This window comes from Streptomyces sparsogenes subsp. cuspidosporus, from assembly GCF_039532705.1.
Classification (GTDB): Bacteria; Actinomycetota; Actinomycetes; order Streptomycetales; family Streptomycetaceae; genus Streptomyces; species Streptomyces sparsogenes.
In genome coordinates this window covers 54,557-280,751 of sequence record NZ_BAAASD010000003.1, presented here as the reverse complement: position 1 = coordinate 280,751, position 226,195 = coordinate 54,557, and the positions used below count along the sequence as shown (strand labels likewise).

204 protein-coding genes, 1 tRNA gene and 2 pseudogenes (2 of these 207 cut by a window edge) are annotated in these 226,195 nt (G+C 72.6%); 105 read left to right on the top strand and 102 right to left on the bottom strand.

Annotated features, from left to right (window positions below; translation table 11 throughout):
* On the bottom strand, positions 1-9 hold the start of the coding sequence (gene bla / locus ABFY07_RS05575) for a class A beta-lactamase (protein ID WP_346173361.1). The gene continues 921 nt to the left of window position 1, outside the view; the window shows 9 of its 930 coding nt (coding positions 1-9); the start codon lies at positions 7-9; its stop codon lies beyond the left edge, outside the window.
* Positions 10-130: 121 nt separating this feature from the next.
* Here bla and ABFY07_RS05570 point away from each other — a divergent pair, with 121 nt between their 5' ends.
* Positions 131-1,012 (top strand): LysR family transcriptional regulator, encoded by an 882-nt coding sequence (locus ABFY07_RS05570; protein WP_346173360.1) that lies wholly within the window; start codon positions 131-133, stop codon positions 1,010-1,012.
* Positions 1,009-1,908, top strand: a complete 900-nt coding sequence (locus tag ABFY07_RS05565; RefSeq protein WP_346173359.1) for a serine hydrolase — start codon at positions 1,009-1,011, stop codon at positions 1,906-1,908. The genes ABFY07_RS05570 and ABFY07_RS05565 overlap by 4 nt, the downstream gene beginning before the upstream one ends.
* 6 nt (positions 1,909-1,914) lie before the next feature.
* Here ABFY07_RS05565 and ABFY07_RS05560 read toward each other — a convergent pair whose 3' ends face one another.
* Positions 1,915-2,166, bottom strand: a complete 252-nt coding sequence (locus ABFY07_RS05560) for a hypothetical protein (RefSeq protein ID WP_346173358.1) — start codon at positions 2,164-2,166, stop codon at positions 1,915-1,917.
* A gap of 67 nt (positions 2,167-2,233) precedes the next feature.
* Between ABFY07_RS05560 and ABFY07_RS05555 the strand changes: the two genes are divergently transcribed.
* Positions 2,234-2,437: a hypothetical protein gene (locus ABFY07_RS05555; RefSeq protein ID WP_346173357.1), complete on the top strand. Its 204-nt coding sequence runs from the start codon at positions 2,234-2,236 to the stop codon at positions 2,435-2,437.
* A 100-nt stretch (positions 2,438-2,537) separates the two neighbouring features.
* On the opposite strand, the gene ABFY07_RS05550 is transcribed toward ABFY07_RS05555, so the two are convergent.
* Positions 2,538-2,855 (bottom strand): hypothetical protein, encoded by a 318-nt coding sequence (locus ABFY07_RS05550; protein WP_428836857.1) that lies wholly within the window; start codon positions 2,853-2,855, stop codon positions 2,538-2,540.
* 298 nt (positions 2,856-3,153) lie between these two features.
* Between ABFY07_RS05550 and ABFY07_RS05545 the strand changes: the two genes are divergently transcribed.
* Entirely contained in the window at positions 3,154-4,431 is a 1,278-nt protein-coding gene (locus ABFY07_RS05545; protein ID WP_346173356.1) for an NsdA family TPR-like regulatory protein, read from the top strand.
* Positions 4,428-4,994, top strand: a complete 567-nt coding sequence (locus ABFY07_RS05540) for a GNAT family N-acetyltransferase (RefSeq protein WP_346173355.1) — start codon at positions 4,428-4,430, stop codon at positions 4,992-4,994. Before ABFY07_RS05545 ends, ABFY07_RS05540 begins: the two co-directional genes overlap by 4 nt.
* Positions 4,995-5,127: 133 nt before the next feature.
* On the opposite strand, the gene ABFY07_RS05535 is transcribed toward ABFY07_RS05540, so the two are convergent.
* Positions 5,128-6,765: a hypothetical protein gene (locus ABFY07_RS05535; RefSeq protein WP_346173354.1), complete on the bottom strand. Its 1,638-nt coding sequence runs from the start codon at positions 6,763-6,765 to the stop codon at positions 5,128-5,130.
* Positions 6,766-6,883: 118 nt separating this feature from the next.
* Positions 6,884-8,341 carry an NAD(P)H-hydrate dehydratase gene (locus tag ABFY07_RS05530; protein WP_346173353.1) on the bottom strand — a complete coding sequence of 486 codons (1,458 nt, stop codon included), beginning with the start codon at positions 8,339-8,341 and terminating at the stop codon, positions 6,884-6,886.
* 84 nt (positions 8,342-8,425) lie between these two features.
* Here ABFY07_RS05530 and alr point away from each other — a divergent pair, with 84 nt between their 5' ends.
* The 4 genes from alr to ABFY07_RS05510 all read left to right on the top strand — a co-directional run bounded on the left by alr (position 8,426) and on the right by ABFY07_RS05510 (position 11,989).
* Positions 8,426-9,580 carry an alanine racemase gene (gene alr, locus ABFY07_RS05525; protein WP_346173352.1) on the top strand — a complete coding sequence of 385 codons (1,155 nt, stop codon included), beginning with the start codon at positions 8,426-8,428 and terminating at the stop codon, positions 9,578-9,580.
* A 2-nt stretch (positions 9,581-9,582) separates the two neighbouring features.
* Positions 9,583-10,806, top strand: coding sequence for an alpha/beta fold hydrolase (locus ABFY07_RS05520; protein WP_346173351.1), 1,224 nt, complete (start codon positions 9,583-9,585; stop codon positions 10,804-10,806).
* Between the two features lie 221 nt (positions 10,807-11,027).
* The gene (gene tsaE / locus ABFY07_RS05515) at positions 11,028-11,600 is read left to right on the top strand and encodes a tRNA (adenosine(37)-N6)-threonylcarbamoyltransferase complex ATPase subunit type 1 TsaE (RefSeq protein ID WP_346173350.1); all 573 of its coding nucleotides are present in this window, start codon (positions 11,028-11,030) and stop codon (positions 11,598-11,600) included.
* 149 nt (positions 11,601-11,749) lie between these two features.
* Entirely contained in the window at positions 11,750-11,989 is a 240-nt protein-coding gene (locus tag ABFY07_RS05510; protein WP_346173349.1) for a hypothetical protein, read from the top strand.
* 52 nt (positions 11,990-12,041) lie between these two features.
* Here the strand turns inward: ABFY07_RS05510 and ABFY07_RS05505 are convergent, their stop codons facing one another.
* Complete coding sequence (locus ABFY07_RS05505) at positions 12,042-12,605, bottom strand: hypothetical protein (protein ID WP_346173348.1); 564 nt, start codon at positions 12,603-12,605, stop codon at positions 12,042-12,044.
* A gap of 200 nt (positions 12,606-12,805) precedes the next feature.
* Here ABFY07_RS05505 and tsaB point away from each other — a divergent pair, with 200 nt between their 5' ends.
* The 5 genes from tsaB (at position 12,806) to ABFY07_RS05480 (ending at position 16,396) form a co-directional block, all read left to right on the top strand.
* A complete protein-coding gene (gene tsaB / locus ABFY07_RS05500; protein ID WP_346173347.1) occupies positions 12,806-13,474 on the top strand; it encodes a tRNA (adenosine(37)-N6)-threonylcarbamoyltransferase complex dimerization subunit type 1 TsaB in 669 nt (222 codons plus the stop codon).
* Positions 13,475-13,533: 59 nt separating this feature from the next.
* The gene (gene rimI, locus ABFY07_RS05495; RefSeq protein WP_346173437.1) at positions 13,534-14,133 is read left to right on the top strand and encodes a ribosomal protein S18-alanine N-acetyltransferase; all 600 of its coding nucleotides are present in this window, start codon (positions 13,534-13,536) and stop codon (positions 14,131-14,133) included.
* Positions 14,126-15,265, top strand: coding sequence for a tRNA (adenosine(37)-N6)-threonylcarbamoyltransferase complex transferase subunit TsaD (gene tsaD / locus ABFY07_RS05490; RefSeq protein WP_346173346.1), 1,140 nt, complete (start codon positions 14,126-14,128; stop codon positions 15,263-15,265). The genes rimI and tsaD overlap by 8 nt, the downstream gene beginning before the upstream one ends.
* Positions 15,262-15,516, top strand: a complete 255-nt coding sequence (locus ABFY07_RS05485; protein WP_346173345.1) for a hypothetical protein — start codon at positions 15,262-15,264, stop codon at positions 15,514-15,516. The genes tsaD and ABFY07_RS05485 overlap by 4 nt, the downstream gene beginning before the upstream one ends.
* A gap of 112 nt (positions 15,517-15,628) precedes the next feature.
* Positions 15,629-16,396 carry a hypothetical protein gene (locus ABFY07_RS05480; RefSeq protein ID WP_346173344.1) on the top strand — a complete coding sequence of 256 codons (768 nt, stop codon included), beginning with the start codon at positions 15,629-15,631 and terminating at the stop codon, positions 16,394-16,396.
* Between the two features lie 58 nt (positions 16,397-16,454).
* Here ABFY07_RS05480 and ABFY07_RS05475 read toward each other — a convergent pair whose 3' ends face one another.
* The 4 genes from ABFY07_RS05475 to ABFY07_RS05460 all read right to left on the bottom strand — a co-directional run bounded on the left by ABFY07_RS05475 (position 16,455) and on the right by ABFY07_RS05460 (position 19,007).
* Positions 16,455-16,850 (bottom strand): hypothetical protein, encoded by a 396-nt coding sequence (locus ABFY07_RS05475; protein ID WP_346173343.1) that lies wholly within the window; start codon positions 16,848-16,850, stop codon positions 16,455-16,457.
* Positions 16,851-16,929: 79 nt separating this feature from the next.
* Positions 16,930-17,778 (bottom strand): arylamine N-acetyltransferase family protein, encoded by an 849-nt coding sequence (locus ABFY07_RS05470; RefSeq protein ID WP_346173342.1) that lies wholly within the window; start codon positions 17,776-17,778, stop codon positions 16,930-16,932.
* A 135-nt stretch (positions 17,779-17,913) separates the two neighbouring features.
* Positions 17,914-18,117: a DUF397 domain-containing protein gene (locus ABFY07_RS05465; protein ID WP_346173341.1), complete on the bottom strand. Its 204-nt coding sequence runs from the start codon at positions 18,115-18,117 to the stop codon at positions 17,914-17,916.
* A gap of 38 nt (positions 18,118-18,155) precedes the next feature.
* The gene (locus tag ABFY07_RS05460; RefSeq protein ID WP_065963103.1) at positions 18,156-19,007 is read right to left on the bottom strand and encodes a Scr1 family TA system antitoxin-like transcriptional regulator; all 852 of its coding nucleotides are present in this window, start codon (positions 19,005-19,007) and stop codon (positions 18,156-18,158) included.
* A 163-nt stretch (positions 19,008-19,170) separates the two neighbouring features.
* On the opposite strand from ABFY07_RS05460, the gene ABFY07_RS05455 reads away from it, so the two are divergent.
* Positions 19,171-19,635, top strand: coding sequence for an ATP-binding protein (locus ABFY07_RS05455; protein ID WP_346173340.1), 465 nt, complete (start codon positions 19,171-19,173; stop codon positions 19,633-19,635).
* 7 nt (positions 19,636-19,642) lie between these two features.
* Here the strand turns inward: ABFY07_RS05455 and ABFY07_RS05450 are convergent, their stop codons facing one another.
* A complete protein-coding gene (locus tag ABFY07_RS05450) occupies positions 19,643-20,839 on the bottom strand; it encodes a class I SAM-dependent methyltransferase (protein ID WP_346173339.1) in 1,197 nt (398 codons plus the stop codon).
* A gap of 90 nt (positions 20,840-20,929) precedes the next feature.
* On the opposite strand from ABFY07_RS05450, the gene ABFY07_RS05445 reads away from it, so the two are divergent.
* The 3 genes from ABFY07_RS05445 to groL all read left to right on the top strand — a co-directional run bounded on the left by ABFY07_RS05445 (position 20,930) and on the right by groL (position 24,122).
* Complete coding sequence (locus ABFY07_RS05445) at positions 20,930-21,838, top strand: polysaccharide deacetylase family protein (protein WP_346173338.1); 909 nt, start codon at positions 20,930-20,932, stop codon at positions 21,836-21,838.
* Between the two features lie 261 nt (positions 21,839-22,099).
* Positions 22,100-22,408 carry a co-chaperone GroES gene (gene groES / locus ABFY07_RS05440; protein ID WP_014178834.1) on the top strand — a complete coding sequence of 103 codons (309 nt, stop codon included), beginning with the start codon at positions 22,100-22,102 and terminating at the stop codon, positions 22,406-22,408.
* 91 nt (positions 22,409-22,499) lie between these two features.
* Positions 22,500-24,122, top strand: a complete 1,623-nt coding sequence (gene groL, locus ABFY07_RS05435) for a chaperonin GroEL (RefSeq protein ID WP_346173337.1) — start codon at positions 22,500-22,502, stop codon at positions 24,120-24,122.
* Positions 24,123-24,248: 126 nt separating this feature from the next.
* Here the strand turns inward: groL and ABFY07_RS05430 are convergent, their stop codons facing one another.
* Both ABFY07_RS05430 and ABFY07_RS05425 read right to left on the bottom strand, forming a co-directional pair.
* Positions 24,249-25,022: an SDR family NAD(P)-dependent oxidoreductase gene (locus ABFY07_RS05430; protein WP_346173336.1), complete on the bottom strand. Its 774-nt coding sequence runs from the start codon at positions 25,020-25,022 to the stop codon at positions 24,249-24,251.
* A gap of 81 nt (positions 25,023-25,103) precedes the next feature.
* Positions 25,104-25,820 carry an MOSC domain-containing protein gene (locus ABFY07_RS05425; protein WP_346173335.1) on the bottom strand — a complete coding sequence of 239 codons (717 nt, stop codon included), beginning with the start codon at positions 25,818-25,820 and terminating at the stop codon, positions 25,104-25,106.
* 80 nt (positions 25,821-25,900) lie between these two features.
* Here ABFY07_RS05425 and ABFY07_RS05420 point away from each other — a divergent pair, with 80 nt between their 5' ends.
* A complete protein-coding gene (locus tag ABFY07_RS05420; protein WP_346173334.1) occupies positions 25,901-26,866 on the top strand; it encodes a LysR family transcriptional regulator in 966 nt (321 codons plus the stop codon).
* A 150-nt stretch (positions 26,867-27,016) separates the two neighbouring features.
* On the opposite strand, the gene ABFY07_RS05415 is transcribed toward ABFY07_RS05420, so the two are convergent.
* Complete coding sequence (locus ABFY07_RS05415) at positions 27,017-27,337, bottom strand: WhiB family transcriptional regulator (RefSeq protein WP_065963122.1); 321 nt, start codon at positions 27,335-27,337, stop codon at positions 27,017-27,019.
* A 386-nt stretch (positions 27,338-27,723) separates the two neighbouring features.
* Here ABFY07_RS05415 and ABFY07_RS05410 point away from each other — a divergent pair, with 386 nt between their 5' ends.
* The 4 genes from ABFY07_RS05410 (at position 27,724) to ABFY07_RS05395 (ending at position 32,127) form a co-directional block, all read left to right on the top strand.
* Positions 27,724-28,335 carry a response regulator transcription factor gene (locus ABFY07_RS05410; protein ID WP_003948568.1) on the top strand — a complete coding sequence of 204 codons (612 nt, stop codon included), beginning with the start codon at positions 27,724-27,726 and terminating at the stop codon, positions 28,333-28,335.
* A 318-nt stretch (positions 28,336-28,653) separates the two neighbouring features.
* A complete protein-coding gene (locus ABFY07_RS05405) occupies positions 28,654-29,265 on the top strand; it encodes a sigma-70 family RNA polymerase sigma factor (protein ID WP_346173333.1) in 612 nt (203 codons plus the stop codon).
* Positions 29,266-29,427: 162 nt separating this feature from the next.
* Complete coding sequence (gene guaB, locus ABFY07_RS05400) at positions 29,428-30,930, top strand: IMP dehydrogenase (protein WP_346173332.1); 1,503 nt, start codon at positions 29,428-29,430, stop codon at positions 30,928-30,930.
* 69 nt (positions 30,931-30,999) lie between these two features.
* Positions 31,000-32,127, top strand: a complete 1,128-nt coding sequence (locus ABFY07_RS05395) for a GuaB3 family IMP dehydrogenase-related protein (RefSeq protein WP_065963129.1) — start codon at positions 31,000-31,002, stop codon at positions 32,125-32,127.
* 73 nt (positions 32,128-32,200) lie between these two features.
* Here the strand turns inward: ABFY07_RS05395 and ABFY07_RS05390 are convergent, their stop codons facing one another.
* Positions 32,201-32,833, bottom strand: a complete 633-nt coding sequence (locus tag ABFY07_RS05390; RefSeq protein ID WP_346173331.1) for a hypothetical protein — start codon at positions 32,831-32,833, stop codon at positions 32,201-32,203.
* 340 nt (positions 32,834-33,173) lie between these two features.
* On the opposite strand from ABFY07_RS05390, the gene ABFY07_RS05385 reads away from it, so the two are divergent.
* Both ABFY07_RS05385 and ABFY07_RS05380 read left to right on the top strand, forming a co-directional pair.
* Complete coding sequence (locus ABFY07_RS05385; RefSeq protein ID WP_346173330.1) at positions 33,174-34,427, top strand: rod shape-determining protein; 1,254 nt, start codon at positions 33,174-33,176, stop codon at positions 34,425-34,427.
* A gap of 657 nt (positions 34,428-35,084) precedes the next feature.
* Positions 35,085-37,133 (top strand): DUF6049 family protein, encoded by a 2,049-nt coding sequence (locus ABFY07_RS05380; RefSeq protein WP_346173329.1) that lies wholly within the window; start codon positions 35,085-35,087, stop codon positions 37,131-37,133.
* A gap of 65 nt (positions 37,134-37,198) precedes the next feature.
* Here ABFY07_RS05380 and ABFY07_RS05375 read toward each other — a convergent pair whose 3' ends face one another.
* A complete protein-coding gene (locus ABFY07_RS05375) occupies positions 37,199-38,509 on the bottom strand; it encodes a nucleotide sugar dehydrogenase (protein ID WP_346173328.1) in 1,311 nt (436 codons plus the stop codon).
* Positions 38,510-38,856: 347 nt separating this feature from the next.
* Here ABFY07_RS05375 and ABFY07_RS05370 point away from each other — a divergent pair, with 347 nt between their 5' ends.
* On the top strand, positions 38,857-40,563 hold the full coding sequence (locus tag ABFY07_RS05370) for a glycerol-3-phosphate dehydrogenase/oxidase (protein WP_346173327.1): 1,707 nt from the start codon (positions 38,857-38,859) through the stop codon (positions 40,561-40,563).
* 32 nt (positions 40,564-40,595) lie between these two features.
* On the opposite strand, the gene ABFY07_RS05365 is transcribed toward ABFY07_RS05370, so the two are convergent.
* Positions 40,596-41,864 (bottom strand): serine hydrolase domain-containing protein, encoded by a 1,269-nt coding sequence (locus ABFY07_RS05365; RefSeq protein WP_346173326.1) that lies wholly within the window; start codon positions 41,862-41,864, stop codon positions 40,596-40,598.
* Positions 41,865-42,026: 162 nt separating this feature from the next.
* Between ABFY07_RS05365 and ABFY07_RS05360 the strand changes: the two genes are divergently transcribed.
* Both ABFY07_RS05360 and ABFY07_RS05355 read left to right on the top strand, forming a co-directional pair.
* Positions 42,027-44,018, top strand: a complete 1,992-nt coding sequence (locus ABFY07_RS05360) for a serine/threonine-protein kinase (RefSeq protein WP_346173325.1) — start codon at positions 42,027-42,029, stop codon at positions 44,016-44,018.
* 145 nt (positions 44,019-44,163) lie between these two features.
* Positions 44,164-47,448, top strand: a complete 3,285-nt coding sequence (locus ABFY07_RS05355) for a protein kinase (protein ID WP_346173324.1) — start codon at positions 44,164-44,166, stop codon at positions 47,446-47,448.
* Between the two features lie 25 nt (positions 47,449-47,473).
* Here the strand turns inward: ABFY07_RS05355 and ABFY07_RS05350 are convergent, their stop codons facing one another.
* Positions 47,474-49,078: a class I adenylate-forming enzyme family protein gene (locus ABFY07_RS05350; protein WP_346173323.1), complete on the bottom strand. Its 1,605-nt coding sequence runs from the start codon at positions 49,076-49,078 to the stop codon at positions 47,474-47,476.
* Between the two features lie 184 nt (positions 49,079-49,262).
* Between ABFY07_RS05350 and ABFY07_RS05345 the strand changes: the two genes are divergently transcribed.
* The 3 genes from ABFY07_RS05345 to ABFY07_RS05335 all read left to right on the top strand — a co-directional run bounded on the left by ABFY07_RS05345 (position 49,263) and on the right by ABFY07_RS05335 (position 52,515).
* Positions 49,263-50,426, top strand: a complete 1,164-nt coding sequence (locus tag ABFY07_RS05345) for an acyl-CoA dehydrogenase family protein (protein WP_346173322.1) — start codon at positions 49,263-49,265, stop codon at positions 50,424-50,426.
* An 8-nt stretch (positions 50,427-50,434) separates the two neighbouring features.
* Positions 50,435-51,499, top strand: a complete 1,065-nt coding sequence (locus tag ABFY07_RS05340; RefSeq protein WP_346173436.1) for an acyl-CoA dehydrogenase family protein — start codon at positions 50,435-50,437, stop codon at positions 51,497-51,499.
* Between the two features lie 452 nt (positions 51,500-51,951).
* Complete coding sequence (locus tag ABFY07_RS05335; protein ID WP_346173321.1) at positions 51,952-52,515, top strand: ATP-binding protein; 564 nt, start codon at positions 51,952-51,954, stop codon at positions 52,513-52,515.
* Positions 52,516-52,760: 245 nt separating this feature from the next.
* On the opposite strand, the gene ABFY07_RS05330 is transcribed toward ABFY07_RS05335, so the two are convergent.
* Positions 52,761-53,687, bottom strand: coding sequence for a cyclase family protein (locus tag ABFY07_RS05330; protein WP_346173320.1), 927 nt, complete (start codon positions 53,685-53,687; stop codon positions 52,761-52,763).
* Between the two features lie 110 nt (positions 53,688-53,797).
* Here ABFY07_RS05330 and ABFY07_RS05325 point away from each other — a divergent pair, with 110 nt between their 5' ends.
* The 4 genes from ABFY07_RS05325 (at position 53,798) to ABFY07_RS05310 (ending at position 58,577) form a co-directional block, all read left to right on the top strand.
* Positions 53,798-54,709: an SDR family oxidoreductase gene (locus ABFY07_RS05325; RefSeq protein ID WP_065963156.1), complete on the top strand. Its 912-nt coding sequence runs from the start codon at positions 53,798-53,800 to the stop codon at positions 54,707-54,709.
* Between the two features lie 37 nt (positions 54,710-54,746).
* Positions 54,747-55,901, top strand: coding sequence for an acyl-CoA dehydrogenase family protein (locus ABFY07_RS05320; RefSeq protein ID WP_346173319.1), 1,155 nt, complete (start codon positions 54,747-54,749; stop codon positions 55,899-55,901).
* Positions 55,898-57,460 carry an aldehyde dehydrogenase family protein gene (locus ABFY07_RS05315; RefSeq protein WP_346173318.1) on the top strand — a complete coding sequence of 521 codons (1,563 nt, stop codon included), beginning with the start codon at positions 55,898-55,900 and terminating at the stop codon, positions 57,458-57,460. Before ABFY07_RS05320 ends, ABFY07_RS05315 begins: the two co-directional genes overlap by 4 nt.
* Before the next feature lie 67 nt (positions 57,461-57,527).
* Complete coding sequence (locus ABFY07_RS05310) at positions 57,528-58,577, top strand: Zn-dependent alcohol dehydrogenase (protein WP_346173317.1); 1,050 nt, start codon at positions 57,528-57,530, stop codon at positions 58,575-58,577.
* On the opposite strand, the gene ABFY07_RS05305 is transcribed toward ABFY07_RS05310, so the two are convergent.
* Positions 58,567-59,580 carry a GlxA family transcriptional regulator gene (locus ABFY07_RS05305; RefSeq protein WP_346173316.1) on the bottom strand — a complete coding sequence of 338 codons (1,014 nt, stop codon included), beginning with the start codon at positions 59,578-59,580 and terminating at the stop codon, positions 58,567-58,569. The two genes, ABFY07_RS05310 and ABFY07_RS05305, sit on opposite strands and share 11 nt — an antisense overlap.
* Positions 59,581-59,730: 150 nt before the next feature.
* On the opposite strand from ABFY07_RS05305, the gene ABFY07_RS05300 reads away from it, so the two are divergent.
* Positions 59,731-61,104 carry an MFS transporter gene (locus tag ABFY07_RS05300; RefSeq protein WP_428836856.1) on the top strand — a complete coding sequence of 458 codons (1,374 nt, stop codon included), beginning with the start codon at positions 59,731-59,733 and terminating at the stop codon, positions 61,102-61,104.
* Here ABFY07_RS05300 and ABFY07_RS05295 read toward each other — a convergent pair.
* The 4 genes from ABFY07_RS05295 to ABFY07_RS05280 form a co-directional block, all read right to left on the bottom strand.
* Positions 61,101-61,760 carry a flavin reductase family protein gene (locus ABFY07_RS05295; protein ID WP_065963365.1) on the bottom strand — a complete coding sequence of 220 codons (660 nt, stop codon included), beginning with the start codon at positions 61,758-61,760 and terminating at the stop codon, positions 61,101-61,103. The genes ABFY07_RS05300 and ABFY07_RS05295 overlap by 4 nt on opposite strands.
* Before the next feature lie 145 nt (positions 61,761-61,905).
* A complete protein-coding gene (locus ABFY07_RS05290; RefSeq protein ID WP_346173314.1) occupies positions 61,906-62,856 on the bottom strand; it encodes an enoyl-CoA hydratase/isomerase family protein in 951 nt (316 codons plus the stop codon).
* 61 nt (positions 62,857-62,917) lie between these two features.
* A complete protein-coding gene (locus ABFY07_RS05285) occupies positions 62,918-65,149 on the bottom strand; it encodes an acetate--CoA ligase family protein (protein WP_065963190.1) in 2,232 nt (743 codons plus the stop codon).
* 203 nt (positions 65,150-65,352) lie between these two features.
* Positions 65,353-66,507, bottom strand: coding sequence for a flavin-containing monooxygenase (locus ABFY07_RS05280; protein ID WP_346173313.1), 1,155 nt, complete (start codon positions 66,505-66,507; stop codon positions 65,353-65,355).
* A gap of 277 nt (positions 66,508-66,784) precedes the next feature.
* Between ABFY07_RS05280 and ABFY07_RS05275 the strand changes: the two genes are divergently transcribed.
* The gene (locus ABFY07_RS05275; RefSeq protein WP_346173312.1) at positions 66,785-67,273 is read left to right on the top strand and encodes a Zn-ribbon domain-containing OB-fold protein; all 489 of its coding nucleotides are present in this window, start codon (positions 66,785-66,787) and stop codon (positions 67,271-67,273) included.
* 10 nt (positions 67,274-67,283) lie between these two features.
* Here ABFY07_RS05275 and ABFY07_RS05270 read toward each other — a convergent pair whose 3' ends face one another.
* Complete coding sequence (locus ABFY07_RS05270) at positions 67,284-67,982, bottom strand: pyridoxine/pyridoxamine 5'-phosphate oxidase (RefSeq protein WP_346173311.1); 699 nt, start codon at positions 67,980-67,982, stop codon at positions 67,284-67,286.
* Between the two features lie 194 nt (positions 67,983-68,176).
* Positions 68,177-69,358 (bottom strand): thiolase C-terminal domain-containing protein, encoded by a 1,182-nt coding sequence (locus ABFY07_RS05265; RefSeq protein WP_346173310.1) that lies wholly within the window; start codon positions 69,356-69,358, stop codon positions 68,177-68,179.
* Between the two features lie 132 nt (positions 69,359-69,490).
* Here ABFY07_RS05265 and ABFY07_RS05260 point away from each other — a divergent pair, with 132 nt between their 5' ends.
* Positions 69,491-70,801, top strand: a complete 1,311-nt coding sequence (locus ABFY07_RS05260) for an acyl-CoA dehydrogenase family protein (protein WP_346173309.1) — start codon at positions 69,491-69,493, stop codon at positions 70,799-70,801.
* The gene (locus ABFY07_RS05255) at positions 70,798-71,295 is read left to right on the top strand and encodes a nitroreductase family deazaflavin-dependent oxidoreductase (RefSeq protein ID WP_346173308.1); all 498 of its coding nucleotides are present in this window, start codon (positions 70,798-70,800) and stop codon (positions 71,293-71,295) included. The genes ABFY07_RS05260 and ABFY07_RS05255 overlap by 4 nt, the downstream gene beginning before the upstream one ends.
* A gap of 768 nt (positions 71,296-72,063) precedes the next feature.
* Here ABFY07_RS05255 and ABFY07_RS05250 read toward each other — a convergent pair.
* Positions 72,064-72,711 (bottom strand): TetR family transcriptional regulator, encoded by a 648-nt coding sequence (locus ABFY07_RS05250; RefSeq protein ID WP_065963199.1) that lies wholly within the window; start codon positions 72,709-72,711, stop codon positions 72,064-72,066.
* A gap of 611 nt (positions 72,712-73,322) precedes the next feature.
* Here ABFY07_RS05250 and ABFY07_RS05245 point away from each other — a divergent pair.
* The 3 genes from ABFY07_RS05245 (at position 73,323) to ABFY07_RS05235 (ending at position 77,574) form a co-directional block, all read left to right on the top strand.
* Positions 73,323-76,169, top strand: coding sequence for a serine/threonine-protein kinase (locus tag ABFY07_RS05245; protein ID WP_346173307.1), 2,847 nt, complete (start codon positions 73,323-73,325; stop codon positions 76,167-76,169).
* A gap of 138 nt (positions 76,170-76,307) precedes the next feature.
* Entirely contained in the window at positions 76,308-76,880 is a 573-nt protein-coding gene (locus ABFY07_RS05240) for a hypothetical protein (protein WP_346173306.1), read from the top strand.
* 154 nt (positions 76,881-77,034) lie between these two features.
* Positions 77,035-77,574 (top strand): hypothetical protein, encoded by a 540-nt coding sequence (locus tag ABFY07_RS05235; protein ID WP_346173305.1) that lies wholly within the window; start codon positions 77,035-77,037, stop codon positions 77,572-77,574.
* Positions 77,575-77,593: 19 nt separating this feature from the next.
* Here the strand turns inward: ABFY07_RS05235 and ABFY07_RS05230 are convergent, their stop codons facing one another.
* Genes ABFY07_RS05230 through ABFY07_RS05220 form a run of 3 tightly spaced genes read right to left on the bottom strand, consistent with a single transcriptional unit; the run spans position 77,594 to position 80,050 of the window.
* A complete protein-coding gene (locus ABFY07_RS05230; protein ID WP_346173304.1) occupies positions 77,594-78,364 on the bottom strand; it encodes an enoyl-CoA hydratase/isomerase family protein in 771 nt (256 codons plus the stop codon).
* 28 nt (positions 78,365-78,392) lie between these two features.
* Positions 78,393-78,866 (bottom strand): Zn-ribbon domain-containing OB-fold protein, encoded by a 474-nt coding sequence (locus tag ABFY07_RS05225; RefSeq protein WP_346173303.1) that lies wholly within the window; start codon positions 78,864-78,866, stop codon positions 78,393-78,395.
* Between the two features lie 32 nt (positions 78,867-78,898).
* Positions 78,899-80,050, bottom strand: a complete 1,152-nt coding sequence (locus tag ABFY07_RS05220; protein WP_346173302.1) for a lipid-transfer protein — start codon at positions 80,048-80,050, stop codon at positions 78,899-78,901.
* Between the two features lie 179 nt (positions 80,051-80,229).
* Between ABFY07_RS05220 and ABFY07_RS05215 the strand changes: the two genes are divergently transcribed.
* The gene (locus tag ABFY07_RS05215; RefSeq protein ID WP_346173301.1) at positions 80,230-81,813 is read left to right on the top strand and encodes a FadD3 family acyl-CoA ligase; all 1,584 of its coding nucleotides are present in this window, start codon (positions 80,230-80,232) and stop codon (positions 81,811-81,813) included.
* A 15-nt stretch (positions 81,814-81,828) separates the two neighbouring features.
* Here the strand turns inward: ABFY07_RS05215 and ABFY07_RS05210 are convergent, their stop codons facing one another.
* From ABFY07_RS05210 to ABFY07_RS05185, 6 genes are all read right to left on the bottom strand, one after another.
* On the bottom strand, positions 81,829-82,656 hold the full coding sequence (locus tag ABFY07_RS05210; protein ID WP_346173300.1) for an alpha/beta fold hydrolase: 828 nt from the start codon (positions 82,654-82,656) through the stop codon (positions 81,829-81,831).
* A gap of 87 nt (positions 82,657-82,743) precedes the next feature.
* The gene (locus ABFY07_RS05205) at positions 82,744-84,198 is read right to left on the bottom strand and encodes an FAD-dependent monooxygenase (RefSeq protein ID WP_346173299.1); all 1,455 of its coding nucleotides are present in this window, start codon (positions 84,196-84,198) and stop codon (positions 82,744-82,746) included.
* Positions 84,199-84,302: 104 nt separating this feature from the next.
* Positions 84,303-84,914, bottom strand: coding sequence for an acyl-CoA-like ligand-binding transcription factor (locus ABFY07_RS05200; RefSeq protein ID WP_346173298.1), 612 nt, complete (start codon positions 84,912-84,914; stop codon positions 84,303-84,305).
* Positions 84,915-85,030: 116 nt separating this feature from the next.
* Positions 85,031-85,864, bottom strand: coding sequence for a TIGR03619 family F420-dependent LLM class oxidoreductase (locus tag ABFY07_RS05195; RefSeq protein ID WP_346173297.1), 834 nt, complete (start codon positions 85,862-85,864; stop codon positions 85,031-85,033).
* Between the two features lie 1,261 nt (positions 85,865-87,125).
* The gene (gene afsR / locus ABFY07_RS05190) at positions 87,126-90,047 is read right to left on the bottom strand and encodes an SARP-family global regulator AfsR (protein WP_346173296.1); all 2,922 of its coding nucleotides are present in this window, start codon (positions 90,045-90,047) and stop codon (positions 87,126-87,128) included.
* Between the two features lie 129 nt (positions 90,048-90,176).
* The gene (locus ABFY07_RS05185) at positions 90,177-93,104 is read right to left on the bottom strand and encodes a tetratricopeptide repeat protein (protein ID WP_346173295.1); all 2,928 of its coding nucleotides are present in this window, start codon (positions 93,102-93,104) and stop codon (positions 90,177-90,179) included.
* A gap of 168 nt (positions 93,105-93,272) precedes the next feature.
* Here ABFY07_RS05185 and ABFY07_RS05180 point away from each other — a divergent pair, with 168 nt between their 5' ends.
* The 5 genes from ABFY07_RS05180 (at position 93,273) to ABFY07_RS05160 (ending at position 99,399) form a co-directional block, all read left to right on the top strand.
* On the top strand, positions 93,273-94,499 hold the full coding sequence (locus tag ABFY07_RS05180) for an amidohydrolase family protein (protein ID WP_346173294.1): 1,227 nt from the start codon (positions 93,273-93,275) through the stop codon (positions 94,497-94,499).
* Between the two features lie 19 nt (positions 94,500-94,518).
* Positions 94,519-95,481 carry a TIGR03619 family F420-dependent LLM class oxidoreductase gene (locus tag ABFY07_RS05175; protein ID WP_346173293.1) on the top strand — a complete coding sequence of 321 codons (963 nt, stop codon included), beginning with the start codon at positions 94,519-94,521 and terminating at the stop codon, positions 95,479-95,481.
* 28 nt (positions 95,482-95,509) lie between these two features.
* On the top strand, positions 95,510-96,292 hold the full coding sequence (locus ABFY07_RS05170; RefSeq protein WP_346173292.1) for an SDR family NAD(P)-dependent oxidoreductase: 783 nt from the start codon (positions 95,510-95,512) through the stop codon (positions 96,290-96,292).
* Between the two features lie 132 nt (positions 96,293-96,424).
* Positions 96,425-97,552: an LLM class flavin-dependent oxidoreductase gene (locus tag ABFY07_RS05165; protein ID WP_346173291.1), complete on the top strand. Its 1,128-nt coding sequence runs from the start codon at positions 96,425-96,427 to the stop codon at positions 97,550-97,552.
* Between the two features lie 104 nt (positions 97,553-97,656).
* The gene (locus ABFY07_RS05160; RefSeq protein ID WP_346173290.1) at positions 97,657-99,399 is read left to right on the top strand and encodes an N-acyl-D-amino-acid deacylase family protein; all 1,743 of its coding nucleotides are present in this window, start codon (positions 97,657-97,659) and stop codon (positions 99,397-99,399) included.
* Positions 99,400-99,624: 225 nt separating this feature from the next.
* On the opposite strand, the gene ABFY07_RS05155 is transcribed toward ABFY07_RS05160, so the two are convergent.
* Entirely contained in the window at positions 99,625-101,160 is a 1,536-nt protein-coding gene (locus tag ABFY07_RS05155) for a CehA/McbA family metallohydrolase (protein ID WP_346173289.1), read from the bottom strand.
* Positions 101,161-101,338: 178 nt separating this feature from the next.
* Positions 101,339-102,424, bottom strand: coding sequence for an alpha/beta fold hydrolase (locus tag ABFY07_RS05150; RefSeq protein WP_346173288.1), 1,086 nt, complete (start codon positions 102,422-102,424; stop codon positions 101,339-101,341).
* 142 nt (positions 102,425-102,566) lie between these two features.
* On the opposite strand from ABFY07_RS05150, the gene ABFY07_RS05145 reads away from it, so the two are divergent.
* Both ABFY07_RS05145 and ABFY07_RS05140 read left to right on the top strand, forming a co-directional pair.
* Positions 102,567-103,331 (top strand): TetR/AcrR family transcriptional regulator, encoded by a 765-nt coding sequence (locus tag ABFY07_RS05145; protein WP_346173287.1) that lies wholly within the window; start codon positions 102,567-102,569, stop codon positions 103,329-103,331.
* Positions 103,332-103,453: 122 nt separating this feature from the next.
* Positions 103,454-106,057, top strand: coding sequence for a bifunctional FO biosynthesis protein CofGH (locus ABFY07_RS05140; RefSeq protein WP_346173286.1), 2,604 nt, complete (start codon positions 103,454-103,456; stop codon positions 106,055-106,057).
* 15 nt (positions 106,058-106,072) lie between these two features.
* Here ABFY07_RS05140 and ABFY07_RS05135 read toward each other — a convergent pair whose 3' ends face one another.
* From ABFY07_RS05135 to ABFY07_RS05110, 6 genes are all read right to left on the bottom strand, one after another.
* The gene (locus tag ABFY07_RS05135) at positions 106,073-106,801 is read right to left on the bottom strand and encodes an SDR family oxidoreductase (protein WP_346173285.1); all 729 of its coding nucleotides are present in this window, start codon (positions 106,799-106,801) and stop codon (positions 106,073-106,075) included.
* 80 nt (positions 106,802-106,881) lie between these two features.
* Positions 106,882-107,580, bottom strand: coding sequence for a type 1 glutamine amidotransferase (locus ABFY07_RS05130; protein ID WP_346173284.1), 699 nt, complete (start codon positions 107,578-107,580; stop codon positions 106,882-106,884).
* Complete coding sequence (locus ABFY07_RS05125) at positions 107,577-107,861, bottom strand: hypothetical protein (protein WP_346173283.1); 285 nt, start codon at positions 107,859-107,861, stop codon at positions 107,577-107,579. Before ABFY07_RS05125 ends, ABFY07_RS05130 begins: the two co-directional genes overlap by 4 nt.
* Positions 107,862-107,891: 30 nt before the next feature.
* Positions 107,892-109,100 (bottom strand): MFS transporter, encoded by a 1,209-nt coding sequence (locus ABFY07_RS05120; protein WP_346173282.1) that lies wholly within the window; start codon positions 109,098-109,100, stop codon positions 107,892-107,894.
* Positions 109,101-109,218: 118 nt separating this feature from the next.
* Complete coding sequence (locus tag ABFY07_RS05115) at positions 109,219-109,815, bottom strand: TetR/AcrR family transcriptional regulator (protein WP_346173281.1); 597 nt, start codon at positions 109,813-109,815, stop codon at positions 109,219-109,221.
* 40 nt (positions 109,816-109,855) lie between these two features.
* Positions 109,856-110,596 (bottom strand): Clp protease N-terminal domain-containing protein, encoded by a 741-nt coding sequence (locus ABFY07_RS05110; RefSeq protein ID WP_346173280.1) that lies wholly within the window; start codon positions 110,594-110,596, stop codon positions 109,856-109,858.
* Positions 110,597-110,780: 184 nt separating this feature from the next.
* Here ABFY07_RS05110 and ABFY07_RS05105 point away from each other — a divergent pair, with 184 nt between their 5' ends.
* Positions 110,781-111,665, top strand: coding sequence for an NAD(P)-dependent oxidoreductase (locus ABFY07_RS05105; RefSeq protein WP_346173279.1), 885 nt, complete (start codon positions 110,781-110,783; stop codon positions 111,663-111,665).
* 242 nt (positions 111,666-111,907) lie between these two features.
* The gene (locus ABFY07_RS05100; protein WP_346173278.1) at positions 111,908-113,068 is read left to right on the top strand and encodes an ADP-ribosylglycohydrolase family protein; all 1,161 of its coding nucleotides are present in this window, start codon (positions 111,908-111,910) and stop codon (positions 113,066-113,068) included.
* Between the two features lie 67 nt (positions 113,069-113,135).
* On the opposite strand, the gene ABFY07_RS05095 is transcribed toward ABFY07_RS05100, so the two are convergent.
* Positions 113,136-114,488, bottom strand: a complete 1,353-nt coding sequence (locus tag ABFY07_RS05095; RefSeq protein ID WP_346173277.1) for a glycosyltransferase 87 family protein — start codon at positions 114,486-114,488, stop codon at positions 113,136-113,138.
* Positions 114,489-114,755: 267 nt separating this feature from the next.
* Here ABFY07_RS05095 and ABFY07_RS05090 point away from each other — a divergent pair, with 267 nt between their 5' ends.
* Both ABFY07_RS05090 and ABFY07_RS05085 read left to right on the top strand, forming a co-directional pair.
* A complete protein-coding gene (locus ABFY07_RS05090) occupies positions 114,756-115,196 on the top strand; it encodes a nuclear transport factor 2 family protein (protein WP_346173276.1) in 441 nt (146 codons plus the stop codon).
* A gap of 103 nt (positions 115,197-115,299) precedes the next feature.
* Positions 115,300-115,818: an anthrone oxygenase family protein gene (locus ABFY07_RS05085; RefSeq protein ID WP_346173275.1), complete on the top strand. Its 519-nt coding sequence runs from the start codon at positions 115,300-115,302 to the stop codon at positions 115,816-115,818.
* A 78-nt stretch (positions 115,819-115,896) separates the two neighbouring features.
* Here the strand turns inward: ABFY07_RS05085 and ABFY07_RS05080 are convergent, their stop codons facing one another.
* The 3 genes from ABFY07_RS05080 to ABFY07_RS05070 form a co-directional block, all read right to left on the bottom strand.
* The gene (locus ABFY07_RS05080) at positions 115,897-117,468 is read right to left on the bottom strand and encodes a sodium:solute symporter family protein (protein WP_346173274.1); all 1,572 of its coding nucleotides are present in this window, start codon (positions 117,466-117,468) and stop codon (positions 115,897-115,899) included.
* 420 nt (positions 117,469-117,888) lie between these two features.
* On the bottom strand, positions 117,889-118,671 hold the full coding sequence (locus tag ABFY07_RS05075; protein WP_065963266.1) for an SDR family oxidoreductase: 783 nt from the start codon (positions 118,669-118,671) through the stop codon (positions 117,889-117,891).
* Positions 118,672-118,792: 121 nt separating this feature from the next.
* The gene (locus ABFY07_RS05070) at positions 118,793-119,974 is read right to left on the bottom strand and encodes an aminotransferase-like domain-containing protein (RefSeq protein WP_346173273.1); all 1,182 of its coding nucleotides are present in this window, start codon (positions 119,972-119,974) and stop codon (positions 118,793-118,795) included.
* 127 nt (positions 119,975-120,101) lie between these two features.
* Here ABFY07_RS05070 and ABFY07_RS05065 point away from each other — a divergent pair, with 127 nt between their 5' ends.
* A complete protein-coding gene (locus ABFY07_RS05065) occupies positions 120,102-120,962 on the top strand; it encodes a hypothetical protein (protein WP_346173272.1) in 861 nt (286 codons plus the stop codon).
* Positions 120,963-121,080: 118 nt separating this feature from the next.
* On the opposite strand, the gene ABFY07_RS05060 is transcribed toward ABFY07_RS05065, so the two are convergent.
* The 3 genes from ABFY07_RS05060 to ABFY07_RS05050 all read right to left on the bottom strand — a co-directional run bounded on the left by ABFY07_RS05060 (position 121,081) and on the right by ABFY07_RS05050 (position 123,430).
* The gene (locus tag ABFY07_RS05060; protein WP_346173271.1) at positions 121,081-121,290 is read right to left on the bottom strand and encodes a DUF397 domain-containing protein; all 210 of its coding nucleotides are present in this window, start codon (positions 121,288-121,290) and stop codon (positions 121,081-121,083) included.
* Positions 121,291-121,473: 183 nt separating this feature from the next.
* Entirely contained in the window at positions 121,474-122,346 is an 873-nt protein-coding gene (locus tag ABFY07_RS05055) for a helix-turn-helix domain-containing protein (RefSeq protein ID WP_346173270.1), read from the bottom strand.
* Between the two features lie 337 nt (positions 122,347-122,683).
* Positions 122,684-123,430 carry a GOLPH3/VPS74 family protein gene (locus tag ABFY07_RS05050; protein ID WP_065963275.1) on the bottom strand — a complete coding sequence of 249 codons (747 nt, stop codon included), beginning with the start codon at positions 123,428-123,430 and terminating at the stop codon, positions 122,684-122,686.
* Positions 123,431-123,689: 259 nt separating this feature from the next.
* On the opposite strand from ABFY07_RS05050, the gene ABFY07_RS05045 reads away from it, so the two are divergent.
* Together ABFY07_RS05045 and ABFY07_RS05040 are read left to right on the top strand one after the other, a co-directional pair.
* Positions 123,690-126,116 (top strand): D-alanyl-D-alanine carboxypeptidase, encoded by a 2,427-nt coding sequence (locus ABFY07_RS05045; protein ID WP_346173269.1) that lies wholly within the window; start codon positions 123,690-123,692, stop codon positions 126,114-126,116.
* A gap of 249 nt (positions 126,117-126,365) precedes the next feature.
* Entirely contained in the window at positions 126,366-128,318 is a 1,953-nt protein-coding gene (locus ABFY07_RS05040; RefSeq protein WP_346173268.1) for an MFS transporter, read from the top strand.
* A gap of 65 nt (positions 128,319-128,383) precedes the next feature.
* On the opposite strand, the gene ABFY07_RS05035 is transcribed toward ABFY07_RS05040, so the two are convergent.
* From ABFY07_RS05035 to ABFY07_RS05005, 7 genes are all read right to left on the bottom strand, one after another.
* Entirely contained in the window at positions 128,384-129,694 is a 1,311-nt protein-coding gene (locus tag ABFY07_RS05035; RefSeq protein WP_346173267.1) for an ABC transporter substrate-binding protein, read from the bottom strand.
* On the bottom strand, positions 129,691-130,656 hold the full coding sequence (locus ABFY07_RS05030) for a hypothetical protein (RefSeq protein WP_346173266.1): 966 nt from the start codon (positions 130,654-130,656) through the stop codon (positions 129,691-129,693). The genes ABFY07_RS05035 and ABFY07_RS05030 overlap by 4 nt, the downstream gene beginning before the upstream one ends.
* Entirely contained in the window at positions 130,653-132,296 is a 1,644-nt protein-coding gene (locus tag ABFY07_RS05025) for a VWA domain-containing protein (RefSeq protein WP_346173265.1), read from the bottom strand. The genes ABFY07_RS05030 and ABFY07_RS05025 overlap by 4 nt, the downstream gene beginning before the upstream one ends.
* A gap of 12 nt (positions 132,297-132,308) precedes the next feature.
* Positions 132,309-134,801 (bottom strand): serine/threonine-protein kinase, encoded by a 2,493-nt coding sequence (locus tag ABFY07_RS05020; RefSeq protein ID WP_346173264.1) that lies wholly within the window; start codon positions 134,799-134,801, stop codon positions 132,309-132,311.
* A 46-nt stretch (positions 134,802-134,847) separates the two neighbouring features.
* Positions 134,848-136,554, bottom strand: a complete 1,707-nt coding sequence (locus tag ABFY07_RS05015; protein ID WP_346173263.1) for a S1 family peptidase — start codon at positions 136,552-136,554, stop codon at positions 134,848-134,850.
* Between the two features lie 54 nt (positions 136,555-136,608).
* Positions 136,609-138,699, bottom strand: a complete 2,091-nt coding sequence (gene otr(A), locus ABFY07_RS05010) for a tetracycline resistance ribosomal protection protein Otr(A) (RefSeq protein WP_346173262.1) — start codon at positions 138,697-138,699, stop codon at positions 136,609-136,611.
* Positions 138,700-138,875: 176 nt separating this feature from the next.
* Positions 138,876-139,508: a TetR/AcrR family transcriptional regulator gene (locus ABFY07_RS05005; RefSeq protein ID WP_346173261.1), complete on the bottom strand. Its 633-nt coding sequence runs from the start codon at positions 139,506-139,508 to the stop codon at positions 138,876-138,878.
* A 135-nt stretch (positions 139,509-139,643) separates the two neighbouring features.
* On the opposite strand from ABFY07_RS05005, the gene ABFY07_RS05000 reads away from it, so the two are divergent.
* Positions 139,644-140,465, top strand: coding sequence for an NAD(P)H-binding protein (locus ABFY07_RS05000; RefSeq protein WP_346173260.1), 822 nt, complete (start codon positions 139,644-139,646; stop codon positions 140,463-140,465).
* 21 nt (positions 140,466-140,486) lie between these two features.
* Here ABFY07_RS05000 and ku read toward each other — a convergent pair whose 3' ends face one another.
* The gene (ku, locus tag ABFY07_RS04995) at positions 140,487-141,614 is read right to left on the bottom strand and encodes a non-homologous end joining protein Ku (RefSeq protein WP_346173259.1); all 1,128 of its coding nucleotides are present in this window, start codon (positions 141,612-141,614) and stop codon (positions 140,487-140,489) included.
* A gap of 30 nt (positions 141,615-141,644) precedes the next feature.
* Here ku and ligD point away from each other — a divergent pair, with 30 nt between their 5' ends.
* Both ligD and ABFY07_RS04985 read left to right on the top strand, forming a co-directional pair.
* Positions 141,645-142,547 (top strand): non-homologous end-joining DNA ligase, encoded by a 903-nt coding sequence (gene ligD / locus ABFY07_RS04990; RefSeq protein ID WP_346173258.1) that lies wholly within the window; start codon positions 141,645-141,647, stop codon positions 142,545-142,547.
* Between the two features lie 226 nt (positions 142,548-142,773).
* The gene (locus tag ABFY07_RS04985; RefSeq protein WP_346173257.1) at positions 142,774-143,724 is read left to right on the top strand and encodes an ATP-dependent DNA ligase; all 951 of its coding nucleotides are present in this window, start codon (positions 142,774-142,776) and stop codon (positions 143,722-143,724) included.
* A 79-nt stretch (positions 143,725-143,803) separates the two neighbouring features.
* Here ABFY07_RS04985 and ABFY07_RS04980 read toward each other — a convergent pair whose 3' ends face one another.
* Entirely contained in the window at positions 143,804-144,736 is a 933-nt protein-coding gene (locus ABFY07_RS04980; RefSeq protein WP_346173256.1) for a 1-aminocyclopropane-1-carboxylate deaminase/D-cysteine desulfhydrase, read from the bottom strand.
* Positions 144,737-144,827: 91 nt separating this feature from the next.
* On the bottom strand, positions 144,828-145,664 hold the full coding sequence (locus ABFY07_RS04975; protein ID WP_346173255.1) for a class I SAM-dependent methyltransferase: 837 nt from the start codon (positions 145,662-145,664) through the stop codon (positions 144,828-144,830).
* 105 nt (positions 145,665-145,769) lie between these two features.
* Between ABFY07_RS04975 and ABFY07_RS04970 the strand changes: the two genes are divergently transcribed.
* The 7 genes from ABFY07_RS04970 to ABFY07_RS04940 all read left to right on the top strand — a co-directional run bounded on the left by ABFY07_RS04970 (position 145,770) and on the right by ABFY07_RS04940 (position 154,375).
* A complete protein-coding gene (locus ABFY07_RS04970) occupies positions 145,770-146,804 on the top strand; it encodes a trypsin-like peptidase domain-containing protein (RefSeq protein WP_346173254.1) in 1,035 nt (344 codons plus the stop codon).
* On the top strand, positions 146,801-147,490 hold the full coding sequence (locus tag ABFY07_RS04965) for an effector-associated domain EAD1-containing protein (protein ID WP_346173253.1): 690 nt from the start codon (positions 146,801-146,803) through the stop codon (positions 147,488-147,490). Before ABFY07_RS04970 ends, ABFY07_RS04965 begins: the two co-directional genes overlap by 4 nt.
* A 6-nt stretch (positions 147,491-147,496) precedes the next feature.
* Positions 147,497-148,138 (top strand): hypothetical protein, encoded by a 642-nt coding sequence (locus tag ABFY07_RS04960; protein ID WP_346173252.1) that lies wholly within the window; start codon positions 147,497-147,499, stop codon positions 148,136-148,138.
* Between the two features lie 129 nt (positions 148,139-148,267).
* On the top strand, positions 148,268-149,731 hold the full coding sequence (locus ABFY07_RS04955; protein WP_346173251.1) for a radical SAM protein: 1,464 nt from the start codon (positions 148,268-148,270) through the stop codon (positions 149,729-149,731).
* 11 nt (positions 149,732-149,742) lie between these two features.
* Positions 149,743-150,903: a formylglycine-generating enzyme family protein gene (locus tag ABFY07_RS04950; RefSeq protein ID WP_346173250.1), complete on the top strand. Its 1,161-nt coding sequence runs from the start codon at positions 149,743-149,745 to the stop codon at positions 150,901-150,903.
* Positions 150,900-153,320, top strand: a complete 2,421-nt coding sequence (locus tag ABFY07_RS04945; RefSeq protein WP_346173249.1) for a hypothetical protein — start codon at positions 150,900-150,902, stop codon at positions 153,318-153,320. The genes ABFY07_RS04950 and ABFY07_RS04945 overlap by 4 nt, the downstream gene beginning before the upstream one ends.
* A gap of 101 nt (positions 153,321-153,421) precedes the next feature.
* Positions 153,422-154,375, top strand: coding sequence for an aminoglycoside phosphotransferase family protein (locus ABFY07_RS04940; RefSeq protein WP_346173248.1), 954 nt, complete (start codon positions 153,422-153,424; stop codon positions 154,373-154,375).
* A 93-nt stretch (positions 154,376-154,468) separates the two neighbouring features.
* Here the strand turns inward: ABFY07_RS04940 and ABFY07_RS04935 are convergent, their stop codons facing one another.
* Positions 154,469-155,713, bottom strand: a complete 1,245-nt coding sequence (locus ABFY07_RS04935; RefSeq protein ID WP_346173247.1) for an MFS transporter — start codon at positions 155,711-155,713, stop codon at positions 154,469-154,471.
* 125 nt (positions 155,714-155,838) lie between these two features.
* Here ABFY07_RS04935 and ABFY07_RS04930 point away from each other — a divergent pair, with 125 nt between their 5' ends.
* Complete coding sequence (locus tag ABFY07_RS04930) at positions 155,839-156,345, top strand: MarR family winged helix-turn-helix transcriptional regulator (protein WP_346173246.1); 507 nt, start codon at positions 155,839-155,841, stop codon at positions 156,343-156,345.
* Positions 156,346-156,381: 36 nt separating this feature from the next.
* On the opposite strand, the gene ABFY07_RS04925 is transcribed toward ABFY07_RS04930, so the two are convergent.
* Positions 156,382-156,999: a TetR/AcrR family transcriptional regulator gene (locus tag ABFY07_RS04925; RefSeq protein WP_346173245.1), complete on the bottom strand. Its 618-nt coding sequence runs from the start codon at positions 156,997-156,999 to the stop codon at positions 156,382-156,384.
* Between the two features lie 171 nt (positions 157,000-157,170).
* Here ABFY07_RS04925 and ABFY07_RS04920 point away from each other — a divergent pair, with 171 nt between their 5' ends.
* The 5 genes from ABFY07_RS04920 to ABFY07_RS04900 all read left to right on the top strand — a co-directional run bounded on the left by ABFY07_RS04920 (position 157,171) and on the right by ABFY07_RS04900 (position 161,768).
* A complete protein-coding gene (locus ABFY07_RS04920) occupies positions 157,171-158,142 on the top strand; it encodes a beta-ketoacyl-ACP synthase III (protein ID WP_346173244.1) in 972 nt (323 codons plus the stop codon).
* A 259-nt stretch (positions 158,143-158,401) separates the two neighbouring features.
* Positions 158,402-158,920 (top strand): toxin-antitoxin system HicB family antitoxin, encoded by a 519-nt coding sequence (locus tag ABFY07_RS04915; RefSeq protein WP_346173243.1) that lies wholly within the window; start codon positions 158,402-158,404, stop codon positions 158,918-158,920.
* A 94-nt stretch (positions 158,921-159,014) separates the two neighbouring features.
* On the top strand, positions 159,015-159,857 hold the full coding sequence (locus ABFY07_RS04910) for a DUF4097 family beta strand repeat-containing protein (protein ID WP_346173242.1): 843 nt from the start codon (positions 159,015-159,017) through the stop codon (positions 159,855-159,857).
* A gap of 109 nt (positions 159,858-159,966) precedes the next feature.
* Positions 159,967-160,980 (top strand): ATP-binding cassette domain-containing protein, encoded by a 1,014-nt coding sequence (locus ABFY07_RS04905; RefSeq protein WP_346173241.1) that lies wholly within the window; start codon positions 159,967-159,969, stop codon positions 160,978-160,980.
* Positions 160,977-161,768, top strand: a complete 792-nt coding sequence (locus ABFY07_RS04900) for an ABC transporter permease (protein ID WP_346173240.1) — start codon at positions 160,977-160,979, stop codon at positions 161,766-161,768. Before ABFY07_RS04905 ends, ABFY07_RS04900 begins: the two co-directional genes overlap by 4 nt.
* Positions 161,769-161,846: 78 nt before the next feature.
* Here the strand turns inward: ABFY07_RS04900 and ABFY07_RS04895 are convergent, their stop codons facing one another.
* A complete protein-coding gene (locus ABFY07_RS04895) occupies positions 161,847-162,215 on the bottom strand; it encodes a DUF6234 family protein (protein WP_346173239.1) in 369 nt (122 codons plus the stop codon).
* The gene (locus ABFY07_RS04890; protein ID WP_346173238.1) at positions 162,212-162,670 is read right to left on the bottom strand and encodes a MerR family transcriptional regulator; all 459 of its coding nucleotides are present in this window, start codon (positions 162,668-162,670) and stop codon (positions 162,212-162,214) included. Before ABFY07_RS04890 ends, ABFY07_RS04895 begins: the two co-directional genes overlap by 4 nt.
* A 24-nt stretch (positions 162,671-162,694) precedes the next feature.
* On the opposite strand from ABFY07_RS04890, the gene ABFY07_RS04885 reads away from it, so the two are divergent.
* The 3 genes from ABFY07_RS04885 to ABFY07_RS04875 all read left to right on the top strand — a co-directional run bounded on the left by ABFY07_RS04885 (position 162,695) and on the right by ABFY07_RS04875 (position 165,525).
* A complete protein-coding gene (locus tag ABFY07_RS04885) occupies positions 162,695-164,167 on the top strand; it encodes an MFS transporter (RefSeq protein WP_346173237.1) in 1,473 nt (490 codons plus the stop codon).
* Between the two features lie 10 nt (positions 164,168-164,177).
* On the top strand, positions 164,178-164,870 hold the full coding sequence (locus tag ABFY07_RS04880; RefSeq protein WP_346173236.1) for a hypothetical protein: 693 nt from the start codon (positions 164,178-164,180) through the stop codon (positions 164,868-164,870).
* 169 nt (positions 164,871-165,039) lie between these two features.
* Positions 165,040-165,525 (top strand): carboxymuconolactone decarboxylase family protein, encoded by a 486-nt coding sequence (locus ABFY07_RS04875; RefSeq protein WP_346173235.1) that lies wholly within the window; start codon positions 165,040-165,042, stop codon positions 165,523-165,525.
* Positions 165,526-165,545: 20 nt separating this feature from the next.
* Here ABFY07_RS04875 and ABFY07_RS04870 read toward each other — a convergent pair whose 3' ends face one another.
* The 6 genes from ABFY07_RS04870 to ABFY07_RS04845 all read right to left on the bottom strand — a co-directional run bounded on the left by ABFY07_RS04870 (position 165,546) and on the right by ABFY07_RS04845 (position 170,116).
* Complete coding sequence (locus tag ABFY07_RS04870; protein ID WP_346173234.1) at positions 165,546-165,956, bottom strand: VOC family protein; 411 nt, start codon at positions 165,954-165,956, stop codon at positions 165,546-165,548.
* A 5-nt stretch (positions 165,957-165,961) separates the two neighbouring features.
* On the bottom strand, positions 165,962-166,411 hold the full coding sequence (locus tag ABFY07_RS04865; protein WP_346173233.1) for a helix-turn-helix transcriptional regulator: 450 nt from the start codon (positions 166,409-166,411) through the stop codon (positions 165,962-165,964).
* Between the two features lie 52 nt (positions 166,412-166,463).
* Complete coding sequence (locus tag ABFY07_RS04860) at positions 166,464-167,339, bottom strand: hypothetical protein (protein WP_346173232.1); 876 nt, start codon at positions 167,337-167,339, stop codon at positions 166,464-166,466.
* A gap of 264 nt (positions 167,340-167,603) precedes the next feature.
* Positions 167,604-169,037 (bottom strand): serine/threonine-protein kinase, encoded by a 1,434-nt coding sequence (locus ABFY07_RS04855; protein WP_346173231.1) that lies wholly within the window; start codon positions 169,035-169,037, stop codon positions 167,604-167,606.
* A gap of 73 nt (positions 169,038-169,110) precedes the next feature.
* A complete protein-coding gene (locus ABFY07_RS04850) occupies positions 169,111-169,239 on the bottom strand; it encodes a DUF397 domain-containing protein (RefSeq protein ID WP_346173230.1) in 129 nt (42 codons plus the stop codon).
* On the bottom strand, positions 169,202-170,116 hold the full coding sequence (locus tag ABFY07_RS04845; protein WP_346173229.1) for a helix-turn-helix domain-containing protein: 915 nt from the start codon (positions 170,114-170,116) through the stop codon (positions 169,202-169,204). Before ABFY07_RS04845 ends, ABFY07_RS04850 begins: the two co-directional genes overlap by 38 nt.
* Positions 170,117-170,283: 167 nt before the next feature.
* On the opposite strand from ABFY07_RS04845, the gene ABFY07_RS04840 reads away from it, so the two are divergent.
* The gene (locus ABFY07_RS04840) at positions 170,284-170,742 is read left to right on the top strand and encodes an ATP-binding protein (RefSeq protein ID WP_346173228.1); all 459 of its coding nucleotides are present in this window, start codon (positions 170,284-170,286) and stop codon (positions 170,740-170,742) included.
* A 161-nt stretch (positions 170,743-170,903) separates the two neighbouring features.
* On the opposite strand, the gene ABFY07_RS04835 is transcribed toward ABFY07_RS04840, so the two are convergent.
* Both ABFY07_RS04835 and ABFY07_RS04830 read right to left on the bottom strand, forming a co-directional pair.
* The gene (locus tag ABFY07_RS04835; protein ID WP_346173227.1) at positions 170,904-171,173 is read right to left on the bottom strand and encodes a type II toxin-antitoxin system Phd/YefM family antitoxin; all 270 of its coding nucleotides are present in this window, start codon (positions 171,171-171,173) and stop codon (positions 170,904-170,906) included.
* Between the two features lie 65 nt (positions 171,174-171,238).
* Positions 171,239-174,412: an AfsR/SARP family transcriptional regulator gene (locus tag ABFY07_RS04830; RefSeq protein ID WP_346173226.1), complete on the bottom strand. Its 3,174-nt coding sequence runs from the start codon at positions 174,410-174,412 to the stop codon at positions 171,239-171,241.
* 439 nt (positions 174,413-174,851) lie between these two features.
* Here ABFY07_RS04830 and ABFY07_RS04825 point away from each other — a divergent pair, with 439 nt between their 5' ends.
* Both ABFY07_RS04825 and ABFY07_RS04820 read left to right on the top strand, forming a co-directional pair.
* Positions 174,852-176,567, top strand: a complete 1,716-nt coding sequence (locus ABFY07_RS04825) for a hypothetical protein (RefSeq protein WP_346173225.1) — start codon at positions 174,852-174,854, stop codon at positions 176,565-176,567.
* Positions 176,564-177,088 carry a hypothetical protein gene (locus ABFY07_RS04820; protein WP_346173224.1) on the top strand — a complete coding sequence of 175 codons (525 nt, stop codon included), beginning with the start codon at positions 176,564-176,566 and terminating at the stop codon, positions 177,086-177,088. The genes ABFY07_RS04825 and ABFY07_RS04820 overlap by 4 nt, the downstream gene beginning before the upstream one ends.
* A 22-nt stretch (positions 177,089-177,110) precedes the next feature.
* On the opposite strand, the gene ABFY07_RS04815 is transcribed toward ABFY07_RS04820, so the two are convergent.
* Positions 177,111-177,326 carry a cold-shock protein gene (locus tag ABFY07_RS04815; RefSeq protein ID WP_346173223.1) on the bottom strand — a complete coding sequence of 72 codons (216 nt, stop codon included), beginning with the start codon at positions 177,324-177,326 and terminating at the stop codon, positions 177,111-177,113.
* A 164-nt stretch (positions 177,327-177,490) separates the two neighbouring features.
* Between ABFY07_RS04815 and ABFY07_RS04810 the strand changes: the two genes are divergently transcribed.
* Positions 177,491-177,862 (top strand): DUF1330 domain-containing protein, encoded by a 372-nt coding sequence (locus ABFY07_RS04810; RefSeq protein WP_346173222.1) that lies wholly within the window; start codon positions 177,491-177,493, stop codon positions 177,860-177,862.
* 187 nt (positions 177,863-178,049) lie between these two features.
* Here the strand turns inward: ABFY07_RS04810 and ABFY07_RS04805 are convergent, their stop codons facing one another.
* Positions 178,050-178,733, bottom strand: coding sequence for a class I SAM-dependent methyltransferase (locus ABFY07_RS04805; protein ID WP_346173435.1), 684 nt, complete (start codon positions 178,731-178,733; stop codon positions 178,050-178,052).
* A gap of 114 nt (positions 178,734-178,847) precedes the next feature.
* Positions 178,848-179,213 (bottom strand): MerR family transcriptional regulator, encoded by a 366-nt coding sequence (locus ABFY07_RS04800; protein WP_346173221.1) that lies wholly within the window; start codon positions 179,211-179,213, stop codon positions 178,848-178,850.
* 124 nt (positions 179,214-179,337) lie between these two features.
* On the opposite strand from ABFY07_RS04800, the gene ABFY07_RS04795 reads away from it, so the two are divergent.
* A complete protein-coding gene (locus tag ABFY07_RS04795; RefSeq protein ID WP_346173220.1) occupies positions 179,338-179,826 on the top strand; it encodes a hypothetical protein in 489 nt (162 codons plus the stop codon).
* A 16-nt stretch (positions 179,827-179,842) separates the two neighbouring features.
* Here the strand turns inward: ABFY07_RS04795 and ABFY07_RS04790 are convergent, their stop codons facing one another.
* Both ABFY07_RS04790 and ABFY07_RS04785 read right to left on the bottom strand, forming a co-directional pair.
* Positions 179,843-180,241, bottom strand: coding sequence for a WD40 repeat domain-containing protein (locus ABFY07_RS04790; protein ID WP_346173219.1), 399 nt, complete (start codon positions 180,239-180,241; stop codon positions 179,843-179,845).
* A gap of 59 nt (positions 180,242-180,300) precedes the next feature.
* Positions 180,301-181,113 (bottom strand): serine/threonine-protein kinase, encoded by an 813-nt coding sequence (locus ABFY07_RS04785; RefSeq protein WP_346173218.1) that lies wholly within the window; start codon positions 181,111-181,113, stop codon positions 180,301-180,303.
* A 276-nt stretch (positions 181,114-181,389) separates the two neighbouring features.
* On the opposite strand from ABFY07_RS04785, the gene ABFY07_RS04780 reads away from it, so the two are divergent.
* The 3 genes from ABFY07_RS04780 to ABFY07_RS04770 all read left to right on the top strand — a co-directional run bounded on the left by ABFY07_RS04780 (position 181,390) and on the right by ABFY07_RS04770 (position 183,640).
* Entirely contained in the window at positions 181,390-181,686 is a 297-nt protein-coding gene (locus ABFY07_RS04780) for a GYD domain-containing protein (protein WP_065963398.1), read from the top strand.
* A gap of 136 nt (positions 181,687-181,822) precedes the next feature.
* On the top strand, positions 181,823-183,325 hold the full coding sequence (locus ABFY07_RS04775) for an FG-GAP-like repeat-containing protein (protein ID WP_346173217.1): 1,503 nt from the start codon (positions 181,823-181,825) through the stop codon (positions 183,323-183,325).
* A gap of 147 nt (positions 183,326-183,472) precedes the next feature.
* Entirely contained in the window at positions 183,473-183,640 is a 168-nt protein-coding gene (locus tag ABFY07_RS04770) for a hypothetical protein (RefSeq protein WP_346173216.1), read from the top strand.
* Positions 183,641-183,674: 34 nt separating this feature from the next.
* On the opposite strand, the gene ABFY07_RS04765 is transcribed toward ABFY07_RS04770, so the two are convergent.
* A complete protein-coding gene (locus tag ABFY07_RS04765; RefSeq protein WP_346173215.1) occupies positions 183,675-184,142 on the bottom strand; it encodes a MarR family winged helix-turn-helix transcriptional regulator in 468 nt (155 codons plus the stop codon).
* Between the two features lie 109 nt (positions 184,143-184,251).
* Between ABFY07_RS04765 and ABFY07_RS04760 the strand changes: the two genes are divergently transcribed.
* The 3 genes from ABFY07_RS04760 (at position 184,252) to ABFY07_RS04750 (ending at position 186,611) form a co-directional block, all read left to right on the top strand.
* Positions 184,252-185,199 (top strand): LLM class flavin-dependent oxidoreductase, encoded by a 948-nt coding sequence (locus ABFY07_RS04760; protein ID WP_346173434.1) that lies wholly within the window; start codon positions 184,252-184,254, stop codon positions 185,197-185,199.
* Positions 185,200-185,276: 77 nt separating this feature from the next.
* Complete coding sequence (locus ABFY07_RS04755; protein WP_346173214.1) at positions 185,277-185,789, top strand: 6TM ABC transporter family protein; 513 nt, start codon at positions 185,277-185,279, stop codon at positions 185,787-185,789.
* Between the two features lie 198 nt (positions 185,790-185,987).
* On the top strand, positions 185,988-186,611 hold the full coding sequence (locus ABFY07_RS04750) for a DUF4352 domain-containing protein (protein ID WP_346173213.1): 624 nt from the start codon (positions 185,988-185,990) through the stop codon (positions 186,609-186,611).
* 570 nt (positions 186,612-187,181) lie between these two features.
* Here the strand turns inward: ABFY07_RS04750 and ABFY07_RS04745 are convergent.
* The 6 genes from ABFY07_RS04745 to ABFY07_RS04720 form a co-directional block, all read right to left on the bottom strand.
* Positions 187,182-187,532: a DUF6247 family protein gene (locus tag ABFY07_RS04745; RefSeq protein ID WP_346173212.1), complete on the bottom strand. Its 351-nt coding sequence runs from the start codon at positions 187,530-187,532 to the stop codon at positions 187,182-187,184.
* A 343-nt stretch (positions 187,533-187,875) separates the two neighbouring features.
* Positions 187,876-187,948, bottom strand: a tRNA-Arg gene (locus ABFY07_RS04740).
* A gap of 149 nt (positions 187,949-188,097) precedes the next feature.
* A complete protein-coding gene (locus ABFY07_RS04735) occupies positions 188,098-188,766 on the bottom strand; it encodes a hypothetical protein (protein WP_346173211.1) in 669 nt (222 codons plus the stop codon).
* Positions 188,694-190,526, bottom strand: a complete 1,833-nt coding sequence (locus ABFY07_RS04730) for a hypothetical protein (RefSeq protein WP_346173210.1) — start codon at positions 190,524-190,526, stop codon at positions 188,694-188,696. Before ABFY07_RS04730 ends, ABFY07_RS04735 begins: the two co-directional genes overlap by 73 nt.
* 1,388 nt (positions 190,527-191,914) lie before the next feature.
* Positions 191,915-192,223, bottom strand: coding sequence for a hypothetical protein (locus ABFY07_RS04725; protein ID WP_346173209.1), 309 nt, complete (start codon positions 192,221-192,223; stop codon positions 191,915-191,917).
* A 16-nt stretch (positions 192,224-192,239) separates the two neighbouring features.
* Complete coding sequence (locus ABFY07_RS04720) at positions 192,240-192,398, bottom strand: hypothetical protein (RefSeq protein WP_346173208.1); 159 nt, start codon at positions 192,396-192,398, stop codon at positions 192,240-192,242.
* 545 nt (positions 192,399-192,943) lie between these two features.
* Here ABFY07_RS04720 and ABFY07_RS04715 point away from each other — a divergent pair.
* From ABFY07_RS04715 to ABFY07_RS04705, 3 genes are all read left to right on the top strand, one after another.
* Positions 192,944-193,267: a helix-turn-helix domain-containing protein gene (locus tag ABFY07_RS04715; RefSeq protein ID WP_346173207.1), complete on the top strand. Its 324-nt coding sequence runs from the start codon at positions 192,944-192,946 to the stop codon at positions 193,265-193,267.
* Between the two features lie 91 nt (positions 193,268-193,358).
* Positions 193,359-193,778 carry a hypothetical protein gene (locus ABFY07_RS04710; protein ID WP_346173206.1) on the top strand — a complete coding sequence of 140 codons (420 nt, stop codon included), beginning with the start codon at positions 193,359-193,361 and terminating at the stop codon, positions 193,776-193,778.
* A gap of 162 nt (positions 193,779-193,940) precedes the next feature.
* On the top strand, positions 193,941-194,300 hold the full coding sequence (locus ABFY07_RS04705) for a MerR family transcriptional regulator (RefSeq protein WP_346173205.1): 360 nt from the start codon (positions 193,941-193,943) through the stop codon (positions 194,298-194,300).
* A 63-nt stretch (positions 194,301-194,363) separates the two neighbouring features.
* On the opposite strand, the gene ABFY07_RS04700 is transcribed toward ABFY07_RS04705, so the two are convergent.
* The gene (locus tag ABFY07_RS04700; RefSeq protein ID WP_346173204.1) at positions 194,364-195,368 is read right to left on the bottom strand and encodes a tyrosine-type recombinase/integrase; all 1,005 of its coding nucleotides are present in this window, start codon (positions 195,366-195,368) and stop codon (positions 194,364-194,366) included.
* A 326-nt stretch (positions 195,369-195,694) separates the two neighbouring features.
* Here ABFY07_RS04700 and ABFY07_RS04695 point away from each other — a divergent pair, with 326 nt between their 5' ends.
* Both ABFY07_RS04695 and ABFY07_RS04690 read left to right on the top strand, forming a co-directional pair.
* Complete coding sequence (locus ABFY07_RS04695; RefSeq protein ID WP_346173203.1) at positions 195,695-196,063, top strand: PadR family transcriptional regulator; 369 nt, start codon at positions 195,695-195,697, stop codon at positions 196,061-196,063.
* Entirely contained in the window at positions 196,060-197,091 is a 1,032-nt protein-coding gene (locus ABFY07_RS04690) for a hypothetical protein (RefSeq protein WP_346173202.1), read from the top strand. Before ABFY07_RS04695 ends, ABFY07_RS04690 begins: the two co-directional genes overlap by 4 nt.
* A gap of 167 nt (positions 197,092-197,258) precedes the next feature.
* Here the strand turns inward: ABFY07_RS04690 and ABFY07_RS04685 are convergent, their stop codons facing one another.
* The 7 genes and pseudogenes from ABFY07_RS04685 to ABFY07_RS04655 form a co-directional block, all read right to left on the bottom strand.
* Positions 197,259-198,161 carry a Tn3 family transposase gene (locus ABFY07_RS04685; RefSeq protein ID WP_346173201.1) on the bottom strand — a complete coding sequence of 301 codons (903 nt, stop codon included), beginning with the start codon at positions 198,159-198,161 and terminating at the stop codon, positions 197,259-197,261.
* Positions 198,158-198,677, bottom strand: a pseudogene (locus ABFY07_RS04680) (flavoprotein); the annotation flags it as partial. The pseudogene ABFY07_RS04680 and the gene ABFY07_RS04685, both read right to left, overlap by 4 nt.
* A gap of 87 nt (positions 198,678-198,764) precedes the next feature.
* Positions 198,765-199,535 (bottom strand): response regulator transcription factor, encoded by a 771-nt coding sequence (locus ABFY07_RS04675; protein ID WP_346173200.1) that lies wholly within the window; start codon positions 199,533-199,535, stop codon positions 198,765-198,767.
* Between the two features lie 52 nt (positions 199,536-199,587).
* Positions 199,588-202,248 carry an FtsX-like permease family protein gene (locus ABFY07_RS04670; protein WP_346173199.1) on the bottom strand — a complete coding sequence of 887 codons (2,661 nt, stop codon included), beginning with the start codon at positions 202,246-202,248 and terminating at the stop codon, positions 199,588-199,590.
* The gene (locus ABFY07_RS04665) at positions 202,245-202,967 is read right to left on the bottom strand and encodes an ABC transporter ATP-binding protein (protein ID WP_346173198.1); all 723 of its coding nucleotides are present in this window, start codon (positions 202,965-202,967) and stop codon (positions 202,245-202,247) included. Before ABFY07_RS04665 ends, ABFY07_RS04670 begins: the two co-directional genes overlap by 4 nt.
* Positions 202,964-203,674, bottom strand: coding sequence for an ABC transporter ATP-binding protein (locus ABFY07_RS04660; RefSeq protein ID WP_346173197.1), 711 nt, complete (start codon positions 203,672-203,674; stop codon positions 202,964-202,966). Before ABFY07_RS04660 ends, ABFY07_RS04665 begins: the two co-directional genes overlap by 4 nt.
* Positions 203,674-204,303: a hypothetical protein gene (locus ABFY07_RS04655; protein ID WP_346173196.1), complete on the bottom strand. Its 630-nt coding sequence runs from the start codon at positions 204,301-204,303 to the stop codon at positions 203,674-203,676. The genes ABFY07_RS04660 and ABFY07_RS04655 overlap by 1 nt, the downstream gene beginning before the upstream one ends.
* Before the next feature lie 166 nt (positions 204,304-204,469).
* On the opposite strand from ABFY07_RS04655, the gene ABFY07_RS04650 reads away from it, so the two are divergent.
* Positions 204,470-205,777 carry a sensor histidine kinase gene (locus tag ABFY07_RS04650; RefSeq protein ID WP_346173195.1) on the top strand — a complete coding sequence of 436 codons (1,308 nt, stop codon included), beginning with the start codon at positions 204,470-204,472 and terminating at the stop codon, positions 205,775-205,777.
* 43 nt (positions 205,778-205,820) lie between these two features.
* On the opposite strand, the gene ABFY07_RS04645 is transcribed toward ABFY07_RS04650, so the two are convergent.
* Positions 205,821-206,123: a hypothetical protein gene (locus ABFY07_RS04645; RefSeq protein WP_346173194.1), complete on the bottom strand. Its 303-nt coding sequence runs from the start codon at positions 206,121-206,123 to the stop codon at positions 205,821-205,823.
* A 209-nt stretch (positions 206,124-206,332) separates the two neighbouring features.
* On the opposite strand from ABFY07_RS04645, the gene ABFY07_RS04640 reads away from it, so the two are divergent.
* A complete protein-coding gene (locus ABFY07_RS04640; protein WP_346173193.1) occupies positions 206,333-207,010 on the top strand; it encodes a response regulator transcription factor in 678 nt (225 codons plus the stop codon).
* Between the two features lie 24 nt (positions 207,011-207,034).
* Entirely contained in the window at positions 207,035-208,444 is a 1,410-nt protein-coding gene (locus ABFY07_RS04635) for a sensor histidine kinase (RefSeq protein ID WP_346173192.1), read from the top strand.
* Positions 208,445-208,590: 146 nt separating this feature from the next.
* Here the strand turns inward: ABFY07_RS04635 and ABFY07_RS04630 are convergent, their stop codons facing one another.
* Both ABFY07_RS04630 and ABFY07_RS04625 read right to left on the bottom strand, forming a co-directional pair.
* Positions 208,591-210,090: an ATP-binding protein gene (locus ABFY07_RS04630; protein WP_346173191.1), complete on the bottom strand. Its 1,500-nt coding sequence runs from the start codon at positions 210,088-210,090 to the stop codon at positions 208,591-208,593.
* Positions 210,091-210,768, bottom strand: a complete 678-nt coding sequence (locus ABFY07_RS04625; RefSeq protein WP_346173190.1) for a response regulator transcription factor — start codon at positions 210,766-210,768, stop codon at positions 210,091-210,093.
* Between the two features lie 237 nt (positions 210,769-211,005).
* On the opposite strand from ABFY07_RS04625, the gene ABFY07_RS04620 reads away from it, so the two are divergent.
* Complete coding sequence (locus ABFY07_RS04620; protein ID WP_346173189.1) at positions 211,006-212,223, top strand: AbrB family transcriptional regulator; 1,218 nt, start codon at positions 211,006-211,008, stop codon at positions 212,221-212,223.
* 122 nt (positions 212,224-212,345) lie between these two features.
* Complete coding sequence (locus ABFY07_RS04615) at positions 212,346-212,702, top strand: hypothetical protein (RefSeq protein WP_346173188.1); 357 nt, start codon at positions 212,346-212,348, stop codon at positions 212,700-212,702.
* A gap of 254 nt (positions 212,703-212,956) precedes the next feature.
* On the opposite strand, the pseudogene ABFY07_RS04610 reads toward ABFY07_RS04615, so the two are convergent.
* A pseudogene (locus tag ABFY07_RS04610) lies at positions 212,957-213,799 on the bottom strand (alkaline phosphatase family protein); the annotation flags it as partial.
* A gap of 504 nt (positions 213,800-214,303) precedes the next feature.
* Between ABFY07_RS04610 and ABFY07_RS04605 the strand changes: the two are divergent.
* Positions 214,304-215,299, top strand: a complete 996-nt coding sequence (locus ABFY07_RS04605; RefSeq protein WP_346173187.1) for a glycosyltransferase family 39 protein — start codon at positions 214,304-214,306, stop codon at positions 215,297-215,299.
* 36 nt (positions 215,300-215,335) lie between these two features.
* Here the strand turns inward: ABFY07_RS04605 and ABFY07_RS04600 are convergent, their stop codons facing one another.
* Together ABFY07_RS04600 and ABFY07_RS04595 are read right to left on the bottom strand one after the other, a co-directional pair.
* Positions 215,336-216,268, bottom strand: coding sequence for a M48 family metalloprotease (locus ABFY07_RS04600; RefSeq protein ID WP_346173186.1), 933 nt, complete (start codon positions 216,266-216,268; stop codon positions 215,336-215,338).
* Positions 216,265-216,633: a BlaI/MecI/CopY family transcriptional regulator gene (locus tag ABFY07_RS04595; protein WP_346173185.1), complete on the bottom strand. Its 369-nt coding sequence runs from the start codon at positions 216,631-216,633 to the stop codon at positions 216,265-216,267. Before ABFY07_RS04595 ends, ABFY07_RS04600 begins: the two co-directional genes overlap by 4 nt.
* Before the next feature lie 110 nt (positions 216,634-216,743).
* On the opposite strand from ABFY07_RS04595, the gene ABFY07_RS04590 reads away from it, so the two are divergent.
* The 5 genes from ABFY07_RS04590 to ABFY07_RS04570 are packed head-to-tail and all read left to right on the top strand — an operon-like array spanning position 216,744 to position 220,749.
* Positions 216,744-217,430, top strand: a complete 687-nt coding sequence (locus ABFY07_RS04590) for a DedA family protein (protein ID WP_346173184.1) — start codon at positions 216,744-216,746, stop codon at positions 217,428-217,430.
* Entirely contained in the window at positions 217,427-218,032 is a 606-nt protein-coding gene (locus ABFY07_RS04585; RefSeq protein ID WP_346173183.1) for a phosphatase PAP2 family protein, read from the top strand. The genes ABFY07_RS04590 and ABFY07_RS04585 overlap by 4 nt, the downstream gene beginning before the upstream one ends.
* Positions 218,029-218,763: a phosphatase PAP2 family protein gene (locus ABFY07_RS04580; protein ID WP_346173182.1), complete on the top strand. Its 735-nt coding sequence runs from the start codon at positions 218,029-218,031 to the stop codon at positions 218,761-218,763. The genes ABFY07_RS04585 and ABFY07_RS04580 overlap by 4 nt, the downstream gene beginning before the upstream one ends.
* Positions 218,717-219,379, top strand: a complete 663-nt coding sequence (locus ABFY07_RS04575) for a response regulator transcription factor (RefSeq protein ID WP_236258299.1) — start codon at positions 218,717-218,719, stop codon at positions 219,377-219,379. Before ABFY07_RS04580 ends, ABFY07_RS04575 begins: the two co-directional genes overlap by 47 nt.
* On the top strand, positions 219,376-220,749 hold the full coding sequence (locus ABFY07_RS04570) for a sensor histidine kinase (protein WP_346173181.1): 1,374 nt from the start codon (positions 219,376-219,378) through the stop codon (positions 220,747-220,749). The genes ABFY07_RS04575 and ABFY07_RS04570 overlap by 4 nt, the downstream gene beginning before the upstream one ends.
* A gap of 10 nt (positions 220,750-220,759) precedes the next feature.
* Here the strand turns inward: ABFY07_RS04570 and ABFY07_RS04565 are convergent, their stop codons facing one another.
* Positions 220,760-221,641: a COG4705 family protein gene (locus ABFY07_RS04565; RefSeq protein WP_346173180.1), complete on the bottom strand. Its 882-nt coding sequence runs from the start codon at positions 221,639-221,641 to the stop codon at positions 220,760-220,762.
* A gap of 156 nt (positions 221,642-221,797) precedes the next feature.
* Positions 221,798-222,637: a COG4705 family protein gene (locus ABFY07_RS04560; protein WP_346173179.1), complete on the bottom strand. Its 840-nt coding sequence runs from the start codon at positions 222,635-222,637 to the stop codon at positions 221,798-221,800.
* A gap of 546 nt (positions 222,638-223,183) precedes the next feature.
* Here ABFY07_RS04560 and ABFY07_RS04555 point away from each other — a divergent pair.
* Positions 223,184-223,702: a SigE family RNA polymerase sigma factor gene (locus tag ABFY07_RS04555; protein WP_346173178.1), complete on the top strand. Its 519-nt coding sequence runs from the start codon at positions 223,184-223,186 to the stop codon at positions 223,700-223,702.
* Positions 223,703-223,781: 79 nt separating this feature from the next.
* Positions 223,782-224,555 carry a hypothetical protein gene (locus ABFY07_RS04550; protein ID WP_346173177.1) on the top strand — a complete coding sequence of 258 codons (774 nt, stop codon included), beginning with the start codon at positions 223,782-223,784 and terminating at the stop codon, positions 224,553-224,555.
* 17 nt (positions 224,556-224,572) lie between these two features.
* Here ABFY07_RS04550 and ABFY07_RS04545 read toward each other — a convergent pair whose 3' ends face one another.
* On the bottom strand, positions 224,573-226,195 hold the 3' portion of the coding sequence (locus ABFY07_RS04545; protein WP_346173176.1) for an IucA/IucC family protein. It continues 162 nt past the right edge of the window; 1,623 of the gene's 1,785 nt are visible here — the last part of the coding sequence; the start codon falls outside the window, past its right edge — the gene reads right to left on this strand; the stop codon is at positions 224,573-224,575.

The window sequence follows — 226,195 nt, the reverse complement described above, 5'->3', positions numbered from 1 at the left end:
GTGCGGCATGGTCAGGTCCTCCTGCGGGGGGTGTGGCTGTGACCGTGCCACTCTCTCCTCGCGCCACCCATGCGATCCAATACGCTTCTGACGACTTCCATGTCGAAGTGACATAAGAGGGAGGGGCGCTGTGGATCTCGTGGGAGCGTGCCGCGCGTTCGTCAGCGTCAGCGAGCGCGGCAGCTTCACCGTCGGCGCGGCCGTCGCCCGGATGTCCCAGCCGGTGGCCAGCCGTCGTATCGCGGCCCTGGAAGCACACGTCGGCGAGCCGCTGTTCGAGCGCACCTCGCGGCGTGCCGTCCTCACCCCCTTCGGCCGGGAGATGCTGCCGGCGGCCCGGCAGCTCGTCCTCGCCGCCGACGTACTGCTGCACGAGGCGGAGGCCGCCAAGCGCAAGCCGTGGCGGCTCGCCGTGCCCGGGATCTGCCCCACCGCCGACCTCGCCCGCCTCGTCGCCGACGCACGAGGACACGGCGTCACCCTCGAACTCCGTGTCGGCCCGCCGCCACGGCGGCTGGAACTCATCCGCTCCCAACAGGTGCGCGCCGCGCTGCTCCCGGTGGCGCGGGACGAGGCGATGTGGACGGTGCCGCTCGGCCTGGCGGGTGCTCAGGACCCCGGCGTGAAGCGGGTCTACCTCGAAACGCTGCGGATGGGCCGGGCCGACCCCGAGCCGGCCCGCCGGGTCTGGATCCAGCCCGAAGACGACGCCCCGCACATCCGCGACCCCCTGACACGGCTGCGCGACGCCGTCGGCCTGCGGCCCGTACAGCTCGCCGTCGCGGACGACCTCACCACCGCCGCGGCGGACGTGCTGTGCTCCCGCGATCTGCTGCTGTGCTCACCCGCGCAGGCCCGGGAACTCGCCCTGAGCTGGCGCCCCATCGGCGAGATCGCGCTCACCCGCGGATACGCCCTCGCCGCCGCCGCGCCCGGCGATCCCCACCACCTCCAGGCGCGCCTGGGGGACGCGATCGCGCGCTGCCTCGGCGCGGAGGGGGCGCCCGCATGACCGAGGCGCTGCTGCGCGACCTGCGCGGCCGACTGCGCGACGGCGGTCTGCGCGGCTACCTCCTCGTCCGGGACCTGCACACCGGCGAGGAGCTGGGCATCGACCCGGATGTCCCCCTGCCCTCCGCTTCCCTCGTCAAGGTCCCGCTCGCCCTGGCCACGGCGGAGCGCATCCGGCGCGGCGAGCTGGACGGGGCCACGATGCTCGACGTGCGGCCCGGCGGGGTCACCACCCCGGGCCCCACCGGGCTGAGCCGATTCCGCCACCCCGCCCGGATCGCCGTGGACGACCTGCTCTATCTGAGCACCTGTCTGAGCGACAACTCGGCCGCCGACGCGCTGTTCGACCTCACCCCGCCCGCCCGGGTCGCCGGCCTCCTCCACGAGCTGGGCCTGCGCGGCCTCACCGTCCGGCACACCATGCGCGAACTGGGCGACACCCCCGCCGAACGCTTCGACGCCACCCAGGCGCACCTCGCCCACGCCCTCGCCATCGACGCCGGCACCAGCGGCCGCGGCCACCGCGTACCGCAGCTCGACACCACCCGCGCCAACACCGGCAGCGCCCGCGCCTGGGTCGAGCTGCTCCAGGCCCTGTGGACCCCGTCGAAGATCCACCCGGACGTGGCCGTCCGCGTGCGCGGCCTGATGTCCCAGAACGTGATCCGGCACCGCCTCGCCCCGGACTTCAGCTCCGACGCCACCACCTGGTCCTCCAAGACCGGCACCCTCCTCAACCTCCGCCACGAGATCGGCGTCGTCGAGCACTCCGACGGCCAGACCTTCGCCATCGCCATCCTCACCGAGTCCCTCGTCCCCGCCGGCACCCAACCCGGCGCCGACGCCCTCATGTCCCAGGCCGCCCGGGCGCTGCGTGACCACCTGCGGCAGCTGTGAAGCCGGTCAGTCCGGCGTGCCCGGCGAGAGGGCGAGCAGCGCGGTTCCGCTGGTGATCGACACCAGCTTCACCTCCACGGTGGTGTGCGACCGGAAGCCGAAGGCCGAGCCGCCCCCTGGAGACAGGATTTGCTGCGCGCCCCCACCATGCGGATAGTCGACGCGGTAGGTGAGGGTGTCCGAGCCGACCGCCACGACGGTCATCTCGGGGTAGTAGAACTTCTTGGTGTCGAGCCGAATCGTCAGGGGCTTCGACAACTTAAGCGTGCAGTATCCGTCGAAGCAGTCCTTGGGGTCCGACGTTGGGGGCGCGGAGGTGCGCGTGATGGCGCCCGGGGAAGGGGCGCGCGCGGGGGTGCTCGTCCTGGAGGGCACGCTCTTGGACGGGCGGACGGACGACGGCGTGCCCGAGGCGCTCGACCGCGCGGTGGGAGGACTGTCCGCCGAGGAGCCGCAGCCGACGAGAAGCAGGAGAAGTGGCGTGACGGAGGCCAGGAGACGGCGCATGTCGTGTTCCTTCGGCTCGTAGCGGTCCAGAGGGTTCCTCCTGGTCGCACCAGGAAGCCACACACCGTAGGGGCACACGGCCGGGACCCCTCCCGACGGCGGCCCGCCGATCCGTCAATCGGTCATAAGCCCTCGCCGGGGTTTCCGTCTTCGTCGCGGCCGGGCAGCCGCCTGCCCCTGCTCTCCGCCACCCGAAGCGCGTCGCGCAGCGCCTCGCACAGCCGCTGCGCGAGGAAGCGGAGTTCTCCGGCGTTCGCCTTGCGGTCGTTGAGCAGCACGCGGGCGTGACCGAGGAGTTCCGTCCCCATGGACAGTTGCAGTGCCTCGATCTGGTCCGCTCGGCGGTTCAGGAGACTGTCGCCGTTGTCCGAGGACAGGTAGCAGGGCCTGCCCTCAGGGTCGGACCAGGGCAGCAGGCGGAGGTCGGTCATCGGGCGCATGCGGCGGCCTCCGTGGCTCGGCGCCGACGGATGGCAGGGGCGGCGGAAACCGTACTCACTCGTTCGAGGGCACGGGTCATAAGGTGGTTCATGTTCATCAGCTCCCATTAGCTGGTGGGCCACGCCCCCGGACGTCGCACAACGTCGCGGGGGTCTTGCGCACTGCCCACCAGTGCAGTGCCTCGACGGGAGTCATGCGCCGTTCCCGGCCGGACGTTTGGGCGGACGTTTTCTCCTGACGGCGCATCGGCCATATCGCTACGCTGTGTGTGCGGTCGTGCGCGTGGGGAGAGGGACGATGGCGGACAGCGGCGTCAGCAGGCTTGCGGGGCTGCGCAAAGCGGCGGGGTATACCCAGGTGACCTTCGCTGCCGCCTTCGCCCGCGAGGCCGCCCGGCTGTGCATCGACGCCTCGGTGAGCGTCCGCCAACTCCGGCGTTGGGAAGGCGAGTCTCCGCCGCCCTTGCCGCATCCGGGCCAGCAGGCAGTGCTGGAAGCGATGTTCGGACTTCCGCTCGCGGAGATGGGGTTCGACGTTCCTCCGCATCGGCGTTCGACGGTCGAGAGGATCGGCGACGATGGAGAGGTGAAGCGTCGAGCGTTCGTTACGGGTTCGGGGGCGATCGCTGCCGCGACGGTGCTCCCTGAGCAGCGTGGCCCGCGCTTAGGGGCCAGTGAGGTGGCGGCGTTACGCACCCGGCTCGTCGACCTCTACGCCGTCGATCACCGCTCCGGGGGCATTCCCGCCAAGGCGCGCGCCCAGCAGTTGGAGCAGCAGATCACCCGCATTTTGAGCAGCAGCGTCTACACGAGCCGAATCGGCCGTGACCTTCAGACGATGCTCTGCGAGATCGCCTGTCACCGCGCGTGGTTCGGATACGACGGCGGGCCCCTCGAAGAGGCCCGCGCCGCCTGCATGGAAGCGATGACGGCGGCACAGCTCATCGACAGCCCTCTTTTGCAGGTACGCGCGCTCAACACGCTCTCCCTGCTCTCCGTTGAAGCGGGCCGCACGTGGGAGGCGGCGTCGGCCGTTGAGAGCGCGTACGGCCTCGCGCGCCGGGCGGGGGCGGGGCCGACGGTGCATCTGGTGATCTCGCTGCGCGAGGCGAGCGCGGCGACCCATGCGGGCGACTTGCCCGGCGCTCGCCGTGCGCTGAGCCGGGCTGTTTCCTATCAAGGGCGCGCGGGCACCGACACGGACGTGCCGAGGTGGGCACGGTTCGCGGGGCCCGTGGAGGTGGACTACGCGACGGCGGCCTACTACGCCAGGGAGGCGCAGCCCGCACGCGCCGTGCCCTTCCTGCGTTCGGCGGTCGCCGGTCTCGGCGGTGGCTACACCCGCAACACCGCTTGGTACCGTGCCCGACTCGCTCAGACCCTGCTGGACACGAGCGAGGTCGAGGAGGCTTGCCATGAGATGGCGGGCGTGCTCGATGCCTGCGGCGGGGTGTCGTCGGACAGGCTGCGGCGCCGTCTGCGGTCCTTCGGGGAAGCCGCCGTACGCCTCGATGCCGCCCCTGCGCGCGACGTGATCGAGCGCATTCGCGAGACGACACGAGGGGAGAGCGGATGACTGCGCCGGAGACGATCACCGTTGAGTGGTTGGACGGAGCGGCGGCGGCGCAGGCCGAAGACGCGTTCACGCTGGTCTACGCCGAAGCGTTCGCCGAACCGCCGTACCGCAAGACGTCCAAGGACGTCGAGGCGAACTTCCGGCGGTTCCGTTCCCAGGTCCGCAAGGCGACCTTCCGGGGCGCCCTCGCCCGTACGGCCGGCGGCGAGCCCGTCGGCATCGCCTACGGCTACCCCCTCAGCCCGAGCACCGGCTGGTGGGACCGGCTGACCACGCCGGTGAGCGAGGAGCTGCGCCGTGAGGACGGCCGCCGGACGTTCGGGCTGATGGAGCTGGCCGTACGCGCGCCCTGGCGCCGTCTGGGGGTGGCCCGGCGGCTGCATGAGGCCGTCCTGGACGGCACCACCGCCGAGCGCGTGCTGCTCAACGCACGGCCGGACGTCGAGGCCGCGCAGGCCGCGTACCGGTCGTGGGGGTACCGCAAGGTGGGGGAGGCTCACCCCTGGGACGGCGCGGCGCTGCACGACGTGATGGTTCTGGAGCTGCGCGAGGCAGGCCGGTAGCCGCGAGGCGGCACTCAGAGTGGTTTGCGGTGAGTATGGGACAGCGACACGCCGACCTCACGGCGTGTCGCTGTCCCATACTCACCGCAACTCAGCATTCGGACGCGAAAGTCACTGGTATGGGCCTGATCAGCTATGAGCCGTCGCATCCAGCCTTGAAGCGGTCGATGAATTGCCCGAATGTTTCCGAGTAGTCAAGCCGCGACGTAGCCAGCGTCTCCACCATGGCCTGCCAGCGGCCGGGATCACTCCCGCATGTACGCAACAGCTCTTCCGACGCCACCGGATCTTTGTAGTCGCTGAGAACGAGGGGAGCCGGCAACTGGCGTACCAGGACATCGGTACGGTGGCGGGAGGCGAGGATGGCGTATTCGACCTGGTGGTAGAAGCAGCTCCTGTGGTCGCCGGTGGCGTCAAGCCAGCCCTGCATCACGGACTGAGGGTCCGCATAGGTGTCGAGCTCGGTATCGGACAGGATGCGGGGCACTTCCCACTGGCGATGAGCGGCGGCGTGCTCGGCCGCCGCCTGCTGTAGCCACGCCGGGACCTCCTGGTCGTAAGTCAGCAGCCACTGCACCTCGACGGGATGAAGGCGTTCCAGAAGGCCGGTCACCAGACTCTGGTCGAGATGAGGATTATGAGCGAGCGCGCTGATCGCGCTGATGCGGGAGTCAGAACTCAGAAGCACTTTCGGCCGGATCGGCTCATCCTCGTCGTCATGGGCGTAGCGCTGCTGGAGGGCGACGGGCTCGGGCAGGCGGCTGACCAGCGTGCACAGTTTTGCCAGTTGGTCGGCGTCGCCGCTGGTCAGCGCCAGATCGGCGGCCATTGACGTCAGTTCGTACGGCTTGTAGCGCTTCACCTTCGCTGCGTGAAGCAACCGGCCCTCCCTGACGCACTGGTCTGCCGCATCCTTCAACTCCGTGCCGGCCATGTCGCGCAGCCGCGGGTGAGCGGCCACGCGGCGGGCGATGTGCTGCAGCCGCTGCCGGTGATCCCTGGCAGGCTGCGTCAGAGCCGCCCGCTCTGGCAGGCACAGGGCGGGCACACAGGAGGCCAGGACCTCGTCGCTGATCTTCTCGGTTGCCACACAGTCGAGGAGGATGTGTCGCATCGCCTGGCCTGTCGCCGCGTCCTCTACCAGCGCCGGCCACTTGTCGGGGCACCTTTCCAGCACCAGGTGGCACGCTTCATAGCCCGGCCACGCCGGGGGCCTCCTGTACGTGCCTCCCTGCTGGTCGCTGCCGAAGGCGTTCAGCTGAGCGGTCACCAGGTCAAGCCCGCGCCGGACCAGGGCATCGAGCAGCCAGTCCGGCACCCGCGGAATCCGGTCCAGATCCTCCAAGCAAAGAAGCTCACAGGACAGAGCGACCGGCACCAGGTCGCTCAGCCGCAGGTTGTTGACCAGAGCGAGCACCACCTCGCGGTGAGCGTCGTGCCGCGCCAGTGCTGCGATGAGTTCGTGGGTGACCCGATGGTGCCGTAGTACGCCCGGTACGTCATCGGGGCCGAGCACGTTCTGGTGCACCAACTCGGTGATCTGGTCGCTGCTCCCAGCCGCGATCAACCTGTCGCGAAGCCCCTGGTCCGTCACCCGGGCTAACAACGTGGGCAGCGTCTCCTTGAACACGCCGTGCTGCCACGACGAGGACTCGAAGGCGCCGTCCCCGGGCAACAGTCCGTCGATGATCGCGCCATGGGCGGCGTCCGGCAGATCGTCCCGCCGAGCCAGGGCCGCCCACATCCGGTACTCCCCCTCCTGCACCGCCACGCGAGCCCTTCCTTTCGTCGACCCGTTTCCGACCCACGGGCAACGCTATGGGGTACGTGTTGTCCCGCGCGTCAAAACAGCCGAGATGGACTCATCTGAGGGGGTAGCCCCGCCGCGCTTACCCCAGCACGTCCCGCCACACCTCCGGCAGGGCCGCCGCCACGTCGTGGGCCGCGATGGGCGCGCCGGTGGGGGCCGTGGCGTGGCGGGCGGCGAGGCCGTGGAGGTAGGCGCCGACGGAGGCGGCGTCGTGGGTGGACAGGCCCGCGGCGAGGAGGGAGCCGGTGAGGCCGGAGAGGACGTCGCCGCTGCCGGCCGTGGCGAGCCAGCCGGTGCCGGTGGGGTTGACACGTACGGGGCCGGGGCCCGGGCCGGGGCAGATGAGCGTCGTGGAGCCCTTGAGGAGGACGGTCGCGCCGTAGCGCTCGGCGAGGGTGCGGACGTGGGCGAGACGGCTCTGCTCGACCTGCTCGCGCGGGACGCCGAGCAGCGCGGCGGCCTCCCCGGCGTGCGGGGTGAGGAGCGTGGCGGCGTTGCGGGAGCGCAGGTCGCCGGGGGAGAGGAGACGGAGGCCGTCGGCGTCGACGAGGACGGGGACGTCGGAGGCGAGGACGTCGTCGAGGGACTGGCGGGCGGCCGCGTCGTCGCCGAGGCCGGGGCCGACCACCCACGCCTGGACGCGGCCCGCCTTGTGGGGCGGCCCGGAGTGGACGAGGGTCTCGGGGAAGCGCGCGATGACCGCGTCGGCCGCCGGGCCCACGTAGCGGACCGCGCCCGCCCCGCCGCGCAGGGCGCCCGCGACGGCCAGGACCGCGGCGCCGGGGTAGCGGGCCGAGCCGGCCACCACGCCGACGACGCCCCGCCGGTACTTGTCGCTCTCCGCGCCGGGGCGGGGCAGGAGGGCCGCGACATCGCCGTGTTGCAGGGCCTCGACGTCGGGGACGGGCGGCAGGTGGGGGGCGAGCCCGATGTCGATCAGGCGCACCGCCCCCGCGCGTTCGTGGGCGGGGTCGATGAGCAGGCCGGGCTTGTAGGTGCCGAAGGTGACGGTCGCGTCGGCGCGTACGGCCGGACCCCGCACCTCGCCGGTGTCGGCGTCCACCCCGCTGGGCAGGTCCACGGCGACCACGGTGCCGCGTACGGCCCCGATCAGCCGCTCGGCCTCGGGCCGCAGACCGCCCCTGCCGCCGATGCCGACGATTCCGTCCAGGACCAGATCGGCCCGGGCCAGGGCCGTCTCGGCGGAATCAGAAGCGTAGGAGGCGGGGATCGCGCGGCCGCCCGCGGCCCGCAGCGCCCGCAGCCCGCCCGCGTGCGCGCGGTCGGGGGCCAGCAGGACGGCGGTGACTCCGGCCCCGCGGCGGGCCAGCCTGGCCCCGGCGTAGAGGGCGTCGCCGCCGTTGTCGCCGCTGCCCACCAGGAGGGCCACCCGGGCCCCGTAGACGCGGCCCAGCAGCCCGGCGCAGGCCGCCGCCAGGCCCGCGGCCGCGCGCTGCATGAGCGCTCCTTCGGGCAGCCGCGCCATCAAGTCCCGCTCCGCGGCCCGTACGGTCTCGACGCTGTAGGCAATCCTCATGGCGACCAGTCTCCCGGACGTCCCCCGGAGGTCGTACGGAAGCACACGCTCCGCGCGCGCGGCGGGCCTGAGACACTGACGCTGATGAACGAGACACCGATGCGCGCCCGTGCCGTGGTCGATCTGGCCGCCCTGCGGGCCAATGTGCGCGCGCTGCGCGCGGCGGCCCCCCGGGCCGAGCAGATGGCCGTGGTCAAGTCGGACGGCTACGGCCACGGCGCGCTCCCGTGCGCCCGCGCCGCGCGCGAGGCGGGCGCGAGCTGGCTGGGCACGGCCACGCCCGAGGAGGCGCTGGCGCTGCGCGCCGCGGGGGACACGGGCCGGGTGCTGTGCTGGCTGTGGACGCCGGGCGGCCCGTGGCGGCAGGCGATCGAGGCGGATGTCGACGTGTCGCTGAGCGGGATGTGGGCGCTGCGGGAGGCCGTCGCCGCGGCCCGGGCGTGCGGGCGCGCCGCGCGCGTGCACCTGAAGGCGGACACCGGGCTGGGCCGCAACGGCTGCTCGCCCGAGGACTGGGCGGAACTCGTCGCCGCCGCGCGCGCCGCCGAGGCGGAGGGCGCGGTCCGGGTGGCCGGCCTGTGGTCGCACTTCGCGTGCGCGGACGAGCCGGGGCACCCCTCGATCGCCGCCCAGCTCGAGGTGTTCCGGGCGCTGGTGGCCCAGGCGGAGCAGGCGGGGATCCGCCCGGAGGTGCGGCACATCGCCAACTCCCCGGCGACCCTGACCCTGCCCGAGTCGCACTTCGACCTCGTACGGACCGGGATCGCGATGTACGGGATCTCGCCGAGCCCCGAGCTCGGCCACCCCGCCGACTTCGGCCTGCGGCCCGCCATGACGCTGGCCGCCTCGCTGGCCTCGGTCAAGCGGGTGCCGGGCGGACACGGCGTGTCGTACGGACACCGCTACGTCACCCCCGGCCCGACCACCCTGGCGCTGGTGCCGGTGGGGTACGCCGACGGGATTCCGCGGCACGCCTCGGGGACCGGCCCGGTGCTGGTCGCCGGCAAGTGGCGGACGGTGGCGGGCACGGTGGCGATGGACCAGTTCGTGGTGGACCTCGGCGGCGACAGTGCGGCGCCGGGGGACGAGGCGGTGCTGTTCGGGCCCGGTGACCGGGGCGAGCCGACCGCGGAGGACTGGGCGCGGGCGGTCGGCACGATCGCGTACGAAATCGTCACGCGGATCGGTACCCGCGTCCCGCGCGTTTATGTCGGTCACCCTGAGGGCACAGGGAACTGACCATGGAAGGCGACAGCACGGCAGAGACGGCGGTCCGCGTGGCGGCGGGGGCGACGGCCGTGGGGTGGCGTCGCGGCGCGGGGTTCGCGGGCGTCGCGATCGGCGTCATCGCGGCCGGCGCGGCCATGGGGGTCGGGCTCGAACGGCTGACCGTGGGCCGGGGGGTACGGCGCAAGGCGCGGCTGGAACTGGACGCCGCGGGCCCGTTCGGCACGCTGCGCGGCACCCCCGGCACGGCGCTCGCCGACGACGGCACCGAGCTGTACTACGAGGTCGAGGAGATACAGCCGCAGGCGCCCGCGCGCCGCAAGCGGCTGTTCGGGCGGCGCACGCCCGCCCCGGTCACCGTCATCTTCAGCCATGGCTACTGCCTGGCCCAGGACTCCTGGCACTTCCAGCGGGCCGTGCTGCGCGGGGCGGTCCGCGCCGTCTTCTGGGACCAGCGGTGCCACGGCAGGTCCGCGCGCGGCTGCGCCCAGATGGAGGGTACCCAGGTCACCATCGACCAGCTCGGCCGCGATCTGAAGGCCGTGATCGACGCGGCCGCGCCCGAGGGTCCGCTGGTGCTGGTGGGCCACTCCATGGGCGGCATGACGATGATGGCGTTGGCCGCGCAGTTCCCGGAGCTGGTGCACGAGCGGGTGATCGGCGCGGCCTTCATCGGTACGTCGGCGGGCAAGCTCAGCGAGGTCAGCTTCGGCCTGCCGGTGGTCGGGGTGAACGCGGTGCGGCGGCTGCTGCCGGGGCTGCTGAAGGCGCTGGGCTGGCAGGCGGAGCTGGTGGAGAAGGGGCGGCGGGCCACCGCCGACCTGTTCGCGGGCGTGATCAAGCGCTATTCGTTCGGGTCGAAGGACGTGGACCCGGGGGTCGCGCGGTTCGCGGAGCGGCTGATCGAGGCGACGCCGATCGACGTGGTCGCCGAGTTCTACCCGGCCTTCGTCGAGCACGACAAGGCGGAGGCGCTGCCGGTCTTCAACGATCTGCCGGTGCTGGTGCTGGCGGGGGACAAGGACCTCATCACCCCGATGGAGCACAGCGAGGCCATTGCCGAGGCGCTGCCCGGCGCGGGGCTGGTGATCGTCGAGGAGGCCGGGCACCTGGTGATGCTGGAGCACCCCGAAGTGGTGAACGGACATCTGATCGACCTGCTGGCGGAGGCGGCCGGTACGGACAGCCCGCGGGCGACGGCGGACGGGGACGGGCGGCGGCGCTCGGCGCGCGGGTAGGGGCTCCCGGCGTGGCCCGCGGGCGCCTGGCCCGCGGGCGAGACCCGGCCCGTAACATCGGCGGGTGTGACTCCGCTCCCCAACCTGCAGGAGGGGGCTTCCAACCCGTAGGTTGCGGTCCAGCCCGAACCGATCCCTTGCGAGATACGCGAAAATTATCACAGGCCAGGGAAGCGATTCCCCCACTGGCTGAAGCCGGTGGTCCCCTCGTCAGGAGACTGATGCACACCTCGCACGCCGTCGCCACCCGTCTCACCGTCACCTCCCCCGAGCAGATGCGGGACCTGGGGCGCAGGCTCGCGAAACTGCTGCGCCCCGGTGACCTCGTGCTGCTCACCGGAGAGCTGGGCGCGGGCAAGACCACGCTGACCCGGGGCCTGGGGGAGGGGCTGGGGGTGCGCGGCGCGGTCACCTCGCCGACGTTCGTGATCGCCCGGGTCCATCCGTCGCTGGGCGACGGCCCGCCGCTGGTGCACGTGGACGCCTACCGGCTGGGCGGGGGGCTGGACGAGATGGAGGACCTGGACCTCGATGTGTCGCTGCCGGATTCGGTGGTGGCCGTGGAGTGGGGCGAGGGGAAGGTCGAGGGGCTCGCGGAGGACCGGCTGCACGTCGTCATCGAGCGGACGGTCGGCGAGCAGACAGGTGGCGAGCAGACGGCCGGGGGGCAGGCGGATGGCGAGCAGACGGCCGGGGAGCAGGCCGCCGCGCCTGAGGAGGACGTCCGGGGGGTCGTCGTGACCGGCGTCGGGCCGCGCTGGGCGGGGGAGGATCTGGCCGTGCTGGCGGGCTGAGACCCGCTCGGCGGGGTGAGATTCCGACAAGGCGTCGGCAAAATGTTGCGCGAGGGGCGTCCTCCGTGGTCACATGGGAAGGCAGGGCAGGTTAGGTGTGCCTAACTTGGCGGCCTGCTCGACTGCCCCAGGACCCTTAGGAGGCATCCATGCCGTCCCGAGAGCCCGCTGCCGAGGCGGCCCGGCGCGATGACCGGCCCCCGTCGATGACGGAGCTGCTGGCCGCCTGCGCGGCGGCGAGCGCGGTATCCACCCCGCCCGAATCCACACCCGCCTCCGAAGCCACCCCGCCCGAATCCACCCCGCCCGAAGCCGCCGGGCCGGGCGCGACTCCCGCCACGCCGGGGGAGCCAGGGGCGGAGGGCGAGCGCCGCCGCAGCGCCGCGTAGGGGGCCAGAGGCGCCAGGGGGCGGGACGCGGGGACGCAGGGGGGGCAGCGTCTCAGGCGATGACCACGACCCTCGTGCCGACCTGCGCGAAGTCCCACATCGCCGAGGCGTCCTCGCGGCTCTCCCGGATGCCGCCGGTCTTCTTCGCCGCGTTCGGGTCGGGGGTCGAGCCGTCGACCGCCGCGCTGAAACCGAACACGACTCCCTCGTCCGTGTGGAAGACGACGACGTGCTCGACCTTGACCCCGTCCGAGCCGATCGTGCTCTGCCGCCGCGAGGTGACCTCGTAGGTCCCCGGGGCCGGGCTCGCGGAGCTGGGGTGGACCTCGAAGGTGCGGGTGGGCTGCTCGTCGGCGCCCACCAGCCACACCCGCCGGTCCTCCAGCGCGTACACCACGCGCAGGCCGGAGCCGGAGTCGCCCGGCAGCGCGGTGGACTTCTTCTTCCCGTTCTTGTCCTGGTCCTTGCCCTTGGACTTGCCCTTGGAGTCGCCGGCGTGCCGCGCGTGGGAGGGGGGCTCGGGGGCGGTCGCCGAGGCCTGGTAGGCGAGGAAGCCCACGCAGCCGAGCGCGGCGGCGGTGAGCGCGGCCACGACGGTCCCGGTACTCCTTGGCACGGCTTGCCACCCTCTCCTGCGGTCGGTTCCCGCGGCCAGTTCCTGCGATCAGTAGCGGTCAGTGCGCGCTCAGGTCTGGTGTCTCCCCGGTCACCCCGAGGGGACAAGCCGACCGTAGCACCGGCGCGCGCCCCCGCCGTGCGCCACGGCTCCTCCCGGCGGCGGCGCGGCCCCCTCCGCGGGCGCCGTAGGCTGTCCTCGTGCTGTTGCTCGCGCTTGACACCGCTACCCCCGCCGTCACCGTCGCCCTGCACGACGGCACCGACGTCCTCGCCGAGTCGCGTCAGGTCGACGCGCGGCGCCACGGCGAGCTGCTGCTGCCCGCCGTCGACAAGGTGCTGGCCGAGGCGGGAGCCGTGCTGGCCCAGGTGACCGACCTGGTGGTCGGCGTGGGCCCGGGCCCGTACACCGGGCTGCGGGTCGGCCTGGTGACCGCGGCGACCTTCGGGGCGGCCCTCGACATCCCCGTCCATGGGCTGTGCACGCTCGACGGCATCGCGTACGCCGCCGGACTGGCCGGGCTCACCGGTCCCTTCGTCGTGGCCACGGACGCGCGGCGCAAGGAGGTCTACTGGGCGCGGTACGACGACGCCCGCACCCGGGTGACCGAGCCCGCCGTGGACCGGCCCGCGGACCTCGGCGAGCGGGTGGCCGGGCTGCCGGCCGTCGGCGCGGGCGCCCTGCTCTACCCGGACGCCTTCGGAGCCGTACCGGCCGGGATGCCGGAGCACCAGTCGGCGGGCGCGCTGGCGGCGCTGGCCGCCGAGAAGCTCGCGCGCGGCGAGGAACTGCTGCCCAACCGGCCGCTGTACCTGCGCCGCCCCGACGCCCAGGTGCCCGCCAACTACAAGGTGGTCACGCCCCGGTGACCCCCGCCACACCACCCGCGACACCCTCCGCGACCCCCGAGGTACCGGTGGTGCGCGAGATGCGCTGGTGGGACATCGAGCGCGTGCTGCGGCTCGAGGTGGACCTCTTCCCCGAGGACGCCTGGTCGCCCGGCATGTTCTGGTCCGAGCTGGCCCACGCGCGCGGCCCGGCCGCCACCCGGCACTACGTGGTCGCGGAGGCGGGCGGCCGGCTCGTCGGCTACGCGGGGCTCGCCGCCGTCGACCGCACCGCGGACGTCCAGACCATCGCCACCGCCCGCGACCACTGGGGCACCGGGCTCGGCGCCCGCCTGCTGACGAACCTCATCACGGCCGCCACCTCCTTCGAATGCCGCGAGGTGCTCCTTGAGGTGCGCGTCGACAATCGGCGCGCGCAGCGCCTCTACGAGCGCTTCGGCTTCGAGCCCATCGGGATCCGCAAGGGCTACTACCAGCCCGGGAACGTGGACGCGCTGGTGATGCGCCTGGCCGACCCGGCGGCGGCCGCCGAACCTGCGACGCCCGCCGCGTCACTCGCCGCTCCGAGCCCCGCTCCGAGCCCCGCGCCGGGCTCACCCGCCTCCGTACCCAGCTCCGCACCAGGCCCCGCACAAGGCTCCGTACCAAGCTCCGTACAAGGAACGAAGACCCATGGCTGACGAACCTCTCGTACTCGGCATCGAGACCTCCTGCGACGAGACCGGCGTCGGCATCGTCCGCGGCCACACCCTCCTCGCCGACGCCGTCGCCTCCAGCGTCGACGAGCACGCCCGCTTCGGCGGCGTCGTCCCCGAGGTCGCCAGCCGGGCGCACCTGGAGGCGATGGTCCCCACCATCCAGCGCGCCCTGAAGGAAGCCGGGGTCGCCGCCTCCGACCTGGACGGCATCGCGGTCACGGCCGGCCCCGGGCTCGCCGGCGCGCTGCTGGTGGGCGTGTCGGCCGCGAAGGCGTACGCGTACGCTCTGGGCAAGCCGCTCTACGGCGTCAACCACCTGGCCTCGCACATCTGCGTGGACCAGCTGGAGCACGGCCCGCTGCCCGAGCCGACGATGGCCCTGCTGGTGAGCGGCGGCCACTCCTCGCTGCTGCTCGCGCCCGACATCACCTCCGACGTGCGCCCGCTCGGCTCGACGATCGACGACGCGGCGGGCGAGGCGTTCGACAAGATCGCCCGCGTGCTGAACCTCGGCTTCCCGGGCGGGCCGGTCATCGACCGCATCGCGCGCGAGGGCGACCCGGACGCGATCGCCTTCCCGCGCGGGCTGACCGGGCCGCGCGACGCCGCGTACGACTTCTCCTTCTCCGGCCTCAAGACCGCCGTGGCCCGCTGGATCGAGGCCAAGCGGGCGGCGGGCGAGGAGATCCCGGTCGCCGATGTCTCGGCCTCCTTCCAGGAGGCGGTCGTGGACGTGCTGACCCGCAAGGCCGTACGGGCCTGCAAGGACGAGGGCGTCGAGCACCTGATGATCGGCGGTGGCGTGGCCGCCAACTCCCGGCTGCGCGCCATGGCCGAGCGCCGCTGCGAGGACGCGGGCATCACGCTGCGCGTGCCCAGGCCCAAGCTGTGCACGGACAACGGCGCGATGGTCGCGGCGCTGGGCGCGGAGATGGTGGCGCGCGGGCGGGCCGCGTCGGCCTGGGACCTGTCGGCGGACTCCTCGCTGCCGGTGACCGACCCGCACGTCCCGGCCCCCGCCGGCCACGACCATGACGACCACGTGCATGGCCAGGACCACGTGCACGACCATGACCACGTGCACGAGCTGAGCCGGAAGAACCTGTACGCATGACCGTCGCGCTGATGTGGGAGGCGCGGGCCGTCGAGGGCGGCGGCGAGCGGCTGCTGGCCTGGGCCCGCGGCCAGGAGCTCGACCCGGCTCCGCTGCGCCGCGAGACCTTCCGCGCCCCCGCGGACCGCGTGCTGGTCATCACCTGGTGGGACGCCCCGTACGACGCCGACCTGCCGGAACTCCCCGAGCCGGGGGAGGACCTGGTGCGCCGGGCCGTGCACCGCTGGCGGTTCGAGGCTGTCGACGACTGACCACCGGGGCCCTGGGGCGGCGCGTGGGCGCGGGCTGAAAGACTGCGCCGGGAGTCCTGTCGACTCCTGTCGAGTCCTGTCGCGCCGCGAGCGCGCTGTGCGAAGGAAAGAGATGAGCGCCCGCCCCCTGCCACCGCCCCCGCCCGACGCCGACCCCGAACCCGACGCCCCCGCCGGGCCGGACGCCGACGCCGACCCCGACCCCGATAGCCGCGCCGCGCCGGATGCCGATGCGGACGCCGTCGCCGCGCCTGACGCCGTCGCCGCGCCTGACGCCGTCGCCGCGCCTGACGCCGTCGCGCCGCCGGACGCCGACCGTGCCGACCTGCTCGCCGAGCGGACCGAGGAGCTGCGGGAGCTGACCGCCCGGTATCTGGCCCGGCGGCGGGCGCTGTTGCTGTGGCTGGCGACCGGGCTCGTCGCGGCGGGGTGGGCCGCGGCCTGGGCGGGCTGTCGCTATGTGGCGGCCGGCGACGTGGTCAGCGTCGCGCTGGGCGTCTTCCTGCTGGCCCTGGCGGCGGGGCTGGCGGTGCCCTCCGCGCTGGCCGTGGCCTCAGGCGCCCGGGACGACCTGGAGGCGCGCGAACGGCTGCGCGACTGGGCCCGGTCGGCGCGGGACCGGGACACGCTGGCCCGGTGGCACTCCCCGGGCCGCGCCCTCTTCTGGCTGCTGCCGTCCCTCGTGCTGTGCTGCTTCGGGTCGGCCTCGGCGGCCATGACGGCCGCCGGGGACGGTTCCGCCCTGACCCTGGGGCTCGCCGTGCTCCTCGCGGGGACGGGAGCGCTGGGGATGGTCAAGGCGGTCGGCTACTACCGCCTGGTCAGCCGCGAACTCACCCCCGTACCCGAGGTGGACGAGCCGCCGCACGAGCTGCCCTGAGCTCCGGCCGCCGCGAGGGGCTTCCGGCCGTCGCGGGGGCGCGGGGCGGCGGCGGGGGTCAGGCGGCGGGGTCCGGCTCGTCGTGGCCGTCGTGGATGCCGTGACCGTCGTGGCCGTCCGCGCTCCCCGGTTCCCGCTGCCCCTCCGACGACTTCTGCAGCGCCTGGAACCGGTGCAGCAGTTCCAGGTACTGGGGGTGGGTGTCCGCCCCCTGCGCCTTCGTCGCCTCCTCGACGGCGTTCAGCATCTGCCTGATCCGCACCGCGTCCATGCTCACATCGCGCCGTAGCTTCTTGTGGGCGGCGGCCGCGGACCCCTTCTCGTCCTTGTCGACGGACTCGACCAGGAGGTTGAGACGCTTGATCTTCGTCTCGACGTAGCTCAGCGTCCCCTCCAGGTCTTTGATCAGGCTTGTCAGATCCTGATCCGATACGGACAGTTTTTCTTTGCCCATGCCCCCTGCCACCCTCTCATCCGCCCATTAGCGGGATGATCGTGCCATGGGAGGCGGCCTGTCCGAAGGGCTACCCGGTTCAACCCGGCAATTGGAGGCCCTCGGGCGGCTCGATGCCGAAGTCGGCCCTCAGCACCGCCATCACCTCGGCGTCGTCGGCCAGTTGGCGCTGCTTGCCGGTTCCGTCGTGGTACGTCTCGGTGAGGGTGCGCCCGACCAGCGCCAGATGGCGGTCGTCGGCGGGGCGCTGGGCGTAGAGGGTGTGCTGGAAGGGCGAGCGGGGGTTGGTCGCCGTATGCCAGTTGATGACCTCGTAGTCGGGGTGCTCAAAGGGTTCGCGGGTGAAGGCGTACTCCTCCTCCCACTCCCCGCCCAGGAAGGCCTGGAGCACCCAGAGGTCCTCGAAGCCGTGGTGCGGCTCGCGGACGAAGCGGTGGCGGCGGGGACCGTCGTGGAACTCGGTGTCCGCGACCAGCGGCACCGCCTCCAGCAGGCCCCCGATGTGGCCGAAACCGACGTCGGCCACGTACGGCCGCTCCTCGCCCGGGACCTCGACGAGCAGCAGCATGTGGGTACGGGGGCGGAGGGCACCCCGGGCGCCGACGCGCACCCGGGCGAGCAGGCCCGTGACGTGGAAGCCGAGATCCTTCAGGGCGGTGGCGAGCAGGGTGTTCTGCTCGTAGCAGTAGCCGCCGCGCCGGCCGCGCACCATCTTGGCCTCCAGGTCGGGGAGGGCGAGCGAGGGCGCCGAGCCCAGCAGCGGGTCGAGGTTCTCGAAGGGTATGGACGTCACATGCGCGAAGGTCAGCGCGCGCAGGGCCGCGGCGCTCGGGCGGCGCTCGCCCGGCCGGCCGATGCGGGCGAGGTAGGCGTCGAGGTCCAGCCGGGGCTCGGCGGGGGCATCGGTCGCGGTGGTCGTCTTGGTCATGGTGATCAACGTAACGACCCCCGGACGGCCGCGCATCGGGCCGGGGAGGCGGCGGTCCTGGTCCCGCGGGCCTGGTCCGGCGGACGTAGGGCTCAGGGCCCCCAGCGGCGGCCGAGTGGCGACGTCATGGTGAGGTCATCGTGACGCCAGATGGTCGAACTCGCCGGCCTTGATGCCGGCGAGGAGCGACCTGAGCTTCGCGGGGGTGGTGGTCACGACTCTGTCCGGGTCGTCGCTCTCGCGGAGTCCTATGTCGTCGCCTATGGATGCCACCTCGACACAGGCGTCTCCGTCGCTCTGGGCGGAGTAGGAGGACTTCTGCCAGTTGATGGTGCGCATTACCTTGCCTTCTTGCTTTTTTACATGCCTCACATGCTTCACATGCGTCGAGCGATGGCGCGTACGACGTCCCGCGACTCCTCGACGGGCAGGGCCACGTCCTCGGTGCGGTCCAGGACCCCCCGGTACTTGCGCAGTTGGGACTCGGCGTCCAGGAACATCGAGCCGAGCGCCGAGTCGAACTGCACGGTGTCCAGCTGCGGCACGGGCCCCGAGGCGTAGGTGACGGTCGCGCCGGCGACCGGGAAGCCCTCGGTGGCGAGCGGGATGACGCGTACGGTGATGTTCTCGCGCTCCGACGCCTCCAGCAGCCGCTCCAGCTGGGTGCGCAGGACCCGCGTTCCGCCGAACCGGGTGTGCAGGGCGGCCTCGTGGACGATGAAGGTGCACGGCGGGGGGTCGTCCCGGTCCAGGATGTCCCGGCGCCTCATCCGGTGGGAGAGCCTGCGGCGCAGCTCGGGCGGTGACCACGGGGGCACGGCGTGGCCCATCACCGCCTGCGCGTACTCCTCCGTCTGGAGCAGCCCGGGGATGTGGATGAGGCCGACGACGCGCAGGCGGGAGGCATGGTGCTCCATTTCGGCCAGGTCGAGCCCGCTGGTGGCGATGAGCCCCCGGTACTCCTCCCACCAGCCGCCCCGGCGCTCATGGGTCATGGCGGCGAGGGCGTCGACGTACGCGCCGTCGGGGCAGGCGTAGATGGCTGCCAGGGTCCGTACGCGTTCCTCGCTCACCCCGAACCGGGCGAGTTCCAGATTGGTGATGTGGGTGCGGTTGATCCCGAGCCGGTCGGCGGCCTCCTGGATGCTGAGGCCCGCGTCCTCGCGCATCCTCCGCAACTCGGTACCCAACCGCTGCTGACGGGCGGTTGGGGCAGTCCTGGGCGGCATGTCCCTCCCATGCGTGTCACCCTCGAGGGCTATATGTCGGGGAAATTCAACGAATCCGTAGCACTTGTTTGCAGCGCTGTCCTACGGTAGGTGGTGTCGCCGCTACGAAGCGTTGATCATCGTAACGGTACGCGCACCAACGGCCCCGTCGCAGGGAGTTGACATGGGACCCGACCACGAGCCCGACGACGGCCCCCCAGGCAGTTCGCCCTCTCCCGGTCCCGAAGAGCCGTACGTCTACACGCTGCAGAGCACCCGCCGGGCCACCTCCCCCAAGATCTGCCGGGACTTCGTCGCCTGCGTCCTGAACTCCGTGGGCCATGAGGACCTCGTCGAGGTGGCGACGGCCTGCACCTCGGAGCTGGCCACCAACGCCTATCTGCACGCCGAGGGCGACTCCCTGATGCTGCGCGTGATGATCGAGCAACCGAGGCTGCGGATCAGCGTGTACGACGCGAGCACCGAGCTGCCCACGGGGGCGTATCTGCCGGCGGGCGATCGGATGTACGGACGCGGGCTCGGGGTGGTCGCCGCGCTGGCCGACGAGTGGGGCACGGCGGACGGGGACCCGACCGGGATGTACGCGAAGGGCGTCTGGTTCGAGCTGCGGACCCGGGGCTCCGCCTAGGGGACGTCTACCCCTGGCCGTGCGGGGCCGGGTGGCCCAGGAGCATCGTCGGGGCGCCGTCGGCCCGGGTGAGGAAGACCGTGGCCGAATTCACCCCTTCGAGGCGCAGCTTCCTCCGCAGCTCCTCCGGCTCGACGGCCGACCCCCGCTTCTTGACCGTCACCACGCCGACCCCGCGCTCGCGCAGCAGCGCCTTGAGCTTCTTGAGGTTGAAGGGCAGCACGTCCGTGATCTCGTACGCGGTGGCGTACGGCGTCGGCCGCAGGTCGTCCGCCGTGATGTAGGCGATCGTCGGGTCGATGAGGCGGCCGCCGATCCTGGCGGCGACGTCCGCGACCAGGTGCGCGCGGATGACCGCGCCGTCCGGTTCGTACAGCCAGCGGCCGACCGGGCCCGGCTCCGGGTCCGGCAGCAGCCGGGTGCCGAGGAGGGAGTGGCAGTCGGGGAGCAGTGTGGCGCGGCGCATGCCGGGGCGCGCCGTGCCGAACCACAACAGGGCCTCCTTCACATCGCCGTGGTCCGAGACCCACTCCGCCTCGGCGTCCTCGGGGACCGCCTCGTGCGGGACGCCCGGGGCGACCTTGAGGGCGGCGTGCGGGGCGGTGCGGGCCGCCTCGACGGCCCAGGACAGCGGCGGGGAGTACGCCTCGGGGTCGAAGACGCGGCCGCGGCCGCCGCGCCGGGCGGGGTCCACGAAGATCGCGTCGTACCGGGAGGTGTCGATCTCGGCGACGTCCGCGTGGCGCACCTCGATCAGCTCGGACAGCCCCAGGGTCTCGGCGTTGGCCCGGACGACCGCGCAGGTCAGCGGGTCCCGGTCGACGGCCAGCACGGAGATCCCCGCGCGGGCCAGCGCGACCGCGTCGCCGCCGATGCCGCAGCACAGGTCGGCGACGCGGCGCACGCCGAGCTCGGCGAAGCGGTCGGCGCGGTAGGCGGCCACGGACGCGCGGGTGGCCTGCTCGACGCCGTGGGGCGTGAAGTACATCCGGTGGGCGTCGTCGGCGCCGAACTTCGCGGCCGCGCGCTGTCTGAGCCCCGCCTGGGTGAGGGCCGCCGAGACCAGCTCCGCGGGGTGGTCGCGGCGCAGCCGGGTCGCCGTGGCGAGCTCCCGCGCCGGGTCGTAGTCCCGCAGCTCGTTCAGCAGCGCCTGCCCTTCGTCGCGGAGCAGTGAGTCGAAGGCGTCAACGTCCACGTCGCCCATTCTCCCCGCTCCAGCGAGCGCGTTCGCGCCACCCGGCTGAAGATCGCTTATGTGATGATGATCAAGACTGGCCTTTCGAGGTGTCTCGTATTGGTCGCGGCCGCGGCGCTGCTCGCGGGCTGCGGGGACGAGGACGGTGCCGGGACGGCTGTGCCGTCGGCCAAGCCGTCCATGACGTCCACGTCGTCGAAGTCGTCCTCGGACGTCGCGGACCACGCCCCCGGTCCGGGCCGGGAATCCGGCCCGGCGCCGGACGCGCGGTCCGCGTCCGGTTCGGCCTCCGGGCTGCCCAGCCCACCCGTCCCGCCCCCCGACGGCTACCGCCGCTGGGGGCTCGACCGCCCCCTTGAGGCGGCGCCGCCGCCCCGGACCAAGCCGTCCCTGGTGCCGCCCGGGGCGGGCGCGCCCGCCGGGCCGCCGATCGTCGACCACGTGCCGACCCGTGACCGGGTCGTCTTCGTCACCATCGACGACGGCACCGAGAAGGACCCGGCTTTCGTCCAGGAGGTCCGGGACCTGGGGTTGCCGATCACCGGGTTCCTGACCGACGAGGAGGTGGCCGGCGACTACGACTACTTCGGCCAGCTGCGCCGGCTCGGCAACGGGATGCAGAACCACACCCTCACCCACCCGCGGCTGGCCGGGATGGAGTACGAGGGGCAGGCCCACCAGATCTGCGGCCAGCAGGAGATCCTCACCCGCCAGTTCGGCACCCGGCCGTATCTGTTCCGCCCGCCGTACGGAGCGCTCGACGACGACACGGTGCGCGCGGCGGCGGCCTGCGGGGTGCGGGCGCTGGTGATGTGGTCGGCCGAGATGAAGGCAGGCGGGCTGGAGTACGCCTCCGGCGACCGGCTGCACTCCGGTGACATCATCCTGGCCCACTTCCGGGGCCCGTCCCAGCAGAACGGGCTGACGATGACCGATGTGATGACCTCACTGGTGCGGGAGATCCAGGCGCAGGGATTCGCGGTGGCCCGGTTGGAGGACTACCTCTGACCAGCCTCCTGAGGGGCGTCGGCCCGGGCGGCACACCCTGCCGATGGGCCAGCCGCCGGGCCGACGGGGTGCCGCGGCACCCCGTCACTTGGCACTCTGGTTGACTGAGTGCTAACCGCGTCATAATGTCGTGGCTGGCACTCAGCAGTGAGGAGTGCCAAACACAGCGACGGGCAGGTCCGGCACCCGCGACGACGGATCCACCTGGTCGCCACCTCAGACAGTTAACCCCGTGAGATCTCCGAAGGGGGAGGTCGGATCGTGACGACCGCCAGCTCCAAGGTTGCCATCAAGCCGCTCGAGGACCGCATCGTGGTCCAGCCGCTCGACGCCGAGCAGACCACGGCCTCTGGCCTGGTCATTCCGGACACTGCCAAGGAGAAGCCCCAGGAGGGCGTCGTCCTGGCCGTGGGCCCGGGCCGTTTCGAGGACGGTAACCGTCTCCCGCTCGACGTCTCCGTCGGCGACGTCGTGCTCTACAGCAAGTACGGCGGTACCGAGGTGAAGTACAACGGCGAGGAGTACCTCGTCCTCTCGGCTCGCGACGTCCTCGCGATCATCGAGAAGTAAGTCACCGAAGTTTTGCCTGTGAGCCGCGCCCCGGTGCCCCTGTCCATACCGGGGCCGGGGCGCGGTTCGTTCGAGAGGACACACGCAACCCATGGCGAAGATCCTGAAGTTTGACGAGGACGCCCGTCGCGCCCTCGAGCGCGGCGTCAACAAGCTCGCCGACACCGTCAAGGTGACGATCGGCCCCAAGGGCCGCAACGTCGTCATCGACAAGAAGTTCGGCGCTCCGACCATCACCAACGACGGTGTCACCATCGCCCGCGAGGTCGAGGTCGAGGACCCGTACGAGAACCTGGGCGCCCAGCTCGTCAAGGAGGTGGCGACCAAGACCAACGACATCGCGGGTGACGGCACCACCACCGCCACCGTGCTGGCCCAGGCGCTGGTCCGCGAGGGCCTGCGCAACGTGGCCGCCGGCGCCTCCCCGGCCGCCCTGAAGAAGGGCATCGACGCGGCCGTCAAGGCGGTCTCCGACGAGCTGCTGGCCACCGCCCGCCCGATCGACGAGAAGTCCGACATCGCCGCCGTGGCCGCGCTGTCCGCTCAGGACAAGCAGGTCGGCGAGCTCATCGCCGAGGCGATGGACAAGGTCGGCAAGGACGGTGTGATCACCGTCGAGGAGTCCAACACCTTCGGTCTGGAGCTGGACTTCACCGAGGGCATGGCCTTCGACAAGGGCTACCTGTCGCCGTACATGGTCACCGACCAGGAGCGCATGGAGGCCGTCCTCGAGGACCCGTACATCCTCATCCACCAGGGCAAGATCTCCTCCATCCAGGACCTGCTGCCCCTGCTGGAGAAGGTCATCCAGGGCGGCAGCAAGCCGCTGCTGATCATCGCCGAGGACGTGGAGGGCGAGGCCCTGTCCACCCTCGTCGTCAACAAGATCCGCGGCACCTTCAACGCCGTCGCGGTGAAGGCCCCCGGCTTCGGCGACCGCCGCAAGGCGATGCTCGGCGACATGGCCGCCCTCACCGGCGCCACCGTCGTCGCCGAGGAGGTCGGCCTCAAGCTCGACCAGGTCGGCCTGGACGTGCTGGGCACCGCCCGCCGCGTGACCGTCACCAAGGACGACACCACCATCGTCGACGGCGGCGGCAAGTCCGAGGACGTCACCGGCCGGATCGCCCAGATCAAGGCCGAGATCGAGGCCACGGACTCCGACTGGGACCGCGAGAAGCTCCAGGAGCGGCTCGCCAAGCTGGCCGGCGGCGTGTGCGTGATCCGCGTCGGCGCCGCCACCGAGGTGGAGCTGAAGGAGAAGAAGCACCGTCTGGAGGACGCCATCTCCGCGACCCGCGCCGCGGTCGAGGAGGGCATCGTCTCCGGTGGTGGCTCCGCGCTCGTCCACGCCGTCAAGGTGCTCGAGGACAACCTCGGCAAGGAGGGCGACGAGGCCACCGGTGTCGCGGTCGTCCGCCGCGCCGCCGTCGAGCCGCTGCGCTGGATCGCCGAGAACGCGGGCCTCGAGGGCTACGTCATCACCTCCAAGGTGGCCGAGCTCGAGAAGGGCCACGGTTACAACGCGGCCACCGACGAGTACGGCGACCTGGTGAAGGCCGGCGTCATCGACCCGGTCAAGGTCACCCGCTCCGCCCTGGAGAACGCGGCGTCCATCGCCTCCCTGCTGCTCACCACCGAGACCCTGGTGGTCGAGAAGCCGGCCGAGGAGGAGCCCGAGGCTGCCGGGCACGGCCACGGTCACGCGCACTGACGCGTCCACCGCGCACCGCGCACCGCCGAGGCGCGGTCACCCCTTCGCGGGGGTGGCCGCGCCTCGCGCGTTCTCCGGGCGGCCCGGGCCGGCGCGCGTCTCCCGGAGGCCGGGCCGGCGCCGGGCTCAGCGCTTCCTGGGCGGCCGGCCCACGTTCGAGGAGACGACCGAGACGGCCGCCCGGGGCGCCAGCTTCGCCAGTCCCGTCATCGCCTTGTAGCGAGGGTCGGGAATCGACAGCGCCTTGCCCCGCGCGAAGTCCTTGAGCGCCGCCGTCACCAGCTTGTCCGCGTCCAGCCACATCCAGCTCGGCACGCTGTCCGGCTTGATCCCGGCCCGCGCGTGGAACTCGGTCCGTACGAACCCGGGGCACAGCGCCATCAGCCGCACCCCGGCACTCGCCAGGTCCTTCGCGGCGCCCTGGGTGAACTGCACGACCCACGCCTTGCTGGCCCCGTACGTGCCGCGCGGGAAGAACGCCGCGATCGAGGCCACGTTGATCACCCCGCCGCGCCCCCGGGCCCGCATGGTCTCGGCGGCGGCGGTGGTCAGCCGCAGGACCGCCTCGCAGTGCACCTTCATCATCCGCAGCTCATCGGCCAGGGGCACCTCGAGATAGCGGCCCCTGTTGCCGAAGCCGGCGTTGTTGACGAGCAGATCGACCGGGTGCTTGCGGTCGGACAGCCGCGCCTCGACCGCCGCGATGCCGTCGTCCTCGGACAGGTCGGCCCGCAACACCTCCGCCTCCACCCCGTGCCGGTCGTGGAGGTCGGCGGCCTGCTCGCGCAGCCGCTTCTCGTCCCGCGCCACGAGCACCAGGTTGTGCCCGTCCGCGGCGAGCCGGCTCGCGAAGGCGGCGCCGATGCCCGCCGTGGATCCCGTAATCAACGCAGTCGTCATACGCGCACGTTAGCGGCCACGGCGGGGGTCGGAGCGCAGTCGTCCGGATCAGTTGTCCGGATTCCCGGATCAGTTCCCGGATCAGTTCTCCAGCGCGACGGAGAGGGTCCCGGAATACGAGAGCGCCGATTCCCGCAGCTCGGGGTGGAGCGCCTCGCCCGCCGCGAGCACCCGGGGCAGCAGCGCCCGTTCGGTCGTGGCGGCGCGGAAGGAGAATCCGACGGTCACCTCGTGGTCGGGCCGGCGCACGATCTCGACCCGGTCCCCGGCGCGTATCTCGCCCGGTTCGAGCACCCGCAGATAGGCGCCCGGGACGGCGGCCCGGGTGAACCGCTTCACCCAGCGCTCCTCGCCCAGCCAGGCCGCGAAGGTCCGGCAGGGGATGCGCGCGGAGGCCACTTCGAGCAGCAGGTCGGGGCCGATCCGCCAGCGCTCGCCGATCCGGGCGCCGGTGACGTCCAGGCCCCTGGTGGTGAGGTTCTCGCCGAAGACGCCGTTCGGCAGCTCGCGGCCGAGCTCGCGCTCCCAGGCGTCGAGGTCCTCCCGCGCGTAGGCGTAGACCGCCTGGTCGTTCCCGCCGTGGTGGCGGGTGTCGCTGACGGTGTCGCCGACGAGCCCGCTCCCGCCCTCGCCCTTGGGGCCCGGGGCCAACACCCGCACCGGCCCGTCGGCGGGGCGCTTGTCGATGCCGGTGCCCCCCGAGGGGGCGTCGGTGTAGTCGACCGGCTTCAGGCGGCCGAGGTTCACGGTGAGTACGGTCGGCGGGTGCGGAGACCCGGCCTCGGAGATACGCGTCATGGCGGCACGCTAGACGACGGCGGTTCAAAGCGTCGATCGCGATATCCGGGCCTCACCCAAGGGTCGCTTATGCTCGAAGCATGATCGAGCCTCGCCATCTGAGGGTGTTGCGCGCCGTGGCCGCCACCGGCTCCTTCTCCGCCGCCGCCCGTGAGCTGGGCTGCACACAGCCCGCTGTCAGCCAGCAGATGAAGGCCCTCGAACAGTCCTCGGGCACCCCGCTGCTGGTCCGCACCGGCCGGGAGATGCGGCTGACGCAGGCGGGGGAGGCGCTGGTGCGCCACGCGGCGGGGATCCTGGCCGGGCTGACCGCCGCCGAGGAGGAGGTCGCGGCGATCGCCGGGCTGCGGGCCGGCCGGGTGCGGCTGGTGTCCTTCCCCAGCGGCAGCTCGACCCTGGTGCCGACGGCCCTCGCCGAGCTGCGCGAGTCCTTCCCCGGGACCCGGGTCTCGCTGGTGGAGGCCGAGCCGCCGCGCTCGGTGGAGATGCTGCGCGCGGGCGACTGCGAGATCGCCGTGGCCTTCCGCTACCCGGAGGTCCAGCGGGCGGCGGGCGCCGGGGCGGCGGTGGACGCGGAGGGGCCGGGTGCCCCGGCCGAGGGTTCGTGGGGCAAGGACGACCTGGTCGTACGGCCGCTGCTGAGCGACCGGCTGGTGGGCGTGGTGCCGGAGGGGCACCGGCTGGCGGGCGCCGGGGCGGTGGGCATCGGGGAACTGGCCGGGGAGCCGTGGATCGCGGGGTGCCCGCGCTGCCGCAGGCACCTGGTCGATGTGTGCGAGGCGGCGGGCTTCACGCCCCGGATCGACTTCGCCACGGACGACTACCCGGCGGTGATCGGGCTGGTCGCGGCCGGGCTCGGGGTGGCGGTGCTGCCGGAGCTGGCGCTGGAGTCCGTACGGGCGAAGGGGACCGCGACGGTGGAGGTGGAGCCGGCCGTGCGGCGGGAGGTCGTCGCGCTCACCCTGCCGGACCTCGCGCGGGTCCCGGCGGTGGCGGCGACGCTGGACCGGCTTGAGTCGGCGGCGCGGCGCACACCAAGGCCGTGACCTGCGGCCGCTGAACGGCGTCGGCCGGGAATCGGCCGACGGCGGCGGCCGCGCCGGGGGTCACGGTCGGTACTCCGCGCTGTGCTTCAACGTTTCTGCTTGAACGTTTCTGCGGTACTTCTCCGCTTCTGGCGCGCGGCTGCGGCTGGGTCAGGCGCCGGGAGCGCCGGCGCCCGAGGTGGCGACGGTCCGGTGGCGTGCCCGCCCCATGAGCTCCTCGCGCTCGTCCTCGGTCAGTCCGCCCCACACGCCGTAGGGCTCCCGCACGGCCAGCGCGTGCGCCGCGCACTCGGCGCGTACGGGGCATCGCATGCACACCTCTTTGGCTGACATCTCGCGTGCGCTGCGGGCAGCGCCGCGCTCGCCCTCCGGGTGGAAGAAGAGCGAGCTGTCGACCCCGCGACACGCGGCCAGGAGCTGCCAGTCCCACAGGTCGGCGTTCGGACCGGGAAGACGGGAGAAATCTGCCATTGCCTTATCTCCTCGAAGCGATCTGGTGCGGACGCTGTGTCCTGGGTCGTGCACCTACTGTGTAAGTAGATGTAAATATGACTCATTGCGAATCTAGCCACAGAGACCCCCAAATTGGAAGCAAGGTCGCCAAATGCCACCGAGAGGGCGGGGGCGGGAATGGGCGCGGCGAGCGTGATGAAGCAGCTCCGTGTCCGAGCCCTCACGTAGAGTGTCGAAGGTGGCCGCCGGACCCCGTAACTCTTTCGGGTGACCGTCGTTGAGAGTGCGGAGGCGGTTGATGGGTAAAGCTCTCGGGCAAGTGTCCGAGGCTGTCAATCGCACAGGTGACGATATGTACCAGCCTGGAGGCTCAAGGTGACGCGCATCAGCTGCGGAGGGCGGCCATGACTTCCGTCCTCGTCTGCGACGACTCCCCGCTTGCCCGAGAGGCGCTGCGCCGCGCGGTGGCGACCGTGCCCGGCGTCGAGCGTGTGACGACGGCGGCCAACGGCGAGGAAGTCCTCCGCCGCTGGGGGGCCGACCGTTCGGATCTGATTCTGATGGACGTGCGGATGCCCGGCCTCGGTGGCGTCGAGACCGTGCGGCGGCTGCTGTCGGCCGACCCCGGCGCCCGGATCATCATGCTCACGGTCGCCGAGGACCTGGACGGCGTCGCGCTGGCCGTGGCCGCCGGCGCCCGTGGCTATCTGCACAAGGACGCCTCGCGCGCCGAGCTGCGCGCGACCGTGACCCAGGCGCTGGCGGACCCCACCTGGCGGCTCGCGCCGCGCCGGCTGCGCTCCGCCGAGATGGGCGCGGCCCCCACGCTCACCGCCCGCGAGATCCAGGTGCTCGAGGGCATGAGCCACGGCCGGTCCAACGCGGAGATCGGCCGCGAGCTGTTCCTGTCCGAGGACACGGTCAAGACGCACGCCCGGCGGCTGTTCAAGAAGCTCGGCGCCTCGGACCGGGCACACGCGGTGGCGCTCGGCTTCCGCTGGGGCCTGGTCCGCTAGACCCGGGTCCACGATCGCCCTGACGGGGGCCGACGGTCCCCGCCCGTCAGGTGACGGGCGGGGCGAGGGGCGGCGGCCTGTAGCGGCTTATGTCCCCGCCGCGGTAGCGGCTTATGTCCCCGCCGCGGTAGCGGCTTATGTCACTTCGCCGGGCGATGCCGCATCCTTGAAGGTGTGGAGTTCCTCGGGGACATGTCGGTCGGGCGTGAGGGGAGAGCGCAGGACGTGACGACAGCCGGCGCACCTGCTCATAACGCTTCAGCGCACAACTACGGACGCGGTGCCGCGGAAGCCACGCCGCCAAGGCACCATGGACGGATGCGCGACGACGAGACCCAGGGGTCCCCGAAGGCCGGCGGCCCAGGGACCCAGGGGGCCATCGGAGCCCTTGTCCGGCGCGCCGCCGAGGGGGACGAGCGGGCCACCCACGACCTGCTCGCCCATGTTCACCCGCTCGCCCTGCGCTATTGCCGCACGCGGCTGTCCAGGTTGCCGGGCGACGCCCGCCATTTCGTGGACGACCTGGCGCAGGAGGTCTGCCTCGCGGTGCTGTGCGCGCTGCCGCGCTACCGCGACACGGGCCGGCCCTTCGAGGCCTTCGTCGTGGCGATCGCCGCGCACAAGGTCGCGGATCTGCAGCGCGCCGCCATGCGCCACCCGGGCAGCACGGCCGTGCCCTCGGACGAGATGCCGGAGCAGCCGGACGACTCGCTCGGGCCCGAGGAGCAGGCGCTGCTCAGCAGCGACGCCGAGTGGGCCAAGAAGCTGCTGGCGAATCTCCCGGAGCACCAGCGCGAGCTGGTGCTGCTGCGGGTCGCGGTCGGACTGACGGCGGAGGAGACCGGGCAGATGCTCGGGATGTCGCCGGGCGCCGTGCGGGTGGCCCAGCACCGGGCCCTGAGCCGGCTCCGCGCGCTCGCCGAGCAGTAGCCGCCCGGCATCGGCGCTGCTTCTTGCGGCTCGCCGCTGCTTCCGGCGCTGCTTCCCGCGGTTTTCCGCGGCTCCCGTGGTTTTCCACAGGGAGGAATGGGACACCTGTGGAGCCCGTTAGCATGGGAGTCCGCGCTGGGGCAAGACCATTGGAAGGGTGTCATGACTGTCAACGTCGACGGAGTGCCTGAGAAATTCGCGATGCTCGGGCTGACGTACGACGATGTGCTGCTGCTGCCGGGCGCCTCCGAGGTGCTGCCGAACGCGGTCGACACCTCGTCCCGGGTCTCTCGCAACGTCCGGGTGAACGTGCCGTTGCTGTCCGCCGCCATGGACAAGGTCACCGAGTCCCGGATGGCCATCGCCATGGCCCGCCAGGGCGGCGCCGGTGTGCTGCACCGCAATCTGTCGATCGAGGACCAGGCCAACCAGGTCGACCTGGTCAAGCGGTCCGAGTCCGGCATGGTGACCGACCCGATCACGGTCCGGCCGGACGCCACGCTGGCCGAGGCGGACGCGCTGTGCGGGAAGTTCCGGATCAGCGGTGTCCCGGTCACGGACGCGGCGGGCAAGCTGCTGGGCATCGTCACCAACCGCGACATGGCCTTCGAGACGGACCGGGGTCGCCAGGTCCGCGAGGTCATGACCCCGATGCCGCTGGTCACCGGCAAGGTCGGGATCTCCGGCGAGGACGCGATGCAGCTGCTGCGCCGCCACAAGATCGAGAAGCTGCCGCTGGTCGATGACGCGGGTGTGCTCAAGGGCCTGATCACCGTCAAGGACTTCGTGAAGGCCGAGAAGTATCCGTACGCGGCCAAGGACGCCGACGGGCGGCTGATCGTCGGCGCGGCGGTCGGCGTCGGCGACGAGGCGTACGAGCGGGCGCAGGCGCTGGTCGAGGCCGGGGCCGACTTCCTCGTGGTCGACAGCGCGCACGGCCACAGCCGGGGCATCCTCGACATGATCGCCAAGGTCAAGTCCAATATCTCGGTCGATGTGGTCGGCGGCAATGTCGCCACCCGCGACGGCGCCCAGGCGCTGATCGACGCCGGTGTGGACGGGGTCAAGGTCGGCGTCGGCCCGGGCTCGATCTGCACCACCCGAGTGGTCGCGGGCATCGGTGTTCCGCAGGTCACGGCGATCTACGAGGCCGCGCAGGCGTGCCACGCGGCCGGGGTGCCGCTGATCGGCGACGGCGGTCTGCAGTACTCGGGCGACATCGCGAAGGCGATCGCGGCCGGCGCGGACACGGTCATGCTGGGCAGCCTGCTGGCCGGGTGCGAGGAGTCGCCGGGCGAGATGGTGTTCATCAACGGCAAGCAGTTCAAGTCCTACCGGGGCATGGGCTCGCTGGGCGCGATGCAGTCGCGCGGCCAGGCCCGCTCGTACTCCAAGGACCGCTACTTCCAGGACAACGTCCTCTCCGAGGACAAGCTGGTGCCCGAGGGCATCGAGGGCCAGGTGCCCTACCGTGGCCCGCTCGCCTCGGTCGCTCACCAGCTCGTGGGCGGTCTGCGGGCGTCGATGGGCTATGTCGGCTCGGCGAACGTGGCGGAGCTCAAGGAGAAGGGCCGCTTTGTGCGGATCACGGCGGCCGGCCTCAAGGAGAGCCACCCGCACGACATCCAGATGACGACCGAGGCGCCGAACTACTCCGCCCGCTAGCCAGTACGAAGCGGCGGCGAAGGGGCAGGGATACTGGGACGGCAGACCTGAAGAGCGAAAGGCACCCACGTGACTGAGATCGAGATCGGGCGCGGCAAGCGCGGCCGCAGGGCGTACGCGTTCGACGACATCGCCGTTGTGCCGAGTCGTCGTACCCGGGACCCGAAGGAGGTCTCGATCGCCTGGCAGATCGACGCATACCGCTTCGACCTGCCGTTCCTGGCCGCCCCGATGGATTCGGTGGTCTCTCCGAGGACCGCGATCCGCATCGGTGAGCTGGGCGGTCTGGGGGTGCTCAACCTCGAGGGCCTGTGGACCCGGTACGAGGACCCGGAGCCGCTGCTGGCGGAGATCGCCGAGCTGGACGAGCGGACCGCGACCCGGCGCATGCAGGAGATCTACGCGGAGCCGATCAAGGAAGAGCTGATCGGGCAGCGTCTGAAGGAGGTGCGCGACTCGGGCGTGGTGACGGCCGCCGCGCTCTCCCCGCAGCGCACCGCGCAGTTCTCCAAGGCCGTGGTGGACGCCGGGGTCGACATCTTCGTGATCCGGGGCACCACGGTCTCGGCCGAGCATGTCTCCGGTGCCGCCGAGCCGCTGAACCTGAAGCAGTTCATCTACGAGCTGGACGTCCCGGTCATCGTGGGCGGCTGCGCCACCTACACCGCCGCGCTCCACCTGATGCGGACGGGCGCGGCCGGGGTGCTGGTCGGGTTCGGCGGCGGCGCCGCCCACACCACGCGCAATGTGCTGGGCATCCAGGTGCCGATGGCGACGGCCGTCGCCGATGTCGCCGCCGCCCGCCGGGACTACATGGACGAGTCCGGCGGCCGCTATGTGCATGTGATCGCGGACGGCGGTGTCGGCTGGAGCGGTGACCTGCCGAAGGCCATCGCCTGCGGCGCGGATGCGGTGATGATGGGCTCGCCGCTGGCCCGTGCCACGGACGCGCCGGGCCGGGGCCACCACTGGGGCATGGAGGCCGTGCACGACGAGGTGCCGCGCGGCAAGCGGATGAACCTGGGCACCGTGGGCACCACGGAGGAGATCCTGCTGGGCCCCTCCCACACCCCCGACGGCTCGATGAACTTCTTCGGCGCCCTGCGCCGGGCCATGGCCACGACGGGCTACTCGGAGCTGAAGGAGTTCCAGCGGGTCGAGGTGACGGTCGCCCCCTCGCAGCACGACAAGCGCTGAGCGCGTAGGCGCAAACGGGTGGGGCCCCGACCGCATCGCGGTCGGGGCCCCACCCGTTGGTGTGCCGGCTGCGTCAGCGGTTGCTGAGGCGGTAGGCGGTGGAGACGGCCGCCACCGGGGAAAGCGCCATGAAGATGTAGGTCAGGGCGTCCGAGTCCTCTTTCCAGCCGTCGAAGAGGTCGCTGAAGTGGTCGAAGAAGTAGTCGTTCGCGCTCGGCAGGTCGATGTTGCCGGCGTTGCCGTACTTGTCGGCGAGGTTGCTGACGTAGTCCGACGCGATCATGGCGTAGCCGTACAGCTCACCGAAGAACACCGCCGCGAAGGCCAGCACGGCGCCGACCACCCACAGCGCGGGGTTGCGGCCGCCCAGCTTGGCGATGACGAAACCCACGAGCGCGCCGACGACGACACCGGCGTAGGCGAACTGCGTGACCTTGGGCTCCTGGCCGTCCGTGTCAGCGAACGCGCTCAGCAGGAAGGCGTAGAGCAGCCCGCCCACGAAGGCGGCGACGACGGCGGCGAGGACGGCGAGGGCGGGGTTGCCCGGGCGTCCGACCGGCGGCGCGGGCGGCGGGAAGCCGCCGGCGAACTGCGGCTGCTGCGGGCCGCCGAACTGCGGCTGCTGCGGCTGGCCCTGCGGGTAGCCGTAGCCACCGGGCTGCTGGGGCGGCTGCGGCTGCTGAGGCTGCTGCCAGTTCTGGCTCATGGAGATCCCCCGGGGATGAGGTGATGGTCCGTGCTCCGGGGACATGTGCTGCTGGGAGCGCGGACGAAGAGTTCGAGCCATAAAACTAACAGTCGGGCATGACAATCAGACAAGTCGTGTCTGTCGTCCGTGACACGCCTGCGACCGGACGGAAACAACCTGTCCGCCCTTATGTGGATTTGACACCCCCCATTCCGTGACCTGTCGGGTGGTCAGGTAACTCTCGGGCCCTGTTGTGACCTGGGGATCATGATCGAAAAGGTAGCAGCCGTCGGCCGGTGCGGGGCGCGGCCGACGTCAGTGCCGAATAGGAATCCGGCATAAGCAATAATGTCAACTTATGGCGCAGAACAAGACTTTCACGGGACGTGATATCGGCATCGACCTCGGCACGGCCAACACCCTGGTGTACGTACGGGGCAGGGGGATCGTGCTCAACGAACCGTCGGTTGTCGCGGTCAGCACGACCGACGGCAGCGTGCTCGCGGTGGGCTCCGAGGCGAAGGAGACCATAGGGCGTACACCTTCCAACATTGTCGCGGTCCGCCCGTTGCGGGACGGGGTCATCGCCGACTTCGAGATCGCCGAGCGGATGCTGCGGCACTTCATCAAGAAGGTCACCGGCAACCGCCGGCTCGCCCGCCCCCGCGTCGTGGTGTGTGTGCCCTCGGGCATCACGGGCGTCGAGCGGCGGGCGGTCATGGAGGCTGCCTCCCAGGCGGGGGCCCGCCAAGTCCACCTCATCGAGGAGCCGATGGCGGCGGCGATCGGCGCGGGGCTGCCGGTGAGCGAGCCGACCGGCTGCATGGTGGTCGACGTGGGCGGCGGGACGACGGAGGTGGCCGTGGTCTCGCTGGGCGGGATGGTCACCGCCCGGTCCGTGCGCATGGCCGGCGACGCGATGGACGCCGCGATCACCGCGCATGTGAAGAAGCGTTACGCGCTGGCGATCGGGGAGCGGACCGCCGAGGAGATCAAGGTGAGCATCGGGTCCGCCGTACCGGTCGGCGCCTGGTCCGCGCCCGGCGGGACGCCCGCCCGGCTGTCGGAGCGGAATGTGGAGGTGGTGTCCACCGCGCGGAGCGGCGAGGGCCTGTCGCTCGACAAGGGCGACAAGGGCGACACGCCCGAGCGGGCCGACGCGTTCGGCGTGCTCGCCACGGGCGACAGGCTCGGCACGGGTGAGGACCCCGAGCGGACCCAGACGCTGCTGCCGCCCGACCGCTGCACCATTCGCGGCCGGGACCAGGTCACCGGGCTGCCGAAGGTCCTGGAGCTGACGGCGGACGAGGTGCGGCACGCGCTGGCCGAGCCCGTGGACAGCATCGTCGCGGCGGTGCGCGCCACGCTGGACGAGACCCCGCCGGAGCTGGCGGGCGACATCATGGACCGGGGCATCGTGCTGACCGGCGGCGGGGCGCTGCTGCGCGGCCTCGATGTGCGGCTCAGCCGTGAGCTGGACATCCCGGTGCTGGTGGCCGACGACCCGCTGGACTGCGTGGCCCTCGGCACCGGCCGGTGCGTCGAGGACTTCGAGTCGCTGCGGACCGTGCTGGACGCCCGGCCCCGGGGGCTGGCCGGCGCGCGGATCTGACGCCGGGCCCGCCCCTCGCCGCCGCCCGGGACCGGGCGGGCGCGGGGGCGCGGGCCCGCCCGGGTGGGGCCCTCGGACATGCGGGACGGGCCGGGCCGTGGTGGTCTGGTGACACCGCGTCCGTCCACGGGGGCGGGAGGGGGCGGCACGAACCGACGTCGAGGTGGCGGGCAGTGGCACGCGACGGGAGATGTGCGCGAGCGGTCGTCGCGACGCTCGTGGCCCTGAGCGCGGTGCTGCTCGCGCCGATCCCGCCGGTGGCGGCGTCCGTCCCGCCGTACCGGCCCGCCCAGCCGCCGTCCGGGGCGGTTCTCCCGTCGTATGCGGCCGGCGTCCCGTCGCGCGGGGCCGCCCTGCCGTGGTCCGGGGCCGGCGTCCCGTCGCGCGGGGCCGCCCTGCCGTGGTCCGGGGCCGGCGTCCGGTCGCCCGGGCCCGCCCTGCCGTGGTCCGGGGCCGCCGTCCCGTCGTACGGGCCCGCCCCGCCGTCGTACGGGGACTCGCCCCCCCGCCCCGTCCGGCCACGGTCGCCGCGACCGCCCCCGCCACGGTCCCGGCCAAGACACCCGCCAGGGCACGCCCCAAGGCGCGCGCCACGGCATCAGCCAAGACACCCGCCAAGGCATCAGCCAAGGCCCCCGCCACCGGGGTTCGTACGCCGTGGCCGTCCGGCTGGCGTCGCTGGGCCCCGCCGTGCTGCGGCGCCCGGACGGCGAGCTGACGCTCAGCGGAACCGTGGTCAACACCTCGCGGCACCGTGTCACCGGTGCGCGGGTGGGCGTGCGGACCGGGCCGGCGGCGCTCGGCACCCGGAGCGGACTCGCGCTCACGGCCGGGCGCACCGCCCTCGTCCGCGCCGACGGCGAGGAGATCCCCCACCACACCCACCGGCTCCCTTCCCTCCCGCCCGGCGCCGCCCGCGACTTCCGGCTGCGGGTGCCGGTGGCGGACCTGCGGCTCGGCGGAGCGGGAGCGTACGGGCTGACGGTGCACGTGGCCCGCGCGGACGGGGCCGTCCTCGGGCTGGCCCGCACCTTTCTGCCGGTGTATCCGGACGGTACGGCGTTCGAGCCGCTGCGCACCGCCGTGCTGTGGCCGGTGACCGACACCCCGCACATGGAGGCGCTGACCCTGCGCACCCCCGGCAGCGTGCGGCCGGTCTTCCGCGACGACGCGCTGGCCGCCGCGTTCGCCGAGGGCGGGCGGCTGCGGCGGCTGGTCGAGACGGGCGCGCGGCAGCCGGTGACCTGGATGGTGGACCCCGACCTGGTGGCACAGGCGAGGGCGATGGCGGACGGCTACCGGGTCGCCCGCACCCCCGGCGCCACCGATCCGCGCCACACCACCGCCGGCCGGGGCGGGCGGGCGGCGGCGGACTGGCTGGCCGCGCTCAAGCGCGCGGTGCGCGGGCGTGACGTCATCGCGCTGCCGTACGCGGACCCCGACCTGGCCTCGCTCGCCCGCGCCGGCGACGGCGGCGAGGCGCTGGCCGGGCTGCTGCGCCGGGCGTCCCGGGCGGGCAAGGACGTGGTGGACCGGGAACTGCACGTCGACGCCCGCGCGGATGTGGCCTGGCCGGCGGGTGGCGCGGTGGACGCCGGGATCGCCGCCTACGCCGAGCGGCTCGGCCTGGAGACGGTGCTGGCCTCCGGAGACGGGGTGCGCCGCTCCTCCGGCGCGCTACTCACCGCCGGTGCCACGGACGACGGCGCGGCCACACTCGGCGCGCGGCTGACCGCCCTGACGCACGACACGACCATCGCCTCACTGCTGGCGCGGAGCCGGCCGGGCACCGGCGCGGCGGGCGCGCCGGGCCGGCTGGCGCTGCGGCAGCGGCTGCTCGCCGAGAGCCTGACGGCCGTGCGGGAGCTGCCGTACGCCCCGCGCGCGCTGGTGGTCGTCCCGCCGCGCCGGATGTCGGCCGGGGCGGCGCGGGCGCTGGCCGAGGCGGTGTCCGAGGGGCGGAAGGCGGGCTGGCTGGAGCCGTCCCGGCTGAAGGTGGCGGCCCAGGACCCGGAGCCGGGGCAGCTGCGCGACGCCACCGGCTACCCGGTCGCGCTGCGCGCCTCCGAGCTGCCCGCCCATACGCTCGCGGCGGTGGCCCGGGACGAGCGGCGGCTGCGCACCCTCTCGAAGGTGCTGTCCGACCCGGGTGGCACCGCCGCCTCCGCGCACGCCGCGATGGCCCGCGCGCTGTCCACGAGCTGGCGCGGGGACCCGGCGGGGGCGCGCTCGTACCGGCGCGGCGTGAGCCGCTATCTGTCCGCCTCGATCGACTCGGTGCGGCTGGTGCCCAAATCGACGGTGACGGTCGCCGGGCAGTCCGCGACCATCCCGGTCACGGTCGACAACGGGCTCCAGCAGGATCTGACCGGCGTGGAGCTGCGGGTCTCCTCCAGCCGGCCGGAACGCCTCGACGCGGTGGACCGGGCGGTGGGGGTGCGGGCGTCCAGGGCGGTCAGCCGTACGGTGCGGGTCCGGGTGCGCGCCCACGCCAACGGGCCCGTACGGCTCACCGCCCGGCTCCACACCAGCGCCGACGGCAAGCCCTGGGGCCGCCCGATCACCTTCACGGCCGAGGTCCGCTCGGTGCCCTCGGGGGCGGTCGCGTTCGTGGCGGGCGGGGTGGGGCTGATCGCCCTGGCCGCGACCTTCCGGCTGCGCCGCGCGCGGGCGCGGGGCGGCGGAGCGCCGGGCGCGGGAGGGTGACCAGGGGGGTGACGCGGCGGGGCGCCGGGCGTGCGGGGGTGAGACGGGTTTACGGGCGCGGCGGCTCAGAGCCGGTACGCCGTGCCCGCCGGGCTCGCCCCGCGCGTGTCCAGCAACAGCTGCGCCTTCACGGCCAGGCCCTGGAGGTCATAGGTGCGGTGGTGCTGCAGCAGCACGGTCAGGTCGGCATCGGCCGCCGCCTCGTACAGCGCGTCCGCGCGCGGCACCGGCCGGCCGAACACCTGCCACCGCGCCACGAACGGATCGTGGAAGCTGACCTGGGCGCCCAGGTCCATCAGCCGCGAGGCGATCTCGCCCGCCGGCGCGCCCTCCTGGTCGCCCACGTCGGGCTTGTAGCTCACCCCCAGCAGCAGCACCCGGGCGCCGCGCGCCGACTTCCCGTGCTCGTTGAGCAGGGCCGCGCAGCGACGGGTGACATAGCCCGGCATCCGCCCGTTGACCTGCTGCGCCAGCTCCACCATGGCCAGCGGGCGGCCGGGGCTGCCGGGGCGGCCGGGAGGTCCGGGGCGGTCCTCGCGGGACGGCGCGGTGCTTCCCGAGGGGGCGTGGGCCATCGGCACGCCGTGGCCGCCGACGCCGGGCCCCGGCCGGAAGGCCTGGAAGCCGAAGGGCTTGGTCTCGGCGCAGCGGATCACGTCCCACAGATCGACGCCGAGGTCCCGGCAGAACACCGCCATCTCGTTGACCAGGGCGATGTTGACGTGCCGGTAGTTGGTCTCCAGGACCTTGACGGTCTCGGCCTCGCGCGGGCCCCGGGCCCGTACGACCTTCTCGGTGAGCCGGCCGTAGAAGGCGGCCGCCGCCTCGGTGCAGGCGGGGGTCAGCCCGCCGATGACCTTGGGAGTGTTGGCGTAGCCGTAGGTGCGGTTGCCGGGGTCGAGGCGGCCGGGGGAGTAGGCGAGGTGGAAGTCGCGCCCGGCCCGCAGCCCGGATCCGTCCTCCAGGATCGGCCGCAGGAATTCCTCGGTGGTGCCGGGGTACACGGCGGATTCCAGCACGACGGTGGTGTGCGGGCGCAGGTGCGCGGCCAGCGTGCGGGCGGCCTCGCCCACCGCCGTCAGGGCGGCCGTGCCGTCCTCGCCGAGCGGGGTGGGGGCGCAGATCACGGCGGTGTGCACCCGGCCGAGCTGGGTGGGGTCGGTGGTGGTCCGGAAGCCGCCGGCGGCCATCCTGCGCAGGTCGGCGGCCGTGAGCGCGCCGTCCCAGGCCCCGGAGGGCAGTCTTCCGGCGCGCAGGTCGGCGGCGGCGCGGGGGTCGGGGTCGTAGCCGAGGGTGCGGACGCCGGCGGCGGTGGCGGCCTGGACGAGGGGGATGCCGAGGTGGCCGAGTCCGATGACGGCGAGATCTGCGGGCATGACTTCGTGCCGTCCTTCCCGAGGTGATTTCGGAGGGCGCGAAATGAGGTGAATAAAGACTAAGCGGAAATATGACTCGTATTCAGTATTGAAGCGGGGTGTTGAGGTGCGGGTGTTGAGGGCGGGTGTCGCGGTGCGGGTGTTGCGGTGCGGGTGTCGCGCGTGATGCCGGGGCGCGCCCGCGTCACGGCGCCCGGGCGGCCCGGCGATCCGTCGGCCGCCCCGTCCCGGGGCCCCGGGCGCGGCCCCGGTGCGCGCCCCGGCATGGCGTCACGAGCGGAAAGCCAGGAAAATCAATCAAGAACGTGTGATCTCGATCACCGTCTCGATCACCACGGGAGGCAGCGGTGAGGACACCGACACTGGGGCCGGCCGAGCGCGGCGAGGCGCTGGCCCGGATGGCGGACCAGGAGCTGGACGTGCTGGTCGTGGGCGGCGGGGTGGTCGGGGCCGGCACCGCCCTGGACGCCGCCACGCGGGGCCTCGCGACCGGCCTGGTCGAGGCGCGGGACTGGGCGGCCGGCACCTCCAGCCGGTCCAGCAAGCTGATCCACGGCGGCCTGCGCTATCTGGAGATGCTGGACTTCGCCCTCGTACGGGAGGCGCTGAAGGAGCGCGGCCTGCTGCTGGAACGGCTCGCCCCGCACCTGGTCAAGCCGGTGCCGTTCCTCTACCCGCTCAAGCACCGCGGCTGGGAGCGGCTGTACGCGGGCAGCGGCGTGGCGCTGTACGACGGCATGTCGATCTCCTCCGGGCACGGCCGCGGGCTGCCGGCGCACCGCCATCTGACCCGGCGCGGGGCCCTGCGGGTCGCCCCCTGTCTGCGCAAGGACGCGCTGGTCGGGGCGTTGCAGTACTACGACGCGCAGGTGGACGACGCGCGCTTCGTCACCACGCTGGTGCGCACCGCCGCCTCGTACGGCGCCCATGTCGCCAACCGGGCGCGGGTGGTGGGCTTCCTGCGGGAGGGGGAGCGCGTCGTCGGCGCCCGCGTCCACGACCTGGAGCAGGGCGGCGACTTCGAGGTGCGCGCCCGCCAGGTGGTGAACGCCACCGGGGTGTGGACGGACGAGACCCAGGCGCTGATCGCGGAGCGGGGCCAGTTCCACGTGCGCGCCTCCAAGGGCATCCACCTGGTCGTGCCCAAGGACCGCATCCACTCCACGACCGGGCTGATCCTGCGCACCGAGAAGAGCGTGCTGTTCGTCATCCCCTGGGGCAGGCACTGGATCGTCGGCACCACCGACACGGACTGGGACCTCGACAAGGCCCACCCCGCCGCCTCCAGCGCCGACATCGACTATCTGCTGGAGCACGTCAACGAGGTGCTCGCGGTGCCGCTCACCCGCGACGACGTGGAGGGCGTGTACGCCGGGCTGCGCCCGCTGCTGGCCGGCGAGTCGGAGGCGACCAGCAAGCTGTCGCGCGAGCACACGGTCGCGCATGTGACCCCGGGGCTGGTGGTCGTGGCGGGCGGCAAGTACACCACCTACCGGGTCATGGCCAAGGACGCTACGGACGCGGCGGTGCACGGCCTCGACCAGCGGGTCGCCCCCTGCGTCACCGAGGAGGTGCCGCTGGCCGGCGCCGTGGGCTACAAGGCGCTGTGGAACGCGCGGGCGCGCATCGCCCAGCGCGCCGGGTTGCACGTCGCCCGCGTCGAGCACCTGCTGAACCGCTATGGCTCGCTCGCCGAGGAGATCCTGGAGCTGATCGCCGAGGACCCCTCCCTGGGCGAACCGCTCACGCACGCCGACGACTATCTGCGCGCGGAGATCGTCTACGCCGCCTCCTACGAGGGCGCCCGGCACCTGGACGACGTCCTGACGCGGCGCACCCGCATCTCCATCGAGACGTTCGACCGCGGCACCCGCTGCGCCCGCGAGGCCGCCGAGCTGATGGCGCCGGTGCTGGGCTGGGGGCAGGAGCAGGTCGACAAGGAGGTCCAGCACTACGAGAAGCGCGTCGAGGCGGAGCGCGAGTCGCAGCGCCAGCCGGACGACCTGACGGCGGACGCGGCCCGGCTGGGGGCGCCGGACATCGTCCCGCTCTGAGGCCGGGGCGGGTACGGGAGGGGCGCGAGCAGTCAGCCCCGGCAGAACTCGGCCGTAAGGAGGCGCCGCTCCGCCGAGGGGGCCGGGCCGGCGTCGCTGTTGAGGCGGTACGCCAGGACGTGGCGGCCGCCGGGGGTGGCGACGACCTGGACGTACGAGCCGTTGATCCGGCCGTTGTGGCCCCACAGCGTCACCCCGCAGGACAGCCGCACCGGGAAGAGGCCCATCCCGTACCGCCCGTCCGACGCGGTCGTGTCGCGCATCCGCCGCAGCGCCGCCGGTGGCAGCAGGCCGCCGCGCAGCAGCGTGCCGTAGAAGCGGGCCAGGTCGTCCAGGGTGGAGACGGCCTCCCCGGCGGCGCCCGCCGCGGACGGGTCGAGGTCGGTGACGTCGCGGAGGCCGGTGACGTCACGGAGGTCGGCGGGGCGGGGGCCGCGGGGGCTGCCGGTGCGGGGGCTGCCGGGGTGAACGGTGTAGGCGCGGCCGTGCGGGGCGGGGAGGGTGGCGCGGGTGCCGGGGAAGGACGTGCCGCGCAGGGCGAGCGGGCCCAGCACCCGGCGCTCGGTCTCGGTGGCGTAGGTGCGGCCGGTGACGCGCTCGACGACCAGGCCCAGCAGGACGTAATTGGTGTTGGAGTAGCGCCAGCCGGCGCCCGGGGCGAACCACGGCCGGTGGGCGACGGCGGTGCGCACCAGCCGGCGTGGCGTCAGGCCGGAGCCGGGCGGCGGCCCGGACAGCCGGCGGGCCACCCGCTGGTCGGCGGCGAAGTCGAACAGGCCGCTGGTGTGGGTGAGAAGCTGCCGGAGGGTGATCTTCCGGCCGTCGTTGCCGTGGCCGCGGACCAGCCCGGGGAGGTAGGTGTCCACGGTGTCGTCCAGGGCGAGCCTCCGCTCCCCGGCCAGTTGGAGGACCACCGTCGCGACGAAGGTCTTGGTGACGCTGCCCGCGCGGAAACGATCGCTTTTGTGAATGCGCCGCCCGGTGCGCAGATCCGCGAACCCGGCCGAGGCGAAGCGCGTCCCGGCGCCGTCCCGGGCGAGCGCGGCGGCGCCCGGCGCGCCGCCCCCGGCCACCAGTCGCCGTACGGCCGCGCGCAGCTCGTCCTCGGTGTTCCCCCCGCCGGCGCGCGGGGCCGCCGCGGCGACGCCGCGCGTGTGGGCCGCGCCGGGCGTGGGGGCCGCCGCGCCGGGAGCCGCCGGGGCGCCGCAGCCTGGAACGGCGGCGCCCAGGAGCGCCGCCAGCGCGAGCGCCCGGGCCGTCACGCGGCCGGGCCGCTTCCGCCACCGGGCGCGGATCGGCATGTCGGAGGGCCTTTCGTCAGGTGGTGGACCCAGATGTTCGCAGGTGTGGCCGAGGTCGCCACGCCCGGCCCCGGACCCCGGACTTCCACCGGTCCGCGGATGAGAGACAATGGGGGCTCTCCCAGGGTGGGTTCAGGGCGGGTTGATTTGCAGAGGGGACGCATGTCGGAGGCGGAGCGGACGCAGGGCTCGACCGGACGCCTCCTCGCCGGGCGGTACCGGCTCGGAGAAGTTCTCGGCCAGGGCGGGATGGGCACGGTCTGGCGGGCGAGCGACGAGACGTTGGGCCGTACGGTCGCGGTCAAGGAGCTGCGCTTCCCGTCGAGCGTCGACGAGGACGAGAAGAGACGGCTCATCACCCGCACGCTGCGCGAGGCGAAAGCGATCGCCCGCATCCGCAGCAACGGCGCGGTCACCGTCTACGACGTGGTCGACGAGGACGACCGTCCCTGGATCGTCATGGAGCTGATCGAGGGCCGCTCGCTCGCCGATGTCGTACGGGACGACGGCCCGCTGACCCCGCGCCGCGCCGCCGAGGTGGGGCTCGCCGTGCTCGACGTGCTGCGCGCCGCCCATCAGGCGGGCATCCTGCACCGCGACGTGAAGCCCTCCAACGTCCTGATCTCCGACGACGGCCGCGTCGTGCTCACCGACTTCGGCATCGCGCAGGTCGAGGGCGACCCCTCCGTCACCTCCACCGGCATGCTCGTCGGCGCCCCCTCCTACATCTCGCCCGAGCGCGCCCGCGGCCACAAGCCCGGCCCGCCGGCCGACCTGTGGTCGCTGGGCGGACTGCTGTACGCGGCGGTGGAGGGCGTGCCGCCGTACGACAAGAGCACCGCCATAGCGACGCTCACCGCCGTGATGACCGAGCCCGTCGAGCCGCCGAAGAACGCGGGCGTGCTGGAGGAGGTCATCTACGGGCTGCTCACCAAGGACCCCGAGCGGCGGCTCGACGACGCCGGCGCGCGGGCGCTGCTGAACCAGGCCCTGGCCGCCCCCGACGAGGGGCGGTCGAAGCCCGCGGCCGCCGACGCGACCCGCACCATGTCCCTGCCGCCCGCCCCGGCCCAGGACGCCCCCGCGGCCTCCGACGCCGCCGCGGAGCGGGTGCGGGGCGCGCTGCGGTCCGTACGGAAGGCCTCGGCGGCGGCCGCCGCCACCGGATCGGGCGGGTCGGCGGGCTCGGCCGCGTCGGGTGCGTCCGGAAAATCCGGTGCGTCCGGTGCGTCCGGTGCGTCCGGCGGCAAGAAGTCCTCGTCGTCGGGCGGCAGGCCCGCCAAGGCGGCGACCCCCGCCGCGGGCTCCGAGATCCCGCCCGCCCCGCAGCCGCCGCGCGCCCCGATCACGGACGTGGTGCCCAAGCGCACGCTGGTGATCATCGCGGTGGTCGTGGCGCTCGCGGTCCTCGGCACGGTGCTCGCGATCGCGCTGAGCGGCGACGACGGCGGTGACCAGGGCAAGTCCGGTGATCGCCCGACGGCTTCGGCCGGCGCGGGCGGCGACACCAAGGACTCCGGCGGCCAGTCCGGCCGGTCCCCGGACGCCCAGACCTCCGGCGAGAAGCCGACGGACGACGCGACCAAGGGCGGCTCCGGAAGCTCGGACAATGACAAGGGCAAGGACGGGAACGGGGACGCCGACGGGAGCGGCGGCAAGGGCAAGGGCGGCGACGACAGCGGCGGCAAGGGCTCGCTGCCGGGCGGGTACGAGACCGTCAAGAGCTCCGACTTCCCGTTCACCATGGCGATGCCCAAGGGGTGGAAGGTTCACCCCGGTACCTACGGCGGCAGCAAGATCTACTACGGCGGGCCCGAGGTCCCGCGGATCCAGGTCGACTTCACCGACTCCCCGAAGTCCGACGCGGCGGCGGAGTGGCGCAAGAGCGAGGGCCAGGTGAGCAGGACCACGCCCGGCTACAGGCTCATCGGCATCGAGTCGGTCAAGTGGCACGGTTACCCGACGGTCGCCGACTGGCAGTTCGAGCGCGACCGCAAGGACGGCAAGCGGGTCCGGGTGCTCAACCGCGGCTTCCGGGTGGACGGCAGCCATGGCTTCGCCATCATGATCACCTGCGAGAAGAGCAAGTGGGACGACAAGGAGTGCAAGACGCTGCGCGACACGGCGTTCGACACCTTCGACGTCACGGACTGAGCACTCCGGTCGGCACGGCGCGCCCCGGGCACGTATCGTGAGAGGCCGTGGACCGTGCGCAGCGGCAAGGGCGGGAAAAACCCCTGTGGTTGACGGTGTCGTGCGGTGCGGATGAGGGTGTGCAGCGCGTGCTCGGGGAGGCGTCGTGGACGAATACGCGGGTCGGGTTCTCGCCGACCGCTATCGCCTGCCCCTGCCGCCGGCCGATGAGTACGAGCTCGTCGAGACCCGCGCCTTCGACACCTACAGCGGACAGGAAGTCCACCTCAGGCAGATACCGCTCCCGGAGACCGTCGAGGCGGAGGTCGTCGGCGACGACGGGCGCTACCCGGGCGCCGCTCCGGGGCGCGGGACCGGCGCGTACGGCATGGGGCGCGGCGGCCGCGGCGGCGCCGACCCGGCGGTGCGCCGCGCCGTCGAGGCCGCGACGGCGGCCGCGCGGGTGCCCGACCACCCACGGCTCGACCAGGTCTTCCACGTCTTCGTAGAGGCCGGGAGCCTGTGGATCGTCAGCGAACTGGTCGCGGGCCGACCGCTGGCCGCGCTGCTCGCGGAGCGGCCGCTGTCCCCGTACCGGGCCGCCGAACTCGCCCACGACATCCTCACCGCGCTGCGCGCCCTGCACGCCGACGGCTGGATCCACCGCAACATCACCGCCCGGACCGTCCTGGTCTGCGACGACGGGCGTGCCATGCTCACCGGGCTCGCGGCGGGCGCCGCGGAGGAGGCCCTGTGCGGCTACGACCCGGTGCCCCGGCCGCAGGCCGACCCGGTCGACGCGGCCGACCAGGACGACCCGGCCGACGCGGCCGACTGGCCGGAGCGGGGCGGGCTTTCCGCCCCGGCGGAGGCGGACGAGGGCGCGTACGACGGCGCGGACCGTGGGGAGGGTGCCGGGGGCGCGGGCGACGCGGTCGGCGGGACCGGCGCGGCCGGCGAGGAGCTTTCCGGGGAGGGCGATGCCTCGCTGCCGGGCGGCTTCCCCCGCCGGGTGACAGGGCCGCTCTACCGCGACCAGATCGCGGTGGACGGCTTCCCCGCCCCGCGCGCACCCGGTGCGCCGGGCGCGGCGGACGCGCCTGGTGCGCCGGGTGCTTTGGGCGCGCCTGGCGCTTCGGGTGGGCCTGGCGCTTCGGGTGCGCCTGGTGCTTCGGGTGTTCGGGATACGGCGCCGGATGAGGGCGAGTCGCGCCCCGGCCCGCAGGGCGGTCCGGCGGGCGTGCTCCCCGGGCCGCGCGGTGCGCTCGAACAGCCCTCCGCCGGACCCGCGTTGCGGCTCCCCCCGGGGTCGGAGTGGCGGCCCGCCGAGCGCGTCGAAGACGGGCGGCCGGACGGCCCGACCGGCGTGAGCACTCCGGACGACCCGGACAGCACGCAGGGCGCCGGCCGGGGCGTACCCGGGGCCCGGTCGGGTGAACAGGCCTCCGAGGGCCACCCAGTCACCCCGGCGCCCGGCGACCCGCAGGGCACCGCCGCGCGCGCCGTACGTGCCAGCGCGATCGCCGCCTATGCGGCGGGCGCCCGCGCCGCCGCGCGGGCGCATGTCGAGGGCCCCGCGCCCCGTATCGCGCGCCCCGGCGTGGCCGACGGCCGGAGCGGCCCCGCGTCCGAGCGTGCGGAAGGCGCGCCGCGCCCCGCGACCGACACCGACGGCGCCGCCGCCTCGGACCCCTACGCCGGCGCGGGCCGGCGGAATGACCGGGACGCGGGCCCGGCGCCGAACAGCCAGGCCGACCGGAGCCCGTACGCCGCCCCGGTGCCGTACGCCGACCTGGACCGGTACGCCGGTCCGAACCGACCCGGTCCGAACCGGCAGGCCGATCCGGGTGCTCAGGCCGATCCGGGTGCTCAGACAGACCGCAGCGCGAGCCCGGCCCCGCGCCGGGCCGACCGGCACCCGGACACGGGCCGGGCGCTGTACATCGACCCAGGCCGACCGACCGCCCCCAACGGCCCGGCCCCGGACCGGCGGGCGGTCCCGGCGCCTTACGCCGACCCGAACCGGCAGCCGTCCCAGGCGTCGTACGGCGTCCCGGACATCGCCCCCGCCGGCGGCTCGTGGCCCGGAGTGCCGGGGGCTGATCGGGGCGGCGCCGACCGGACCCCCGGTCGCGCGGGCTCGTGGGACGACGACGCGGCGGGCGGTCAGGGCGCGCGGCGCGGGCCCGCGACGGCGCTCGCCGCCGAACGCGCGCGGCAGGCGCGGATCGTCGTGGTCGGGGCCGTCACCGAGCGGTGGGCGCCCGAACAGGCGGTTCCGGTGCACGAGAACTGGCGGCTTGCGCCGCCCGTCGGCCCGGCGGCCGACCTGTGGGCGGTGGGCGTGCTGCTGTTCCGCGCGGTGCAGGGCCACGCCCCCTACCCGGAGGAGAGCGCGGCAGAGCTGGTGCAGCTGGTGTGCTCCGAGGCGCCCGCGTACGCGGAGGAGTGCGGCCCGCTGCGCCCGGTGGTCGAGTCGCTGATGCGCCAGGACCCCACCGAGCGGCCGGACTTCGAGGAGCTGCGGGGCTGGCTGCGGTCGCTGATCCGGTCGGCGCCGGAGCCGGACGTCGGCAGCAGCACGGTCACGGTGCCGTCCACGGGGCCGGGCGGTGCGTCCGACCCCCGGCGGCTGCCCATCGTGCGCCGCCGCGGCTGGCTGGTGCGCCGGGGCCGGGCGGCGGCGCCGGTCGCCGCGCACGGCCGGCACAAGCGCGGCAAGCAGACGCGTGAGCGCCGCCCGCGCCGGCTGGGGCGGGTGCTGCTCACGCTGATACTGCTGGCGTTGGCGGCGGCGGTGCTGTACGCGATGCTGTTCATGCCGAAGGACGGCGAGAAGAACGGGCAGGACCGTACGGGCACGGCGGGCTCCCGGAGCGACGCGCCCAGCGCCTCGCGGGAGCCGTCGGCCGGAAAGCCGAGCGGGGACGGGACGGGTTCGGGCACCTCCTCCCCGGACGACCAGCAGCCGCAGTCCACGCCGCCCGCCGGGCTGGCGAAGGGCTTCGTGGTCCGCAACGACCCGAAGGGGTTCAAGGTCGCGGTGGACGAGTCCTGGACCCGGCGCGGGGAGAACACCCGCGGCCAGATCCGCTATGTCGGCGGCGACTTCGAGCTGCTGGTGGTGGCGGGGCGGGACAAGGCGTCCGAGTTCGGCGCGGATCCCATGGCGTACCAGCAGAACAAGGAGCCCGAGCTGGCGGCGTTCCGCGCCTCCTCCTGGGCGTCGTCCTCCGGGCTGCGCCGGATAGACGTGGGGCGGACGGCGATGGCCGAGGGCGAGTTCAGCTGGCGGGACAGCAGCGGCCGCGATGTGTACGCGCGCAATCTGGCGATGCTCATCGGCGGCCGGTACCACGTCGTGCTGGTCATCGGACCGGCCGACGAGCGCCGCGCGGTGGCTCGCTACTTCGAGCAGGCCACGGCGACGTACAGCACGACGAGCGGCTGACCGAGCGTCGGGCCCCTGGCACCGGTCAGCCGAACCGTTCCCGCAGCTTGTACTTGAGCACCTTGCGGAGGGTGTCGTTGCGTGGCAGCGCATCGACGATTTCGAGCCGTTCGGGCAGCTTGTGCACGGACAGCCCTTGGGCGCGCAGATACGAGACCGCGTCCTCAAGGGTGAGCGGTTCCGCGTCGGGGGGCTGCTCGACAACGGCGCACACCAGCTCGCCGCGCTCGGCATCGGGCAGGCCGATCACGGCGACATCGCCGACGCCGGGGTGTTCGTAGAGGAGTCGCTCGACCTCCTGGGCGGAGATGTTCTCGCCCTTGCGGATGATGACGTCCTTGGCGCGGCCGGTGAGGACGAGATAGCCGTCTTCGGTGAGGTGGCCGAGGTCGCCGGTGATGAGGAAGCCGTCGGCGTCGAACGCCGCCCGGGTCTGGGCCTCGTCCAGATAACCGGCGCAGACGGCCTCGCCGCGCAGCCGTACCTCTCCGTCGACCCCTGGGGGCAGCGGGCGTCCGTCCCGGTCCACGATGCGGATTTCCATGGCCGCCGGCGGTCGCCCTTCGGTGGTCGCGAGGTGATGGGGGGTGTCGTCCGGCGCGCCCATGGTGATCATGGGGGCTTCGGTCATGCCGTAGCCGTGGGTGAGCCGGCAGCCCAGCTCGCGGACGACCTCGTAGTACAGCTCGGGCGGCTTGGGGGCGCCGCCCCCGGCCAGCAGCCGCAGGGTGGGGACGATCCTGCGGGAGGGGTCCTTGCGCTGTTCGGCGAGGAACATCGAGTAGAAGGCGGTGCTGCCGCCCGCGACCGTGACCCTGTGCCGCCGGTAGGCGGCGAGCGAGTCGGGCAGCGCGAAGTGCTCCAGCAGCACGGCGGGGAAACCGTACATCAGCAGCATCACGGTGTAGTCGGGCCCGGCCACATGGGCGTACGGGAAGGCCATGGAGCCGACGTCGTCGGGGCGCAGCCGCAGCGCGTGGGCCAGGCAGGCCCCGGCCGCGATCAGACTGCGGTCGGTGTGCAGCACGCCCTTGGGTTCGGAGGTGGTGCCGGAGGTCCAGTAGATCCAGCGGACGGCGGTCCCGTCGGCGGGCGGCGGGGGCAGCGGCACGGCCGCCGGGTCGGCCTCCGGGAGGGTGTCGTACGCCTCGAAGACCAGGGGCGGGTCGGGCAGCGCCGCGGCGAGGCGGTGGGCCATCGCGGTGTGGTCGAAGCCTCGCCAGCGGCCGGGGACGGCGAGGAAGCGGGCGCCCGAGGCGCGCAGCGCGAAGCCGACCTCCCGGTCGCGGTAGAACGGGATGAGCGGGGTCTGCAGGGCGCCCAGACGGGCCAGCGCCAGGGCGAGGACGACCGTTTCGACGCGGGTGGGCAGCTGCCAGGCGACGCGGCTGCCGGGGCGCACCCCCAGCCCGTACAGCCCGGCGGCGGTGCGCTCGGCGCGGGTGCGCAGCGCGCGGAAGGTCACCCGCCGGTCGTCGCGGGCGTAGGCGGCGGCCTGCAGCAGGGCGGGGGCGTCGGGGGTGAGCGCGGCGCGCCGCTCGACCAGTTCCCACAGCGTCGCCGATGTGCCGAGCTGCCGCGCGATGTCGGTTTCGTGCGCCGTGTGGGTTTCCTGGGCGGTGTCGGTCATGCCGGCCTCCCGGGGCGCGCGCCATTGGGCTGACGTATCTGACGACTAGTCAGATTGTTCGAGCGTAAAACCCGGCGCCTTGTCGGTCCAGGGCTCGCGCGGTTAGTCTTGCGATAAATCTGACGGGCAGTCAGATTCGCGCAGATCCAATTCGCGCAGATCCATGGAGGGTGAGGGGGCTCGGATGGATCTCGACTGCACGGAGGCAGAGGAGGACTTCCGGCGGCGGCTGCGCGCCTGGCTCGCCGAGGTCCTGCCCAAGCTGCCCGACCCCCCGGACCCCGCCGACTGGCCCGCCCGCCGCGCGTACGACTGCGGCTGGCAGCGCATGCTGTACGACGCGGGCTACGCCGGGCTGCACTGGCCCGAGGACGCCGGAGGCCAGGGGGCCACCCCCACTCAGCACCTGATCTTCCTGGAGGAGACCGAACGGGCCGGAGCGCCCTACGTGGGCGCCAATTTCGTCGGGCTGCTCCATGCGGGCCCCACCATCGCCGCCGAGGGCGACGCCGAGCAGCGGGCCCGCTGGCTGCCGCCGATCCTGCGCGGGGACGAGGTCTGGTGCCAGGGCTTCTCCGAGCCGGAGGCCGGCTCCGACCTGGCCTCGCTGCGCACCAGGGCGGTGCGGGACGGCGACTCCTACGTCGTCACCGGCAGCAAGATCTGGACCTCGCACGCCGAGGTCGCCGACTGGTGCGAACTGCTGGTCCGCACCGCTCCGGCCGGCGACGGGGCGCCCCCGCACCGCGGCATCTCCTGGCTGGCGATGCCCATGGACGCGCCGGGGGTCACCGTGCGGCCGCTGCGCACGCTCGCCGGCACCGCGGAGTTCGCCGAGGTGTTCCTGGACGAGGTGCGGGTGCCGGTCGCCCATCGGATCGGGGCGGAGAACGACGGCTGGCGGGTGACGATGGTGACCCTCTCCTTCGAACGCGGCACGGCGTTCGTGGGCGAGGTGGTGGCCTGCCGCCGGGTGCTGGCGGCCCTCGCGCGCGAGGCGAAGGCGGGCGGGCGGTGGGACGACCCGGTGCTGCGCCGCCGGCTGGGGCGGCTCGCGGCCGAGTTCACCGCGCTGTGGCGGCTCACCCAGTGGAACGTGAGCGAGGCGCAGCGCGCCGGCGGGGTGCCGGGGACCGGCGGCTCGGTCTTCAAGCTGCGCTATTCGCACGCGCGGCAGGAACTGTACGACGCGGCCGCCGAGGTGTTGGGCGCCGGGGCGCTGGACGCGGGCCACCCGTGGGTGGCTGACCGGTTGTCCTCGCTCTCGTACACCATCGCGGCGGGCACCTCCCAGATCCAGCACAACATCGTCGCCGAGCGCATCCTCGGCCTGCCGAAGGGACGGTGAGCCAGCGCGTGGACTTCCGGCTCACGGATGACCAGCGGGCGCTGCGGGCGGGCGTCCGCGAACTGCTGGAGGGGCGGTTACCCCGGGAGCGGCTCCGGGCGGCCGTGGACGGCGGGCCGCCCGGCGTGGACCGGGCGCTGTGGCGGGAGCTGGGCGGCGCCGGGTTCTTCGCCCTGCGGCTGCGGGAGGCGGACGGCGGGGTGGGGCTCGGCCTGCCGGAGGCGGTGCTGGCCTTCGAGGAGGCCGGCCGGGCGCTGCTGCCCGGGCCGCTGGTCGCCACGCACCTGGCGGCCGGGGTGGTGGAGGGTGCGGCCGAGGGCCGGGCCGTGGTCACGGCGCTGGACACGGCGGGGGACGGGGTCGGGGTGGTGGACGGGGCGGGGGCCTTGGTCGAGCATCTGGCGTCCGCCGACGCCGTGCTGGCGATCGGCGCCCCCGACGACGGCGACATCGAGGCGCTGCCCGCCGCCGGACTCGCCCGCGCTGCGCGGCCGGTACGGTCCGTGGACCCGACGACCCCGCTGCATCGCGTGCCCCACCCGGACCGCGTGGCGTACCCGGGCCGTGTGCCCTGCCCGGACCGTGTGGCGTACCCGGGCCGACTGGCCGCCCCGGCCCGGCCGGCCGGGCCGGGGCGGCCAGTCGGCCGGTTCCGCCGGGAGGCGGTGCTGCTGACCGCCGCCCTGCAAATGGGCAGCGCCGCCCGTACGGTCGAGATGGCCGTGCGCCACGCCCGGGAGCGCTTCCAGTTCGGCCGCCCGATCGGCGCCTTCCAGGCCGTGCAGCACCTGTGCGCCGGGATGCTGGTGCGCGCGGAAACGGCCAGAAGCGTGGTTTACGCCGCCGCGGTCACAGAAGACGCGGGTGAAGTGGCCGCCGCCAAGCTGCTGGCCGACGAGGCCGCGGTCCATAACGCCCGGGACTGCCTACAGGTCCATGGAGGGATGGGCTTCACCTGGGAGGCCGATGTCCATCTGCACCTCAAGCGGGCCTGGGTGCGGGCCGAACAGTGGCAGAGGGCGGCCGATGCCGAGGAGGAACTGGCGGCCGGGCTGCTGCGCTTCGGCGTATGAGGTTTGTCGCCCGACTTCGTGGAAACGCCTGAATTGTTCAGATGTCGCGATTCCTGGGGGAATCCCCAGGGTCTAGAGGTGACCGAGCGTTGATACCGGGTTGTTTCCTAGGCGTGACTCGTCACACGAGGGAGTCGGGCCCGCGCTCCGGTACTCTCCGTTGCGTGCGAGCGGTTTTGAGGTGCGGCGATCCCGGTGTGGCCCGTGGGGCGACTCCGGGCATGCCGATGTGCCCCGCTCACACGGGGTGTGCCCACCTGGCGCCCCGGTGTTCGACTCCCAGCAGCGCGCGTCGCACAGTATGCCGCATGCATACTCCTTGGCGCTGGAATATGACCGAAGCGCTTGTTGGGGTGACTGTACGTCAACCATGCTGTCTCGCAGGGGAGTCACGTTCCGTGACCTCTTGGAGGTACGAGGCGATGTGTCCGCCGGTTCGGATGGTGTGAGCGGTGCAGGTGCTTCAGATGCAGATGGAGGTCCGGCCCGACCCCGCGGAGGTGAGTCGTGCCCGTCGGTGGGCGCGTTCGCGGCTCGCCGGGTCCGGGATAGGGGTGGACGAGCCGCTTGCCGAGACGCTGATCCTGCTGATTTCGGAGCTCGTGACCAACGCCGTGGTGCACACGGGCTGCCCTGCGGTGCTGCGCATGCTCTTCCCCGCGCAGGGCGAGGGCGGCGGCCCAGGCGCCGGCGGCCGGGGCGGTCGTGGGCCGGGCTGCGGCACGGTCCGGGTCGAGGTCGCCGACACCAGCGACCGGGCGCCGCGGCGGCGGTGCGCGAGCGAGGACGCCACCAACGGGCGCGGCCTGGAGCTGGTCGACGGTCTGGCGGACCGGTGGGGCTGGCACCCGGAGGGCGAGGGCAAGCGCATCTGGTGCGAGGTGGACCGAGGTACCCGTGGGGGACTTGGAGCGTACGGAACGCATGAGGACGTGGCCCTGACGGGGCGCACGAGCCCCCATGCGCCGTCACAAATCGGGCGTAGTCGACAAAGTCCAGACCAGGTGTTGACGTGATGTGGTTGCTTGATCACTCTAGGATCGGCGATTCGTCGCGAGGGGACGTCGAGGACTCCGGGGCTCCTGGGGGCCGTGTGCTCCCGGGCCGGTTCCTCGGCGAGTGCGGGTCGCTGCCCGGCGCGTGACAGGGCATCGGCGCCGGAGCCGGGTGGCGGTGCGCGGTGCCGTGCTCGGGGTGCGCATGAGCGCGCCGCCGCCCGACAGACCCGTCCCTCGCCCCCGTCCCCGAACTCTCGGCGGGACTACAGGACCGCCACGGGTGCGACGGGGCTCCCCGCGCCGCCGACGAAGGGCTCGGGCGTGGCCGACAGCAGAAACGTGTAGCGCCCCTCCTCCGCGCAGGCCTCCGACAGCCCCTCCAGATTCCAGTTCTGGCCCTGCTGCATCCCCATCTCGACGAGATCCAGGGCGTGGACCGGCAGCCACAGGTTCTCGATCTCCGGGGGGAAGATCTCGAAGGTGAGGGTGTCGTTGGCGACCGCGGCCACGTCCCGGGCGTGGAACCACTCCGGGGTGCGCAGGGACAGCCCGGGGGACGGGAAGGCGTACGCCTCCTTCTCGCCCGCGAGATAGCGCCGGATCTGGCCGGTGCGCACCAGCACGATGTCGCCGGGGCGGACGGTGGTCCTCGCCAGCGCCTCGGCGGCCTCCAGGTCCTCGGGCGTGACGGCGTGGCCGTCGGGGAGCCGGTCGAGCCCGCGGGCGCGGGCGACGTCGAGGAGTACCCCACGCGAGACGATGTGCCGCGCCTTGTCGATGCCGCTGAAGGCGGCGCGGCCGTGGGCGGTGACAGAGCCGGCGGGGCGGCCGTTGTAGATCCGGCCCGAGTGCGAGACATGGGTCAGCCCGTCCCAGTGGGTGCCCGCCTGTAGCCCCATCGTCACCGCGTCGTCGCTGGTGGCCACGGTGTCCGGGCCGAACATCTCCAGGTTGACGGCGACCATGGTGTGCAGCGGGTTGACCCGGCCCGGGATGACCCCGGTCTGCACCCCGTCCTGCTGGAGCGGCACCGCGAGCGGGATGCGGCGGCCGCTGCGTATGGTCGCCGCGGCGTCCCTGACCACCTCGTCGGTGATCAGGTTGAGCGTGCCGATCTCGTCCGCCTCCCCCCAGCGGCCCCAGTTGTTGACGCGTTTGGCGATGTCGTGGAATTCGGGCGGCAGGGCCATGGAACCTCCTCGGTTCGGCTTCCGGTCGGGTTTCCGCCGGGGGCTTGTACTCGGGCCGCGTCTGCTCAAAAATCTAACGGACCGTCAGATACTCCGGGAGGGGACGCGGCGTGGGGAACTTCTTGGCCGGCAAGGTGGTCGCCGTCACCGGGGCCGGGCGCGGCATCGGCCGGGCCGTGGCTATGGCGTGCGCGGCCGAAGGGGCCCAGGTCGTCGTCAACGACTACGGGGTCTCGATCGAGGGCGGCGAACCCAGCAGCGAGGTCGCCGAGGCGGCCGTCAAGGAGATCGAGGCGGCGGGCGGCACGGCGGTGGCCGTCGCCGACGACGTCTCCACCATGGCGGGCGGGCAGCGGATCGTCGACACCGCGCTCCAGCACTACGGGCGGCTCGACGGCGTGGTGTGCGTCGCCGGGATCCTGCGCGAGCGGATGCTCTTCAACATGACCGAGGAGGAGTGGGACCCCGTCGTCGCCACCCACCTCAAGGGCACCTTCACGGTCTTCCGGGCGGCCTCCGCGGTGATGCGCGCCCAGCGCTCCGGCACCCTGATCGGCTTCACCAGCGGCAACCACCAGGGCAGCGTGGCGCAGGCCAACTACGCCTCCGCCAAGGGCGGGATCATCTCCCTGGTGCGCAGCGCCGCGCTGGGCCTCCACAAGTACGGGGTGACCGCGAACTGCGTCGCGCCGGTCGCCCGGACCCGGATGTCGGCCAACGTGCCCATGGAGCTCAAGGAGATCGGCGAGCCGGAGGACGTCGCGGCGCTGGTCGTCTATCTGCTGAGCGACCGGGCACGGGACGAGAAGATCACCGGACAGGTCTACACGATCGCGGGACCCAAGATCGCGGTCTGGGCCCAGCCGCGGGAGCTGCGCGCCGGATACGCGGAAGGCGCCTGGACCCCGGAGAAGATCGCCGACTTCCTCCCGGGCACGGTCGGGACCGACCCCATGCCGATGCTCGCGCAGCTCGACGCCATGGCCAAGGCCGCGGCCGAGGGCCAACGCCCCAACGCGTGACCGGCCCCGCGGGCGCGGGACGGAGACGGGAGAAGCCGTGGACTTCGCTTTCGGACCGGACGACGAACGCTTTCGCACCCGCGCCCGCGACTGGCTCGGCGAGCACGCCAACGGAGCGGCGGACCGCCGCGCCTGGGAGCGGGAGCTGGGCGCCGGCGGCTGGATCGGGCTCGGCTGGGACCGTACGCACGGCACCTACGGCAACCGGCCCGCCACCCTGACCCAGCAGGTCGTCTGGGCCGAGGAGTACGCCCGTGCCGGGGCCCCCGCCCGGCTCGGCCACATCGGCGAGAACCTCCTCGCCCCGACCCTGCTCGCCCACGGCGACGACGCCCAGCGCGCCCGCTTCCTGCCCCCCGTGGCCCGTGGCGAGGAGCTGTGGTGCCAGGGCTACAGCGAGCCCGGGGCCGGATCGGACCTCGCCGGGGTGCGGACCCGCGCCGTCCGCGACCCGGGCGACGGCACCTACCGCGTCACCGGACAGAAGATCTGGACCTCCCTGGCCCAGGAGGCCGACTGGTGCTTCGTGCTGGCGCGCACCGAGGAAGACTCACACCGCCATCACGGTCTCTCCTTTCTTCTCGTACCGATGGACCAGCCCGGCCGGGTCGAGGTGCGCCCGATCCGGCAGCTGACCGGCGACGCCGAGTTCAACGAGGTCTTCTTCGACGGCGCGGTGGCACGCGCCGAACACCTCGTCGGCGGCGCCGGCCAGGGCTGGCGCGTCGCCATGGGTCTGCTCGCCACGGAGCGCGGCGTCTCCACCTTCGCCCAGCAGATCGGCTTCGCCCGGGAGCTCGACCGGGTCGTGCGGCTGGCCCTGTGCACCGGCGCCGCCGCCGACCCCGTGCTGCGCGACCGGCTCACCCGTCAGTGGGCCGAGCTGAAGACCATGCGCTGGAACGCGCTGCGGACCCTGGGCGGGGCGCAGGACCCCGGCGCGCCCAGCGTCGCCAAGCTGCTGTGGGGCGGCTGGCACCAGCGGCTTGGCGAACTGGCCGTGCGGGTGAGGGGCGCCGCGGCCGCGCTCGGTCCCGAGCGGTGGACCGCCGACCGGCCGTACGCACTCGACGACGCGCAGCGCCTCTTCCTCTTCTCCCGCGCCGACACCATCTACGGCGGCTCGGACGAGATCCAGCGGAACATCATCGCCGAGCGCGTTCTCAACCTCCCTAAGGAATCACGCGGATGAACACGGACGGGCCGAAGACGGACAGCGCGCCCGCGCGAGCGGGGCAGGGACGGGCGGCGCAGGCACGGGCGCGGCAGGCACGGGCGGGGCAGGGCCGGGCGGCGTACGGGCACTGGATCGGCGGCGGCTGGCGGCGGCCCGGACCGGGCCACTATCCGGTCACCAATCCCGCCACCGAGCAGACCGTCGGCCACGCCCCGGAGGCCGACGCGGCCGACGTCGACGCCGCCGTGAGCGCGGCACGGGACGCCTACGAGGGGTGGGCGCGCACCGCCCGCCGTGAGCGCGCCGCCGTGCTCGACCGCGCCGCCGCCCTGATCGCCGAACACGCCCCCGACCTGGTCCCGCTCGCCCAGGCCGAGACCGGTGCGACCCTGCGCGTCGCCAGGGCCATGCAGGTGCCCCCGGCCGCCGACCGCTTCCGCCGGTACGCGCGCGGCGCCGTCGAGCCCGACACGGTCCCGCTCGCTCCCGTGCCCGTGGCCGCCACGCCGCTGGCTCCCGGCGGGCTCATCGGCGCGGCCGCTATCCGCCGCCCCATGGGTGTGGTGGGCTGTATCACCTCCTACAACTTTCCCCTCGCCAACCTCGCGGGCAAGGTCGCCCCGGCCCTGGCGATGGGCAATACGGTCGTCGCCAAACCGGCCCCGCAGGACCCCCTGTGCTGTTTGGAACTCGGCCCCCTGCTGAAGGAGGCCGGGCTCCCGGACGGTGTCTTCAATGTCGTCACCGGGTCGGGCGCGGCCGCGGGCGAGGCACTCGTGGCGCACCCCGGTGTCGACATGGTCAGCTTCACCGGCTCCACCGCCGTGGGAAGGAAGATCGCCGAATCCGCAGGCCACTCGATGAAGCGCACCCTGATGGAGCTCGGGGGCAAGGGCGCGGCCATCGTCCTTGGGGACGCCGACGAGTCGGTGATCAAGTCGGCGGTCGGGGCGGTCGGTTCGACCTGGTCCTTCCACAGCGGGCAGATCTGCACGGCGCCGACCCGCGTGCTCGTCCATCGATCGCTGTACGAGAAGGTCATCGCCGCACTCACACGGTATGCGAGATCGCTGACGGTCGGGGACCCTGTGGATAACTCCACGATCGTCGGCCCGCTGATCTCCGCGGCCCAACGCGACCGCGTCGAGGCGTACCTCGCCGGCGCCCGTGAGCAGGGCGCCCGGATCGCGGTGGGCGGCGAACGGCCTGCCGCCGAGCCCGGCTTCTATGTCGCCCCCGCCCTGATCACCGACGCGACCCCCGACATGACCGTCGCGCAGGAGGAGATCTTCGGCCCGGTCGTCGTCGCCCTCCCCTTCGAGGACGAGGACGAGGCGGTCCGCATCGCCTGCTCCACCCCGTACGGCCTGTACGACTACGTCTTCAGCGCCGACGCGGGCCGCGCCTGGGCCCTCGCCGCCCGCCTGCGCAGCGGCAACGTCGGCATCAACACCGTCCAGCGCCACCCCGAGACGCCGTTCGGCGGCTTCAAGCACAGCGGGGTGGGACGCGACGGCGGCTCGTTCGGCCTGCACGCGTACAGCGAACTCCAGTCGCTGGTCTGGGCTTCGTGAGACCGGCCCGGCCCGGGTGCCAGAAGCGGGGCCGGACGAGGGACGGGAAGGGGAGTGTGAAGCGGTGATGAGAGGCGTCATCTTCGACGGCACCGAGCCACGGGTGGTCGACGACCTGGAGATCCGGGAGCCCGGCCCCGGGGAGGTGCTGGTCTCCGTCGCCGCCGCCGGGCTGTGCCACAGCGACCTGTCCGTCCTCGACGGCACGATCCCCTTCCCCGTGCCCGTCGTGCTCGGCCACGAGGGCGCGGGCACGGTGGCGGCGGTCGGCTCCGGCGTCACCCACGTCGCCCCCGGCGACCATGTCGCCCTGTCCACCATCGCCAACTGCGGGACCTGCGCAGACTGCCACCGCGGCCGCCCCACCATGTGCCGCAAGGCGATCGGCAGGCCCGGCCGGCCGTTCACCCGCGGCGGGCGGCCGCTGTTCAACTTCGCCTCGAACTCCGCCTTCGCCGAGCGGACGCTGGTCAAGGCGGTGCAGGCCGTCAAAATCCCCGAGGACCTCCCGCTCACCTCGGCCGCCCTCATCGGCTGCGGCGTCCTCACCGGCGTCGGCGCCGTGTTCAACCGCGCCCGGGTCGACCGCGGCGAGTCGGTCGTCGTCATCGGCACCGGCGGAATCGGGCTCAATGTGCTGCAGGGCGCCAGGATCGCCGGGGCCGCGCCGATCGTCGCCGTCGACTCCAATCCCGCGAAGGAGTCCCTGGCCAGGGAGTTCGGCGCCACGCACTTCGTCTCCTCGGCGGCCGCCGCGCGGGAGGTCCTGCCCTCGGGCGCCGACCACGCCTTCGAGTGCGTCGGTAGCACCCGGCTCATCCGCGAGGCCGTGGACCTGCTCGACCGGCACGGCCAGGCGGTGCTGCTCGGCGTGCCGCCCGCCGACGCCGAAGCGTCCTTCCTCGTCTCCTCCTTGTATCTGGACAAGGCGATCCTGGGCTGCCGCTACGGCTCGGCCCGGCCGCAGCGCGACATCGCCCTGTACGCCGACCTCTACCGCCGGGGCCGACTGCTGCTGGACGAACTGGTCACCCGCACCTACCCCGCCGAGGACTTCCCGAAGGCCGCCGACGACGCGCGGGCGGGCCGGGTGGCCCGGGCCGTGCTCACGTTCTGACGGGCTGCCCGTCGACGCAGATGCCGGCCGTGACACGGAAGGTGCGCCGGTAGGCGGTGGGGGAGACGCCGAGTGCCGCCTGCAGGTGCTGCCGCATCGACGCGGCCGTGCCGAAGCCCGCGTCCCGCGCCACCTGGTCCACCGACAGGTCGGTGCGCTCCAGCAGGTGCCTGGCCCGCTCCACGCGCTGCTGGACGAGCCACTGCCCGGGGCTGATCCCGACCTCCTCGCGGAAGCGGCGGGTGAAGGTCCGTACGCTCATCGACTCCTGGTCGGCCAGTTCGCGCAGCGAGATGGGGTGCTCCAGGCGGCTCAGGGCCCAGGCGCGGGCCGCCGTCGTGGTCGCCTGCTGCGGCTCGGGGAGCGGGCGCTCGATGTACTGCGCCTGGCCGCCGTCGCGGTACGGCGGCACCAGGCTGCGCCGGGCGACCTCGTTGGCGACGGTCGCGCCGTGATCGCGCCGCACCACGTGCAGGCACAGGTCGATGCCCGAGGCGACGCCCGCGGAGGTGAGCACGTCGCCGTCGTCGACGAACAGCACGTCCGGGTCGACCGCGATGGACGGGAAGAGCTCCCGGAAGTGGGCGACGCTGTGCCAGTGGGTGGTGGCGGGGCGGCCGTCGAGCAGCCCGGCGGCCGCGAGCACATAGCCGCCGGTGCAGATGGAGATCCAGCGGACGCCGGGCCGGGCGTGGGCCAGCGCGGCGGCGAGCTCGGGGGTGAGCCTGCCCTCCGTATGGACCGGCCCCAGTTCGTAGGAGGCGGGCACGACGATGGTGTCGGCACCGGCCAGCGCCTCGGGGCCCTGCTCGACGACGATCGGGAAGTCGGCGTCCGTCGGCACCTCTCCGGGCCGGAGCGTGCAGCTGAACACCTCGTAGAGCCGGCGCCCCTCGGAGCGGGCCTTGCCGAAGATCCGGAAAGGGATGCCCAGCTCGAAGGGGATCACGCCGGGCAGGACGAACACGGCGACGCGATGGCGCCCCGCGGGCTTCCCGGACACGGACTCCGCGGGCGCGGGCTTCCCGGGCGCCGGTTTCCCGGGCGCGGGGTCCGCAGCGGCGGGCTTTCGGGCTGCGCCGGGCTTTCGGCGGGCCTCGGGCATCGGGCCTCCACGGCTGGCCTGGGGAATGTCGTGGCCCGATCCTAGCGAATGCTGTCCCTCGGGCCACTCGTACGGACCGGGCGGGGCCCCGATGCTGATCCGGTGACACAGACAACCGAACTTCCAGGGACTCCCGGACAGGACGAGCGGCCCGTTCCACCCCGGCGGCAGCCGAGGATCCACCGGGCGTGGTGGGTGGCCGCCGTCACCTTTGTGACGATCGTCGGCGCGGCCGGCTTCGCCTCGCTGCCCGGTCTGCTGATCGACCCCCTGCACGAGGAATTCGGCTGGTCACGGGGGCTGATCGGGTTCGCGGTATCCGTGAATCTCGCGCTCTATGGGCTCACCGCTCCCTTCGCCGCCGCCCTTATGGACCGCTTCGGCATCCGTAAGGTCGTCGCCTGCGCGCTCACGGTGATCGCCGCGGGCGCGGCGCTCACGGTCTTCATGACCGCCGCCTGGCAACTCGTCCTCTGCTGGGGCGTCCTCGTGGGCATCGGCAGCGGCTCCATGGCGCTGGCCTTCGCCGCGACCGTCACCAACCGGTGGTTCGTCCAGCGGCGCGGCCTGGTCACCGGCATCCTCACGGCGGGAGGTGCCTCTGGCCAGCTGGTGTTCCTGCCGGCCCTGTCGTGGATCGTGGAGCACCACCACTGGCGCCCGGCCGCGGTCACGGTGGCGGTCGCCGCGTTCGCCGTCGTGCCCTTTGTCTGGCTGCTGCTGCGCGACCACCCGGCCGATGTGGGCCTGGCCGCGTACGGGGCCGAGGGGCCGCCCACCCCGAAGCCCGCCCCGCGGCGGGGTGCGGCCCGAAGGACGATCACCGCCCTGGTCTCGGCCGCGCGCACCGGACCGTTCTGGCTGCTGGCCGGGACCTTCGCGATCTGCGGCGCCTCCACCAACGGCCTGGTCAAGACCCACTTCGTGCCCGCCGCGCACGACCACCACATGCCGGTGACGGTCGCCGCGAGCCTGCTCGCGGTCATCGGGATCTTCGACATCGTGGGCACGGTGGCCTCCGGCTGGCTCACCGACCGCTTCGACGCGCGGCGGCTGCTCGCCGTCTATTACGCGCTGCGCGGGCTGTCGCTGATGTTCCTGCCGCTCCTGCTGGCGGACAGCGTGCGCCCCCCGATGATCTTCTTCATCGTCTTCTACGGACTCGACTGGGTCGCGACCGTGCCGCCCACCATCGCCCTGTGCCGCGAGCACTACGGCGAGGACAGCGCGATCGTCTTCGGGTGGGTGCTGGCCTCCCACCAGGTGGGCGCGGGGCTGGTGGCCTTCGTCGGCGGGGTGGTGCGGGACGCCTTCGGGTCGTACGACATGGTCTGGTACGGGGCGGGCGCGCTGTGCGCGATGGCCGCCCTGATGGCCCTGGTGATCCGGCGGGAGCGGGAGGAAGTCCCCCGGGTCGCCTAGCTCTCGGCCTGGTCGCGGGGGGCCAGGGAGGCGAATTCGCCGCGGTGGAAGAGGAGGGGGCCGGACCGGGCGGCGAGGTCGTCCGTGCCGAGGGCGCGGACGCGGCCCACGACCACGAGGTGGTCGCCGCCGGTGTGCACGGCGTGGACCGTGCAGTCGATCCACGCCGGGACGCCGGCGAGCCGCGGCGAGCCGGTCACCGGGGACGGCCGATAGGGGACGCCCGCGAACTTGTCCGGCCGCCGGGAGCCGCTCACCGCGAAGCCACGGCACAGCTCGCCCTGGCCCGCCCCCAGGACGTTGACGCAGAAGACCCCGGCGCGGGCGATGCGCGGCCAGGTCGTGGAAGTGCGGGCGACCATGAAGGCGACCAGCGGCGGGTCGAGGGAGAGCGAGGAGAAGGACTGGCAGGCGAACCCGGTCGGGCCCGCCTCGTCGACGGCCGCGATGACCGTGACGCCACTCGCGAAGTGGCCCAGGACCCGCCGGAATTCCGCCGGATCCAGCGGAAGGCGCTCGTCCGCGCCGACGGCGCGCAGGGCGGGGCGGCCTGGGCGGGGTGGCGCCGGGTCGGTGGGCGACAGGGGGGCGGGGTGCCGCGCGGCGGCGGTCGGCGAGCCGACCGAGCGCAGGTAGCGGACCGCGGTGGCTGCCATACCGGCGTGTCCCATCATGATTCCATTGAATCTGATGTGTCGTCAGATAGGAAGCCCCGGAGCGGGGGATGCCGGGGCGGGGGATGCCTGAGCGGGGGATGCCGGGGCGGAGGCGCCTGGGGGGTAGGCGCCGGAGCGGTGTGCTTCAGCGGCCCCGGTACCGGGGCGCGCGGCGCTCCGTGAAGGCGCGGACGCCCTCCCGCGCGTCCGCCGTGGTCATGTTGATTTCCTGGGCCGCCGCCTCGGCGGCGAACGCGGCCGCGCGGTCGGCCCCCAGCGACTCGTTCACCAGCTGTTTGGTGAGGGCGATGGCCCGGGTCGGGCCGCCGGCCAGGCGCTCGGCCCACTCGCGGGCGGTCCCGGCCAGATCGCCGTCCGGGACGACCCGGTTGATCAGGCCGATCCGCTCGGCCTCGGCGGCGGACAGCGCGTCGCCGAAGAACATCAGCTCCTTCGCCCGTTGCGGGCCCACCAGGCGGGGGAGGAGGTAGGCGCCGCCGCCGTCGGGCACCAGCCCGCGGCGTACGAAGACCTCGATGAACCGGGCCGACTCCGCGGCGAGCACCAGGTCGCAGGCGAAGGCGAGATGGGCGCCGAGCCCGGCGGCGGTCCCGTTCACGGCGGCGACGACCGGCTTCTCGCAGTCCAGCACGGCGGCGATCAGCCGCTGCGCCCCGCGCCGGATCAGCCGGGCCACGTCGCCGGCGACCCGCTCCTGCCCGCCGGTGCCGGCACCGGTTTCTGCGTCCGTGCCGGTGCCGGTTTCTGCGTCCGTGCCGGTGCCGGTGCCGGTGCGGGTGTCTGCGCTGGCACCGGCGCTCGTGCTGGCGCCCGCGTTCGTGCCCGTCCCCGGGGCCGGCCGGCCGCCGCCGCGCAGGTCGGCGCCCGCGCAGAAGCCCTTGCCGGTGGCGGTGAGCACGACGGCCCCGACCGCCGGGTCGGCGGAGGCGTCGTCGAAGCGGGAAATCAGGCGTTCGCGCTGGTCAGGGGTGATGGCATTCATCGCGGCCGGGCGGTTCAGGGTGATCCAGGCCACTCCGTTGTCAGTGGCGTGCCGTACAACGGACTCAGGTGATTCTTCGGGGGAGGACGTCATGGGTGAATTCCCTTGGGCAGGGGCTCGGATGGTGGTCCGGGCGCGCGGGCCGGGCTGCGTCTCAGCGGCACACGGCCAGCGCGTCGAGGGCCACCGCGCCCTGGCCCCGGGGCAGCACCATCAAGGGGTTGACGTCGAGTTCGGCGAGGTCGTCCCCGAGCTCCAGGGCCATCCGCTGGACGCGGAGGACGACCTCGACCAGGGCGTCCACATCGGCGGGCGGCATGCCGCGCACGCCGTCCAGCAGGGCGCGGCCGCGCAGTTCGGTGAGCATCGCGCGCGCCTGGTCCTCGCCGAAGGGCGGCACGCGGACGGCCGTATCCCGCAGCACCTCGACGAGCACGCCGCCGAGACCGACGGTGACGGTCGGCCCGAAGAGGCTGTCGTGCGTGACGCCGACGACCATCTCCACCCCGCGTTCGACCATCTGGCAGACCAGCACGCCGTCCAGCTCGACGCCTTCGTAGCGGGCGATGTCGGTGAGGTCGCGATAGGTGTCGCGGACCTGGCTCGCGGAGGTGAGACCGAGCCTGACCAGGCCCAGTTCGGTCTTGTGGGCGAGCTGCGGGGCGGAGGCCTTCATGACGACCGGATAGCCGACCAGGCCGGCGGCGCGGACGGCCGCCGCCGCGCTGGTCACCAGCTGTTCGCGCGGCACCCGGATGCCGTACGCCCGCAGCAGCTGCTTCGCGGCGTGCTCGCTCAGCCGCTCGCCAGGGCGCAGCAGTGCCTGGGCCTTGCGGACCGAGGGGGAGGGGGTGCGGGGGGCGTCGTCGAAGGGGGAGCGGTAGCTCGCCGTGAAGCGGTGGTGGTCCAGATAGGCGCGGACGGCGGTGATGCAGTTGGCGAAGGTCCGGAAGGTGGCGACGCGGGAGGAGCCGAGCAGGGTGGTGCGGTAGGCGGGCTCGGTGCCGACCGGCGAGCCCCACACCACGCACACCAGCTTGTCCGTGTGCTCCGCCGCGTCCACCAGGTCCTGCGCCAGCTTGTCGCTCATCGGGGGAAACGGCCCGGTGATGGGACAGATCAGCACGCCGACGGACGGGTCGGCGAGGATGGCGTCGATGATCTTCCGGCCGCGCCAGTCGCCGACGGGGTGGCCGCCGTTGTCGACCGGGTTGGCGACGCTGAGGTCCCCGGGTATCCACTGGTGGAGTTCGGCCTGCTTCTCGGGGGAGAGCGTGGGCAGCGGAAGCCCGGCGGCGGTCGCGAGGTCGGAGAAGTGGGCGCCGGTGCCCCCGGAGATCGAATAGACCACGACGCCCTCGGCGCGCGGCGGCCGGGCCCGGGCCAGCAGCGCGGCCGTGTCCTGCAGCTCGTCGAGGCCGTCGACCCGGATCACGCCGAACTGCCGCATGGCCGCGTCCACGACCGTGTCCGAGCCGGTCAGCTTGCCGGTGTGGGAGGCGGCCGTGCGGGCCCCGGTCTCGGTCCGGCCGACCTTGACGGCCACGACGGGCACCTTGGCGCGGGCGGCGCGGTCGGCGGCCAGCAGGAAGCTGCGCCCGTCCTTGAGCCCTTCCACGTACATCGCGATGGCGCCGACCTCGGGCCGGGAGGCGAAGTAGGAGATGAAGTCGGCGGTCTCCAGGTCGGCCTCGTTGCCGGTGGGGGCCCAGTGGCTGAGCCGGATGCCCAGCTCCTGGAGGGTGAAGACGGGGCGGCCCTGGTGGCCGGACTGGGTGATGAGGGCGATCGCCGGGCCTTCCAGGTCCTCGCGGAACTCCTCGAAGGCGTTGAGGTTGGTGTTGGGGCCCAGGAGGCGCAGCCCGCCCCGCCGTACGGCGGCGGACAGCCGGGCCTGGGCGGCGGCGCCCTCGGCGCCGGTCTCGGCGAATCCGGAGGCGAAGGCGACCGCGAACTTGACCTTGGCGGAGGCGAGCTCCTCGACGAGGGGGAGGGGGTCGCGGACGAGGAGGACGGCGAGGTCGACCGGTTCGGGCAGGTCGGCCACGGACGGGACGCAGGGGAGGCCGAAGACGGCAGGACGGGAGGGATGCACGGGGTGCAGGCGTGCGCCGACGCGCTCGGCCCAGGCGATCAGCTGCCGGGTGATGCCGGAGTTGGGGCGCCCCTCGGCGTCGGAGGCACCGATGACGGCCACCGACTCGGGGCGGAAGAAGCGGTCGAGATCGGGGACGGTGGAGTGCAGCGGGCGGCCGCTGACGTCCACGTCCTCGACGGCCGCCGACCTGCCGTGGACATGGACGGCGGGGCCGGGAGGCCGGCCGCAGGCGGCGACACGGGCGTGACGGGAGTTGGTGGTGAGGGTGCCGTGAGTCGATCCAAGCATCGGTATCCGCCACTCCTGCTCGTTGGCGACAAGCCAGATAACTGACGTCGAGTCAGATTACTCGGGAGTCAGATTAACGGAACTGACGCCATGTCAGGAATGGGGGTGCGTGGACCAAACACAGGTGACGAGGGCCGCCCTCGGGGCGGTGAGGTGATGGTGCCCGGCGGATTCGGGGGTCACGCCGGGCGGGGGCGGTGATATCACGCCGTTGTGCGGTCGACGGCCCTGGCGATTTTGCGCGCGTCGATGGCGAGCTCGCGGAGCATGCCGCTGATCGGGTTCGTATAGCCCGTGAAGTGCAGTCCCGGGGCGGAGGGGACCGTGCGCGGGCCGTGGGCCAGCGGTTTGCCCTGCCCGTCGAGCACGTCCAGGTGGCCGACCAGGTCCTCCAGGCCGCGCCGGTAGCCGGTCGCCGCGATCACGGTGTCGGGGCCGACGCGGGAGCCGTCGGCCAGCGCCACCTTGTCCTGCTCGAAGGACTCGACCGCCGCCACCACCTCCACCTTTCCCGTCCGGACCGCGTCGATGAGCCCGACGTCCTGCACCGGTATCGCGCCTTGGCGCACCCGTGTGTACAGGCCGGTCTCCGGCCAGGGCAGCCCGCGCTCGCTCAGGTCCGGCATGGTGAGCCGGCACATCGCCCGGGCGGCCCGGTCCACCAGGGGCGCCGGGAGCCGCCGCACCAGGATGCCGGAGGCCTGCGTGGGCCAGCCCGCCGTCGAGCGCCGCAGGATGTGCGGGGCGGTGCGCACCGCCAGCCGCACCCGGGCCGCGCCGCCCTCCACGAGGTCGACCGCGATCTCGGCGCCCGTGTTGCCGACGCCGACGACCAGGACGTCCTGGCCCCGGTACGGGTCGGCGTTGCGGTAGCGGCTCGCGTGCAGCAGCTCGCCGGTGAAGGTGTCCCGGCCCGGCCAGTCGGGCACGCGCGGGGTGTGGTTGTAGCCGGTGGCCACGACCACGACGGGCGAGGTGGGCGTGCGCCCGCCGGTGGCCCGCAGCACCCAGCCCGCGCCGTCCGGCGCCCGGTCGATCCGCGAGACCTCGACCCCCGTGACGATCTCCAGCCGGTGGTGCTCGACGTACTGCTCCAGATAGCGCACCACGTCGTCGCGGGCGACCCATCGCCCGTAGGCGCGCGGGATCGCGAGCCCGGGGAGGGCGGACATCCGGCGTGTGGTGTGCAGGTGCAGCCGGTCGTAATGGGCGCGCCAGGAGGCGGCGACCGCGTCCGACTTCTCCAGGACCACGGTTCGGATGCCGCGCCGGTGCAGGGCCGCCGCGGTGGCGAGCCCGCCCGGCCCGGCGCCGATCACGTACACGGGGGAGGAGTGCTCGGGGAAGGTCTCGGCCATGGGCGTGAGCGTAGTGAGGAAAATGACAGGTTTCCGTCAAATCGATTCCGAATCGATTGCGGATCGGTCACGGCCCGCGCCGTGCGGCCTCTGGGGCGACCCCTTGCGCTCCCCGGCGTTCATCCGGTGAACTGACATACCGTCAGACAGCGTGGTTGGCGGTTGGCGGTAGGTGGTTTCGGCGGACGAGAGGGGGAGCGGTGCGTACGATCTGGCTCGGCCTGTGGTGGCTGGAGAGCCGGCGGCACAATGCGCCGGAGGCCGGGGGGCTGTTCCTGTGAGCGCGCGCCCCGCGGGCGCCCCGCGCTTCGACCTGCCCGAGATCGACGGCTTCACCCGCCCCTACTGGGACGCCGCCGCCCGGGGCCACCTGCTGATCCGCCGCTGCGCGGACTGCGGGCTGGCCCACCACTACCCCCGCGAGTTCTGTCCCCGGTGCTGGAGCGAGAGCGTCGGCTGGGAGCGGGCGAGCGGTCGCGCGACCCTCTACACGTGGTCTGTGGTGCACCGCAACGACCTGCCGCCGTTCGGCGCCCGCGGCCCGTACATCGCCGCCGTCGTGGAACTCGCGGAGGGGCCGCGCATGATGACCGAGCTGGTGGGGTGCACCGGTCAGGACCTGCGCGTGGGCATGGAGCTGCGCGTGGACTTCCGCACCCTGGCCGAGGACGCCCCGGACGTGGACGCCCTGGCCGAGGACGCCCCGGACGTGGACGCCCTGGCCAAGGACGCCCCGGCCGTCCCCGTCTTCCGGCCCGCCCCCTGACCCCGGGTCATCACGGCCACAGCAACTCCCGCCGCCATCCGCCGCCTTCGCCCTCCCCCGCGCGTCGGTAGCGCAACCGTACGTGTCGCCGCCGCTCCTCCTCCTGGTAGAACTCGACCTCGTCCGCGGCCAGGACGTACAGGGTCCAGCTCGGCGCCGTCGCGTCCGGCTCCCGTTCCACCCGCTCACGTGCCGCCTCGAAGGCGCGCACCAGCTCCTCGTGCGAGCCCAGGACCTCGCTCTGCCGCCCGGCCCCGGCCAGCGCGGCGGTCAGCGCCGCCGGTGAGCGCCCGCGCAGATCCGCCGCGCTCTCCCCGGGGCCGGCCGCCGTGACCCGCCCGCCGATCCGCACCTGCCGTCCCTGCTCGGTCCAGTGGAAGCCCAGCGCCGCGTACGGGCGGGCGGCCAGCTCGCGGCCCTTGCGGCTGGTGCGGTGGGTGCCGAAGTGCCAGCCCTGCTCGTCGGCGTCGTGCAGCATCACCGTACGCACGGACGGGCGGCCCTCCGTGTCGGCGGTGGCCAGCATCATGGTGTGCGGGCCAGGGACGCCCGCCTCGGCGGCCTCGCGCAGCCACCGCCGGAACAGCGGCAGCGGCTCGCGGGGTGCGGTCGCGGGGTCGAAGGCGGGCAGCTCGCCGCTCTCGCGCACGCGCAGTCCGCGCAGCAGCGCGCGGAAATCCTCGGCGGCCTTGTCGTCGGTTCCACCCATCGGGTCGCCCTGCCTCCTCACTCGTGCCGGATGCACAGGTGAGCAGGGTGGCACAGGGTGCGCCGCCCGTACGGCCGAAGGTCAGCCGTGTCCGACCGCCTCGGTCGCGCCCGACCACCTGGGCCGCCCCGACCCCCTCATTCGTGCCCGGCCCTGTCAGTCGTGCCCGTTCCCCTCTGCCGTGCCCGGCCCCCTCAGCCGCGTCCGAGCACCACCGTCCCCGACGAGCAGAACCAGCCGCCCGTCCCCGAGGCCACGGCCAGCTCCGGCAGCCGTCCGCCCGCCTTGTGGACCTGCCGATCGCCCGCCTCCCCGCGTAGCTGCCGCACGGCCTCGACCAGCAGGAACAGCCCGCGCATACCGGGGTGGCAGGCGGCGAGCCCGCCGCCGTCCGTGTTCGTCGGCAGCTCGCCGTCCAGCCTCAGCCGCCCCTTGCCCACGAACGCCCCACCCTCGCCCTTCGCGCAGAAGCCCAGGTCCTCCAGGGTCACCAGCGTCATATAGGTGAACGCGTCGTAGAGCTCTGCCACATCGATGTCCGACGGCCCGACCCCCGCCCGCTCGAAGGCCTGCCGCCCGGAGGCCGCGGCCGGCGAGACCGTGAAGTCCTCCCACTCGGACATGGTGGTGTGCGAGATCGCGGCGGCCGCGCCCAGCACCCACACCGGGGGCTTCGCCGTGTCGGCCACGTACTCCTCGCCCGCCAGCAGCACGGCACAGCCGCCGTCGGAGCGGATGCAGCAGTGGAGTTTGGTGAAGGGGTCGGCGATCATCGGGCCGTCCAGCACCTCGTCCACCGTGATCGGGGTGCGGAACATCGCGTCCGGGTTGTGCGCGGCGTTCGCGCGCGCCTGTACGGCGACGTCCGCGAGCTGCTCCAGGGTCGTGCCGTACTGGTGCATATGGCGGCGCGCGGCCATCGCGTACTTGGCGACCAGCGTGTGGCCGTACGGGACCTCGAACTGCAGCGGTCCGCGCGCCCCGAAGGACAGGTTGGAGGTGCGGCGGCCCGCGCGGATGTCGGCGCGGGCGGTGGAGCCGTAGACGAGGAGCACGGCGTTCGCGTGGCCCGCGGCGATGGCGTCCGCGGCGTGGGCGGCCATGACCTCCCAGGTGGAGCCGCCGACGGACGTGGAGTCGGTCCAGGTGGGGCGCAGGCCGAGGTACTCGGCCACCTCGACGGGGGCCAGCGTGCCCAGCCCGGCCGACGCGAGGCCGTCGACGGCCGACCGGTCGAGCCCGGAGTCGGCGAGGGCGCGGCGGGCGGCCTGGGCGTGGAGGGCGTAGGGGGTCGCGTCGTCGACGCGGCCGCAGTCGGAGAGGGAGACGCCGACGACGGCGACCTTGCGGGCGCGCTTGCGCTTCGCTGCGGACATAAATCTGACGGTACATCAGATACATCATCAGATGCATCGGGTGCGGGATTGCAAGGGAACCCGCGTGCGGGGTGGGAAAGTGCGCACCGTCTTCTTAATATGACGGCTCGTCAGTAGCGGAGGTGCTTGCCGATGGACGCCGCGTTCACCGAGGAACAGGACGGGATCCGCCGTACGCTGCGCGGACTGCTGCGGGAGCGATGCGGTCCCGACGAGGTCAAGGCGGCGGTTCGCACCGCGCCCGGCCACGACCCCGCCCTGTGGCGCCTCCTCGCCCGGCAGCTCGGACTGCCCGGCCTGGCCCTCCCCCCGGAGGTCGGCGGCGTCGGCTGCGGGCCCACCGAACTGGCCCTCGCCTGCGAGGAGGCCGGGCGCGCGCTCCTCCCGTCCCCGCTCACGGCCACGGCGGTGCTCGCCGCGCCCCTCGTCGACCGGCTCGGTACGGGCTCGCAGCGCGCAGCGCTGCTGCCGCGCATCGCGGACGGAGGGCTGACGGCGGCGCTTGCGGTGCCCGGCGCGGAGCTCGGCGGGGCGCTCGGTCTGACCGGCGGGGACCGGGGCGGAGGCTGGGCGGGCGGCGGGCGCGCGGGGGGCGTGCAGGCGCGGGAGTGCGGTAAGGGTGGTGGTGAGGCGGGGAACTGGCGGCTGTACGGGCAGGTGGACCAGGTCCTCGACGGGCACAGCGCCGGGCTGCTGGTCGTCGCCGCGCGCACGGGCGGCTATGCGCGCGGGCGGACGCTGCTGTTCCTCGTACGGGCCGGGGCGCCCGGCCTGGCCCGTACGAGGCTGACCGCGCTGGACGAGACGCGGCCGCAGGGCCGGATCGAGCTGCGGGACGTAGCGGCCGGGCCGCTGGGAATTCCGGACGGCGGGGGCGGGGGCGCGGGGGGCGGCGTGGCGCCGGCGGATGCGCTGGCGCGGCTGGGCACGACGGCGGCGGCCGCGCTGGCCGCCGAGGCGGTGGGCGCGGCGGACGCCGCACTGGGGCGGACGGTCGAGCACGTGCGGACGCGCGAGCAGTTCGGCCGGCCGATCGGGTCCTTCCAGGCCGTCAAGCACCGGCTGGCCGAGGTGTACGTGAAGGTGGAGGAGGCGCGGTCGGCCGCGTACTACGCGGCGTGGGCCGCGGGTAGCGCCGCGGCGGTGAGCGGGCGGGGTCCGGACACCGGGGCGGCCGTCGCGAGCGGCCTCGCGCTCGCGACGGCGCTCGAGGCGCAGCTCGCCGCGGCCGGCGCGGCGGTGCAGTTGCACGGCGGCATCGGTTTCACCTGGGAACACGACGCGCACCTCTACGTCAAGCGGGCCGCCTCCGACGAACTGCTCTTCGGGCCCGTGCACCGGCTGCGGGCGCGCGCGGCCGAGCTGGAGGGCCTGTTCGCGCAGCCGGACGGGTCCGGCGCGACCATCGACGGCCGCCTGGGCCGGAAGGCGGTGACGGTGTGAAGGCGGAGGAAGCGCGCCCGGGCCATGGGGTCCGGCTGATCCAGAAGGTCTCGTCCGGCCGGGCCTTCGCCAAGGTCGCGCCGCACGTCGTCCCGGCGCTCGACCGCGCCGTGCACCGGCTCACACGCGGCAAGGTGCTGCTGAGCGCCCGGATGCTGCCGGGGGTCATCCTGACGACGACGGGCGCGAAAAGCGGTCTGCCGCGGCGCACCCCACTGGCCTGCATGCCGGAGGGCGACGGCACCTGGCTCCTGATCGGCAGCAACTTCGGCCGGCCGGGCCACCCGGCATGGACCGCCAACCTGCTCGCCCACCCGGACGCCGAGATCAGCTGGAAGGGCCGCGACATCGCGGTCCGGGCGCGGCTGCTGGAGGGCGAGGAACGCGAGGAGGCCTGGGCGGCGGCGCTCCACTTCTGGCCGCCCTACGCGGCGTACCAGGCGCGCGTGGAGCGCCGGATCCGGCTCTTCCGCCTGACGCGGGTGACGGCGTGAGGGCGGTGACCGCGTGACGCGGGTGACCGCGTGCGGTTGGCGACCGTGTGAGGTTGGCAACCGCGTGACCGCGTGAGGCCGACGACCGGGTGCGGTCGGGGTGACACGCGCGCCGTCGGCGCCGGATCGCTTCGGCGGCGCGCAGGCGCGTATGGCGCACCGCGTCGCCTGCGGCCGTGCCGCGAGGTGCGCCGGGTGGGCGATATGGGGGCGGCTGACGGAGCGGCGCGAAGGTGGCCTGCGGGGGGCTTCCGGGATTCCGCGACGCCATGGCAGCGCGGCAGGCGGAGCGGTGGTCAGGTGGTGCGCCAGCGCGGCGGGGCGCGGGTGCGGGCAGTGGAGAGGTGGTGTGCGCAGCGACGGGTGCGGGTGCCGACCCGGCGAGTGAGTGGTGTGCGCCTGACTGGGAGTGGTGCACGTGTGGCGGGCTGCTGCGCCTGTGGCGGGGTGCTGCGCGCGGCAGCGCCGTGCCGGGTGCCGGGTGCGGACCCGGGAGGCGGGCCCAGGGAGGCGGGCGCGGGTGCGGGCCAGGGAGGCGGACCTGGGGACGCGGGCCCAGGAGGCGGGCCCGGGGCGCCGGCTCCGGGAGGCAGGTCGGGGCGGGCCACTCGGGGGTGCCCGGTGGTCCGCCGGGGGGCGCGGGTTCCGCCGTGGGGGGTGACAGGACGTGCGGAACCGCGGAGCCGACCGACCCGCGCTGGTGGGCGAGCGGTACGGGGCCGAAGGGGTGGGCCCGGGCGCTCGCGACGCCGGCGCGCGTGATGCGTGTTACTTGGGGGGCTTCCTGCCGGTGAGACCGAGGTGGACCAGCAGCGTCAGGGCCGGCTTCAGCTCGGCCTGCTTGACGCCCCAGCTCTGGAAGCCCTTCTGGTGACCGGCGACCGCGGCCAGCATGGCGACGATCGCGCCCGCGACGGCCGCCGGGCTGACGTCCTTGTCGTACCGGCCCTTCGCCTGGAGTTCCTTGACAGCGTCGGTCAGGGAATTGGTCACGGCGTTGAGGATCTTCATGCGGATCTTGTAGAACCGCTTGTCCCCCTCCGCCGCGCCGAGATCGACCACGCGCAGGGTGGCGTCATGTTTGCGCCAGAAGGAGAGGAAGCCCTCGACGATCTCCTCCGCCGCCTGGGCCCCCGACTTCCCGGCCCATGAGCGCCCGGCGACCAGATCGGTCAGGCCCGCGCCCTCCTTCGCCATCTCCTCCGCGATCTCGAGGACGGCGCCTTCGACATCGGGGAAGTACTGGTAGAACGTCGCGGGCGAGGTGCCGGCCTTGCGGGCGACGTCGATGACCTTGACGTCTCGGTACGGGGATGTGCTGAGCATCTCGCCGAGGCAGTCGAGCAGCTTCTGCCGCGTCGCCTGCCCGCGGCGACCGGCGACCCGCCCGTCGACGGTGCGTACTTGTCCTGTCATGACGTCAGCTTACCGAGGGGTGATCGAAGCGCGATTCGGCTGCGTGCAAATGGGGCCCGCATCCCGCACTGGTCGCCCGGTACCGCGCTGATCAGCGAGAACGAGCGATCAAGGCCCGCCCGGAAGGACGTCCGCCGAACCATCCACGGCTCACCCGTTCGAGCGGGGCCTATTATCAACAGGCTGTGGATAACTTCGGTGGACAGTGTGACGGCGAGGTCACTCAAGGGCATCGTCGGACGGCCTGAAATAGACGTTGGGGCCCCTTGTGGCGCGCACCCTCGGCGGGCGCCTGCTCAATCACCCCGAATATGCGCCGTACGGGCGTTTCCCGGTGCTTGCGGACAATCGGGGCGTACTTTTCGTCGCCCTCGGCCCCTCGGCGGCGGGCCCCCGCGCACGGAAAGCGGAGCGTAGCGGGGCCAGGGGCGTGGAGTTCCGCGAGGTGGAGGCCGGCCGGGCGGCGCGCCGTGACACGACGAAATCGCCCCCGGGTTCGCAACCGCCGCCTTCGCCAGAGAGAATGCAGGATGCGTGCCGCCGGTTGGTTTGTCGGTGAGACGCTGCAGCGGGGTTGTATTTTTCAAGCCCCACGGGGAGGTGGCAGGCAAGTGGTGGAGCAGCTGACGCAGCACGATCCGAGGCGTATCGGCCCGTTCGAGGTGCTCGGCCGGCTCGGCGCGGGCGGCATGGGGCTGGTCTATCTGGCGCGCTCGGCGTCCGGCCGGCGGGTCGCGATCAAGACGGTGCGCACCGAGCTCGCCGAGGACCAGCTGTTCCGTGTCCGCTTCACGCGCGAGGTGGAGGCGGCGCGAGCGGTCAGCGGCTTCTACACGGCCGCCGTCGTGGACGCCGATCCGCGCGCCGCGGTGCCGTGGCTGGCCACCGCGTACGTACCCGCTCCCTCCCTCGAGGAGATAGTCAATGAGTGCGGGCCGCTGCCGGCCCAGGCGGTGCGCTGGCTGGCGGCCGGGGTCGCCGAGGCGCTGCAGTCCATCCACGGCGCGGGCCTGGTCCACCGGGACCTGAAGCCGTCGAACGTGCTGGTCGTCGAGGACGGCCCGCGAGTGATCGACTTCGGTATCGCCTCGGGGGTCTCCAACACCCGGCTCACGATGACCAACGTGGCGGTCGGCACCCCGGCCTATATGTCGCCCGAGCAGGCGCGCGACTCGCGCAGCGTGACGGGGGCGAGCGACATCTTCTCGCTCGGCTCGACGCTGACCTTCGCGGCGACCGGGCACGCCCCGTTCCACGGCGCCAACCCGGTCGAGACCGTGTTCATGCTGCTGCGGGAGGGCCCGGATCTGACCGGCCTGCCGGACGAGCTGCGGCCGCTCATCGAGTCCTGCATGCAGATGGAGCCCGAGCGCAGGCCCTCCCCGGCCGATCTGCAGTCGCAGCTGGCCCCGCACCTGTTCGCCTCCAACGCCGAAGACAGCGGTACGGCCTCGGCCTGGCTGCCGGGCGGCGCGGTGGCGCTGATCGAGCGCAAGCGCAACGGGCGGAACCAGATCGCGCGCGCCGCGCGGGGCTCGGACGGCCGCCCCGGTGGCGACGGTGTGAGCGGCGACGGCGGGGGTCGGTCGGCCGTGCCGCTGCCCCCGGAGCGCCCGCCGACGCCCGCGCCGGGGTACGAGCCCGCGCGCGGGCCGGGCGCGGGGCGCGGCCGGCACAGTGCGCCTCCCGGCGCCTCCGGGTGGGAGCCCGTGGGCGCGGGCGACCCGCGCGGCGGCCTGCGCACCAACAACGCGAACCCGCCCCACCCGTCGAGCGCCCCTCATCCGTCGAATGCCCCCCATCCATCGAGCGCGCCCCACCCGTCGAGCGCGCCTCATCCGTCGAACCCGCCCGGCCCGCCCGGCCCGCTGAGCGCCATCGGCCCCGGGCGGCACGCCGCACCCGCGGCGGGGGCGCCGGCGGCCGCGCCGCCTGGGCCGCCTTCCGCGCAGGGGCGCACCGGGCCCGGTCCCGCCGGCCCCGTCGGATCCATCGGTCCTGGTCCCGCGGCCGTCGGCTCCGCGGGCGCGGCGCCCGCGGGCGCCGCGCCCGCCGGGGCCGACGTGTCGGTCCGCCTGCCCGGTTCCAAGGTGCCCATCGGCCCGGGCCCCCGGGCCACGGACGGGCGGGGCGCGCCACAGCAGCACGAGACGGGCCCGGCCACCGGCTGGGTGCGGCCGCCGGGCGGCCACCCCGGCGGGGCCACCGGCGGCGAGGGCGGCATCGCGACGGCCGCCGTTCCGCCGCCGTCCTCCCCGCCCACCTCGGCCCCCTCGCCGGACGCCTCCGAGCCCCCGGGCGGGGGAGCGGCGCCCGGCCGTTGGCGCCCATGGCGCTTCCGCATGTCCAACGACGTGTGGGGCACCCCGGCCGTGGCGGGCGACCTGCTGTACGTCACCTCCTTCGAGGTGCACGCGCTGGACGTGGCCACGGGCCGCCGGCAGTTCAAGACGCGCGACGTGGCCTGGGCCATGGCCGTCTCGAACGGCCGGATCCACGCCTCGGACGGGCCCACGCTGTACGCGCTGGACGCGGAGGACGGCGCCGAGCGGTGGCGGCTGTCCACGGACGGCTGGGTCTACTCGCTCAAGGTGGACCGCGGCACGGTGGTGACCGGCACGCGCGGCGGCGGCGTCCAGGCCTGGGAGGCCGCGAACGGCGAGCTGCTGTGGGAGATGCACGGCGCCCAGACCGACTTCGAGACCCCGGAGTCCGGGCCCGCCATCCACGACGGCACGGTCTTCGTGTGGGCGGACGCGCGGCTGCGCGCCCTGGAGGCGCGTACGGGCGTGGAGCGCTGGTCGTACCCGATCGGCGACGCGGCGTCCTGCGGCGGGGTGCCGGTCCGGCTGCTCTCGGCCCCCGACGGGGTGGTGTACGTCGCGGCGGGCACGCGCGTGCTGGCGATCGACATCGCGCGCGGAGAGGTGCGGTGGCGCTTCGAGGCGCCCGCCGTCTTCCTGTGCGCCCCCGCGTACGCGCCGGGGCCCGCGGTGACGGGCGGCGGCGTCTACATCGCGGACTACCTCGGCACGGTCTACGCCCTCGACGCGGCGAACGGCCGCGACCGCTGGCGGATCGCCACCGAGGCGCGCCAGTCGATCGAGCCGGTGCTGGTGGTGGACGGATCGGTGCACCTGGGCAGCGGCAGCGCGCTGTACACGCTGGACGCGGTCACCGGCACGCCGAAGTGGCGCTTCGCGGCGGGCGGCGAGGTCATCGGCTCCCCGGTGGTCGCGGACGGGCGGGTCCACTTCGGCTCGGCCGACCACTGCCTCTACACGGTCGACGCCGCGGGCGGCCAGCTGCGCTGGAAGCTCGCGACGGGTGGCGAGATCACCGGCTCGCCGGTGGCCGCGGGCGGCGTGGTGTACGCGTGCAGCAAGGACCGCTGCGTCTACGCGCTGGACGCGGTCAAGGGCACGGGGCAGTCGCGGGCGTCGGCCCGTCCGAGCTAGCTCGCGGCGCTCCCGGCGAGAGAGCCGGCCCCCGGCGATACGGAATGCCGTGTACCTGACAGCGCCTGCTACCGTGGCAGGCGCTGTCCCGGACCCGGTGGGGCCCGGGAGATCGACACCGAATCGGGGGCTGGACACATGATGCGGCGTGGTCTGCGGCTGACGGCCGTGGTCGCGGTGGTGCTGGTGGCGCTCACCGGCTTCAAGAGCCGTGGCGGCCGGCACGGTTCGGGCGGCGGAGGCGGCTGCTCCAACTCCAGCTCCGGCTCCCACCACTCCAGCTCGGGCTCCGGTTCCGGCGGCTACTCCGACTCCGACGACTACAACTCCTCGACCGGCTCCTCCGGCGCGGACTCGGGCGGCTACCGCTACAACGACCGCTACGACAGCAACGACTCCTCGTCGAGCAGCGGTTCCTCGTCCGGCTCCGCCAAGTCGGACCGGCCCGTGTCGACCGCGACCGTCGTCAGGTGCGCCGGCAAGGACAAGAGCGGCGATCCGGCCGCGACGGTGAAGGTGCGCAACGACACGGGCACGTCCCGGACGTTCGTCGTCGAGATGGCATTCCGCGACAAGCAGGGGGCGAAGGTGACCTCGGGCAGCGCGTACGCCCGCGTCCCCGCGAAGAAGACGAAGAGCGTGAAGGTTCTTCTGGACGATCCCGGGGTTGTGGGAACCGTAGTGACGTGTGAGGTCGTCTCCGTCGACTGAAAGGGCCGTGCCGCTGAAACGGCCGTGCCGCAAACCCTCTTGAGGTGACTTCGGGGTAGGGAACTCCCCTGCGTAGGGTGGCGTGCACTCGTCAATGGCTCGGGTCGACTCATATCTGTCTTTTCATCGGGGGTAATTCATGCATCGCCGCTCCATGCGCCTTGTCGCCGTCGCCGCGATCGGGTTGTTGGCCCTGACCGGTTGCGGCAAGAAGGGCAGGCACAGCAGCGGGTCCGGCGGCTTCGTCTCCGGCGGCGCGGGCGACGCGCCGCTGTCCACCCCCAGCGGGCTCCCGACCGATCTGCCGACGGACCTCCCGTCGGGGGTCCCGTCGTACACCCCCGGTTACACCCCGTCGTACACGCCGTCGCCGTCGTACAGCTACTCCACGGCGCCCAGCTACGACACGGACGCCAGGAACGACATCTCCGCCAGCGGCTGCGACTACAACGAGTCGACCAGCTCTCTCGAGTACACGCTGACCGTCAACAACAACGAGACGCAGTCCATGCGCTTCTCGATCAGCATCGTCTGGAACGACAACGCCGATCAGGGCCTGCTCGGCTCGGACTACCAGTCCGTCACCGTGGCGCCCGGCAGCAGCCAGACGGTGAAGGCCACCTCGTACCGCACCCTCTACAAGGCGACCACCTTCACCTGCAAGGTGCAGTCGGCCTACAAGTTCGCGAACTGACACGCTGTTCCCACCACTCTCACCGCGTGCGGAACCCGGGCGTACGGGCGGCGAACAGCCCGGCCTGGCGCTCCGGCGGCAGGTTCCCCAGCGCGATGAGGTGCGGGGCGTGCGCCAGGGCCTGGGCCAGGGCCGCCTCCTTGGCCGCCCACACCGCCCGTACCGTCCCCTGCACGGCCGCCGTCGGATACGACGCGATGACGGCGGCGGCGCGCAGGGCGGCGGCGACCGGGTCGGCTCCGGCCTCCGTCACCTCGCTGACCAGGCCGATCTCATACGCGCGCCGGGCCGTGAGCCGCTCGGCGGTGCCCATCAGCGCCATCCGGGCGACCTCGCCCATCGGCATGCGCTGTGCCATGTAGACGGCCTCGTAGGCGCTGACCATGCCATAGCTGGTGTGCGGGTCGAAGAACGTGGCGTGCTCGGCGGCGACGATGAACTCGGCCTCGCCCAGCAGGTAGAACGCCCCGCCGCAGGCCATGCCGCCGACCGCGGCGACGACCGGCTTCCACAGGTCGTTCGCCTTGGGGCCGATGGTCAGCAGCGGATCGTCGACCGAGTACGGCGAGGGCGGCTGGGCCACCCGCACCGCGCGGTCGATGCCGGTGCAGAAGGCGCGGTCGCCCGCCCCGGTGAGCACCACGGCCCGCACGGACTCGTCCATCCGGAAGCCGCGCCAGACGGCGGCCAGCTCCTCGGCCGTCTCCAGGTCGATGGCGTTGTGCCGCTCGGGCCGGTCGAGCGTGACGACCGCGACGCCGCCGTCCTCGACCCGCGTCCGCACCGTCATGACCGCTCCTCGACCCGCGTCCGCACCGTCATGACCGCTCCAGCACCCAGCGCGGCACGGTGATCCCGCCCGCCCCCTCCTGGAAGACCGCCTTCACCGGGGCGTTGATCCGGATCCGGCCCGGGTCGACCGAGTCGAGGGCGGCGTCGGCGGCGGCGACCAGGTTGCCCACCAGCCGGACCCGGGGGGCGTCCGCGAGCTCGACGAGGATCACGTTGTACGGCGCCCGCGCGGCGTACGCGGGCAGCAGCGGTGGGTGTGGCACGACGTAGGACCAGATCCGGCCACGGCCGCTGGTCCGGATCCACTCGCTCGCGAAGGACTGGCAGTGCGGGCAGCAGGGGCGGGGCGGGAAGCGCGGCTCGCGGCAGTCGGCGCAGGCCTGGACCCGCAGTTCGCCGCGCGCCGCGTACATGAAGAACGGCGCCCCGTCCTCGTCGGGCACGGGCGCGAGCAGCTCCTCTTGCCCCTCGTCATGCCCCTCGTCCGTCTGTGCCGTCATCTCCTGGATCAACTCCTCAACTCCTCAACTCCTCAGTTCCGCAGCAGCAGGGCCGAGGTGGGCACCCCCTCGCCCGCCGTGACCAGACAGGTCGCGGCGCCCGGCACCTGCGCGGTGCCGGTCCCGCGCAGCTGTCTGACCCCCTCGGTGATGAGGTTGAACCCGTGGACGTACGCCTCGCTGAGGCCGCCCCCGCCGGTGTTGAGCGGCAGCCGCCCGCCGATCTCCAGCGCGCCGCCCTCGGTGAAGGCGGCCCCCTCGCCGCGGGCGCAGAAGCCGTAGCCCTCCAGGGACAGCGGGATCAGCGGGGTGAAGGCGTCGTAGATCTGGGCCACGTCCACGTCCTGAGGCCCGAAGTCGGCCGACTTCCACAGCCGGCGGGCGGCGGTCCAGGCGGGCCCGGTGAGCGGGTCGTCGTTCCAGTAGTTGACCATGCCGTGGTGTTGGGCGGGCAGACCCTGTGCCGTGGAGTGGACGTACACCGGCCGGCGCCGGCAGTCGCGGGCCCGCTGTGCGGAGACGACGACGCAGGCCAGCGCGCCGTCGGTCTCCAGGCAGTTGTCGAAGAGGCACAGCGGCTCGCTGATCCAGCGGGCGGTCATGTACATCTCGCGGGTCAGCGGGCGCTCGTACATCATCGCGGCCGGGTTCTGGTTGGCCCGGTTGCGGCAGGCCAGCGCCACATTGAAGAAGTGGTCGCGGGTGGCGCCGTACTCGTGCATGTAGCGGCGGGCCAGCATGCCGATCTCGTCGGCCGGCCGCAGCAGCCCGTACGGCCGGGTCCACTGCGCGGGGGTGGGCAGCTGTACGCGGGTGTTCGTCCACGGGCGCGGGCCGCTGCCGCGCTTGCGCGAGCGCCAGGCCACCCCGACGCTCGCCTGGCCGGTGGCGATCGCGGCGGCCAGGTGCGCGACGGTGGCGCAGGAGCCGCCCCCGCCGTAGCCGACCTTGCTGAAGAAGGTCACATCGCCGGCGCCGATGGCCTTGGCGACCTCGACCTCGTCCGTCTCCTCCATGGTGTACGAGGCGAAGGCGTCCACCTCGGAGGGGGCGATGCCGGCGTCGTCGAGCGCGGCGAGGATCGCCCGGCAGGCCAGGGTCTTCTCGGACTCGGGGAGGCGTTTGGCGAAAGGGGTCTGGCCGATGCCGGCTATCGCTGTCGCGTCTTTCAGGGTCGCCCCCATCGCCACCTCCGTGGTCGCGGCCGGTCACCGGTACGTCGGGCATTGGCGCATTGGCGCATTGGCGCATTGGCGCATCGGCGCGGCGCTGCGTCTCGCGCATCGGTACTGACAGCCGGGAAGGCTACCGCTAATCTGACGGACAGTCAGCTACGCGGTGCCGGATTGCGGGAGGCGACCCGATGCGCGAGACCATCCCGGCGCTGGTGCGGACGGCGGCGCGGCGGTACGGCGAGGCCGAGGCCGTCGTGGAGGGCCGCACCCGGATCTCGTACGCGGAGCTCGGCGAACGCGTCGAGCGGGCCGCGGCGGCCTGTCTCGCCTCGGGCGTCGAGCCGGGCGACCGGATCGCGATCTGGGCGCCCAACACCGCCGACTGGATCGTCGCCGCGCTCGGCGCGGTCACGGCGGGCGCGGTGCTCGTCCCCGTCAACACCCGCTTCAAGGGCGCGGAAGCCGCGTACGTGCTGACCCGTACCCGCGCCACGCACCTGTTCGTCACCGGCACCTTCCTCGGCACCTCGTACGTGGCCTCGCTGCGCCGCGCGACGGGGGAGGGGCCGGGCCGTGGCCCCCTCCCCGGCCTGCCCTGTCTCCGCGATGTGATCGTGCTCGCCGACGACGCCCCCGCCGACTTCCGCACCTGGAAGGACTTCCTCGCCGCGGGCGAGTCCACGCCCGCCGAGGCGGTGCGCGCCCGGGCCGCCGCCGTACGCCCCACCGACCCCTCGGACATCACCTTCACCTCCGGCACCACCGGCCATCCCAAGGGCGTGGTGATCACCCACGCCCAGACGCTGCGCGTCTACACCACCTGGAGCGAGATCACGGGCCTGACGGAGGGCGACCGCTACCTCATCGTCAACCCCTTCTTCCACACCTTCGGCTACAAGGCGGGCGTCATCGCCTGCCTGACGCGCGGCGCGACGATGGTTCCGCAGTCGGTCTTCAACGTGGACACGGCCCTCGCCAACATCGCGGCCGAACGCGTCAGCGTCCTCCCCGGCCCGCCCACCCTCCACCAGGCCCTGCTCGACCACCCGGCCCGCGCCGCTCACGACCTGTCCACCCTGCGGCTGGTCGTCACCGGCGCCGCCGTCGTCCCCCTCACCCTGGTCGAACGGCTCCGCTCCGAACTCCGCGTCGACACCGTCCTGACCGCCTACGGCCTCACCGAGGCCTCCGGCACCGTCACCATGTGCCGCCGCGGCGACCCGCCCGACGTCGTCTCCGCCACCTCCGGCCGCGCCATCCCCGACACCGAGGTCAAGGTCGTCCGCCCCACCGGCGCGGAGCTGCCCCCGGGGCAGCCGGGCGAGGTCTGGGTGCGCGGCTACCACATCACCCGCGGCTACTTCGAGGACCCCGTCGCCACCGCCCGGGCCATCACCCCGGACGGCTGGCTGCGCACGGGCGACGTGGGCGTGCTGGACGCGGACGGCAATCTGCGGATCACCGACCGCGTCAAGGACATGTTCATCGTGGGCGGCTTCAACGCGTACCCGGCGGAGATCGAGCAACTGATCGCCCGCCACCCCGACATCGCGGACGTCGCGGTCATCGGCGTTCCGGACCCGCGGCTGGGGGAGGTGGCCAAGGCGTACGCGGTGCGGCGCGCGGGCTCCACGCTGACCGCCGACGACCTGATCGCCTGGTCGCGGCGGGAGATGGCCAACTACAAGGTGCCGCGGCAGGTCGAGTTCCTGGCCGAGCTGCCGCGCAACGCGAGCGGGAAGGTGCTCAAGACGCGGCTGCGGGAGCGGTGACGAGCCGGCGGGGGATCACCCGAGCAGGGTCAGGAGCTGCTCGGCGAACTCCTTCGGCTGCTCTGTGGCCCCCAGATGCCCGCCCGGGAACTCCGCGAACTCACTGCCGACCCGCTCCGCCAGCCGCCGGGCCGGCCCGTACAGCGCCTCCTGCTCGCGCGAGTCCCGGCCCGCGGCGAGCACCAGCCGGCCGGCGGCGGCGTGGCGCAGGGCGGCGACGTCGGGGACGGTGGCGGTGAACGGGCACAGCACATGCTCCAGGAAGACGGGCAGGTTGGCGTGCATACGGGCGGCCATCTCCCGGATCTCGGGCGGCAGTTCGGTCGGCTGCTCCCCCGGACGCCCCCCGAGCCCCTCGCTGAACCGCGCCATCGCCGGGCCGACCCCGTCCCTGCGGAGCGTCTCGCGCACCTCGGCGAAGAGGCGGCGGTGCGGCGCGGGGTCGTCCAGGACCTCGACCAGCGGTGGCTCGTGGGCGACCACGCGGCGCAGCCGTTCGGGGTGGCGGGCCAGCAGGTCGAGGGCGACGACGGCGCCGGAGCTGCATCCGAGCACGGAGGCGGGTCCGTCCGGCGAGAGCAGCTCGATCAGCCGGTGCGCGTCGTCGCTCCACACGTCCACCCGCTGGTCGGTGAGCGCGCCGCCGAGGGGGCTGCGGGAGAAGCCGCGGGGGTCGTAGGAGGCGACGGTGCGGTGGGCGGCGAGGTCGTCCGCCATGCCCGCGTAGAGCCCGGCGTCGGCCGCGCCACCGGGGATCAGCAGCAGAAGGGGGCCGCTGCCGCGCGTCTCGTAGTGGAGGGTGGCGCCGGGCACTTCGAGGGTTCCGGTCGTGGGTGTGGGCATGGCTCGCCCGCCTCTCTTTCCTAGGGCTTCTAGGTTCAACCTAGCAGCCCTAGGTTTAGGGGGCCGGGGAATTTCTTTCGGGCCTGTTCAGGCCGTCCTGATCCAGGTGCCCAGCGCGTCGTCCAGCCTGTCGGGCGTGGTGCCCTGCCAGGCGACGTAGCAGTCGGGCCGGAGCAGCAGCGCGGTGTCGAGTTCCGGCACGGTCACGGTGTCGACGTACGGCGCCCAGGGGCCCGCGTCGAGGCTGCCGGTGGGGTCCAGGAGCAGGGGGCGGCCGGTACGGGTCGCCGCGCGCAGCCCCGGCAGGTCCGGCGCCCACCGGCCGACGAGTGGCCCGGTCGCCGGGCCCATGTCGTACGTGATGTCCGCGCCGGACATCAGATCCGCGATGTGCTGCCGGGGCGCGGGCTGGGCGAGCAGCTCGCCGAACAGCTCGCGCAGCGCCGTGACCTGGCCGCCCGGCTGGACCAGCAGCGACTGCGCCTGGGTGTGCATGGCCACGCGTCGCGCCGCCGGGGCCCGTTCCGACTCGTATGTGTCCAGCAGCCCCTCCGGCGCGTGGCCGCGCAGCTCCGCGGCCAGCTTCCAGCCGAGGTTCACCGCGTCCTGAAGGCCCAGGTTGAGCCCTGGCCCGCCGATCGCCGAGTGCACGTGCGCGGCGTCCCCGAGCAGCAGGACGCGGCCCGCGCGGTAGTGCTCCGCGATCCGGGTGTTGCCGCCGAAGAGCCGCCTCATCACATGCGGCCCCGGCCCGGTCGGCGGGGCCAGCGGCACGTCCGCGCCGAGCACCCGGGAGGCGCTGGCCCGCAGCTCGTCGAGGGAGGCCTCGCCCTCGGCCGGCTGGTCCCACTCCATCGTGGTGATCACCGGGTCGCGGTCCGGGAACGGTGCCCAGGCGATCAGACCGCGTTCGGTGCGCAGGTGCTGGAACGGCGGTACGGTGCCGAAGCCGGGCACGACCAGGCCGCCATCGGCACCGACCATGCCCGGGTCCACGCTCACCTGTCCCGTGCGCGACACCGAGTCGTCGGCGGTCACGCCGGGGAAACCGATCCCGGTGAGCTTGCGGACCGCGCTGTGCCCGCCGTCGGCGCCGACCAGGAACGCCGCCTCCACCGGCTCCCGGCCGCGCAGTTCGACCGTCACCGACTTCTCGTCCTGCGTCAGGCCGATGACCTCGTGGTCGCGGCGTATCTCGATGCCCAGTTCGGCGGCGCGCTCGGCGAGCATCTGCTCGATCCGGCGCTGCGGCACCATCAAGGTGTAGAGCGGGTTGTCCGGCAGGTCGCTCAGGTCGAGCGGGAATGCGCCGAACACGTAGCCGGACACCGGCTCGGGCGTGGCCCCGGGCCCGGTCAGCCGCTCGTACAGGCCGCGCCGGTCGAGCATCCGCACGACCTGGCCGACCAGGCCGTTGGCGCGCTGCTCGGTGGACGGTTCGGTGAGGCGTTCCAGGACGAGCGGGCGGATGCCGGCCAGGGCGAGTTCGCAGGCGAGCATCAGGCCGTTGGGTCCGGCGCCTGCGATGACGACGTCGATCATGGGCATGGTCCTTTTCGGGCAGGTGTGGGCAGATTCGGGGCAGGGGGTATCGGCCCGGCTGCTTGCCGGGCTCTTGGGTTGTGTGTGTTGGGGGTCTGGAAGGTCTAGGAGGTCGGCGCGGGCAGCCCGGCGACGAGCTGGGCGAGGGCGTCCGTGAGCAGGCCGCTCACCGGCACCGGCGGGTCGCTGCGGAGGTGGTGGGCCATGGCGGCGTTCGTCACGGCCATCAACGCGGACGCGGCGAGGTGCGGGTAGAAGTCCTGGCGCGGGTCGGTGCCGGTGCGGTCGGCGATGGCCGCGGCGATCTCGGCCTCGGCGATGGCGCCGGCCCGCAGCATCTCGCCCTGCACGGCCGGTTCGGCGAGCACCACACGTACCCCCGCCGTCCACCGCGCCGCGTCGGTGACCGGATGGGCGGCCACCGCGGCGTCGGGTCCGAAACGGGACAGCACGGCGCGGAGGACCGCGTCCCACAGCGGCTCCGCCGGGCGCTCGCGCAGCGCCTCCGCGACGCCCAGACACCGGTCGAGGTGGCGGGCGGCGATCGCCTCGGCCTTGCTGGAGAAGTAGTTGTTGAACGTGCGCGGCGAGACCCCCGCGGCCTCGGCGATGTCCTCCACCTTGACGTTGTCGAAGCCGCGCTCGACGGCCAGCCTGATCGCGGCCCAGCTCAGCGCCGCGCGTGTCTCGGCCTTCTTACGCTCTCGCAGCCCCATGCCGACCAGAGTAGCGAAATTTGCGCGTCACGAAAAGATGCGCGTCCCGCAAAAATGCGGGCCGCGCAACTTTTTCCCTTCCTGTCTACCCCTGTCTCCGCTTCACGCTCAACCTCTCAACCCCTCAACCCCACGGCCTCGGCCAGCGCCCGCATGCGCCGCCGGAAGCCGTCGCCCTCGACGGAGCCGAACCACACGGCGAGATGGTCCGCCTCCACGGCCCGCCACGCCTCGACCTCCTCGCGCACCTCCCGGACGTCGCGCCCGTCGTCGTCCCAGCCGATCCGCGTCCCGGCCTTGATCCGCCGCTCCCCGCCCAGCTCCCGCAGCCGCGCCCGGCGCTCGGCGAACTCCCGCGGCTCCAGCGCCACCCCCTGCCACCAGTCGCCCACCTCGGCCGCCCGGCGCAGCGCGGCCTTCGAGTTGCCGCCGATGAGGAACGGGACGGGGCGCTCGGGTACGGGCTGGAAGACGGCGCGCTCGTCGAAGGAGTGGAACGCGTCCTCGTACGGCCCGCCGCCGCTCTGGTGCAGATGCCGGATCACCCGCAGCGCGCTGTTCGTCCGGGCACCCCGCGCCGCGAAGTCCACCCCCGCCGCGTCGAACTCATACGCCTCCCACCCGGCCCCCACCCCCAACACGAACCGCCCCCCACTGGCCCGCGCCAGCGTGGCCGCCTGCCGGGCGACGAGCAGCGGGTCACGCAGGGGCAGGATGAGGACGGAGGTGCCGAGGGTGACCTTGCGGGTGACCGCCGCCAGATACGCGAGCGCGGTCAGGGGTTCGTACACCCCGCCGTACTTCTCCGGCCCGTACGGGCCGGGCGGCAGCAGGTGGTCGGGCAGCCAGACGCCGTCGTATCCGAGGCGCTCGGCCTCCTGGGCGAGGTCGGCGAGCCGGCGGATGTCCATCTCGGGGGACTCGGCGGGCAGGACGACGTGCAGGTGCATGGTGAGGCTCCTCGGGCGGGTGGCCGGTGCGGCGGACCTTTGGAGCCTTTGTAGACCCTGACATCGGTGCGAGGGTCAACCCGCGCGTCACGCAGGCAGCCGGATGCCGCCGGCTGACCTCGCCCCTGGGGCCAGCGGCAGGAGTCCGGGGTCGATGGGAGGTCGAGCCCCGCTCGGGAACGCGAAGAGGCCGGGCCCTTGCCCGGCCCTCTTCGGCCGCCGGCGACTGTCTTGCGCGTCTTACTGCGGGCTTGGCACGGGGGAGTGGCCCTCGCCGAGGGGGCCCGCATTGTCGCCATTGGCATATGCGGCAGCGTGTGAACCGATCAAGGGGGCATGAGTGTCGTTCGCAACAGCGAATGCTATGGGCTGGATGGCGGTGCCGATGGTCGCGGCCGCCGCAATGGCCAGGACAGCGAGGCACTTTGTGGTGCGAGTCATTCCGGTTCCTCCGGTGCGAGGGCGAATGTCTATTATGTAATGCAAATATTTCAGTTCTGGGTACGCATGTTCGGCCGACTGGCCGGAAGTTACTGAACCTTGGCGCAAAGGGGCCGTTGTGCCCTGCGGAGGAGTTGTTCCTCGGTACACCAGTGGGGCCGATGCCGATGACGTCCCCTCCGCGTCATCGACATCGGCCCCAGGGCATTGCTCAGGCCTGGACGCCGTTCTGGCTGTATTTATCGGGGCGCTGAAGGGGTGTGGCCCTCGGAAGGGGTGACGGTCCTGGGGTCGGCCCCGGCCCCGCCATCAGCCGTCCCCTGCGTGTCCAGCGCCGGCGGTGCGGGCGTGTGGCCTTCACCCATCGTGCTCAGTGCCGGCGGTGCGGGCGTGTGGCCTTCACCCATCGTGCTCAGCGCGGGAGGTGCGGGCGTGTGGCCTTCACCCATCGTGCTCAGCGCGGGAGGCGCGGGTGTATGGCCCTCGCCCATCGTGCTCAGCGCGGGAGGTGCCGGGGTGTGGCCTTCCCCCCGCGTGCTGACGGAAGCGGCCGCCGGGTCCGCCTCCAGCGGCCGGTAGCTGTCCGACTGCGGCTTCTTGTCTGGGCTCGTCACGATCAACTCCATCGCATACAGGTCGGTGGGGGCTAGAACGCCCGCCCGGCGACTCCCCCGTGGGTCGCCGGACGGGCGCCTCAGGGGCCGCCCACCCTACGGTGTGACCTCACAACCGACCCGTCTGCCCCCCGCGGGGACGGATCGACCTCTATAAGAGTCGCGGACGGCGATAAACGAATGATGAACGATCCGGTCGGCGGGTGTTATACGGCCGCCGTCGGCGTCAGAAGGCCCTGGATATCGTCTGCCTCCGGGGATCCCAAGCGCTGGTGAATCGACAGGGCTTCGCGCCAGCAGGCTTCCGCGCGGTCGTTCTGTCCCAGCTTCAGGAGCGCCTTCCCGAGAAGTGTGAGCACGATCGCTCGTCGCCACTCACCGCCGATGCCACGCAGGGCGAGCGCCTGTTCGGCGTGCTGGGCGGCCTTCGCCGCCTGGTGGGCGGCCAGATGGGCCTCCGCGAGCCGCTGGTGGGCCATGCCCTCCCACAAGGGCTGGCGGTGTTCGCGGAAGAGACCGAGGGACTCGTTGAGTTCGTCGAGCGCCTGGGGGATCCGCTCCGCAGCGGTCAGGGCCACCCCAAGGGCGTACTTGCCGTTGGCGAGGCGCACGGTGCGCCCCAGGCTCCCGTAGATCTGGACGCCCTGCTGGGCCAGTTCGACCGCGCTGTCAATACGTCCCATCTCGACGTACGCACGGGAAAGATTGCACAGCGCGCTCGCCTCGCAGGGGCGGTCGTCGACAGCTCGGTAGGCCTTGATCGCCTGGAGGAAGTGATGCTCGGCATCCGCCCAGCGGACCCCGCTGAGGTGCGCGATGATGCCACGCTCGGTATGGCTGCGGCCGATGGTCACGAAGTCCTGGACCGCGGACCCGAGCCGCAGGGCGCGCTCCGCCTCCGCGTCGGCCTCCTCCAGCCTGCCCACCACTTCGCACACCTTCGACAAGCTGAACCGCGCGCGTCCTTCGGCCCGGACGTAACCGCTCTTGCCCGCGACTTCGGTGACGACCCGGGCGACCGCCTCGTAGCGGGGGGCGTTGGCCCCCGACTCGGCGAGGTCGATGGAGGCGGTCAGCAGGTCCGCCGCCCGGTCCAGCGTGTGGCCGGACGCGGACTGCTGGGTGCACGCTAGCAGGCATTCGGCCTCGGTGAACAGCCAGTCCAGCGCCGCGTTCTTGTCGGAGAAGGCCACCCCGGGCTGCGCGGTCGGGGCGAGGTGGTCGATCAGCCGGTCGCCGGGCCGCTCAATGGCGTATACCCGTGCCGCCGAGGCGAGGTAGAAGTCGAGCAGCCGCGACATCGCCGCCTCACGGTCCGCCACGGGCTGATCCCGTTCCGCACAGTCACGCGCGTAGAGGCGTACGAGATCGTGGTAGCGGTAGCGGCCGGGGGCAGCGGACTCCAGCAATGAGGCGTCGACGAGGGACTCGACGAGTTCCTCGGCGTCGAACGCATCCATGTCCAGGACGACGGCCGCCGCCGCCAGGGAGATGTCCGGCCCGTCGGCGAGCCCGAGCAGTCGGAACGCCCTGGCCTGCCGGGCGTCCAGCTGGCCGTAGCCCAACTCGAAGGTGGCCCGTACGGCGAGGTCTCCGGCCCGGAGCTCGTCCAGCCGACGGCGCTCGTCCGCCAGCTTGCGCCGCAGGAAGGAAATCGTCCAGGTGCGCCGCGAAGCCAGCCGCGAGGCGGCGATGCGGATGGCCAGAGGCAGGAAACCGCAGGCGGCGACCACGTCCATGGCCGCCTCCCGCTCCGACTCGACCCGCTCCAGACCGACGATGCGGGTGAAGAGGACAAGCGCCTCCTCGGGGCTCATCACGTCCAGGTCGACCAGATGCGCGCTCTCCAGGTCGACCATGCGGGTGCGGCTGGTGATGAGCGCGGCACAGCCCTCCATGCCCGGCAGTAGCGGCCGGACCTGCGCCGCGTCGCGGGCGTTGTCGAGCAGCGCCAGCACGCGGCGGCCGTCCAGCGTCGAGCGGTAGAGCGCGGCTCGTTCATCGACGCCGTCGGGAATGGCGGAGTCGGGGGTGCCCAGGGCGCGCAGGAAGGCGCCCAGCACGGCTTCTGGTTCGGCCGGGACCGGCCCCGCTCCTTGCAAGTCGACGTAGAGCTGTCCGTCCGGGAAGTGGTGCCGGGCCGCGTGCGCCACATGCACCGCCAGCGTCGTCTTGCCGACGCCACCGATACCGGCGACCGCTGACACGGCCATGACATGCCCCTCTGCGGTCGCCAGTTGATCGCTCAGCTCGTTGACGAAGGCGGCGCGGCCCGTGAAGTCGGACACGGTCGCGGGAAGCTGCGCCGGTCGGATGAAGGCGGGGCCGGCGGTCCGCGCATCGGCCGGCGCGGCGAGTTCGGCGTCTGCCTGCAGGATGCGCTGGTGCAGGTCGGACAGCTCGGCGCAGGGATCCGCGCCGAGCTCATCGGCCAGCAGCCGCCGGGTGTCGTTGTACACGGCCAGCGCCTCGGCCTGCCTTCCGCTTCGGTACAGCGCCAGCATCAGCAGCTCGCGCAGCCGCTCACGGAACGGGTGCTGGGCGGTGAGCGCGGTGAGTTCGGAGACGGCCTCCATGTGATGGCCGAGTTCCAGATCCAGATCGAGCCTGGTCTCGACCAGGACGCGGTGCCATTCCGACAATCGCGCGCGCTGTGTTTCCGCGTACGGCCCGGACAGACCGGCCAGCGGCTCTCCGTCCCAGAGATCCAGCGCCTTGCTGATGATCTCATGGGCCCGGGCCCGGTCCCCCGAAAGGCGTGCCCGGTCCGCCTCGGAGGTCAACTGCTCCGCCACATCCGAGTCCAGGGCCCCGGTCCCGACCCGGATCGCGTAGCCCCCCGACTCGCTGACCAGCACGTCCGAGTCCGGCCCGAAAGCCTTCCGCAGTCGTGAAGCGTAGGTGCGCAGCGCGGCGATGGCCGCGTCCGGGGGGTCGTCGCCCCACAGGGCGTCGACCAGCTCGGGTGCGGTCGCTGTGCGTCCGCCGCGCAGCAGCAGGGCGGCGAGCATGGCTTTCTGCTGCGGTGAGCCGAGGGCGATCGGCTCATCACCTCGCCACGCCCGCACCGGTCCGAGCACGGTGAAGCGCAAGGGCTGCCCCTGCCCTCGCCTCTTCTCGCCGGCCATGGTCTCCCCCTGCCTATGCCTCCCAGTTGCACGGGTCAGTTTGCCTTGCCGGTGCCCCTTACGTCAGTAGGGGCATGGCCTCTCCACAAGGCCTGCCACAGTTCGCGACAGCGCATCACTGACGAAACGTCAGTGAGGTGGTTCCCTTTCGGACAGGGGGTCCACGTCCCCGGCCGGCTCCGGTTGGCTGATAAGCAGTTCGGCCACGGGGGAGGGGGGAGAGGTCTTGAGTGACAGCAGCCGACGGATCTCGTCGAGCTCCGGTGAGCCCAGCCGTTCGCAGATGGCCTCGGCTTCCCGCCAGCACTCGACGGCCTGATCCAGTTGACCGAGGGCCGACAGCGCTTTCCCCCGGACTGTGAGAAAGGACGGCCGCCGGGACTCGCCACCGAATCCGCCAAGTGCGAGGGACTGCTCTGCATGGACGAGTGCCTTGGCCGGGCGGTGTGCGGCAAGGTGCGTTTCAGCCAGCCGAAAATGAGTCATTCCCTCCCACAGCGGCTGACGCGCCGTTTTGAAGATGCCCAAGGCCTGGGTGAGTTGGACGAGCGCTTCTTCCAAGCGGCGGGCGCGCGTCAGCGCTATGCCGAGCGAGTACATTCCGTTGGCGAGCCGCAGCGGGGCGCCGAGCCGTCGATAGATGGCGATCCCCTGCTCGGCCAGCTCCATACCGGTCCGGGTGCGACCTCTGTTCACGTGGACGCGGGCCAGGTTGGACAGGGCGCTCGCCTCTCCCACCTCGTTGCCGTCGGCGCGGTAGGCGTCGAGGGCCCGGCTCAGATAGGCCTCGGCATCCTCGTGGCGCCCCTGGCCGAGGGCCAGGATACCGAGCTGGTTGAGGCTTCGGCAGGCGACGATCGGATCACTGGCGGCCAAGTCGAGCGCGATCCGCAGCTCCAGTTCCGCCTGGGTGAACCGGCCCGTGAAGGAATACAGATGCCCCAGTGCCGATCGGGTGCGGGCCTCTGTCCGGAAGTCCCCGGCGGAGTGGGCCGCGTCGGCCACTGCCCGGGCGGCGGATTCGTACTGGGGCGATCTGGCGCCCGACTCGGCGAGGTCGAGCGCTGCCATGAGCAGGTCCGCGGCGCGGCGGCGGGTGCTCGCGCCGGTGCACTGCAGTGCGCATGCGATCAGGCAGTCGGCCTCGGTGAACAGCCAGTCCACCGCGGCCGCCGAGGAGGTGAAGCGAAGGCCGGGGTGGCAGGTGGGCTCGAAGTGGTCGATCGTCCGCTCGCCGGGCCGTTCGATGGCGTAGACCCGGGTGGCCGTGGCCAGATAGAAGTCCAGTTGCCGGGAGAGCGCGGCTTCGCGCTCCGCCGCCTGCTCCGCGTCTCGCCCCGCACACGCCCGCGCATACAGCCGCACCAGGTCATGGAAGCGGTAGCGCCCCGGCACGGTGGGTTCCAGCAGCGAGATGTCCACGAGGGACCCGAGAAGCCCGGCGGTGTCCTCCTCGTCAAGGTCCAGCAGGGCCGCCGCGGCGGGCAGCGAGATGTCGGGCCCGTCGGCCAGCCCCAGCAGCCGGAAGGCCCGGGCCTGCCGCGGCTCCAACTGCCCGTAGCCCAGCTCGAAGCTGGCCTTGACCGCCAGGTCCCCGGCTCGCAGCTCGTCCAGCCGACGCCGCTCGTCGGCCAGCTTGCGGGCGAGGACGGAGACCGTCCAGGTGCGGCGGGAGGCCAGTCGGCAGGCCGCTATGCGGATGGCGAGTGGGAGGAAGCCGCAGGACGCCAGGACGTCCATGACCTCCTCGCGCTCGACGCTCGCCCGCTCCTCGCCGACGATCAGGGCGAAGAGCGCGAACGCCTCCGTCGGGCTCATCACGTCCAGGTCGACGAGGTGGGCGCCCTCCAGGTCGGCCATGTTGGTCCGGCTGGTGACCAGCGCGGCGCAGCCGCCCGCGCCGTCGCCCGGGAGGAGTGGGCGGATCTGGGCGGCGTCGCGGGCGTTGTCCAGCAGGACCAGGACCCGGCGGCCCTCCAGGGCCGAGCGGTAGAGCGCCGCGCGCTCCTCCGCGCCGTCGGGGATCGCGGCGTCGGGGGTGCCCAGGGAGCGCAGGAAGGCACCCAGCGCGGCTTCCGGCTCGGCGGGGGAGGAGCCCGCGCCACGGAGGTCGATGTAGAGCTGGCCGTCGGGGAAGTGGCGGCGTGCGGCGTGGGCGATATGGACGGCCAGGGCGGTCTTGCCGATCCCTCCGGTGCCGGCGATGGCCAGGACGGCCGGCCCCCCGGTCCGGGCGGTCAGCAGCTCGCTCAGCGTCCGTACAGCCTCGGCGCGGCCGGTGAAGTCGGCCACGGCGGCGGGCAGCTGGGCGGGGCGCACGACGGAGGCGCCGGCGCGGTGGCCGTCGTGGAGCGCGGCCGGCGGGGCGAGTTCGGCATCGTCGTGGAGGGCCTGCCGCCCTGGCCCGGCGGAGGCGGGGGCGGGTGCGGAGGCAGGGACGGTGGTGGCCGACGGGGCCGCGGTGGCGGCGGAGGCGGGGGCGGAGGGGGCCGATGGGGCCGCGGAGGCGGAGGGGGCCGGTGGTGCCGAGGGGGCTGCGGCGGCGGTGGCCGATGGGGCAGCGGTGGCGGTGGTCGGTGGGGTCGCGGTGGCCGATGGGGCAGCGGTGGCGGTGGTCGGTGGGGTCGCGGTGGCCGATGGGGCAGCGGTGGCGGTGGTCGGTGGGGTCGCGGTGGCCGAGGGGGCAGCGGTGGCGGTGGTCGGTGGGGTCGCGGTGGCCGATGGGGCAGCGGTGGCGGTGGTCGGTGGGGTCGCGGTGGCCGAGGGGGCAGCGGTGGCGGTGGTCGGTGGGGCCGTCGTGGCGGAGGGGGGCGGTGGCGCCGAGGGGGCGGGTGAGGGCGCGGGGGCTGCGGTGGCCGATGGGGGCCCGGCGGCGGGCGCCGTGGCGGGTGGCGGCGCCGTGGCCTCCGTGGCGGATGCGGCGCGGCCGCTCCGTTCCAACTCCAGTTCGATCCGGGCCTCGGAGAGGGCGAGAGCCGCCTCCTCGTCGCGCCAGGTGGTCTCGCTCCCTGGCGCGCTGCAACCCTCCTGCTCCCCAAGCCGCTTGTCGCCGACCACGGTGCCCCCCGCACGTACTTTTCCCTGCACCGGCAAGTCTGCCCTGCCTCGGCGCGTACGTCAGTAAAGACCGCGCCTTGTCCTGGGCCGTCCCTGGTCCCCGGCCTCTTGAAGCGCGCGCGGACGCACTAGCTGACGCATCGTCAGATCGGCGCTACCGTGACACGCATGGAGAGCTTCCCGAAGATAATCTCGGTGGACGACCACACGGTCGAACCCCCTCACGTCTGGCGGGACCGCCTCCCGTCGAAGTACCGCGACATCGGGCCGCGCGTCGTCCGCGCGCCGCTGAAGGAGATGACCTTCGTCGGCGGGAAGTTCGCCCCGAAGATGGGCGCCCCCGGCGACGACGGGCCGATCGCGGACTGGTGGGTGTACGAGGATCTGACCCGGCCGCTCACCCGCCTCGACACCGCCGTCGGGTGCGACAGGGACGAGGTCAGGCTCGAGGCGATCACCTACGAGCAGATGCGGCCCGGCTCCTTCTCCGTCCCCGACCGGCTCGCGGACATGGACGTCAACCACGTGCAGTCCGCGCTGTGCTTCCCGACCTTCCCCCGCTTCTGCGGGCAGACCTTCACCGAGGCCAAGGACCACGAACTCGGGCTGCTGGCGCTGCGCGCGTACAACGACTGGATGGTGGAGGAGTGGTGCGGGCCCGCGGCGCGGGGGCGGCTCATACCGCTCACCCTCATCCCGCTGTGGGACGCCGAGCTGGCCGCCGCGGAGGTGCGGCGCAACGCCGAGCGCGGGGTGCGGGCCGTGTGCTTCTCGGAGATTCCGCCGAACCTGGGGCTGCCGTCGGTGCACACCGACGCGTGGGACCCCTTCTTCGCGGCCTGCGACGAGACCGGGACGGTCATCGCCATGCACATCGGGTCGTCCTCCCGCATGCCCTCGACCTCGGCGGACGCGCCCCCGGCGGTCGGTTCGACGATCACCTTCGCCAACTGCTGCTACTCGATGGTCGACTGGCTGATGAGCGGCAAGCTGGACCGCTTCCCCGACCTGAAGATCATGTACGCGGAGGGCCAGATCGGCTGGATCCCGTACGTCCTGGAGCGCGCCGACGTGGTCTGGGAGGAGAACCGGGGCTGGGGCGGAGTGGCCGACAAGGTGCTGAGGCCGCCGTCCGAGCTGTTCGCCGAGCACGTCTACGGGTGCTTCTTCGACGACGCCTTCGGGCTGCGCAACCTGGACGCCATCGGGGTGGGCAACGTCCTGTACGAGACGGACTACCCGCACTCCGACTCGACCTGGCCCAAGTCGCGGGAGGTCGGCGAGGCCCAGATGGGCCATCTGCCGCAGGACGTCGTGGAGCGGATCGTGCGCGGCAACGCGATCGAGCTGCTGGGGCTCACGGGGGACGGCCTGTGGGCCGGTCCCGGGGCGTGACCGCGGAGGAGGCGGCGGCGTGCGGGTCCTGCCCGAAGGGCGGCTGAGCTACGGGATCCAGCTTCCGGTCCAGTCGCAGAGCACCATGTTCGCCGAGCCGTGGGAGGCGCGGGCCGGCCCGGCCGACCTCGTGGAGATCGCCCGCGCCGCCGACCGGCTCGGCTTCGCGTACATCGCGGTGTGCGACCACGTCGCGATCCCCAGGCGGCTGGCCGCCGCCATGGGCACCGTCTGGTACGACCCGGTGGCCACCCTCGCCTATCTGGCCGCCGCCACCGAGCGGGTGCGGCTGCTCAGCCATGTCGCGGTCGCCGCGCTGCGGCACCCGCTGCTGAGCGCCAAGCAGTACGCCACGCTCGACCACCTGAGCGGCGGGCGGCTGATCCTGGGGGTCGGGGCCGGGCACGTACGGGAGGAGTTCGAGGCGCTCGGGGTGGACTTCGCCGCGCGCGGCGCCCTGCTGGACGAGACCATCGACGCGCTGAAGGCCGCGCTGGGCCCCGAGGAGTTCCCCGCCTTCCGCGGCGAGCGGTTCGTGTTCGCGGGGCTGGGGCAGGCCCCGCGCCCCGCGCAGCTGCCCCGCCCGCCGCTGTGGGTGGGCGGGTCCTCGGCCGCGGCGGTGCGCCGGGCGGCCGAGCGGGGGGACGGCTGGCTGCCCCAGGGCGATCCGCGGGACCGGCTGCCGGGGCAGATCGCCAGGCTGCGCGAGCTGCGCGAGCGGGCCGCCCGGCGCGACCCCGGCTGCGCCGAGCCCGCCGAGATCGGGGCCATCGCGGAGCCCCTGTACGTGGGCGCCCCCGGCTGGGAGGTCGGCCGGCGGACGCTGACCGGGACGCCGGACCGGCTCGCCGAGTCGCTGCGCGCGTACGCGGCGATGGGGGTGGACCAGATCCAGGTGCGGTTCCGCTGCCGCGACCGGGCCGAACTGATCGACCAGATGGCGGCCTTCGCCGCCGAGGTCGCTCCGCACCTCGACGACTGACCGGGATTTCACGGACGAGGAGGCAACAGTGGGCAAGCTGGACGGGCGGGTCGTCATCGTCACCGGGGCGGCGCGCGGGCAGGGGGAGCAGGAGGCGCGGCTGTTCGTCGCCGAGGGCGCGCGGGTGCTGCTCGGCGATGTGCTGGACGAGCAGGGCGAGGCGCTCGCCAAGGAGCTGGGGGACGCGGCCCGGTACGTCCACCTGGACGTGGGGCGGGAGGAGGACTGGGCCGCCGCCGTCCCGGCCGCCAAGGACGCCTTCGGCAAGGTCGACGGGCTGGTCAACAACGCGGGGATCCTGCGCTTCAACGAGCTGGCCGGCACCCCGCTGGAGGAGTATCTGGCGGTCGTCCGGGTCAACCAGGTCGGCGCGTTCCTCGGGATGCGGGCGGTGGTGCCGGAGCTGGAGGCGGCCGGCGGGGGGACGATCGTGAACACCGCCTCGTACGTGGCGCTGTCCGGCATGACGTTCCTGACCTCGTACGCGGCGACCAAGGCCGCCGTCCTCGGGATGACGCGGGTGGCCGCGATGGAGCTGGCGCCCAAGGGGATCCGGGTCAACGCGATGTGCCCCGGGGCGATCGACACCCCGATGACCAACCCCGCCCAGCTCGACCCCGGCGCCGACCTCGCCGAGGCGTCGGCGGCGGTGGACGAGCTGTACAGGAAGCTGGTGCCGCTGGGGCGGATCGGGCGGCCGGAGGAGGTCGCCCGGCTGGCGCTGTTCCTGTCCTCGGACGACTCCTCGTACGTCACCGGCCAGCCGTTCGTCGTGGACGGCGGATGGCTCGCGGGGGTCTCCGTCTTCTGAGGGGTCTTCTGCGGGGCGGGGCGCACGAACGCCTTATGCGGCCGCTCCTGGCCTTGACGGTCACACCTCGCGGTGCCAGAGTCAATCAAAATCTGACGGAGCGTCAGATGCGATCCAAGGCGGTGACCCTCCATGGAATTCGGGCTCTTTGTGCAGGGATACGTGCCCAGGAGTCGGCAGGAGGCCGACCCGGAGGCCGAGCACCACGCGTTGATCGAGGAGACCGAGTACGTCATCCAGGCGGACCGGTCGGGATTCAAGTACGCGTGGGCCTCCGAGCACCACTTCCTGGAGGAGTACTCCCACCTGTCGGCCAACGACGTCTTCCTCGGCTATCTCGCGCACGCGACCGAGCGGATCCACCTCGGCTCGGGGATCTTCAACCCGCTGCCGCAGGTCAACCACCCCGTCAAGGTCGCCGAGAAGGTCGCCATGCTCGACCACCTCTCCGGCGGGCGCTTCGAGTTCGGCTCGGGGCGCGGGGCGGGCAGCCACGAGATCCTCGGGTTCCTGCCGGGCGTGACCGACATGAACCACACCAAGGAGATCTGGGAGGAGACGATCGCCGAGTTCCCCAAGATGTGGCTCCAGGACGAGTACCAGGGCTTCACGGGCAAGCACTGGTCTCTGCCGCCGCGCAAGGTCCTGCCCAAGCCGTACGGGGCCTCGCACCCGGCCATGTGGTACGCCGCCGGGTCGCCGTCCTCCTACGCGATGGCGGGCGGCAAGGGGCTCGGGGTGCTCGGCTTCTCGGTTCAGAAGGTCTCCGACATGGAGTGGGTCCTCGACTCGTACAAGAACGCCGTCAAGGAGGCCGAGCCGGTCGGCGGCTTCGTCAACGACAACGTGATGGTGACGTCCACGGCGATCTGCGCGGAGACCCACGCCAAGGCGGTCGAGATCGCGGTCGGCGGCGGGCTCAACTACCTCCAGTCGCTGCTGTTCCGCTACCACGACACCTTCCCGCGCCCGGAGGGCATCCCCGAGTGGCCCGAGCTGCTGCCCGAGTACACCGAGGAGATCATCGAGCTGCTCATCGCTGAGGAGCTGATGATCTGCGGCGACCCGGACGAGGTCTTCCGGCAGTGCAAGCGGTGGGAGCAGGCGGGCGCGGACCAGCTGTCCTTCGGGCTGCCGATCGGGATCGGCCGCGAGGACACGCTGAACACGATCAAGCTGATCGGCGAGCACGTGATCCCGAAGATCGACACCGACCCGGTGCACCGTACGACCCGCTTCCGCCAGGCGGCCCGCGACTGAACCTGATCCGCGGCTGGACGTGATCCGCGGCTGAACCTGATCCGCGGCTGGACGGGATCCGCGGCTGAGCATGTCCCGCGACTGGGCATGAAGGGAGAACCACCGTGCTCGACCACCTCATCCGGGCGGCGACCGTCGTGGACGGCACCGGCGCCCCCTCGTACGTCGCCGACGTCGGCCTGCGCGACGGGCGGATCGCGGTCATCGCCGAGCCCGGCACCACGACCGAACGGGCCCGGAGCGTCGAGGACGCGACGGGGCTCGTGCTCGCGCCCGGGTTCGTCGACCCGCACACCCACTACGACGCGCAGTTGTTCTGGGACCCGTACGCCACCCCCTCCCTGAACCACGGCGTCACCACCGTCGTGGGCGGCAACTGCGGCTTCACGCTCGCGCCGCTCAACCCGAAGCGGCCCGAGGACGCCGACTACACCCGCCGGATGATGAGCAAGGTCGAGGGCATGTCGCTGGTGGCGCTGGAGGAGGGCGCGCCGTGGAACTGGCACTCCTTCGGCGAGTACCTGGACGCGCTGGACGGGCGGATCGCGGTCAACGCGGGCTTCATGGTGGGGCACTGCGCGCTGCGCCGTCATGTCATGGGGCCCGACGCGATCGGCGGGCGGCCCACGGCCGCGCAGCTGGACGAGATGCTGCGGCTCTTCCACGAGGCCATGGACGCCGGGGCCTGGGGCCTCTCCACCACCCAGTCCTCCACCCACTCGGACGGGGACGGCAAGCCGGTCGCCTCCCGCCACGCCGGGCCGGACGAGCTGATCGCGCTGTCGCGGGCGGTGGGCGAGCACGAGGGGACACAGATCGAGGCGATCGTCGCGGGCTGTCTGGACCGGTTCTCGGACGAGGAGATCGACCTCTTCGTGGCGATGACCACCGCCGCCGGACGGCCGCTGAACTGGAACGTCCTCACGATCGACGCGGCCGTGCCGGAGCGGGTGCCGCGCCAGCTGCAGGCGAGCGAGCGGGCCCGTGAGGCGGGCGGCCGGATCGTCGCGCTCACCATGCCGATCCTCACCCCCATGAACATGTCGCTGGGCACCTTCTGCGCCCTGAACCTCATCCCCGGGTGGGGCGAGATCCTCGGTCTTCCGGTCCCGGAGCGGATCGCGAAGCTGCGCGACCCCGCCGTCCGCGAGGAGATGCTGCGGCGGGCGCACAGCCCCGAGGCCGGGGTCTTCCGGCGGCTGGCCACCTTCGAGCGGTACGTCATCGGCGACACCTACTCCCCGGCCAACGCCGGGCTGACCGGGCGGGTCGTGCGGGACATCGCCGCCGAGCGCGGCACGGACGCCTTCACCTGCCTGGTGGAGATCTGCGCCGCCGACGAACTCCGCACGGTGCTGTGGCCGATGCCGACCGACAACGACCCGGCGAGCTGGGAGCTACGGCGGCGGACCTGGGAGCACCCGGACGTGCTCCTGGGCGGCTCGGACGCCGGGGCCCACCTGGACCGGATGTGCGGGGCCCCGTACACCACCCGCTTCCTGGGCGACTGCCTGCGCGGGCGGCGGCTGGTCGGCCTGGAGCAGGCGGTGCGGATGCTCACCGACGACCCGGCGCGGCTCTTCGGCCTGCGGGAGCGCGGCCGCGTCGCCGAGGGCTACCACGCGGACCTGGTGCTCTTCGACCCCGAGCGGATCGACGCGGGCCAGGCGACGCTGGTCCACGACCTGCCGGGGGACAGCCCCCGGCTGGACTCCCGCGCGATGGGCGTCGTCAGCGTGCGGGTCGGCGGCGTCGAGACCATCCGGGACGACCACGTCACCGGCGCGGTGCCGGGCCGCCTGCTGCGATCCGGACGCGACACGAGGACGGTCAGCACGAAGGGGTGATGGCGCCGACGCGGGTGTCGGCCCCGGTGGGGCGGGGGCCGGTACTCGGCGGGGCGCGACAGGCCCCGGCGTGGCGCGACGGCCCCCGGCGGGGCGGAGGCCGGCCCGCGCCGAGGCCGTCCCGCGCCCCGGCGGGGCGAGGCCGTCCCGCACCCTGGCGGGGCCGAAGCCGGTCCCGCGCCCCGGGGGCCGCCTCGCCGCCCCGCTACGCCCCGCCCCGCCGGGCTACGCCTCGCCCAGCCATATCGGGTTGGTCATTGCCGCCATCGGTCCCGGCACCCCCGACGCTCCGCCGTCCTTCGGGGCCCGGCGGACCTCGGCGCGTACGTAGGCCGCGTACGAGGCCGTCGTGCGCCACTCCACGTCGGCCGAGCCGGAGTCGGGGAGTGCCGTGGCGTAGAGCTGGCCCTGGTCGGTGATGAGCCGGACCGAGCAGCCGGGGCCGACGCCGGAGACCTTGAGGCGGACCGTCACCTCGTCGCGGCGGGCGACGTTCAGCCGCTCGCCGATGCCGGCGTGCTGCCCGCGGCCGCCGACCGCGGAGAAGGAGAGGTCGATCGCCGAGGACTCGGCGATCCAGCAGCGCCCGGCCCGTATGCCCTCCTGGATGGCCGTGCGGGACAGGTCGTCGGCGAGCACCACCGTCTGCGGCAACCCGACGACCTGGGGCTCGCGGTGGGCGTCGCTGTGGCCCACGGCGGGCAGCCAGCGGCCGTCGCCGCGGGCGGCGGCCACCAGGGTGTTGTCCCACTCCTGGACCGTGACCTCGTCGTCCGGGGTGAAGTCCGCGTTCCACACCTCGACCGCGTCGGCCTCGTTGAACCCGAACTTCCAGTTGCAGCCGACACAGGTGCCGTGCGGGTGGGCGGGGATGACCAGGCCGCCGGCCTGCCTGATCTTGCGGGCGTAGTGTCCGAACCGGTTGTCCCGGGCGCGGTAGCGCCAGTCGATGAAGACGCCGGGGTCGGTGCCGAGGGCCACCACGTGGCCGTTGCGCGTGGTGATCTCCTCGCCGGTGAGGATCAGCAGGTCATCGCCCCACAGCCCCTCCCATACCGGATGCGAGGAGGTGGTGTTGTGCTCGGTGGTGGTGATGAAGTCGAGCCCGGCGGCCCGGGCGGCGGCGGCCACCTCGGCCGGGGTGCGCTTGCCGTCGGAGTGGATCGTGTGCAGATGGGAGTCACCCCGGTACCAGGCCCGGCCGCGCCCCTTGGCCCGCTGCGGCGGGTACACGGGCTTCGGCGTCTCGCCCGGCTCGCCGAACCGGAGCGTGACGGTGACCTTGTAGTCGAGCCCCTGCGGAGCGACCGTGTACGGGCCGAGCACGACATGCCAGGTGCCCGCCTTGACCGGCCCCGCCAGATACCCGGGCGTCGCCTGCTCGGCGCTGATCGCGAACTCGGTGCGGGCGCCCCCGGACCAGCCGCGGAAGCCGCGCCCGCCCAGGTCCGTGCCGCGCTCGTCGAAGATGCCGATGTCGCAGGCGTTTCCCTGGGTGCCGGCCGGGACGGTCGGCTTGTCGTAGGAATACGAGACGGCGATCTCGCGGACGCCCCGCGGGACCTCCACCGGGAGGTACACGAAGTCGGGTGAGCCGGTGGGCAGATGCCCCGTGACCGTCCTGGCCTGCTCGCGGTCCGAGCTGTCCGCGCTGTCCTCGCCGTCGCGCTCCTGGGCGTGGGCGAAGGTCACCGGGTCGAGTGTGAGCACGCCCGCCGCGCCCGCAAGGGCGGAGAGTCTGAGTACCTCGCGTCGCTGCATGCAGTGCCCCCTGAGGCCGTCGTGTCGCGTCCGTCACCGTCACCGTCATCGCCGCCGTCACCGCCATTGTCGCTGTCGGTGCCGCCGGCGCTCACACCGTTGTACGCGTGAGTGACGCGCGCGGAAAGGCCTGTGGATAACTCGATGGCCGCGAGGGGACATGCGCACGGCGGCGCGGTCACCGGACGAGCGCGGGCTCGCCGGTGACGACCGGGCGGACCTTGGTGAGCATGAGGTCGAGGAACCGGTCGGGGTGGCGGAAGGACGCGAAGTGGCTCGCGTCGCGGATGAGCGCGAAGTCCTTCACCGGCGCCGAGACGTCGTCGAAGAACCGCTTGGCCGGCTCGGGCGGGGTCATGACGTCGTGTTCGCCCTGGAAGACGAAGAACGGGAGCTGGAAGTCGGTGCCGTCGGCCCATTCGTCGAAGGCCACGGTCTGGGGTGCGAGCCGCTCCGAGAAGTCCATGCCCTTGAGGTAGCGGCGCAGCTCGCCGAGCCGGTGGAGCGGTGAGAACCACAGCGACCGGATCACCACGGTCTTCATGGTGTCGTAGGTCAGCGGGTCGGACACCACGACGAGCTTGTGGTACTCGGTCCACTGCCGCGCGGTCCAGCGCGCCGCGTCGGGCCCCATGCCGGTGACGGCGTCGAGTTCCTTGCGCTTGCCGACGGCGCGCAGGCGGCGCACCAGGGCGTGGTACGCCGAGCGGTCGCGGCCGCCCGCGATGATGTTCTGGTCGGTGCCGACGTAGGCGGAGTACAGCTCGGGGTGGCTGCGGGCGAGCCGGAGTCCGAAGACGGTGCCGAAGGAGTTGGCGACCAGCAGGACCTTCTCGACGCCCATCCTGGCGCGCACGTGCTCGGTGACCTCGAGCGCGTCCTGGAGGATCCGCTCGAAGGTCATCTCGCCCTGCCCCTCCGGGCCGCCGTGGCCGAAGGTCCGGCCGCCGCCCCGCATGTCCCACCGCACGACGGTGAAGTGCCGCTCCCAGGCGCGGGTGCGTGGGAGGTAGATGGAGTTGGCGGCGCCGGGGCCGCCGTGGATCTCGAGGATCACCGGGTTGCGGCGGTCCTCGCCCCGGATCGAGACCCACTGGTCGATGCCGCCCACGCGGACGAACCCGGACTCGTCGATGCCGCCGGGGGTGGCGATGCGCAGCAGCTTGGCGTTGGCCGCGCGCTTGAGCTGCCGGTAGCCGAGCAGACCGGCCGCGGGGGCGGCGAGCACGGTGGCGGCGGAGGCGGCGATGACGGTACCCAGCATGGGTTACTCCCTTAAACTGTTTATGTCGTAAGCGGTGCTATTTAAGCTATATACAGTTGGTGGTGCCTGTCAACGCCACGAGAGAGAACGCCATGCGAGCGACCGCCGCGAGAGAGAACGCCACGAGAGAGGGAGCACCGTGATGGCCAGGAGCAGGGAGAAGAAGCGCGATCTGCGAGCGGGCGTCGCGCTGCTGTGGGGCGAACAGGACCAGCCCACCCGGGGCCCCAAGCCCAGCCTCGAACCCCGCCGCATCGCCCAGGCCGCCGTGGCCCTCGCCGACGCCGAGGGGCTGGAGGCGATCTCCATGCAGAAGGTCGCCGCCGAGTTCGGCGTCTCGGCGATGGCCCTCTACCGCTATGTGCCCGGCAAGGCCGAACTCGTCGAGCTGATGGTCGAATCCGTCCTCGCGGGCGGGCCCGACCTGTCGGCCGCGGGCCCCGGGTGGCGGCCGCGGCTGGAGGAGTGGGTCCGCCAGTGCTGGGCCGTCTACCGGGCCCACCCCTGGCTGCTCGCCGCCACCGCGATGCGCCGCCAGGTCATGGGCCCGCACCAGCTCGGCTGGCTCGACGCCGCGCTCGCCGCCCTCGCGCCCACCGGCCTGACGGCCGCTCAGCAGCACCAGGTCTTCCTGCTCGCCATCGGGCTCGTCCGCAACCTCGCCCAGCAGCTCTCCGACGCGGACGAGGCCCACAGCGAGGAGTGGAGCCGGCTGACCGGCGAACTGCTCGAACGGCACGCCGACCGCTTCCCCGCGCTGACCCGGGCCATCGCCCACGGCCTCTTCGCCCCCGACGACACCGACCCGCTCGAATTCGGCCTCGAACGCATCCTGGACGGCGTGGAAGCGCTCATCGCCCGTACGGGAACCGGGCCCGAAGCCGCCACCGGGCAGGCCCTCGCCTGAACGCCCGCTCCCGCAGCCCCGCCCGGTATTCCCGCCCGGGCCCCAAACCGCCGTGAGGAGACCCACAAAACCGCTGGCCCAGCCGGTCTGGCGGTGTCGGACCCCCCTCGTATGCTCGGAGGATGACCACCAGCGCGCAGGGATCCGAGCCGTCCGCCCAGACTGCCCCCACCCCCACGGCGATGCGCCGCGCGCTCAAACGGGCCCGGGACGGCGTGGCGCTGGACACCGCCGAGGCGGCGGTGCTGCTCCAGGCGCGCGGGACGGACCTCGCGGACCTGACGGCCTCCGCCGCCCGGGTCCGCGACGCCGGCCTTACGGCCGCGGGCCGCCCGGGGGTCATCACGTACTCCCGCAGCGTCTTCATCCCGCTGACCCGCCTGTGCCGGGACAAGTGCCACTACTGCACCTTCGTCACCGTGCCCGGCAAGCTCCGCCGGGCCGGGCACGGGATGTTCATGTCTCCGGACGAGGTCCTCGCCATCGCCCGGCGCGGGGCCGAACTGGGCTGCAAGGAAGCGCTGATCACCCTGGGGGACCGGCCCGAGGACCGCTGGCCCGAGGCGCGCGAGTGGCTGGAGGCCGAGGGTTACGACGACACCATCGCGTACGTCCGGGCCATCTCCATCCGGATCCTGGAGGAGACCGGGCTGCTGCCCCACCTCAACCCGGGCGCCATGACCTGGACGGACTTCCAGCGGCTCAAGCCCGTCGCCCCCTCGATGGGCATGATGCTGGAGACCACCGCCGAGCGGCTGTGGAGCGAGCCCGGCGGCCCGCACTACGGCTCCCCGGACAAGGAGCCCGCCGTGCGGCTGCGCGTCCTGGAGGACGCCGGGCGCAGCTCCGTCCCCTTCACCAGCGGGCTGCTGATCGGGATCGGGGAGACCTACGAGGAGCGTGCGGAGTCGCTGTTCGCGCTGCGCCGCGTGGCGCGCGCCTACCACGGCATCCAGGAAGTCATCATCCAGAACTTCCGCGCCAAGCCCGACACGGCGATGCGCGGCATGCCCGACGCCCAGCTCGACGACCTGGTCGCCACCGTCGCCGTCGCCCGCCACATCCTGGGCCCCGCCGCCTGCATCCAGGCGCCGCCGAACCTGGTCGACGGGGAGTACGCGCGGCTCATCGGCGCGGGCATCGACGACTGGGGCGGCGTCTCCCCGCTCACCATCGACCACGTCAACCCCGAGCGCCCCTGGCCGCAGGTGGACGAGCTCGCCGAGCAGTCGGCCGCCGCCGGCTTCCGGCTGCGCGAGCGGCTCGCGGTGTACCCCGAGTTCGTCCAGCGCGGCGAGCCCTGGCTCGACCCCCGGCTGCTGCCCCACGTCAGCGCCCTCGCCGACCCGGCCACCGGCCTGGCCCGGGAGGACGCCACCCCCGCCGGCCTGCCCTGGCAGGAGCCCGACGAGGGCTTCGCCGCCTCCGGCCGCACCGACCTGCACCGCACCATCGACACCGAGGGCCGTACGGGCGACCGCCGCGACGACTTCGACGAGGTGTACGGCGACTGGGAGGCGCTGCGCGAGGCGGCGGCGCCCGGCATGGCCCCGTCCCGTATCGACGGGGACGTCCGCGCCGCCCTGTCCGTCGCCGCCGACGACCCCACCCGGCTGACCGACCCCGAGGCGCTGGCCCTCCTCCACGCCGAGGGCCCGGCGCTCGACGCGCTCTGCCGGATCGCCGACGACCTGCGCCGCGCCACCGTCGGCGACGACGTGACGTACATCGTCACCCGCAACATCAACTTCACCAACGTCTGCTACACCGGCTGCCGCTTCTGCGCCTTCGCACAGCGCCGCACCGACGCCGACGCCTACAGCCTGTCGCTGTTCCAGGTGGCCGACCGCGCCCAGCAGGCCTGGGACGTGGGCGCGGTCGAGGTGTGCATGCAGGGCGGCATCCACCCGGACCTGCCCGGCACCGCCTACTTCGACATCGCGCGCGCCGTGAAGGAGCGCGTGCCGGGGATGCACGTCCACGCCTTCTCCCCGATGGAGGTGGTCAACGGCGCGACGCGCACCGGCCTGTCCATCCGCGAGTGGCTGACCGCCGCCCGCGAGGCCGGGCTCGACACGATCCCCGGCACCGCCGCCGAGATCCTCGACGACGAGGTGCGCTGGATCCTCACCAAGGGCAAGCTCCCCACCGCCACCTGGGTCGAGGTCATCAAGACCGCCCACGAACTGGGCATCCGGTCCTCCTCCACGATGATGTACGGCCATGTGGACCAGCCCCGCCACTGGCTGGGCCATCTGCGGCTGCTCGCCAGGATCCAGCAGGAGACCGGCGGCTTCACCGAGTTCGTGACCCTGCCCTTCATCCACACCAACGCGCCCGTCTACCTCGCCGGCATCGCCCGCCCCGGCCCCACCGCCCGCGACAACCGGGCCGTCACCGCCATGGCCCGCCTGCTGCTCCACCCGCACATCCCCAACATCCAGACCAGCTGGGTGAAGCTGGGCGCGGAGGGCGCGGCCGAGATGCTCCGCTCCGGCGCCAACGACCTGGGCGGCACCCTGATGGAGGAGACCATCTCCCGCATGGCGGGCTCCTCCTACGGCTCGTACCGCTCCGTCCGGGACCTCGTCGCCATCGCCGAGTCCGCGGGCCGCCCGGCCCGCCCTCGCACCACCACCTACGGCCCGGTCCCCGCCGACCGCCAGGCGGCGGCCCTGGCCTCGGACGGGCACCTGCCGGAGCTGCTGCCGGTGCTGGGCGACTGAGCGGGCGCGCGCGGGTCAGGAGAGCCAGTCGGCGTAGCGGGTGGGGGCGAGCCGGGCGTTCTGGTCGGTGAGGACATCGCCCTTGACGGCGGCGAACATGCCGGCGGTGGGGTCGGTGACGACGGTGCGGCGGTCGCCCTTGTGCGCCAGGGTGATCCGGCCCAGCTCGTCCAGGGCGAAGACGTCGGGCCCGCCGATGTTGCGGATGCCGTTCAGCGGGGGACCGGCGGCGACTTCCGCCACCGCGGCCGCCACGTCCTTGGCGGCGATCGGCTGGATCGGCGTGGCGGGCAGCCGGACGGTGCCGTCGTCGGCGGTCCAGGTCAGGACGGCGTCCATGAACTCCATGAACTGCGTCGCGCGGACGATGGAGTAGGGGATCGGCCCGGCCGCGAGGATGTCCTCCTGGAGCACCTTGGCCCGGTAGTAGTCCAGCTCCGGCACCTGGTCCGCGCCGACGATGGAGAGGATGACGACGTGTCGGACGCCGCCCTTCCGCGCCGCGGCCAGAAGGTTGTCCATCGAGGTCCGGAAGAACGCCGGGGAGGCCTCGTCGAAGGTCGGGGAGTTCGTCAGGTTGACGACGACGTCGGCTCCGGCCACCGCCTCGTCCAGTCCCCGGCCGCTGATCACGTCGACTCCGGTGGACAGCGCGTGCGGTACGGCCTGGTGGCCGGCGGCGTTCAGATCCCTGACGACCTGCGAGCCGATCAGCCCGGTGCCGCCGATGACTGCGAACTTCATGACACGCCTTTCATGGGGGTGAATGTCCTTGATATCGACATTTACCCCCTGTGGGGTCGGCGCGCTCGCGGCCGAACCGGTCAGGTGCGCACCACGGCGGCGAAGTTGCCGACCAGCCGGCGCGCGGTGTGCGTCGCGGCCGGCTCCGCGGCCCGGGCCTCGGCGCGCAGGGCGGCCAGGTCGAGGCCCTTCTCGGCCAGCGCCGCCTCGTCCCAGCCGTCGAGCCGGTCCGCGCCGGCCTCGGGGTGGAACTGCACGCCCCAGGCGCACTCCCCGACCCGGAAGGCCTGCACCGGACACGCTTCGCTCCGCGCCAGGTGGGCCGAGCCGGGCGGAAGCCGCGTGATCTGGTCGCGGTGGTTCTGAATGGCGCGGAACCGCCGCTCCACCCCCGCCAGCAGCCGATCCCCCGCCGCCTCCCCGCGCAGCTCGACGGTGCACGACCCGCGCTCCGGCCGCCCGTACGAACCTTCCACCGCGCCGCCCTCCGCCAGCGCCAGCACCTGGGCCCCCAGACAGATCCCGAGCAGCGGCACCCCTTCCGCCACGGCCCGGCGGGTGAGGGCGCGCTGAGCGGGCAGCCAGGGCGCATGCGCGTCGTCGTCCGGCAGGAACCCGCCGCCGAGCAGCACGACCGCGTCATACCCGGCGGGCCGGTCGGGCGCCTCGGAGCCCGCCAGCTCCACCACCGTCAGCCCCTCGTCGCGCAGCCACGGCAGCAGCCGGCCCGGCCCGCTGCCTTCGGAGTTGCGGGCCATCAGCACACGGGGCGAGGTCATCTCGCGTCCCCGCCCCCGGAATCCGTGTCGACCGGCGCGCCCTCGGCCGGGGCCAGACCGTCGGCCTCCGCGTCCAGCCGCCGCCGCTCCTCCTCGCCGAGGAACGGCAGCAGGGCCCCGCAGTCCCGGCAGGCCCGCGCGAAACCGGCGTGGAACGTCGGCCGGGACTTGAACGCCCCCAGGCGGGGGAACCGCAGCCGCAGCCGCTTCTGCATCGAGTCGGACGACGTGAGCTCGGCGACCGGACTCAGCCGGCCGGACCCGCATATCCCGCAGCGCATGGCAGGAACGATACGCCTGCCCGCCGCCCGTCAGGAGCGTATCGGGGCCGAGTCCGGCTCCGGCGCCGAAACCTCCGCCGGGCGGGAGGCGTCCGACGCGGGGGCGGGGCGGCGGGTGAGGTCGGGGAGGACGGTGGCCAGGCCGAGGACGGCCATGGCGGCGCCGAGCCAGAGCGGGGCGCGCAGGCCCCAGGCGTCGATGACGACGGCGCCCAGGGAGGAGGCGAGGATGATGCCGAGGGTGATGAAGGAGGAGTGGACCGTGTTGACCAGCGGGCCCGCGTTGCCGGTGCGCTGGACGCGGGTGGCCATGGCCGGGTTCATGGTGACGCCGACCAGGCCGATGCCCATCATGCAGACGACCGCGGGGGCGGGCAGGTCGGCGAAGAGGGCGAAGCCGGTGAGGAAGAGCAGGTTGAGCACGAGGCCGAGGGCGAGCACGGGGACGGTGTGGCGGTCGGCGAAGCGGCCGACGACGGTGTTGCCGACGACGGTGGCGGCGCCGTAGGCGATCAGCAGGACGGGGACGGTGCCGGTGGAGAAGCCGGTGAGCTCGGTGAGGATCGGGTTGAAGTAGCTGAACGCGGCGAAGGTGGCGCCGATGATGAGGGTGCTGGTGGACAGCGCCAGCCACAGCCGGGGGTTCTTGAAGACGCCGAGTTCCTCGCGGAAGCCGCCCCCGGCCCGGGCGCGCTCCAGACGCTCCACGCCGGCCAGGGTGGCCACGGCGGCGACCAGGGTGAGCGCGGAGATGGTCCAGAAGGCCGCGCGCCAGCCGAACCGCTCGCCGACCAGGGTGGACAGGGGCAGGCCGAGCAGGGTGCCGAGCATGAGGCCGTTCATGGCGACGGCGATCGCCCGGCCGCGCACCTCGGGGCGGGTGAGCTGGGCGCACAGCGAGATCCCGACACCGAAGAAGGCCTGGGAGGCGATGCCGGTGACGATCCGGGCGGCCATCATGACGGGGTAGCCGGTCGCGGTGGCGGCCAGCACGTTGCCGGCCAGGAAGACGGCGAACAGCACCATCAGCGCGGTCCGGGGCGGCAGTTTCATCACCGCCACAGTCAGGAACGGCCCGCCGGCCGCCATGGCCACCGCGAACGCGGTGATCAGGTACCCGATCTGGGGGATGGTGGCGTCCAGCCCGTCGGCCATCTGCGGCATCAGCCCGGCGACCACGAACTCGCTGGTCACCATCGCGAAGATGCCGAGCGCCAGGACGTACACGGCACGAGGCACGGGCGAACTCCTTCGAGAGTTATGTATTGATCAGTTCAAAACGTGGGCGTGAAAACGCACCGCCGTGGGGCGGTGAGGCGGTGCGGGGTGCGGCAATGGGGCCGCGGCGGCGGGGGGGTCAGTGGGTCAGGGCGTCCATGACGACCTCGGCGATCGCCTCCAGGGTGGCCCGGTCCGCGCCGCCCTGGCTGGATACGCGCATGCCGCCGATCGTCGCGTTGATGAAGCGGGCCAGCGCGCCCGCGTCCCGCGTGGAGGTGATGCTCCCGTCGCGCCTGCCCTGCTCGATCACCGCGCGGAGGGCCGCCAGCCGGCGGGACGTGTCACGCTCCAGCATCCCCGCCGCCCTGGCGTCGCGCCCGGCCAGCTCCACCGTGGTGTTCACGGTCAGACAGCCCAGGCTGCGGCCGCCGGAGCGGTACTCGGTCTCGTTGTCGACGATCGTGGCGAGCAGGGCCCGGACGCGGTCGGCGCCCGACCGCCCCGGGTCCTCCAGGATGGCCAGTTGAGCCGTGGTCATGGTGTCGATGTACCGGGCCAGGGCGCGCTCGAACAGGTCGTGCTTGCTCTTGAACGTGTTGTAGATGCTGCTGCGCCCCAGCCCGGTGGCCTCGCACAGGTCCTGGGTGGAGGTGGACTCGTATCCCTTCTCCCAGAACGTGCGCATCGCCGCGTCCAGGGCCCGCTCCTCGTCGAACATCCTCGGTCGGGCCATGGGGGGACCGTAGCAGTTTCGTATCGATCAGTTCAATACTTCACTCGTGGGTGAGAGGCCCCACCGCGGCGGCCAGGGCCTCGGCGAGCCGCGCCTCGGTGGCCGCCTTGTCGATGCCGAGCCCGGCCAGGACGCCCGAGCCGTCCTCGAACTCCAGGAGGGCGAGCAGGATGTGCTCCGTCCCGATGTAGTTGTGACCGAGCCGCAGGGCCTCCCGGAAGGTGAGTTCCAGCACCTTGCGGGCGGCCGCGTCGTACGGGATGAGGTCGGGGACCTGGTCGGCCGCGGGCGGGAGGGCCGCGGTGGCGGCCTGGCGGACGGTGTCCAGCAGGACGTCCTGCGCGGTGATGGCCTTCGCGGCGAGGCCCTCGGGCTCGACGAGCAGGCCGAGCAGCAGGTGCTCGGGGCGGATCTCGGGGTTGCGGGCGGCCTGGGCCTCGTTCATCGCGGCCATGACGACGTTCTTGGCGCGGGGGGTGTAGCGACCGAAGCCCTGGCTCGGGTCGAGCGCGGAGGGCTCGCCGGGGTCCTTGGGGACGAAGCGCTTCTGGGCCGCCTGCCGGGTGACACCCATGCTCTTGCCGATTTCGCTCCAGGAGGCGCCCGAGCGGCGCGCCTGGTCGACGAAGTGGCCGATCAGGTGGTCGGCCACCTCGCCGAGGTGGTCCGCGGCGATGACCGCGTCGGAGAGCTGGTCGAGGGGTTGGGGGTGGACCCTCTTGATGGCGTCGATCAGTTCGTCGAGGCGGACGGGGACCGTCATGCCGACTGGATTCGTCATGAGGCAACCCTAGGTTGACACTCTGGGAGTGTCAACCCGAGGTTGACGCTCGTGTGCCCGGGGGTAAGTACGCACTTATTTGTGCGTACTTGAGCCGGGGACCGGCCGTGCCACAGGATCGAGGAGAGCCCGGCGCGCAGGGCGTTTTGTCATGGATTCCGAGCAGGAAACAGGTGGTGCTGTCATGGCAGGCGAAAACCGGGCGCCCGTGACGGTGATCGGGCTGGGCGCGATGGGTCAGGCACTGGCCGGGGCTTTTCTGGCGGCAGGCCATCCCACGACCGTGTGGAACCGGACCGCGCGGAAGGCCGACGCCCTCGTCGCACGCGGCGCGGTACGGGCGGGGACGCCCGCCGAGGCGGTGACGGCGGGCGATCTCGTGATCGTGTGCGTCGTGGACTACCAGGTGAGCCAGGCGATCCTCGACCCGCTGGCCGCGGAGTTGGCGGGGCGGACGCTGGTCAACCTCACCTCGGACACCCCCGAGCGGGCCCGCGAGGCCGCCGCGTGGGCGGCGGAGCACGGCATCGACTACCTCGACGGGGCGATCATGGTGCCGACCCCGGTCATCGGCTCGCCACAGGCCCTGCTCCTCTACAGCGGGTCGCGGACCGCGTTCGAGGCGCACGAGGCGACGCTGAAGGCGCTGGGCGGCAACAGCCGGTATCTCGGCGCGGATCACGGGGTCGCGCCGCTCTACGACCTGGCCCTGCTCAACGTCTTCTATTCCAGCATGGCGGCCATGGTCCATTCCCTCGCGATGGTGGGCGCGGACGGTGTCACGGCGGAGGAATTCCTCCCGTACATCAAGCAATTCTTCGCGCTGCTGCCCGGAATGGCGGATCAGGTCGCGCACGGAATCGACACCGGCAGCTATCCCGGGGATCTGGGCGATCTGACGATGGAGGCGGTGGGGGTCGACCACATCGTGGAGGCGAGCGAGAGCCGGAACCTCGACACCGGCCCGATCGCGGCCGTCCGAGCCCTGATGGGGCGCGCGATCGCGGACGGCCGGGGCGGGGACGGCTTCGCGGCCGTCACCGAGGTCATCAGGAAGCCGGTCGGCTAGCGACGCGACACACCTCACCACCGCCCCACGGCCCGAGGAGGCCGGGACCGGAAGCCCGGTCCCGGCCTCCTCCGCGTGTCGAAGCGGCCCGCTCCCGAGCGCCCGCTGTTACGGAATTAGCCGCCCCGGAACGAGCCCCCCGGAATGAGATGCTCCGGGGAGCCCTCCGTGTCGACGCCTTCACAATCATCGCCGGGCCGAAGGCGATCTTTCGGTGTCCATTACAGTGCCAAGCCAGTCCAATGGCGGTGCGTGCATCGAAGGAAAGGGGCAAGGTCGTGACGGCAACCGCGAGTGCGGCGACCGGCGTGTGGGGCCGCGCCGAGCAGCAGGACTTCCGCAGCCGGGTGCGCGGCTGCCTGCTCGGCGGCGCCATCGGCGACGCCCTGGGCGCGGCGGTCGAGTTCTCCTCGCTCGCCGACATCCGGGCGGAGCACGGCCCCGAGGGAGTGACGGACTTCGTCCCGGCGTACGGGCGGCGCGGCCGCGTCACGGACGACACCCAGATGACGCTGTTCACCGTGGACGGGCTGATACGCGCCCAGGTGCGGCGCGACACCGGGGCCTGGCACCCGCCCACCGACATCCACGCCGCCCACCGCCGCTGGTACGCCACCCAGCGCGACTGGGGGCCCGACGAGCGCCGGCAGGACGCGGGCTGGCTGGCCCGCGAGGAGTGGCTGTACGCCCAGCGCGCGCCCGGCCGGGCCTGTCTGACCGGGCTGGCCGACGAGACCATGGGCACCCTGGAGAGCCCCAAGAACCCCGACTCCAAGGGGTGCGGCGCGGTCATGCGCTCGGCGCCCTTCGGGCTGCTGGTGGGCTGGGAGCCGCAGTTGGTGTTCCAGCTGGCCATCGAGTGCGCCGCCCAGACCCACGGGCACCCCACCGGCTATCTGTCGGCCGGGGCCTTCGCCCTGATCGTGCACGGGCTCGCGCGCGGCGAGGCGCTGGACGGCGCGGTGCAGCGGGCGCTGGCCCATCTGGCCACCCGGCCCGGCCACGAGGAGACCACCGACGCGCTGCGGCACGCGCTGGGAGCCGTACGGCAGGGGCTGCCCACGCCCGAGCGGGTGGCGTCCCTGGGGGAGGGCTGGACCGGCGACGAGGCCCTGGCCATCGGGCTGTACTGCGCGCTGGTCGCCGAGGACGTACGCCACGGCCTGCTGCTCGCCGTCAACCACGGCGGGGACAGCGACTCCACCGGGGCGGTGTGCGGCAACCTCCTGGGCGCGCTGCACGGCGAGACCGCGCTGCCGCCGGCCTGGCTGGCGGAGCTGGAGGGGCGCGGCACGATCCTGGAGCTGGCCGACGACTTCGCGATGGAGATGACGCAGGGCCCGGCCCTGCACGGCCCGGCGGCCTCCGCCCCCGCCTGGCTGGCCCGCTACCCCCGCGCGTAGCCCGCCGCCGCGCCGCCACCCCACTCGCACCGCCGCCGCGCCGCCACCCCCACGCGCACCGCCGCCGCTACCCCCGCGCGTAGCTCGGCTCCGTGCGCCGAGGGGCGTCGGCGGGAGGGTGCGGCGGCGGGGTGCGCAGGGCGCGTACGGTCAGCCGCCCGGCGACGGCCAGGAAGACGGCGCCGATGATCGGGTAGACGGCGGTGAGCAGCATCTGACCGGCGTTCTGGTGCAGCTCCACCCGGCTCGGCCGGTCGTGGGGCACGTACCACATCATGTACGAGCAGAACAGCAGGGCGGTCACCGCCGTGAGGCACCGCCAGGGCGCGGTGCGGCGGCGCAGCGCCTCCGCGCCCAGCAGCAGCACCATGGGCACGGCCCACACCCAGTGGTGGGACCAGGAGACGGGGCTGACCATGAGCGCGGTGACGCCGCAGGCGACGGCCGCCCACGCCCGGTTTCCGGGCAGCCGGCCCTCAGCGAGCTGGGCGGCGACCGCGGTGGCCAGGCCGGCGCAGGCGACCAGGGCGGCCGCGGCGAGCCACCACCCGCCCGGGTCGGGGGTGTGCAGGAGCCGGGCGAGGACGCCGCGCAGGTTCTGGTTGCCCGCGCCCTCGACATCGCCGGGCCGGTCGGTCGCGAACAGGATCTCGGTCCAGTAGCGGTGCGAGTCGTGCGGCAGCGCCAGGCCCGCCAGGACGGCGGTGGCGAGGAACGCCCCGGTGCCCACCGCCGCGCGGCGCAGGTGCTCGTTGCGGAAGCGCCCCGCGGATCGCGGCCGCCGCAGGGCCTCGACCAGCCCGGCCAGCGCGAGGAAGACGAGGAAGAGCGCCGGGGTGATCTTGATGCCCGCCGCGACACCGGTGCCGGCGCCGGCCCAGCGGTGGCCGCGGCGGCCGGGCCGCCGGGTCAGGTCCCCCAGCACCAGGGCGGTGACCAGCAGGTTGATCTGCCCGTAGCGCAGCGTCGTCCACACCGGCTCGCACCACACACCGAGCCCGGCCAGGGACAGCACGGCGGCCGCCCGGGGCACCACGCGCGGGCGGCCGATCAGGCGCAGCGCCAGGTGGACCAGCGCGACCAGCAGGGCGAGGTTGAGCGCGGTGGCGAAGGTCCGCATGACCCCGGTGTCCAGGAAGGTCAGCGGGGTGAAGAGGAGCGAGGCGAAGGGGGGATAGGTGTTGGGCAGGTTGTGCACGGTGGCCCGCATGTCGTACAGGTCCATGGCGTTGCGCACGGTCCAGCCCTCCGCGCGGTACACCAGCAGATCGACCATGGACACATGGGCCGCGCGCTGGGCGATCCAGAAACCCGTGAAGGAGAGCAGGCAGAACACGGCCGCGTAGCGGGTGGGGTGGCGGAGGAACGCGGCGCGGGCCCCGCGCGCACGGGAGTCGGTGATCGTCGGTTTCGCGGTCACGGGGAGAAGCTCCAGGTCCACGGTGCGGCGGCGGTCGGCGGGGACGCTACGGACGGCCGACGATAGTACGTACACAAGATCCGTACGGAAGAGGGGCGTGGGTCCCGTACCCGTCGCCTCCTCACCGTGCCCCGGCCGGCCGGTGAGGGCATTACCTCGCCGGTAATCGACGTCCCTGCCGCGCCGCGCGAGCATCGTGCACAGCGCAGCACAGCACAGCACAGCACAGCGCAGCACAGCGCGGGACGAGCACCGAAGGGGACCGACATGGCCGAGACCGCCACCGCCGCCGCCACGACCACCGAGCGCACCCGCGCCACCGTCCAGGAGTTCCTGACCCGGATGGCGACCGGTGATGTGGAGGGCCTCCGCGAGCTGTTCGCCGAGCGGGTCGACTGGCTGATCGCCGAGAACCCGGACGTCCCCTGGATCCGCCCCCGCGCCACCCGCGCCGACGCCGTCGCCCACTTCCGCGAGCTGGGCGAGTCTCTGATCCCGGACCCGGACGGGAACACGGTCGACGCGATCGTGGTGGAGGGGACCGAGGCGGTGGTGACGGGCACCCTGGCCGGCACCGTACGCGCCACGGGCAGGCGCTACTGGTCGCCGTTCGCGGTGCGGGCGACCGTCGAGGACGGGCTGATCACCCGCTACCGCGTCTACGAGGACAGCCGGATGTTCGCCGCGGCCTGCGCGCCTCGTTCTTAGGGCCCGGCACCGACAGTGTCCGGGGGGCGGGTTGGACGCTCGCTTATGCGAGCGATCCTTTCGACCATGGCCCGTCTCGCCGTCCGGCGGTTGGCTGGAGGGCATGACGAACAACCACGCCCTGCAGACCCCCGTACTGATCGCCGCCACCGTGGCCACCGGCCTGAGCGCGGGCCTGTTCTACGGATACGCCTGCTCCGTGATGCCCGGCCTGGGGCGGGCCGACGACCGTACCTTCGTCGACGCGATGCAGCGGATCAACGTGGCGATCCTCAACGGCTGGTTCGCCCTGGTCTTCGTCGGCGCGCTGCTGCTGTCCGTGGGGGCCGCCGTGCTGCATCTGCGGGGCGAGGGGCGGCCCGCGCTGCCGTGGATCGTGGCGGCGGCCGCGCTGTATGTGGTGATGCTGGTCATCACCTTCCGGGTCAATGTGCCGCTGAACGACGCGCTGGCGGCCGCCGGTCACCCGGACCGGATCACCGATCTGTCGGCGGTGCGCGAGCGGTTCGAGGACCGGTGGGTGCGCTGGAACGTGGTCCGGGCGGTCACCTCCACGGCGGCGTTCGGCCTGCTGGTCGGGGCCCTGGTGGTGAGCGCGCGGGGGCACCGCGGGGTGGGATGAGCGATCCCGGCCCGCGGCGCCCCCGGCCGTGCGTCGGTCCATGAAGCGTCAGTCCACGAAGCGTCGGTCCATGAAGCGTCAGTCCGTCGCCCCGGCGACCGGACGGCGGTCGGCCGCGCCCTGCTCCGGCACCGGCAGCGCGGCGCCGGCCGGACCCGGGCCGTCGTCGTCCGAGTTGAGCGAGTCGAGGATGGCGTCGCGCTCCGGGGTGTCCTCCGGCTTGAGGTAACCGATCACGATGAAGAGCACGAGCGAGACCGCGAGCGGGATGGAGACCTGGTACTCCAGGTTCACGCCCCCGTCGATCGCCTCGTTGACGGGGTAGTTGACCAGGTAGAAGGCCAGGAGCCCCAGCGCCCAGCTGACCAGCGCCGCCGTCGGGCCCGACTTGCGGAACGGGCGCAGCAGCCCGAGCATCAGCGGGATCGCGATCGGGCCCATGAGCCCGGCGACCCACTTGATCACCACGGTGATGATGTCCCCGAAGAAGTCCGAGTTGACCTGGGTGGCGATGGCCATGGACAGGCCGAGGAAGAGCAGCGTGGCCCAACGGGCCGCGATCAGCCCGGTGCGGGAGCTCCACTGCCGGACCTGCTTGAAGATCGCGGGCATGATGTCGCGGGTGACGACGGCCGCGATGGCGTTGGCGTCCGAGGAGCACATGGCCATGGTGTGGGAGAAGAAGCCGACGATGACCAGGCCGAGAAGGCCGTGCGGCAGCAGTTGCTCGGCCATCAGCGCGTACGAGTCGGCGGGCTTGTCCGTCTCGACCACCAGCGGCGCCACCCACATGGGGAAGAACAGCACCAGCGGCCACACCAGCCACAGAGCGGCGGACAGCCGGGCGGAGCGCTTGGCGGAGCGGGCGCTGTCGGTGGCCATGTAGCGCTGGGCCTGGTTCCACATGCCGCCGTTGTATTCAAAGGTCTTGATGAACAGATAGGCGAGCAGGAAGGTCATCGTGTACGGGCCGACGGTCGGCTCCGTGTGGGTGTCCGGCAGGTCGTCCCAGGCGCTCCACAGCGTGCTGACGCCGTCGAGCTCGTTGAGCACGGCGATCAGCATGGCGATGCCGGCCACGAACTGGATGACGAACTGACCGAGTTCGGTGAGCGCGTCGGCCCACAGCCCGCCGACCGTGCAGTACACGGCGGTGACCGCGCCGGTGATCAGGATGCCCTGGTTGAGGGAGACGCCGGTGAAGACGGACAGCAGCGTGGCGATGGCGGCCCACTTGGCGCCCACGTCGACGATCTTCAGCAGCACCCCGGACCAGGCCAGCGCCTGCTGGGTGGGCAGGTTGTAGCGGTTCTTGAGGTATTCGAGCGGGGAGGCCACGCGCAGCTTGCTGCGCACCCGGTTGAGCCGGGGCGCGAAGAGGTTGGCGCCGATGGCGATGCCGATGGCGATCGGGAACGACCAGGTCACGTAGGACGTGATGCCCCATTGGTAGGCGATGGCCGCGTAGCCGGTGAACATGACCGCGCTGTAGCCGGACATGTGGTGGGAGATGCCGGAGAGCCACCAGGGCATCTTGCCGCCGGCGGTGAAGAAGTCGCTGACGTTGTCCACCCGCTTGTGGGACCAGACGCCGATGGCGACCATCACGCCGAAGTAGCCGATGAGTACAGCCCAGTCGAGACTGTTCATGCCCCCTCCAGGGGTCCGTCTTATGAACGGGACCGCACTTCGCCGCGACGTTCGTCATGGGCGGATTCCCCCGAGCGGGAGCGGGGTACTTCCGGGATTGAACCGCTTGTTCGGGCGGACGGTCAAGAGATTTCCGGTCATGAATGTGAACGAAAATCAGAGCGCAGAACGATTTTGCTTGTTCTTGACCTTCCTGGCGGTTGTCGTGCACGCGTCCGCGAACCCACCATGAGCGGGCACTTCGCCAGACGCACGCCCACGCTCGACCGCACCAACGGACGGGCCCTACGGGAGCGGGATCCCGTCAGGCCGGAGAAGGAGGGCGCAACCCCCGTGCAATCCCTCTGCAAGACCCCTGTGTGAACCCTCGCGTCACAGCGTCACGGTGCCACCGCGTCACAGTGCCACCGCGCCACCGCGTCACCGCATCAGCTCACCGGCGTTGACCAGCAACGACTGGCCGGTGATCGCCCGCGCCCGGTCGGAGGCCAGGAACACCGCGGCCTCCGCCACATCCCCGTCCGTCGCCAGCTCGGGCAGCGCCATCCGGTCGGCGAGCCGGGCCAGCACCTCGGCCTCCGGTACGCCCTCCGAGTCCGCGGCGAACGCGACGTACGCCTGCACCGGCGGACCCCACATCCAGCCGGGCTGCACGGTGTTCACCCGGATCCGGTGCGGGCCCAGCTCGCGCGCGAGCGAGTACATCGCGGAGACCAGCGCGCCCTTGGACGCGGCGTACGCGGCCTGCCGCACCTGGGTGGGCGCGGCGACCGACGACTGCGTGCCGATCATCACCACGGAGCCCCCGTGACGCTTGAGCGCGGGCAGGCAGGCCCGGGTCATGCGGAGCGTCCCGAACAGATTGGTGTCGACGACCCGGCTCCAGGAGGCGAAGTCGGCGTCCTCCAGGCCGCCCATGTAGCTGTCCAGCGCGGCCACGTGGATGACCGCGTCGATCCCGCCGAAGCGCTCGACCGCGAGCGCGGCGAGCGCCTCGCACTGCCCCTCGTCGGCGATGTCGGTCGCCCGCCACGCGGTGTGCCCGCCCCCGGGGTCGGCCTCGGCGGCGGCCTTCGCCAGCTGCTCCTCCGTACGGGCCCCCAGCACGGCGTTCCCGCCGTCCCGCACGCACGCCGCCGCGACCCGCAGGCCGAGGCCGGGGCCGACCCCCGAGACGATGACGGTCTTGCCGCGCAGCAGCATGGGGTGCCTCCCCTGGTGATCACGACGGCCGACGGCCCTGACCTGACGTCACGTCAGATCAGGGCCGTCAGGCTAGGCCGCGCACCCCGAGAAGGCCATACCCGCGCATCACGAGACACCCCTAGCGGAGGGCCTTCGCCAGGCGGCGCAGCCCCTCCGCGATCTCGTCCGGCGTGTGGGTCACGAACGACAGCCGCATCGCGGCCGGGTCCGGGGCGGCGGCGAAGAACGGCGCGCCCGGGACGTAGGCCACGTCGTGCTCGACGGCCACCCGCAGCCGCTCGGTCGCGTCGTAGCCGTCGGGCAGGGCGGCCCACACGAACATGCCGCCCTCGGGGCGGTTCCACCGGGAGCCCTCGGGGAGGGCGTCGCCGAGGCCCGCGAGCAGGGCGTCGCGGCGCTCGCCGTAGGCGTCGCGGACGCGGGCGAGGTGGGCGTCGAGGTCGGTGTCCGCCAGATAGCGCGCGGCGGCCATCTGGGTGACCGTCGGGGTGTGGAGGTCGGCCGCCTGCTTGGCGATGACGCAGGCGCGGCGGAGCGCCCCCGGGGCGCGGAGCCAGCCGAGCCGGAGGCCGGGCGCCATGATCTTGGAGTAGCTGCCCAGCAGCACGGTGCGGTCCGCGGCCTCCGGGTGGCTCGCGATCCAGGGCACCGGCTCGCCCGCGAAGCGCAGCTCGCCGTACGGGTCGTCCTCGACGATCCACAGCCCGCGCCGCTCCGCGATCTCGGCGACCGCGCGGCGCCGCTCGGCGGGCAGGGTGCGCCCGGTGGGGTTCTGGAAGGTCGGGATGGTGTAGAGGAGCTTCGGCCGCTCCCGCTCGACGAGCGCGTCGAGCGCGGCCGGGTCGAGCCCGTCCTCGTCGCTGGGCACGGACACGACGCGTGCGCCGGCGAAGGAGAAGCACTGCAGCGCGGCCAGATAGGTGGGGTTCTCGACCAGTACCACGTCGCCGGGCTCGAGCAGCGCCGTCGCCAGCAGGGTCAGGGCCTGCTGCGAGCCGCCGGTGACGAGCAGCTCGTCGGGGCCGGTCGGCAGCCCGCGGGCGGTGAGGCGGGCCGCGGTGGCGGCGCGCAGCCCGGGGTCGCCCTCGGTCGTCGAGTACTGCAGGGCCTCGCGCGGGGACTCGGCGAGGACCCGGTCGAAGGCCGCCCGTATCGCCTCCGCGTCGAAGAGCTCGGCCGCCGGCAGCCCGCCGGCGAAGGAGATCACCTCGGGGCGGGCGGTGAGCGCGAGGATGTCGCGCACCGGGGAGCCGGCGACCGAGGCGGCGCGGGCGGCGAGGTCGGGGAGGGCGGCGCGCATGGGGCTCCTTCGCTGGTACGGGCGTGTTCCGCTGTCCTCCGCAGCCTAGAGAGATCAGTGCAGACGGCAACCGGTTTGTCCGCGATGCGGTCGGGACCCTCCCCATCTGACGCCACGTCAGCTACACATGGAGGACATGAGCAGCGACGCGAGCGAGGACACGCGGGCGGCGGCGTACGCGGAGCTGGCCTCCGTCGGCCCGTACGGGGTGCGCCCGGGCCACGCCCTGATCACCATGGTCGAACCGCATCCGGGCCATGAACACGCCTACAACCGCTGGTACGAGGACGACCACTTCATCGCGGGCGCGATGGCCATGCCCTGGATCTTCGCGGGCCGCCGCTGGGTGGCCACCCGCGAGCTGCGGCGGCTGCGCTACCCGGAGCGGTCCGCCGTCGCCCAGCCGGTCACCGCGGGCTGCTACCTCACCGTCTACTGGCTCACCGAGGGGCGCTACGCCGAGCACATGCGGTGGACCGTGGGCATCAACAAGCGCCTCAACCGGGACGGCCGCGTCCACCAGGGCCGTACGCACGTCTTCACGGCCTTCCAGGACCACGAGGCGACCGTCTACCGGGACGGCGCGGCGGGGCCGCGCGACTTCCACGCGCTCGACCACCCCTACACCGGTCTGGTCCTGGAGGTCGTGGCCGCCGAGAGCCCCGAGCGCCGCGCCGAGCTGCTGGAATGGCTCCGGGCCCGGCATCTGCCGAAGCGCCTGGCGGGCTCGCCCGCCGCGATGGTCACCGTCTTCCGGCCGACGCCGCTGCCCCTGGACCGGATGTCCTACGTCAAGCAGGTGGAGGGGGTCGATACCCGGCTCACGCTGCTGTGGTTCCTCCAGCGGGATCCGCGTGACTGCTGGGAGGAGCGCTTCACCGGGCTCGACGAGGACGTGGCCCGCTCGGGCCTGGGCCGGGTCGAGCTGGTCGCGCCGTTCATCCCGACGATCCCCGGCACCGACCGTTACGTCGACGAGCTGCGATGAGGCCGCGCGCCCCGCGCCCGGCCCCCCGTAACCCGCGCCCCGTAAGACGGCGACGAGCCCTCTCGGCTGGGACGGCGGCCGGACGAGAGGGCTCGATGCGAAGGGCGGGCGGTGGAGTTCAGTCGCGGTCGAAGGCCCCGCCGCGGACATCGGAGACGAAGGCCGACCACGATGCCGGGGTGAAGCCGAGGATCGGGCCGTGGGGGTCCTTGGAGTCGCGCACGGCCACCTCGTCGACGACGGGGGAGGCGACCTCGACACAGGCGCCATTTCCCGCGGAGTACGAGGATTTCATCCACATACTCGTCTTTCCTTGCTGAATGGACACTTCTGCTCCGATACGTTTTGTTGATGAGATGCACCCCGTTTGGAGGCGAGACCGACGTTACTCGTCAACATCGTCGGGAAAGCCGGTCATTCACTCGACCGGATGGCATATTCCACTGGCCCCTTCCGTGCCGGGGTGCGGAGGTGTAGGGTCCGGGCTTTTCGTGTCCATTCAGCGCTCGGTTCAGCTCTGTTCGTGCCGGCGCGCGTGCTCCTGGGCCATCTCGGTGATGAACTGACGGCTCTGCTCCACGTTCAGCGCCTGGGCCCGCAGGTGTTCGTACATCATGCTGTAGCTCTGCACATCGGTGTGCTTCTCGAGATAGAGGTCGCTGGTCACCCCCTCCAGATAGACGACGCTGGTGTCGGACTCGTCCGAGAACTCCAGGATGGTGAACTGTCCGCTCATCCCCGGGTGGGAGCCCATCTCGAACGGCAGCGCCTGCACGGTCACATGCGGCTCATGGCTCATCCGGACCAGGTACTCCAGCTGCTCGCTCATGATCTTCGGGCTGCCGACCACCCGGCGCATCGCCGCCTCGTCCACCACGGCCCACAGCCGCAGCGGCGCGGCCGGGTCGGTGATCCGCTCCTGCCGCCTGAGCCGGACCTGGACCCGCTGGGCGATCTGCTCCTGCGGGGCCTCCGGCAGCGCCCCGCTGATCACCGCCTCGGCGTACTCCGGGGTCTGCAACAGGCCCGGCAGCACCTGCGGTTCATAGACGCGCAGCGAGGCCGCGTCCGTCTCGAAGCCGATGTAGACGCTGTACGGGACGTCGCCGAAGGCGTTCCACCAGCCCTGCTGGCGCGACTCCTTGGCCATTTGCATGAGGGAATCGACCAGCGCCTTGTCCTCGACCTTGTAGGTGCGGCACAGGTCGCGTACGTCGCGCTGGCTGATGCTGCGGCGGCCGTTCTCCAGCCTGCTGATCTTCGACTGGGAGACCATCAGCTCCTCCGCCACCTCCTCCGCCGTCATGCCCTTCTCCTGGCGGAGCCTGCGGAGTTCCTGGCCCAATCGGCGTCGCCTGACCGTGGGGCCGACGTTCGATGTCACGGGACGTGCACCTCCGGCTTCGTACTGCTGATTCATGCTGTTCAGCAGCCTGCCACTACCGGTCGGCGCCGCGCTGGGAAATGGCCGCACAGGGTGCCTCTCGGGGCACATCCGACGCAGGCGGGCGGACTGCGGACCGAAGGGCCGGGACCGAAGGGGCGGCCGGGGAGTCCCGAACGGCCGCCCGGGGCGCGGGAGAACGAGCGCGCGGGGCGGTGGGCCGGCCCGGTCCTCGAAAGGGACGGGCCGCCCCACCGCCCCGCGTCGGGCGGCTCCCGAACCGGGTCGGTGGGGACTGTGTGGTGCGGTCGGTCGGGTGGAGCGGGTGCGGGTGTGCTCAGCGCGCTCCGACGCGGGCCATGCTGCCGCGGCGGGACGGCTGTGCGGGAACGCCGGACGCGGGAACCGCGGCCCGTGCCCCCGGCTGGCGTCCGGTGGCCGGTGCGCGCCGTGGCTGCGCCGCGACACCGTTCTGCACGTCCATGACGGCGTGCGCCACGAGTCCGCCCATCGGGTCGTGCCTGATCAGATCCCGGAGCCTGGAGCGCGAGGAGCGCCCCTCGTTCCCGGGATACAGGTGCTTGCCGAGTCCGACCGCGTGGGCCAGGGCGGCGAGCGCCGCGGTCCGCGGGTCCGGCGGCACGCCGGTGCGGATCGCGCTGTCCAGCCGGGCCCTGATCTCCCGGCTGATCGCCGTGTCCGTCGCCTGGTAGCGAGTGGTCGGCAGTACCCCGCACATCTGGCCCTCCACGGCATGCACCATGCCGCAGCGCTCCAGATGGGTGAGGTACGTCTGGCGCAGCCCCAGTCGGGGCCCGCCGATCCAGTGGACCGCGCGGACCGGGCTGCCGCGGCGGCGCAGCAGCTCCAGTGCGGAGTCCAGTGTCGGATCTCCGGTCGGCCGTGGCAGCACCACGGCGATACGATCCCCGTCAGGGGCTATCCGTCCGGCCAGAGCCAGCTCCACTAGCTGCGCTCCGGCAAGACCGAGGTCGAGCGACTGCGGCTGCGCCGTGGTGCCCGTGGTCGGGTCCAAGGCGAGCAGCAGAAGCTCCTCCGGAATTGTTCTGCGGCTCCTGCCCATCCATGCCTCCCCGCGTGGATGAATGACAGGGTGACCCCTCTCACATTGGTCTGTCGAGAGTGCGTGGGGGGTTTGAGAGGGAACCGATAGGTATGTCTTTCTCGTCTAGCGGGTGGGCGGCCCCCTGAAGGCACTCTGTCGAGGCGCCGTGGCGCGGCGGCACTCCGGGCACACAGGACACTGGTAGATGGTTGGGGCGGCGGGACGTGAGGCCGGCAGGCGGCACGCGTCCCGTGCAACGTATTACGAGGAGGCATCGGTGGCGGGCGAGTCCCCCGACAAGTCGGAGCAGCGGAAGTCGTCGGGGGAGACGACTCGCGGCGAGCGCGATCCACGGCTCGCGGTCTTGCGGGAAGGTGAGACCGCGAGCGGCGGATCGACGGTCGCCGTGGCGGACGACGGCTCTGAGGCGAAGGCAGTGGCGGAGGCGGGGGTTAGCGAAAGCGAATCCGAATCCGATGACGCGGTCGAGGGTGTCGAATCCGGCGAGACTGACAAGTCGGGCGAAGGTCCGAAGGGTGACGGGTCGGAGGACGAGGAGTCGGCCGAGCCCGTGGACCGGCGTACGGCGGTCTTCCGCACCCTGAAGCGCGAGCCCGCTCGCGAGCCCGGGGCGGACGGCGAGGATTCGGCCGGGCCCGTGGACCGGGCCACGGCCGCGTTCGGGGTGCTGCGACAGAAGGACACTCCGCGGTGGGCCCAAAAGGCGGATGAATCCGAAGAGCCCGGCGAGTCTCGCGAATCCGGTGATTCGGTCAAGACTGGTGAAAAGGGTGAAGGGCGCGACGGCTCTGCCGTCGGCACGGGTGTCGACCAGCCGACGCGGGTCATCAAGGCGCTCCCGCTCCCCGCCGACGACAAGCCGGTCGATGCCAAGCCGGTCGATGCCAAGCAGGCCGACGACGAGCCTGCCGACAAGCCGGCCGCCAAGGCAGCGGACAAGGCGGCGGCCAAGCCCGCCGACGCGACGGCCGACAAGGCAGCGGACAAGGCGGCAGCCAAGCCCGCGGACGCGACGGCCGACAAGCCCGCCGACGCGACGGCCGCCAAGACGGCCGCCAAGACGGCCGCCAAGACGGCCGACAAGCCGGCCGCCAAGGCAGCGGACAAGGCGGCCGACACGACGGCGGCCAAGGCCGCCGCCAAGGCCACCGCGAGCGCGGCGGCCAAGCCGGCGGAGAAGCCCGGCGCGCCGTCGGCCGGCGGGAAGACCGCCGACGCCGAGCGCCCCTCCGAGCGCACCAGCCGCTTCGTACCGCTGCGCTCGGACGACGCCCCGGCCGCGCGCCCGCCGGCCCGCCCGGCCGCGCCGTCCGCGCTGCCGGACCCGGAGCGGACCGCGCAGCAGCCGCTGCCCGAGTCGGAGCGTACGAAGCAGCAGCCGCTGCCGCCCGCCGGCCAGCCGGCGCCGCTCGACCTGCTGGCGCAGCTCACCAACACCCCGCCGCCGCCGGAGACGCCGCTGCGGACTGCCGTGCGGCGGATCAAGATCTGGACGCCGATCGCGGTGCTCCTCCTCATCGTGCTGGGCGTGGTGCAGGCGGTGCGGCCCCTGCCGGATCCGTCGCTGACGCTCGCCGCCGAGAGCATCTACCGCTTCGACGGTGCCAAGCTGTCGCTGCCCTGGCCGGACCAGGGGCAGTCGGCGGTCGAGGTGGAGGGCGTGGGCAGCCTGGGCACCTCCGGGGCGCAGAAGCCCGTGCCGATCGCCAGCGTCACGAAGGTGATGACGGCGTACGTCGTCCTCAAGAGCCACCCGCTCAAGGTGTCCCAGAAGGGCCCGTCCATCCGGATCGACGCCCAGGCGGACAAGGAGGCCGGGTCCGAGGACGAGTCGCGGGTCCCGGTGAAGGAGGGGCAGACCTACACCGAGCGTCAGATGCTGGAGATGCTCCTCATCCCGTCCGGCAACAACATCGCCCGGCTGCTCGCCCGCTGGGAGGCGGGGTCGGAGAAGGCGTTCGTGAAGAAGATGAACGACGCCGCCAAGGACCTGGGGATGAAGAACACGGTCTACACCGACCCCAGCGGCTTCGTGGCGACCACCAAGAGCACCGCGTCCGACCAGCTCAAGCTGGCCAGGGCGGTGATGCAGAGCGAGGCGTTCCGGGCGGTCGTGGCCACGCCCAACGTCAAGATCCCCGGTCTCAAGGACACGATCTACAACAACAACAATCTGCTGGTGAAGCCCGGTGTGATCGGCATCAAGACCGGTTCGAGCACCCCGGCCGGCGGTGCGCTGATGTGGGGCGCGGAGAAGACCGTCGACGGCAAGAAGCAGCGGATCCTCGGCGTCGTCCTGGAGCAGCGGGCCCCCGGCATCCTGCAGAACAGCCTGGACCTGGTGCAGGAGAACAGCTACAAGCTGATCACCGCCGTGCAGGAGGGCCTCACCTCCGCCACGGTGGTGAAGAAGGGCGAGGTCGTCGGCCATGTGGACGACGGGCTCGGCGGTACCACGCCGGTCGTGGCGACCAAGGACCTGACGGCGATCGGCTGGGGCGGCCTGGAGGTCGAGCTGAAGCTGACCGACGGCGGCAAGACGGTGCCGCACTCGGCGAAGGCGGGCACCGTCGTCGGCGAGCTGACCGTGGGCAGCGGCCCGGGGCAGGTGAAGGTGCCGGTGGCGCTGCAGAACGACCTGTCCGAGCCGTCGTTCGGCGCCAAGCTGACCCGGATCGCCTGATCCGGCCGGGAGACACCGTGACCGGTCCGGCGGCCCCCGGCGCCTCGCGCGCCGGGGGACCGCTCGGCCGTCTGTAGCAAGTTGTCCACACCACACCCCACCGCCTGTCCCTGAAGGCCTTTTGGGGCCTTCGCGTGCTAGCGTCGCCTGCGCCCCCGGTCCCGGTCCCCTGGAGCGAACCGGGGGAAATCGGTACAGGATTGATGGAGCATGGGGGCAGACCTCCGGGGGAAGACGGGGAGAGCCGCAGTGACCACCGTGGATCCGACACGGGCCGACAACAGCGGGAGTTCCGAGGAGAACCCCGCGGCGCGAATACGACTGCCCTCGCAGCGCTGGCCCGCCGAGGGCGCGGACGCCGCGGAGGGTACACCGGGCGCGAGCCCCGCCGAGGACGCCGGTCGGGCGCCGGCGGAGCCCGGGGCCGACGAGCCCCGGCCGGCGGAGGGGCGGGTCCGGCGGCTGTGGCGCTTCATGCGCCATCCCGTGCCCGCCGCCCTGACCGTCGCCGCGCTGCTGCATGTGGTGTGGGTGGCGCTGCTGGCCAACAGCGGCGGCGATCTGGCCGCGCAGGACGCGTGGGCGGAGTTCGCCCTGCAGCATCCCGACTCGGCGTACAACCTCGCCTGGTACGGCGGGATGCACCCGGTCTCGTACAGCGTTATCTCGCCATATTTGATGGCGGTCCTCGGTGTGCGGACGACGATGATGATCGCGGGCACGCTGTCGGCCGGGCTGCTCGCGCTGCTGCTGTGCCGCAGCCGTGTGGTGCGGCGGCCGCTGTGGCCCGCGATGTACGGCGCGTTCGCGCTGGTCTGCAACGCGATCTCGGGCCGGGTGACCTTCGGGCTCGGCGCGATGTTCGGCCTCGGCGCCGTGGCGGTGATCTTCGCCTGGCCCACCAAGTGGCGTTCCCGGCGCTGGCACCACAGGATCGCCCGGGCGCTGCTGGCCGCGCTGCTGGCCGCCCTCGCGACCATGTCCAGCCCGGTCGCCGGGCTGTTCGTCGGGATCGTGGCCGCCGCGCTGTGGCTGACCCGCCGCCACCCCGCCTCGTACGCGCTGGGCATCACGCCGGTGGTCGTGGTCGGGCTGTCGGCCTGGCTGTTCCCGTTCTCGGGCGAGCAGCCGATGAACTGGCCGTCGACGATCCTGCCGGGCATCAGCGGTCTCGCCGTCTTCCTGTTCGCGCCGAAGGGCTGGCGCACCGTCCGGGTGGGCGCGGCGCTGTATGTGATCGGCGTGGTGCTGACCTGGCTGATCCCGTCCCAGATCGGCACCAACATCCAGCGCCTCGGCATGATCTTCGGCGGGGTGGTGCTGCTCGCGGTGCTGACCTCGCGCCGGACGCCGCCGCGTGCGAAGCGGCTCACCACGCACCCGGGGCGGATGTGGACGGCGCTGGTGCTGTCCCTGGTGACGGTCACGGTGTGGCAGGGCGTGAAGACGGGCGACGACGTCATCCACACCACCCCCTCGGCGTCCTGGGCGCGCGAGCTGGCGCCGCTGGTCCACCACCTGAAGCGGGTGGAGGCCGACCGGGGCCGGGTCGAGGTGGTGCCGGTGCGCAGCCACCGCGAGTCCTCGGCGCTCCCCCGCTACGTCAACCTGGCCCGGGGCTGGACCCGGCAGGCGGACATGGAACGCAACCCGCTCTTCTACCAGGACACGCTCAGCGCGGACGACTACCACGCCTGGCTCAAGCGCATGGCCGTGCACTTCGTGGTGCTGCCGGCGGCCGATGAGCCGGACCACGCCGCGCGGCAGGAGGCCGAGCTGATCACCAAGGGCCTGCCGTATCTGCGCGAGGTATGGGGCGACGACAACTGGAAGCTGTACGAGGTCGAGGACCCCACCCCGATCGCCGACCCGCCGGCGACGGTGGAGCGGGCCGGCGCGGACAAGCTGGTGCTGAAGGTGCGCGCCAAGGGTCCGGTGCTCATCCGCATCCCGTACTCGCCGTGGCTGGGCCTGGTGGACGCCAAGGGCCACCGGATCAAGGCGCCGGAGGCGGAGGGGGACGGCCTGCTGCCGGTCAACCGGCACGGCTGCCTGACCAAGCAGGTCTTCGAGCCGAGCAAGGAGGGGGAGCCGGAGGACGAGTGGACCGTGCTGCACGCCCCGCACCCGGGCACCTACCGGATAGCGGGCAAGTACGACCTGCCGCGCGGCACGCCCTGCCCGGAGGAGATGGCCCCGTAAGCCGGACCCGGCGGGCCCGGCCCGGGAAGCACCCGAGCCGGGCCGCGGGCCAGGGGAGACACCCCCTAGCGGCACACCGTCGACGGCCAGGGCTGGTGTTCGTCCCCGCCCCGCTCGGTGCTCCGGCGGACCTTCTCCAGGCTGCCCAGCAGCGGGCCCAGGCGGTTCTTCTTGTCCGCGTCCGGGTAACTGAGGAAGGTCAGGACCGCGCGCTGGAAGGCGAGCCGCATACGCGGCGGCATGGCGTCCGACGCGTCCAGGCACAGCGAGGAGGACTGGAGCGTCCGCGCGATCGACTGGGCGATCCTGTCGTCGCGCTGGACGGACACGGGCACCTCGCTGTTCGCGGAGAACGGCCTGGCGGAGCCCGGAGGGGTGTGCTCTGCCCAGGTCCGCTGCCCCTCGACCCCGGCGAGATAGCGCAGCAGCTCCCGCGCCTGCTCGGTGTGGCCGGTGTTCTTGAACAGCGCGGCGAAGTCCCCGGACACCTCGTGGGCGCCGCCCGGCCCGCCGGGCGGCCGGGGCGGCCCGAGCACGTCGGAGGAGAAGCCGAAGCGGGCCCGGTGGGGGCCGGGGTAGCTGCCGCGGATGAAGGAGCCCTGGTGTTCCAGGGCGCACGGCGGGCGCTCGGCGAACAGCTTCTTCCCCGCCGCCCGGAAGTCGGTGCCCAGCGCGGTCCTCGCGGCCGCCCCCGACAACAGCTCGCCCCAGGTCCGCCAGGCCCGGGCGACCCGCGGGTCGTCCCACGCCAGCTCGCCCGTGGCCCAGCGCTCGTAGACCTGCTTGCCCTGCTGCCGCAGCAGGATGTCCTCGATCCAGTCCGTGCCGGGCCAGCCGGAGGTGGCGCCGTCGCCCATGCCCACGCACCACTGGCGGCCGTCGGCGGCCAGGGCCGGGAGGTCCCGGGGGCGGTGGCGGGTGCCGTCGTACCAGACGATGCCCTTGAGGTCGGCCTTGACCGCGATCCCGTAGACCGGCCCGTTCTCCGTCAGCCGGGGCGTCCACAGGGGGGTGTACTCCCCCTCGGGGACCACCGGGCCCAGCTCGGCCAGATAGCCGTTCGCCGCGTACGCGGTCAGCTCCCCCGAGCTGGGCAGCACGGCGATGTCGGGCGGGGTGCCGGAGCGCACCTCGGAGAGCAGTACCTCGCGCAGCGCGGTCGTGCCCTGGTACTCGACCCTGATGTGGTGCTCGGCGGTGAAGGCGTCCAGCACCTGGCGGAAGGCGTCCTCCTCGGAGCCGGTCCAGGAGGCCAGCACACGGATCGTGCCGCCGGACCGCTGGGCGCCCGCGTCGCCCGTGCCGAGGGCGCACAGGAGCACCAGCCACAGGCCGAGCACGGCGGCGGTCACGTTCGGGCGGGTGGCGGCGCTCATCGGGCCCGGAACCTGTACTCGTCGATGCGCGGCTGGAGCCCGACCAGGACGAGCGCGGCGAGGAGCACCCCGCCCATCGGTATCCACGCCACGGCGCCGGTGCGCCAGTGGGTCTCCGCCATCTTCGTGCTCACCCTCTTGTTGGTGGTGTCGGGGGCGTTGCCGATGTTCGGCTGGCGCAGGCTGGTGCGGGCCTGGGACAGCCGGTCCTGCGTCTGGTAGCTGAGGACGGCCAGGGTGGGCACCGCGAGGAGCAGCAGCCCGGTGGCCACGAGCAGGGCGGGGTTGAAGCGGCGGCGGAAGCGGTGGCGCAGGAAGCGCTGGGTGCGCACCAGCAGCACGGCCGCCGCGAGGTACGCCGCCGGGACCAGCACCCACCACGCGAGGGTCAGCAGCCAGCCGAAGGAGGTCTGCTGGTCGAGCAGGCGGAGCTGCTTGCCCTGCACCTTCGCCAGCCGGGCGAGGATGTCGCTGTCGCCGGGCCGCACCCGCGTGGCCGAGCCGTCGCCGCCGCGCAGCATCGTTTCCGCATAGCCCAGGTAGGCGTCGCGGAGGGCGGCGTTGTCGCGGTTGACGTACGCCTGCTGGATGAGGTCGCCATAGGAGGAGACCAGGCCGGTGACGGTCAGCAGCGACTGGCGGGCCGAGGTGCCCGCGGTGGTGCTCTTGAGGGCCTGGGCCAGGGCCTGGTTGGCCGTGGACAGCGTGGTGCGGTAGTCCTCGCCGAGACCCTCGATGTCCCCGGTGCCACCGGTGAGGCTGCGCTCCGCGCCGTCGTACGAGTCGTCCAGGGCCACCTCGGCGGCGGCCACCTGGAGGATCGCGGGGGCCGACTCGTCGCGTACGGCGTGGGTGTTGCGGCTGACGCCGTAGTACGCGGTGAACAGCACGGCCGTGACGGCCGCCGAGAGCAGCAGCAGCGTCATCAGGCGGCGGACCAGGAAGCCGCGGGTGCCGGTCACACCGCACCGGCCGGGGTGTCGGGGCCGAAGGGGGTGCCGCACTGCTGGCAGAAGGCCGCGCCGGCGGGGGCCAGGCGCGCGCAGTCGGGGCACTCGATGTCGGCGGGGGCGGGGGCGAGGGGCGCCGGGGACGCGGCGGGCGCGGCGGCTGCCTGGCCCGCGCCCCGGTAGCGGCTGCTCTCCTCCGACAGCACCATGGCGGAGTTCAGGTCCAGGGGCCGGATCCGCTCGCGCAGCCGCACCTCGCCCGCCGCCGCGTCCACGATGTCGACCAGCCCGCGCAGCCGGTCCAGCATCTTGCCGTTGCCGAGCTCGTGGGCCAGCCGCACGGCCCGGCCCCAGTGCGCCAGGGCCTGCCGGGGCTCGCCCGCCACATACGCGTCGTAGGCGGCGGTGACGGCCAGGCCCAGGGCGTCGTCCGTGCCGTAGTGCGCGAGCCGGGGGTGGATACGGGAGGACAGCAGCGGGTCGTCCGTCCAGCGGACCAGGACGGACCGCGCGGCCGGCATCCGCACGCCGCCCCCGCCTTGTCCGCTGCCCCCGCCTCCCGCGCCTTCTCCGGAGCCCGCGCCGCCCCCGCCTTGTCCGCTGCCCCCGCCTTGTCCGCCGTGCTCACCTTCTCCCGCCCCGTCCGCGCATGCCCCGGTGTCCTCCGCCGGCGACAGCGCCACCTCGGCGAGCTCGATCTCCTCGTCCTGCGCGTCCCCTTCCGGATCGGCCAGCACGCACAGGTGGTACTCGCGCACCTCGTCGCCCCACGGCCCGGTGGTCCACTCCCAGGTGCGCTTGTCGGGCCGGACGCCCTCGGCGGTGAGGTCCACCCGCGTCGGATACACCTGCTTGACCATGCCGACCGCGCCGCCCGCGCGCGTCCGCACCCGGATCCGCACCCCGGTCAGCGCCCTGGCCATCGAGCCGCGCGCCATCGCCTCGAACTCGGCCGGCAGATCGGAGACGTCGAGCACCGCGTCCGCCCGGCCGCGCAGCCGCCGCACGATCTCCTTCAGCTCGACGGCGTCCCAGTCGTCGCCGATGCCGCGCGCGTCGCAGCTGAAGCACGGCGCGCACTCGTCGAGCACCCGCCGCAGATAGCCGGGCTCGTCGTGCTCGTTCTTGCCGTCGGTGAGCAGCAGGGTGTGCCGGAGCGGCGCGGGCTGCCCGGTGTGGAGGCGGCGGGCGAGGTCGAGCCAGGCGCCGATCGCGGTGCCGCCCACCGGGGTCAGCCGCGTCGCGGCGCGCGCGGCGGCCGCCTTGGTGTCGGGCCCGGCGACCGCGACGCCGCCGGTGGGCGGATAGACCACCTCCGCCCGCTCGGTGCCCCGGACCACCGCGAACCGCGTGCCCTCGCGCAGCGCTTCCACGGCCGCGACGGTGGCCTTGCGGGCCGCCCGCATCTTCGGCGCGGGCCAGCTCATCGACGAGGAGCAGTCGATGACGATGACCTCGCAGGCCGCGGCGCGCGCCGCCGCCCGGCCCAGCCCCCGGGCCTCGACCCGGACGATCGCGTGCATCTCGGCGCGGCCCGCGGCGGCCGGGAGGTACTCGTTCTGCTCCACGCTCAGCAGGAAGGCCGGGCCGCCGTCCTCCTCCGCCTCGCCGCCCGTCGTGTCGTGCTCCGCTGTCGCTGTGTCCTGGCTCAACCGATCCCCCTGTCAGACGCGGGTCATGGGCCTGACGGCGTTGGCCCGGTCGACCAGCACCTCCAGGGCCTCCGGGCTGTCCGCCTGCCGGGCCAGGGCCCGCAGGGCCTCCTCGAGCCTGGCCCGCACCACGGATTTCTCGTCCGGCTCCCCGAACAGCGCCCCCGGCTGCTGCGCGCCGCCGGGGCCGCCGCCGTACCGGAGCACCCAGTCCAAGGCGGTCTCCAGCACCTCGGCCCTGAGCCGCTCCCGGGCGTGGCCCTTGGCCCGCCCGTCGTCCAGGTACAGCCGCGGCAGCCGGGTCAGCGCCTCCGCGAAGTCCGCCTCGGTCGGCAGCCCGTCCGGGTGGCCCAGCCGGCCGGCCAGCACCCGGACCGTGGCGATCTGGGCGGCGTCGTGGTGGCGGGAGACCTTGGGCACCCCGCTGAGGACGTCGACCGCCCCGGTGCGGTCGCCCGCGGCCAGCCGCAGCCGGGCCAGGCCGAAGGCCGCGCTGCCCTGCGAGCGGTTGCGCTGCCAGACCGCCTGGTAGAACAGCTCGGCGTCGGCGTGCTCGCCCAGCTTCTCGGCGCAGTACCCGAGGGCGAGCTTGGGCGCGTACTCCCCGGGCAGCGCCCCGTACACCGCGTCGAACTCCTTCCGGGCCGCCTCCACGGCGCCCTCGGCGAGCCGCACCAGCGCGCGGTGCCAGTTCAGCCGCCAGTCGTACGGGGCGGCGTCCGTGCCGACGATCCGCTCGGCGGCCCTCACCTGGGCGTCCGCCTCGGCCGGCTCGTCGAGTTCGAGATGGGCGCGGCAGGTGCGGAAGCGTATTTCGGCGGACTCGTGCGGGAAGGCGCCCAGCTGCTCGATCAGCCGCCGCGGACCGCTGCTGGTCGGGGTGTTGAGCAGCGCCGCGCCCGGGTCCCTGGGGTCGGGGAACGGCACCGGCAGCCCGGGGGGCACCTCGGCGGGGCCGGGCCGGCCGTCCGCGAGCACCGGGCGGGCCTCCCCGGTCAGCCAGCGCTCCAGGCCCGGGATCCGGCCGAGACCGGAGTCCAGCAGGGCCGCGGTCGGGGCGAAGAGCGTGGACGGCTCGGGCTGCTCCCGCTCCAGCCGCAGCGAGTGGATCTCCCGCAACACGCCACGCAGCTGCTCGGCCATCTCGCGCGCGGAGCCGAACCGCCGCCGCGGGTCGTGGGCCGTGGCGCGGGCCAGGAGCCGCCCGTACGACGCGGCGCCGAGGCCCGGCGGCCGCTGCGCGGCCCGCTTGGCCTGCTGGGAAAGGCTCCCGAGGGTCTTGCCGACCCCGTAGATGTCGTGCAGCTCGGTGAGGGCGGCGGCGCCGCGGTAGACCACCTCGGGAGCGGCGAGCTTCTCGGTGATGACGGGCCGGCCGTGCCGCTGCCCCAGCCGGCGGACCGCGCCGAGGTCGATCACCTTGACCCGGCCCTCGTAGTGCATGACGTTGCTCGGCTTGAGGTCGCAGTAGACGAGCTTCTCGCCGTGCAGATACTCCAGCGCGTCCAGGATGTGCGCGCCGTAGGTGAGGATGTGCTGGTGGACGCGGGGCCCGTCGAACGGCGGGACGGACCCCGCGATGTAGTCCCTGATCTGCGCGAGGGTCACCCCGGCCACGAACTCCATCACGATGTAGCCCCGCAGGCGTCCGCTGTCGTGGTCCGGGTGGGACACGTAGTTGATGATGCGCAGGATGCCCGGGTGGTCGAGCAGGGTCAGATAGCGGCGTTCCTCGATGGCCGCGCGCTGCGCGGCCTCGTCGTCGTCGTTGAGCAGCCCCTTGACGGCGACGGGCTGGTGGTCGAGCTGGGTGTCCTCGGCGAGGTAGACCCAGCCTTGCCCGCCGTACGTGACACAGCCCACCACCTCGTACTGGCCGCCCAGCAGGTCCCCGGGGCGCAGTTGCGGGGTGAAGTCGAAGGGGTGGCGGCAGCGGTGGCAGACCCCGGCCCACAGGGCGGGCTGCCCGGCGTAGGGCGCGCCCACGATCTCCTCGCAGTCCGGCCCGGCGCAGGGCTGTCCCTGCGGGGGCGGCTGGGGGTCGTCGTCGATCAGATGGCGGAGGGAGGGGAGTTCGACCCGCGGCAGGTCCATCAGTCCCTCGCCCGCGGGCCGGACGGTGAACTTCCGGGCGACGGCGCGGCGCTGGGCGCGCACGGCGGTGGCGGTCGACTCGGACTCCAGGAGGCCGGCGGCGGAGGCGGGTGCGGCGGTGGCGGGCGCGTCGGGGACGGGGCGTGGGCCGGTCCCGGAGGGGCCGCCCGGGGTGTGGCCCAGCGGCCTGCGGCCGCACTCCGAGCAGAACCCCCGGGCGTTGATCGGGGCGCGGCCCGCGCCCGGGCAGTCGGGGCGGACGCAGACCGCCGCCCCACCGCGCGCCCCGCCGTTTCCCGCCCCGCCCGCCGCCCCGCCGTTTCCCGCGCCGCCCGCCGCCCCGCCCGTCGTTCCGCCTGCCGCGCCGCCCCTCGCCCCGTCCGTCGTTCCGTCCGCCGTCCCGTCCGTCATCGTCCCCGTTCCTCCCCGTTTTCCGCGCATCGGCCCTGGGGGCCGCCTACGGCCCGATCTCGTTGACAGCGCGCACGAACCGGTCCACCGCCTCCTGCGCGGCCGCCACGTCGTACGGCGGGGCCTCCAGCAGCTCGACCGCCGCGCGCTGGAGCGGGATCAGCTCCGGGTGCTCGGAGATGGCCCGCGCCCCCGCGCCCGCGGCGGAGGCGCGCAGCAGCCCCTCCAACTCGGGAACGCGCCTGAGCTGCTCCTCGGCCGCGCGCAGCGCCGCTTCGGCGCGCCGCAGGGCCGTGGCCACGGAGTGCTCGAACATGGCCAGCTTGGCGATGATGTGATGGGTGTGCAGCCCGGGGTCGGCGCGCAGCCGGAGCAGGTTGATGCGCAGCACGGCGGCGCCGCGGGTGTACGGCGGGCCGGGCGCGGGGGAGAGCAGCGCGCGCCGCTCGGCGGCCTCGCGCTCGCGGGTCTCGGCGCGGGTCACCTGCCCGGCCAGCTCCTCAAGCCACGCGTCGATCCGCGCCCGGTCCGGGCGGAACAGCCGCTCGGCCAGGCGCAGCCCCGGCACCCCGGGGTCGCGGAAGACCAGCATCAGCCGGCTGCCCTGGTCGGCGAGCAGCTTCATGAAGCGGACCATGGCCTCCGGGTCGTGGGCCCGGTCGACGCTCACCGCCACGATGGTCAGCGGCACCGCGTTGGCCCGGATCCGGCTGAGCGGCGAAGTGTCCCCGAGCGACTTGAGGTCCATCCGGTCGGCGACCCGCTTGGCCACGTCGGTGTCGGTGCGGCCGGTGACGTCGAGGGCCAGGTCCAGGCTGCCGATCGGCGGGACAGTGTCGCGCGGCGCGGCGGACAGCGCCTCCTCGGCGCGGCCCCCGGACAGCTCGCGGTCGGCGAGCGTCACGGCCCGGCTGAGCGCCTCGTACCGGTCGCTGTCGTCGTCGGCGATCACCACCGTCTCCACGTCGGCGGTCCCCTCCCGCCCGGCCAGGCTCTCCCGCCGCAGCCACAGGGCCAGCCGCTGGGCGAAGCCGATGTCCTGCACCCCGTCGGTGAGCGGGGAGACCAGGGGCGGGTCGACGCCGCGGTGGCCGCCCGGGCGGACCTGGGGCAGATGCCGGGCGATCGTCTCGACGGGGATCATGTACGAGAAGTGCCGCCGCTCGGCGCTGGGCACGCTGTCGGAGTCGTCGTAGCGGCTGACCACCATGCCGATGACATGCCGGGTCTCCGTGTCCTCGACCCCGGCACCGCTGAAGCCGTGCCGCACCACGTGTCCGCGCGACTCCGGGTCCAGCTGGACCCACTCCGCGCGGGGGCCGGCGGTGCCCGCGATCCGGGCCGAGGACCACATCCCGTGGTCGTTGCCGTAGGGGAAGCCGCACATCCGCACCGGCCGCCCGGCCACCGGGGGCAGCCGGAACAGCGGCGCGGCGTGCTCGGCGGGCTGCGGGCGGCTGAGGGTCAGCAGCGCCACATCGCCGCAGTCGTCGGCGCGCGGCGGGACCCAGCAGCCGACGGCGACGCGCGCGCCGACGGGCTCGGCGTCGGGCACGCCGACCAGGTCGACCAGGACTTCCGTGGCCGGCACCGGCCGCCCGTCCTCGGGGATCACATGGGCGCACGTCAGCACCGTCTCGCTGCCCAGAAGGATTCCGGCGCCCAGGACCTCGCCGGCCGTACTACGGATCCGTACCCGCCAAGTCCCGTCGTGGGCGGGCGCGTTGGCGGGATTGCCGATTTCCGCCCCCATGTGGCCAGAGCATACGCCCGGGACGTACGGAAGTGACCCCATCGGGCCGATGAGTCACGGGAAAGGGTGAGCGGGAGGGGTGAGGGGGCGTACGTCCGGCTTGCGCCGGTCGCGCCCCAGCGGGCGGTATCCGGACGGCCGGGACCACCACACGGCCTCACCGCGGGTCAGGCCCGGCAGCCACCGCTTCACGCCGTGCACCTCCCGGGCCGGGATCCGCCCTTCGAGCAGCCAGGCCGGCTCCCCGCCCGCCGTCTCCCGGGCGTCGGCGATGTCGGCCTCCGCCGCGGTGAGCTGCGCGGAGACCGGGGCCAGCGCGTCGTGCGGGATCTCCAGCTCGAAGGCGTGGCACGGCTCGTACGCCCGCGTCCCGGCCTCGCGCAGCGCGCGCTCCAGCACCACCGGGGTCAGGCCGCGGAAGTCGCCCGCGGTGCTGACCGGGCTGCAGAAGCCCGAGCGGACGAGGGTGACCACGCAGTCGGTCACCGGCCGCCCCTCGTGGCCCTGGGCGAGCGTCTCGTACACGGTCTCCTCGATGGCGTGGTGGAAGGCGCGGGGGAGCGCGCCCAGTTCGGTCTCGTACCGGAAGGCCGCCCCGGAGCCGGCCGGGGCGGGCTCGACGCGCAGTCCGATGGTCGCCCAGAGGCCGGTGTGCCCGCGCCGGGCGATCTCCTCGCACGCCTCGCCGACGCCCACGGGCCGCTCGATGTGGGCCGGCCGGCTGGGCTCGAAGTCGGCCTCGATGCCGAAGTCGCGGGCGAGGGTCGCCGCGATGATCTCCTTCTGCACCTCGCCGTACAGCAGTACGGAGGTGGCGCCGCCCGGCAGCGCGCGGGTGTGGATCAGCGGGTCCTGGTCGGCCAGGGTGAGCAGGGCGGCGTGCAGCCGCGCGGCGGGGCCGGGGCCGGGCTGCCGGGCGCGGACGACGGTGCTCAGGCTGGGGGCGGCGAAGTGGGTGGCGGTGCCGGTATCGGCTCCGGTGTGGGTCGTGGTCGCGGTATCGGCGTCGGCCTTGGCGTCGGTCCCGGCGGCGGCCGGGCCGAGCCGGTCGCCGACCCGTACCTCCGCCAGGCCCCGCACCTTCGCGATGTTCCCCGCCGTCAGCCGCCCCGCCCCGGCCTCCGCGCCGGCCCGGCCGACGACGTCGAGCGAGGTGATCTGGCCGGTGTACTCGACGGGCGTGCCGCCCGGCCCGTGGCGGTGGAGCGTCACCCGCTGCCGCACGGCCAGCTCGCCCGCGAACAGCCGCAGATAGGCGGTCTTTCCCGGGGCGCCGGCCCGCCGCTCCACGGCGAACACCGTCCCCCGCGGCGCCGCCCCGCCCGCCCCCTCCTGGCTGTTCGCCCCGTCCGGGCCGCCGGGCGCTGGCGGTAGCAGGCGCACCATCGCGCGGACGAGCGCGCCGACGCCCTCGCCGCTCAGCGCCGAGCCGAAGAACACCGGGTGGACGCGGCCCTCCGCCGTGCCGGCGGCCAGCGCGGCCCGCAACTCGGCGGCCGTGGGCGGGGGCCCGTCCAGGACCCGGGCCAGCAGCGCGTCGTCGGTCTCGGCCAGGGCCTCGGCCGCGTGGGCGCGGAAGTCGGCGTCGTCGAGCGACCGGGGCAGGGCGCGGGCGTCCCGCGTGCCCAGGTCGCGTACGGCCGTCATGGCGACCGGGTGCGGGGCCAGCTTGTGCCGGATGTCGGCCAGCAGCCCCTCGTGGCGGGCGCCCGCGCGGTCGATCTTGTTGACGAAGAGCAGGGTCGGCAGCCGCAGCCGCCGCAGGGTCTTCATGAGCACCCGGGTCTGCGCCTGGACGCCCTCGACGGCGGACAGCACCAGGACCGCGCCGTCGAGCACGCCGAGAGCGCGCTCGACCTCGGCGATGAAGTCCGAGTGGCCGGGCGTGTCGATCAGGTTGACCTGGGCCGGCCCGACGGCGAAGGAGGCGACCGCGGAGCGCACGGTGATGCCGCGTTCGCGCTCGATGTCGCCGCTGTCGGTCTGGGTGGTGCCGCTGTCGACGCTGCCGAGGCGGTCGATGGCTCCGGTGTCGAAGAGCAGGCGCTCGGTGAGGCTGGTCTTACCGGCGTCGACGTGCGCCAGGATGCCGATGTTGACGGTCCGGGTGATGCGCGGGGTGCGCGGGGTGTGTGCCGTGGGCATGCGTGGAGAAGTCCTCGAGAACGGTCGTCCGGTGGGGGCGCTGGGTCGTTCCGAGGAATCGGCGCATCACATGCTCCTGTCGGTGGTCGGACGGACGCGGGCCATCCTGTCAGCGCGAGCGGCGGTGTCAACCGAATTACGGCTGTACGGGGGCCGTCGCGCCGGGGGGTGTCACGTCAACGCGGGTCCCGCTGCTGCGCGAGGTGGCGGACGATCCGGCGGAGCTGCTCGGCGTAGTGCTCGCGGAACTCGGGGGAGTCCGGGTCGAGGCCGAAGAGCTGCCGTACGGCGTGGGGCAGCGCGACCGGCGCCGAGACCAGGCTGATGAACAGCAGCATCGCGGCGGCGGGGTCGAGGTCCTCCGCCAGCTCGCCGTCCGCCTGGCGGCGCCGCAGTGCGGAGAGGTCCTCGCGGGGCTCCTCCAGCGCGCCGCCGGTGAGGCCCTTCCAGAGGTTGAGGCGGGTGGCCCGGGGGTCGGCGAAGGTTTCCCGCAGATAGCGGACGATCAGCTCGTCGAGGGGGGCGGCCGGGTCGACGATGTCCTCCTCCTCGCGGCGCAGCCACTGGCGGTGCAGCTCCCGGTACAGCCCCTCCTTGCCGCCGAAGTAGTAGCTGATGAGCTGCTTGTTGAGCCCGGCCCGGTCCGCAATGTCCTGGACGCGGGCCCCCGCGTACCCCTTCTCGGCGAACTCGTCCATGGCGGCGTCCAGCAGCAGCCGCCGGGAGCGCTCGGGGTCGAGCTTGCGCTCCGCGGGCGCGGGGGCGCGGCGGGGCTTCTTCGGCGGTTCCTGTGGCTCTTTCTCCTGCACCCGCTCAGGCTAGCCTCAGGCCGCCGCCTCGATCCATCTATCTGTTTGACAAGTTCATCCGTCTGGATGAATGTGGAGGCGATCAATGCAGTGGCACAGCAGGGCAATGAACACGGCACAGCAAGGAGATTCGTCATGATCGTGGTGACCGGGGCTACCGGGAAGGTCGGCAGGTATGTGGTGGACGAGCTGGTCGCGGCGGGCGCGGAGGTCCGCGCGCTGACCCGCGACCCCGGCGCGGCGCGGCTGCCCGAGGGGGTGCGGGTGGCGCGGACCGAGGACCTTCCCCTGGAGGGCGCCGAGGCGGTCTTCGTCAACCCGGCGGTGCTGTGGGGCAAGGGCGCCGGCGAGCTGCTGAGCGAGGCCACGCGGGCGGGGGTGCGGCGCGTCGTCACCCTCTCCTCCTCGGCCGTGCTGTTCGAGGGCCCCGGCAACCCCATCGGCGACCACCACCGCGCGCTGGAGGCCGAGATCGAGGCGTCCGGGCTGACCTGGACGCATGTGCGGCCGGGCGCGTTCGCCTCGAACGCGCTGCAGTGGGCGGGGCAGATCCGCGAGGGTGACGTGGTGCGCGGCCCGTACGCCGGGGCCCACACCGCGCCGATCCACGAGGCCGACATCGCGGCCGTCGCGGCCCGCGCCCTGATCGGCGAGGACCTCGCCGGTCAGGCGCCGGTGCTGTCCGGGCCCCAGTCCCTGACCTTCGCGGAGCAGGTGACCATCCTCGGCGAGGCCCTCGGTCGGCCGCTGCGGTACGAGGAGATCCCGGCGGAGGCGGCACGCGAGGGGATGACCGGCGGCGGCGTGCCGGCGGACATCGCGGACTCGCTGCTGCGGATGTTCGCGGAGTCCGTCGGCCGCCCGGCCGAGATCTCCCCGGAGACGGAGCGGATCACCGGACGCCCGGGGCACACCTTCGCCCAGTGGGCGAGCGACCACGCCGCCGCGTTCAGCTGACGTCGCAGCGGGGGCCCGCCGTCAGGAGGCCGACCGGCCGCCCGCCCGTTTGGCGGCGGCCTGCTTCTTGGCGGGGGCCTTCTTGGCCGCGGCCTTCTTCGCGGTCGGCTTCCCCGCCGCCCCCGCCGCCGACCTCCCCGCCGTCTTTCCCGAGGCCGTCTTTCCCGCAGCCGTCTTGGCGCCGGCCTTCTCGGCGCCCTTGGAGGCGCTCTTCTTCGCGGGCGCGGCGGTCTTTCTCCCGGCGGGGGCCTTCTTGGCGGGCGCGGCGGCCTTCCCGCGCGCCCGCAGCGGGTGGACCGTCGCCTCCCGCGCCTCCTCGCCGACCGCCTCCGCCGCCTCCCCCTCCTCCGCGGCCTCGCCCGCCCCCTCGCCCCGGGCCTGGCGCGCGCTGCGCACGCTGTCCCGCAGCGCCGCCATCAGATCCACGACCTGGGCCCCGGCCGGGGCCTCGCCGGGCTCGGCGGTGGGCGTGGCGCCGGCCATCTTCGCCGCCACCAGCTCTTCCAGCGCCTCGTGGTACTCGTCGCGCAGCTCGTGCAGGTCCACCTCGCCGAGCGTCTCCATCAGGGTGTCGGCCAGGTCGAGCTCCGCCTCCCGCACCGTCACCCGCTCCTTCGGGGCCACCCCCACCGGATCGCGCACCTCGTCCGGCCACAGCAGCCGGTGCAGCGCGATCGCGTCGCCCACGACCCGCAGCATGCCCAGGCGCTCCCGGCCGCGGTGGGCGTATTTGGCAATGGCGACCTTCTCGCTGCGTTTGAGCGCCTCGCGCAGCAGGGCGTACGGCTTGGCGGCTGCGGTGCCGTTCGCGCCGAGGTAGTAGGCGTCGCCCATCTGGAGGGGGTCGATGTCCGCCGCCGAGACGAACGCCTGGATCTCCAGGGCGTGGGTCGTGGGCAGCGGGAGGTGCGCCAGGTCGTCGTCGGTGATCGGGATCAGCGTGCCGTCGGCGTCCTCGTACGCCTTGCCGATGTCCCCCGCGTCCACCTGCTTGTCCTCGAGCTCGCAGACCTTGCGGTAGCGGATTCGGCCGCCGTCCTTGGTGTGCACCTGCCGGAAGGAGACCGAGTGGTCCTCGGTCGCCGGATACATCTTGATCGGAATACTGACCAGACCGAACGAAATGTTCCCATTCCAGATGGATCGCATGCTTGATCCCTTTCGTGAGATTCTTATCGTATGTCCCCGATCGCGGAGGTGGAGGGGCGGCGCATCGCGCTCAGCAACCTCGACAAGGTGCTCTATCCGGCCACGGGCACCACGAAGGGCGAGCTGCTGCACTACCTGGCGGCCACCGCCGGCCCGCTCCTCCGTCATCTGCGCGGCCGGCCGCTGGCGTTCCTGCGCTTCCCGGACGGCCCCGACGGCGAGACGTTCTTCACCAAGAACCCGCCCCCGGGCATGCCCGACTGGGTGCGGACCGCCGAGGTGCCCCGCCACGAGGGGGAGACCGCCCGCCAGGTCCTGATCCAGGACCTGGCCTCGCTCATGTGGGTCGCCAACCTGGTGGTCGAGTTCCACGCCCCCATGTGGCGCGCCGACCGCGACCCGGTCCTCGCCGACCGCCTCGTCTTCGACCTCGACCCCGGCCCGCCCGCCACGATCGTGCACTGCTGCGCCGTGGCCGAGTGGCTGCGCGAGCGGCTGCGCGACGACGGGCTCTCCACATACGCCAAGACCAGCGGCTCCAAGGGGCTGCACCTGCTCGTCCCGGTGGAGCCGACCCCCTCCTGGCAGACCACCGGCTACGCCAAGAAGCTCGCCATGGAGGCCGCGGCCGCCGTGCCCGGCCTGGTGACCTCCAAGATGACCCGCTCGCTGCGGCCGGGGAAGGTGTTCGTCGACTTCAGCCAGAACGCTGCCGCGAAGACCACGGCCGCCCCCTACACCGCCCGCGCGCGCAGGGAGCCGACCGTTTCCGCGCCCGTCACCTGGGGCGAGGTCGAGCGGTGCGAGGACGCCATGCAGCTCGTCTTCCGGATCGACGACATCGCGCCCCGGCTGGACCGCCACGGTGACCTGCTGGAACCCCTCCTCGACCCGGCCCTGGCCCGCCCGGTCCCCCCAGGAGTAGCGCCATGACACCCCCGGCCCCCCAGGGCACTCCCCGGCCCCCCACCACGCCACCGCCCGGGGCCCAGCCGCCCGGCGCCACCCCGCCGCAACTGCCCGGGCCCCAACCGCCTCCCGGGCCCCAACCGCCTCCCGGGCCCCAACCGCCTCCCGGGCCCCAACCGCCTCCCGGGGCCCAACCGCCTCCCGGGGCCCAACCGCCTTCCGGGGCCCAACCGCCTCCCGGGGCCGCGCGGTGATCCCCCACTGGGACCCACCCTCTCGGCTGCCGCTGCTGCCGCCCGTGGAGGTGGCGCTGGCCCGCCCCGTCCAGGCGTTTCCCGACCCGGCCGGGCGGCGGCTGGCGTACGAGCCGAAGTTCGACGGCCACCGCGTACTGATCTTCCGTACGGAGGACGACGTCCTCCTCCAGGCCCGCTCCGGCCGCATCGTCACCACCGCGTTCCCCGACCTGCGGGACGCCGCGGAACACCTCCCGGCCGGCACGGTCCTGGACGGGGAGGTCGTCGTGTGGACCGGCGGCCGTACGGACTTCGCCGCCGTCCAGAAGCGCGCCGCCGCCACCCGCGCCCGCGCCGCCCGGCTCGCCCGGGAACTCCCCGCCTCCTACGCCGCCTTCGACCTGCTGGCCGCCGGGGACCAGGACCTCCGCCCGCTGGCCTACGAGCGGCGCCGCGCCCGGCTCGTCGCGCTGCTGGAGCCGTACGGGCCGCCGCTGCAGCCCGTCCCCATGACCACCGACCCGGAGCTGGCCGCCACCTGGTACGACACGCTCCCGGGCATCGGCGTCGAGGGCCTGGTGATCAAGAGCCTGGGCCAGCCCTACCGCGCGGGCCGCCACTGGTGGAAGCTGCGGCACTCCGAGACGCGCGAGGCCGTGGTGGTCGGCGTGGTCGGCCCCCGCCACCATCCGCGCTCCCTCGCGCTGGTGCTGCCGGGCGACGACGACCCGGTGGTCTCCACCCCGCTCTCCCCGGCCGTCCGCGCCCAGATCTCGGCCGCGCTGCGCGGCCTCCCCGCCGCCCCCGAGCCCACGGCGGCCGGCCCGGCCCCCACGGCCAAGGACATGGTGGGCACCGAGATCTCCTACCGGCCGGTGACCCCCGAGCTGACGGTGGAGGTACGGCAGGACAGCACCGCCCGCCACGCGGCGACCACGGTGATGCGGTTGCGCGGCCCGGAGTAGCCGCGCGGGTTTGCGGTGAGTATGGGACGGCGACACGCCGACGCGACGGCGTGTCGCCGTCCCATACTCACCACAAACATCAGACCGGGTCCGGCGGCCCCGTGATCACGGCGGTGACCCGGCTCCCCGGCGGCAGCGCGGGGCCGCCCGCCAGGTCGTACACGCACCGCAGCATCTTGGCGACGTACCGGCGCTCGACGGCCAGGCCGTGCCGCTCCTCGAAGTCCTCGGCGAAGGCGGCCAGCCCGGCCGGGACCCGGCCGTAGCCGCCGCCGTGGTGGTCGTGGTCGATCCGCCAGTTGGCGAAGGCGCGCCCCCACCCCAGCTCGTGCAGCCGCGCCACCTCGCCGTCGAGGTACCGGGCGCCCTTGACCACCGCGACGCCCAGCGCCCGGGCGCCCTCGGGCAGCGCGGCGGCGATCCCGGCCAGCGTGCCCCCGGTGCCCACCGCGCAGCACACCACATCGCCAGGACCCAGGGCGGGCAGCTCCGCGACGATCTCCGCCGCCCCGCGCGCCGCCGCCACGTTCGTACCGCCCTCCGGCAGCACATAACTCCGCCCCCATCGCTCCTCGAGCCGCCGGACCGTCCCCGGCTCCGCCAGCCCGCTCAGCGTCTCCCGGAAGCGCGCCCGGTCCCAGAACGCCAGCTCCATGCCGTACGCCTCGGCTCGCGCCAACGACCAGTTGCGCGGCGCCCGGGCCAGCTCGTCACCCCGTATCACCCCCACCGTCCCCAGCCCCACCGCCGCCCCGGCGGCGGCCACGGCGCGTATGTGGTTCGAGTACGCCCCGCCGAACGTGAGCAGCCGCGCGTGCCCCTCGTCGAGCGCGGCCCGCAGATTGGGTGCCAGCTTGCGCCACTTGTTGCCCGGCACCGCCGGATGCACGAGATCGTCCCGCTTCAACCGCAACTCCACCCCCCGCCCGGCCAGGCGCTCGTCGTCCACCCGCCACACCGGGGACGGCAGCCGGGGCGCGAGGGCGAGGACGGGGTCGAGGGGCGGGCTCATCTCTCCATTCTGCCTGGTGGGGCCGGTTCACCCGGCCTCGCCGCCAGCCTGTACGCCACGGCCTGCACGCACCCGGCGGCGACGCGGGCCGTCAGGCGAACCGCGCGATCGCGGTCATGGTCGGCCGGAGGTTCCGTACGCCCGGCAGCCGGTAGAGCACCGGGGTCAGGGCCCCGAAGTACGGGCCCCGGCCGCGCGGCAGGTGGAGTTCGCGGACGTCGACGACGCCGGGGTGGGCCGTGCGCACCTTGGGCAGCTCGCCGGCGTTCAGTGACCACGGCATGCCGGGCATGCGGTAGTTGCGCGCGGGGCCCTTCTCGCCGCGCAGGGTGGCGGCGCCGAGCCAGCGGGGGACCGCGTCGAAGACCAGCGCCCCGCCCCGGAACCGCTCGGCGCACGCCGCGATCAGCTCCCGCACCTGGGGCGGGCGCAGATACATCAGCAGGCCCTGGGCGGTGAGCAGTACGCCGCCCTCGGTGTCGACCTCGTCCATCCAGGACAGGTCGAGCACCGACCGGGCGAGGGTGCGGCGCCGCTCGGTGTCCGGCAGCAGGGCGCGGCGCAGTTCGGCGGTCTCGGGGAGCTCGACGCACAGCCAGTGCGCGCGGCCGTTGTCGATCCGCCAGTACTGGGTCTCCAGGCCCTCGGCGAGGTTGACGACGGTCCCGTCGGGGTGTTCGGCGAGGAAGTTCCGTACGGCGTCGTCGAAGGTCCGTACCCGCAGCGCCTGGCCCTGGGCGAGCAGCGGATGGGGTGGGCCGAAGGTCTCCTCGAAGGGGTAGTCGAGGCGGTCGACCAGCTCGATGGCCTTGGGGTCGTGGAGCACCGTCCTGGGCTGCCGGGCCTCGTACGCCCGGTGGTAGAGGTTCCACAACAGGGTCTCGGGGACGGGGCCGAGTCGCACGGGTAGCTTGTCCTGGTCCGCCATGTGCCTGCTCCCTTCCGGTCGTGCCCTTCCGCGAAGAATATGCGTGAGGTTACATCTCGGGACTCTCGCCCGGGACGGGCCGCACATCTCCCCTATGCTGGGACCGTGCCGCATTTTCTCGACGCGCTGCCCTTCGACTGGAGCAGGCCCGAGTCCCGCGAACTGCTCGACTTCCTGGCCGGTATCCATTTCCGGGAAGGGCCGGTTGTCGAGTTCGCCGCGCGGGCGGGGGTGAAACCGGCGACGATCGCCTGGGACCGGCCGATGTATTCCGTCTGGCACGACCTGATCACCAAGGCCCGTAACCAGAATCGACTGCGCGCGCTGCTCGAACAAGTGGCGGACAACGACGAGGCGGTGGCGCTGCGGCTGGGGGAGTTGACGGCGGCGGATCCGGTGGTGGAGGCGCCGGCCGGGGCGGACACGGGGGTCGTGTGGAAGGGGTTCGACGCGCGGGGCGCGTGGGAGCGGCAGATCTTCGACGAGCCGACCCTGCTCGACGTGGCGTTCATGCGCCGCGGTGTGGAACTGGCCCCGGCCGTCGCGCGGTTGCTGGTGACGCTGGAGGGCGGGCGGGCGTACGGCACGGCCTTCCGGATCGGCGGCGATCTGCTGCTGACCAACCACCACGTCCTGTACGACCCCGGCCCCTCGGGCTTTCGGCCCGCGCGGGACGTCGAGGCCTGGCTGCACTACGAACTCGACACCGCCGCCCGGCACCGCGTCCCCACGGTGGTGCGCTGCCGACCGGAGACGATCACCGGGGACCGGGCGCACGACTGGGCCGTGATCCGGACGGCGGAGCCGCTGCCGGACGAGATTCCCGTCATCGAATTGGCCGCCGGTGAGCAGGTTTCGGTCGGCGAGCGGGTCTATATCATTCAGCATCCGCACGGCGGGGTGAAGAAGATAGGAATGCACCACAACGTCGTCCGCCATGTCGATGACGATGTGATCCAGTATTGGACGGACACCGAGGCCGGCTCATCCGGCTCGCCCGTCTTCGACGAGCGCTGGCAATTGATCGCCCTGCACCACCGGTGGCTGGCCGTCGAGGACGCGGGGAAGCGGGAATTCCGTAACCAGGGGCGCCGGATTTCCCGGGTGGCGGAGGGACTGACCGCGGCGGGGTTGCTATGAGTGACGACGGGGGCTTTCTGGACCGGGTTCCCTTCGCGGCCGGGGACCCCGGGGCGCGGGAGCTGCTCGACGCTCTCCTGGCCGCGTACGACCAGGGTGCCGAGGTGCGGGAGTTCGTCCTGGCGGCGGGTCTGCGCGCGGCCGAGTTCTCCTGGTCGGCGCCCATGGCGGAGGTGTGGCCGCAGGTCCTGCGCCGGGCGGCGGACCAGGGGCGGCTGCGACGGCTGGTCGGGGTGATCGCCCAGGACCCGAACAGCGCGGCGTACGCGGTCATCGGCCGGCTGGCCGCGCCCCCCGCGCCCCCGGCCGAACCTGACGCCTTCCCGTCACCGGCCGCCGCGCCCCCGGCCGAACCTGACGCCTTCCCGTCACCGGCCGCCGCGCCACCCGCCGCGCCTGACGTATCCGCCGCGCCCGCCCCCGTCCCGTACCGCGCGGGCGACGTGCGCCGGCTGGTCGCGGAGGCCCTCGACGACGACGAACTCACCGCCCTCTGCCTCGACCATTTCCCTGCGGTGTACGGCCAGTTCGCCCAGGGCATGAGCAAGTCGCAAAAGACCATCCGGCTGATCGAGTACTGTGCGCGGCGTGATCGGCTACCGGACCTCGTACGACGGGTGGGCGAGGTCAACCCCGTCAGGCACCGCGAGTTCACCGACCGCCTGGAAAGCCGAGACGAAAGGTGAGCGAGCATGGACGAGCGTGAACTGAAACTCAATTCCCTGGCGCGGTATGTCAAGGCGTCGGAATTGTTCGTCCTCGAGGAACACGGGCATTGCGAGGTGCCCGCCGGCTGCGGCGGTGTGGTGCTGCGATGGCGCAATCCGCGGGCCGGAGTTCCCTTCACGATGTGGCTGGAGACCGACGGCCCGTGCGAGATGTACCTCGACGGCACGACGCCGACCTCCGCCCGCCCCTTGGTTCCCTTCGGCACGCATGTGCTCGCGTTCGAGATCGCCTCGTACCACCCCGCCTACACCACGCTGATGTTCGCCGGGGTGTACAAGCCGGATGACGAGACCCATATACAGACCACGGCCCCGCAGGGCGGCGCGGAGACTTCCGTGCTCTCGGCCGCCGACGGCAGTTGGACGTATTCCCTCGACGAGCCGGAGGACGACGCCTGGACGCGTCCCGATTTCGACGACGACGGCTGGCTGCCCATGGAGCTGCGGCCGGACCGGCGGCCGGCGGAGGATCCGGAGCGGGATGCCGAGCCGTACCGGGTGAGAAGGCTGAAGGAATTCGGCGCGGTGGGGCTGGGGGTTCCCGGGCGGGGCGGCCGGGTGTGGATCCGCAAGGTCTTCACGATCTCCGATCCGCACGCGGCCTGACCGAACGGCCCCACGGCAGGGACTCCGCAGCAGCGGCCCCACAGCAGCGGCACCGCAGCAGGGACTCCGCAGCAGCGGTCACCATCAGCGGCCCGCCATCAGCCGCCTGACAACACACGGAGGTTAACGATGCCGGAACGGGCCCCGCTGGTGCTCATCCCGCAATTCTTCGGCAGCCTGGTCTTCGACCGCCGTACGTCGCGATATCTGCCGTTCGACGCCGAGACCACGGACGTCCTGAGGCGGCTGAGCGCGCGCCCCATCGACCACGTCCTCGCGGAGACGGCCGACGCGGACCGCCGCGTCCTGATCGAGCGGCTCTTCGAGCACTTCTACGACCTGGGATTCTTCACCGTGGACGGCCGGTTCGCCGGGGTCGTCAAAGAGGACCTGGACGTCCCACCGGGCCACCTGACCGGCCCGCTGGCCGTCCATCTGGAGGTCATCGCCTCGTGCAACCTGGGCTGCACCCACTGTTTCGCCGGTGACCTCCCGCGCCGTGAGAAGCGGCTGAGCCTGGAGGACATCGACCGGCTGTTCGCCGAGATGGCGCGCCTGGGCAGCTTCCGGCTCGGGCTCACGGGCGGTGAACCCCTGCTGCGGAAGGACATTTTCCGCATCATCGACATGGCCCTGGACCATGGCCTGGCCCCGTGTATCACCACGAACGGCCTGCTCATCACCGAGGAAATCGCCAAGGAATTCGGCAAGCGGGAACTGGTCTGGCTGAATGTCAGCCTGGAGGGCGCGACGGCGGAGACGAATGACCGGGTGCGCGGGCCCGGCACCTTCGCCAAGGTGCTGGACCGTCTCGCCGTGCTCCGCGAACACGCGCGTTTCACCCTGGCCTTCACCATCATGCGGACCAACCTCGAGGAGATCGACGCCTGCGCCGAACTCGCCCATCGCGTGGGCGCGGACACCGCCGTGTTCCGCCCGCTCTACCCCGTGGGCGTCGCCGAGCGGAACCAGGAACTGATGCCGAGTTTCGCCGAATACACCGAAGCGCTGAACGGCCTGGCCCGCCTGGGCCGGGACAATCTCGACGACCCCTTGGACCTGCGCCACATCGACCCGTTCAGCCCGTATTCCCGGCAGGAGACGCAGTCGGTCATCCACCAGAACTACGGCTGCGGCGCCGGGAACCTCGTGTGTTCCGTCTCCGTGTCCGGCGACGTCAATCCGTGCAGCTTCCTCGGGCCGGAATTCGTCGCCGCCAATGTGCGCGACACCTCCCTCGCCGAGATCTGGCACCACAGCGCCGGCTTCCGGGCGATACGGGACCTCCCGCACACCGACCCGGCCAGCGGCCACGGCCAGACCGCCACCTTCGCCGGCGGCTGCCGCGCCCGCTCGCTCGTCCTGGCCGGCTCGGTCAACGCGCCCGACCCCTGGATCAGCGAACAGGTCGCGGCGGAGCGGCGCTCGGGCTCGGCGGTCCGCAACCCGCTCGTCGTGTTCGACGTCTCGGCGCGGCGGCCGCGTACGGCCCCCTGCCAAGGCGCCCAGCCCACCGGAGCCCACGGCTCCCACGGATCCCACGGGGCGTGCGGCTCCCACGGGTCGTGCGGCCCCCTCGGGTCGTGCGGGTAAGGGCGGCGCAGATGGGATCCGCGTACGACTGGCTGCGCACCGACCACACCGCCACCGGCAGCCCCCGGGACCTGCTGCGGCTCGCCCGCGAGCTGGAGGACCGGGGCGACCCGCGCACGGCCGCGACCGCCTACGACCGCGCCCGCATGGTCGCCCCCACCGACCCCGAGATCGCCGCGGCGCGGCGCGCCCTGCTGGACCGGATGGCGGTGGAGGAACACGGCATCGTCTTCCGCTACGTCCCGGCCGGCTCCTTCGTCATGGGCAGCTACGGCGGCGACCCGGACGAGCGCCCGGCGCACCCGGTGCGGCTCGACGACTACTGGCTGTCCGAGACCCCGGTGAGCTGGGCGGCCTACTGCGACCTGATGGACTGGGAGCCGCCCCCGACCGGGATGCCCACGGATCTGCCTCCCCGCAGCGGACGGGTCGACCCAGGCTGGTTCCTGTACGAGGCGAACAAGATCCGCCTCCAGTACTGCGAGGACGCGACCGTCCGCGCCACCGACTGGCACGCCCATGCGCCGCGCCACGAGTGGGTCGACGGGCAGGGCGAGCGGATCGACTCCCGGACCCTGTTCGGCTCCCCGCGCCGCGACGACCCCCGGCGGCCCTGGGCGTATGACCGCAAGCCCATGGTGGGCGTGTCCTGGCAGGACGCCGAGGAGCTGTGCGCGCTGCTGTCCACCCCGAGGGTCCGCTACCGCCTGCCCACCGAGGCGGAGTGGGAGCGGGCCGCGCGCGGCGGCCTGCCCGGCCACCGCTACCCCTGGGGCGACGAGCCCCCGACGCCGGAGCGCTGCGACTCCGGCCGCTTCGACGAGTTCTCCATCCTGCCCATGAGGCGCCTGCCCCCCAACGGCTACGGCCTGTACGCGATGAGCGGCGGGGTGTGGGAGTGGACCGCCGACTGGTACGACGCGGAGTACTACCGCGACAGCCCGGCCGCCAACCCCACCGGGCCCGCCCGGGGCCAGGAGCGGGTGCTGCGCGGCGGCTCGTGGGCGGACTGCGCGGAGGCGGTCACCGTGTCGTTCCGGATGTCCCGTGACGCGGGCAGCTGGCGCTCGGGCGGATGGGGCGCCCACATGACGCCGAACATCGGGTTCCGGCTGTGCCGCAAGGACCTCGCGTCCACCCGCGAGGACCCCGCGCCCACGGTGACGCCATGACGAGCCCGCCCCCGTACGACACCGTGACCAACGCGGGCGCGGTGCGGGCCCTGATCGACCGGGCCCTGTCCGAGGACGAGATCCGGGACCTGTGCTTCGACCACTACCCGGAGGTGTACCGCGAGCTGGCGGCGGCCATGAGCCGCCGCGAGTGCATCCGCAGGCTGGTCGCCTGGTGTCACGCCCGGCAGGAGCTCGGCGCGCTCGTCGCCCGTGTCGCCCAGCTCAACGCGGAGGCCGTCGCCGCCCACGCCGACGCGCTCGCCTCCGCCCCGCGGGACCCGGGCCCCCAGCCCGCGCCGGCCGCCCGCTCCTTGACGGCCGGCGTCATCCACGCCCTGCCCCCCGCCCCCAGCTTCGTGGGCCGCGCGGACGAACTGGCCGCCCTCGGCCGCTTCTGGCGGGACGACGGGGCGGGCGTGCTGGCGCTGCTCGGCCTCGGCGGCGCCGGGAAGACCGCGCTGGCCGGCGAGTTCCTGGCCCGGCTGCGGGCCGGGGAGGCCGACCCGCCGCCCGACGAGCTGTTCATCTGGAGCTTCTACCTCAACCAGGACGTCAAGGAGTTCCTGGAGGTCGCGTACACGTACTTCAGCGGCGGCGCGGTCGTGCGCGGCAGCCCCACGGGCACCTTCTACCTGCTCGCGGAGCTGCTCGCCAGGCCGGGGCGCAGACTGCTCGTCCTGGACGGCCTGGAGCGGGTGCAGCGCCCCGCCACCGACCGCCACGGCGCCTTCGGCGATCTGAGCGACCGGCTGCTCGCCCAGGTCATCGACCGGCTCGCGGACGGCCTGGGCGGCACCAAGTGCCTGATCACCAGCCGGCTCCCGCTGCCCCGGCTGACGCCCTGGCAGGGCCGGGGCTACGCCTGGCTCGACATCGACCAGCTCAGCCGTGAGGACGCGGTGGCGCTGGTCCGGGGGCGCGGCGTGCGCGGCGGCGACGACGCGCTGCACGCCCTCGTCGACGAGTTCGGCGCCCATGCCCTCACCCTCGACCACCTCAGCGGCTACCTCGTCGAATACGCCGCCGGCGACCCGGCCCGGGCAGCCTCGCTGCCCGAGCCGCGGGCCGACTCGGGAGAGCCGCAGGAGCGGCGCCTGGCGCGGGTGCTCGACGCGTACGAGACCGTGCTGAGCGAGCGGGAGAGCGCCCTGCTCGCCCGGCTGTGCATCTTCCGCTTCGGCGCCTCCGCCGAGCAGCTCCACTCCGTCTTCGCGTGCAGCGCCAGCGCCAAGATCGCGGGCCCGCTGCACGGCCTGGACCGGCGGGACGTTCTCGCCACCCTGCGCCACCTGCTCCAACTGCACCTGGTCATGCGCGAGTCGGCCGAGCTGTTCACCGTCCACCCGGCGGTCCGCGACCACTTCTACCGCTCCTTCACCGACCCGCGCTCCGTCCACCAGGCCGTACGCCGCCACTACAGCGCGCTGGTCGCCGGCCCCGGCGTGCTGCCCCCCGACCACCCCGAGACGCTGGACCTCCTCGAGGAGCTGGTCCACCACTCCCTCGCGGCCGGCCATGTCGCGGAGGCCGAGGAGGTCTACCGGCTGCGCATGGGCGGCTACGAACACCTCGCCTGGCAGACCGGCCAGTACAGCCGCTGCGTCCGCGTCCTGGAGGAGTTCCCCGTCTGCCCCGACCCGGGCGGCCTGCTGTGGTGCTACCGGGCGATCGGCGACCTCCCCGCCGCGCTGGCCCGCATCGACCCGGACGACACCTGGTGGCTCGCCATGATCGGCACCCTCCGGGGCCGCCACCGCGAGGTGGCCGACCTGTTGCGCGGCAACCGCCACGACCCCATCCTCGCCGTCGCCCGCGCCCTCACCGGCGGCATGCCCGTCGACCGGCTGGCCGGTGCCCCGGTCTGGTTCGGCCTCCCCCTCTCACCGGCCGAGTGCCTCCTGGAGGCCGGCCTGACCGAACCGGCCCGGGCGTATGTCTCGCGCGCCCGGGAGGCCCTGGCCGACCAGGGGCGGGACGCCGTCTGGAACGACGAGCTGGCCCGCTACGACCTGATCGAGGCGGCCCTCGAATGCGACCGCGGCGACCTGGTCATGGCCCAGAGCCTGCTGGAGGCGGCCACCCAGTGGATCGTCACCTCCGGTTCCCAGGAACACCTCTGCCTCCTCCACCGCGGCCGGGCCCGCCTCGCCCGCGCCCAGCGCCACCACGCCCTCGCCGCCACCGCGCTCGGCGAGGGCCTGCGCACGGCCGAGCAGTGCGGATTCGGTCTCTACCACCTCGCCCTCCTCCTGGAGAAGGCCGAACTCGCCCTCGACGCCGACGACCCCGGCACCGCCCGCGATGCCGCCACCGCGGCCCTGGCCGCCGCGTCCGACCCGGCCTGCCACGACGTCCTGGCCATGGCCCGGGCACGCCGTCTCCTGAGCGCATCGAACAGCGGACACATCCCCTAGGGTGAAGGCATGCTTTGACGCCTGCCCGCGGCCCGGGCACCCCCACCACCTCCTTCGCACGGCCCATCCCGACCCTGTGGACCCCGAAGGAGACCTTTTCCATGAACACGTCGACACCCAGGACGTCGACCCCTAACACGTCGACACCCATCGACGTCCCCGACGCCTTCGCCGCGTCGTACGGCACGCAGGGCGCCTCCGCGCGCGCCTGGCTCGCCCGGCTGCCCCGGCTCGGCGGTGACTTCCTGGACCGCTGGGAGCTGCGGCCCGACGGTCCGTCCGCGCACGGCATGGCGTCGCTCGTGCTGCCCGTACGGCGGGCTGACGGCACCCCCGCCGTCCTCAAGCTCCAGGAGCCGCGCGAGGAGACCGCGGGCGTCGCCGCCGGGCTGCGGGCGTGGCGGGGCGACGGCGTCGTACGGCTGCTGGACCACGACGAGGAGAGCGGCACCCAGCTGCTGGAGCGGCTGGACGCGGGCCGGCCGCTGTCGTCGCTGGCCGACGACCACGCGGCGATGGGGATCCTGGCCGAGCTGATGGCCCGCCTGACCTCGGTACCCGCGCCCGAGGGCCTGCGGGGGCTGGGCGACATCGCCGCCGCCATGCTCGATACGACCCCGCGTGCCGTACGCGCGCTGCGCGACCCCGCCGAGCGGCGGCTGGTGCGCGACTGCGCGTCCGCCGTGGCCGAGCTGCTCGGCGAGCCGGGCGACCGTCTGCTCCACTGGGACCTGCACTACGACAACGTCCTGGCCGGGGAGCGGGAGCCGTGGCTGGCCATCGACCCGGAGCCGCTGGCCGGCGACCCGGGCTTCGAGCTGCTGCCCGCGCTGGACAACCGGTGGGACGAGGTGGTGGCCACGGGGGATGTGGCGCGGGCGGTGCTGCGCCGCTTCGACCTGCTGACCGAGGTCCTCGGGCTGGACCGGCGGCGGGCGGTCGGCTGGACGCTCGGCCGCGTGCTTCAGAACGCGCTGTGGGACATCGAGGACGGCAAGCCGGCGCTGGAACCGGCTCAGGTGGCGATCGCCACGGCCCTGATGCGCCACCGATAGGCCGGGCGGTAGGGCCGGGCGGAAGGCGAGGGCGGTAGGGGCGGGGCGGCCCGGGCGGTGGGCGAGGGCGGCAGGGGCGGGCGGCCCGGGCGGTCAGCTCAGCACCAGCAGCGTGGCCACCGCCGGGCCGACCGCCCCGCCGAGCTGGTAGCCGAGGATGAACAGGCCGATGGCGGTGGGGCGGTGGGCCGCCGGGACGGCGGAGGCCGCGTCCATGGACTGGGTGGCGTTGGCGCCCGTGGCGCAGAACACCGCCGCGCCCGCCGCCGCGAGGAGCGCGGGCGCGCTGTGGGCCCACACCGCCGTCGCCGCGGCCAGCGCCCCGACCGTGAGCAGCACCGCCCGCACCCGCACCCGGCCGAGCCGCGCCGACACCGCCGCGAAGCCGAGGGCCAGGGCCGAGCCGGTGAGCAGCGCCACCAGCTGGCCCGTGGCCACCGCCCCCGTGGACCAGCCGGTCCGCCCGGCGATCAGCCGCGGCACCGCGAACAGCAGCACGAAGTACGAGGTGGAGAGCGTGAGCGCGATCAGCGTCGCCGTACGGAAGATCGGCGTGCGCAGCACCGCCGACGGCACGAACCCGTCCGGGCGGCGGCGTATGTGCAGGGCGAGCAGCACGGTCGCGGCCACCGCCGCGCCGGCGGCCGGCAGCGGACAGAAGGGCAGCAGGATGACGCCGGTGATCAGGGTCGCGAGCAGCAGCGAGCCCCGGGTGTCGTAGCGGCCCTCGGCGGGCGGGGCGGTGGGGATGTGGCGCCCGACGGCCGGTACGGCGAGCAGCGCCACCACGGACACCGCCAGCGCCGCCCGCCAGGACACCGCGTCGCTGAGCCGCTCGCCGAGCAGCGGACCGGACGCGCCCAGCATGCCGAACCCGGCGCTGATCACCCCCATCCGCCGGGCGTCGCCCGCCAGGCTCATCGCCACCGCGATCAGCCCCGCGCCGCCCGCGGCCTGCGCCGCGCGCCCGGCGAGGGTCAGCGGCAGCCACGGCGACGCGACCAGCGCGACGGTGCCGCCGAGCACGAGCGCCGCCCCGACCCGCAGCGCCGTCCGCGCGCCGCGCCGCCGCAGCAGGGTCGCCAGCAGCGGCGTCCCCACGGTCATCGCCCAGGCGAAGGCGGTGACCAGCCAGGCGGCGGTCGCGGTGCGGACGCCCAGCGAGCGGCCCATGTCGTCGAGGATCAGCACCGGGGCGTTGGCCCCGGCGGCGACCGGCGTGGCCAGCAGCGTCAGCCAGAGGACGGGGACCCGACGGGCCCGCTGCCGGCTTGTGCCGGCGCCGGGACCGGGGCCTGTGCCGGTGTCGGCGGTATCGGTGGTCGAGGTGGCGGACAAGGGTTCCCCCTGGTTGTCTCAAGGTTGATTCTCTCAACGTTGAGATAAAAACAGCCCGGCTCGTACGGCGTCAAGTGTCTTAACCTTGAGAAGGTCTACGCTGAAGGAACCCGAGGGGAGTGCCGTTGAGCGACATCGTCGATCTCATCGCCGAGCAGTGGGTGAAGGAACGCCCGGAGCTGGCGGACGACCTCTGGCCGATCCAGGTGGTTGCCCGCGTGCAGCGCATGCAGCGCGTCATCGACAAGTCGCTCAAGGCGTTCTGCGCCGAACACGGCCTGGAGACGGGCGAGTTCGACGTTCTCACCACGCTCCGCCGCTCGGGCCCGCCCTACGCCCTGACCGCGGGTGCCTTCCTCAAGGCCGCCATGGTGACCTCGGGTGCCATCACCAACCGCATCGACCGCATGGAGGCCAAGGGCCTGGTCGAGCGGGTGCGCGAGGGCAGCGACCGGCGCACCGTCCTCATCCACCTGACCGAGCGCGGCCGGGAGCTCACCGACACGGCGATGACCGCGCACCTGCGCAACTACGCCAACATCCTCCGCGGCATCGACCGCGACGAGTGCGAGCGGGCCGCCGCGGTCCTGCGCAAGATCCTGGAGGCCCACGGCGACACGTCCATCACCTGAGCGGTGTCGGTGTCGATGTCGGTGTCGGTGTCGGTGTCAGTCTGACGGGCACGGGCCGAGGAGCCGGTCCAGGGCGCGGCGGGTGCGGTCGCCGGCGTCCGGGGCGCCGAAGAGCTGGATCTCCTGGTTCAGCGCCATGTAGAGGCCGACCAGTTCGTATGCGATCTGCTCCGGGTCCGTGTCGTCCGGCAGGTCGCCCGCGGCGACGGCGGCGCGCGCCTCAAGGGCGAGCCGGCGCCGCCAGAGCCCGAACAGCCGGGCCACCGCCTCCCGTACGGCACCGTCGCGCGCGTCGAACTCGACGGAGGCGGTGGTGAACAGGCAGCCGCCGGGGAAGGTGTCGCGCGCGCTCTCCATGTAGGTGATCCACGCCTCGCAGATGGCGCGCAACCGGGGCAGCCCCGGCTCCGCGTCCCGCGCGGGCTCCCACACCAGCCGCCGGAAGGCGGCCGCTCCCGTCTCCAGCGTGGCGAGTTGCAGCGCCTGCTTGGTGCCGAAGTGGCCCAGCACCCCGGCCTTGCTCATCCCCAGGCCGGTGGCGAGCCGCCCGATGGTCAGGCCTTCGAGCCCTTCGACCGAGGCGATGGCGACGCCGTGCTCCACGATGCGCTCCCGCGTTCTGCGGGCTTCGGCGGCCGACTTGCGTGGACTCATGGCGTCAGGGTACCCGGCCGCCGACCCTTTAGCTTCCGACCGATCGGTTGCTATATTCCCCGGCAGTGTTGCGTAGACAGTGTCTGCGCCGTCCAGCCCGGGAGAACAGCCGTGGCGGGAACAGCCGCGGGAAGAACAGCCGCGGGAAGAACAGCCGTGAGGAGAACAGCCGTGTCGGGAAGCCGCATCGCCGCCCTGGGGCACTACCAGCCCTCGCGCGTGCTGACCAACGACGAGCTGTCGACGATGGTCGACACCAGTGATGAATGGATCCGCCGCCGCACCGGCATCGCCACCCGCCGTATCGCCGCCCCCGGCGAGTCCGTCACCGACATGGCGGCCGCCGCCGCGGGCAAGGCGCTGGCCTCGGCCGGACTGCGGCCTTCCGACATCGGCCTGATCGCCGTGGCCACGTGTACCGCGATCGACCGCTGCCCCTCGACCGCCGCCCAGGTCGCGGCCCGCCTCGGCATCCCGTCCGCGGTGGCCTACGACCTGAACAACGGCTGCGCGGGCTTCACCACCGCCCTCGCCGGCGCCGACCACGCCGTACGCGCGGGCGCCGCCCGCCATGCCCTGGTCATCGGCGCCGAGAAGATGTCCGACGTGACGGACTGGACCGACCGCGGTACGTGCGTCCTGCTCGGCGACGGCGCCGGAGCCGCCGTGATCAGCGCCGTCGAGGACGGCGGCGAAGCCGAGGGCGCGGGGCCCGCCGGGATCGGCCCCGTCGTCTGGGGCTCCGACCCCACTCGTGCCGACGCCGTACGCCTGGTCGGCGAGTGGCACCCGCGCTTCGCCCAGGAGGGCCAGAGCGTCTTCCGCTGGGCCACCGGCGAACTCCCCGCCATCGCCAGGGAAGCCTGCCGCCGCGCCGGCCTGACCCCCGCCGACCTCGCGGCGGTTGTCACCCACCAGGCCAACCTCCGCATCATCGAGGCCGTCCTGCGCCAACTCGACCTCCGTGACGACGTGGTGATCGCCCAGGACGTGGTCGAGTCCGGCAACACCTCCGCCGCGTCCGTCCCGCTCGCCCTGTCCAAGCTGGCGGAGCGCGGCGCCATCCCCTCGGGCGCCCCGATGCTGCTGCTCGCCTTCGGTGGCGGCCTGTCGTGGGCGGGCCAGGTCGTCGCCTGCCCGTGAGCGGGTGAGCGGGTGAGCGGCAGACCCCGAAATGGCGCCGGGTGGCGCCGGGTGGCATCGCGTGGCGCCGCGTGGTGCCACCCGGTGCCGCCCGGCGCCATTTCGCCCTCCTGTAGATGCGCCGGCCCGCCTGATGCCACGACGACACAGCTCGCCTTCTCTGCATTTCCCCAGCTCAGGGCCATCAACGCAGAGACCGCCCGCAGCGCGACGCCATCCGGGCTTGCGCATGGCGCCACGATGATGCCATGATGGCGTCATGGACCTCACGCCGTATGTCGACACCCTCCGCCGCGAACTCGCGGTGGCCGCCGAGGCCGGCGGGGAAGAAGCCCGAGAGCTGGCCGAGCGGCTCACCGCTCCCCTGGAGTCGGCGACCCGACTGACCATGCTCAATGTGCTCTCCGCCGCGATGGACGAGATCACCCGTGAACTCGCCCCCGGCTCGGTCGACCTGCGGCTGCGCGGGCTCGACCCCGACTTCGTGGTGACGCCGCCGCCCGCCGACAGCGGCGCCGTCGAAGCGGTCGCCGCGCCCGTCGAACCGCCCATGACGCAGGCGCCCGCCGAGGGTGACGAGGGCGGCACCGCCCGGGTCAACCTGCGGCTGCCGGCCCACCTCAAGGCGCGCGCCGAGGAGGCCGCGAGCCGCGAGGGCCTGTCGGTCAACGCCTGGCTGGTCCGCGCCGTGTCGGCCGCGGTCGAGGGCGGCGCACGCCCCCGTACGACGGACAAGGCCCGCTCCGTCGGACAGAGCTTCACGGGCTGGGTGCGCTAGCCGCGCCCGCGCCCGCGCCCGAAAGTACGGCACTTCGCCCACACCACGTCCCATCAGCGGGGACGGCCCAAGGACTCATGAGGACGGTACAGCCATGCCTTCTTTCGACACTCCGGAACCGATTTCGGTCATCGCCCATGTGGGCGCCGGTTCCCTCCGGTTCACCGCGAGCGACCGCCCCGACACCCTCGTGGAGGTGCGGCCGGGCAGCCCGAAGCGGGACAAGGACGTGCGGGCCGCCGAGCAGACCGAGGTCACGTACGCGAACGGCGTCCTGACCGTCAGGACGAAGGAGCGCCGTTTCGTCGGGCCCAGCGGTGCCGTCGATGTGACGGTCGACCTGCCCGCCGGCTCGCACGCCGACGTGACCGGATCCTGGACCCAGGTGCTCGGCGAAGGCCGGCTCGGTGAGGTCCGGGTGAAGACCTCGGGCGGCGATGTCCGCCTCGACACGACCGGGCCGCTCCGGATGACCGTCTCCCACAGTTCGATCCGGGTCGACCGGGTCGAGGGCCTGGCCGAGATCACCACCAGCACCGGCACTCTGCGCGTCGGGGCCATCCACGGCTCCGCCGTACTGAAGAACTCGCACGGCGCCACGACCGTCGGCACCGTGACCGGTGACCTGCGGGTGAGCGGCGCCCACGGCGACATCGACATCGAACGCGCCGAGGGCTCGGTCACGGCCACCACCGCCCACGGCGGTCTTCGGGTCGGGGAAGTCGCGCGCGGGGAGGTCCAGTTGGAGACTTCCTTCGGCGCCATCGAGATCGGCGTCCGCGAGGGCACCGCCGCCTGGCTCGACGCCGGCTCCGAGCGCGGGCAGGTGCACAACACCCTCGCCGACTCCGCGCCCCCGGCGGAGACCGAGGACACCGTCAAGATCCGCGCCCGGACCCGCTGGGGCAACATCGACGTCCGCCGCGCCCGGGTCTGAGCACCGGTCCCGCGCGCTCGCCCACTCCCCCCTCCGGTCACTTCTCCCGCCCCGCCACTTCTCCCGCCCCGTCACTTTCACCTCCGAAGCCTTCGAATGGGAGGGCTCCATGCCTTCTTCTGTCATGCCCACGTCCAGTCGCGCGGATGGTCCGCAGTCGCCCGCCGCCATCTCGACCGTCGGTCTGCGCAAGTCCTACGGCGACAAGACCGTCCTCGACGGCATCGACCTGCACATCCCGGCCGGGTCCGTGTTCGCGCTCCTCGGCCCGAACGGCGCCGGCAAGACCACCATCGTGAAGATCCTCTCCACCCTGATCTCCGCCGACGGCGGCCAGGCCCAGGTCGCGGGCCACGACCTGGCCACCGACCCCCAGGCCGTACGGGCCGCGATCGGGGTCACCGGACAGTTCTCCGCCGTCGACGGGCTGATCACCGGCGAGGAGAACATGCTCCTGATGGCCGACCTCCACCACCTGCCCAAGCGCGAGGGGCGGCGGGTCGCCGCCGAGCTGCTGGAGCGCTTCGACCTCACCGAGGCCGCGAAGAAACCGGCCTCCACCTACTCCGGCGGCATGAAACGCCGCCTGGACATCGCCATGACCCTGGTCGGCAACCCGCGCATCATCTTCCTCGACGAACCCACGACGGGCCTCGACCCACGCTCCCGCCACAACATGTGGCAGATCATCCGCGAGCTGGTCACCGGCGGCGTGACCGTCTTCCTCACCACCCAATACCTCGAAGAAGCCGACCAACTCGCCGACCGGATCGCCGTCCTGCACCACGGCAAGATCGCCGCCGAGGGCACCGCCGAAGAGCTGAAGCGGCTCGTCCCCGGCGGACACATCCGCCTCCGCTTCACCGACCCGGTCGCCTACCGGACCGCCGCCACCACCCTCGGCGAAGCCACCCGCGACGACGACGCCCTCACCCTCCAGATCCCCAGCGACGGCAGCCAGCGCGAACTGCGCTCCATCCTCGACTGGCTCGACACCGCCGGCATCGAAGCCGACGAGCTGACCGTCCACACCCCCGACCTCGACGACGTCTTCTTCGCCCTCACCGGCACCACCGGCACCACCGACACCCACACCACGCAGCCCAAGGAGACCGTCCGATGAGCTCGCTGACCCTCGCCGCCCGCGACGCCTCCACCATGCTGCGCCGCAACCTCCTCCACGCCCGCCGCTACCCCTCCCTGACCCTCAACCTCCTCCTCACCCCGATCATGCTGCTCCTGCTGTTCGTCTACATCTTCGGCGACACCATGAGCGCCGGCATCGACGGCGGCGCGGCGGACCGCTCCGACTACATCAAGTACCTCGTCCCCGGCCTGCTGCTGATGACCATCGGCAGCACCACCATCGGCACCGCCGTCTCCGTGTCCACCGACATGACCGAGGGCATCATCGCCCGCTTCCGCACCATGGCCATCCACCGTGGCTCCGTGCTCATCGGCCACGTCATCGGCAGCGTCCTGCAATCCATCATCAGCGTCACCCTCGTCGGCGCCGTCGGCGTGGCCATCGGCTTCCGCTCCACCGACGCCACCGTCGTGGAATGGCTCGCCGCCTTCGGACTGCTCGCCCTCTTCGCCCTCGCGCTGACCTGGATCGCGGTCGGCATGGGCCTGGTCAGCCCGAACGCCGAGGCCGCCAGCAACAACGCCATGCCGCTGATCTTCCTCCCGCTGATCTCCAGCACCTTCGTCCCGGTAGACGCCATGCCCGGCTGGTTCCAGCCCATCGCCGAATACCAGCCCTTCACCCCCGCCATCGAAACCCTCCGCGGCCTCCTCCTGGGCACCGAGATCGGCCACAACGGATGGCTCGCCATCGCCTGGTGCGTCGGTCTCGCGGTCCTCGGCTACTTCTGGTCCACCTCCACCTTCAAGCGCGACCCCAAGTAACCCCCACAACCGGCCCATCCCACCCCCAGGGCGGCGTACCCCGACACCCCGTCGGCGTACGCCGCCCTGACGTGGGCCCTACCGTACGTCCGCGCAGCCCGGGTCGGCCGGGGCGTCGTAGCACTCCCGCCGCCGGTGCTCCTCGTGCGCGCTGTCGCCCATCGCGTCCGTCACCGCCATGGCGATGAGGGTGACGACCACGACCAGCGCCTGGCCATAGGCCACCGCCCCCGAGCCCCGTACCCCGGCGATGATCCCCGCCACGGCGGCGATACCGGCCACCACGCCCATCTTCACGATGTACGGGCCGACGGGCCCGGGGATGGACTGCGGATCCCAGGAGAAGTACTCCTCGGCCCAGGCCCCGGCGAACAGCACCGCGACCACGACCAGTTGGACCACGGCCAGCGCGCAGGAGGCGCAGCCTCTGCCGGGTTGTTCCGTCACCGGTCCACCGTGTCCGCACGGTGGGGCGCCCACAACTGGTCCGCGTCGCCGGCCGCGAGCCGGCCTCGGTAGATATCGATCTTGCGCTCGATGAGTCTCAGGTTCTCCTGGAGTTCGGCGATCCCGGCGAGCACTTCGTCGCGATGCGACTCCAGCAGGTCCAACCGCTGGTCCTCGTTTCCCCGCCCGGCCGCGACCAGCTCGGCGTAGCGGCGGATGCCCTTGATGGGCATGCCGGTCGCCCGCAGATGGGTGCAGATCTTGATCCATTCCAGGTCGAGCCGGTGGTAGCGGCGCCGGCCGCCGTGGGTGCGGTCCACGGGGGTGACGACCAGTCCGACGCGTTCGTAATAGCGCAGCGTATGCACGCTCACCCCGGTGCGACGGGCGGCCTCACCGATGCTCAGCCCGGTCTCGGGAACGGCCTCCGGCGGCTGTCGTTTGACTTCGACCACGCTCGAAATCCTAGCGTCCCGGACATGCCCCAACCCATGCCCGAACTCAGCCATAGCCGCCGACTTCTGGTGCTCGCGATCTGCTGCGCCAGCGCGATCGTCGTGGTGATGGACATCTCCATCGTCAACGTCGCCCTGCCGTCCATCCGCCGCGATCTGCACGCCTCGGTGTCCGGCCTGCAGTGGACGGTCGACGCGTACACCCTGGTGCTGGCCACCTTCCTGGTGCTGGCCGGGTCGGCCGCCGACCGGCTCGGCCGCCGGCGCGTCTTCCAGATCGGCCTCGCCGCCTTCGGAGTCGGCTCGCTGCTGTGCGGCCTGGCGCCGAGCCTCCCGTGGCTGATCGCGGCGCGGGCGCTCCAGGCCGTCGGCGGCACGATGCTCAACCCGGTGGCGATGGCGATCGTCGCCACCACCTTCCCCCACCCCGCCGAGCGGGCCAGGGCCATCGGCGTGTTCGCCTCGAGCACCGGCCTGGCGCTGGCGTTGGGCCCGATCCTCGGCGGTGCCTTGGTCGACGGCTTCGGCTGGCACTCCATCTTCTGGATCAACGTGCCGATCGTGGCCGCCGCGCTGGTGTGCACGGCGCTGTTCGTGCCCGAGTCCCGCGCTGCCCGGGCGCGCCGGGTCGACCCGGTGGGCCAGACCCTGATGATCCTCGTCCTGGGCGGCGTTGTCTTCTCGATCACCGAGTCCAGGCGGTTGGGCTGGACCTCGCCGGTCATCCTCGCCCTGCTCGCCGTGGCCGCGCTCGCCGTACTGGGGATCCTCGCCTACGAACCACGCCGCGTCGACCCGCTGCTGGAACTGCGCCTGTTCCGCAGCCTGCCGTTCGCCTCGGCGATCCTCATGGCGCTCTTCGCGCTGTGCGGATTCGGCGCCTTCCTGTTCGTGACCACCCAGTATCTACAGGAGGTGCGCGGCATGTCGGCGCTGGCGGCCGGGCTGTGCCTGCTTCCGGTCGGGGCACTGGTCGTGGTGCTCTCCCCGTTCACCGGCCGACTGGTCGGCGCGCGCGGCCCCAGGCTTCCCCTGGTCGTCGCCGGGGGCGCGCTGGCGCTGGGCGGTGGCGCCTCGCTCTGGCTCGGACCGGCCACCCCGCTGCCGTTCGTGCTCGCCGTCTACCTGCTGTTCGGTGTCTTCCTGGGCACCGTCAACCCGCCGATCACCAACACGGCGGTCTCCGGTATGCCCCGTTCGATGACCGGGGTGGCCACCTCGCTGGCCTCAGCGGGCCGGCAGACCGGCACCACCCTGGGTGTCGCGGTGTCCGGAACGATCGTGGGATCGGCACTGCCCCGCGGTGGGACGGCGTTCGTGGCCGCGGAGCGCGGCGTGTGGTGGCTGGTGCTCGGACTCGGCCTCGGCATCGTGGCCTTGGGCCTGCTCAGTACGGGGCGGTGGGCCCAGCGCACCGCCACGGGAGCGGCGGCTGTGTTCGAGGAGGTGGAGCGCGGCGGGAGTCCTCGAACGGTCCCTGTGGGCGGCCGCTTCTAGAGTGATCCGCATGCCGATACCCGTTCACGCCCTCGCCCACCGACCGCTGCCCCCCGAGGCCGTCGCGGAGCTGATCGCCCTCCCGACAACACCGCGGCCCCCCGACGGCGTGGACACCTTCGACGCCGTCGAGGCGGAGATGCGGCGGCGCGGATGGAGCTGGCAGCACGAGTTGGTGACCGACTCGTACCGCACCGGACACGGACACCTGCTGTGCACCGAGGGCGAGAGCCCGTTCGGCGACCCGGACGCCCGCCACTTCCTGGTGTTCGGCGAGCTGTACCCCGTCGGTCCGGACGAAGACGAAGGCGAAGACAGCATGGCCAACGGACGGTGGCTGTACGACTTCATGGACAGCTGGCAGCAGCTCCCCGGCTGGACCGGCCGCCGCCCGTCCACCGACCAGGACTGCGAGGCCGTGCTCGCGCAGGCGGCACAGGCGGTGACCGAGCACCTCGGCAGGGCCCCCGAGCGGACCATCCTCTCCGCCGAGTCCCTGGCCATGGGCCCCGCGCTGACCCACCGCGTGTGGCGCACCGACACCCACGCCCTGGTCCTCGGCCCGGCCCCCGACAACCTCCCGTACGGCTACCTCACCCACCTCCAGCTCTCCTACACCCCGCTGAGCTGCGGCCCCGAGCTGCCGTCGGCGGACGACGAAGAGGGCTTGACCGAATGGATCAGCGACCACGTCGACTGGTGACCCGGAGCCGTCGGGGGACACCGATGCCCACCGCTTTGTGACACCCCCGCCCCGTGGTACTTGGCACATCGCCGAGGCGTCACAAACGACCGGGTCGCCGGCATCTCTTGTGTGTCGGAACACCGCGCGGACGGCCGCGCGGTACGCCACAACAAGTGAGGACCAAGCGATGGAACCCCGTTTCAACCTGATGGCCAACGAGCTGGGCGCCAAGATCGGCAAGCGGTTCGCCAACGTGAGCCTGGCCATCCAGCAGTCGTCGCTGCCCCAGACCATCCAGGACCTGGTGATGCTGCGCGCCAGTCAGATCAACGGCTGCGGCTTCTGCGTCGACTTCCACAGCAAGGACGCGGCGGCCGCCGGGGAGACCGCGGTGCGGCTCAACCTGGTCGCCGCCTGGCGCGAGTCCACCGTGTTCACCGAGGCCGAGCGGGCCGCCCTCGCCTTCGCCGAGGAGGGCACCCGGCTCGCCGACGCCCACCTCGGCGTGTCCGACCAGACCTGGGCCCAGGTCCGCGAGCACTACGACGACGACCAGATCGCCGCGCTCGTCTACCTGGTCGCCATGATCAACGCCGCCAACCGGCTCGGCGTGATCGTGCGCAACCCCGGCGGTTCGTACCAGCCCGGCATGTTCGCCGACCTGGCGAACTGACCGATCTCACCCCGGGTGCCTCAGCGCACCTCCTTGATGCGGATCTGGTTGCCGGCGGGGTCGCGGAAGGAGCAGTCGCGCACCCCGTACGGCTGCTCGGTCGGCTCCTGGATCACCTCGGCGTCGGTGGCCTGGATCTTGTCGAAGGTGCCGTCGAGGTCCTTGGTGGCCAGGAGGATCCAGCCGTAGGTGCCCTTGGCCATCATCTCGGTGATGGTGCGGCGCTCGTCCTCGGTGACCCCGGGGTCGGCGGCCGGCGGGGCCAGCAGGATGGAGGTGTCGGGCTGGCCGGCGGGGCCGACCGTGATCCAGCGCATCGTGCCCTGGCCGACGTCGCTGCGGACCTCGAAGCCGAGGATGTCGCGGTAGAAGGCCAGGGATGCCTCGGGGTCGGTGTGCGGGAGAACCGTGGTGTCAATGGTGATGTCCATGGCTCTCACGCTATCTCCGGCCCCGAAGGGCGTGCTTCTCGATTCCTGACCGGTCGGGTCACCTGCTTCGCCACACACGGCGGCATCCCCGCCGTCGCCCGCGCCGCCTCGCGCCGGTAGACGCTCGGCGGCACACCGACCAGCTCGGTGAAGCGCGTGCTGAAGGTGCCCAGCGACTGGCAGCCGACCGCGAAGCAGACCTCGGTGACGCTGAGGTCACCCCGCCGCAGCAATGCCATCGCGCGCTCGATCCGCCGCGTCATCAGGTAGCCGTACGGCGACTCTCCGTACGCGAGCTTGAACTGGCGGCTCAGGTGCCCCGCCGACATGTTCGCCCCACGGGCCAGCGCCTCGACGTCCAGCGGCTGCGCGTACTCCCGGTCGATCCGGTCCCGCACGCGCCGCAGCCGCGCCAGGTCGCTCAGGTGCTGCTCCGGGGTGGTTCTGCTGCTCACCCGCGCGATCGTGCCACGCCGCGTCCCTGTTGCCTAGTGCCGTAGACCCGCCCTATGCGGCGACGGCCCCGGTCTCCTCCTTGAGCCTGCAGTCGCGGCAGAGGGCGGGCTCGGCGGCGCGGAAGGGGCGCTCGCAGCCGTCACAGGTCTGCCAGGGGAGCACGGGCGGCGGCGTGCGGGGCGCGGGGGCGGGGGCGACGGCGGGTGGAGGTTCGCTCAGGCGGAAGGCCAGGAGGCGGGACGGGCGGCCCAGGAAGCGGTCCGGCAGCCCGGTGGTGAGGAGGCTGGTGAGCTGCCTGGGGCCCACGCCGACCGCGAGCCACCGCGCGACGGCCGGGGCCAGCTCGGCCACCTCCCGCCGGGACAGGATCAGCCGTGGGTCGGCGATGCGCAGGGAGGCGAGGAGGGCGACGGCCTGCTCGTCGGCGGCGGTCATCTCGGTCATCTCGGTGAGGTCGGTGGCCTCGGTGGGTGGGGGCGGGGGAGCGGGGGCCGGTTTCGGTGCTGGTGGGGCGGGCTTCCGGGGGCGCGGTGGCGGGGTGATCAGGTTTCGCTTCGGCAGGCCTCGCTGCGCTACGTCCTTCGGTACGTCACGGAAGTACGTACGCGTACGGACCAGCCCGCCGGGCCCGCGCTCGCGCCGCCGCTCCAGATAACCGGCGGCTTCCAGCTCCCTGAGGGCCCGCGAGATCAGGATCTCGCCCTCCGTGAAGTGCTCGCACAGCGCGGCGATGCTCACCGGCGCTCCATCGGGCAGCGAGAGGATGTAGGCCGCGACACCGATCGTGACCGCGCTACCGCGCCGTTGCGCGAGGGCGTTGGAGATCACGGTGAAGTCGGCGGTGAGACGGGTACGGATGTGGATCACGCCGGAGGTCGGTAGTCCGGCGTCGACGCGCGCGTGCGCGTTAGACTGCGGCTCAGCCATCGGGAAGGGGCTTCTTCCTGATCGGTCAGGCCCTCGTTCGGGATTGCCGTCCCGGCCGGGGGCCGTCGTCTGTTTGGGGTTGTTGCGGCGAACGTAACCGCCCGCCTCCCGCACCCGCAAGCCGGTCACTCGTACGGGTGATGTGGGGGAGGGAGGGTGGGGGGGAGGTTCTTTTCCTCAGGTTCTTCAAGGGAGTTCGTGGCCCACCGAACCCCCGTGTGCGGGGAACCGGCGGGGCAGGGGGCGCGCACGGCGGTGATGGCGTCAGGGCGCGGGCGGGCGCCTGGGGGTCGGAAACCGGAAGAGGCTGTAGGTCAGCACCGCGCACCCGAAGGCGAAGATCCACGCACCCGGACCGAGGGAGTCGAGGTCCCCCTCGTCGTCGTACGTGAGGATGACGAAAACCGCGAACAGGGCGGTGCTGAGTGCGGTGGTGAGCATGTGCAGACGCCGGATCCAGCGCGGGACGGGAGCGGCGGGGGCACGCCGCAGCACAGTCAGTGCTGCGGCAGAGGTGCCTGCACTCAGCACAGCGACCACGGCGAACGGCCAGGAGCCCTCGTCCAGGTACTTGGCAACGTTCTCCCCGTGGGAGGCGGGCAGGACCATGGCGAATGCCAGCGCCACCAAGGCGGTCCACAAGGGGAGGACGGCGCGGTGGTGTGCCGGGGGTGGTGCGGGCGCGGCCGGAGGGACCGGCGCGTGGGCGGGCGGCACGTCAGCGGCGGGAGCCGCGGCAGGCTGTGCGGGGGCGGGGTCGGGTGGCGCGGCCACGGGCTGCGGCGGAGCGGGCGGGGTGGGCGCCGTGACGGTGGCGGGCAGCGCACGGGCGACCGGGCCGGGCAGCCAGGCTGCGGCCCGGGGGACGACCTCGGTGGGCGTGTAGCCGTCGGCGGGCGGCACCAGGGCCAGCTCCTCGACGAGTTCGGCCACCGCCGGACGCCGGGCGTGGTCCTTGGCCAGGCAGCGGGCGATGATCTCCAGGCCCGGCGCTGGCAGTTCGGCGAGGTCCGGTTCCTCGTACACGATGCGGAAGTTGAGCGCCTGCGCCGAACCGGCGCCGAAAGGGCCGACACCGGTGGCCGCGTACGCCAGGACCGCGCCCAGGGCGAACACGTCGGTGGCCGGGGTGACGGGCTTGCCGGTGAGCTGTTCGGGAGCCATGAAGCCGGGGGTGCCCACGACCATTCCGGTGCTGGTGAGCGCGGTGGCCTCGGCCGCCACGGAGATCCCGAAGTCGACGACTCTGGGCCCGTCAGGGGCGATCAGTACGTTGGAGGGCTTGAGGTCCCGGTGGACCAGACCGGCCGCGTGGATGGCCTCCAACGCCTCGGCCAGCCCCGCGCCCAGCGCCCGCACCGATTCCGCCGGCCAGGGGCCGTGCGCCGCGACGGCCTTGTCCAGGGGCAGGCCGGGCACGTAGGCGGTGGCCAACCAGGGGGGTGAGCCGTCGGGATCGGCGTCGACCACGGCGGCCGTGAAGAAGCCGTTGACCTTCCGTGCCGCCGCCACCTCCCGGGCGAACCGGCGGCGGAAGCCGGGGTCCTCGGCCAGGTCCGGCCGCACCACCTTGACTGCCACCAGTCGTCCGCCGGGCGAATGCCCCAGGTAGACCCGCCCCATCCCGCCCGCGCCCAGCAGCCCAGTGATCCGGTACCGCCCGACCTGCCGTGGATCGGTCGGCTGAAGTTCACTCATCAGACCCCCCGTTGTACATCCGAGTCGAAGTGACCCGCCGGACCCCCGTGTACGGGGATCCGGCGGGGCGGGATCAGAGGCGGGGGCCGGTCTTCAGGCTGGTTATGAAGGCCATCCAGGAACCCGCCGGGAAGGTGAGGGTGGGGCCGTCGTGGTTCTTGCTGTCACGGACGGGGACCACGCCGGGGAATCCGCCGGCCACCTCCACGCAGTTTCCACCCGCCTGATTGCTGTAGCTGCTTTTGCGCCAGGCGGCGCCGTTCAGATCGGGATGGGACATTCGCTCCACGGTAGTTGTCCTCCATCACGGATCGGATCATGTCGAGCGACATGATTGGGGGCAGGGCCACTGCCCGCAGCCGATCGTAGGTCACCGTGAGGCGCTTGACTTCGCTTGGCTCTTCGAAGAGTTGGCCAAAGTACGCGCCCTCCTTATAGGCGACGTCATCACCATCCGGCAGGGTCAGCACGGTCAGGGAACCACCCATCTCCTCGTGCTCACCCTGGTCGAACGGCAGCACCTGCAAGGTGATATGGCGCTCCTCTGCCGCCTCCAACAGCCGGGCCAGTTGGGCCCGCATGACTGCCGTGCCACCGACCGGGCGCCTCAACACCGCTTCGTCCAGGACCACCCGCAGCTCCGGGCGGTCGTGGGACGCGAGCCGCTTCTGGCGACCGAGGCGTGCGACTACGCGCTCCTCCAACTGCTCATCGCTACTGAGCAGGATGTCCAGGCTCAGCAAGGCCCGCGCGTAGTCCTCGGTCTGTAGCAAGCCCGGCACTACCTGCGCGGCGTATTCACCGATCGCCACCGCCCGTTCCGCGTACGCCATGAACGCCCGCGACCAGTCCGGGAACGCCTCGCGGTACACGTACGGCCACATGTCGATCAGCAGGTTGTCCGCCCCGAGGATCGTGTCGAGCACCTGCGCCAGCTCGAACGTCGGCTTCGCTCCCAAGGCCCGCTCGATCTGGGTGATCCGGCTGGCCACCACATGCGCTTTCGCGCCCAGCTCGGCCTGGGTCAGCCCGGCGGCCAGCCGGAGTTTGCGTACCCGCGACCCGAAGAGCGCCGCCACGGACGACTGGGGATCAATACCTTTGGCCAAAACATCACTTCCGTTCCTTACGGGGTGAGAGGTAATGCGTTACGGCCTTTTGAGCGTAGGCCCGCCGGGCGACCCTTGTGTGCGGAACGTCACGATGCGCACACGCTGCGAATCGTACGAAAGCTCGACGGACAGAAATGGACACAACCGTGCTGAAGGCGAACACCCTGCCGGACGAAGGCGTGCAGCTCCCCTCGACCCCGCGCGGGGCGCGGCTCGCCCGGAAGCTCGCCGTGCGGCGCATGGGGGAGTGGGGGTATCCGCCCGCCTCGGACACGTCGTCCACCGTGGCCCTGCTGGTGGCGGAGCTGGCCTCCAACGCCGTGCGGCACGGCCGCCTGCCCGGGCGGGATTTCCGGCTGCGGCTCGCCTTCGTCGCGGCGGCGCGTACGGTCCGTATCGAGGTGTCGGACGCCCGCGAGGACCGGCTTCCGGTCAGGCCGCAGGCCCCGTCGGACGACGACGAGACGGGGCGTGGCCTGTTGCTCGTCGAGTTGCTGGCCACGCGCTGGGGGGTGACTCCCCGCGTCCCTGTCGGCAAGACGGTGTGGGCGGAGGTGGCGGCCGACGCCGTCAGCTTCACGCTCGACGCCTGAGTGCGGTGAGTATCGGACAGCGACACACCGACACCACGGCGTGTCGCTGTCCGATACTCACCGCAAACGACTAACGGTCGTGGAGAACTCGCGGCCGGGTGACGGGGACAACGTCACGGCCGCGCAGACTCTCGCGTAGACGCGCGCTGCATCAGTGCTGCTCAACGGACAGAGGGCTCGTCCGGCTCCTGCTCGGCGGTGGCGCCCTGGTCGGCGCGGAATGCGTCCAGTGAGGTGTCGGGAGCGGTGCGGGACATCGTCGCGAATTCGCCACGCGGGACGAACCGCCTGCGCGCCCGCAGTGGGATCAGCTCGGCGATCGGGTGCCCGCCCCGCGTGACGGTGAAGGCTTGCCCGTCCTGGACGGCGTCCATGATCTCCTTTGACCTGGTACGCAGGTCGCGCGGGGTGATGTCAGGCTGTGCGGTCATGCGTCCACGTTAGGCACGTGGTGCCATCAGGTGTTACCGGCCCGCACCGCCCGCACGGAAAGACCTCAGTAGCCGACCTCGCCGACCCGCCCCTCAACGGCCTCGCACTCCTCCAGCCCCGCCAGCGCCTGCGCGCGCTCATCGGGATGCGCGCTGGCCCGGGGCACGGCGAGCGCCAGCCGGAACTGCTCCTGTGCCTCGCGGACGCGGCCCTCCGCCGCGTAGGCGCGGCCCAGGCGGCAGCGGATGTCCATCTCGATCCGGTCGTAGTGGGGCTCGGTGAGGGGGGACAGCAGCCCGTGCTGGGAGAGGGCCTGGTGGTGGAGGGCGATGGCGGCGCTCAGGTTTCCCGCACCCTGTTCCGCCGAGCCCAGGCGGGCCAGGGTAAGGGCGGCGAGGAAGGTGTCCCCGGCCTGCTGAACGAGGTCGGCCGCCCGGCGGAGCAGGGTCGTGGCCTGGCCGTAGTCGCCGAGGCCGACGTGGACATCGGCGGCGAGGGTGAGGACCCTGCTGAGCATGCGGGGCCTGCCGTTCGTCTCGGCGTGCGCATGGGCGCTGTCGAAGCAGGCCAGCGCCTCCGCGTTCTGTCCCTGGAGATGGTGGATCGCACCGAGCACGGAGAGCCCCATCGCGGCGAGCCAGTGGTCGTCGTACCGCCGGGACAGCTCCACGGCCGCCGTGAGATGAGGTACCGCCCGGTCCACCTGGCCCAGGTTCAGCTCGGCGGTCCCCAGCCCGCTCAGCGCGCGGGCCTCCTCGCGCCGGTCCTCGCGGCGGCGGCTGAGGTCGAGGGCCTCGGTGAACCAGGTGCGCGCCTGCGGGTAGCGGCCCTGGTAGATGTCGACCATGCCCATGCAGCTCCGCAGCGCGAGAGGCATCCGCTGGTCGGTGGCGGCGTCGGCGTGCGCGAGCGCGGTCTTGAGGGCCGTTCGGCATTCGTGGTAGCGGCCCCGGCCCAGGAGGTGGTCGGTCAGCGCCTCGGCGATCCAGCAGGCGTAGTCGGCCTCGCCGAGCGCCGCCGCGTGCCCGACGACATCGGCCAGCTCCGCGCCGGCGGCGGCCAGCCACGCCTCGGCGTCCCTCCAGCCGGTGAACGGCGCGGGGGCGGGGTGCTCCGGTTGTTTCACTTCGACGGGCTGCTCCGGCCTGGTGTGCTGCTCCTGCTTGGTGTGCTGCTCCTGCCCGGTGGGCTGCGCCGGCCCGGCGGACTGCTCCGGTCCGCTGGGGAAGCCGGCGGGGCCCCAGTCGCTGGTGATCCGGCCCGCGTCGAGATACAGGCGCAGCGCGGCGGTGCGCGCCACGGCGGCCTCGGCGGGGGCGGCTTCCGCGAGCCGCCGCGCGTGCACCCGCACCAGGTCGTGCAGCCGGTAGCGGCCCGGGCGAGGCTGCTGCACGAGGCTCGTGTCGACCAGGCCCTCCAGGATCCGCTCCGCGTCGCGGGACGGCCGGCCCAGCATGGCCGCCGAGGTCAGCGGGTCGAACTCGACCGTCGGGGCCAGGCCCAGGGTGCGGAAGCCGCGCTGCTGCTCCGAGGTGAGCTGGTCGTACGACAGCTGGAAGGCCGCCTGCACGCTGCGGTCGCCGGCCGTCAGCTCGCCGAGGCGGCGCTCGTCGCCCGCCATCCGGTCCACCAGATACGCCAGCGTCCAGGAGGGGCGGGTCTGCAGCCGCGCCCCGGCGATGCGCAGGGCCAGCGGCAGCCCGTCGCACAGCCGGACCAGCTCACGCGTCGCCTCCGGCTCCCGGTCGGCGCGCTCCTCCCCGACGATGCGCCGCAGCAGGGACACCGCGTGGCCCGGCCCCAGGGGCTCCAGGCTGATCCGCCGATCCGCGTCGAGCCCGGCCAGCCGCCGCCGGCCCGCCGCGATCACCATGCTGCCGGGCCCCGCGGGCAGCAGCGGCCGTATCTGCTGTGTCCCCAGGGCGTCGTCCATGACCAGGAGCAGCCGCAGCGAGCTGGTCGCCGCGCGCCAGGCGGCGGTCAGTTCGTCAAGGTCGCCGGGCACCTCGCTGTCGGCCGCGCCGAGCGAGCGCAGCAGTCGGCGCAGCACGCGCTGCGGGGCGAGCCTGCGGCGTCCGGCGCTGTGCGCGCGCAGATCCACGTACAGGCAGCCGTCCGGGAAGTGGGCGCGTAGCTCATGGGCCGCGCGGACGACGAGGGCGGACTTGCCGACGCCGGCCGGGCCGTCCACGGTCACGACCGACACGGACGCGGGCGGCGGGGGCGTGGTCAGCGCGGCCAGCTCGGGCTCGCGGCCGGTGAGGTGGCCGGTGACGCCCGGCAGGTCGTTGACCGGGCGATGGCGGCGCGCGGGGGCGGGGGCTGCTGGGGCGGGGGTGGCCGACGTGGCGGCGGCCGGGGGCGTTGGGGCGGGGGTGGCCGACGTGGCGGCGGCCGGGGGCGTTGGGGCGGGGGTGGCCGGTGTGGCTGGGGGCGCCGGGGTGGGAAGGGCGGCCGTGTCCTGGGCGGGGCGCGCTGCGGGCTCCCGCCCGAGGAGGTACGCGTCGTCGCGCCGCAGCACCGCTTCGTGTACGCGGCGAAGTTCATCCCCGGGATCGACACCCAGCTCGTCGCGCAGCCGCTCGCGCATGTCCTGGAAGGTGTTGAGCGCCTCCGCCTGCCGTTCGCTGCCGTACAGCGCCCGCATGCGCAACGCCAGCAGCGACTCGTCGTAGGGGTCGGCCGCGGACAGGGCGGCGAGTTCGTCCAGGGCGTCGGCGTACCGGCCGAGCACCACCAGGCAGTCGAGCCGCCCCCGCCGCAGCGAACGCCGCCGCTCCACCAGCCGCTGCCGCTCCACCTGCGCGAACGGCCCCGGCAGCCCGGCCAGCGGCTCGCCCCCGAACAGATCGAGCGCCCGGGAGAGCCGGTCCGCCGCGGTGGCCGCATCGCCGGCCCGCCTCGCGCGCTGTGCCTCCTCGGCCCGCTCGCCCAGCTCGCCCACATCGAGCCGGACGCCGTCGCCGACGAAGCGGTACCCGCCCCGGCCGCCGCGGATCACCGACTCCGCCTGCCCGGTGCCCTCCGCGTCGAGCGCCTTCCGCAGCGCATAGACGTAGCTGGGGAGCACCCGGCGACCGGACTTCGGCGGCTTCGCACCCCACACCCCGTCCAGCAACTGCTCATGGCTCACCAGGAGCCCCGGCCGCAGCACCATCGCGACCAGCACGGCCTGCCGCCGAACGGGCCCCAGATCGACCGGCGTTCCGTCGCGCCAGGCCCGTACGGGTCCGAGCACCGCGATCCGAAGCCGATGCTGCCGTTGTCGCCCCTCCTGTCGCTGCTGCTGCCGTGGCGGCTGCTCCGGAGATCCCCCGTCCAATCGAAGCCTCCGCTTCCCCACGTCATCGAAATTTCATCCGCATTGCATCGCCTGCGGCGATGGTTGGCAAGACACGGTCGCCTCAGCCGAAATGACGTTCGTACGCGTCTCGTGACGCGGTGGAGAGGGGAAAGGCGTGACGGGGGAACAGCCTGCGCCGAATGACAATGCGCCGAGCGCTGACTGGCAGGCCCCTGGTGCCCCGCCCGACGCCCCGCCCGACGCCCCGCCCGGCGCCCCGCCCGGCGCCCCGCCTGGTGCCCCGCCCGGCGCCCCGCCCGGCGTCCCACCTGGCGTCCCACCTGCTGGCGCGCCGATCGCCGACGGGCAGGCCGCTGGCGCGCCGCCGGGGCCGGTGCGCCGCCGGAGGATGCTGCTGGCCGGGGCCGCCGCTGCCGTGGTGCTGGCCCTGCTGGCCGGGCTGCTGGTCTGGCTGGCCTCCTCGGACGGCGACGATCAGGGCAAGTCGGCTGCTCTTCAGCGGAACCGCGAGCCGTTCGTCAAGGCGTTGACCAACCTCGCGGCGGCCCGCGGACTGCACTACAAGGACACCGCGGCCGTCGGCATCACCGAACGGGACTTCACGGTCACCCAGTCCGGCGCGGTCTTCGGATCTATCGGCGACGGCGTGGAGAAGCTCGACAGGGACGTTCTCCGCGTCGGCGGAAAGACGTACACCCGGTGGAAGAAGGGCCGGGACTACGAGTGGGCGGACGGGGAGCGCAAGGACCCGGACGGCCCGGGCAGATGGACCATCGGGTCCCCGGGTGAGTCGTACACCCTCGATCCGGTGATGGCGCAGTACCTGCCCCCGACCGAGCTGGCGTTCAAGCTCTGGAACGCGCTGGATCAGCAAGACGAACTGCCCGACCCGAGCGACCCCGACTTGCCCTCGCTGACCGTGGGCGGCGTGCCCGTGCTGCGGGCCGATACGTCGGCGGGCCGCATCGTTGTCTCGAAGAACAAGCCCTACCGCGTGCTCCGCCTGGAGCCGTACGACCTGCGCCAGCAGATCAAGGACCAGCTCAAGCCGCGCGAGGAGGGCGAGCCGACGCCCTCCGTGCCTCCTCGGCTCACCATGGGCCCCTTGAAGGACGGCGACTCCGAGGGGATGGAACTGGCGCCGGTCCCCGAAGACCAGGCGGACACCATGTACGCCGAGCTGGAGAAATACGCCGAGCAGCTGAAGGGCGCGGTGGACGACGGCGTCGACTTCACCCTGGACGGCTCCGGCAAGCTGGACTGCGGACGCTCGGGATGCTCCGTCCGGCAGAAGTTCACCGGGAAGCTGTCCACCGAGGCCAAGACCCGCATCACCGGCGGCACCGTTTTCGCCACCCTGAGCGCGACCATCAGCATCGACGGTCAGCCCGCCGGCGGCTGCACGGTCCCCAGCCGCGCCTTCCCCATCACCGGCAACGGCGGCGTCTCCGGCACCCTGTCCTGCTCCGCCCCGGAGGCCGGCCCCGTCTTCGCGGCGGCCGACGCGAAGGCCAAGGCCCAAGCCGAACAGCAGGCCAAGGCGTCCGGCGGGCGGGCCACCGTCCGCTTCTACTCGCGGGCCGACACCCTCGTCGACGCCCGGGCGCTCGCTGTGGGCGAGGTGGACCGCATCGTCGATCAGGTGCGGCAGGAGCGCCGCGACGGTAAATGCCCAACCACGACCGGTGTGAAATCCGGGGTCCACACCTCCGCGGCCCCACTCACGGGCGCCCAGGGCCACCGCGCCTCCTACGCGCTGGCGACGAAGGCCTCCTCCGGCACTCAGGGCCAGAGCTGCCCCCTCGGGGAGGTGACCGGGCCCGGCGGAGAAAAACTTCCGCTGCCCAAGGGGGATTCCGGTACCCCGGTGGCAACGGGTAAAGGCTGGACCTACGATATTCCGGCCGGCACCAAGGGGCTGGATCCCCGGGTGGTGAAGGTACGGGTGATGGATCCGGTCACCACTGGTAAATACCAGTACCCCAAGGGTTATGTGGTCTACATGAACAAAGCAGGGCAGTCGGTCAATCCTCTGACGGGGCAGACCGTCAGCAAGGCGGACCCCTACAACCACATCCCGATTCCATGACTCTTTCCGATTCCATGGTCTCGGTCAACGACCTCGTGGAGTACAGGGTCCCTCCGGCTGGCTTTGACGCGGTCGAAGTGGATCCCCTGCGAGAGGCGGATGCCCTCGTGGAGGCGCAATTGCTCGACTCCCGGGTGTGCCCACTGACTTCGACGGCTGCTCTCCTCTTCGAGCTGCGCACTTCCTTGCAGTTCGACGTGGGGAATGCCGCGCTGCTGGTGGTGCGCGGTCTGCGCTCGTTCGGCTGGAGCACGCCCGCCGTGCCGGGTGCCCTCGCGGCGCTGACGGTCGTATCCAGCGTGCCCGACCGGCGCGACGATTCGTTTCGGATGAGATGTGAATTCTTCCCGGAGGCGCAGCTGGGAGTGGTGGGCGATCTGGCGGATTTCTACGTTCTCGACGCGGAGGGGGTCGGAGACGTGCCGCCCGACTATTCGGGCGCGGACCTGAAGCGTGTTCAAGGTGCCTTGCCGACCTGGTCCTCCCTGTGCAGCCTGCTTCAGGGATCCAGTTCGCGCTGAGTGGGCATCAGGCTGGAGCTGGTCAAGGCACGATGCGTACCGCCCGGTAGTCGTACCCGTCCTGCTGGAAGCCGGGCGCCTCCCATTCGAGACCGACCCGCTGCCCCGCCTCCAGGGAGCGGAACCCGTCCGCCTCGACGGCGCTGAAATGACCCCAGCAGCCACCCGGCGTCTCCGGGCAGTCGAGCACGCCCCAACCCTCTTCGTCATGCCACTCACGCACCGTCGCGTTCACCATGACCGGCAGCCTACCCAGGGCCAGGGCCCGCCGCCGGGGCCCGCCCCGCCCCTCTTCGGCGCCGTCGCCCGGGGTCGATTACCTGCCAGGTCATCGACCCCGGCGCGGCGGCGGGCAATGATCGTGGACGTACCGAGACCGATCGCCGCCACCCGGAGGACGCCATGCCCGCCTACGTCATCGCCCACCTCCAGGAGTCCGCTCCGCACCCGGACATCGCCGAGTACATCGAGCGCATCCCCGCCACCTTCGAGCCGTACGGCGGCCGCTTCCTCGTACACGCCACGCGGCACGAGGTGAAGGAGGGCCGCTGGCCCGGCTTCGTCGTGGTGATCGCCTTTCCCGGGGTGGCCGAGGCGCAGGCGTGGTGGGACTCGCCCGCGTACCAGGAGATCGCCCCGCTGCGCTCGCGGCACATCGAGGGCGACATCGTCCTGGTCGGAGGCGTCCCGGAGGACTACGACGCGACGGCGACGGGAAGGGCGATGCGGGAAGCGATGGAGGAGCCGGTGCGGGAGGCCCTGCCGGTCGGGTAGCCCTCCGGCAGCCTCGGAAGACGCCGGTGAGGGGGCAGGCCGGCGGGGAAGGGGGTGGCCCCGCGCGGAAGGACCAGGCCTGCGGGAAACGGCCGGCCCCGCGCGGAAGGGTCAGGCCGGCGGGAAGGGGTGGCCCCGCGCGGAAGTGTCAGGGCCCACGGGAGGTGGCAGCCGGCGGGGAAGGGGGTCAGCCCGCCGGGAGGGCGCCGCGCCCCGTCCCGCCGTCGGGCGGCGGCGGTTCCGCGACCCCGACGTAGTTCCCCGCCACGGGCCGGACGCGGACCGACCACCCCCGCGCCGCGAGGTCGCCCGTGAGGGCCCGGGCATCGTGGAACACCTTCACGATGCGGTACTCGCTGCCATCGCCGAGCCGGCGCAGGGCGGCCGGGGCGGGCAGGCCCGTGAGGACTTCCTCCTCCTCCGCGACGGCGGGGCCGTCGTCAATGAAGATCGCCTTGCCGCCCGGCGCCAACGCGGCGGCGACCGTGTTCCAGAAGCCGGGCAAGCGCCTCGGCGGCACGTGGGAGAGCCAGAAGGCGAAGAACACGGTGTCGTAGCGCCGTGGCGGCTGCCACTCGAACAGGTCGGCCTGAACGAACTCGACCGTGGGGGACGCGGCACGCACCCGAGCGAGCGCCAGCACCTCGCCCGCCACGTCCACCGCCGTCACCGAACGCGCCCGCGCCGCGAGCCTCGGTGTCCACTGGCCCGTACCGCAGGCCAGCTCCAACACGTCACCGCGAACCGGGAGTTCGTCGACGATGGCCAGCAACTCCCGCAGCTCCTCGCGCTCCGCGTACGGCCGGTCGTATTCGGCCGCGCCCGCCCTGTAGTAAGCCACTTGCTCTGCCAGGAGCGCGTCGTCATCCATGTGGGTCATGGGGGTCCCCCTCCTCGGAGCGGACTGATCACCCCGGACACTGTCGGCCCTCACCCTTGGGCAAGGTCAACAGCCACAAGAGCCGTAAGCGGTCGGGCGACACGCTCAGCCGGCCAGTTCGGCCGCCCGCAACGGACACCCCGTACCGACGCGCGCCTCGAGCTCGGCCCGCAGGGCGGCAAGCTGGGCCATGCGCGCGTCCACGATCCGGATCTTCTCCTCGAACAGCGAGGACAACGCCTCGGCGGTGTCCTCCGCGTCGCGCAGCTCCTCGCCGTGCTGTGCGATCTCGGCCAGCGAGAAGCCGAGCGTCTGCGCGGTGCGGACGTACTGCAGCCAGGCCACCGTCTCCGGCGGGAAGTCGCGATAGCCGTTGGCCAGCCGCTCGCCCGTGACGAGGCCGATCTTCTCGTAGAAGCGAATGGTGTCCTTGGTCATCCCCGCTCGCGCGGCCAGCTCTCCGATACGCATGACCCTCCGCCGGACCGGGACTGTGGACTTGACCTTGGACAGTACTCCACTGTTTAGCGTGGGGCGGTCGTTGCGTCGTTGCCGTAATCGCGTCGCTGCCGTGAGACCAACAGGAGTCCTCGCCGTGATCCGTCTTCTCGCCCCCGACCGCTCTGCCTACCTTCGCGTCGTACGCCTGAGTGCCTGGTACGACCTCGTCGTCACCGCCGGATTCGCGACGCCGTGGACGTACGCGCTGGTGCACGACGCGCTGTCCTCGCTGGGTGACGCGTCGGGGTTGGGGGCCATGCCCGCCCTCGACCCGATGCAGACCCTGTACGCGAATCTGATGGGGTCGGTCGTGGTCGTCTGGGCGCTGCTGCGGATCGTCAAGCCGCAGCCTGCGCACGGACTGTTCGACGGTGTCGCGCGCACCCTCTTCTCCGCCTGGCAGGCCTACGCGCTGGCCCACGGCGCCACCCGGCTGCTGTGGTTCTTCTTCGCTGTCGAGGTGTCGTTCGGTGTCGTTCAGCTTCTGCCCTGGTGGCGCGCTCGCCGTCCCCTCACCGCCACCCCGGCCGCCCCCGCCACCCCGGCCGCCGGGGGCCACCCGCTCGGCGCCGAGGCTCCGTAATGCCCGCGCCGTCGTCTTACGGGACCTTCCACAGCCGGGTCCTGCCGTCGTAGCTGACCGTGGCCGGATATCGCCCGTCCGAACGGAAGGCCAGGCCCGCCACGTTTTCGTTGCTGGTGCTGATCAGACGCGTGCGTTGCCGACGGTCGGCCACGTCCCACAGCCCAACCCGTTCACCGCTGCCGACGGCGAGTGTCGTGCCGTCCGGGCTGAACGCCACCGCCACCCCGTTACCCGCGTGTGCGAAGCGGGCGAGGGTGGCCACGGGCTTGATCGAGGACGGCGTGTCACGGTCGGCCGACTGCCCGGGAAGAAGGACGGCGATGAGGACGACGGCGAGGACGAGAAGCCCGACACCGGCCAGGAGGACGGACAGTCGCGGCGCGGGTGCCGTATGGGAATCCGGGCTGTTCAAGGGGCCCGGGCTGTCCGGGGCCGGCGACACCGCGGGACCGCCGGGGGCTGCCGGCGCGGTCAGGGCGTCGTGCAGGCCCGGCGCGGGGCTGACGACGGTCCGCTGACGACGGTCCGGACGGGCTCGGGGCAGTTGTCGAGGTCGGGAGCCTGCTCCAGGATCCGGTACGTCACGGCGTGGTGGCTGCCACCGCCGAAGGCGGGCCGTCCGGTGGCGGCGAAGCAGGCGACCACACCGAGGGCGAAGACATCGACGGCTTCGGTGACGGCCTGCCCCCTGATGTATTCGGGCGCCATGTACGCGGGGGTCCCGGTGAGCATCCCGGTGCCGGTCACCGATGTGACGTCCGCGGCCCGGGCGATGCCGAAGTCGATGACCTTGGGCCCTTCCGCGGTGAGGATGATGTTGGAGGGCTTGAGGTCGCGGTGGATCACGTCGGCGGCGTGGATGGACTGCAGCGCCTCGGCCACCCGGGCGATCAGCCCCACCGCGGCGTCGACCGGCAACGGCCCGCCTTCGGCCACCGCGTCGTGCAGAGACGGCCCGGGGACGTAAGCCGTGGCCAGCCAGGGCTCGTCGGCCCGCAGGTCCGCGTCCACCACCGGCACCGTATAGAGGCCCTGAACCCGCCGGGCCGCGGCCACCTCCTGCTCGAAGCGCTTGCGAAACGCTCTGTCGCCCGCGTACTCCCGGTGCACCACCTTGACCGCCACCGCGCTGCCGGCCGGAGTACGCCCCAGATAGACGCGGCCCATTCCGCCCGCGCCCAGCACCGCCTCCAGCCGGTACGGGCCCGCCTCCCCCGGATCACCGGCCCCGAGGGGGCGATGCGGCGGAGGGGCCGTCGGCCACTGCGGCCGGCCCCCTCCCACGGGCGGAACCGCGGGCGGAACCGCGGGCGGAACCGCGGGCGGACCATAGCCCGGTTGGGACATGCCGACTGTCACCCCTCGCTGGTCTGCCACCCACGGCGCTCCGAGCGAGCAGCGTAAACGACCCCGCCCCGCCCGAACACCCCCGCGCCGCACCCCCCGCTGCTCGTTACACCCGCTGCTCGTTCGGGCGCGCACCGAGTGCGGGTTCCACCCCGGCTGCCCAGGCTTGACCTCGGGATGTGTCTCCTCGTCTCCTCACGAAGGTGGAAGAACATGCCGACGTACGTCGCCCTGCTGAGCTGGACCGACCAAGGGGTCCGTAACTACAAGGACACCGCGAAGCGCGCCGAGAGCTTCGGCTCGGCGGTGAACAAGCTCGGGGCCGAGATCGTGAGCATCTACTGGACCATCGGCCCGTACGACCTCGTGACCGTCCTCGAGGCGCCCGACGACGAAACGGCCACGGCGGCACTCGTCCAGCTGGGCGGGGTGGGCAATGTCCGTTCCACGACGCTGCGGGCCTTCGACCGGGAGGAGATGGGGCGCATCATCGCCAAGGCGGCCGGCTGACAACTGACAGGTCTGTACGGCTGGTTACACAACAATGACATCCGGGCGTACAACCGGAGATCTGCCTTCCGAGTCGGAGTGTGTGGGGGACGCGGCGCGCGCCGCGTGGAACTCGACCACTCTGAGAGGCAGTTGTATGTCCCGAGCAGGACGCAGGACCCGTACCGCACGGCTGGGCTCGCCCCTGGCCGCCGCGGTGCTGCTCGCCGGAGGGCTCAGCGCCTGGGCCCTCACCGGAGCCCCGGCCCAGGCTGCCCCGGCCCAGGCCGCCTCGGCGTCGGTGGACGTCCAGGACGACTTCAACGGCGACGGCTACGCCGACCTCGTCATCGGAGCGCCGAACGCCACGGTGTCGGACAAGGCGAAGGCCGGCTATGTGGCCATCACGTACGGGTCGGCGAGCGGACTGTCCACCGCCAACAAGAAGATCGTGAGCCGGTCGACCAGCGGGATACCCGGCTCCGCGACCGCGGGCGAGCGCTTCGGAGTGAATGTCACCAAGGGCGACCTCGACGGCGACGGCTACGGCGACCTCGTCATCGCGGGCGGCGCCCAGGGCTCCGTCGTGCTGTGGGGCTCCGCCTCCGGGCTCACCGGCGGCACCAACCTCGCCGGGTACGGTCAGGCGCCGCAGGCCGGTGACTTCGACGGGGACGGCAAGACCGACCTCGCGCTGTTCGCCCACAACACCGTCTCGGGCGACGACCCGCCGAGCGCCAAGGCCGCCCTCTGGAAGGGCCCGATCTCCCGGACCGGCACGCCCGCCGCCGTGCTCAACATCCTCGACAAGTCCGAGTGGTGGGGCTACGAGGAGAGCGACGCCTCCTGCGCCACCGGCGGCGGCTGCGAGGACGGCCCCGACTCGATCACCGGGCCCATCCTCAACGGCCACGTCGGCGACATCAACGGCGACGGCAAGGACGACATCGTCCAGTGGATCTACACCGGCGACGGAACCTGGGGCAACCGGCTCCTGTACGGAGGCGCCTCGGGCTTCACCGAGGCCCGCGCCCCCGGCGACACGACGGGCGGCGCCGCGGGCACCGGCGTGGGCGATGTGAACGGTGACGGCTTCGACGACGTGGTGGTCGGCGTCGACGACTGGAACAACAAGGTCCGCGTCGCCTACGGCTCGGCCTCCGGCCTGTCCGACGCGAACACGAAGTCGTTCGACCAGGACCTGCCCGGCCTGTACGGCGCGGAGGAGGAGGGCGACGGCCTCGGCACGGCGGTCTCCGTGGACGACGTGAACGGCGACGGCTACGCCGACATCGCCCTCGGCATCCCCGGCGAGGACTTCAGCGGCCTCACCGACGCCGGCTCGTTCGCCCTGGTGCCCGGCAGCGCATCCGGCTTCACCGGCACGGGCAGCCAGGTCTTCCACCAGAACTCCGAGGGGGTCCCCGGAGTGGCCGAGTCGGGCGACAGGTTCGGCGCCACCACCGCCCTCCTCGACGTCAACGGAGACGGCCACCGCGACCTCGCCGTCGCCTCCACCGCCGAGAACGGCGACAACGGCGCGGTCTGGCTCCTCCGCGGCACCCCCACCGGCCTGACCACGACCTCCGCCCTGGCCTTCGGCCCCGACGACCTGTCGGCCCCCGCCACGAAGGCGCTCTTCGGAGCCACCCTGCGCTGACCGCCCGCGCGCAGCGACGGTAGCTGACCCAGCCCCCTCGCCTACGGACATCCGTAGGCGAGGGGGCTGCGACGTATCCGGTCGATTTATCCAGGAATATTTGCATTAGGGGCGGGGCGGAGTCAGAGTCGGGGGCAGGAGGCGACTATGGCTGTCCTCGCGATGTTTCTTCTCGCCCTCGGGATGATCTTGATCCTGGTCGGCGCGATCCTGGTTGTCATCGGGGCGGTCGTGATCCTCGCGGGGTTCACTCTCGTCGCCATCGCGGCCTTCTTGCTGATCCGGAGAGCGCTGAGGCGCCGACAGCGGGAATAGGCAAGCCCTGCCGATCAGCCCTGATCGGGGCTGATCAGGGGGATTCGGGGGATTCGGGGACGGTAGGGGCGCTGACGAGGGACCGCAGGGCGCGGACCAGGAGGGTGGCGTCCGAGTCGGAGAGCGGAGCGAGGAACCGGCGCTCCATCTCCTGACGGGCGACTTCGGCGTCGCGAAGCCGCTCCCGTCCGATCGGCGTCAGCCGCACGATGTTCTTGCGCCGATCCTGGGGACTGCGGCGCCGCTCGACCAGCTCCTTGCCCTCCAAGGCATCGACGAGAGCCACCATCGTCGTGCGGTCGACGCCCAGCTTGCCCGCCGCTTCCAGCTGGGACAGCTCGTCATCTGCGTCAAGCACGGCAAGAACCGCCAGTTCGCGGCCGTCGATCCCATGCGGCGCCAAGGCCCGCGCCGACTCCTCGCCCAACCGTAGATAGGCGTGCTTGAGCAGATAACCGAGGCGGGAGGAGAGGACCTCGGGCGGCGGCGCGTCGCGAGTCATGACCGCATGATACCGAGGGCTGATAGTCAGCAGCACTGACGATCAGCTACGGTGATGGTTGCGTCGCCATCACGGCGGCGCGCGTCGATGAGAAGGGCGCGTGGCACCCATGTCCGACCAGCACATTCCCGACCAGAACATCTCATCCGTCACCTTCGGAATCAAAACCACCCCGATGCGGGTCCCGTACGAGGACATCCTCCGCGTGTGGCAGGAAGCCGACGACCTGCCCGAGATCGCGGACGCCTGGCTGTGGGACCACCTCATGCCGATCGCCGGCCCGAAGCATGGACAGATCCTCGAGGGATGGACGCTGCTGAGCGCCCTGGCCGCCAAGACCCAGCGGCTACGCCTCGGCCTGCTCGTGACGAGCAATCGCATCCGGCCGCCCGCCGTCCTCGGCAAAATCGCCACCACCGTCGATGTGATCTCCGGCGGCCGCCTGATCATGGGCCTCGGCGTCGGCGGCACCGTACAACCCCCCGACGCGGGCGGCATCGCCGGCGAGAACCCGGCCGCCGCCGAGTACGCCGCCTACGGCCTCACCCTCGTCCCACCCGCCGAAGGCATCGCCCGCCTGGAGGAGACCATCGCCATCCTCCGCGGCATGTGGACCCAGGACGTCTTCGACTTCCACGGGCGCTACTACACCCTCACCGCCAACCACAACGAGCCGAAACCCGTCCAGCGCCCAGGACCACCCCTCCTGATCGGCGGCTGGGGAAACAGAACCCTCCGCCTCGTCGCCGAGCACGCCGACATCTGGAACATCCCCGGCCCGCCCCACAACACGCTGGACCGCATCACCGAGCGCAGCTCCGTCCTGGACACCCACTGCGCCGCCATCGGCCGCGACCCGCGGACCATCACCCGCTCCGTGCAGTACATCGTCTCCTACGACGCCCCGGCCGCCGACCGCAAAGCCCTCACGGAACTCATCGCCGCAGGCATGACACACATCGTGCTGAGCCTGCGCAGCCCCTACCCCCCACAGGTCGCGCGGTGGCTCACGGAGGAGATCATCACGCCCGTGCGCAGCGCGACCGGAGATCTCTGACGCCGGCCACACGAGCTGCCGGAGGCCGCCGTTAGGATTCGGGGAAAACAGGACAGGGCGGCGGACGGGGCCAGGGCATGCGCTACAAGAACGAAGCTGAGATCATGCAGGCGCTTGGGATCGATTCCTGGCGAAACCTCTCCAGAGACAAGATGATCAGGTTCGCGGCGATGATGCCCGACATGGACACTGAGGTGGCTCTCAAGATCGTCGAGCAGTTCCCCGTGTTCAAGGATTTCGCCAAGGATGCCGTGGACGCGATGGAGAAAGCGCACCAATCCACGCTCTCGGCCAACAAGCAAAGCCAGAAGCATGTCCATCGGGCCTTCCGGGAGATCAGGGAAATACTCAAGGGTGAACTCAGCAAGGACGACCTGAGTTGGGAAGAGAAGAAGTTCCTCATCGAGCAGATCCAGGAAACCGGAAGGCTGGAGTTCCAGAAGGACAGCGAGAACAAGAAGTTCTTGGACGCGGCGCTCAGGAAAGTGATGGTCGGCGCCGGCGCCGCAATCGGCCTGGCCGTTGTTTTTGTCGGCGGCAAGCTCATAGCCGAAAGCAAGGACGGTTCCGAAGAGGATCCGGACGCTTGACCTCGATTCACCAGCGGGGTCGCTGAGGCCGGCTGGCAGACCCCGCGACGGGGCAGCAGGAGGGCACTCCGATGTGCCCCGACGCCAGACGCGGCTTTCAGGTTGCTCCAACCCGCCAGATTTTTCGGATGCGGCGTACAACCATGCGACTCCTTCATGGGTCCTTCACACGCAAGCCACAGAACCCCTGGGGAGATCGTGTACCACCGCACCCGCATCAGGCTCGTCGCCACCGTCGCCGCCGCCGGCATCTGCGCGCTCGGCCTCACCGCCTGCGACTCCGGCGACTCCGGCGACACCGTCACCGACAAGCCCAAGGCCAAGGCGTCGGCCCCGGCATCGGCCGAAGCGACGACCGACGACAAGCCCGCCGCCAAGGAGCCCGCCGACCCCGCCACGCCCGACGTCGCCAAGGTCGGCGACACCATCGCGCTCAAGGGCCTGGAAGACGGCAGCAAGCTCGACGTCACCGTCGTCAAGGTCGCCGACCCGGCGAAGTCCAGCGACGAGTTCAGCACGCCCGGCTCCGGCAAGCGATTCGTCGGCGTCCAGTTCAAGCTGGTCAACACGGGCACCGCGGCGTACAGCGACAGCCCCGGAAACGGCGCCAAGGTCACCGACACCGACGGCCAGCAGTTCCAGCCCACCTTCGCCGACATCACCGCGGGCCCCTCCATGTCCAGCGACGTGCGGCTGAAGCCCGGCGCCAAGGCGTTGGGCTGGGTCGTGTTCGAGGTCCCCAAGGGCTCCAAGACGGACACCGTCCAGTTCGCCATGAACTCCGGCATGGCCAACCAAACCGGCGAATGGAAGCTGTCCTAACCCCAACCGACCACCCCGGCAACTTCCCCGCCGCCCCGACCTCGACAACCGCCCCCGCCCCCCCACCAGGGCCGGCGCCACGGCGGCGCCCTCCACGACGCCCCAAGAGCTGTCGAGCGGTCGAGCCATAAGGCCCCGGACCATGAGGTGCTTTCCAGGGGGCGTCGCAACACGTGATCACCGGCGTATACGACGAGCAGTGTAAGCAGCGGCCCGGCTGGGATGTCCCAGCCGGGCCGTTGTTGCATCGTCGGCGACGGGGTGGTGTTGCGCTTGGGTGGCGGCGGGCTGAGCAATTACCAGAAGTCACCGCCTGGCCGCGCCCCTCACCGCTGGGTGACCAGGTCAGAATGAGACCCATGAATGACGGATCGAGCTGGCCTGTGGACAAACTGACCGCGCTCCGTCTCGGCAGGAGGCTGATTGCGGAAGTCCCAGCATCGGGGCCAGGCCGCCGGGCATTTGTGGAGGTCCGCCCCAAGAAGAGCGATACCGACGATCAAGCGCAGGGCGAGGGCTGGGGTTCGCAGCGACGCTGAACGCAGCTTCCACCTTCGGCCCACGTATCGCTCACGCGGAGATCTCGCGGTGTGCCAGGTCCGTGATCTGTCGCATCTCGGCGAGCGCGGCGTGCACGGCCTCACGGTCGGTGGCCCGTTCCGCTTCGGCTTCCAGTTCGCGCAGGCGTGCGGCGCGGGCCGGGTAGCGCTGGATGGCGACAAATTCGCCCCACCACTGCAGGAAGGTGCGCAGTGGAGCGATCGTGCTCTGAGCAGCGGCTTGTTCAACGGCGCGGTCGAGGTGCTCGACGAAAGACGGCAGCTGGGCGGGGGCGATCTGGGCGACCGCGCGGAGCGCTGCCGGAGTGAGCGCCGGCATGGGGATCAAGGGCCCGTCGGGGGCAGAAGGCTGTTCGGTCATCGTTCAGACTCGTGGAGCACATTGTCCGCACGGGATCCTGGCCCGAGGACGCGCACTGGGCCGTCGATCGTTGAGCCAACGGCCTATCGCCAGGCCCGGAGGAGGGTGGCAGCGAGGTGGACTGGTCAGCCACGTCTCAAGCAGACCTGTACGTACCCTCGCTCGAAGCGTCCCCCGTACCGCCTCGGACGGCACAGGGTCGGCGCTGCCGTCATCGATCATCCAGGATTCAGTCATGAGCACGACGATCCCACGGACGAATCGGGGAGACGGTCCCTAGTCGTCCGAGACGACGAAGGGCCAGCCTGGGAGGACATGCCTCCTGTGCTGGCCTTCTTCTTTGTGCCCCCGGCAGGATTCGAACCTGCGACACCCGCTTTAGGAGAGCGGTGCTCTATCCCCTGAGCTACGGAGGCGGGGCCTTGCGTGAAACGTGGATGAATACTCTGAGTGATAATTCATCCGGTCTCAGCAAGTCTGGGGACCGCCGCGTGCGGCGGTCCCCAGACAGGGTAGCGGATGGGGGCGGGGTGGTGTGGGTGTGTGACTGGTGCCTCGGCTCAGTTCATGATCGGGACGGTTCTCGCTGATTGCGGCTGAGGTCTGCTGTCTCGGTGTGGGCGTCGGTGTAGGTGGGGTCTTCGTGGTAGCGGGCTGCGCTGGTGGCGTTCTGGGCGAGGAGGAAGCCGAGGACGACGAGGCTTTGGGCTTGGGCACCGAAGGCGATCATGCGGCGGTTCCACAGGGAGCGGTCGAGTTGGGAGAAGCCGGCTTCGGTGTCTTCGCGGCCGCCGTAGAGCGTTTGGTGGACAGCGGTGTTGTCGGGGATCTGGAGGAGGTTTTCGGCGCGGTGGAAGCCGGTCTCGGTGTCGCTTTGGCCTTGGCTCTGTCCTCCGATGGTGCTGGTGACGCCGACGGACTCGCGGTGTTCGTGGGGGCCGCGGGGGCAGGGGATGGCGAGCAGGTGGTACCAGCGGTGGGTGTGGGTGTTGGCGCGGCGTTCGAGTTTGTCGACGGGCAGGGGGATGAGGGTGCTGGTGCCGTCGTCGAGGAGGGCGAGTTCGTGGACGCGGCCGCTGTTGGACCACAGTTCGTGGCGGCAGTGTTTGAAGTCGAGGGTGCGGATGTAGCGGGGGCTGGTGCCTTTGTGCTGCTTGTTGATCAGTAGGCGGCCGCGGCGGGCGATGACGTCGCGGTGCATGCCGCGCAGGGCGCCGTCGTAGAGGACGCCCATGCAGCCGTCGGCGGCGTCCAGGATGGCGCAGGCGAGGTCGAGGGCGACGGCGGCCTCGCCGCCGGGCTGGTCTTCGGTGTCCGTGTCGGTGTCGGTGTTGGTGTCTGTTGCTGTTCCGGCCGGTGCTGTGGTCTGCGTGTTGTTGCCGGTGCGGTCGGCGCCGCCTTCTTTCTGCCAGGAGGAGGCAGGGTCGACGCGATGGCGGCGGATTCGCCGGTGGTGGCATCGACGCTGTAGGGGGTGGTGGACAGGGTGGGGGATTTGGTGACGGTGCCGTCGCCGGCGATGAGTTGGTGGCGCTGCGGGCTGCTCCAGGAGCGCCTGGCGTCGGCGGAAAGCAGGCCCTGGCGCAGTGCCTGGGCGAGGGCGAGGTCGGCGAAGGTTTCGCCCAGTTCTTCCAGGTGGGGGATGAGGAGGGTGCGCTGGGCGTGCTGCCACTGGTGGCGGGAGGGCCCGGTCTCGGGGAGGCGGGCGGCTTCGTCGGTGCCCAGGTGGTGGGCGACGCTGTTGCGGATCGTCGTCCACACGCTCGGGTCCTGGAGGTCGCCGGCGCAGTAGCGGGCGGAGCCGTGGATGCCGCGCAGGGCGAGGAAGAGGAGGTAGATGTAGGGCGGGTAGTGGGGCGGGCGCCCGCGGCGGGGGCCGGGATCCGGGGCGAGGACGGAGGCGATGCGGTAGAGGTCCTCGAAGCGGGCCACGTCGGTGATGCGCTGGGAGACGGTGCGCAGATCGGCCTCGCTGGCGCGGCGTGCGGTCTTCTTGCGGGCCTTGGGCGGCAGACGGTCGCCGAAAAGGTCATCGGGCATCGCTGTCGCCCCCATCCAGAACTGCGCTGTGTGTCGTCTCGGTATGCCACTGGTAGCCGATGAGGGCTGCGGTGCTGTCGAGGGAGGCCATGCCCAGGTGGCGGGCTGCGGCCTCGATACGGCGGTGGCGTGGAAGGTCTCCCAGCCTGCGTAGGCGGTGATCGAGGCGGGCCGCACTGCCGCATCGGCGCTGAGGCCGATGCGTTTGAGCAGGTCGCGCAGGGCGACGCAGACCCGGGCCTGGATCTGTTCGTCGGTGCCGTTGCGTGAGGAGACGGCCAGCCGGAGCCGGTGCGGGTCCTCTTCGGGCGGTCTTGTGGCGTGGATGTGGTGGGCGCGGGCGGCCAGTACCTGGGCGCCCCACGTGTCCAGCGGGCACCAGCGCGGCCGTGTCTTGGCCGAGCCGTGCATCCACACCCGCGCGCAGGCCAGGTCGAGGTCGCGGGGGTGGATGTGGCCGATCTCGCCGCTGAAACCGCCCGCCAGGGCCAGGGCGGCCGCGGCGGCGTGGCGGGTGGGGCGGTCGGTGAACTGGGCCGCGCGGCGCAGTTCGACCGCCTCGGCCTCGTCCAGCGGGCGGGTGGCGCCGCACAGGCGCGGGGGCAGGTCGATGTCGCGGGTCGGGTCGGTGTCGGTCAGGGCGAGGCGACGCGCGGTGGTGAAACACATCCGCAGCACGCTGCGGCGCAGATGCCGGGTGGACAGCGAAGCCGGGGCGATGTGCCCGTGGCGGGTGCGGCCGTGCGCATCGATGAACTGCGCGGCGATGGCGGCATCGACATCGGTGAGCAGTTTTGCGCCGCGGACCGCGGCGAACGCCTCGAAGCGGCCGAGCAGCTGACCGAACCGGCTCAGCGTCTGCTCGGACATCTCGCCGCGCCCTACCAGTGCCTGCCAGGCGGTCAGGACGGCCGTGATGGCGGTGGCGAGCGTGATCTCACCGGCCACGAGCATCCGCCGATACGGCAGAAGGGCCCGCCTGGTGCGGTGGCGGGGCGAGTGGACGGGCGAGGTCTGGCATGGGGTGACCTCCACAGGTGTGGTGCGTACATGCACCAAAATGGGGAGGCCGGGAACCCTCGGCAACAGGAGCGGGCCGTACCGGTGACGGGTGCACCCGTTCGGGGTGCGGATTGATGTGCTGTCAGGAGGCTGGGCAAACTGGGCTGGCGTACATGCGGGTTGGTTCCCTTCGGGGGCCGGCTGTCATGCTGATCGTTGTGTGGTGGATGGCGAGGGGATCGAACCCTCCGCGGGCAGGATCCAGAGCCGGCCGCGAGCACCAGCCGCCACCCCGGGGCGCCGGTCCGCCTGGGCCGGCGCCCTGCCTGAGCGGGTGTCAGGCGGTCGGTGCCAGGGCGCCGCGCAGGGTTTGCAGGATGCCTTCGAGGAAGGCCGTGTAGCGGGCGTCGGGCAGCGCCTGGATCTCCGGGCGGGACATGCCGAGCAGGAGAGCGGCGCTTGCGGCGCTGTGGCTTGCGGTGTCCGCGGTGCCGTCGGGGTCCCCGGTCTGCTCGTTGTGCTCTTCCGCCCTCCTCCTCGTCCTTGGGGCCCGGTGCCTTCGGAGGCGGAGGGGCGTCCGGGGATAGCAGGCGGGCTTGGAGCCGCTCGGGGTCACGCTCCACGATCAAAGCGATGTCCAGCCACTCGACCATGTACTGACCGCGCATCGCCACCCCGGGCAGGCCTGTACGCAGCAAGCGGGCCAGCTCCTCCTGCGGCAGAGGACCGCCGGCCAGATGTTCGGCCGCCGCGGCCGCTGCCCAGTGCGCCCCGACAAGCGGACGCAGCACCAGCCGCGCCTGCGCCCGGTCGCACTGCCACGCCTCGGCGACCGCGCGGCCCCGCTCGGTGATCGCGTACTGGCCCCGGCCGGCCTCGACCAGCCCCACGTCCGCCAGGAACGTCATGCAGTCGCCGACGGTGGCCACGCCGAGGCTCATGTGCTGCGCCAGTGCCGTCCGCTGCACCGGGGCGGTGCCGGTATCGAGGTCGGCAAGCCCGAGGAGGATGTTGATCTGCTGGCGGGGATTCGCCCGGTAGCTGGGCAGCGTGCGGCGCGCAGACGCAGAACCCGCGCGCCGCTTGCCGCGCTTTGTAGCCGTGCGAGGGCCCGCGTTCCGGCCGGTGCCGGAATTTGCGCGTTGAGAGGAAGAATAAGACACATTGAGCCCATTCCCGGCCCACTTGGGGCCGAATTCTTGTGGGCTCTCACATCCACGCCGAAAGGCGCTTAGAATCAAGGTGATGCGTGAGCCCAGAAAACCGCGTATCCCCGTGCCGCCGACTGTTCCTCGGCGGCACGCACGCGTGTGCGGGTAATTTCGGCGTGAGCGGCGGCGTTACGCATCACCGCCCGCGGCCGTCGGTGCGAGTGCGTAGCGCCCCCGTGCAACCGAAATCAGCGTCCCCTTGCTGACCATGCGGCTCAACTCCCGCGCCAGACTGCCGGGTTCGATGTCCGGGCGGGTGGCCTTGATGTGCTGGATGATCTCTGCCCGGGCGGCGCGTCGGCGGGGGCGGAGGAAAGCAAGCACTTCCTGGGCGATCGTGGGCGGCTGCCCCGTCGGGGCGCCTGCGGTGCGGGCCCCGTCCGGTGCCGTGGTCCGGCCGTCTGTCGTCGTGGGCAGCAGTTCCTCGGCGCCGCGCACGACGCGCTGCGAGACCTCAGCCCGTGTGCTCGCCGAGGCGAACGCCGAGCGGGCTGCCGGTCAGTTCCGCCTCGGCCCGGGTGAGGCGGTCCTTCGCCGCGGATAGCTGTGCCGCGTCGTGGGTGGCCAAAGACCTCAGTTCACCAAGGACGGCAAGGGCCCGATATGACTTCATGGAAGGACCTCCCCTCAGGTATCCCGGTTCCAGCTCATCGCTGATGAGCGTGTCCAGCCGCTTCTCAGTCCAGTAGATCTTCTCTCAGGAATCCCCCGTCAACGCCACAGCCGGTGCGGCAAAACCGCGTCGAACGCAATCCGAAAAGGAACAGGTAGTCCCGCACGGGAAAACTGCATTCCGCGCGGCACGCATCCTCTGGCCTGGCTTTTCTTCCGATGGCCTCAGTTACTCACTGTCAGTGTGGCGGGCGCGGGAAACGCAGGGGGCGCACGGGAGTGAAACGGCGCCCGCGCAAGTGGGGGGGAAGCCTGGCCGGTTCCCGCATGCCCAGCGGCAACGCCCCAAGCCCCGCGAGCCCGTGTGGCGTGGGCGGAAAGGGCCGGGGCGGGGCACCGCAGTGCGGATGGGATTGCACCGACACACTGAAGGGTATCGATGCAAGAGCCGAAGTTGGTGTATGTATGCACCAGCGCCCCGGTGGGTGGCTGCCGGGGTGCAAGGAGGAGGATCGGCGGATGGCGGGTGCGTGGGATGATCCGGGCATGCCCCGGAGCAGTAACGACAAGGTGCCGCGCGACTATGTCGTCGATGATGCCTGGCCGCATGCCGCTCTCGCGCCCGATGCACCGGTCAGTGCCCACTACGGCCAGGCACTCGCCCGCAACCTGGAGAACGCCCTCTCCGTCAGCGGGCACAGCCTGCGGACTCTTGCCGAGGTGACAGGGGTCAACCACTCCACCATCAGCCGTGTCATCAACGGCAAGGTGATGCCCGACCTGGGCACGCTGGCCCGGTTGGAGGCCGCTTTCGGCTTCCAGGTCTGGCCCGGGCCCGGAGCCCTGCCTCCGCCTTCCCCCGCCGGGTAGGGTGCGGACCGCCGTGCCGCATCCCCCGCCTGGACGCGCGCGGCGCCGCGTCCGCCCTTACGCTCACCTCATGTGCATGTATGCACCTGTCGTGGGTGATGTTCTCCTTGCCTGCTTCGACCGGCGGCACCCGGTTGCCCTGCTCCGCCGAGGGACTGTGGAGGCTGGCCGGCTGTGGGCCCTGCCGTCCGCGCGGCGCGGGAAGGGCGAGCCGTACCGGCTGGCCGCGCGGCGCCTTGCCCGCATGATGGCTCCTGCGGGAACCATCCGCCTCGGCGCGGTCACCGGCCGCATCCCAGGCCCTGCCCTTGGCAACTCGCTCAGGCGAGGGCACAGCGAGCGCCGCATCTTCACCGGGCATGTCACCTCGCCGGGCGCTCTGTCCGGCGCCGATGTGCCGCTTGTCTGGCTCCCGTACGCCCAAGTTGCCGTGCGCGTAGGCGGCTTGGGCGTCGCGGATCTGGGTCTGTTCCTTCAGGGGTATGTGGGCGGCTGGATCACCCTGGAGTAGTGCCGCATGCGAGGAAGCCTGTGCGCCCGCCGTCATTCCGCACTGGCTATGTTCACGGGGTCCGGTTCTGGCAAGGGCGGCTGAGTCGGAGCCCGAGGGGCGGGCGGCAGTCCTGTGCCGCCCTTGACCTTCGAGCCGGGTCGAAGGTTTACCGTCGCTGGTATGAGCGCGATGCGGATCTCCCAGCTGGTCCAACGCAGTGGCGTCCCGGCCACCACCCTGCGCTTTTATGAGGGTGCCGGTCTGCTGTCCGCCGACCGCACCCCGTCCGGGTATCGCGTCTACGGCGAGGACGCGGTCGACCGGCTGGCGTTCATAGGGGCCGCCAAGCATCTGGGTCTGCCGCTGGAGGAGATCGGCGAGTTGCTCACCGTGTGGGAGGCGGGGGCCTGCGTGGAGGTGAAGGCCGACCTGCGGCCGCGGATCGCCGCCCGCCTCAAGGAGGTCGAGCAGCGCCTGGCAGAGCTGACTGCGTTCACCACGTCGCTGCACTCTGCCCTGGAGGGGGTGACGCCGAGGTGAGCCCAGAAGCCGCCAATAGTTGATCTTGGAGCCTCTGGCGGGCAGCCGCCGAGGCAACCCGGTTCAACCCCGTCTGCGGGCAGCAGGGTCTCGCTCGGCGACGTGTCGGGCGACTGTGTCGACGCCAGGGCGGGCGTACCGCTCCAGGGAGCGGACAGAAGCGTGGCGGGAGCGGGCCAGCAGCATCGGGGTGGAGGTGCCACCCTCCGCGTCGTGTGTGAGCGCGGAGTGCCGCAGGCGGTGCAGGGTCCAGCCGTTCAGGTCCTCGATGTCCTCGGGCGAGGCGAGCGGGTTGGCCAGCAGCCGGGTGTTCTCCTCAAAGATCTCCTCAGCCCGGCGGTAGGAGAGCCGGGCCCGGCCGGCCTCCGGGCACACGTCGAGCGTTGGCTTCCCGGCCGGGGCCTTGCGGTCGGTGAGGAACAGCGGGCCGCGGGTGCGGCGGGCGATGAGGCGGGGCAGGAGCTGGGCGGTGCCGGACTGCCAGTGAATCCATTCGGTCGCCCCGCCCTTGGCGGTGATCTTCCCGCGTCTGTCCTGCGGGTGCAGGTCTTCCACGTTCAGGCACAGCACCTCGCCGGCCCGTGCGGCGCTTTCGTGAAGGAGCTTCCAGAACGTCTTCTCCCGCAGGCCGACGTCCAGGCGCCACAGCGCGGCGATCTGGTTCTCTGCGAGGGCCTTGGTGCGGTCGGGCGGTACCGGTCGCCGCTCGATGCCGATCGTCGGGTCGCCGACGATCCAGCCCTGGCGCTGCCACCAGCCGATGGCCTTGCGTGCGATGGACAGTTCCCGGTTGACGGTGTCGGAGTCCATCTCGTCCGCCCGTGCCGCCGCCAGTTCGGCCAGGGCCTCCGGCAGCGCGGGGTCGTCGATGGCGGTGACGGGGAAGACGGGCGGCTTCGCGCCCCGGCGGGCGGGTCCGGTGGGCGCGGGTTTGCCGGCGAGCATCCACCCCCACGTGGTCAGCGAGATCCGGTAGATCCGGGCGGAAGACTTCGCGATGCCCGCGCTGGTGAGGTACCGCTCGACCGCCGCGGTGTACGAAGACGGCGGGGCGGACAGAGGCGCCACCCGGGCGCGCGGTAGCCGCAACGCGCCCCCGCTCCCGAGTTCGGTCACCGGTCGATCGCCATGTCCGCTCCGCCCTTCCGGCGCTACTGCCGCAGTAAATGCGTACACCTCACCTGGCGGCCGGAATGGCCCGCCGCAGGTCGCGATGATCATGGTAGAGGCCCTGCCGCAGTAAATCCGGTATTTACTGCGGCACCACCCTAGGGGGCCACCAGGCGATGTAAGTCTCGTCGGTGCTTGCGCTTCATCCCCCTCCTCCCCACATATTCTTGACGTTCGACTATTGTAAATTTCAGACTAGTCGCGATCTTAGGGAGGGTCGATGCATGGGCGACATCCAGCCCGCATGGCTCCGCGCCGTCCTGCCGCTGTGCCTTCTGGCCACGCTGGAGCGCGGAGAGAGTTACGGATACGCGCTGCTCCAGCAGATCGAGGAATCGGGACTCGGCACGGTCAAGGGCGCCGTGCTGTACCCGGCACTGACGCGGCTCGCCGACGACGGCGCGGTCGAGGTCCGATGGGCCCCCGGAGAGGGCGGCCCCGGCCGGAAGTACTACCGGCTGACCGATACGGGGCGGGGCCGACTGGCACGGGAGCGCCAGGCATGGCAGGAGTTCCGCACGGCGGTCGACACGACGGCGGCGTTCCCGGCCGACCCCACCGCCAGACCTCACGAACAGGAGAAAGACCGTTGACGAAGACCGCCGCCGGGACCCGACCGGGTCACAGCGACCGGGACGCCTGGGCCGACAAGCTGGAACTGGACCTCACCCTCGTGCACAGCGTGCCGCGCGAGCTGGTGAACCGTGTGCTGGCGGAGGTCGCCGAGGCGGTTACCGAGACGGGACAGCCCGCGGAGGAACTCTTCGGCCCCGCCGAGGAGTACGCCACTGCGGTGGCCACCGAACGGGTCGACGCCGGGCTCCGCAGCACACGCGACTTCGAGGGCAGGACATCGGCCACGCATTTCCGACAGGGCATGGTGGCCGGAGGCATCGCCGTCCTGATCATGGCCGTGGTGGGAACGTTCAACAGTGAGGAACTGTCCGGCGCCTCAACTCTCCTCCTGTCCCTCTCCACGTCCGTGTTCGTGGCCGTCGGCTTCGCGGTCTTCCCCGCCCTGCGCGCGGCGGGGCGGGCCCGGGCCGCCTGGCTCTACGGCGCCATCGCCGGCGTCATCGCCGCGGTCGGCGTCTACCTCGCGGTTCTCCCCGCGATCCGGGACGCGCACTCCTTCCCGTTCCCCCCGATCGCGGCAGCAGGATGCGGGGTACTGCTCGGCGCCCTTGGACTGGCCATACCCGCACGGGCGGTGAACCGGTGGTTCTCCCCCGGCGAGGGCCGACGGCTCGATGATGAGCAATGGCTGCGCCGACTGGGCGAGTTGCTGTACGGGCGGCACGGCCTCCCCCTGCGCACCGCACAGCGGCACGTGACCGAGGCACGGGAGCACCTGGCGGCCACCGGGCGCGCCGCACAGCAGGAACTCGGCCAGGTGGAGGTCTATGCCATGGACCTGACCGACGGCCCGGGCCGGGCCGTCCAGCGGGTCCGCCACCAGTTCCTCGGTTCCCTTTCCAGCATGGCCGTCTTTGCGGTGCTGTTCACCCTCACACTGATGGACTCGGACAGCAGTGGTGCGGCGCTCTGGGTTCACGTGGTGCTTTTCGTCTGCTCCGGCGCCACGGCTGTCACCTTTCTCCGGAAGATGAGGGTCCGGTGAACCACGTCTGCCCACACTGACCGGCCTCACCACGTGAGGCCCCACGTCCGGGGGCGATCGGGCCAGGGTGCGCCGTCACAGCGCCTCCGGGCCCACATCCGGCGGTGCCAGTGGTGCTGATCCAGCGTCAGTGCTGTTAAGCGGGCAGGTGTGGGTCCTTTGGGTATTCAGGCAGCTTGGCCGAAGCCGGCCGCAGTCGGGTCCTGCTTGCGCAATGGGGCGAAGTCGATGTCCAGCTTCGGGTCGTACGCCTCGGGCTGGATGCCGAGTTCGTGCGTGGAGTACTCGCCGAACCGCTTGATGTGTTCCGTCAGGTACGACGAGATGTGGGCCAGGTCCTCGGGATCGATCTCCCACCCCTCTTCCAGGAGCTGGCGGACGATCTCGGCGATGTCCAGGGCGTTGTGGAAGATCACCGCGTTCGTGAGCAGAGAGTTGAATTTCATCGCCTTCTCCTGCTCGACGGGGGCGTTGTCGGCGATGACGCCCTGGTTGCCGAAGCCGACCCACTGGGAGAAGCGGTTGAACGACTCGACCTTGTTCGTTGCAGCCGTCACCCGCCGGCGCAGGCGTGCGTCCGTCAGATACCGCAGCAGTTGCACGGTACGGATGACGCGGCCGACCTCGCGGAAGGCCACGTAGGTGGCGTTCTTGTGCGACCCGGACCGCAGCCTCTTGAGTAGCGTCGCCGAGGAGATGGCGCCCTCGCGCACGGAGACGGCCACCCGCATCAGGTGCCGGAACTGGGACTCGAATAGGTCGAAGTCGATGACGTTCTTCCCGGCCTCGCCGAACAGGGCGTCGATATGCACGTACTCGGTGGTCTTGCTGGGCCGGTAGAAGGTCAGGCCCTTCCAGTTCCCGATCCTTGGCATCAGGTCGAAGCCCAACAGGTGGGCGGCTGGTGAGCCTGCCGCGGCCCGCGGTGCGCGGTATCGGTGTGGCGTGTCGCCCAGGGCGGCGGTGATGCCCCAGCTGGTGATCTGCGGGGCGGGCAGGGCTGGGCGGGGCCGCGACCGGTCCCCGGCTTCGGTCGCTGCTCCGTCTGCGCGGGTGCCCAGGTCGGTCACGAGCCGGAGCAGCCCTGCGTCGGCGCGTTCTTGGCGGAGGTCTCAGACGGCGCCGGTGTGGCGAGCTGGACGAGCTGCGGCTCGGGAGCGTCGCAGCAGCCTCCGGCAGAGGTCTGGTCGGCTTGGGGCGTATCGAAGAGTCCGGCGCCGCCGCACACCCCGGCCTCCGGCAGCGTGAGTTCGACACGGTCGGCCGCTTCCAGGGCACCGGCGAGGGCCGCTGCGACGGAGCGGACCTGCTCGTAGCCGGTCATCACGAGGAGCGTGGGGGCGCGGCCGCAGGACTTCGTAGACCGGGTACAAGCTGCTTTTGGGAGCCAGTTCGCGGTGGCCGTGCAGGTAGACGGTGACGCAGGAGTGGACATCGGTGTCGATCAGCGGCGCCGGCTCGACGGGCGCCTGGAGGCACTCATCCCGATTCAGGCGCGCCTTGGACAGGAAGGGCAAATCGGGCCGGGAACCGGTCAGCACGATCATCTCATCCACCGCATCGATCGTCCCTCGTCTTCGCCCATCTCACCGGCGTGGCATGACCGACAGCGGGCCCACCCGTCAGTGAACGCGTGCGCGCATCGCGGGCCAGCATGCCGCAGGACCTTGGGCTCACAGTCCAGGGGAAACGTCGCCGGTCTCCTCTCCCTGAATCGTCGGCGGTTCGAGTCGGTACCCGTGTCCGCGTAGTGTCGTGAACTCGGGCAGTGCGAGGGGGAGGGGGGAGGAGGCCGCGGCCGCGTGTAGTCGGCGCCGCAGGGAGGACATGGTGACGTCCAGGGTTTTGGTGGGCCCGAACCAGTTTTCGTCCCACACCCGCGCCATGAGCGTCTCCCGGGAAACCGCCTGCCCCGGGTGGTTGACGAGGACGGCCAGGAGGTCGAACTCCTTCGGGCGCAGTTCGACCTCGCGGTCACCGAGTCGGCAGCGGCGCGCTGTGACGTCCACGGTCAGGTCGCCGATGCGGACCGGTTCGCTCGGTCCGGGCGGGTCGGCCGGGCGGCGGCGCAGGTGGGCCCGGAGCCGGGCGAGCAGCACGGTCAGGGAGAAGGGTTTGACCAGGTAGTCGTCCGCGCCCGCGTCCAGGCCCACGATCATGTCGATCTCCTCGCTCCGCGCGGTCAGGATGAGAATGAGGACATCGGGGAGCGACTCGCGCAGTTGCCGCGCGACGTCGATGCCGTCCATGTCGGGGAGCCCGAGGTCGAGGAGGACGACGTCGATGGGCAGGCGGCGGGTCTCGGCCAGCCCTGAGCCGCCCGTCCGGGTCCAGGCCACCGCGTAGCCGTTGGAACGCAGCCCCGCTTCCAGGTGCTGCCCGATGACTTCGTCGTCCTCGATGACCAGTACGGATACGGCCTCCGCGGCCCCAGTCGTACGCATGCTCCGAAGGGTAGGTGAGCCGGTCGCGCCCTGGCGCGCAGGCGGGCCGTCGTCATAGTTCACGGAGTTCCTCGACGGCCGGCCGGGTGGATCTGCGGATTCCGTTCAGGGCCGCGGCGGCGATGGCCGAGAGTGCGGCGAGGAGGGTCAGGCCCAGGTACGGCCAGGGCACGGCCACGGTCGCTGGTGGCGGGTCGAAGACACCGGTGAGCACCTTGACGAGCATCTGGGTCAGGGACCAGCCGATGAGCGTGCCTCCGGCCAGCCCGGCTGCGGTGAGCGCGGCGGCCTCGCTGAATACGAGCCCTTTCAGCTGTCGGCGGGTGGCGCCGAGGACGGTGGCGATGGCGAAGGTGCGGCGGCGTTCGGCGAGGCCGAGGGCAAGGACGATGCCGCCCGCGCCGGCAGCCAGCAGGACGGCGAAGGCGAGTTCGATTCTGGTGAGTCCGGCCAGGTCCACGGAGGTGAGGCTGGAGCCGACGGCGGAGCGGGTCTGGGTGATGTCGGTGACCTTCGCCGTGGTGCCGAGCCGGTGGTGCAGGCGCGTGGCGACGGCTTTCTGGTGTGCGCCTCCGGTGTCGACGAGGAAGGTTCCGACCGCGTTGCTGCCGGTGGTCTTGGCGATGTAGGCGGCGTTGGCGACGAAGAAGCTGTCTCGTGGCGCGGTGGGGAATTCCTTGACGATGCCGGCGTAGTGGAAGGGTACGGTGTGGAACGCCTTGGTGCGGGAGTCCTGCAGCCGCAGCTTGAGCGTGTCGCCGGGGGCCAGTTGGAAGTCCTTGACGGTCTCCTCGCTGACCAGGACGGAGTCCGGGCGGGCCGCCAGTTTGGACATCAGGCTCTTGGCGGTGCCGCCGGAGAAGTAGGCGTCCTGGAGGGAGGTGGCGGAGGTGATGGTGGAGGGCCGGACCCCGTACAGGTCCTGCAGGTCCGCTCCCACGTAGGCGAACCGGTGCTGGAGCGGTTCGACGTGGCGTACCCCCGGGATCGATGCAAGGGGGTTCGCGGCGCTCGGGCCGATGCGGGAGCCGGGCGACTGGGTCACTGTCACGTCGGCGCCGTTGGTGAGCCGGGCGTCGACTTCTGCCTGTTGCCGGTAGGTGGCGTTGAACGAGGCGGTGGAGACGGCGAACGAGAGTGCCAGCGCGAGCAGGACGACGGCCCGTGCCAGCGGGCGGCGTTGCCGGGACAGGCTCGCCGCGGTCGTTCCGGCCAGGGCGCCGGTCAGCGGTCGCACCGCGCGGGCGAGCGGGCGACGTCCGTGGGTGAGGGCGAGTGTGACCAGCCTCCACAGCAGCAGGGCGGAGCCGAGCCAGAGCAGGGCCGGGCCCAGGAAGGCCCAGTAGGACACGGAGATCGTGGGCACCCCTTCCGGCGCCAGGACCAGGGAGTACTGGTTGCCGCTGGAAGCCCGGAAGACGAAGAACGAGACGGCCAGCAGGATGAGGTCCGGGTAGAACTTCATCCACCGTGGGGTGCCTGCCCGGCCCACGACCCGGCGGGCCTCGGCGACCGTGCCCTGCCGCAGGTCACGCACCGCCGGCACCAGGACGGCCGCGGCGGCGATGGCCAGTCCCAGCAGTACGGCGAGGATGAACCAGCCCACCGCGGCGGACGTGGTGGTGCCGAACGACGCGGTACCGAACGCGAGTCGGCCGGCGAGCGCCGCGATGCCGATTCCCAGGAGTCCGCCCGCTGCTCCGACAACGGCGGCTTCGGTCGCCGCGATCCCGACGACCTGGCGGAACCCGAGCCCGCGGGTGCGCAGCAGGGCCTGTTCCCTCCGTCGCCGGTCGGCTCCGGCACTCGCCAGCGCCGCCGTCAGCAGGGCGGCCAGGATGGCGCCGGGCACACCGAGGAACAGGAACAGGATCTGGGCGTAAAGGGCATCCTGACGTGCGCTGTCGAGCGCGGCGCCGAGATTGTTGCCGACCAGCGCACCGCCGGCGGTGCGCGCCTCGGTGTTGTGCGCGGCGCCGGTCACCGCGGTGTACGCGGCGGCGGGGTCGGCGGGCAGGCGCGCGTCCCGGGCCACATGGATCTGGGTGGTGACCGCGGCCGGGTCCGCGGCGCGGATGGGCGCCGTGATCTTGGCGAACTGCTGGGCGGGCAGCAGGATGACGTTGTCGGGCGGTGCGGTGGGCTGGGACTGGGGCGGGGCGCCGACCTTCTGGAACAGGGAGTCGGCCTGCGGCAGGTCGACCACCCCGGCCACGTTGACGTGCGCCGGGTGGCCGCCCGGGCGGCTGACGGTGACGGTGTCTCCGGGGGCGACGTGCAGGTTGGCCGCCGTCTGCTGGGCGATGAGCGCTCCGGACGGACTGCCGGTCAGCTGCCGGATCTCGCCGGGGAAGGCGGAGCGGTAGCCCGGCGGCAGGCCGAGGACGACGCCGGAGCCGGTGCTCTGTGTTGATCCGCCGGTCCTGGCCTGGAAGCCGGTGCTGTGTGCGAACCCGACCGGGAGGGCGGTGTGCACCCCGGGAGAGGAGCGCACGGTGCTCAGCACCTTGGCGGGGCTGGCTCCCGGCTGGACCTCGACCTGCCAGGCAACCGCGACCGAGCGCACCGCGCGGTCGGTCATCGTCGACTTCGACGCCGTTAGAAAGGACCCCAATGCCGCGATGAGCGCGACGGCCAGCGAAACGCCGAGCGCGGCGGCGAACAGCCGGCCCCGGCGGCGCCGGACAAGCCCGGACAGCCATGTTGTGATCACTGCTTGTCTCCCTGCCTCGCGGGGGTGTGCGCCGGGGGCGCCGGGTCGGGCACGGACGCGGCGGCCAGCCGTCCCTCGTGCATGGGCCACCGCTCGGTGAGGCGCTCGCCGACGGTGGGATCATGCGTGGTCACCACGAGCGCGGCGCCCAGTTCCCGTGCGGTGTCCAGCAGTACGTCCACCACATGCCGGCCGGTTGCCCGGTCGAGCTGGCCGGTGGGTTCGTCGGCGAGAATCACCCGTGGCCCCAGGGCGAGGACCCGGGCCACGGCCACGCGCTGGGCCTGTCCGCCCGAGAGCTCTTCGGGCAGCTTGTCCGCCAGGTCCGCGACGCCGACGGCATCGAGGGCCGACAGCGCTCGGCGGCGGGCTTCGGCTTCCCCCGTGCCCGCCAGGACCAGCGGCAGCGCCGCGTTCTCGGCCACGTCCAGGGCCGGGATCAGGCTCGGCGACTGGAAGACGACGCCCACGTCCCGGGCCGTCGCCGGGCGGCCGAACCCGGGCCAGCCGACTTCTCCGCTGGTGGGGCGTTCCAGTCCGGCCATCAGATGCAGCAGCGTCGATTTGCCTGATCCGGAAGGGCCCATGATCGCGATGCGGTCTCCGGCACGTACCCGGCAGGTCGCGCCGTGCACTGCGACAACGGCGTTCTCCCCCTCGCCGTAGGTGCGGGCGGCGTCGTGGCAGTGGATGAGGATGTCGGTGCTCGGGGCGTTCACGGTTCGATCCTTCCGTCGCGCAGGACGAGCACCCGGTCGGCGAAGCTGACGACCTCGGTGTTGTGGGTGACGACCAGGACTCCGCGGCCGGCGTCGGCACGGCTCTTGAGCAGGTCGAGTACGCGCAGCTCGGTCCGCCCGTCCAGCTCGCCCGTGGGCTCGTCGGCGAGCAGCACATCGGGATCGTTGGCCAGGGCGACGGCCAGGCCCGCCCGGGCGAGTTCACCGCCCGCCAGCTGGTGCGGCAGGGCGCGGGACCGGCCGCTCAGGCCGACCCCGTCCAGCAGTTCGGCGACCTCGGGTGCGGCGGATGCGCGATGCCGTCCGGCGGCGGCCTGGGCGAGCCGGATGTTCTCTCGTACGTCCAGATGCGCGATGAGATTGCCGGACTGCAGCAGGACGCCGATGCGGCGGGCGCGCAGCCGGGCCCGCTGGACCTCGGGGCGGTGGCTGATCCGCTCCCCACCGACGTAAACGAAGCCGCCGGCCGGCTCGTCCAGCCCCGCCAGGCACGCCAGCAGGGTCGACTTGCCCGAGCCCGACGGGCCGACCACGGCCACGGTCTCGCCCCGCCGTACCTGGAGGGACACCCCGCGCAGCGCGAGAGTCTCCTCCTCGCCGGTACGGAAGAACCGGTAGAGATCCCTGGCGGCGAGGGCTGTCTTCTCCCTCGCAGGGGAGAAGGGTGCCGCAGTGTCGGTCGTCATCACTGCCACCGCAGGGAATCGCTGACGATCCGCCAGGGATCGACGTTGTCGGCGCCGGTCGGCCCGGCGAGGGTCAGGGTGACCTGGTGGCCGTTGTGGAAGAAGACATAGGTCTCCACGGAGTCACGCACGGCCTTGCCGGTCACCGGGTTGGGGGCGGAGTCGGCCTGGTAGGTGACCAGGACGGCGTGGCCGCCCTTTCGGGAGACGGTGGTGACCTTGCCCAGGGCGAAGTGCTTCGTCTGCTTCTTGAGTGTCGGGACCACCTTCGTCCGGACCGACTGGGCCGTCGGCGCGGCCGGAGCCGGGGCCGGGGTGATCTCGATCTTGTTGAGCTTGTCGCTGAAGGTCGTGGTGGTGCGGGCGGAGGAGCGTGCCCATCCCTCTGGAACCTTGACGGTGAACCCTCCGCCGGACGGGTGGTATGCGACATAGACCTGGTTGTCGGGGATGTCGCCGGGCGGGTTGGACTCCGTCGGCGCCGGGCCGGTCTTGTGCGCGGACGACGAGCCTGAGGGGGCCGAGGAGCCGCTGTGCGAGCCGGAGCCGCCACCGCCCGAACAGCCCGCGACGACCGCGGCGGTCAGGGCCATGGCGGCGGGGACGGCGAGGATGCCTCGTTTGGTCATGGTGTCCTCCGCGTACGGGCAGGTCCGGTGATGTTCACGACGTTAGGGAGGTGGCGGTAAACGCTCGCTGCGGCGAGGGTTAGACGACGGCAAAACGCTGTGGGGAAACGCGTTGCCGCGGTGTCGCCCGGCGATGGCGGGACACCTGCGCGGTCATGATGGGTGCATGAGAAAGCGCGTGGTGCGGGTGGCCGTGGTGGCGGTTCTGGTGGCACTCGTCCTGCTCGCCACGCCGCTGGCCGTCGGAATCCAGCAGTCGTTCTTCGCGGACGAGCGCGCCGAGCTCGAGCGCGCCGCCCTGGCCGCCGCCGTCCGGGTGGGCCCGAAGTTCGCGGTGGGCGACCGGGTGGAGCTGCCGGTTCCGGAGCGGGACGCCCGGCTGGGCGTCTACGACCGGTCCGGGCGCCTGCGCGACGGCACGGGGCCGAGGACGGCGGACCCGGTGAGCCGACGGGCCGCGGCCGGAGTCGTGGCCCGCGGACACAGCGGCCGTGAGCTGGTCGTCGCGGTTCCCGTGTCGTCGTCGGAGCGGATCATAGGGGTGGTCCGTGCGTCGGCCAGGACGCAGGGGGTCTGGCGCCGTGTCGTCCTGGCATGGCTGGGCCTCGTCGGCACCGCCCTGGTCGCGCTCGCCACTGGTGTCCTGGTGGCGCGGCGCCAGGCACGCACGCTGACCGCTCCGTTGGAGTCCCTGTCGATCACGGCCCAGGCCGTCGCCGGCGGGGACATGACCGCGCGGGCCGAGGGCAGCGCGATCGCCGAGATCGACCAGGTGGCGCGCACCCAGAACACCATGGTCGAACATCTGACCAGGCTGCTCGAGCACGAGCGGCGCTTCAGCGCCAACGCCTCCCACCAGCTCCGCACATCGCTGGCCGGTCTGCAACTGGGCCTCGAAGCGGCCGCCGGCGAGCCCGGTGCGGACCTCAGGGCGGCCGTTGAGGAAGGCCTGGCCCAGTCCCGGCATCTCCAGCGGACCGTCGACGAGGTGCTCCGCCTGGCCAGGGCGGCGCCCGGCGCGTACGTCCCCACGACGTCACGGCCTGCTTCCGAGGTCATCGAGGGCGTGGAGCGCCGCTGGCACGGCACGTTCGCCGCCCAAGGCCGACGCCTGGCCCTCGGCATCGAGCCCGGCAGCGAGGCCATGCGGATTCCGGACCGCATCGCCGAGCAGATCCTGGACGTGCTGCTGGACAACGCGCGCCGGCACGGCCGTGGCGCGGTCGAGGTCACCGTGCGCGAGGTCAGCGGTGCGGTCGCCGTCGACGTGACCGACGAGGGTTCTTTGGCGCTCGACCCGCGAACGGTCTTCGAGCGGGGCGCGACGACCTCCCGGTCCGGCAGCGGCATCGGCCTGACGCTGGCACGGGAGATGGCCGAGGCGGCCGGGGGCCGCCTCACGCTCGCCCGGACGGCACCCACCACCTTCACCCTGCTGCTGTCGGCCGCGGAGCCACCGCCGTCACTCGGATGAGGCGGGCGGTGGTGTGACCGCCCGCCTCCTGCGACGCCTCTCCCTACTCCTTGCCCTGGAACTCGTGATTCGTCTTGGCGGAGGGGTCGGCGTGGCCTCCGGGGCCGTCCGACTGGTTCTCGTGCTCTCCGTTCTCCTCGTGTTCCCCGTGTTCGCCGTCGCTCTTCGACGCACCGGACTGGTGCGTGCCGGGGGCCGGCGGAGTGGGCTTCTGCACCGTGGTGGAAACCGAGGGCGCGGCATGAGCCGGCTCCGAGGACGCCATGGCGGCGCCCCCTCCGAGAACGGTCGCGACGACCGCGGCCGTGGACGCGGCGAGCAGCGCCGCCTTCCTGCGGGTATTCATGGTCACCTTCACTTCCGCTTCCAGACGGACCCTCCATCCGGAACATGTGCATCCTGCGCCGCCGCGGCTGAGATGAAGCTGAGGGGAGGTGACGGGGGTCACGGAACCCCTCCCGGGGTTCTCAGCAGCCTCTCAGCTTCCTTTCAGCCACGGCCACCTACGCTGAATATGGAAATTCATGAGCGAAAGGGGAGGAAGGAGCGGGCGGCATGCGTGTCCTCGTCGTCGAAGACCACCCCGCCCTCGGGCGCGCTCTGGTCCACGGGCTCTCGGCCGAGGGGTTCGCCGTGGACCTCGCCGCTGACGGAGAAGAAGGACTCTTCATGGCCGGCGACACCGGCTACGACGCCATCGTGCTGGACATCATGCTGCCCCGGGTCAACGGCTACGACGTATGCCGACGGCTCCGGGCCGCGGAGAACTGGACACCCATCCTGATGCTCACCGCCAAGGACGGCGAGTACGACGAGGCGGACGCCCTGGACATCGGAGCGGACGACTACCTCACCAAGCCGTTCTCCTACGTCGTGCTGACCGCTCACCTGCACGCCCTGATGCGGCGAGGGCGGCGCCCCCGCCCCGCCGTACTGCAGGCCGGCGATCTCCTCCTGGACCCCGGGGGCCGCACATGCCGGCGCGGCGGGGTCTCCATCGACCTGACCACGCGGGAGTTCTCGCTGCTCGAATACCTGGTCCGCCATCAAGGACAGGTGGTGAGCAAACAGGACCTCCTGGCTCACGTGTGGGCGGAGCACTACGATCTGGACCCCAACGTCGTCGAGGTCTACATCGGCTATCTGCGCCGCAAGATCGACCAGCCCTTCGGGGCGCGATCCATCGAGACGGTCCGCGGGGCGGGATACCGCCTCGCCGATGACGGCGGGTGAACCGTGCGGGACACCGCCGCGTCCGTGGCATCCCGCAGAGCCGAGACGGCACCACTCCCGCGCTACCGGCTCTTCCGCGGGCACGGGCTCAGCCTGCGGGTACGGCTGACGATCGCCGCCACCGTCGTCGCCGCGCTCGGCCTGTCCCTGGCGGCCGTCCTGCTCGTGATCAGCCAACGCGCCTCGCTCATCCACAGCCTGGATGACAACGCCCGCCAGCGCGCACTGATCATCGCCGCCGCTGTGGACAAAGGCCGGGCCATCCAACCGCTCCCCGCCTCCGGTGCGGGCGACGACGCGGCCCAAGTGATCGACAGCCGTGGCCGTGTGATTGCGGCGTCCGCCAACGTAGCCGGAGAACCCGCGCTGTTCCGCGTGAGCGCGGCCGCCCCGGGAAGCGAGCCATCGGTCCACACCGTTCGTGGCATTCCTCTGGGCGGCCAGGGGACGTACCGTGTCGCCGCCGTGTCGGCGGGACCGGCGCATGCCCCTAAAACCGTGTACGTCGGCCTTGCCACGGCCCCGGTCGACCACAACATCGACCGGCTCACCGTCAAACTGGCCTTCGGCCTCCCGGCCCTGACGGCCCTGCTTGCCGCCGCCGGATGGCACATCACCGGTCGTGCCCTGGGGCCGGTGGAACGGCTGCGCGGCCAAGCAGCCGAGATCACCGCCACCGACCTGCACCGGCGACTCGACCTGCCGCCGCGTACGGACGAGATACAGCGCCTCGGCGCCACCCTCAACGATCTGCTCGCCAGGCTCGACGAAGCGACCACTCGGCAGCGGCAGTTCGTGGCGGACGCCGCGCATGAACTGCGCAGCCCAGTGGCCGCCGTGCGGGCGGAAATCGAGACCGCCACCCGACACCCCGGCGCCGACTTCTCGGCCCGGCTGCCCGAGCTGCTCGAGGAGACGGTCAGGCTCGGTCGGCTCGTCGACGACCTCGTGCAGTTGGCCCGCCTGGACGCCACCGCAGGCGTGCCGCGCGAGACGGAGATCGACCTGGACGACCTGGTGCGGACAGAGGTCCGGCGGCTGCATTCCCGCCCCGGTGTGGCCGTCGCCTGCGCCCGCGTTCGACCCGCACGCGTGCGCGGAGACCCCGACGCTTTGTCCCGAGCCATACGCAACCTGCTCGACAACGCCGTCCGGCACGCCCACCACCACGTGGAGGTCAGTCTCGACGCCACGGAGACCGAGACGGTCCTGCGCGTCCGCGATGACGGCGTCGGCATCCCGCCCGCCGACCGTGACCGGGTCTTCGACCGGTTCACCCGGCTGGACGACGCCCGCAGCCGGGACGCCGGCGGCTCCGGACTGGGACTGGCGATCGTGCGGGAGGTGGCCACTCACCATGGCGGCCGCGCATGTGTGGAGGACGGCGGCCCGGGAGCCCGGCTGGCACTGCACCTGCCCCTTTCGCAAGGTTGACGTGGTTTGCCTCACCATTTGCCGTGGCCCAACTCTTGCCGCAGCGCGCGTTAACCGCCCCCTCTCCAGCGTGGAGAACATCAGTGGTTCGCCCATGCGGAAGGAACACGGCCGCCACCGCCGGACGCTGTCGGAGGCGTATGTGGTCAGACCGGCCCGGGGCCGTCCGGGGCGGGCGGCGGATCGACGGACAAATCCGGCGACGGCGCGGCGGGCAGGTGAACCACCAGGCGGGCTCCGCCGAGGCCGCCGTCGGCGAGGGGTGGGTCCTGGTCGGCGTAGGCGACGCCGCCGTGGGCGGTGACGACCTTGCCGACGATGGCGAGGCCGAGGCCCGAGCCGCCGGCCTCGCGGGAGCGCGCCTCGTCGAGACGGGTGAAACGCTGGAAGACCCGGGTCCGGTCCGCGGCCGGGATACCCGATCCGTCATCGCTGACGGTGAGTTCCACGGTGCCGCCGCTCTCGCCCAGGACCACGCGGACGTGCCGTTCGGCATGGCGACGGGCGTTGTCCAGGAGATTGCGCACCACACAGCGCAGCGCCTCGGCGTCACCCCGTACGCGGCCGCCCGAGACCCGCCGGGCGTCGATCTCCGCCCGGGCCAGGGAGCGCTGCCGACGGACCTCGGCCAGCACCACCTCGTCCAGGTCGATGACACGCGCGGCCTGTGATCGCGGCCGGGCGGGATCCTCGCTGCGGGCCAGCGCGAGGAGGCCCTCGACGAGGTCGTGCAGCCGCTCCGCGTCTTCCAGCAGGGCGGCGGCCACCTGCGGGTCACGGTCCGGGTCGGGGTAACGGGACATGACCTCCAGCTGGGCGCGCAGCGCGGTCAGCGGGCTCCGCAGTTCATGCGCGGCGTCGGCGACGAAGCGCCGTTGCGCGACGGAGGCCTCGTCGAGGCGGGCGAGCATGTCGTTGAGGGTGACGCCCAACGCGTGGATCTCGTCCTGACAATCGGGCAGGTCCAGGCGGCGGTGCAGATCGGTCGCGGTGATGTCCGCGGCCTGGCCGCGCAGTGTTTCCACCGGGCGCAGAGTGCGGCCGGCCGTGAGCGAGATCGTCCACGCCACCAGCGCCGTCAGCGCCGGGACACCGATCACCAGGCCGGTGGTCAGACTGGACAGGGTGTGCTCGGCCTGGGCCAGGGACACCGCCACGACGATGGTGGCGGGCTGGTCCCCGATACGGGTCGGCCGGGCCAGTACGCGGAAGTCCCCTCCGTCGCCGATCTTGAGGTCGTGGAGGGTCGTGGCACGGCCCGCGACGACCTGCGGGGGAAGAGGGTTCGGAAACCCGCTGGGGCTGCCCGGGGACGTGTCGTAATCGGAACTGGCCCGTACCTTCCCCGAGGCGTCGAGCACCTCGACCACGTCGGCGTCCCCTCCGTTGGACGGTATGAGGGAACGCAACTGGTCGTGCCTGATGAGAGCCGAGACGTCGGCCAGCCGCTGGCGCCCTGTGGTGTCCAGATCGCGCCACATCGAATACTTGAGGCCGAGCAGCAGCCCGAGACCGGCCGCGACCATCGCGATGGCGAGGACCGTCGTGGCCCACATGGTGACCCGCGTACGCAGGCTCAGCTTTCTCGTCAGCCGTCGCACCCGGGCGAAGGACAGGCGGTCGGCGAGACGGCGCCAGCGGGGCACTCAGCCGCCCTTCCCGTCCAGCCGATAGCCGACGCCCCGCACGGTCTCGATGGCGAACCGGCTGTACGGGGTGTCGATCTTTCGCCGGAGGTAGCCGACGTAGACCTCGACGATGTTCGGGTCGCCTTCGAACCACGCGTCCCAGACCTGAGCGAGCAGGTCGGTCTTGCTCACCACCGTGTCGGGGTGGCGCAACAGGAACTCCAGCAGTCCGAACTCGCGCGGCGTCAGGTCGAGGGTCTCCTCACCACGACCGCACCGGTGGGCGGCCGGATCCAGCCAGAGATCACCCGCGCGGAGAACCGGTGGCCGCTGGGGGGCGCTGCGGCGCAGCAGCGCGCGGATCCGGGCCAGCAGCACCACGAAGGAGAAGGGCTTGGTCAGATAGTCGTCGGCACCCAGATCGAGCGCGTCCGCCTCGTCGTACTCCCCGTCCTTGGCCGTCAGGATCAGAACGGGAGTAGCGATCTCCGCGGCGCGCAGCGTGCGGCAGACGTCGTAGCCGTTACGCCCCGGGAGCATCAGGTCGAGCACGATCACGGCGTAGTCGTGGTGCCTGACCAGACGGAGGGCCTTCTCACCGTCCTCGGCGATGTCGACGTCGAACCCCTCGGCGCGCAGCCCACGGTCCACCGCGGCGGCGATGTTCTGCTCGTCCTCGACCACCAGCACCCGCACGCGCATCACCTCGTGGCCGATCGGTCGGTTCCGCCGGAAGGCTGATCCTCCCTTGCGAGTCTAGGGGCCGACGCGCTGGTCGGCCGCGCGTTCTCAGCGGGCTCTCAGGGTGTCCTCAGCGCTCACTCAGGGTTCTCAGTGCCCGCACAGGTCGTACACGGCACAGTGGGAAGTGCCTGCTTACACCGCAGGCGTCGAGTTCAACGGACATGCCGTCAACCGACGAAAGGCGTCAACGTGGCTCCGACTTCCGCGCCGCGGCGAACGCATGAGCGCCCGCCCAGGACCGCGCCGAAGCCCGCCCCGCAAGCCTCCGAGCTCCGCGTCTCCCGCCCGGCTCCCGTCGGACGCTGGGCCCTGATCATCGCCGGGGGTTACGCGGCGGGTCTCACGGCCTCCGCCTTCGGCATTCCCGCCCCCTACCTCCTGGCCTCCCTGCTGGTCGGCGCCGCTCTGGCGCTGTGCGGGATGGTCCGCGACCGGCTGCCGGCGCCGGCGGGCCGCGCCTCACAGGCGCTGGTCGGCGCTCTCATGGGCAGCTACCTCACCCCGGCCGCCCTCGTCTCCGCCGCCCCCGTCGCGCTGCCCATGACTGTGGTCACCGCGGCCACCATCGCGCTGAGCGTCGGGGTCGCCTGGCTTCTGGCCCGCCGTGGCCGCATCAGCCGGCGCAGCGCCGTCCTCGGCATGGTGCCCGGCGGTTCCGCCGCGATCGTCACCTGCGCCGACGAGCTGAACGCCGACGTACGTCTCGTCGCGTTCACCCAGTACCTGCGCGTCGGCCTCGTCGCCACCACCGCCCCGCTGGCCGCCCACTGGATGACCTCCGGCCGGCCATCGGCCGCATCGGGCCACCCAGGCGGGGGCGGGACCACCGGAACCGGCCTCATTCACCTCGTGGCGGGGGCGGACCAGCTCAGCGGCCTGCTCGCCCTCGCGGCCGTCTGCGCCGCCGGCTCCTGGGCAGGCCGACGGCTGCGACTGCCCACACCCATGCTGATCGGCCCCATGCTCGTCGCCCTCGCCGCCACTCTCAGCGGAGCCGTGCCCGGCTTCGCGCCCGTGGGCGTGCTGCAGAACTTCGTCTTCGTCCTCGTCGGCCTGGACGTCGGCGTACGTTTCACCCGCCGGACGCTCCGCAGCATGCGGCGCCTGCTGCCGCCGATCCTGGTCTGCATGACGGTCGTCTGCCTCGGCTGCGCCGGGTTGGCGTGGTTCTTCGCCGGCCTGACCGGCACACCGTTCACCGATGCCTATCTCGCCACGACACCCGGAGGGATCAACGCGGTCCTCGCCACGGCCGTCTCCTCGCATGCGGACGTGGCCCTGGTCTCCACCGTCCAGAGTCTGCGCTTGCTGGTGGTCGTCCTGGTGACCCCGCTGATCATCCGCCAGTTGGCCGCGAGTCGGCCGCAACCGCCGTCCCGCGTGGGCGGGGACATGGCGCGGACCTGACCGACTGACCGACCGCCCAGCCGTCGAAAGGGGTTCCCGTGGAAGCCTCGTGTCCCGCCTCAGGCCGACGATGGGTCGCACTCGTCGATGGCGGAAACGGATGCGTCGAGGTATGCGACATCGTGGAGTGGCGACGCGAGGACGAGGAACTCTTCGGCTACATATGCGACACAGGGAGAGCGGTCCACGGGCACAAGGGCCGCGTTGTCCGTGCTGACCGCCACCCGGGTTTCCTGACGTACGAACGACGGCCGCAGGTGGTCGGCGCTCTGCCCGGGATGGGGTGGACGGTCTGCTACCGCCTCGACGCACCGCCCGATGGCGCCGATGGCTTCGAACGCCGTCCGGTGCTCGCCTGGCTCGTGTACGACGACGGAACGGTCACGCCGTGCGACGTGGACCACGACGGCCTTGTCTACTGCAGCACGGACACTCCGGAACTCGTTCACGTCGAGCCACCGGACCCGGCGCCCGGCTGACCGCCTGGCGTCGTCGGGTCAGCCGAGCGCTCCCCCAGCAGGGCGGCCGTCTCGGCGATCGCGGTTCGTCCGCCGTGGCGGCCTTGCCCCCGGACCATGAGGACACTCCCGCTGGACACTTGCTCGGCCCGGTAGCTCGGTAGCGCGACCGGACACCGGTCGAACGCGCCCAGGAGATGGCGCACAGGCCCGAGCCCGGAGGGCATGCTGCGAGGTCCCGGCACTGCGGCGGTCTGCAGACGTACCCGCGCTCGGCTCGCCCATATGCCGGTGATGTCCGACGCGGTGGCGGCGTGCCCGGCATGCGATGTGCCGTACATGTCCTCGATGGTGCGCAGCACGTCGTAATGGTCGTACCTGGTCGCTGATCTGCTGCCCGCAGCCACCGGCTGCCCGTACAGCACCGTGGCGATCTTGTTCTTGCTGTGCTTGTTGTCCTCGTCGAAGGTCACCACGAGCAGGCTGTTGTGGGTCTTGGCCCAGGCCGCGTAGGCGCCGAGGTGCTTCTGCAGCCAGGTGTCACCGGTGGAGACCGGGCAGTCATGCATGTCACTGCACAGATTCGGGATGACGAAGGACACCGTGGGCAGCCTGGCATAGACGGTCGGGAACTGTGCGAACGTCTTGGCGCTGGATCGGGGGACGTTGCGGAACCCGAACCACGGGTTGTGCTTGCGCGCGTAGCGTCCGCTGCCGCAGGTGGTCGAACCCTGGCTGGGCAGCGACTCGCTGTAGCTGGCCCAGGTCTTTCCGACGGCGGTCAGCTCGGAGGCGAGGTTGGCGGAGGAGCGGAAGCCGGGGGTGTGGCAGCTGTCGTCGGTGATGCCCTGCGTCGCGCCGGAGAAGAGTGCGAAGTAGTTGGGCTGACTGGGGTGGGTGATGGCGTAGGAGCTGGTCAGGACGGCGCCGCGGCTGCCCAATGAGTTGATGTACGGAGCGCTGGGGCTGCCGATGATCTGGTCGTACGCGTGGTTCTCCATGACGACGACGACCACGTGGTCGGGCGTGGGGACATGTCCGGCCCTGTGCCCGGTTTCCGCGGCTCCCGTCCACGGCGCGGCCGCCGCTGCGGCGACGCCGAGGGCGTAAGCGAGCAGACGGACGGTGCTCCGTGTTCGTGTTCGTGTTCGTGTTCGGCACGAGGTGATCACGGGGGCCTCCGGTCACAGCGGAGCCGGAAGATATGTCGGTTTTCATTCTTCATGTTTTCGGTCGGTCTCGCGCCCGAGGCGTGCTCAGTCAGCGCTGGGTCATCCGTGTGGACGACTCTGGCGCGTGCGGGTGGCCACGAGATGCCATGGTGGCTGTATGGCCAGGGAGGACGTGGCGACGTCGCATGAATCGAAGCCACCTTTCGCGTAGCGGATTGCCTGTGAAACCCCGGCCGTCGGCCATCACCGTCGAAGCAGGGAACAGCCGTGCCCGTTCGATGCCCCCGGTTGCGCGCGGCAGCCCGAGACGCGGCGCCCGCTGTACTGGGCTTTGCCATGGCGCGGGCCGTCGGGGTGGCGGTGCTCCTGTACTGGGGCCACCGGCGTGGGGATCCAGCACTGGGAAGATTGGCGACGATATGGGACGCCGAGTGGTACGGGAATATCGCGGTGAACGGATACGACCGCAGCCTGCCCGTACTCGCGACCAGTCCGCAGGCAGAGAACGCTTACTCCGACCTGGCGTTCTTCCCGCTGTATCCGGCCCTGATCCGGCTCGTGCACCCCCTGACGTCGCTGCCCGTCCCGTATGCCGCCCTTCTGGTCTCCTGGCTCGCGTCCCTGGCCGCGGCCTGGGGGATCTTCGCCGTCGCCGCCTGGCGCTACGGCAAGCACACCGGAGTGCTGACCGCGGTGCTCTGGGGAGCGCTGCCGCATGCCGTGGTCGAGAGCATGGCCTACACGGAGACACTGTTCACAGCCTTGGCCGCCTGGTCACTGTATGCGGCGTTGACCCAGCGCTGGATATGGGCCGGCGTTCTGTGCGCGTTGGCAGGGCTGACCCGGCCCAGCGCGGTGGCTCTGGTGGTCGCGATCGACGGGGCGGCAGCCGTCGCCTTGGTGCGAATCCGCAGACGTCCGGCACGGCAGCCGGCGACGGCACGGTGGCGGCCCTGCCTGGGTGCGGTGATCGCCCCGCTGGGCTGGCTGGGGTATGTCACATGGGTGGGCACCCGGCTCGGCCGCTGGGACGGTTACTTCGTCGTCCAGAAACTGTGGCGTGCCCGATTCGACTGGGGGGTCGCCACAGCCCGCCAGGTGGCCCGGGTCCTCCTTCATGCCCCGTCTGTGCCGTTCACCTGGGTGATCGTGGCGCTCGTGCTGTGCGCCGCCACAGTCCTCGGAGTCGTGGCAGTGGCGCACGGCCAGCCGCTGCCGCTCGTGGTGTACAGCGTGGGCCTGCTGGTGATCGCCGTCGGGGACTCGGCGTTCTTCGGCGCCCGGGCCCGGTTCCTGCTGCCCGCCTTCCCCCTGCTGCTGCCGTTGGCGATCGGGCTGGCCCGAGTTCGCTCCGGCGGCGTGCGCGTACTCCTGCTGGGCTCAACGACCATTCTGTCCGCGTTGTACGGCGCTTACCTGGTCTTCGCCGTCGATCACGCACCGTAGTGAAATGGACAGGTGGCGCCACAGGAGCTCTCCGTTTCAGCGGCTTGCCTCGCCCTGGGCGACTTCGATGTCCTGGTGGATGCTGAGTGCGCCGGTCGCCGCAGTGGCGCAGGAGATCACCGCGCAGGCGGCCAGGAGAACGGCGATCCACGGCACGATGCGCGGTGTTCGTCCGGCTGGGGACAGGAGGGCGGCCACGCGCCGCGGCACGGGGCCTGTGGTCGCCGCCGGTGTGAACGCCGGGCGACCCGGGTCCGCCGCGTGCGCGGCCAGGGCGGCTCGGGCGATGGCGCGGGCGGTCAGGCGCCGGTCGCCGACGGCTGTGGCGGCCGCCTCGTCGGCGGCGCGCTCCGCGACCAGCCGGACCGCATCACGGACCGGCCGCAGGGCGGGGTGGCAGTGGGCGGCGAGTTCCGCCGCGGCCAGGAAGAAGTGGTGGCCACCGGTGTTGTGGGCGCGCTCGTGCGCGAAGAGGGCCTCGCGCTCGTCCGGCCGCAGGGCACGCAGCATGCCGGTGGTGACGACGATGCGGTGCGGGCGGCCGGGCAGGGCGTAGGCGTCGGGGTGCGGGGAGTCGACGACGCACAGGTCGCCCGCGGCCGGCCGGCGTCCGGCCCGGGAGCGGGCGGTGCGCAGACCCGCGGTCTGGCGCACGGCCGCGCGTCCCAGCGCAAAGGTACCGAGCGTGAGCAGACCGGCGGCCAGGGCGGCCACGGGCAGCACCAGCCGTTCGGACGGCGTTCGCAGAGGGTGGACCAGCTCGCCCAGCGCGGCGAAGGCCGGAATCTTGAGCAGGCCGGTCACTGCGAAGGTGCCGAGTGCTGCGACGGTACCGGCCGCGAGGAGGAGCGCGGAGACGGTGAGAGTCCACAGGGCGGCCACCGGCGAACAGCGGTCGGGGATCCGGCGGGCCAGGGGAGGCGCCACACAGGGCAGGAGGAGTGGGATCAGCAGGAGCGTGGTCGTCATGGGCCCTCCTCCAGCAACCGCCGCAGGACCTGCTCGTCGTCCGGGCTGAGCTGGGCGACGAAGCGTGCCAGCACCGTCTCCCGGTCGCTGTCGCGGTCGAGTTCCCCGTGCATGCGCAGAGCGGTCAGGCCGTGCGGGTCCTGTACGGGGCGGTAGGCGTAGCCGCGGCCCCGCCGTTCCCGTTCCAGGGTCCCCTTCTCGTACAGGCGGGAAAGGATCGTCGTCACGGTCGTCCGCGCCAGGCCGGAGGCGAGTTCGGCCTGGACCTGGACGGGGGTGAGCGGCGTGCCCGCGGCCCACAGGGCGGCCATCACGGCGGCCTCCAGCTCACCCGCGGGTCGGCGCTCGTCCTTTGCCTCGGTCATGGGAACGAATCTCACTCCACGATCGTCTACAGTGACGTAGACCGTCTACGGCATTGTAGTCGGTCGGGGTGCCGTGCATCCGGCCGTCCGCAGGGAAAGGACTCATGCCGATGACCACACCCATGGTCCTATCGTCGCAGCTCGCCGTGAACCCGCTCGACGCGCACTCGCTGCTGGCCGCCTTCGGCGTACTGGGTGTCGGCGCCGTGATGTTCGCCGAGACGGGCCTGCTGATCGGCTTCTTCCTGCCGGGCGACTCCCTGCTGTTCACGGCGGGCCTGCTGTGCACGGGAGCGGGGCAGCACGGCGTACGGCTGTCCCTGGGGCCTCTGCTGGCCGCCGCGGCGTTCGGCGCGCTGGCCGGCGCCCAGTGCGGCTATCTGATCGGGCGCCGGGCCGGCGGTGCCCTGCTCGCCCGCAGCCGGTCCGCCCGGCTGCACGAGGGGGCGAAGCGGGCCGAGGAGCTGCTGACGCGGTACGGGCATGCGAAGGCCGTCGTTCTGGCGCGATTCGTGCCGGTGGTGCGGACCGTCCTCAATCCGCTGGCAGGCGCGCTGGGCGTGCCCGTCCGGGTGTTCACCGTCTGGCAGGTGGTCGGCGGCCTGGTGTGGAGCGTCGGTTTGTCCCTGGCGGGATACGCGCTGGGCTCCTCGATCCCCGGCGTGGACCGCTATCTGCTGCCGCTGGTGGCGCTGATCGTGGTGGTTTCTCTGATTCCGCTCGCCGCCGAGCTGTACCGCAGCCGCAGGCAGGCCAAGGCGAACGGGCAGGCCAAGGCGGAGGAGGCGCGCGGATGACCTTCGCGTTCGGCGGAGCGTCGATCGACGGCTCCGCGTACACGGATGTGGTGGACCTGGCGGGGCGCTCGCCCGGCTGGCTGGACACCGCGGTGGCGGCCTGGTCGGCGTACGGGCTGGCGGTGTTCGCCCTGCTGATGGTCCTGGGCTGGTGGCAGGCCCGGCGGGCGGGAGCCGTGGCGGCGGTGACCGCGTTGGCCGCGCCGGTGGTCGTGGGCCTGGCGTACGGCGTGGATGCGGTCCTGAAGCTGGTGGTGCGTGAGGACAGGCCGTGCCGGAGCCTGCACATGAGGACGCTGGAGGCGTGCCCGGCGCCGGGTGACTGGTCCTTCCCCAGCAATCACGCGGCGATCGCGACGGCGACCGCTGTGGCGCTGGTGTTCGTCTCACGTCGCCTGGGAGCGGTCGCGGCCGTGGCCGCGCTCGCCATGGCTGCCTCCCGGGTCTGGGTCGGCGTGCACTACCCGCACGACGTCGCGTTCGGCGTGCTCGTGGGCGGGCTCGTGGCCTTCGCCGCGATGACCCTGTTGCGGCGGTGGGCGCAGACGCTTGCCCGTCACCTGAGCGCCACTGTGCTGCGTCCGCTCCTGGCTGCCCCGTGAACCGCAGGCACGCCGCGGAGCTGGCGGGCGGCGCGGGCCTCGGTGCCTGGACGGCGCTGGGAGTGCTGACCATGGTGGTCGTGGGCGGCGGTGGTGCCCCGCTTGGGCTGGACGACGGCCTTCTCTCGTGGTCCGTCGGCCACCGCTCCGATGTGGCGACGGCCCTGGCGCGCGGGCTGACGGCCACCGGAACCGGTGTCATGCCGTATGTCCTCGCCACGCTGGCCGGTGTCGTGATGGTGCGGACGGCGCGGCGCAGGCTGCTCGCCGCCGCACTCTGCACGGCCTGCCTCGGAGTGGGACAGGCGCTTCGGTACGGCGTGATGGAGCTCATCCAGCGGGCCCGCCCACCGCGGGACGGCTGGGCCACACACGCGAGCGGCTGGGCGTTCCCCTCGGGGCACACGACCACGGCCGCACTGACCGCCGGGCTGCTGATCGTGGCGCTGAGCCTGCGCGCCCCGCGCGGCGGGACGGCGCTCGGCGTCGCCGTCGGCTGCTGGGGCCTGCTGGTCGGACTCACCCGCGTCTACCTCGGGGTGCACTGGTTCACCGATGTCGTCGGCGGCTGGCTGTTCGCCGTAGGCTGGCTCGGAGTGTGCCTGTGCGCCGCGGCCTGCTGGCTGCCCACATCCTTCCTCAGCGACTCGCCCCACCCGGCCGCACGGCCGACGGAGGAGGATCATGCGCCCCAGAATCCTGGTCGTCGAGGACGATCACGCCCTGCGTGACGTCCTGCGCCGCGGCCTGTACGACGAGGACTTCGACCCCGTCCCCGCCGCCGACGGCGCCACCGCCCTGCGGCTGGCCACGGCGGACGTCGCGGCAGCCGTGCTGGACATCGGCCTGCCCGACTCGGACGGACGGGATGTGTGCCAGGCCCTCCGCGCGAACGGGTTCCTCGCCCCAGTGATCTTCCTGACCGCCCGGCACCACATCACCGACCGGCTGTCCGGGTTCTCCGCAGGGGGTGACGACTACCTGCCGAAGCCGTTCCACCTCGCCGAACTCGCCGCCAGACTGCGAGCCGCACTCAAGCGGTCCTCCCCGCCCTCCACGGCCGCAGCCGGAGACCTGACGCTGGACGCGGTCCGCCACAGCGTGACCGTTCGAGACACCCCCGTCGCCCTGTCCCCGACAGAGTTCCGACTGCTGGCCGCGCTCGTCGCCGCAAGCGGAGACCTCGTGCGCCGCCGCGACCTGGCCAGGGCCGGCTGGCCCGCGGGCGCACAGGTCAGCGACAACACCCTCGACCAGTACCTGACCCGGCTGCGCCGCAAGCTGCGCGAAGCCGGCAGCGCTCTGACCATCGACACGGCGCGCGGGATCGGCCACCGGCTGTCATGAGGTCCCTCTTGGGCCGCCTGGCTCCACGCACGCTGCGGGGCCGGCTCTCGCTCATCGCACTGACCACCGCCGCACTGCTGATGACGATCCTGACCGTGGTGTTCAACACCATGGTCGACCGACACCTGCAACACCAGGCGGACGACGAGCTGCGGACCCGTGCGGACGCGGTGGCCACGACCGTCGACACCAACGGATCGCGGGTGCGCGTGCTGGAGACCGCCAACGACCAGCTCCTCGACACCAATGTCTGGATCTACACCGGCACCCACCTGCTCGAACAGCCGACCCCCGCCGCGGCCGACAGCCCGCTGACCCGGGCCGCCGCCCGGCTCGCCGCACAGGGCAGCCGTGCCTGCGCGACCGTCCACGCGGTCCGTCCACGCTCCGTCCGCCTGTGCTCCCGGCCCGTATCCGGCCGTCACGCCGCCATGGTGGTCACGGCCCTGGACCTCGCCCCGTACCGGAACTCGGCCGACACTCTGCTGCTGGGATCGCTCGTCCTGGACGCCGTGATGCTGATCTGCACCTATGCGCTGACCCGCCTCTCGGTGGGCCGCGCACTGCGCCCCGTACGGGCCATGACCGAGCAGGCCACCGAGTGGAGTGCGGTGGCCGCCGTGGACCGCTTCGGTGTCGAGAAGCACCCGGCCGAACTCGCAGCCCTGGGCGACTCCCTTGACGCACTGCTGGACCGCATACGCGCGGTGCTGCGTCACGAGCAGCAGCTGGCCGGAGAGCTGTCCCACGAACTGCGCACCCCGCTCACCCGGATCATCATGGAACTCGACTGGTGGCGGGGACGCCCCCGCTCCACCGAGGAGACCCGCGCCAGTCACCAGGTGATAGCCGAGGCCACCCAATCCATGCTCACGATCTGCGACACATTGCTGAACGACGCCCGCGAAAATGCGCGGAACCCTTCAACGGTCCCAGGTACGACCGGTGTCGTCCCCGTTCTGCGCCGTCTCGCCCAGCAGCTCGACGCACCGCATCAGGTAAAGGCCGCGGTGGAGGCATCCTGTCCGGAGCTGGAGGCAGGTGTCACGCCGGCTCTGCTCGAACGCATCGTCAGCCCGCTGCTCGCCAATGCCGTCCGGTACGCCCGCTCGCGCGTGACCGTGTCCGTGCACCGCAGGCCCGGTTCCGTTGTGATCGACGTCGTCGACGACGGGCCCGGTGTACCGGAGACGTTCGCCGGCGAGCTCTTCCAGCCGGGTCGACGCGCCGACGCCACGGACGGGCACGACGGCGCGGGACTGGGGCTGCCGCTCGCGCGGCGCCTGGCCCGCGCCGCCGGCGGCGAGGTGTCCTACGATCCCGGGCACGCGCCAGGGGCCCGGTTCACGGTCACCCTGCCCGCCGGGTGAGGGGCTGCTCCTACTCGGAGAGCGTCACCGCGTTCTTCTTCTCCTGCGTGTGGGCGTAGACCATCAGGCCGAACAGGACGGCCAGCAGGACGGCCGAGGAGCCGGCGGTGCCGAGGTCCAGGCCGCCCTTGGAAACCGGCTTGGTGAGGAAGTCACCGGCGGTGGCGCCGAGCGGGCGGGTGAGGACGAAGGCGATCCAGAACAACAGCACGTTCGGCACCACCGGTACCTTCATCAGCGCCACGAGGACGGCCAGTGCCCCGGAGACCAGGAGCGCGCCGCCCAGGTAGCCGAGTCCGGAACTGTCGGACAGGAAGTCACCCATGGAGGTGCCGAGGGTGTTGGAGACCAGGATCGCCGACCAGAACAGGGCCTCGCCGCGGAAAGTGACGATGTCGCGGATCTGGAAGGTCATTCCGGACACCTTCCAGACCGTGAAGATGACCAGCAGGATCGAGATCAGGATCGCCGCGCCGGTCGGGTAGCCCAGGCCCAGGCCCTGCGGGCCCCAGCCGAGCGACTTGGCGCCGTTCGACAGGAACTTGGCGCTGGCATCGCGGTTCATGAAGTCGGACATCGTGGTGCCGGCCATGCTGGTCGACAAGATCACGGTCCAGTAGAAGAACGGGTTGTAGTGCCGCGATCGAAGCTGGACGACCAGGGTCACCACGAAGATCAAGAACAGGGCGATCGTGGTGAGGAAGTAACCCAGCTTCAGCGTCTGCGCGAACAGGTCACCGGCCGTCTCACCCAGCGTTGTCGCGGCGATCTTCATGACCCAGAAGGCCAGGGTGACCTCCGGCAGCTTCTTCATCACCGATTTAGTCCTGCTCGCTGCGGCCTGGTGCGTGCTCGCGACGTCGAGGTCGGTGAGGACCTGGGGGTTCTCCAAGGGTCGGACACTCCTTGTCGAGTAGGGGTACGGCGGCAGGGCGCCCGTCCCCAGCGGGGCTGGCGCCCTGCGGCCTCGGCCGATGGCAGGCGGCGGCTGAGGCATCCGACTCTGTCAGCTGCCGCCTGAACGCATCCTGAACGCCTTTTACGCCGGTCAGGCCGCTTGGCGTGCCGCGCTCTCCGGCTCGGCGACGTCCCTGCGGGTCACCGTCAGGTACACCACCAGGACGAGAATGATCGCCAGGAAGAGCGCGCTGGTGAGGACGGTCCCGAGGCCAAGACCGCCGTCTGCGTTCGGCTGGGAGAGGTAGTCGCCGATCGAGGCGCCGAGGGGGCGGGTGAGAATGTAGGCGATCCAGAAGCTCCACACCGCGTCCAGGCCCAGCGCGAAGTGCGCGACCCCCACCGCCGCGATGGCGAGGGCGAACAGGACCGCGGAGAGCCAGTAGCCGAGGTTCATGCGCTCGGAGACCAGGTCGCCGGCCGCCGTACCGAGGGCGAAGGTGAACAGCACCGCCAGCCAGTAGAACGACTCGCGGCTGGTGGTGTCGATGCTGTGGATGGACAGGGTGCGCTCGCGCCGATACCAGACCACGAACACGACCGCGAGGAGGAGCGCGAACACCGTGGTGCTCGTCTCCAGCGGGACGCCCATGTTGTCGGTGAGGTTGTCGCTGATCAGGGTGCCGACCACGCTGATCAGGGCGACGGCCAGCCAGTACACACCAGCGCGATAGGAAGTCGTACGGAACTGGACGACGAGGACGACCGCCAACAGCACGCTCATCAGCACCGACACGCCGGTCAGGCCCAGCCCGGCCTTCTCGTTGAGCAGGTCAGCCGCAGTCTCGCCGACCGTCGTGCAGAGCACCTTGATGATCCAGAAGTAGACGGTGACCTCGGGCACCTTGTTCCAGCGCAGACCGTGGGCGTGCCGGGCGGGCGTGGTGCCGCCCGGTGCGGCTTCGGGAGTCTCAGACAGCTCATACGTCATGAGGCCTGACCGTGCCATCGGCTGCCTGAAAACATCCTGACTGCCCGAGGCGGTCAACCCCTTCCGCACCTGTCACTCGGCCACGCCGGGGGCATCTGGCGGGGACCTGACGAGCTGTCTGACAGCACAGTCCTCAGCAGCGAACCAGCCCCGCTCGATCAAGAAATGCCTCGGTGCGGAGGCCAGGAGACGCTGCGCCGTCAGTCACTCGGTGCTACTCGGTTGACCTGCGAAGATGCCTCATCCGTTCCCGATTCGGAGGAGAGGCGTTCCAGGGCCTCACTGAGACTCAGCCCTGACCTGCGGCTACGGAATTATCCGCAAGGCCCACGGAGGCGGCGGAGGCGCGACGCTCTGCTCTCGCAGGGCGCACCGGCGTCAGTGCAGCGGTTGGGCCGTCGGGGGTGCAGGGCGCTGGGGGCGGGGGTGGGGGTTGGCCGCCGGTTGGCGGATATCGGGGATGAGGCAACCCGGAACCGGCGGGATGGCGTTCACCATGTATGAAAGAGGCGGCTCGGACAGGGGCACGATGGCGAGGACACGACAGTGACGGGCGTGACGCCCGGCTTCGAGGAGTTCGTCGCCGCGCGTGGGCCTCGGCTGTTGCGGGTCGCTTGGCTGCTGACTGGGGATGCTCATCTGGCCGAGGATCTGCTGCAGACGGTGCTGGCCAAGGTGTGGCCGAAGTGGCGGCGGATCGCGGCGGAGAACCCGGAGGCGTACGTCCGCAAGGCGCTGGTCAATACGCATGCGTCGTGGTGGCGGCGGCGCTGGCGGGGGGAGGTGCCGCACGACGAGGTGCCGGATACGCGGGTGGTGCCGGATCCGTTCGAGGGGGTGGATCTGGAGCAGTCCCTGGCGGCGGTGGTGCGGGGGTTGCCGGTGCGGCAGCGGGCGGTGGTGGTGCTGCGGTATTTCGAGGACCTGAGCGTGGAGGACACCGCCGAGGTGCTGGGGTGCAGCACGGGCACGGTGAAGAGCCAGGCGTCCAAGGCGCTGCGCACCTTGCAGGGGCTGCTGCCCGCCGCCGAGATGGTGGCGGACGGTGGTGAGCGGCGTGGGTGAGGCGGGGCAGGGGGATAGGGGCCTGGGTGGGGTTCTTCCTGGTCAGGGGGGTGGGGGTGGTGGCCCGTCCGGGGAGGGGGTGGAGTCCCTGCGGGAGGGGGAGGTGCGGGCGCTGCTGGAGCGGGGGGTGCCCCGCCTGGCCGCTCCCGCGCAGCGGATGCGGCGGGTCCGACAGCTGGTGGTACGGCGGCGGCGGAGGCGGGTGGTCGGGGTGGTCGGGGCCGCCGGGGTGGCCGGGGGAGTGGCGGCTGCCGTCACGCTGGCCGTGCTGGGGCATGTACCGGGCGGGGGGCCGGGGGGTTCCGGGGCGACGGCGACGTACCAGGTGCCCGCCGCGTCGCCCGCCGCTACCGGTCCGACTGCTACTGGTCCCACCGCCACCGACCTCACCCCCACCGGTGCCGCCTTTCGCTATCCCGGGCTGGACGGGCTGATCGTCCGGCTGCCCAGCGGCTGGAGCGGCCGTGACCTCGGGAGTGGGGGCCGAGGCGGTGGGGATGCGGTGGGGCTGGCCGGGAGTCGGCCGGCGGCCGTGGAGAAGGACCGGTGTACGGACATCCGGCGCTACTGCCTGGCTCCGGACGAGCTGGGGCGCGGGGAGGGGCTGCTCGTCCTGCGGCTGGGGCGGACGAACCCCCTCGGGGCGACCGGCCAGCGGGCGCGGCTGATGGACACGCGGCCGGGGGAGTCGTGCCGCCTCGCGGGCGGTACCCGTGAGCTGGTGGGCTGGCGTGCGGCCGGGGATTCCCGGCCGCACGAGCTGATCACCGCCTCCGTCTGTCTCAACCGTCCGTCCGCCGTCACTCTGGAGGAGATTCGGGGCGTGCTTGCCTCCGCCCGTTTTCAGGCGTGATGCGCTTCCGAAGTCCCTCAGGCCCTGAAAGGCGCTATGGGGTTCTTCAGCGTTCCTACCAGCTGGAGCGCCCCCGCCGGGTCCTGAAGGTCCACCATCTGCTGGTTGTTCCGCAGCTGGAGCCGGTTCAGGCAGGACAGCGCGAATTCGGGCGCGAACATGTCGTACCGCTCGAACTTCTCCGCCAGCTCCGGCACCGACTCCTGGTAGTCGGAGACGCACTCCGCCACCGTCCGCCAGAACGTCTCCTCCTCCAGGAGCCCGTCGGTGACGAGGATGCCGCTCAGGAAGCGCAGGAAGCAGTCGAAGACATCCGTGAAGATCGACAGCAGCTTCTTGTCCTCGGGGACCTCCACCCGGATCCGCCCGACCGCCGGCGGGAGGACCGCGTCCGGGTCCATGACGGCGATCTCCTCGGCGATGTCCTTGAAGATCGCTCGGTGCACGGCGCCGTCCTCGATCACCAGGATCACGTTTTCGCCGTGGGGCATGAAGACCAGGTCGTAGGCGTAGAAGCAGTGCAGCACCGGCCTCAGGTACGCGTCCAGGTAGCGGCGCAGCCAGCGGGCGGGCGGGAGGCCGGATTCCTCGATGAGCGCGCTGACGAAAGAGCCGCCCTCGGAGTCGGTGTGGAGCAGGGAGGCCATGGTGGCCAGGCGCTGGCCGGGGTCGAGCGTCGGGACCGGGCTCTCGCGCCACAGGGCGGCCAGCATCTTGCGGTACGGGGAGCCCTTGTCGGTGGCGGCCTCGTACTGCCGGTGGTGGTAGCCGACGGCGGCGCGCTCGCGGATGATCGAGAAGCGGGTGGACCGCAGCAGCTCGTCGCCCGCGATCAGGCCGGCCAGCCAGTCGTTGATGGCGGGGGTGGCCTCCATGTAGGCGGCGGACAGGCCCCGCATGAAGCCCATGTTGAGCACGGACAGGGCCGCTTTCACATAGTGCTTGGACGGGGCGTCGGTGTTGAAGAAGGTGCGGATCGACTGCTGCGCGAGATACGCGTCGTCCCCGGCGCCCAGACAGACCAGGCGCCGCTGGGCGACCTCGGCGGCGAAGGTGACCGACAGCTTGTTCCACCACTGCCAGGGGTGGACGGGGATGAGGAGGTAGTCGGCGAGGTCGAGGCCGAGCCCGGCCATGGTGGCGGCGAAGCGGTCCAGGGTGGCCTCGCCCAGCTCCTCGCCGATCAGCCCGTCGTAGTCGAGGTCCGGGGTGGAGGTGAAGGTGGTGTGGTCGCGGTGCGCGGCCAGCCAGATCAGCTGGATCGGGCTCGCGGTCTCGGGGGCGTACGACAGGTATTCGTGCACCCCGAAGCCCAGGCGGCCGTTGTTCGCGACGAAGCACGGGTGGCCCTCGGTCATCCCGGTCTCCACCGTCTGGAAGCCCGACTTGGCCAGCTCGGCGGCGGCGACCGGCTCGCCGCTGAGCTTGTAGGCGGTGCCGGAGAGGGTGGAACTGATCTCTTCCAGATAGACGGGCAGGATCGCGTCGCCCAGCCCCAGCCGTCCGCGCAGGTCCAGGAAGAAGTCCAGCGCGTCGAGGGGGAGCTCGCCGCCGTCCTGGGTGCGGTGGCGGGTGATGCTGTCCGCGTCGACCATCCAGTGGTCCAGGGCCAGCAGGCGGGCCGCGAAGCGGTAGGTGAC

Excerpts from the sequence above, each read along its gene's own strand:
- ABFY07_RS05565 (WP_346173359.1), top strand. The coding sequence starts at position 1,009 with ATGACCGAGGCGCTGCTGCGCGACCTGCGCGGCCGACTGCGCGACGGC.
- ABFY07_RS05555 (WP_346173357.1), top strand. The coding sequence starts at position 2,234 with ATGGCGCCCGGGGAAGGGGCGCGCGCGGGGGTGCTCGTCCTGGAGGGC.
- ABFY07_RS05550 (WP_428836857.1), bottom strand. The coding sequence starts at position 2,855 with ATGCGCCCGATGACCGACCTCCGCCTGCTGCCCTGGTCCGACCCTGAG.
- ABFY07_RS05545 (WP_346173356.1), top strand. The coding sequence starts at position 3,154 with ATGGCGGACAGCGGCGTCAGCAGGCTTGCGGGGCTGCGCAAAGCGGCG.
- ABFY07_RS05540 (WP_346173355.1), top strand. The coding sequence starts at position 4,428 with ATGACTGCGCCGGAGACGATCACCGTTGAGTGGTTGGACGGAGCGGCG.
- ABFY07_RS05530 (WP_346173353.1), bottom strand. The coding sequence starts at position 8,341 with ATGAGGATTGCCTACAGCGTCGAGACCGTACGGGCCGCGGAGCGGGAC.
- alr (WP_346173352.1), top strand. The coding sequence starts at position 8,426 with ATGAACGAGACACCGATGCGCGCCCGTGCCGTGGTCGATCTGGCCGCC.
- ABFY07_RS05520 (WP_346173351.1), top strand. The coding sequence starts at position 9,583 with ATGGAAGGCGACAGCACGGCAGAGACGGCGGTCCGCGTGGCGGCGGGG.
- tsaE (WP_346173350.1), top strand. The coding sequence starts at position 11,028 with ATGCACACCTCGCACGCCGTCGCCACCCGTCTCACCGTCACCTCCCCC.
- ABFY07_RS05510 (WP_346173349.1), top strand. The coding sequence starts at position 11,750 with ATGCCGTCCCGAGAGCCCGCTGCCGAGGCGGCCCGGCGCGATGACCGG.
- rimI (WP_346173437.1), top strand. The coding sequence starts at position 13,534 with ATGCGCTGGTGGGACATCGAGCGCGTGCTGCGGCTCGAGGTGGACCTC.
- tsaD (WP_346173346.1), top strand. The coding sequence starts at position 14,126 with ATGGCTGACGAACCTCTCGTACTCGGCATCGAGACCTCCTGCGACGAG.
- ABFY07_RS05485 (WP_346173345.1), top strand. The coding sequence starts at position 15,262 with ATGACCGTCGCGCTGATGTGGGAGGCGCGGGCCGTCGAGGGCGGCGGC.
- ABFY07_RS05480 (WP_346173344.1), top strand. The coding sequence starts at position 15,629 with ATGAGCGCCCGCCCCCTGCCACCGCCCCCGCCCGACGCCGACCCCGAA.
- ABFY07_RS05475 (WP_346173343.1), bottom strand. The coding sequence starts at position 16,850 with ATGGGCAAAGAAAAACTGTCCGTATCGGATCAGGATCTGACAAGCCTG.
- ABFY07_RS05470 (WP_346173342.1), bottom strand. The coding sequence starts at position 17,778 with ATGACCAAGACGACCACCGCGACCGATGCCCCCGCCGAGCCCCGGCTG.
- ABFY07_RS05465 (WP_346173341.1), bottom strand. The coding sequence starts at position 18,117 with ATGCGCACCATCAACTGGCAGAAGTCCTCCTACTCCGCCCAGAGCGAC.
- ABFY07_RS05460 (WP_065963103.1), bottom strand. The coding sequence starts at position 19,007 with ATGCCGCCCAGGACTGCCCCAACCGCCCGTCAGCAGCGGTTGGGTACC.
- ABFY07_RS05455 (WP_346173340.1), top strand. The coding sequence starts at position 19,171 with ATGGGACCCGACCACGAGCCCGACGACGGCCCCCCAGGCAGTTCGCCC.
- ABFY07_RS05450 (WP_346173339.1), bottom strand. The coding sequence starts at position 20,839 with ATGGGCGACGTGGACGTTGACGCCTTCGACTCACTGCTCCGCGACGAA.
- groL (WP_346173337.1), top strand. The coding sequence starts at position 22,500 with ATGGCGAAGATCCTGAAGTTTGACGAGGACGCCCGTCGCGCCCTCGAG.
- ABFY07_RS05430 (WP_346173336.1), bottom strand. The coding sequence starts at position 25,022 with ATGACGACTGCGTTGATTACGGGATCCACGGCGGGCATCGGCGCCGCC.
- ABFY07_RS05425 (WP_346173335.1), bottom strand. The coding sequence starts at position 25,820 with ATGACGCGTATCTCCGAGGCCGGGTCTCCGCACCCGCCGACCGTACTC.
- ABFY07_RS05420 (WP_346173334.1), top strand. The coding sequence starts at position 25,901 with ATGATCGAGCCTCGCCATCTGAGGGTGTTGCGCGCCGTGGCCGCCACC.
- ABFY07_RS05415 (WP_065963122.1), bottom strand. The coding sequence starts at position 27,337 with ATGGCAGATTTCTCCCGTCTTCCCGGTCCGAACGCCGACCTGTGGGAC.
- ABFY07_RS05410 (WP_003948568.1), top strand. The coding sequence starts at position 27,724 with ATGACTTCCGTCCTCGTCTGCGACGACTCCCCGCTTGCCCGAGAGGCG.
- ABFY07_RS05405 (WP_346173333.1), top strand. The coding sequence starts at position 28,654 with ATGCGCGACGACGAGACCCAGGGGTCCCCGAAGGCCGGCGGCCCAGGG.
- guaB (WP_346173332.1), top strand. The coding sequence starts at position 29,428 with ATGACTGTCAACGTCGACGGAGTGCCTGAGAAATTCGCGATGCTCGGG.
- ABFY07_RS05390 (WP_346173331.1), bottom strand. The coding sequence starts at position 32,833 with ATGAGCCAGAACTGGCAGCAGCCTCAGCAGCCGCAGCCGCCCCAGCAG.
- ABFY07_RS05385 (WP_346173330.1), top strand. The coding sequence starts at position 33,174 with ATGGCGCAGAACAAGACTTTCACGGGACGTGATATCGGCATCGACCTC.
- ABFY07_RS05375 (WP_346173328.1), bottom strand. The coding sequence starts at position 38,509 with ATGCCCGCAGATCTCGCCGTCATCGGACTCGGCCACCTCGGCATCCCC.
- ABFY07_RS05365 (WP_346173326.1), bottom strand. The coding sequence starts at position 41,864 with ATGCCGATCCGCGCCCGGTGGCGGAAGCGGCCCGGCCGCGTGACGGCC.
- ABFY07_RS05360 (WP_346173325.1), top strand. The coding sequence starts at position 42,027 with ATGTCGGAGGCGGAGCGGACGCAGGGCTCGACCGGACGCCTCCTCGCC.
- ABFY07_RS05350 (WP_346173323.1), bottom strand. The coding sequence starts at position 49,078 with ATGACCGACACCGCCCAGGAAACCCACACGGCGCACGAAACCGACATC.
- ABFY07_RS05345 (WP_346173322.1), top strand. The coding sequence starts at position 49,263 with ATGGATCTCGACTGCACGGAGGCAGAGGAGGACTTCCGGCGGCGGCTG.
- ABFY07_RS05330 (WP_346173320.1), bottom strand. The coding sequence starts at position 53,687 with ATGGCCCTGCCGCCCGAATTCCACGACATCGCCAAACGCGTCAACAAC.
- ABFY07_RS05315 (WP_346173318.1), top strand. The coding sequence starts at position 55,898 with ATGAACACGGACGGGCCGAAGACGGACAGCGCGCCCGCGCGAGCGGGG.
- ABFY07_RS05310 (WP_346173317.1), top strand. The coding sequence starts at position 57,528 with ATGAGAGGCGTCATCTTCGACGGCACCGAGCCACGGGTGGTCGACGAC.
- ABFY07_RS05300 (WP_428836856.1), top strand. The coding sequence starts at position 59,731 with ATGCTGTCCCTCGGGCCACTCGTACGGACCGGGCGGGGCCCCGATGCT.
- ABFY07_RS05295 (WP_065963365.1), bottom strand. The coding sequence starts at position 61,760 with ATGGCAGCCACCGCGGTCCGCTACCTGCGCTCGGTCGGCTCGCCGACC.
- ABFY07_RS05290 (WP_346173314.1), bottom strand. The coding sequence starts at position 62,856 with ATGACGTCCTCCCCCGAAGAATCACCTGAGTCCGTTGTACGGCACGCC.
- ABFY07_RS05285 (WP_065963190.1), bottom strand. The coding sequence starts at position 65,149 with ATGCTTGGATCGACTCACGGCACCCTCACCACCAACTCCCGTCACGCC.
- ABFY07_RS05280 (WP_346173313.1), bottom strand. The coding sequence starts at position 66,507 with ATGGCCGAGACCTTCCCCGAGCACTCCTCCCCCGTGTACGTGATCGGC.
- ABFY07_RS05270 (WP_346173311.1), bottom strand. The coding sequence starts at position 67,982 with ATGGGTGGAACCGACGACAAGGCCGCCGAGGATTTCCGCGCGCTGCTG.
- ABFY07_RS05265 (WP_346173310.1), bottom strand. The coding sequence starts at position 69,358 with ATGTCCGCAGCGAAGCGCAAGCGCGCCCGCAAGGTCGCCGTCGTCGGC.
- ABFY07_RS05260 (WP_346173309.1), top strand. The coding sequence starts at position 69,491 with ATGGACGCCGCGTTCACCGAGGAACAGGACGGGATCCGCCGTACGCTG.
- ABFY07_RS05250 (WP_065963199.1), bottom strand. The coding sequence starts at position 72,711 with ATGACAGGACAAGTACGCACCGTCGACGGGCGGGTCGCCGGTCGCCGC.
- ABFY07_RS05240 (WP_346173306.1), top strand. The coding sequence starts at position 76,308 with ATGATGCGGCGTGGTCTGCGGCTGACGGCCGTGGTCGCGGTGGTGCTG.
- ABFY07_RS05235 (WP_346173305.1), top strand. The coding sequence starts at position 77,035 with ATGCGCCTTGTCGCCGTCGCCGCGATCGGGTTGTTGGCCCTGACCGGT.
- ABFY07_RS05230 (WP_346173304.1), bottom strand. The coding sequence starts at position 78,364 with ATGACGGTGCGGACGCGGGTCGAGGACGGCGGCGTCGCGGTCGTCACG.
- ABFY07_RS05225 (WP_346173303.1), bottom strand. The coding sequence starts at position 78,866 with ATGACGGCACAGACGGACGAGGGGCATGACGAGGGGCAAGAGGAGCTG.
- ABFY07_RS05220 (WP_346173302.1), bottom strand. The coding sequence starts at position 80,050 with ATGGGGGCGACCCTGAAAGACGCGACAGCGATAGCCGGCATCGGCCAG.
- ABFY07_RS05215 (WP_346173301.1), top strand. The coding sequence starts at position 80,230 with ATGCGCGAGACCATCCCGGCGCTGGTGCGGACGGCGGCGCGGCGGTAC.
- ABFY07_RS05210 (WP_346173300.1), bottom strand. The coding sequence starts at position 82,656 with ATGCCCACACCCACGACCGGAACCCTCGAAGTGCCCGGCGCCACCCTC.
- ABFY07_RS05205 (WP_346173299.1), bottom strand. The coding sequence starts at position 84,198 with ATGATCGACGTCGTCATCGCAGGCGCCGGACCCAACGGCCTGATGCTC.
- ABFY07_RS05200 (WP_346173298.1), bottom strand. The coding sequence starts at position 84,914 with ATGGGGCTGCGAGAGCGTAAGAAGGCCGAGACACGCGCGGCGCTGAGC.
- ABFY07_RS05195 (WP_346173297.1), bottom strand. The coding sequence starts at position 85,864 with ATGCACCTGCACGTCGTCCTGCCCGCCGAGTCCCCCGAGATGGACATC.
- afsR (WP_346173296.1), bottom strand. The coding sequence starts at position 90,047 with ATGGCCGGCGAGAAGAGGCGAGGGCAGGGGCAGCCCTTGCGCTTCACC.
- ABFY07_RS05180 (WP_346173294.1), top strand. The coding sequence starts at position 93,273 with ATGGAGAGCTTCCCGAAGATAATCTCGGTGGACGACCACACGGTCGAA.
- ABFY07_RS05165 (WP_346173291.1), top strand. The coding sequence starts at position 96,425 with ATGGAATTCGGGCTCTTTGTGCAGGGATACGTGCCCAGGAGTCGGCAG.
- ABFY07_RS05155 (WP_346173289.1), bottom strand. The coding sequence starts at position 101,160 with ATGCAGCGACGCGAGGTACTCAGACTCTCCGCCCTTGCGGGCGCGGCG.
- ABFY07_RS05150 (WP_346173288.1), bottom strand. The coding sequence starts at position 102,424 with ATGCTGGGTACCGTCATCGCCGCCTCCGCCGCCACCGTGCTCGCCGCC.
- ABFY07_RS05145 (WP_346173287.1), top strand. The coding sequence starts at position 102,567 with ATGGCCAGGAGCAGGGAGAAGAAGCGCGATCTGCGAGCGGGCGTCGCG.
- ABFY07_RS05140 (WP_346173286.1), top strand. The coding sequence starts at position 103,454 with ATGACCACCAGCGCGCAGGGATCCGAGCCGTCCGCCCAGACTGCCCCC.
- ABFY07_RS05135 (WP_346173285.1), bottom strand. The coding sequence starts at position 106,801 with ATGAAGTTCGCAGTCATCGGCGGCACCGGGCTGATCGGCTCGCAGGTC.
- ABFY07_RS05130 (WP_346173284.1), bottom strand. The coding sequence starts at position 107,580 with ATGACCTCGCCCCGTGTGCTGATGGCCCGCAACTCCGAAGGCAGCGGG.
- ABFY07_RS05125 (WP_346173283.1), bottom strand. The coding sequence starts at position 107,861 with ATGCGCTGCGGGATATGCGGGTCCGGCCGGCTGAGTCCGGTCGCCGAG.
- ABFY07_RS05115 (WP_346173281.1), bottom strand. The coding sequence starts at position 109,815 with ATGGCCCGACCGAGGATGTTCGACGAGGAGCGGGCCCTGGACGCGGCG.
- ABFY07_RS05110 (WP_346173280.1), bottom strand. The coding sequence starts at position 110,596 with ATGACGAATCCAGTCGGCATGACGGTCCCCGTCCGCCTCGACGAACTG.
- ABFY07_RS05105 (WP_346173279.1), top strand. The coding sequence starts at position 110,781 with ATGGCAGGCGAAAACCGGGCGCCCGTGACGGTGATCGGGCTGGGCGCG.
- ABFY07_RS05100 (WP_346173278.1), top strand. The coding sequence starts at position 111,908 with ATGGCGGTGCGTGCATCGAAGGAAAGGGGCAAGGTCGTGACGGCAACC.
- ABFY07_RS05090 (WP_346173276.1), top strand. The coding sequence starts at position 114,756 with ATGGCCGAGACCGCCACCGCCGCCGCCACGACCACCGAGCGCACCCGC.
- ABFY07_RS05085 (WP_346173275.1), top strand. The coding sequence starts at position 115,300 with ATGACGAACAACCACGCCCTGCAGACCCCCGTACTGATCGCCGCCACC.
- ABFY07_RS05080 (WP_346173274.1), bottom strand. The coding sequence starts at position 117,468 with ATGAACAGTCTCGACTGGGCTGTACTCATCGGCTACTTCGGCGTGATG.
- ABFY07_RS05075 (WP_065963266.1), bottom strand. The coding sequence starts at position 118,671 with ATGCTGCTGCGCGGCAAGACCGTCATCGTCTCGGGGGTCGGCCCCGGC.
- ABFY07_RS05070 (WP_346173273.1), bottom strand. The coding sequence starts at position 119,974 with ATGCGCGCCGCCCTCCCCGACCTCGCCGCCCGCGCCGCCTCGGTCGCC.
- ABFY07_RS05065 (WP_346173272.1), top strand. The coding sequence starts at position 120,102 with ATGGAGGACATGAGCAGCGACGCGAGCGAGGACACGCGGGCGGCGGCG.
- ABFY07_RS05050 (WP_065963275.1), bottom strand. The coding sequence starts at position 123,430 with ATGGGCAGGAGCCGCAGAACAATTCCGGAGGAGCTTCTGCTGCTCGCC.
- ABFY07_RS05035 (WP_346173267.1), bottom strand. The coding sequence starts at position 129,694 with ATGAGCGCCGCCACCCGCCCGAACGTGACCGCCGCCGTGCTCGGCCTG.
- ABFY07_RS05020 (WP_346173264.1), bottom strand. The coding sequence starts at position 134,801 with ATGACGGACGGGACGGCGGACGGAACGACGGACGGGGCGAGGGGCGGC.
- ABFY07_RS05015 (WP_346173263.1), bottom strand. The coding sequence starts at position 136,554 with ATGGGGGCGGAAATCGGCAATCCCGCCAACGCGCCCGCCCACGACGGG.
- ABFY07_RS05000 (WP_346173260.1), top strand. The coding sequence starts at position 139,644 with ATGATCGTGGTGACCGGGGCTACCGGGAAGGTCGGCAGGTATGTGGTG.
- ku (WP_346173259.1), bottom strand. The coding sequence starts at position 141,614 with ATGCGATCCATCTGGAATGGGAACATTTCGTTCGGTCTGGTCAGTATT.
- ligD (WP_346173258.1), top strand. The coding sequence starts at position 141,645 with ATGTCCCCGATCGCGGAGGTGGAGGGGCGGCGCATCGCGCTCAGCAAC.
- ABFY07_RS04980 (WP_346173256.1), bottom strand. The coding sequence starts at position 144,736 with ATGAGCCCGCCCCTCGACCCCGTCCTCGCCCTCGCGCCCCGGCTGCCG.
- ABFY07_RS04975 (WP_346173255.1), bottom strand. The coding sequence starts at position 145,664 with ATGGCGGACCAGGACAAGCTACCCGTGCGACTCGGCCCCGTCCCCGAG.
- ABFY07_RS04965 (WP_346173253.1), top strand. The coding sequence starts at position 146,801 with ATGAGTGACGACGGGGGCTTTCTGGACCGGGTTCCCTTCGCGGCCGGG.
- ABFY07_RS04960 (WP_346173252.1), top strand. The coding sequence starts at position 147,497 with ATGGACGAGCGTGAACTGAAACTCAATTCCCTGGCGCGGTATGTCAAG.
- ABFY07_RS04955 (WP_346173251.1), top strand. The coding sequence starts at position 148,268 with ATGCCGGAACGGGCCCCGCTGGTGCTCATCCCGCAATTCTTCGGCAGC.
- ABFY07_RS04950 (WP_346173250.1), top strand. The coding sequence starts at position 149,743 with ATGGGATCCGCGTACGACTGGCTGCGCACCGACCACACCGCCACCGGC.
- ABFY07_RS04945 (WP_346173249.1), top strand. The coding sequence starts at position 150,900 with ATGACGAGCCCGCCCCCGTACGACACCGTGACCAACGCGGGCGCGGTG.
- ABFY07_RS04940 (WP_346173248.1), top strand. The coding sequence starts at position 153,422 with ATGAACACGTCGACACCCAGGACGTCGACCCCTAACACGTCGACACCC.
- ABFY07_RS04925 (WP_346173245.1), bottom strand. The coding sequence starts at position 156,999 with ATGAGTCCACGCAAGTCGGCCGCCGAAGCCCGCAGAACGCGGGAGCGC.
- ABFY07_RS04915 (WP_346173243.1), top strand. The coding sequence starts at position 158,402 with ATGGACCTCACGCCGTATGTCGACACCCTCCGCCGCGAACTCGCGGTG.
- ABFY07_RS04910 (WP_346173242.1), top strand. The coding sequence starts at position 159,015 with ATGCCTTCTTTCGACACTCCGGAACCGATTTCGGTCATCGCCCATGTG.
- ABFY07_RS04905 (WP_346173241.1), top strand. The coding sequence starts at position 159,967 with ATGCCTTCTTCTGTCATGCCCACGTCCAGTCGCGCGGATGGTCCGCAG.
- ABFY07_RS04900 (WP_346173240.1), top strand. The coding sequence starts at position 160,977 with ATGAGCTCGCTGACCCTCGCCGCCCGCGACGCCTCCACCATGCTGCGC.
- ABFY07_RS04885 (WP_346173237.1), top strand. The coding sequence starts at position 162,695 with ATGCCCCAACCCATGCCCGAACTCAGCCATAGCCGCCGACTTCTGGTG.
- ABFY07_RS04880 (WP_346173236.1), top strand. The coding sequence starts at position 164,178 with ATGCCGATACCCGTTCACGCCCTCGCCCACCGACCGCTGCCCCCCGAG.
- ABFY07_RS04875 (WP_346173235.1), top strand. The coding sequence starts at position 165,040 with ATGGAACCCCGTTTCAACCTGATGGCCAACGAGCTGGGCGCCAAGATC.
- ABFY07_RS04870 (WP_346173234.1), bottom strand. The coding sequence starts at position 165,956 with ATGGACATCACCATTGACACCACGGTTCTCCCGCACACCGACCCCGAG.
- ABFY07_RS04860 (WP_346173232.1), bottom strand. The coding sequence starts at position 167,339 with ATGGCTGAGCCGCAGTCTAACGCGCACGCGCGCGTCGACGCCGGACTA.
- ABFY07_RS04855 (WP_346173231.1), bottom strand. The coding sequence starts at position 169,037 with ATGAGTGAACTTCAGCCGACCGATCCACGGCAGGTCGGGCGGTACCGG.
- ABFY07_RS04840 (WP_346173228.1), top strand. The coding sequence starts at position 170,284 with ATGGACACAACCGTGCTGAAGGCGAACACCCTGCCGGACGAAGGCGTG.
- ABFY07_RS04835 (WP_346173227.1), bottom strand. The coding sequence starts at position 171,173 with ATGACCGCACAGCCTGACATCACCCCGCGCGACCTGCGTACCAGGTCA.
- ABFY07_RS04820 (WP_346173224.1), top strand. The coding sequence starts at position 176,564 with ATGACTCTTTCCGATTCCATGGTCTCGGTCAACGACCTCGTGGAGTAC.
- ABFY07_RS04815 (WP_346173223.1), bottom strand. The coding sequence starts at position 177,326 with ATGGTGAACGCGACGGTGCGTGAGTGGCATGACGAAGAGGGTTGGGGC.
- ABFY07_RS04810 (WP_346173222.1), top strand. The coding sequence starts at position 177,491 with ATGCCCGCCTACGTCATCGCCCACCTCCAGGAGTCCGCTCCGCACCCG.
- ABFY07_RS04805 (WP_346173435.1), bottom strand. The coding sequence starts at position 178,733 with ATGGATGACGACGCGCTCCTGGCAGAGCAAGTGGCTTACTACAGGGCG.
- ABFY07_RS04800 (WP_346173221.1), bottom strand. The coding sequence starts at position 179,213 with ATGCGTATCGGAGAGCTGGCCGCGCGAGCGGGGATGACCAAGGACACC.
- ABFY07_RS04780 (WP_065963398.1), top strand. The coding sequence starts at position 181,390 with ATGCCGACGTACGTCGCCCTGCTGAGCTGGACCGACCAAGGGGTCCGT.
- ABFY07_RS04775 (WP_346173217.1), top strand. The coding sequence starts at position 181,823 with ATGTCCCGAGCAGGACGCAGGACCCGTACCGCACGGCTGGGCTCGCCC.
- ABFY07_RS04770 (WP_346173216.1), top strand. The coding sequence starts at position 183,473 with ATGGCTGTCCTCGCGATGTTTCTTCTCGCCCTCGGGATGATCTTGATC.
- ABFY07_RS04765 (WP_346173215.1), bottom strand. The coding sequence starts at position 184,142 with ATGACTCGCGACGCGCCGCCGCCCGAGGTCCTCTCCTCCCGCCTCGGT.
- ABFY07_RS04760 (WP_346173434.1), top strand. The coding sequence starts at position 184,252 with ATGTCCGACCAGCACATTCCCGACCAGAACATCTCATCCGTCACCTTC.
- ABFY07_RS04755 (WP_346173214.1), top strand. The coding sequence starts at position 185,277 with ATGCGCTACAAGAACGAAGCTGAGATCATGCAGGCGCTTGGGATCGAT.
- ABFY07_RS04745 (WP_346173212.1), bottom strand. The coding sequence starts at position 187,532 with ATGACCGAACAGCCTTCTGCCCCCGACGGGCCCTTGATCCCCATGCCG.
- ABFY07_RS04735 (WP_346173211.1), bottom strand. The coding sequence starts at position 188,766 with ATGGGCGTCCTCTACGACGGCGCCCTGCGCGGCATGCACCGCGACGTC.
- ABFY07_RS04730 (WP_346173210.1), bottom strand. The coding sequence starts at position 190,526 with ATGCTCGTGGCCGGTGAGATCACGCTCGCCACCGCCATCACGGCCGTC.
- ABFY07_RS04720 (WP_346173208.1), bottom strand. The coding sequence starts at position 192,398 with ATGAAGTCATATCGGGCCCTTGCCGTCCTTGGTGAACTGAGGTCTTTG.
- ABFY07_RS04715 (WP_346173207.1), top strand. The coding sequence starts at position 192,944 with ATGCCCCGGAGCAGTAACGACAAGGTGCCGCGCGACTATGTCGTCGAT.
- ABFY07_RS04705 (WP_346173205.1), top strand. The coding sequence starts at position 193,941 with ATGAGCGCGATGCGGATCTCCCAGCTGGTCCAACGCAGTGGCGTCCCG.
- ABFY07_RS04695 (WP_346173203.1), top strand. The coding sequence starts at position 195,695 with ATGGGCGACATCCAGCCCGCATGGCTCCGCGCCGTCCTGCCGCTGTGC.
- ABFY07_RS04675 (WP_346173200.1), bottom strand. The coding sequence starts at position 199,535 with ATGCGTACGACTGGGGCCGCGGAGGCCGTATCCGTACTGGTCATCGAG.
- ABFY07_RS04660 (WP_346173197.1), bottom strand. The coding sequence starts at position 203,674 with ATGACGACCGACACTGCGGCACCCTTCTCCCCTGCGAGGGAGAAGACA.
- ABFY07_RS04655 (WP_346173196.1), bottom strand. The coding sequence starts at position 204,303 with ATGACCAAACGAGGCATCCTCGCCGTCCCCGCCGCCATGGCCCTGACC.
- ABFY07_RS04650 (WP_346173195.1), top strand. The coding sequence starts at position 204,470 with ATGAGAAAGCGCGTGGTGCGGGTGGCCGTGGTGGCGGTTCTGGTGGCA.
- ABFY07_RS04645 (WP_346173194.1), bottom strand. The coding sequence starts at position 206,123 with ATGAATACCCGCAGGAAGGCGGCGCTGCTCGCCGCGTCCACGGCCGCG.
- ABFY07_RS04640 (WP_346173193.1), top strand. The coding sequence starts at position 206,333 with ATGCGTGTCCTCGTCGTCGAAGACCACCCCGCCCTCGGGCGCGCTCTG.
- ABFY07_RS04600 (WP_346173186.1), bottom strand. The coding sequence starts at position 216,268 with ATGACGACCACGCTCCTGCTGATCCCACTCCTCCTGCCCTGTGTGGCG.
- ABFY07_RS04595 (WP_346173185.1), bottom strand. The coding sequence starts at position 216,633 with ATGACCGAGGCAAAGGACGAGCGCCGACCCGCGGGTGAGCTGGAGGCC.
- ABFY07_RS04590 (WP_346173184.1), top strand. The coding sequence starts at position 216,744 with ATGACCACACCCATGGTCCTATCGTCGCAGCTCGCCGTGAACCCGCTC.
- ABFY07_RS04585 (WP_346173183.1), top strand. The coding sequence starts at position 217,427 with ATGACCTTCGCGTTCGGCGGAGCGTCGATCGACGGCTCCGCGTACACG.
- ABFY07_RS04575 (WP_236258299.1), top strand. The coding sequence starts at position 218,717 with ATGCGCCCCAGAATCCTGGTCGTCGAGGACGATCACGCCCTGCGTGAC.
- ABFY07_RS04570 (WP_346173181.1), top strand. The coding sequence starts at position 219,376 with ATGAGGTCCCTCTTGGGCCGCCTGGCTCCACGCACGCTGCGGGGCCGG.
- ABFY07_RS04560 (WP_346173179.1), bottom strand. The coding sequence starts at position 222,637 with ATGACGTATGAGCTGTCTGAGACTCCCGAAGCCGCACCGGGCGGCACC.